214 protein-coding genes, 1 tRNA gene and 2 pseudogenes (1 of these 217 cut by a window edge) are annotated in these 227080 nt (G+C 62.3%); 110 read left to right on the top strand and 107 right to left on the bottom strand.

Annotated features, from left to right (window positions below; all coding sequences use genetic code 11):
* From AC1D10_RS07680 to AC1D10_RS07670, 3 genes are all read left to right on the top strand, one after another.
* A protein-coding gene (locus tag AC1D10_RS07680) for a M24 family metallopeptidase (RefSeq protein WP_477270268.1) crosses the window boundary here: on the top strand, nt 1-271 show its end. 881 nt of this gene lie to the left of the window's left edge; only the last 271 of its 1152 coding nucleotides appear in the window; the start codon falls outside the window, past its left edge; its stop codon occupies nt 269-271.
* 43 nt (nt 272-314) lie between these two features.
* Nucleotides 315-929: a hypothetical protein gene (locus tag AC1D10_RS07675; protein WP_477270266.1), complete on the top strand. Its 615-nt coding sequence runs from the start codon at nt 315-317 to the stop codon at nt 927-929.
* 155 nt (nt 930-1084) lie between these two features.
* A complete protein-coding gene (locus tag AC1D10_RS07670) occupies nt 1085-2020 on the top strand; it encodes a ribose-phosphate pyrophosphokinase (RefSeq protein ID WP_019860650.1) in 936 nt (311 codons plus the stop codon).
* 18 nt (nt 2021-2038) lie between these two features.
* Here AC1D10_RS07670 and AC1D10_RS07665 read toward each other — a convergent pair whose 3' ends face one another.
* Complete coding sequence (locus AC1D10_RS07665) at nt 2039-2935, bottom strand: SDR family oxidoreductase (protein ID WP_477270264.1); 897 nt, start codon at nt 2933-2935, stop codon at nt 2039-2041.
* Nucleotides 2936-3061: 126 nt separating this feature from the next.
* Between AC1D10_RS07665 and AC1D10_RS07660 the strand changes: the two genes are divergently transcribed.
* Entirely contained in the window at nt 3062-4036 is a 975-nt protein-coding gene (locus tag AC1D10_RS07660; RefSeq protein WP_477270262.1) for an AraC family transcriptional regulator, read from the top strand.
* A gap of 22 nt (nt 4037-4058) precedes the next feature.
* Here AC1D10_RS07660 and AC1D10_RS07655 read toward each other — a convergent pair whose 3' ends face one another.
* Complete coding sequence (locus tag AC1D10_RS07655) at nt 4059-4937, bottom strand: AraC family transcriptional regulator (protein ID WP_477270260.1); 879 nt, start codon at nt 4935-4937, stop codon at nt 4059-4061.
* 124 nt (nt 4938-5061) lie between these two features.
* On the opposite strand from AC1D10_RS07655, the gene AC1D10_RS07650 reads away from it, so the two are divergent.
* Both AC1D10_RS07650 and AC1D10_RS07645 read left to right on the top strand, forming a co-directional pair.
* Nucleotides 5062-6336: an MFS transporter gene (locus AC1D10_RS07650; RefSeq protein ID WP_477270258.1), complete on the top strand. Its 1275-nt coding sequence runs from the start codon at nt 5062-5064 to the stop codon at nt 6334-6336.
* A gap of 188 nt (nt 6337-6524) precedes the next feature.
* A complete protein-coding gene (locus tag AC1D10_RS07645; protein ID WP_477270256.1) occupies nt 6525-7274 on the top strand; it encodes an SDR family oxidoreductase in 750 nt (249 codons plus the stop codon).
* Between the two features lie 65 nt (nt 7275-7339).
* Here the strand turns inward: AC1D10_RS07645 and AC1D10_RS07640 are convergent, their stop codons facing one another.
* Complete coding sequence (locus AC1D10_RS07640) at nt 7340-8197, bottom strand: alpha/beta fold hydrolase (protein WP_477270254.1); 858 nt, start codon at nt 8195-8197, stop codon at nt 7340-7342.
* A gap of 153 nt (nt 8198-8350) precedes the next feature.
* On the opposite strand from AC1D10_RS07640, the gene AC1D10_RS07635 reads away from it, so the two are divergent.
* On the top strand, nt 8351-8815 hold the full coding sequence (locus AC1D10_RS07635) for a MarR family winged helix-turn-helix transcriptional regulator (RefSeq protein ID WP_477270252.1): 465 nt from the start codon (nt 8351-8353) through the stop codon (nt 8813-8815).
* Between the two features lie 92 nt (nt 8816-8907).
* Here the strand turns inward: AC1D10_RS07635 and AC1D10_RS07630 are convergent, their stop codons facing one another.
* Entirely contained in the window at nt 8908-10902 is a 1995-nt protein-coding gene (locus AC1D10_RS07630; RefSeq protein ID WP_477270943.1) for a putative bifunctional diguanylate cyclase/phosphodiesterase, read from the bottom strand.
* Between the two features lie 306 nt (nt 10903-11208).
* Here AC1D10_RS07630 and AC1D10_RS07625 point away from each other — a divergent pair, with 306 nt between their 5' ends.
* The 7 genes from AC1D10_RS07625 to AC1D10_RS07595 all read left to right on the top strand — a co-directional run bounded on the left by AC1D10_RS07625 (nt 11209) and on the right by AC1D10_RS07595 (nt 17338).
* Nucleotides 11209-12243, top strand: coding sequence for a class I SAM-dependent methyltransferase (locus tag AC1D10_RS07625; RefSeq protein WP_477270250.1), 1035 nt, complete (start codon nt 11209-11211; stop codon nt 12241-12243).
* Nucleotides 12244-12408: 165 nt separating this feature from the next.
* On the top strand, nt 12409-13050 hold the full coding sequence (locus tag AC1D10_RS07620) for a 50S ribosomal protein L25/general stress protein Ctc (protein WP_477270248.1): 642 nt from the start codon (nt 12409-12411) through the stop codon (nt 13048-13050).
* A gap of 23 nt (nt 13051-13073) precedes the next feature.
* Nucleotides 13074-13814 (top strand): aminoacyl-tRNA hydrolase, encoded by a 741-nt coding sequence (gene pth, locus AC1D10_RS07615; RefSeq protein WP_477270246.1) that lies wholly within the window; start codon nt 13074-13076, stop codon nt 13812-13814.
* Nucleotides 13815-13910: 96 nt separating this feature from the next.
* Nucleotides 13911-15014 (top strand): redox-regulated ATPase YchF, encoded by a 1104-nt coding sequence (gene ychF / locus AC1D10_RS07610; protein ID WP_477270244.1) that lies wholly within the window; start codon nt 13911-13913, stop codon nt 15012-15014.
* 288 nt (nt 15015-15302) lie between these two features.
* Nucleotides 15303-16277: a magnesium/cobalt transporter CorA gene (corA, locus tag AC1D10_RS07605; RefSeq protein WP_477270242.1), complete on the top strand. Its 975-nt coding sequence runs from the start codon at nt 15303-15305 to the stop codon at nt 16275-16277.
* Nucleotides 16278-16400: 123 nt separating this feature from the next.
* A complete protein-coding gene (locus AC1D10_RS07600) occupies nt 16401-16871 on the top strand; it encodes a MaoC family dehydratase (protein WP_477270240.1) in 471 nt (156 codons plus the stop codon).
* Nucleotides 16868-17338 carry a MaoC family dehydratase gene (locus tag AC1D10_RS07595; RefSeq protein ID WP_477270238.1) on the top strand — a complete coding sequence of 157 codons (471 nt, stop codon included), beginning with the start codon at nt 16868-16870 and terminating at the stop codon, nt 17336-17338. Before AC1D10_RS07600 ends, AC1D10_RS07595 begins: the two co-directional genes overlap by 4 nt.
* A 167-nt stretch (nt 17339-17505) precedes the next feature.
* Here the strand turns inward: AC1D10_RS07595 and AC1D10_RS07590 are convergent, their stop codons facing one another.
* The 6 genes from AC1D10_RS07590 to petA all read right to left on the bottom strand — a co-directional run bounded on the left by AC1D10_RS07590 (nt 17506) and on the right by petA (nt 22989).
* Nucleotides 17506-18051, bottom strand: coding sequence for an adenine phosphoribosyltransferase (locus AC1D10_RS07590; protein WP_111542869.1), 546 nt, complete (start codon nt 18049-18051; stop codon nt 17506-17508).
* Nucleotides 18052-18060: 9 nt separating this feature from the next.
* The gene (locus tag AC1D10_RS07585) at nt 18061-19206 is read right to left on the bottom strand and encodes an alpha-hydroxy acid oxidase (protein ID WP_477270236.1); all 1146 of its coding nucleotides are present in this window, start codon (nt 19204-19206) and stop codon (nt 18061-18063) included.
* Nucleotides 19207-19384: 178 nt separating this feature from the next.
* On the bottom strand, nt 19385-20080 hold the full coding sequence (locus AC1D10_RS07580; RefSeq protein WP_477270234.1) for an acid phosphatase: 696 nt from the start codon (nt 20078-20080) through the stop codon (nt 19385-19387).
* A 130-nt stretch (nt 20081-20210) separates the two neighbouring features.
* Entirely contained in the window at nt 20211-21083 is an 873-nt protein-coding gene (locus AC1D10_RS07575) for a cytochrome c1 (RefSeq protein WP_477270232.1), read from the bottom strand.
* A gap of 27 nt (nt 21084-21110) precedes the next feature.
* Nucleotides 21111-22412, bottom strand: coding sequence for a cytochrome b (locus AC1D10_RS07570; protein WP_477270230.1), 1302 nt, complete (start codon nt 22410-22412; stop codon nt 21111-21113).
* Nucleotides 22413-22428: 16 nt separating this feature from the next.
* Nucleotides 22429-22989, bottom strand: coding sequence for a ubiquinol-cytochrome c reductase iron-sulfur subunit (petA, locus tag AC1D10_RS07565; protein WP_379100948.1), 561 nt, complete (start codon nt 22987-22989; stop codon nt 22429-22431).
* A gap of 314 nt (nt 22990-23303) precedes the next feature.
* Between petA and AC1D10_RS07560 the strand changes: the two genes are divergently transcribed.
* On the top strand, nt 23304-23648 hold the full coding sequence (locus AC1D10_RS07560) for a cupin domain-containing protein (protein ID WP_477270227.1): 345 nt from the start codon (nt 23304-23306) through the stop codon (nt 23646-23648).
* Nucleotides 23649-23715: 67 nt separating this feature from the next.
* On the opposite strand, the gene AC1D10_RS07555 is transcribed toward AC1D10_RS07560, so the two are convergent.
* From AC1D10_RS07555 to AC1D10_RS07535, 5 genes are read right to left on the bottom strand one after another with little or no spacing between them, the layout of a single operon-like run.
* On the bottom strand, nt 23716-24027 hold the full coding sequence (locus tag AC1D10_RS07555; RefSeq protein WP_477270225.1) for a DUF6665 family protein: 312 nt from the start codon (nt 24025-24027) through the stop codon (nt 23716-23718).
* A gap of 1 nt (nt 24028) precedes the next feature.
* Nucleotides 24029-24496, bottom strand: coding sequence for a GNAT family N-acetyltransferase (locus AC1D10_RS07550; protein WP_477270223.1), 468 nt, complete (start codon nt 24494-24496; stop codon nt 24029-24031).
* Nucleotides 24497-24500: 4 nt separating this feature from the next.
* Nucleotides 24501-26384: an ABC transporter ATP-binding protein gene (locus AC1D10_RS07545; RefSeq protein WP_477270221.1), complete on the bottom strand. Its 1884-nt coding sequence runs from the start codon at nt 26382-26384 to the stop codon at nt 24501-24503.
* A complete protein-coding gene (locus tag AC1D10_RS07540; protein ID WP_477270219.1) occupies nt 26381-28264 on the bottom strand; it encodes an ABC transporter ATP-binding protein in 1884 nt (627 codons plus the stop codon). The genes AC1D10_RS07545 and AC1D10_RS07540 overlap by 4 nt, the downstream gene beginning before the upstream one ends.
* Nucleotides 28265-28291: 27 nt before the next feature.
* Nucleotides 28292-28849: a hypothetical protein gene (locus AC1D10_RS07535; RefSeq protein WP_477270217.1), complete on the bottom strand. Its 558-nt coding sequence runs from the start codon at nt 28847-28849 to the stop codon at nt 28292-28294.
* A 284-nt stretch (nt 28850-29133) separates the two neighbouring features.
* Between AC1D10_RS07535 and AC1D10_RS07530 the strand changes: the two genes are divergently transcribed.
* Together AC1D10_RS07530 and soxR are read left to right on the top strand one after the other, a co-directional pair.
* A complete protein-coding gene (locus AC1D10_RS07530) occupies nt 29134-29592 on the top strand; it encodes a tRNA (cytidine(34)-2'-O)-methyltransferase (protein WP_477270215.1) in 459 nt (152 codons plus the stop codon).
* A 135-nt stretch (nt 29593-29727) separates the two neighbouring features.
* Nucleotides 29728-30171, top strand: coding sequence for a redox-sensitive transcriptional activator SoxR (soxR, locus tag AC1D10_RS07525; RefSeq protein WP_477270213.1), 444 nt, complete (start codon nt 29728-29730; stop codon nt 30169-30171).
* 29 nt (nt 30172-30200) lie between these two features.
* Here the strand turns inward: soxR and AC1D10_RS07520 are convergent, their stop codons facing one another.
* Complete coding sequence (locus AC1D10_RS07520; protein WP_013529975.1) at nt 30201-30458, bottom strand: hypothetical protein; 258 nt, start codon at nt 30456-30458, stop codon at nt 30201-30203.
* Nucleotides 30459-30575: 117 nt separating this feature from the next.
* Between AC1D10_RS07520 and hemF the strand changes: the two genes are divergently transcribed.
* The 3 genes from hemF to AC1D10_RS07505 all read left to right on the top strand — a co-directional run bounded on the left by hemF (nt 30576) and on the right by AC1D10_RS07505 (nt 32477).
* On the top strand, nt 30576-31490 hold the full coding sequence (gene hemF / locus AC1D10_RS07515) for an oxygen-dependent coproporphyrinogen oxidase (protein ID WP_477270210.1): 915 nt from the start codon (nt 30576-30578) through the stop codon (nt 31488-31490).
* 319 nt (nt 31491-31809) lie between these two features.
* A complete protein-coding gene (locus AC1D10_RS07510) occupies nt 31810-32070 on the top strand; it encodes a DUF1344 domain-containing protein (protein WP_379100973.1) in 261 nt (86 codons plus the stop codon).
* Between the two features lie 221 nt (nt 32071-32291).
* Nucleotides 32292-32477 carry a DUF1059 domain-containing protein gene (locus AC1D10_RS07505; protein WP_172348929.1) on the top strand — a complete coding sequence of 62 codons (186 nt, stop codon included), beginning with the start codon at nt 32292-32294 and terminating at the stop codon, nt 32475-32477.
* 64 nt (nt 32478-32541) lie between these two features.
* On the opposite strand, the gene AC1D10_RS07500 is transcribed toward AC1D10_RS07505, so the two are convergent.
* The 3 genes from AC1D10_RS07500 to AC1D10_RS07490 are packed head-to-tail and all read right to left on the bottom strand — an operon-like array spanning nt 32542 to nt 35065.
* Nucleotides 32542-33807, bottom strand: coding sequence for a CCA tRNA nucleotidyltransferase (locus AC1D10_RS07500; RefSeq protein ID WP_477270207.1), 1266 nt, complete (start codon nt 33805-33807; stop codon nt 32542-32544).
* Complete coding sequence (locus AC1D10_RS07495; RefSeq protein ID WP_477270205.1) at nt 33804-34436, bottom strand: CoA pyrophosphatase; 633 nt, start codon at nt 34434-34436, stop codon at nt 33804-33806. The genes AC1D10_RS07500 and AC1D10_RS07495 overlap by 4 nt, the downstream gene beginning before the upstream one ends.
* Nucleotides 34436-35065, bottom strand: coding sequence for a DUF1285 domain-containing protein (locus AC1D10_RS07490; RefSeq protein WP_477270941.1), 630 nt, complete (start codon nt 35063-35065; stop codon nt 34436-34438). The genes AC1D10_RS07495 and AC1D10_RS07490 overlap by 1 nt, the downstream gene beginning before the upstream one ends.
* A 142-nt stretch (nt 35066-35207) precedes the next feature.
* Between AC1D10_RS07490 and AC1D10_RS07485 the strand changes: the two genes are divergently transcribed.
* The 4 genes from AC1D10_RS07485 (at nt 35208) to AC1D10_RS07470 (ending at nt 42129) form a co-directional block, all read left to right on the top strand.
* On the top strand, nt 35208-36212 hold the full coding sequence (locus tag AC1D10_RS07485) for an AAA family ATPase (RefSeq protein WP_477270203.1): 1005 nt from the start codon (nt 35208-35210) through the stop codon (nt 36210-36212).
* Nucleotides 36212-37171, top strand: a complete 960-nt coding sequence (locus AC1D10_RS07480) for a DUF58 domain-containing protein (RefSeq protein WP_477270201.1) — start codon at nt 36212-36214, stop codon at nt 37169-37171. The genes AC1D10_RS07485 and AC1D10_RS07480 overlap by 1 nt, the downstream gene beginning before the upstream one ends.
* A complete protein-coding gene (locus AC1D10_RS07475) occupies nt 37168-39987 on the top strand; it encodes a DUF4159 domain-containing protein (protein ID WP_477270199.1) in 2820 nt (939 codons plus the stop codon). Before AC1D10_RS07480 ends, AC1D10_RS07475 begins: the two co-directional genes overlap by 4 nt.
* Nucleotides 39988-40050: 63 nt before the next feature.
* Nucleotides 40051-42129, top strand: coding sequence for a hypothetical protein (locus AC1D10_RS07470; protein ID WP_477270197.1), 2079 nt, complete (start codon nt 40051-40053; stop codon nt 42127-42129).
* 2 nt (nt 42130-42131) lie between these two features.
* On the opposite strand, the gene clpS is transcribed toward AC1D10_RS07470, so the two are convergent.
* The 4 genes from clpS to AC1D10_RS07450 form a co-directional block, all read right to left on the bottom strand.
* A complete protein-coding gene (gene clpS, locus AC1D10_RS07465) occupies nt 42132-42437 on the bottom strand; it encodes an ATP-dependent Clp protease adapter ClpS (RefSeq protein ID WP_111542847.1) in 306 nt (101 codons plus the stop codon).
* Nucleotides 42438-42577: 140 nt separating this feature from the next.
* Entirely contained in the window at nt 42578-42943 is a 366-nt protein-coding gene (locus AC1D10_RS07460) for a hypothetical protein (RefSeq protein WP_477270195.1), read from the bottom strand.
* Nucleotides 42944-43157: 214 nt separating this feature from the next.
* Nucleotides 43158-43391, bottom strand: coding sequence for a hypothetical protein (locus tag AC1D10_RS07455; RefSeq protein ID WP_477270193.1), 234 nt, complete (start codon nt 43389-43391; stop codon nt 43158-43160).
* 39 nt (nt 43392-43430) lie between these two features.
* Complete coding sequence (locus AC1D10_RS07450) at nt 43431-43733, bottom strand: hypothetical protein (RefSeq protein ID WP_477270191.1); 303 nt, start codon at nt 43731-43733, stop codon at nt 43431-43433.
* A 233-nt stretch (nt 43734-43966) separates the two neighbouring features.
* On the opposite strand from AC1D10_RS07450, the gene AC1D10_RS07445 reads away from it, so the two are divergent.
* Together AC1D10_RS07445 and AC1D10_RS07440 are read left to right on the top strand one after the other, a co-directional pair.
* Nucleotides 43967-44683 carry a response regulator gene (locus tag AC1D10_RS07445; protein WP_477270189.1) on the top strand — a complete coding sequence of 239 codons (717 nt, stop codon included), beginning with the start codon at nt 43967-43969 and terminating at the stop codon, nt 44681-44683.
* Nucleotides 44680-46086, top strand: coding sequence for an ATP-binding protein (locus AC1D10_RS07440; RefSeq protein ID WP_477270187.1), 1407 nt, complete (start codon nt 44680-44682; stop codon nt 46084-46086). The genes AC1D10_RS07445 and AC1D10_RS07440 overlap by 4 nt, the downstream gene beginning before the upstream one ends.
* A 36-nt stretch (nt 46087-46122) precedes the next feature.
* Here AC1D10_RS07440 and choV read toward each other — a convergent pair whose 3' ends face one another.
* From choV to AC1D10_RS07425, 3 genes are all read right to left on the bottom strand, one after another.
* Nucleotides 46123-47304, bottom strand: coding sequence for a choline ABC transporter ATP-binding protein (gene choV, locus AC1D10_RS07435; protein ID WP_477270185.1), 1182 nt, complete (start codon nt 47302-47304; stop codon nt 46123-46125).
* Nucleotides 47301-48155, bottom strand: a complete 855-nt coding sequence (choW, locus tag AC1D10_RS07430; RefSeq protein ID WP_111543714.1) for a choline ABC transporter permease subunit — start codon at nt 48153-48155, stop codon at nt 47301-47303. The genes choV and choW overlap by 4 nt, the downstream gene beginning before the upstream one ends.
* Before the next feature lie 123 nt (nt 48156-48278).
* Nucleotides 48279-49214, bottom strand: coding sequence for a choline ABC transporter substrate-binding protein (locus tag AC1D10_RS07425; protein WP_477270182.1), 936 nt, complete (start codon nt 49212-49214; stop codon nt 48279-48281).
* A 260-nt stretch (nt 49215-49474) separates the two neighbouring features.
* Between AC1D10_RS07425 and AC1D10_RS07420 the strand changes: the two genes are divergently transcribed.
* The 9 genes from AC1D10_RS07420 to AC1D10_RS07380 all read left to right on the top strand — a co-directional run bounded on the left by AC1D10_RS07420 (nt 49475) and on the right by AC1D10_RS07380 (nt 60251).
* Nucleotides 49475-50086 carry a thymidine kinase gene (locus AC1D10_RS07420; RefSeq protein WP_477270180.1) on the top strand — a complete coding sequence of 204 codons (612 nt, stop codon included), beginning with the start codon at nt 49475-49477 and terminating at the stop codon, nt 50084-50086.
* Nucleotides 50087-50275: 189 nt separating this feature from the next.
* The gene (locus AC1D10_RS07415) at nt 50276-50665 is read left to right on the top strand and encodes a c-type cytochrome (RefSeq protein WP_477270178.1); all 390 of its coding nucleotides are present in this window, start codon (nt 50276-50278) and stop codon (nt 50663-50665) included.
* A 323-nt stretch (nt 50666-50988) separates the two neighbouring features.
* Nucleotides 50989-52077, top strand: coding sequence for a hypothetical protein (locus AC1D10_RS07410; protein WP_477270176.1), 1089 nt, complete (start codon nt 50989-50991; stop codon nt 52075-52077).
* Nucleotides 52078-52108: 31 nt separating this feature from the next.
* Nucleotides 52109-53254, top strand: a complete 1146-nt coding sequence (locus tag AC1D10_RS07405; RefSeq protein WP_477270174.1) for a hypothetical protein — start codon at nt 52109-52111, stop codon at nt 53252-53254.
* A 24-nt stretch (nt 53255-53278) separates the two neighbouring features.
* Nucleotides 53279-55189 carry an AAA family ATPase gene (locus AC1D10_RS07400; protein WP_477270172.1) on the top strand — a complete coding sequence of 637 codons (1911 nt, stop codon included), beginning with the start codon at nt 53279-53281 and terminating at the stop codon, nt 55187-55189.
* A 59-nt stretch (nt 55190-55248) separates the two neighbouring features.
* Complete coding sequence (locus tag AC1D10_RS07395; RefSeq protein WP_477270939.1) at nt 55249-55659, top strand: endonuclease domain-containing protein; 411 nt, start codon at nt 55249-55251, stop codon at nt 55657-55659.
* A 67-nt stretch (nt 55660-55726) separates the two neighbouring features.
* On the top strand, nt 55727-57028 hold the full coding sequence (locus AC1D10_RS07390) for a DUF6638 family protein (protein ID WP_477270170.1): 1302 nt from the start codon (nt 55727-55729) through the stop codon (nt 57026-57028).
* A gap of 105 nt (nt 57029-57133) precedes the next feature.
* On the top strand, nt 57134-58258 hold the full coding sequence (locus AC1D10_RS07385) for a DUF2333 family protein (RefSeq protein ID WP_477270168.1): 1125 nt from the start codon (nt 57134-57136) through the stop codon (nt 58256-58258).
* 313 nt (nt 58259-58571) lie between these two features.
* Nucleotides 58572-60251, top strand: coding sequence for a formate--tetrahydrofolate ligase (locus AC1D10_RS07380; protein WP_111542831.1), 1680 nt, complete (start codon nt 58572-58574; stop codon nt 60249-60251).
* Between the two features lie 124 nt (nt 60252-60375).
* Here AC1D10_RS07380 and AC1D10_RS07375 read toward each other — a convergent pair whose 3' ends face one another.
* Nucleotides 60376-61020, bottom strand: coding sequence for a cysteine hydrolase family protein (locus AC1D10_RS07375; RefSeq protein WP_477270166.1), 645 nt, complete (start codon nt 61018-61020; stop codon nt 60376-60378).
* A gap of 128 nt (nt 61021-61148) precedes the next feature.
* On the opposite strand from AC1D10_RS07375, the gene AC1D10_RS07370 reads away from it, so the two are divergent.
* Nucleotides 61149-62141: a GlxA family transcriptional regulator gene (locus AC1D10_RS07370; RefSeq protein WP_477270164.1), complete on the top strand. Its 993-nt coding sequence runs from the start codon at nt 61149-61151 to the stop codon at nt 62139-62141.
* A 5-nt stretch (nt 62142-62146) separates the two neighbouring features.
* On the opposite strand, the gene AC1D10_RS07365 is transcribed toward AC1D10_RS07370, so the two are convergent.
* On the bottom strand, nt 62147-62704 hold the full coding sequence (locus AC1D10_RS07365; RefSeq protein WP_477270162.1) for a sugar O-acetyltransferase: 558 nt from the start codon (nt 62702-62704) through the stop codon (nt 62147-62149).
* A 182-nt stretch (nt 62705-62886) separates the two neighbouring features.
* On the opposite strand from AC1D10_RS07365, the gene AC1D10_RS07360 reads away from it, so the two are divergent.
* The 4 genes from AC1D10_RS07360 (at nt 62887) to AC1D10_RS07345 (ending at nt 67157) form a co-directional block, all read left to right on the top strand.
* The gene (locus AC1D10_RS07360; RefSeq protein WP_477270160.1) at nt 62887-63348 is read left to right on the top strand and encodes a DUF4126 domain-containing protein; all 462 of its coding nucleotides are present in this window, start codon (nt 62887-62889) and stop codon (nt 63346-63348) included.
* On the top strand, nt 63345-64721 hold the full coding sequence (locus tag AC1D10_RS07355) for an FAD-containing oxidoreductase (RefSeq protein WP_477270158.1): 1377 nt from the start codon (nt 63345-63347) through the stop codon (nt 64719-64721). Before AC1D10_RS07360 ends, AC1D10_RS07355 begins: the two co-directional genes overlap by 4 nt.
* Nucleotides 64722-64836: 115 nt before the next feature.
* Entirely contained in the window at nt 64837-66012 is a 1176-nt protein-coding gene (locus tag AC1D10_RS07350) for an MFS transporter (RefSeq protein WP_477270156.1), read from the top strand.
* An 89-nt stretch (nt 66013-66101) separates the two neighbouring features.
* Nucleotides 66102-67157 (top strand): M14 family metallopeptidase, encoded by a 1056-nt coding sequence (locus AC1D10_RS07345; RefSeq protein ID WP_477270154.1) that lies wholly within the window; start codon nt 66102-66104, stop codon nt 67155-67157.
* A gap of 99 nt (nt 67158-67256) precedes the next feature.
* On the opposite strand, the gene AC1D10_RS07340 is transcribed toward AC1D10_RS07345, so the two are convergent.
* Nucleotides 67257-68027, bottom strand: coding sequence for an isocitrate lyase/PEP mutase family protein (locus AC1D10_RS07340; RefSeq protein ID WP_477270152.1), 771 nt, complete (start codon nt 68025-68027; stop codon nt 67257-67259).
* A gap of 319 nt (nt 68028-68346) precedes the next feature.
* Between AC1D10_RS07340 and AC1D10_RS07335 the strand changes: the two genes are divergently transcribed.
* The gene (locus AC1D10_RS07335) at nt 68347-70536 is read left to right on the top strand and encodes an anthranilate synthase (RefSeq protein WP_477270150.1); all 2190 of its coding nucleotides are present in this window, start codon (nt 68347-68349) and stop codon (nt 70534-70536) included.
* Between the two features lie 5 nt (nt 70537-70541).
* Entirely contained in the window at nt 70542-71489 is a 948-nt protein-coding gene (locus AC1D10_RS07330; protein ID WP_379102091.1) for a cation diffusion facilitator family transporter, read from the top strand.
* Between the two features lie 7 nt (nt 71490-71496).
* Here AC1D10_RS07330 and AC1D10_RS07325 read toward each other — a convergent pair whose 3' ends face one another.
* Nucleotides 71497-72588: a hypothetical protein gene (locus AC1D10_RS07325; protein ID WP_477270147.1), complete on the bottom strand. Its 1092-nt coding sequence runs from the start codon at nt 72586-72588 to the stop codon at nt 71497-71499.
* 101 nt (nt 72589-72689) lie between these two features.
* On the opposite strand from AC1D10_RS07325, the gene AC1D10_RS07320 reads away from it, so the two are divergent.
* From AC1D10_RS07320 to AC1D10_RS07300, 5 genes are all read left to right on the top strand, one after another.
* The gene (locus tag AC1D10_RS07320) at nt 72690-73127 is read left to right on the top strand and encodes a DsrE family protein (RefSeq protein ID WP_477270145.1); all 438 of its coding nucleotides are present in this window, start codon (nt 72690-72692) and stop codon (nt 73125-73127) included.
* 61 nt (nt 73128-73188) lie between these two features.
* Nucleotides 73189-73971, top strand: coding sequence for an SDR family NAD(P)-dependent oxidoreductase (locus AC1D10_RS07315; RefSeq protein ID WP_477270143.1), 783 nt, complete (start codon nt 73189-73191; stop codon nt 73969-73971).
* A gap of 63 nt (nt 73972-74034) precedes the next feature.
* Nucleotides 74035-74343 (top strand): putative quinol monooxygenase, encoded by a 309-nt coding sequence (locus tag AC1D10_RS07310; RefSeq protein ID WP_183462547.1) that lies wholly within the window; start codon nt 74035-74037, stop codon nt 74341-74343.
* 65 nt (nt 74344-74408) lie between these two features.
* A complete protein-coding gene (locus AC1D10_RS07305; protein ID WP_477270140.1) occupies nt 74409-75512 on the top strand; it encodes an AbrB family transcriptional regulator in 1104 nt (367 codons plus the stop codon).
* A 192-nt stretch (nt 75513-75704) separates the two neighbouring features.
* A complete protein-coding gene (locus tag AC1D10_RS07300) occupies nt 75705-77816 on the top strand; it encodes a TonB-dependent siderophore receptor (RefSeq protein ID WP_477270138.1) in 2112 nt (703 codons plus the stop codon).
* Nucleotides 77817-77926: 110 nt separating this feature from the next.
* On the opposite strand, the gene AC1D10_RS07295 is transcribed toward AC1D10_RS07300, so the two are convergent.
* The 5 genes from AC1D10_RS07295 to AC1D10_RS07275 form a co-directional block, all read right to left on the bottom strand.
* Nucleotides 77927-78910, bottom strand: coding sequence for an ABC transporter ATP-binding protein (locus AC1D10_RS07295; RefSeq protein ID WP_477270136.1), 984 nt, complete (start codon nt 78908-78910; stop codon nt 77927-77929).
* A complete protein-coding gene (locus tag AC1D10_RS07290) occupies nt 78907-79941 on the bottom strand; it encodes an ABC transporter ATP-binding protein (protein ID WP_477270134.1) in 1035 nt (344 codons plus the stop codon). Before AC1D10_RS07290 ends, AC1D10_RS07295 begins: the two co-directional genes overlap by 4 nt.
* Complete coding sequence (locus AC1D10_RS07285) at nt 79931-80905, bottom strand: ABC transporter permease (RefSeq protein WP_477270132.1); 975 nt, start codon at nt 80903-80905, stop codon at nt 79931-79933. Before AC1D10_RS07285 ends, AC1D10_RS07290 begins: the two co-directional genes overlap by 11 nt.
* Nucleotides 80905-81933: an ABC transporter permease gene (locus tag AC1D10_RS07280; RefSeq protein WP_477270130.1), complete on the bottom strand. Its 1029-nt coding sequence runs from the start codon at nt 81931-81933 to the stop codon at nt 80905-80907. The genes AC1D10_RS07285 and AC1D10_RS07280 overlap by 1 nt, the downstream gene beginning before the upstream one ends.
* Before the next feature lie 100 nt (nt 81934-82033).
* Nucleotides 82034-83707 carry an ABC transporter substrate-binding protein gene (locus AC1D10_RS07275; protein ID WP_477270128.1) on the bottom strand — a complete coding sequence of 558 codons (1674 nt, stop codon included), beginning with the start codon at nt 83705-83707 and terminating at the stop codon, nt 82034-82036.
* A gap of 240 nt (nt 83708-83947) precedes the next feature.
* Here AC1D10_RS07275 and AC1D10_RS07270 point away from each other — a divergent pair, with 240 nt between their 5' ends.
* Together AC1D10_RS07270 and AC1D10_RS07265 are read left to right on the top strand one after the other, a co-directional pair.
* Complete coding sequence (locus tag AC1D10_RS07270; protein ID WP_477270126.1) at nt 83948-84754, top strand: helix-turn-helix transcriptional regulator; 807 nt, start codon at nt 83948-83950, stop codon at nt 84752-84754.
* Between the two features lie 110 nt (nt 84755-84864).
* Complete coding sequence (locus tag AC1D10_RS07265; protein ID WP_477270124.1) at nt 84865-85764, top strand: proline iminopeptidase-family hydrolase; 900 nt, start codon at nt 84865-84867, stop codon at nt 85762-85764.
* 30 nt (nt 85765-85794) lie between these two features.
* Here AC1D10_RS07265 and AC1D10_RS07260 read toward each other — a convergent pair whose 3' ends face one another.
* The 5 genes from AC1D10_RS07260 to AC1D10_RS07240 all read right to left on the bottom strand — a co-directional run bounded on the left by AC1D10_RS07260 (nt 85795) and on the right by AC1D10_RS07240 (nt 89727).
* Nucleotides 85795-86889: a siderophore-interacting protein gene (locus tag AC1D10_RS07260; protein WP_477270122.1), complete on the bottom strand. Its 1095-nt coding sequence runs from the start codon at nt 86887-86889 to the stop codon at nt 85795-85797.
* 160 nt (nt 86890-87049) lie between these two features.
* Nucleotides 87050-88330 carry an MFS transporter gene (locus AC1D10_RS07255; protein ID WP_477270120.1) on the bottom strand — a complete coding sequence of 427 codons (1281 nt, stop codon included), beginning with the start codon at nt 88328-88330 and terminating at the stop codon, nt 87050-87052.
* A complete protein-coding gene (locus AC1D10_RS07250) occupies nt 88327-88656 on the bottom strand; it encodes a hypothetical protein (RefSeq protein WP_477270118.1) in 330 nt (109 codons plus the stop codon). The genes AC1D10_RS07255 and AC1D10_RS07250 overlap by 4 nt, the downstream gene beginning before the upstream one ends.
* 2 nt (nt 88657-88658) lie before the next feature.
* On the bottom strand, nt 88659-89222 hold the full coding sequence (locus AC1D10_RS07245) for a cysteine hydrolase family protein (RefSeq protein ID WP_477270116.1): 564 nt from the start codon (nt 89220-89222) through the stop codon (nt 88659-88661).
* A 55-nt stretch (nt 89223-89277) separates the two neighbouring features.
* A complete protein-coding gene (locus tag AC1D10_RS07240; RefSeq protein WP_477270114.1) occupies nt 89278-89727 on the bottom strand; it encodes a MarR family winged helix-turn-helix transcriptional regulator in 450 nt (149 codons plus the stop codon).
* Between the two features lie 177 nt (nt 89728-89904).
* Here AC1D10_RS07240 and AC1D10_RS07235 point away from each other — a divergent pair, with 177 nt between their 5' ends.
* Nucleotides 89905-90174, top strand: a complete 270-nt coding sequence (locus AC1D10_RS07235) for a hypothetical protein (RefSeq protein ID WP_477270112.1) — start codon at nt 89905-89907, stop codon at nt 90172-90174.
* Between the two features lie 2 nt (nt 90175-90176).
* On the opposite strand, the gene AC1D10_RS07230 is transcribed toward AC1D10_RS07235, so the two are convergent.
* Genes AC1D10_RS07230 through AC1D10_RS07220 form a run of 3 tightly spaced genes read right to left on the bottom strand, consistent with a single transcriptional unit; the run spans nt 90177 to nt 92438 of the window.
* Nucleotides 90177-90491 (bottom strand): nuclear transport factor 2 family protein, encoded by a 315-nt coding sequence (locus tag AC1D10_RS07230; RefSeq protein WP_477270110.1) that lies wholly within the window; start codon nt 90489-90491, stop codon nt 90177-90179.
* On the bottom strand, nt 90491-91267 hold the full coding sequence (locus AC1D10_RS07225; RefSeq protein WP_477270108.1) for an esterase family protein: 777 nt from the start codon (nt 91265-91267) through the stop codon (nt 90491-90493). The genes AC1D10_RS07230 and AC1D10_RS07225 overlap by 1 nt, the downstream gene beginning before the upstream one ends.
* A gap of 4 nt (nt 91268-91271) precedes the next feature.
* Nucleotides 91272-92438, bottom strand: coding sequence for an ATP-grasp domain-containing protein (locus AC1D10_RS07220; protein WP_477270106.1), 1167 nt, complete (start codon nt 92436-92438; stop codon nt 91272-91274).
* 443 nt (nt 92439-92881) lie between these two features.
* Between AC1D10_RS07220 and leuA the strand changes: the two genes are divergently transcribed.
* The 4 genes from leuA (at nt 92882) to AC1D10_RS07200 (ending at nt 98439) form a co-directional block, all read left to right on the top strand.
* Entirely contained in the window at nt 92882-94606 is a 1725-nt protein-coding gene (gene leuA, locus AC1D10_RS07215) for a 2-isopropylmalate synthase (protein WP_477270104.1), read from the top strand.
* A 349-nt stretch (nt 94607-94955) separates the two neighbouring features.
* Entirely contained in the window at nt 94956-96707 is a 1752-nt protein-coding gene (locus AC1D10_RS07210; protein ID WP_477270102.1) for a tetratricopeptide repeat protein, read from the top strand.
* 196 nt (nt 96708-96903) lie between these two features.
* Nucleotides 96904-97707 carry an alpha/beta fold hydrolase gene (locus AC1D10_RS07205; RefSeq protein ID WP_477270100.1) on the top strand — a complete coding sequence of 268 codons (804 nt, stop codon included), beginning with the start codon at nt 96904-96906 and terminating at the stop codon, nt 97705-97707.
* Between the two features lie 114 nt (nt 97708-97821).
* Entirely contained in the window at nt 97822-98439 is a 618-nt protein-coding gene (locus AC1D10_RS07200) for a hypothetical protein (RefSeq protein ID WP_477270098.1), read from the top strand.
* On the opposite strand, the gene AC1D10_RS07195 is transcribed toward AC1D10_RS07200, so the two are convergent.
* The gene (locus tag AC1D10_RS07195) at nt 98423-99352 is read right to left on the bottom strand and encodes a metallophosphoesterase family protein (protein ID WP_477270938.1); all 930 of its coding nucleotides are present in this window, start codon (nt 99350-99352) and stop codon (nt 98423-98425) included. The two genes, AC1D10_RS07200 and AC1D10_RS07195, sit on opposite strands and share 17 nt — an antisense overlap.
* A gap of 71 nt (nt 99353-99423) precedes the next feature.
* Between AC1D10_RS07195 and AC1D10_RS07190 the strand changes: the two genes are divergently transcribed.
* On the top strand, nt 99424-99921 hold the full coding sequence (locus AC1D10_RS07190; RefSeq protein WP_477270096.1) for an NUDIX domain-containing protein: 498 nt from the start codon (nt 99424-99426) through the stop codon (nt 99919-99921).
* A gap of 1 nt (nt 99922) precedes the next feature.
* Here AC1D10_RS07190 and AC1D10_RS07185 read toward each other — a convergent pair whose 3' ends face one another.
* A complete protein-coding gene (locus tag AC1D10_RS07185; RefSeq protein ID WP_477270094.1) occupies nt 99923-100912 on the bottom strand; it encodes a glutathione S-transferase family protein in 990 nt (329 codons plus the stop codon).
* A 271-nt stretch (nt 100913-101183) separates the two neighbouring features.
* Between AC1D10_RS07185 and AC1D10_RS07180 the strand changes: the two genes are divergently transcribed.
* The 6 genes from AC1D10_RS07180 (at nt 101184) to AC1D10_RS07155 (ending at nt 106008) form a co-directional block, all read left to right on the top strand.
* A complete protein-coding gene (locus tag AC1D10_RS07180) occupies nt 101184-101720 on the top strand; it encodes a GNAT family N-acetyltransferase (protein WP_477270092.1) in 537 nt (178 codons plus the stop codon).
* A 61-nt stretch (nt 101721-101781) separates the two neighbouring features.
* Nucleotides 101782-102543 carry a 3-hydroxyacyl-CoA dehydrogenase gene (locus AC1D10_RS07175; protein WP_477270090.1) on the top strand — a complete coding sequence of 254 codons (762 nt, stop codon included), beginning with the start codon at nt 101782-101784 and terminating at the stop codon, nt 102541-102543.
* 5 nt (nt 102544-102548) lie between these two features.
* On the top strand, nt 102549-103724 hold the full coding sequence (locus AC1D10_RS07170; RefSeq protein WP_477270088.1) for a CaiB/BaiF CoA transferase family protein: 1176 nt from the start codon (nt 102549-102551) through the stop codon (nt 103722-103724).
* A 35-nt stretch (nt 103725-103759) separates the two neighbouring features.
* On the top strand, nt 103760-104551 hold the full coding sequence (locus AC1D10_RS07165; RefSeq protein ID WP_477270086.1) for a HugZ family pyridoxamine 5'-phosphate oxidase: 792 nt from the start codon (nt 103760-103762) through the stop codon (nt 104549-104551).
* Nucleotides 104552-104692: 141 nt separating this feature from the next.
* On the top strand, nt 104693-105037 hold the full coding sequence (locus AC1D10_RS07160) for an ArsR/SmtB family transcription factor (RefSeq protein ID WP_379102148.1): 345 nt from the start codon (nt 104693-104695) through the stop codon (nt 105035-105037).
* A 167-nt stretch (nt 105038-105204) separates the two neighbouring features.
* Nucleotides 105205-106008, top strand: coding sequence for a TrmH family RNA methyltransferase (locus AC1D10_RS07155; protein WP_477270084.1), 804 nt, complete (start codon nt 105205-105207; stop codon nt 106006-106008).
* Between the two features lie 3 nt (nt 106009-106011).
* Here AC1D10_RS07155 and AC1D10_RS07150 read toward each other — a convergent pair whose 3' ends face one another.
* On the bottom strand, nt 106012-107145 hold the full coding sequence (locus AC1D10_RS07150; RefSeq protein WP_477270082.1) for a coiled-coil domain-containing protein: 1134 nt from the start codon (nt 107143-107145) through the stop codon (nt 106012-106014).
* A 108-nt stretch (nt 107146-107253) separates the two neighbouring features.
* Entirely contained in the window at nt 107254-107790 is a 537-nt protein-coding gene (locus tag AC1D10_RS07145) for a DUF1134 domain-containing protein (protein ID WP_379103241.1), read from the bottom strand.
* A 428-nt stretch (nt 107791-108218) separates the two neighbouring features.
* On the opposite strand from AC1D10_RS07145, the gene chpT reads away from it, so the two are divergent.
* A complete protein-coding gene (gene chpT / locus AC1D10_RS07140; RefSeq protein WP_477270080.1) occupies nt 108219-108848 on the top strand; it encodes a histidine phosphotransferase ChpT in 630 nt (209 codons plus the stop codon).
* 245 nt (nt 108849-109093) lie between these two features.
* Nucleotides 109094-109462 carry a response regulator gene (locus AC1D10_RS07135; RefSeq protein ID WP_477270078.1) on the top strand — a complete coding sequence of 123 codons (369 nt, stop codon included), beginning with the start codon at nt 109094-109096 and terminating at the stop codon, nt 109460-109462.
* A 172-nt stretch (nt 109463-109634) separates the two neighbouring features.
* Here AC1D10_RS07135 and ctrA read toward each other — a convergent pair whose 3' ends face one another.
* Nucleotides 109635-110330, bottom strand: coding sequence for a response regulator transcription factor CtrA (gene ctrA, locus AC1D10_RS07130; protein ID WP_006203583.1), 696 nt, complete (start codon nt 110328-110330; stop codon nt 109635-109637).
* Between the two features lie 451 nt (nt 110331-110781).
* Here ctrA and AC1D10_RS07125 point away from each other — a divergent pair, with 451 nt between their 5' ends.
* A complete protein-coding gene (locus tag AC1D10_RS07125) occupies nt 110782-111159 on the top strand; it encodes a flagellar export protein FliJ (RefSeq protein WP_111542795.1) in 378 nt (125 codons plus the stop codon).
* 84 nt (nt 111160-111243) lie between these two features.
* On the opposite strand, the gene AC1D10_RS07120 is transcribed toward AC1D10_RS07125, so the two are convergent.
* Nucleotides 111244-111642, bottom strand: coding sequence for a winged helix-turn-helix transcriptional regulator (locus AC1D10_RS07120; protein ID WP_477270075.1), 399 nt, complete (start codon nt 111640-111642; stop codon nt 111244-111246).
* 88 nt (nt 111643-111730) lie between these two features.
* Here AC1D10_RS07120 and AC1D10_RS07115 point away from each other — a divergent pair, with 88 nt between their 5' ends.
* The gene (locus AC1D10_RS07115; RefSeq protein ID WP_477270073.1) at nt 111731-112657 is read left to right on the top strand and encodes an NADP-dependent oxidoreductase; all 927 of its coding nucleotides are present in this window, start codon (nt 111731-111733) and stop codon (nt 112655-112657) included.
* 71 nt (nt 112658-112728) lie between these two features.
* Here the strand turns inward: AC1D10_RS07115 and sciP are convergent, their stop codons facing one another.
* Nucleotides 112729-113004, bottom strand: a complete 276-nt coding sequence (gene sciP, locus AC1D10_RS07110; protein ID WP_013529904.1) for a CtrA inhibitor SciP — start codon at nt 113002-113004, stop codon at nt 112729-112731.
* Nucleotides 113005-113286: 282 nt separating this feature from the next.
* Between sciP and mnmA the strand changes: the two genes are divergently transcribed.
* Nucleotides 113287-114477 (top strand): tRNA 2-thiouridine(34) synthase MnmA, encoded by a 1191-nt coding sequence (gene mnmA / locus AC1D10_RS07105; protein WP_477270070.1) that lies wholly within the window; start codon nt 113287-113289, stop codon nt 114475-114477.
* A 57-nt stretch (nt 114478-114534) separates the two neighbouring features.
* Here the strand turns inward: mnmA and AC1D10_RS07100 are convergent, their stop codons facing one another.
* Entirely contained in the window at nt 114535-115500 is a 966-nt protein-coding gene (locus AC1D10_RS07100) for a Gfo/Idh/MocA family protein (protein WP_477270068.1), read from the bottom strand.
* A 239-nt stretch (nt 115501-115739) separates the two neighbouring features.
* Between AC1D10_RS07100 and AC1D10_RS07095 the strand changes: the two genes are divergently transcribed.
* Both AC1D10_RS07095 and AC1D10_RS07090 read left to right on the top strand, forming a co-directional pair.
* A tRNA-Met gene (locus AC1D10_RS07095) sits at nt 115740-115816 on the top strand.
* A gap of 102 nt (nt 115817-115918) precedes the next feature.
* Entirely contained in the window at nt 115919-117748 is a 1830-nt protein-coding gene (locus tag AC1D10_RS07090) for a site-specific integrase (protein WP_477270066.1), read from the top strand.
* Nucleotides 117749-118035: 287 nt separating this feature from the next.
* On the opposite strand, the gene AC1D10_RS07085 is transcribed toward AC1D10_RS07090, so the two are convergent.
* The gene (locus AC1D10_RS07085; RefSeq protein ID WP_477270064.1) at nt 118036-119274 is read right to left on the bottom strand and encodes a hypothetical protein; all 1239 of its coding nucleotides are present in this window, start codon (nt 119272-119274) and stop codon (nt 118036-118038) included.
* 885 nt (nt 119275-120159) lie between these two features.
* Between AC1D10_RS07085 and AC1D10_RS07080 the strand changes: the two genes are divergently transcribed.
* Both AC1D10_RS07080 and AC1D10_RS07075 read left to right on the top strand, forming a co-directional pair.
* Nucleotides 120160-120840 carry a recombinase family protein gene (locus AC1D10_RS07080; RefSeq protein ID WP_477270062.1) on the top strand — a complete coding sequence of 227 codons (681 nt, stop codon included), beginning with the start codon at nt 120160-120162 and terminating at the stop codon, nt 120838-120840.
* A 75-nt stretch (nt 120841-120915) separates the two neighbouring features.
* Nucleotides 120916-122244, top strand: a complete 1329-nt coding sequence (locus AC1D10_RS07075; RefSeq protein WP_477270060.1) for a DNA methyltransferase — start codon at nt 120916-120918, stop codon at nt 122242-122244.
* Nucleotides 122245-124696: 2452 nt separating this feature from the next.
* Here the strand turns inward: AC1D10_RS07075 and AC1D10_RS07070 are convergent.
* Nucleotides 124697-124957, bottom strand: coding sequence for a hypothetical protein (locus AC1D10_RS07070; RefSeq protein WP_477270058.1), 261 nt, complete (start codon nt 124955-124957; stop codon nt 124697-124699).
* Between the two features lie 241 nt (nt 124958-125198).
* Nucleotides 125199-125423 carry a helix-turn-helix domain-containing protein gene (locus AC1D10_RS07065; protein WP_477270056.1) on the bottom strand — a complete coding sequence of 75 codons (225 nt, stop codon included), beginning with the start codon at nt 125421-125423 and terminating at the stop codon, nt 125199-125201.
* A 139-nt stretch (nt 125424-125562) separates the two neighbouring features.
* Between AC1D10_RS07065 and AC1D10_RS07060 the strand changes: the two genes are divergently transcribed.
* The 3 genes from AC1D10_RS07060 (at nt 125563) to AC1D10_RS07050 (ending at nt 127598) form a co-directional block, all read left to right on the top strand.
* Nucleotides 125563-126000, top strand: coding sequence for a hypothetical protein (locus tag AC1D10_RS07060; protein ID WP_477270054.1), 438 nt, complete (start codon nt 125563-125565; stop codon nt 125998-126000).
* 146 nt (nt 126001-126146) lie between these two features.
* Nucleotides 126147-126995, top strand: a complete 849-nt coding sequence (locus tag AC1D10_RS07055) for a ParA family protein (RefSeq protein WP_477270052.1) — start codon at nt 126147-126149, stop codon at nt 126993-126995.
* A gap of 48 nt (nt 126996-127043) precedes the next feature.
* Entirely contained in the window at nt 127044-127598 is a 555-nt protein-coding gene (locus AC1D10_RS07050) for a hypothetical protein (RefSeq protein WP_477270050.1), read from the top strand.
* A gap of 586 nt (nt 127599-128184) precedes the next feature.
* On the opposite strand, the gene AC1D10_RS07045 is transcribed toward AC1D10_RS07050, so the two are convergent.
* Together AC1D10_RS07045 and AC1D10_RS07040 are read right to left on the bottom strand one after the other, a co-directional pair.
* Complete coding sequence (locus tag AC1D10_RS07045) at nt 128185-128598, bottom strand: ester cyclase (RefSeq protein ID WP_477270048.1); 414 nt, start codon at nt 128596-128598, stop codon at nt 128185-128187.
* A 158-nt stretch (nt 128599-128756) separates the two neighbouring features.
* Nucleotides 128757-129641 carry a LysR family transcriptional regulator gene (locus tag AC1D10_RS07040; RefSeq protein ID WP_477270046.1) on the bottom strand — a complete coding sequence of 295 codons (885 nt, stop codon included), beginning with the start codon at nt 129639-129641 and terminating at the stop codon, nt 128757-128759.
* Between the two features lie 139 nt (nt 129642-129780).
* Here AC1D10_RS07040 and AC1D10_RS07035 point away from each other — a divergent pair, with 139 nt between their 5' ends.
* Both AC1D10_RS07035 and AC1D10_RS07030 read left to right on the top strand, forming a co-directional pair.
* The gene (locus AC1D10_RS07035) at nt 129781-131430 is read left to right on the top strand and encodes an ABC transporter substrate-binding protein (protein ID WP_477270044.1); all 1650 of its coding nucleotides are present in this window, start codon (nt 129781-129783) and stop codon (nt 131428-131430) included.
* A gap of 29 nt (nt 131431-131459) precedes the next feature.
* Complete coding sequence (locus AC1D10_RS07030; protein ID WP_477270042.1) at nt 131460-132437, top strand: quinone oxidoreductase family protein; 978 nt, start codon at nt 131460-131462, stop codon at nt 132435-132437.
* Nucleotides 132438-132655: 218 nt separating this feature from the next.
* On the opposite strand, the gene AC1D10_RS07025 is transcribed toward AC1D10_RS07030, so the two are convergent.
* Nucleotides 132656-134068, bottom strand: a complete 1413-nt coding sequence (locus tag AC1D10_RS07025; protein ID WP_477270040.1) for an alpha/beta fold hydrolase — start codon at nt 134066-134068, stop codon at nt 132656-132658.
* Nucleotides 134069-134545: 477 nt separating this feature from the next.
* Between AC1D10_RS07025 and AC1D10_RS07020 the strand changes: the two genes are divergently transcribed.
* Nucleotides 134546-136381: a patatin-like phospholipase family protein gene (locus AC1D10_RS07020; protein WP_477270038.1), complete on the top strand. Its 1836-nt coding sequence runs from the start codon at nt 134546-134548 to the stop codon at nt 136379-136381.
* Between the two features lie 129 nt (nt 136382-136510).
* On the opposite strand, the gene AC1D10_RS07015 is transcribed toward AC1D10_RS07020, so the two are convergent.
* The 4 genes from AC1D10_RS07015 to AC1D10_RS07000 all read right to left on the bottom strand — a co-directional run bounded on the left by AC1D10_RS07015 (nt 136511) and on the right by AC1D10_RS07000 (nt 141242).
* A complete protein-coding gene (locus AC1D10_RS07015) occupies nt 136511-137611 on the bottom strand; it encodes a branched-chain amino acid aminotransferase (protein WP_477270036.1) in 1101 nt (366 codons plus the stop codon).
* Between the two features lie 24 nt (nt 137612-137635).
* On the bottom strand, nt 137636-139009 hold the full coding sequence (locus tag AC1D10_RS07010) for an MFS transporter (protein ID WP_477270034.1): 1374 nt from the start codon (nt 139007-139009) through the stop codon (nt 137636-137638).
* Nucleotides 139010-139052: 43 nt separating this feature from the next.
* Nucleotides 139053-140315, bottom strand: a complete 1263-nt coding sequence (locus AC1D10_RS07005; protein ID WP_477270032.1) for a diaminopropionate ammonia-lyase — start codon at nt 140313-140315, stop codon at nt 139053-139055.
* A 63-nt stretch (nt 140316-140378) separates the two neighbouring features.
* Nucleotides 140379-141242 (bottom strand): DMT family transporter, encoded by an 864-nt coding sequence (locus AC1D10_RS07000; protein ID WP_477270030.1) that lies wholly within the window; start codon nt 141240-141242, stop codon nt 140379-140381.
* Between the two features lie 65 nt (nt 141243-141307).
* On the opposite strand from AC1D10_RS07000, the gene AC1D10_RS06995 reads away from it, so the two are divergent.
* Nucleotides 141308-142270, top strand: a complete 963-nt coding sequence (locus AC1D10_RS06995; RefSeq protein ID WP_477270028.1) for a LysR substrate-binding domain-containing protein — start codon at nt 141308-141310, stop codon at nt 142268-142270.
* 1 nt (nt 142271) lies between these two features.
* Nucleotides 142272-142433 carry a hypothetical protein gene (locus AC1D10_RS06990; RefSeq protein ID WP_477270026.1) on the top strand — a complete coding sequence of 54 codons (162 nt, stop codon included), beginning with the start codon at nt 142272-142274 and terminating at the stop codon, nt 142431-142433.
* Between the two features lie 175 nt (nt 142434-142608).
* Here AC1D10_RS06990 and AC1D10_RS06985 read toward each other — a convergent pair whose 3' ends face one another.
* On the bottom strand, nt 142609-143694 hold the full coding sequence (locus tag AC1D10_RS06985; protein ID WP_477270024.1) for an alpha/beta hydrolase: 1086 nt from the start codon (nt 143692-143694) through the stop codon (nt 142609-142611).
* A gap of 89 nt (nt 143695-143783) precedes the next feature.
* The gene (locus tag AC1D10_RS06980; RefSeq protein WP_477270935.1) at nt 143784-144728 is read right to left on the bottom strand and encodes a sugar ABC transporter substrate-binding protein; all 945 of its coding nucleotides are present in this window, start codon (nt 144726-144728) and stop codon (nt 143784-143786) included.
* A gap of 199 nt (nt 144729-144927) precedes the next feature.
* On the opposite strand from AC1D10_RS06980, the gene AC1D10_RS06975 reads away from it, so the two are divergent.
* A complete protein-coding gene (locus tag AC1D10_RS06975; RefSeq protein ID WP_477270022.1) occupies nt 144928-145953 on the top strand; it encodes a LacI family DNA-binding transcriptional regulator in 1026 nt (341 codons plus the stop codon).
* 554 nt (nt 145954-146507) lie between these two features.
* Here the strand turns inward: AC1D10_RS06975 and AC1D10_RS06970 are convergent.
* From AC1D10_RS06970 to AC1D10_RS06960, 3 genes and pseudogenes are all read right to left on the bottom strand, one after another.
* On the bottom strand, nt 146508-147476 hold the full coding sequence (locus AC1D10_RS06970; RefSeq protein WP_477270020.1) for a glycine reductase: 969 nt from the start codon (nt 147474-147476) through the stop codon (nt 146508-146510).
* A gap of 232 nt (nt 147477-147708) precedes the next feature.
* Nucleotides 147709-148050 (bottom strand): hypothetical protein, encoded by a 342-nt coding sequence (locus AC1D10_RS06965; protein WP_477270979.1) that lies wholly within the window; start codon nt 148048-148050, stop codon nt 147709-147711.
* A 155-nt stretch (nt 148051-148205) separates the two neighbouring features.
* Nucleotides 148206-148463 (bottom strand): annotated as a pseudogene (locus AC1D10_RS06960) (methyltransferase domain-containing protein); the annotation flags it as partial.
* A 260-nt stretch (nt 148464-148723) separates the two neighbouring features.
* On the opposite strand from AC1D10_RS06960, the gene AC1D10_RS06955 reads away from it, so the two are divergent.
* The 3 genes from AC1D10_RS06955 (at nt 148724) to AC1D10_RS06945 (ending at nt 150316) form a co-directional block, all read left to right on the top strand.
* Nucleotides 148724-149128 carry a hypothetical protein gene (locus tag AC1D10_RS06955; RefSeq protein WP_477270018.1) on the top strand — a complete coding sequence of 135 codons (405 nt, stop codon included), beginning with the start codon at nt 148724-148726 and terminating at the stop codon, nt 149126-149128.
* Between the two features lie 44 nt (nt 149129-149172).
* Nucleotides 149173-149343 (top strand): RNA-binding protein, encoded by a 171-nt coding sequence (locus AC1D10_RS06950; RefSeq protein WP_477270016.1) that lies wholly within the window; start codon nt 149173-149175, stop codon nt 149341-149343.
* 511 nt (nt 149344-149854) lie between these two features.
* Nucleotides 149855-150316: a phasin gene (locus AC1D10_RS06945; protein ID WP_477270015.1), complete on the top strand. Its 462-nt coding sequence runs from the start codon at nt 149855-149857 to the stop codon at nt 150314-150316.
* Between the two features lie 60 nt (nt 150317-150376).
* On the opposite strand, the gene AC1D10_RS06940 is transcribed toward AC1D10_RS06945, so the two are convergent.
* On the bottom strand, nt 150377-150568 hold the full coding sequence (locus AC1D10_RS06940) for a hypothetical protein (RefSeq protein ID WP_477270014.1): 192 nt from the start codon (nt 150566-150568) through the stop codon (nt 150377-150379).
* Nucleotides 150569-150611: 43 nt separating this feature from the next.
* On the opposite strand from AC1D10_RS06940, the pseudogene AC1D10_RS06935 reads away from it, so the two are divergent.
* Nucleotides 150612-151338: pseudogene (locus AC1D10_RS06935) on the top strand (aminotransferase class III-fold pyridoxal phosphate-dependent enzyme); the annotation flags it as partial.
* Nucleotides 151339-152330: 992 nt separating this feature from the next.
* Here AC1D10_RS06935 and AC1D10_RS06930 read toward each other — a convergent pair.
* Nucleotides 152331-153281 (bottom strand): GNAT family N-acetyltransferase, encoded by a 951-nt coding sequence (locus AC1D10_RS06930; protein ID WP_477270933.1) that lies wholly within the window; start codon nt 153279-153281, stop codon nt 152331-152333.
* 199 nt (nt 153282-153480) lie between these two features.
* Here AC1D10_RS06930 and argE point away from each other — a divergent pair, with 199 nt between their 5' ends.
* The 6 genes from argE to AC1D10_RS06900 all read left to right on the top strand — a co-directional run bounded on the left by argE (nt 153481) and on the right by AC1D10_RS06900 (nt 160194).
* On the top strand, nt 153481-154605 hold the full coding sequence (gene argE / locus AC1D10_RS06925) for an acetylornithine deacetylase (protein ID WP_477270012.1): 1125 nt from the start codon (nt 153481-153483) through the stop codon (nt 154603-154605).
* Between the two features lie 119 nt (nt 154606-154724).
* Nucleotides 154725-155648 carry a 2-hydroxyacid dehydrogenase gene (locus AC1D10_RS06920; protein ID WP_477270010.1) on the top strand — a complete coding sequence of 308 codons (924 nt, stop codon included), beginning with the start codon at nt 154725-154727 and terminating at the stop codon, nt 155646-155648.
* A gap of 23 nt (nt 155649-155671) precedes the next feature.
* A complete protein-coding gene (locus tag AC1D10_RS06915; RefSeq protein WP_477270008.1) occupies nt 155672-156028 on the top strand; it encodes a cupin domain-containing protein in 357 nt (118 codons plus the stop codon).
* Between the two features lie 168 nt (nt 156029-156196).
* Nucleotides 156197-157660, top strand: a complete 1464-nt coding sequence (locus tag AC1D10_RS06910) for an aldehyde dehydrogenase family protein (RefSeq protein ID WP_477270006.1) — start codon at nt 156197-156199, stop codon at nt 157658-157660.
* A 16-nt stretch (nt 157661-157676) separates the two neighbouring features.
* Complete coding sequence (locus tag AC1D10_RS06905; protein WP_477270004.1) at nt 157677-158720, top strand: tartrate dehydrogenase; 1044 nt, start codon at nt 157677-157679, stop codon at nt 158718-158720.
* Between the two features lie 16 nt (nt 158721-158736).
* The gene (locus AC1D10_RS06900) at nt 158737-160194 is read left to right on the top strand and encodes an NAD-dependent succinate-semialdehyde dehydrogenase (protein ID WP_477270002.1); all 1458 of its coding nucleotides are present in this window, start codon (nt 158737-158739) and stop codon (nt 160192-160194) included.
* A gap of 116 nt (nt 160195-160310) precedes the next feature.
* On the opposite strand, the gene AC1D10_RS06895 is transcribed toward AC1D10_RS06900, so the two are convergent.
* Together AC1D10_RS06895 and AC1D10_RS06890 are read right to left on the bottom strand one after the other, a co-directional pair.
* The gene (locus AC1D10_RS06895; protein ID WP_477270000.1) at nt 160311-161588 is read right to left on the bottom strand and encodes an NAD(P)/FAD-dependent oxidoreductase; all 1278 of its coding nucleotides are present in this window, start codon (nt 161586-161588) and stop codon (nt 160311-160313) included.
* Nucleotides 161589-161601: 13 nt separating this feature from the next.
* Nucleotides 161602-162270, bottom strand: coding sequence for a haloacid dehalogenase type II (locus tag AC1D10_RS06890; protein ID WP_477269998.1), 669 nt, complete (start codon nt 162268-162270; stop codon nt 161602-161604).
* Between the two features lie 326 nt (nt 162271-162596).
* Between AC1D10_RS06890 and AC1D10_RS06885 the strand changes: the two genes are divergently transcribed.
* Complete coding sequence (locus AC1D10_RS06885) at nt 162597-163436, top strand: GNAT family N-acetyltransferase (protein ID WP_477269996.1); 840 nt, start codon at nt 162597-162599, stop codon at nt 163434-163436.
* A 14-nt stretch (nt 163437-163450) separates the two neighbouring features.
* A complete protein-coding gene (locus AC1D10_RS06880) occupies nt 163451-164824 on the top strand; it encodes an aminotransferase class III-fold pyridoxal phosphate-dependent enzyme (protein WP_477269994.1) in 1374 nt (457 codons plus the stop codon).
* Between the two features lie 16 nt (nt 164825-164840).
* Here the strand turns inward: AC1D10_RS06880 and AC1D10_RS06875 are convergent, their stop codons facing one another.
* Entirely contained in the window at nt 164841-165317 is a 477-nt protein-coding gene (locus AC1D10_RS06875) for an Lrp/AsnC family transcriptional regulator (RefSeq protein ID WP_111548027.1), read from the bottom strand.
* A gap of 335 nt (nt 165318-165652) precedes the next feature.
* Here AC1D10_RS06875 and AC1D10_RS06870 point away from each other — a divergent pair, with 335 nt between their 5' ends.
* Nucleotides 165653-166978 (top strand): NAD(P)/FAD-dependent oxidoreductase, encoded by a 1326-nt coding sequence (locus AC1D10_RS06870; RefSeq protein ID WP_477269991.1) that lies wholly within the window; start codon nt 165653-165655, stop codon nt 166976-166978.
* A 97-nt stretch (nt 166979-167075) separates the two neighbouring features.
* Here the strand turns inward: AC1D10_RS06870 and AC1D10_RS06865 are convergent, their stop codons facing one another.
* The 6 genes from AC1D10_RS06865 to AC1D10_RS06840 form a co-directional block, all read right to left on the bottom strand.
* Complete coding sequence (locus AC1D10_RS06865; protein ID WP_477269989.1) at nt 167076-168902, bottom strand: ABC transporter ATP-binding protein; 1827 nt, start codon at nt 168900-168902, stop codon at nt 167076-167078.
* Complete coding sequence (locus tag AC1D10_RS06860; RefSeq protein WP_477270931.1) at nt 168899-169723, bottom strand: ABC transporter permease; 825 nt, start codon at nt 169721-169723, stop codon at nt 168899-168901. Before AC1D10_RS06860 ends, AC1D10_RS06865 begins: the two co-directional genes overlap by 4 nt.
* A gap of 38 nt (nt 169724-169761) precedes the next feature.
* The gene (locus tag AC1D10_RS06855) at nt 169762-170709 is read right to left on the bottom strand and encodes an ABC transporter permease (RefSeq protein WP_379102270.1); all 948 of its coding nucleotides are present in this window, start codon (nt 170707-170709) and stop codon (nt 169762-169764) included.
* Nucleotides 170710-170776: 67 nt separating this feature from the next.
* Nucleotides 170777-172390 carry an ABC transporter substrate-binding protein gene (locus AC1D10_RS06850; protein WP_477269987.1) on the bottom strand — a complete coding sequence of 538 codons (1614 nt, stop codon included), beginning with the start codon at nt 172388-172390 and terminating at the stop codon, nt 170777-170779.
* 210 nt (nt 172391-172600) lie between these two features.
* A complete protein-coding gene (locus tag AC1D10_RS06845; protein WP_477269985.1) occupies nt 172601-173323 on the bottom strand; it encodes an HAD-IA family hydrolase in 723 nt (240 codons plus the stop codon).
* 293 nt (nt 173324-173616) lie between these two features.
* Complete coding sequence (locus AC1D10_RS06840; RefSeq protein ID WP_477269983.1) at nt 173617-175674, bottom strand: oxidoreductase; 2058 nt, start codon at nt 175672-175674, stop codon at nt 173617-173619.
* A 383-nt stretch (nt 175675-176057) separates the two neighbouring features.
* Between AC1D10_RS06840 and AC1D10_RS06835 the strand changes: the two genes are divergently transcribed.
* Nucleotides 176058-177011, top strand: coding sequence for a LysR substrate-binding domain-containing protein (locus tag AC1D10_RS06835; RefSeq protein WP_477269981.1), 954 nt, complete (start codon nt 176058-176060; stop codon nt 177009-177011).
* Between the two features lie 51 nt (nt 177012-177062).
* Here the strand turns inward: AC1D10_RS06835 and AC1D10_RS06830 are convergent, their stop codons facing one another.
* The 4 genes from AC1D10_RS06830 to AC1D10_RS06815 are packed head-to-tail and all read right to left on the bottom strand — an operon-like array spanning nt 177063 to nt 180961.
* Entirely contained in the window at nt 177063-178103 is a 1041-nt protein-coding gene (locus AC1D10_RS06830; RefSeq protein ID WP_477269979.1) for a membrane dipeptidase, read from the bottom strand.
* Between the two features lie 22 nt (nt 178104-178125).
* The gene (locus tag AC1D10_RS06825; RefSeq protein ID WP_477269977.1) at nt 178126-179277 is read right to left on the bottom strand and encodes an NAD(P)/FAD-dependent oxidoreductase; all 1152 of its coding nucleotides are present in this window, start codon (nt 179275-179277) and stop codon (nt 178126-178128) included.
* The gene (locus AC1D10_RS06820) at nt 179274-180659 is read right to left on the bottom strand and encodes an FAD/NAD(P)-dependent oxidoreductase (protein WP_477269975.1); all 1386 of its coding nucleotides are present in this window, start codon (nt 180657-180659) and stop codon (nt 179274-179276) included. Before AC1D10_RS06820 ends, AC1D10_RS06825 begins: the two co-directional genes overlap by 4 nt.
* Nucleotides 180641-180961: a (2Fe-2S)-binding protein gene (locus AC1D10_RS06815; protein WP_477269973.1), complete on the bottom strand. Its 321-nt coding sequence runs from the start codon at nt 180959-180961 to the stop codon at nt 180641-180643. The genes AC1D10_RS06820 and AC1D10_RS06815 overlap by 19 nt, the downstream gene beginning before the upstream one ends.
* 112 nt (nt 180962-181073) lie before the next feature.
* Here AC1D10_RS06815 and AC1D10_RS06810 point away from each other — a divergent pair, with 112 nt between their 5' ends.
* Nucleotides 181074-181979 carry a LysR family transcriptional regulator gene (locus tag AC1D10_RS06810; RefSeq protein ID WP_477269971.1) on the top strand — a complete coding sequence of 302 codons (906 nt, stop codon included), beginning with the start codon at nt 181074-181076 and terminating at the stop codon, nt 181977-181979.
* Nucleotides 181980-182447: 468 nt separating this feature from the next.
* Nucleotides 182448-183830 carry an aminomethyl transferase family protein gene (locus tag AC1D10_RS06805; protein WP_477269969.1) on the top strand — a complete coding sequence of 461 codons (1383 nt, stop codon included), beginning with the start codon at nt 182448-182450 and terminating at the stop codon, nt 183828-183830.
* A 229-nt stretch (nt 183831-184059) separates the two neighbouring features.
* On the opposite strand, the gene AC1D10_RS06800 is transcribed toward AC1D10_RS06805, so the two are convergent.
* Nucleotides 184060-184986, bottom strand: coding sequence for an ABC transporter substrate-binding protein (locus AC1D10_RS06800; protein WP_477269967.1), 927 nt, complete (start codon nt 184984-184986; stop codon nt 184060-184062).
* A 222-nt stretch (nt 184987-185208) separates the two neighbouring features.
* Between AC1D10_RS06800 and AC1D10_RS06795 the strand changes: the two genes are divergently transcribed.
* Nucleotides 185209-186075: a hypothetical protein gene (locus AC1D10_RS06795; RefSeq protein ID WP_477269965.1), complete on the top strand. Its 867-nt coding sequence runs from the start codon at nt 185209-185211 to the stop codon at nt 186073-186075.
* Nucleotides 186076-186144: 69 nt separating this feature from the next.
* Nucleotides 186145-186708 carry a YceI family protein gene (locus AC1D10_RS06790; RefSeq protein WP_477269963.1) on the top strand — a complete coding sequence of 188 codons (564 nt, stop codon included), beginning with the start codon at nt 186145-186147 and terminating at the stop codon, nt 186706-186708.
* 153 nt (nt 186709-186861) lie between these two features.
* On the opposite strand, the gene AC1D10_RS06785 is transcribed toward AC1D10_RS06790, so the two are convergent.
* The 12 genes from AC1D10_RS06785 to AC1D10_RS06730 form a co-directional block, all read right to left on the bottom strand.
* Complete coding sequence (locus tag AC1D10_RS06785) at nt 186862-187596, bottom strand: FCD domain-containing protein (RefSeq protein WP_477269961.1); 735 nt, start codon at nt 187594-187596, stop codon at nt 186862-186864.
* A 120-nt stretch (nt 187597-187716) separates the two neighbouring features.
* Nucleotides 187717-188571, bottom strand: a complete 855-nt coding sequence (gene fghA, locus AC1D10_RS06780; RefSeq protein ID WP_477269959.1) for an S-formylglutathione hydrolase — start codon at nt 188569-188571, stop codon at nt 187717-187719.
* 180 nt (nt 188572-188751) lie between these two features.
* The gene (locus tag AC1D10_RS06775; protein ID WP_477269957.1) at nt 188752-189879 is read right to left on the bottom strand and encodes an S-(hydroxymethyl)glutathione dehydrogenase/class III alcohol dehydrogenase; all 1128 of its coding nucleotides are present in this window, start codon (nt 189877-189879) and stop codon (nt 188752-188754) included.
* Nucleotides 189880-189940: 61 nt separating this feature from the next.
* Nucleotides 189941-190939, bottom strand: coding sequence for an SRPBCC family protein (locus AC1D10_RS06770; RefSeq protein ID WP_477269955.1), 999 nt, complete (start codon nt 190937-190939; stop codon nt 189941-189943).
* A 50-nt stretch (nt 190940-190989) separates the two neighbouring features.
* Nucleotides 190990-191718: an ABC transporter ATP-binding protein gene (locus AC1D10_RS06765; protein WP_477269953.1), complete on the bottom strand. Its 729-nt coding sequence runs from the start codon at nt 191716-191718 to the stop codon at nt 190990-190992.
* Nucleotides 191711-192442: an ABC transporter ATP-binding protein gene (locus AC1D10_RS06760; protein ID WP_477269951.1), complete on the bottom strand. Its 732-nt coding sequence runs from the start codon at nt 192440-192442 to the stop codon at nt 191711-191713. Before AC1D10_RS06760 ends, AC1D10_RS06765 begins: the two co-directional genes overlap by 8 nt.
* Entirely contained in the window at nt 192439-193407 is a 969-nt protein-coding gene (locus AC1D10_RS06755; RefSeq protein ID WP_477269949.1) for a branched-chain amino acid ABC transporter permease, read from the bottom strand. The genes AC1D10_RS06760 and AC1D10_RS06755 overlap by 4 nt, the downstream gene beginning before the upstream one ends.
* A complete protein-coding gene (locus AC1D10_RS06750) occupies nt 193407-194273 on the bottom strand; it encodes a branched-chain amino acid ABC transporter permease (protein WP_477269947.1) in 867 nt (288 codons plus the stop codon). Before AC1D10_RS06750 ends, AC1D10_RS06755 begins: the two co-directional genes overlap by 1 nt.
* A gap of 60 nt (nt 194274-194333) precedes the next feature.
* A complete protein-coding gene (locus AC1D10_RS06745) occupies nt 194334-195542 on the bottom strand; it encodes an amino acid ABC transporter substrate-binding protein (protein WP_477269945.1) in 1209 nt (402 codons plus the stop codon).
* A 376-nt stretch (nt 195543-195918) separates the two neighbouring features.
* Nucleotides 195919-197181 (bottom strand): NAD(P)/FAD-dependent oxidoreductase, encoded by a 1263-nt coding sequence (locus tag AC1D10_RS06740; RefSeq protein WP_477269943.1) that lies wholly within the window; start codon nt 197179-197181, stop codon nt 195919-195921.
* 15 nt (nt 197182-197196) lie between these two features.
* Nucleotides 197197-197514: a 2Fe-2S iron-sulfur cluster-binding protein gene (locus AC1D10_RS06735; RefSeq protein ID WP_477269941.1), complete on the bottom strand. Its 318-nt coding sequence runs from the start codon at nt 197512-197514 to the stop codon at nt 197197-197199.
* A gap of 11 nt (nt 197515-197525) precedes the next feature.
* Nucleotides 197526-198707, bottom strand: coding sequence for a cytochrome P450 (locus AC1D10_RS06730; protein ID WP_477269939.1), 1182 nt, complete (start codon nt 198705-198707; stop codon nt 197526-197528).
* 102 nt (nt 198708-198809) lie between these two features.
* Between AC1D10_RS06730 and AC1D10_RS06725 the strand changes: the two genes are divergently transcribed.
* Nucleotides 198810-199745, top strand: coding sequence for a LysR family transcriptional regulator (locus AC1D10_RS06725; RefSeq protein WP_477269937.1), 936 nt, complete (start codon nt 198810-198812; stop codon nt 199743-199745).
* A 111-nt stretch (nt 199746-199856) separates the two neighbouring features.
* Here AC1D10_RS06725 and AC1D10_RS06720 read toward each other — a convergent pair whose 3' ends face one another.
* The 3 genes from AC1D10_RS06720 to AC1D10_RS06710 form a co-directional block, all read right to left on the bottom strand.
* The gene (locus tag AC1D10_RS06720) at nt 199857-200399 is read right to left on the bottom strand and encodes a cupin domain-containing protein (protein ID WP_477269935.1); all 543 of its coding nucleotides are present in this window, start codon (nt 200397-200399) and stop codon (nt 199857-199859) included.
* Nucleotides 200400-200462: 63 nt separating this feature from the next.
* Nucleotides 200463-201584, bottom strand: coding sequence for an alcohol dehydrogenase catalytic domain-containing protein (locus AC1D10_RS06715; protein WP_477269933.1), 1122 nt, complete (start codon nt 201582-201584; stop codon nt 200463-200465).
* 113 nt (nt 201585-201697) lie between these two features.
* Nucleotides 201698-202447 carry an FCD domain-containing protein gene (locus tag AC1D10_RS06710; protein ID WP_477269931.1) on the bottom strand — a complete coding sequence of 250 codons (750 nt, stop codon included), beginning with the start codon at nt 202445-202447 and terminating at the stop codon, nt 201698-201700.
* Nucleotides 202448-202779: 332 nt separating this feature from the next.
* Here AC1D10_RS06710 and AC1D10_RS06705 point away from each other — a divergent pair, with 332 nt between their 5' ends.
* The 5 genes from AC1D10_RS06705 (at nt 202780) to AC1D10_RS06685 (ending at nt 208298) form a co-directional block, all read left to right on the top strand.
* Entirely contained in the window at nt 202780-203625 is an 846-nt protein-coding gene (locus AC1D10_RS06705) for a fumarylacetoacetate hydrolase family protein (protein WP_477269929.1), read from the top strand.
* A gap of 94 nt (nt 203626-203719) precedes the next feature.
* Nucleotides 203720-204619 (top strand): VOC family protein, encoded by a 900-nt coding sequence (locus tag AC1D10_RS06700; protein WP_477269927.1) that lies wholly within the window; start codon nt 203720-203722, stop codon nt 204617-204619.
* A gap of 101 nt (nt 204620-204720) precedes the next feature.
* A complete protein-coding gene (locus tag AC1D10_RS06695) occupies nt 204721-205602 on the top strand; it encodes an alpha/beta hydrolase (protein WP_477269925.1) in 882 nt (293 codons plus the stop codon).
* A 32-nt stretch (nt 205603-205634) separates the two neighbouring features.
* Nucleotides 205635-206672, top strand: a complete 1038-nt coding sequence (locus AC1D10_RS06690; protein WP_477269923.1) for an Ldh family oxidoreductase — start codon at nt 205635-205637, stop codon at nt 206670-206672.
* 57 nt (nt 206673-206729) lie between these two features.
* On the top strand, nt 206730-208298 hold the full coding sequence (locus tag AC1D10_RS06685; RefSeq protein WP_477269921.1) for a bifunctional 3-(3-hydroxy-phenyl)propionate/3-hydroxycinnamic acid hydroxylase: 1569 nt from the start codon (nt 206730-206732) through the stop codon (nt 208296-208298).
* A 79-nt stretch (nt 208299-208377) separates the two neighbouring features.
* On the opposite strand, the gene AC1D10_RS06680 is transcribed toward AC1D10_RS06685, so the two are convergent.
* Both AC1D10_RS06680 and AC1D10_RS06675 read right to left on the bottom strand, forming a co-directional pair.
* Nucleotides 208378-208998, bottom strand: coding sequence for a TetR/AcrR family transcriptional regulator (locus tag AC1D10_RS06680; protein ID WP_477269919.1), 621 nt, complete (start codon nt 208996-208998; stop codon nt 208378-208380).
* Between the two features lie 56 nt (nt 208999-209054).
* Nucleotides 209055-209411 (bottom strand): DoxX family protein, encoded by a 357-nt coding sequence (locus AC1D10_RS06675; RefSeq protein ID WP_477269917.1) that lies wholly within the window; start codon nt 209409-209411, stop codon nt 209055-209057.
* A 284-nt stretch (nt 209412-209695) separates the two neighbouring features.
* Between AC1D10_RS06675 and AC1D10_RS06670 the strand changes: the two genes are divergently transcribed.
* The 3 genes from AC1D10_RS06670 to AC1D10_RS06660 all read left to right on the top strand — a co-directional run bounded on the left by AC1D10_RS06670 (nt 209696) and on the right by AC1D10_RS06660 (nt 212669).
* Nucleotides 209696-210805, top strand: coding sequence for an alcohol dehydrogenase catalytic domain-containing protein (locus AC1D10_RS06670; RefSeq protein ID WP_477269915.1), 1110 nt, complete (start codon nt 209696-209698; stop codon nt 210803-210805).
* Nucleotides 210806-210909: 104 nt separating this feature from the next.
* On the top strand, nt 210910-211932 hold the full coding sequence (locus tag AC1D10_RS06665; RefSeq protein WP_477269913.1) for an amidohydrolase family protein: 1023 nt from the start codon (nt 210910-210912) through the stop codon (nt 211930-211932).
* Between the two features lie 65 nt (nt 211933-211997).
* Nucleotides 211998-212669: a 4-carboxy-4-hydroxy-2-oxoadipate aldolase/oxaloacetate decarboxylase gene (locus AC1D10_RS06660; protein WP_477269911.1), complete on the top strand. Its 672-nt coding sequence runs from the start codon at nt 211998-212000 to the stop codon at nt 212667-212669.
* A 265-nt stretch (nt 212670-212934) separates the two neighbouring features.
* Here the strand turns inward: AC1D10_RS06660 and AC1D10_RS06655 are convergent, their stop codons facing one another.
* Entirely contained in the window at nt 212935-214401 is a 1467-nt protein-coding gene (locus tag AC1D10_RS06655) for an MFS transporter (protein ID WP_477269909.1), read from the bottom strand.
* Nucleotides 214402-214492: 91 nt separating this feature from the next.
* Between AC1D10_RS06655 and AC1D10_RS06650 the strand changes: the two genes are divergently transcribed.
* Complete coding sequence (locus AC1D10_RS06650) at nt 214493-215014, top strand: MarR family winged helix-turn-helix transcriptional regulator (protein ID WP_477269907.1); 522 nt, start codon at nt 214493-214495, stop codon at nt 215012-215014.
* A 21-nt stretch (nt 215015-215035) separates the two neighbouring features.
* On the opposite strand, the gene AC1D10_RS06645 is transcribed toward AC1D10_RS06650, so the two are convergent.
* From AC1D10_RS06645 to AC1D10_RS06625, 5 genes are all read right to left on the bottom strand, one after another.
* Nucleotides 215036-215422 (bottom strand): RidA family protein, encoded by a 387-nt coding sequence (locus AC1D10_RS06645; protein WP_477269905.1) that lies wholly within the window; start codon nt 215420-215422, stop codon nt 215036-215038.
* 102 nt (nt 215423-215524) lie between these two features.
* A complete protein-coding gene (locus AC1D10_RS06640) occupies nt 215525-216841 on the bottom strand; it encodes an MFS transporter (protein ID WP_477269903.1) in 1317 nt (438 codons plus the stop codon).
* 37 nt (nt 216842-216878) lie between these two features.
* Nucleotides 216879-217667, bottom strand: a complete 789-nt coding sequence (locus tag AC1D10_RS06635; protein WP_477269901.1) for an SDR family oxidoreductase — start codon at nt 217665-217667, stop codon at nt 216879-216881.
* A gap of 1 nt (nt 217668) precedes the next feature.
* Entirely contained in the window at nt 217669-218655 is a 987-nt protein-coding gene (locus AC1D10_RS06630) for a D-2-hydroxyacid dehydrogenase family protein (protein ID WP_477269899.1), read from the bottom strand.
* A 16-nt stretch (nt 218656-218671) separates the two neighbouring features.
* On the bottom strand, nt 218672-219478 hold the full coding sequence (locus AC1D10_RS06625) for an RraA family protein (protein ID WP_477269897.1): 807 nt from the start codon (nt 219476-219478) through the stop codon (nt 218672-218674).
* A gap of 99 nt (nt 219479-219577) precedes the next feature.
* Here AC1D10_RS06625 and AC1D10_RS06620 point away from each other — a divergent pair, with 99 nt between their 5' ends.
* The gene (locus AC1D10_RS06620) at nt 219578-220525 is read left to right on the top strand and encodes a LysR family transcriptional regulator (protein ID WP_477269895.1); all 948 of its coding nucleotides are present in this window, start codon (nt 219578-219580) and stop codon (nt 220523-220525) included.
* Between the two features lie 76 nt (nt 220526-220601).
* On the opposite strand, the gene AC1D10_RS06615 is transcribed toward AC1D10_RS06620, so the two are convergent.
* Both AC1D10_RS06615 and eglC read right to left on the bottom strand, forming a co-directional pair.
* Nucleotides 220602-221645, bottom strand: a complete 1044-nt coding sequence (locus AC1D10_RS06615; protein WP_477269893.1) for an MBL fold metallo-hydrolase — start codon at nt 221643-221645, stop codon at nt 220602-220604.
* A gap of 302 nt (nt 221646-221947) precedes the next feature.
* The gene (gene eglC / locus AC1D10_RS06610) at nt 221948-223339 is read right to left on the bottom strand and encodes an endo-1,3-1,4-beta-glycanase EglC (RefSeq protein WP_477269891.1); all 1392 of its coding nucleotides are present in this window, start codon (nt 223337-223339) and stop codon (nt 221948-221950) included.
* 399 nt (nt 223340-223738) lie between these two features.
* On the opposite strand from eglC, the gene AC1D10_RS06605 reads away from it, so the two are divergent.
* Both AC1D10_RS06605 and AC1D10_RS06600 read left to right on the top strand, forming a co-directional pair.
* On the top strand, nt 223739-224377 hold the full coding sequence (locus AC1D10_RS06605; RefSeq protein WP_477269889.1) for a response regulator transcription factor: 639 nt from the start codon (nt 223739-223741) through the stop codon (nt 224375-224377).
* A gap of 426 nt (nt 224378-224803) precedes the next feature.
* Nucleotides 224804-227080 (top strand): DUF5801 repeats-in-toxin domain-containing protein (locus tag AC1D10_RS06600; protein WP_477269887.1); only part of this gene is annotated, 2277 nt, incomplete at its 3' end.

Below are 227080 nucleotides of genomic sequence, written 5' to 3'. Positions count from 1 at the left end.
CCGCACCATGGAGGCGCACGGCCTGACCAAGCACCGGCTGAATGCCTGCGGCTACTCGGTCGGCGCCCGCTTCACGCCATCCTGGATGGACATGCCGATGTTCTATCAGGGCAACCCCGAGCCGATCGCGCCGCACATGACGCTGTTCGCCCATATGATCATCATGGATTCCGACACCGAGACGGCAATGACGCTAGGCCGCACCTACCTGACCACCGAATCCCAGCCGAAGCCGCTCTCCCGCCATGATCTCGACTTGATCGTACAGTGAATCCATAATGGGAGGCGTTCTTCGCCAAGGAGTTAGAAGGCAAATGAGACGATCGCATGTGACGACCGTGTCATTGCTTGTGGCATTGGCTCTTGGCGCCTGCACCAACGCAAAGGACGTTCTCGAACCCTCTGCCATCACCCCGCCGGCGACCTCGACGCCAGCCCCCCAGGGCAGCGCCGCCGCCGTCCCCGCCCCGTCGCCCGCCGACCCTGCCTCGACCACGTCGGGCGCTCCTGCAACCGCCGCCACACCGGTCACGCCAGCCCAAAGCGCTGGCGTCCTGTCGAAGACCCGCCTGCAGATCGCGCCGATCGTCGGCGCTTCGGTGGAAGCCGCGACGCCGCTGACGGCGGAGCTGCAGACACGTGCCAGGCAGCGCGGCATCACGCTGGCCGGCAGCAGCGACCAGACCGCGACCCATGTGCTCAAAGGTTATTTCTCGGCGATTTCGGAAGGCAAGGACACCACCGTCATCTATGTCTGGGACGTCTACGACCCGGCCGGCAACCGCCTGCACCGCATCAACGGCCAGATGAAGGCGCCTTCGGTCAATGGCGCTGACAGCTGGAAGGCGGTCTCGCCGGCCACCATGCAGACGATCGCCGACCAGACCATCGACCAGTTCGCGGCGTTTCTTGGCGGCAAGGCGGGCTGAGGTGTTGCCGGCCCGCGATGGCGCGAAGCTTTCTTAGGATTAGCCGGCGGATTCCCGATCTCGGCGCTTGCAATACCGGCGCGGGCCGCTAAAAGCCCGGTTAAAGGGCGCAGGCGAGTCCGTCAGGTCTCGCCATCCTCCACCAGGAACCGTGCATGAAACTCTTCGCGGGCAATTCCAACAGGGTGCTGGCCGAGGCGGTCGCCCGCTATCTCAACATCCCGTTGGGCAAGGCCAGTGTCAGGCGCTTCGCCGACCAGGAAATCTTCGTCGAAATCCAGGAAAACGTGCGTGGCGAGGATGTCTTCATCCTGCAGTCGACCTCGTTTCCAACCAACGATCACCTGATGGAACTGCTCATCATGATCGATGCCTTCATGCGTTCGTCGGCCAAGCGCATCACGGCGGTGATTCCCTATTTCGGCTACGCCAGGCAGGACCGCCGCGCCTCCGGCCGCACGCCGATCTCGGCCAAGCTGGTCGCCAACATGATCACCCGCGCCGGCGTCGACCGCGTCTTGACGCTCGACCTGCATGCTGGCCAGATCCAGGGCTTTTTCGACATCCCGACCGACAATCTGTTCTCGGTGCCGGTGATGGCCCGCGACGTGAAGGCGAAATACAAGCAGCTCGGCAATGTCGTGGTGGTATCGCCCGATATCGGCGGCGTGGTGCGTGCCCGCGCGCTGGCCAAGCGCTTCGATGCCCAACTGGCCATCGTCGACAAGCGCCGCGAACGTCCCGGTGAATCGGAAGTCATGAACATCATCGGCGCTGTCGCCGGCAAGGATTGCCTGCTGATCGACGACATCGTCGATTCCGGCGGCACGCTGTGCAATGCCGCCGATGCGCTGCTGGCCAACGGCGCCACCAGCGTCACCGCCTATATCACCCATGGTGTGTTGTCGGGCGGCGCCGTCGCCCGCATCAGCGGCTCGAAGCTGCAGGAACTGGTGATCACCGATTCCATCCAGCCGACGCAAGGCGTGCTCGACGCGCCCAACATCCGCGTCATCTCGATCGCCGACCTGATGGGCGAAGCCATCTCGCGCACGGCGACCGAGGAATCGGTTTCGAGCCTGTTCGACTAGACTCGTCCCGAAACAGCCTCAACCTTCGAAATAGCTGGGACGATCGAGGTCGGCAATCAACCTAGGCTGTGTCGGCTGCCATCCCAGCACATTGCGGGTCTGCTCGCTGGACGCAGGCCAATCCATGCCGAAGAAGTGGCCGAGGAAGCCGAAATGGTCGGCTGCTTCCTCGCGGGTTTTGGACACCACCGGCAGGTTCAGGCGCCGGCCGATGATGTCGGCGATCTCCCGTGTCGGCACGCCCTGGTCGGCGACGCCGTGATACCGGGCTCCGCCGGCCCCCTTCTCGAGCGCCAGCCTGAAGAGCGTGGCGGCGTCGAGCCGGTGCACCGCCGGCCAGCGGTTCATTCCGTCGCCGATATAGGCCGAAACACCCTTTTGACGCGCGATGTCGATCAGCATCGCAACGAAGCCGTGATCGCCGTCACCGTGGACCGACGGTGACAAGCGCACCGCCGAGGCGCGCACACCGCGCGCCGCCAGTGCTTCGGCCGTAACTTCCGAAGCACGGGGATAGGAGGCGGACGGAGGAACAGGCGCGTCGTCCTCGCTCGCCATGCGGCCGGCCGGCGTCACCAGCGCCAGCCCGGAGGTGACGAGCAAGGGCCGCTCGGAGCCTTCGAGCTCCGCCCCAAGCGTCTCGATGGCGCGCCGGTCCGCCTCGCAGCTTGCCGCGAATTTCGAGAAGTCATGATTGAAGGCGGTGTGGATGACGCCATCCGAAAGGGCCGCCCCGCTGCGCAGGCTCTCCAGATCCTCGATATCGCCGCGATGCGCCTCGGCGCCAGCGGCAACGATCGACCTGGCGCCTGCATCCGAACGGGCAAGACCGAGCACCTGATGGCCCGCTTCAACGAGCTCCCGCACAACCGCGGAACCGACAAAACCAGTGGCACCGGTTACAAAAACGCGCATCGCGATTTCTCCTTTGTTTTAGTCAAGGGCCGTATGGGCTGCCCGTTGCCGAAGGAGATACGGGATTGAGGAAATACGATCTATGCTGTAAAATCCGTATTATCTTCGCAATCGTCCGGAATACCCATGGATCCGCTCTCAGACGTGCTGTCGCTGTTGAAGCCGCGCAATTATTTGTCCGCCGGCCTGGAGGCCGGTGGCGACTGGTCGATCCAGTTCCCCGACCAGCAGGCGGCCATCAAATGCGGTGCCGTGGTGTCAGGCGAATGCTGGCTGTCCGTGGAGGGCGTCTCGGATGCAGTCCGGCTGGAGGCGGGTGACTGCTTCCTGCTGCCGCGCGGCCGGCCCTTCCGCCTTGCCAGCGACATGGAGCTGCCGGCGGTCGACGCCCGCACGATCTTTTCTCCTGCCCGCACCGGTGGCGTCACCTCGCACAATGGCGGCGGCGATTTCCTTCTGGTCAGCAGCCGCTTCGCCCTGTCCGGCGACCATGCGGGCGTCCTGTTGCGGATGCTGCCGCCCATCGTCCACATCCGCAGCGACTCGGACCACTCGGCGCTGCGCTGGCCGGTGGAGCGGATGATGCAGGAATTGCGCGAACGGCGGCCCGGTGGCTTTCTCATCGTCGAGCATCTCGCCCACATGATCCTGATCGAGGCCTTGCGCCTGCATATGGCGGAGGGCATCCGAGGCGGCGTCGGCTGGCTGTTTGCGCTGGCCGACAGGCAGATCGGCGCGGCGATCGGTGCCATGCACGACGATCCGGCGCATGGCTGGACGTTGCAGGCGCTGGCCGAGCGGTCCGGCATGTCGCGATCGACCTTTGCGCTGAAATTCAAGGCCATGGTCGGCGCCTCGCCGATGGACTACCTGACGCGTTGGCGCATGCTGCTGGCCGGCGACAGGCTGGCGAGTTCCAGCGATCCCGTTTCCGTCATTGCGCTGTCGCTCGGCTATGAATCCGAAAGCGCCTTCAGCACTGCCTTCAAGCGGGTCATGGGTTGTTCGCCACGCCAACATGGCCGTGGCCGGGCACCGGCTTCCGCCTCACATGGCGGGGAGACCGTCCACACCAGCCTGCCCGAGCCGGTCACGGGTTGAACCGCCGGGCATCACACCGAAATCATGGGCTTTCCAGTCGAAGCGAACCGCTTGGCCGACGAATGCCATCGCCGCTGTCGCGTGCGCCGCGCATATAGCCGCGCGGCGCGGCACCCAGCATGCGCTTGAACATGGTGATGAAGGCCGGCACGCTGTCATAGCCGAGATCGAGTGCCACCCTGGTGATCGGCTCGCCGTCGGCCAGCCGCGGCAGCGCCGCGAACAGGCAGGCCTGCTGGCGCCATGTCGACAGCGACAGGCCGGTCTGGCGTTGGAAGGCGCGGGTGAAGGAGCGGCGGCTCATGCCGGCGGCATCGGCCCACTCGTCGATCGTCGCATGCGGCGAAGGTGCCGCCACGAAGCGCCGGCAGAGCGTCGCCAGCCTGGGATCGGACGGGAACGGCAGGCCGAGCGGCCGTTCCGGCAGGGTCGGGATTTCGTGCAGCAGGAGGTTCATGATCAGCCCGCCACGTCCTTCCAGCACGCCGCCTTGCGGCAACTTCTCGGATTCCACGATCAGGCTGTGCATCAGGTCGGTGACGCCGACGACGCGCAAGCCTTCCGGCAGCCCGGGAATAGCATTCGGCATGACATAGACCGAACGCATCGAGACATCGCCCAGCATCTCGACGGAATGTTCGGTACCGGCCGGAATCCACATCGCGTGATCGGGCGGCACCATCCAGCGCCCATGCCGTGTCGTCACCAGCACGACGCCGACCAGCGCATGCAGCAGCTGGCTGCGGCTGTGGCGGTGTTGCGGCACTTGGTAGCCGTCGGGATATTCGGTCGGCAGGGCCACCGCCGGTCCGACCACTTGCTCCAGCCACTGCCAGCGACTTTCGTGCAATTGACCGGGATCGGCATTGCCGGCGTGAAAGATTTCCCTGCCATGAGGCATTGGGTATGGCCCACTTGCGAAACTATTGGACCAAACCACGAAAGAAGTCGTCTCGCAAGCAGCTTATAAGGCAACCGTCCTCCAAGGCGGGCCGCGAGAGCGTCCGCCATGTTGCCCTGCGGGCATGCCCGCCAAAAAGACCACGGAGCCTGCTTTGACCGATACGACAGCCGCCAGTGTCGCGCCACCCGCAACAGCCAGTCACGCTTCAGCCCAGGCGACGGCCTTCACCGTCATCCTGGCGGTGAGCTTCTGCCATTGCATCAACGACATCATGCAGTCGCTGCTATCGGCCATCTATCCCTTGCTGAAAGAGAATTACGGCCTCGACTTCTGGCAGATCGGCCTCCTGACCTTCACCTTCCAGGTGACCGCGTCGCTGCTGCAGCCGGTGATCGGCATGATCACCGACAAGCGGCCGATGCCCTATTCGCTGCCCTACGGCATGGCGTCGTCGCTGATCGGCCTGGTCGTGCTGGCCTATGCCGGGCATTACACGCTGCTTCTGATCGGCGCCTCGCTGATCGGCATCGGCTCGGCGATCTTCCACCCGGAATCCTCGCGCATCGCCCGCTTCGCCTCCGGCGGCCGGTTTGGCCTGGCGCAGTCGCTGTTCCAGGTCGGCGGCAATTTCGGCCAGTCCATGGGGCCGCTGCTGGCCGCCTTCATCGTCGTGCCCTTCGGCCAGGAAAGCATCGCCTGGTTTGCCGTCGGCTCGCTGATCGGCATCGTCGTGCTGTGGCAGGTCGGCGGCTGGTACAGCCGTCTGCGCGCCGCGCAAGGCAACCGCAAGACAGCAAGCTTCGTCTCGCCCTTCCCGCGCAGCAAGGTGATGTCGGCATTGGCGGTGCTGACGCTGCTGGTGCTGAGCAAGAACGCTTACATCGCCAGCCTTGCCAGCTACTACACCTTCTACTCCATCCATAAGTTCGGCGTTTCGGTGCAGATGTCGCAGGTCATGCTGTTCCTGTTCCTCGGCGCCTCGGCACTGGGCATCCTGCTCGGTGGTCCGTTTGGCGACCGCTATGGGCAGAAGGCGATGATCTGGTTCTCGATCGTCGGCGTGCTGCCCTTCACGCTGGCCCTGCCCTACGCCAACCTCGAATGGACGATGGTGCTGACGGTGCTGATCGGCCTGATCCTGTCGTCGGCCTTCTCCAACATCGTCGTCTTTGCGCAGGAGTTGGTACCGGGACGTGTCGGCATGATCGCCGGCATCTTCTTCGGCTTCGCCTTCGGCATGGGCGGCATCGCCGCCGCCGTGCTCGGCGTCGTCGCCGACATGAAGGGCATCGAGTTCGTCTTCCAGATCTGCTCGTATTTGCCGTTTCTTGGACTGCTGACCGTGTTCCTGCCGAACATGAAGGAAGCCAGGAAGCTGGAGGCGGCGATCAGATAATATCAGCTGGTGTTCGGGACATTGACGTGAGGGCGTGGCAGCTGCCGGGTGAAAAGCCTGCTATTGTTCGAAAACGCACAAATGGCGCTGCTAGGCTGGTCAGCGAACGCCTTCAAGTTGAACATAAGGCACCGGGCTCAGCGCGACTGATCGATGCGCAACGCTCCGAGTGAGGAAAGGCATCTGTTATGTCCCGACTCAAAGGCAAGGCCGCGCTGATTACCGGCGGCACCAGCGGCATCGGCCTGGTGACGGCGCGGCGTTTCATCGAGGAAGGCGCGCGCGTCGCCATCACCGGCACCAATGCGGGCCGTCTCGAGGAGGCGCGCAACTTCTTGGGCGGCGATGTGCTTGTCATCGCCGCCGATGCCGGAGATGCCGCCGCCCAAAGCGACATTGCAGGGCGGATCGGGGAAACCTTCGGCAAGCTCGACGCTCTCTTCCTCAACGCCGGCATCGCCGATCTGCGCCCGCTTGGCGACTGGACCGAGGCAGCGTTCGACAGGAGCATCGATGTCGACCTCAAGGGGCCGTACTTCCTGGTCAAGGCGCTCCTTCCCCTGTTTTCGAACCCGTCGTCGATCATCCTCAGTGGCTCGGTCAACGCGCATATGGGAATGGCAGGAACGCACGTCTATTCGCTGGCCAAAGCAGGCATGATTTCGCTGGCGCGAACGCTGTCTGGCGAACTGATAGGGCGCGGCATCCGCGCCAACGTAATCAGCCCGGGCCCGATCGACACACCGCTCAACGACAAACTTGGGCTGGATCCGGCAGCGGCGAAGGCACGCGCGAAAGCGGTGGTCGGCCTGGTGCCCGCGGGCCGTTTCGGAACCGCCGAGGAAATTGCCAATGCGGTGGTGTTTCTGGCTTCGGACGAATGCCCGTTCATGGTCGGTGCGGAAATGCTGATCGACGGCGGCCTGAGCATTGCCTGAATCGGCAGGGCCTTACACGGATGCACCCGCCACATGGCGGGTGCATCTTTCTGTCTAGCGAAATCCTAGGCCTTGAAGAAGGCCAGCAGGTCGGCGTTGATGATATCGGCATGGGTCGTGGCCATGCCATGCGGGAAACCCTTGTAGACCTTGAGTTCGCCCTTCTTGAGCAGCTTGATCGCCAGCAGCGCCGAGTCGGCGATGGGGACGATCTGGTCGTCGTCACCGTGCATGACCAGCACCGGCACGTCGATTGCCTTCAGGTCCTCGGTAAAGTCGGTCTCGGAGAAGGCTTTGATGCAATCATAGTGTGCCTTGGTGCCACCCATCATGCCCTGGCGCCACCAATTGTCGATGATCCCCTGCGAGACTTCCGCGCCCGGGCGGTTGAAACCATAGAACGGGCCGGCCGGAACATCGCGAAAGAACTGCGCGCGGTTGGCTGCCTGTGCGGCACGGAACCCGTCGAAGACCTCGATCGGCAGGCCGCCGGGATTGGCCGGGGTCTTGAGCATGATCGGCGGCACCGCGCCGATCAGCACCGCCTTAGCGACACGACCACCCGCGCCATACTGGGCGACATAGCGCGCCACCTCACCACCGCCGGTTGAATGGCCGACATGGATGGCGTCCTTGAGGTCCAGATGCGCCGCCAGTGCCGCGACATCGGCGGCATAGGTGTCCATCTCGTTGCCGATATCCGTCTGGGTTGAGCGGCCGTGGCCGCGGCGATCGTGGGCAATGACCCGGTAGCCCTTGGACAGGAAGAACAGCATCTGGGCATCCCAGTCATCGCTGCTCAATGGCCAGCCGTGATGGAAGACAATCGGCTGACCGGTTCCCCAGTCCTTGTAATAGATCTGCGTTCCGTCCTTGGTTGTGATCGTGCCGCTGCCGGAGCCGGGCTTGGATTGCGAGGTCATCTCAATCTCCCTTTGATTGCTGTCGCGATAAACAGTATCGCGATATCTATACGCCTAGCGCAGCTCGCTCCCCTTGTCCATGGGGAATATGTATCGCGATATCATTTTTCGTGGTACCGAGTTGAAGGCCATATCGGCAAGAAGGAATGCGTCGTGCCTCTCCCGTTGGACAATCAGCTCTGTTTCACCCTCTACGCCACCAGCATGGCGATCAATCGCACCTACAAGCCGATGCTGGACGAGATGGGGATCACCTATCCGCAATATCTCGTGCTGAACGCGTTGGGCGAGACCGACGGCATGTCGGTCGGCTCGATCGCCCACCGGCTCGCTTTGGAATCGAGCACGGTCACGCCGCTGGTGAAGCGGATGGAACAAGCCGGGCTGGTGACCCGCCAACGCAGCCAGGTCGACGAGCGCCAGGTGCAGGTCGACCTGACCGCAACCGGACGCGCGCTGCTGGTCCAGTGCAACTGCCTGAATGAGACCCTCATCGAGCGCTCGGGCATGACGCTGGCACAACTCGATGCCCTGAACCGGCAGATCCAGGCGTTGCGCGACGCGTTGACCGGCGACCAAAAAACCCGGATGCCGGAAGGCTGGAAGCAGGCGCGGTGATCAGGTGACGTTTGTTGGACTTCGTCTTTTGACCAATAATGGCCAAACAGCCGTCTGAACCAAAGGCCGCAATGCCGCCGCCCGCGCCGCTATCATGCGGACTTGAGGACCGTAAATGGGCGTTTGCGAATGGTCCGCTTGGCCTGGAAACTGACGGCGGGAGCGGGACGGCCGACATGAAAGCCCTGGACCTTGTCTATGCCGAATTCGCTCATAAGGGCCATCTGCTCGTCGGTTTCCACGCCTTCCACCAGGATTTTGTGGCCGCGATTTCGGACCAGGGTAATGATGTCCTGGAGCATTGCCCTGCCGTTCGGGGTGCTGCAGTCGTGAAGGAACGAGCGGTCGATCTTCACCGTATCGAAATCGATCAGACGAAGCCACGAAAGGCCTGCAAAGCCCGTTCCAAAGTCATCAAGCCATATCTTGATCCCGAGCAGCTTCAGGTCGCTGATGCAGCGAAGAATGTCCGAGTGCATCTCCATCTCCAGCCCTTCGGTGATTTCGAAGGCCAGCCTGCTGCCGGCGACGCCGGTCTCGCCCAAAATGGTCGCGACAGACGTTGCAAAGCCAGGTGTCTTGAGCTGAATTGGAGAGACGTTGACACTCACGACACGGACATGGTCGTCCGCCAAAAGCTCGGCACACACTGTCCTGATTGCCCAGCGCCCGAGTGCCAGGATCGCGCCGGTTCGTTCCGCGACGGGAATGAACAGGCTCGGCGGAACCGATGTTCCGTCCAGCATCTTGAGGCGCATCAGAGCCTCTACGGCCTCAACCCGGCCTGATTTGACATCCTGGATCGGTTGATAAACGAGCGAAACCAGATTCTGGCCAACCGCGATCTTCAGCAGAGCTGCGATATTCTCACTCTCGTCGCTGCTCTGGGGATCGGTCGGGTCAAACAGCCGGGCACAATTCCGACCACCGGCTTTTGCCAGATAGAGCGCGCGATCGGCTTCGTGGATGATCTTCTCCAGCTTGGCGCCCGTCTGCGTCCTGGTGAAGGCAGCGCCAACGCTCACTGTCACAATCGAGACCCCGTCCCGCCGCAGCTCGTGGGTAAGCGCCAGGTTCTCCACCGTGCTGCAAATGGCTTCCGCGAGATCCATGATCTGCTCTTTTTTCTCCACGCGAGCCAGGACAATGAATTCTTCACCGCCGTAGCGGCCGATAGAGCCATTGTACTGCTTGATCATCTCGCTAAGGGCATTGGCGACATGGATCAGGCAACGGTCGCCTTCCTGATGGCCGTAGCAGTCATTGAACTTTTTGAAGAAGTCCACGTCGATGAGGATCGCTCCAAAACTGGTGCCAACCCGCTGCCAGTCGCTCCAGTAATCCCGCAGCTTTTCGTCGATCGCCCGCCGGTTCTCCAGACCCGTGAGTGGATCGGTCCGCGACAGTCTCAGCAGGGCCTTGCCGCGTTCGGTCGCCTCGTTGTGCTGAATTTTGGCTTCCAGGGCATTCAGGAAGACGTTGAAGCGCTCCTCATTCAGTTTCCAGTTCACGTATGAGGTAAACGTGAAGCAAGAGACGTAGAATGTCCCAAACACCATTTTGTAAGTTAGCGTAGAAGGCACAAAGTAGTTTACGATGTACAATATACATAATATTATAGTTGAGGTTATAATAGAAACCTTAAATCTAAATGTGAAGAATAGATTGGCACTCATCATGAAGATGGTGCCGAAGACCATATAGTAGGAGACACTTTCCTTTTCCGCCCCCATGACCGCTGGGGACAACCAGCCGACATAGCCAAAGATAATGGCCCCGGCGCAAGTTATGTCGAGCCATTCCGTCCCGACGCCCCGGCGAAGCTGCTCTTCCAGGATCAAAAGCGCGGTCAGTCCGACCGCGAAGCGCGCCGTGATCGTGTAGGCGGCCACATCGGGAATGAGCAGCAGGTCCGTTGCCGAAAACAGCACATAGATGGCAACGGCCATCCAAAGCCCGGGCCTGGCTTCCCCTCTTCGCGTCGTTTGGGCTTCCGTGCGGTAAAGGGCGCGTAGCTCGTCGGACGCCAGTTCGTAGCGCGGTTCGTACGGTTCCGCATCAACAGCTTCGGCCAATACGGATGCCACGCGTTCGTCCATCACACCAAACCCCGGTTGAAGAGGATCTTGTATTCCGAACTCATCTCTAGCTTCTGCCCCCACGCAGGCCGGCTCCTCGGGACGTGACAGCGATTGCGACGCCGGACAAACAAATGCAATCGCGCAAGACAAGTTTCCGTTAACTCGAACGCGGAATCCGACCCGGAATCTGACTAACGATCGAACATGGTTTGCGGGAAATTAATCATACCGATAAAATGCGTTCGACCCGGCATTGGCAAATGGAGCATTCTACGCAATAAGTTAACTGACTGTTAACTATGGAGTGATGCGTTGCAAACCGTGTTTGATGGCAAAAGCCTGATTACTGCCAAGATGATCGCCAACAGTCTCCGTCGAGGAACGCTTGAGCATCACGGCGAAGCATTCGAAAACGCTCGCGTCGAACTCGCCCTCATTCTCCACGCGACACACCAGCAAATCGAACAGCGAAAGGACCCCGCCGAGATCATTCGCCGTCTGATGTCGTACCTCAACGCGACGCGTTCCAAGGTTCATCCCGACGTTTGGCAAGCATTGATACCGGTGGTGCAGAACCACCCGATCCTGGAGTACTTTCTCGAGGATCCACTGACGCGCTGGTCCTTCAGCAAGCCCAGAGGGTATTCTGGCGACGCGGAGTTGCTCGACTACATCTATTGCGATCCGCACGTGGCCGAGAGCGTGGCAAACGCCTCGGAGATCGGCAAGGCGCTTTATACCCATACCCAGGACGTGCCGTCATGCGTCGCGGCCCGGGAACGACGCGATCTCTTGACCCGGTATGTCGATGAGAGTGCGGCCAAGAACGGACCGCAAACCGAGGTTCTGGCGATCGCGGCCGGCCATCTGCGGGAGGCCAATCGTTCGACCGCCTTGGCGGAGGGCCGCCTCAAGCGTTGGGTTGCGCTCGATCAGGATCCTCAGAGCGTTGGATTGATCGCGCGCGACTTCCAGGGCACCGTGGTCGAGGCCATCGACGGCTCGGTGCGAACCGTGCTCACGAGGGGCCACAAGCTGGGCAAGTTCGACTTGATCTACGCGTCCGGCCTTTACGACTACCTCGCGCACAACGTCGCCGTGAAACTCACGAAAACCTGCCTGCAGATGTTGAAGCCGAACGGGACATTCCTGTTCGCGAACTACGCGGAGGGCAATCCTGACGCCGGATACCGCGAAACGTTCATGGACTGGGTGTTGCTGCTGCGATCGGAGGTCGACATGTGGAACATCGTCAATGCCAGCGTCGACCGCAACGCCGTCAACGCTCAGGTGTTCTTTGGCGAGAACCGCAACGTGCTGTACGCCGTGATCGAAAAGCGCGGCTAGCCTTTGGCTTGCACCTCCGGCCGCCTTCCGCTATAGAGCCGCCACCCGCGTAGACACCCTTGGAGGCAACGCGGCGGAAAGCCGCCTCACCCGGCGGCTTTCGACGTTTACGGCCAAGCACGTTGCCGGCCGCGAACGCTCCAGAACAAACCGAAAGGAAATGCCATGAGCCACGACACTTACGAGCTCAAGGCCGAAGCACGCGAACAGGTCGGTAAGGGGTCCGCCCGTGCAGTTCGCCGCAACGGTAAAGTGCCTGCAGTAATTTATGGTGACAAGCAGCCTCCCCTGGCCATCGCGCTCACCTACAAGGACATCTACTACAAGATCCATGGCGGCGGGTTTCTGACCACGATCGCCACGATCGATGTCGACGGCAAGAAGATCCAGGTCCTGCCGAAGGACTTCCAGCTCGACCCGGTCAAGGATTTCCCTGTCCATGTCGACTTCCTGCGCATCGGCAAGGACACCCAGGTCAATGTCGACGTGCCTGTCCACTTCATCAACGAGGACAAGTCGCCCGGCATCAAGCGCGGCGGCGTGCTCAACATCGTGCGTCACGAAGTCGAGTTCCACTGCCCGGCCAATGCGATCCCGGAATTCATCACCGTCGATCTCACCGGCACCGACATCGGCGATTCGATCCACATCTCGGCGGTCAAGCTGCCGGCCGGTGTGAAGCCTGTCATCTCCGACCGCGACTTCACCATCGCGACGATTGCCGGTTCTTCGGCGATGAAGCCGGAGACGGAAGTCACGGCTGAAGTAGCGACCCCTGAAGCGGCGCCTGCCGCCGAAGAGAAGTAACTCTTTCACGCTCGGAGCAGACGATGCTGCTGTTTGCAGGTCTCGGCAATCCGGGCGCGAAATACGCCGATAACAGGCACAATGTCGGTTTCATGGCGGCGGACGCAATCGCCCGCCGCCATTCCTTTTCGCCCTGGTCGAAGAAGTTCCAGGGCCTGATCGCCGAAGGCACGCTTGCCGGCGAGAAGATTATCCTGATCAAGCCGCAGACCTTTATGAACCTGTCCGGCCAATCCGTTGGCGAAGCGCTGCGCTTCTACAAGCTCGGCCCTTCGGCGCTGACTGTCTTCTATGACGAGATCGACCTTGCCGCCGGCAAGCTGCGGGTCAAGGTCGGCGGTGGTTCCGGCGGCCACAACGGCATCCGCTCGCTCGACCAGCATGTCGGCAAGGACTATCGCCGCGTGCGCATCGGCGTCGGCCATCCCGGCGTCAAGGAAATGGTGCATGGCCATGTGCTTGGCGATTTTGCCAAGGCGGACCACGAATGGCTGGACGTGCTGCTCGACTCGATCGCCGACGACGCCGGATTGCTGTCCAAGGGCGACGACAATTCCTTCATGAACCGCGTGACTCTGGCTTTGCGCGACAAGCTCGTGCCGACCGGCGACGATGACCGCCCGCCGCCCAAGGTGCCGAAGGCCCAGAGCCCAAAAGGCCAAAGCCACTTCCGCCAGGCGCGCCCGCAGCAGCCGGCGGTCAAGCTGCCGGAAAGCGGCCCGATGGCCGCGATGCTGAAGAAACTCTTCGGCAACAAGGACTGAGTGCAGGAGCATGCGGCGTTACAGGGCTTGACGATCATCCGCCCTATCGCCCATAGCCCTGATCAAATTTCGATTTCCCGATAGGACCGGACAAAAATGGGTTTCAAATGCGGCATCGTTGGCTTGCCCAATGTCGGCAAGTCGACGCTTTTCAACGCGCTGACCAGGACGGCGGCGGCGCAGGCCGCCAACTATCCGTTCTGTACCATCGAACCGAACACCGGCGAAGTGGCGGTGCCCGATCCGCGCCTGCAGAAGATTGCGGCCATCGCCAAGTCGAAGGAGATCATCCCGACCCGCATCTCCTTCGTCGACATCGCCGGCCTGGTGCGCGGCGCCTCGAAGGGCGAAGGGCTGGGCAACCAGTTCCTCGCCAACATCCGCGAAGTCGACGCCATCGTGCATGTGCTGCGCTGCTTCGAGGATGACGACATCACCCATGTCGAGGGCCGCATCGATCCCGTTGCCGACGCCGAGACGGTCGAGACCGAACTGATGCTCGCCGACCTCGACAGCCTCGAGCGCCGCATCGTGCAGATCCGCAAGCGCGCCGGCAGCAAGGACAAGGAAGCGACCACCGTGCTGCCGCTGATGGAAGCAGCCCTTGAGTTGCTGCAAGCCGGCAAGCCGACCCGCATCCTGCTCAAGGGCATTGCCGCCGAGGACCTGCGCATCCTGCAGGGACTGAACCTCCTGACCTCGCATCCCGTGCTCTATGTCTGCAACGTGGCCGAGGCCGACGCCGCCACCGGCAACGAGCACACCCGAGCCGTGGAGACGATGGCCGCGGCGCAAGGCGCCAGCACCGTGGTGATCTCGGCCGCGATCGAGGCGGAAGTCGCCCAGCTCTCGGACGAGGAGGAGATGGAATTCCTCTCCTCGCTCGGCCTCGACGAACCCGGCCTGAACAAGGTCATCCGCGCCGGCTACGAGCTGTTGCAACTGATCACCTATTTCACCGCAGGACCGAAGGAAACGCGCGCCTGGACCGTGCACAAGGGTGCCAAGGCGCCGCAGGCGGCCGGTGTCATCCACACCGATTTCGAGCGCGGCTTCATCCGCGCCCAGACCATCGCCTACAACGACTTCATCACGCTCGGCGGCGAAGTGGCGGCCAAGGAAGCCGGTAAGGCGCGCGACGAAGGCAAGGAATATGTCGTCCAGGACGGCGACGTGCTGCTGTTCAAGTTCAACACCTGAACCAGCCAACAGCCTTGGTATCGGCCTCGTGGTCGATCGCGGTCGCGCGCGCCGGGCATGTGGCAACGCTGGCATGCTGACGAAGGTTGCCGTCCCAACCTCTTTCGCACAAGAGGAAGGAGCCTTGGCCTTCGCTGCTTTGGCCTGCCTTGACCTTGTCACATCGCAGGTCTAATCGGCTGGGGCACACGATCGGCGCTTTCGGCGAAAGTGCCCGTCTCTCGTGCAATCCGACATGACGCGTCCGTTCAGAACGCACCCTTTGGCCCCAGCAAGGGAGACCCGGCGATGATCAAGGCCTTCGTCGTGGACAATGACCGCCTGCGCGCCGTCGATGATCTCCTGGCAAACAGCGACACTGTCGTCTGGGCCGACCTGCTCAACCCGACAAAGGAAGAGGAAGCAACCATCGAGAGCTGGCTCGGCGTCGCCATTCCGACGCGCGAGGAGATGGAGGAGATTGAGATTTCGAGCCGCCTCTATGTCGAGGACGGCGCCTACTTCATGACCGCCACCCTGCCTGCCCAGACCGAGATCGACGATCCGCTGATGTCGCCGGTCACCTTCGTGCTGGCCGGCGCCAGACTGATCACCGTGCGCTACCACGAACCGAAGGCGTTCAAGACCTTTCCGCAGCGCGCCGAAAAGGTGGCGACGGGTTGTACCAGCGGCGACACCATCCTGATCGGCTTGCTGGAGGCGATCGTCGATCGCCTGGCCGATATTCTGGAGCGCGCCGGCCGCGACATCGAGGCAATCTCGCGCGATATCTTCGAGGCGAGATCGACCAAGGTTTCCAAGCGCAATCGCGACTTTCAGGAGCTCCTGAAAGCCATCGGCCGCAAGGAGGACATCGCCTCCTCGATCCGCGACAGCCTGATCTCGCTGCAACGCCTCGCCGGCTTTTTCGCTCATGCCTCGACCCGGACCAAGATGAGCAAGGACACCAAGGCGCGCATCAAGACGCTGTCGCGCGACGTGCTGTCGCTCGCCGACCACGCCACCTTCCTGTCGCAGAAGATCAGCTTCCTGCTCGATGCCACGCTCGGCATGATCTCGATCGAGCAGAACGCCATCATCAAGATTTTCTCTGTCGCCGCCGTCATCTTCCTGCCGCCGACGCTGGTCGCTTCGATCTACGGCATGAATTTCGACGTCATCCCCGAGCTGAAATGGGAACTGGGCTACCCCTTCGCCATTGCCATGATGGTGCTGTCGGCGATCCTGCCCTTCTGGTATTTCCGCCGCCGCGGCTGGCTCTGACTGGTCCGCCAAAGGCCGTGCAGCCACGACGTGGCGCCATAGAAATCTCTTGACCAAACGGCGCCCTGCCTGCATCCGGAAACCCCGATCCGAAATCGTGGGTCTATGAACCGGATACCAGACATGACCGCAAAAACCTGGGCCTATGAGGATTTCGTCGAGGGCACATCGCTCGATCTCGGCAGCAAGCTGGTCAGCGCCGCCGAGATCATCGAATTCGCCGGGGAGTTCGACCCGCAACCAATGCATCTTGATGAAGAGGCCGGGAAGGCCAGTATCCTTGGCGGGCTGGCGGCGTCGGGCTGGCACACCTGCGCCATGTTCATGCGCATGCTGTGCGATGCCTTCCTGCTGGACTCCACTTGCCAGGGCGCGCCCGGCGTCGATCAGGTCAAATGGAAGAAGCCGGTCCTGGCCGGCGACATGCTCACCGGCAGCCTGGTGGTCGTTGCCAAGCGCCTGTCGAAATCGAAGCCGCAACTCGGCTTCGTGACGATGCGCAGTGAACTCCTCAACCAGCGTGGCGAAAGCGTCTTCGAGCTCGAGAACTCCGTCATGTTCCTGCTGCGTGATGCCGCCGGGAGCCGTTCATGACCCTCGACGAATTCTTCCGCATCGGCACCACCGTTACCCTGGGCTCGCATACATTCGAGCCCGAAGCGATCAAGGCGTTCGCCCGCAAATACGACCCGCAGATCTTCCATATAGACGAGGAGGCCGCGAAGAAAAGCGTGCTCGGCGGGCTCTGCGCGTCCGGCTGGCACACCGCCGCGACCTGGATGAAACTCAATCTGGAAAACCGCATGGACGCCGAGGTCGCGGCGTGGAGCGGCCCCGGCCCGGTGCCGGAATTCGGCCCCTCGCCCGGCTTCAAGAACCTGAAGTGGCTGAAGCCGGTCTATGCCGGGCAAACCATCACCTTCACGCGCACGGCGCTTTCCCACCGCCCGATCGCATCGCGCCCCGGCTGGCGGCTGCTGGCGCTGCGTTCCGAGGCCTTCGATTCGGCCGGCGACAAAGTGCTGGAGTTCGAAAGCGCCGTATTGGTGAAGGTGGAGTAGCCGGTTCGCGTAAGCGAATTCATCGTGCCAGTGGCACGATGAAGGGCCGACGAACGCCGGGACGCTGCGAAGCAGCGGGGAACCCGGCCGGGCGGTTGAAATCGGTCATCTGCCCTTCGCATAGCTCAGGGCGTTCTAAGCCCAGGGGAGAAGGTAAGAAGCGCCACTCAGTGGCCTTCAAACCCGATCAGCGTCCTCACCGGCACACCGAGCGCTTCGAGCTTGGCGCGGCCGCCAAGGTCCGGCAGGTCGATGACGAAGCAGGCGGCAAGGATGTCGGCGCCGATCTGGCGCAGCAGCTTGACCGCCGCTTCCGCGGTGCCGCCGGTGGCGATCAGATCGTCGACCAGGATCACCTTCTCGCCGGGTGAGACGCCGTCCTTGTGCATCTCCATCTCGTCCAGCCCGTATTCCAGGCTGTAGGCGACGCGCACCGTCTCGAAAGGCAGCTTGCCCTTCTTGCGGATCGGCACGAAGCCGGCCGAGAGCTGATGGGCGACGGCGCCGCCTAGGATGAAGCCACGCGCTTCGATGCCGGCGATCTTGTCGATCTTCTGGCCGGCATAGGGATGCACCAGCTCGTCGATGGCGCGGCGGAAGGCGCGAGCATTGCCGAGCAGCGTGGTGATGTCGCGAAACAGGATGCCGGGCTTGGGATAGTCCGGGATGGTGCGGATCGCGGCAAGCAGTGTGTCTTCGAGGGAGGATTTCATGGTTCGAGATTACCTGAAACGGAGGTTCTTGCGCGACAATTGTTCGATCGAACTGCAGCCCATCAGCTTCATTCCGCGTTCGATCTCGACCCGCATCTGTTCGAGCGCCCGTTCGACGCCTGGCTGGCCGGCCGCCGCCAGCGGAAACAAATAGTAGCGGCCGACGCCGACCGCCTTGGCGCCGAGCGACAGCGCCTTCAGCACATGCGTGCCGCGCTGCACACCGCCATCCATGATGACGTCGATCCGGTCGCCGACCGCATCGACGATCTCGGCAAGCTGGTCGAAAGCCGCTCGCGAGCCATCCAGTTGGCGGCCGCCGTGGTTCGACAGCACGATGCCGCTGCAGCCGATCTCGACGGCGCGCCTGGCATCCTCCACCGACATGATGCCCTTGAGGCAGAACGGGCCCGACCATAGCCTGACCATCTCGGCGACATCATCCCACGTTATCGACGGATCGAGCATCTCGGTGAAATAGCGGCTGATCGACATGGTGCCGCCCCCCATATCGACATGCTCGTCGAGCTGCGGCAGCTTGAAGCCCTCATGCGTGAAATAGTTTAGCGCCCAGCCCGGCTTGAGCGCGAACTGCGTCATCCCGGCCAGGTTGAGCTTGAAGGGAATGGCAAAGCCGGTGCGTTTGTCGCGCTCACGGTTGCCGCCGGTGATGCTGTCGACGGTCAGCATCATCACTTCGACGCCAACCTCCTTTGCCCGCTGCATCATCGCCCGGTTGAGGCCGCGATCCCGGTGGAAGTAGAACTGATAGACCTGCGGGCCGCTGCTGATCCTGCGCACCTCCTCGAGGCTGATGGTGCCAAGAGAGGACACGCCAAACATCGTCCCGTATTTGGCGGCGGCCTTGGCGACCGCCCGCTCACCCTGATGATGGAACAGCCGTTGCAAGGCGGTCGGCGAGCAGTAGACCGGCATCGCCAGCTTCTGGCCCATCACCGTCACCGACATGTCGATCTCGCTGACCCCGCGCAGGACGTTGGGAACCAGGTCGCAGGTCTCGAAGCTTTCGGTGTTGCGGCGATAGGTGACCTCGTCGTCCGCCGCGCCGTCGATGTAGTTGAAGATCGGCCCCGGCAGCCGTTGCTGCGCCATGCGGCGGAAGTCGGAAAAATTGTGACAGTCGCTGAGCCGCATCATCGATTCCAAATGCCATGGTGAGGCGAGCCGTCGCCATCGTTTCCTGCGTCGAATATCAACCGGAAGTCATCGTGCCAACGGCCTAATTGCCAAGCTGCCGCCCGAGCCCTGGCCGCGAGCACAAAAAGGGGCGCCCGAAGCGCCCCTTTCATCGAAAATCGACTGCCGGCGAAGATCACATGCCGAGATCGGAACGAAGCTCGGCCTTGGCCACCTCGTATTCGGCTTTGAAGTCATCCCGGTTGAGCAGGACCGCGGCAATGACGTTGCCCGAAATCTTGCCCATCTCGATATCGGAGGCGTAATGGATGCCGCCGACCTCACGATTGTGGGCGTATTCAGCCGCACGCGCCATGATCGCGGCGCGCTTTTCCGGAACCATGTCGGACAGGATGATGCCCATCATCGTGCCGACGGTCGCGTGGCCCGAAGGCCACGAACCGGAGCTCGACAGCTTGACCGCGGGCTTGACGAGGTCGCTGAGCTGGTGCGGACGCGGACGCTTCCAGACATCCTTGGCCGGATCAACGACAGCGCCTTCTGTGGCCACCACGCGATCGAAGAAAGCGCTGAATTTCGGCAGTGTCTCCTTGTTGAATCTCGGCCCCATGACGTTGGCGAAGCGCCAGACATTCTCCTCGGCATCGGCAACGGCGCTGGCCACCATCTCGGGCGTGCGCGTCACCTGCAGCGTCAGCACCTCGCCGAGTTCGGCCTTGGTCTGCGCCGAATCGTTTGCCGGCGGCGGCGGCAGGATCATCGTCAGGTCGATATCCTTGCTGGTGACGAAGGGCTGGGCGTCTTCCGCTTGCGCGGCCGAGCCGACGATGAGCAGCAGCAGGCCTGCCGCGAGCGATGCGTATCTTTTCATGGGTGCGATCCTTTGATGAGAGCGGCACAGGATCGCCAGACGCAAGTGACGGCCATGTGACACCACCGCTCTCCACAAATGCAAAAGGGCGCCTTTCGGCGCCCCTTGCGATCACATGGCTGTGTGCGGCTTAGTGCGCCACGCCTTCCCACACCTTGCGCTTGGTGAGATAGACCAGCGCGCCGAACAGGAGCAGAAACACCAGCACGCGGAACCCGGTCTTCTTGCGGTCTTCCATGTGCGGCTCGGCCGCCCACATCAGGAAGGCCGACACGTCACGGGAATACTGGTCAACGGTCTGCGGCGCGCCGTCGTCATAGGTCACCTGGCCGTCGGAGAGCGGCTTGGGCATTTTCAGCGACACGCCGGACATGAAGTACGGGTTGTAGTGGGTGCCTTCCGGTATCACCATGCCGGCAGGCGGCGTCTCGTCGTAGCCGGTCAGCAGCGAGTGGATGTAGTCGGGCCCGCCCGCGGCATACTGGGTGAAGATGTCAAAGACGAATTGCGGAAAGCCGCGCTCGACGCCGCGTGCCTTGGCCAGCAGCGACATGTCGGGCGGAGCGGCGCCGCCATTGGAGGCAGCGGCGGCTTCCTCGTTGGCGAAGGGCGCCGGGAAATGGTCGGACGGCTTGCCGGGGCGGTCGAACATGTCGCCGGCATCGTTGGGGCCGTCATGGATCGTGTACTCGGCCGCCAGCGTCTTGATCTGGGCGTCCGAATAGCCGAGGTCCGAAAGCGTGCGGAATGCCACCAGATTCATCGAATGGCAGGCCGAGCAGACTTCCTTGTAGACCTTCAGGCCGCGCTGCAGTTGCGCCTTGTCATAGGTGCCGAACGGGCCGGTAAAGCTCCAGTTCATCTCCTTCGGCTCGTCGATCGGGAAATGCGTCGGCGCGGCCGCGTTGTGTGCCTCTTCGGCGGCGATCGCCCAAGTGGCTGCGGCCCCAGTGCCGGCGGCCACAAGGCCGATCAGCGCCAGCGAGGTGAGAATCTTCTTCATGCCAAATCCCCTTAGATTCTCTACCGCTCAGCCCTTGGTCTCTGGTGCGGCCGCTGCACCCGCCGGATGCCCGCTGCCGCCCTTGTTCTTCTCGAGCACAGCCTCGGTGATCGAGTTCGGCAGCCTTCGCGGCGTCTCGATCAGGCCGAGCACCGGCAGCGCAACCAGGAAGAAGGCGAAGTAGAACAACGTCGCCATCTGCGCCATAAACACATAGCTGCCTTCGGCAGGCTGCGAGCCCAGCCAGCCAAGCAGGATGGCATCAGCCACGAACAACCAGAAGAACAGCTTGTACCAGGGCCTGTAGACCGCCGAACGCACCTTGGAAGTGTCGAGCCATGGCACCAGGAAAAGCATGACGATGGCGCCGAACATGCACAGCACGCCGCCGAGCTTGGAGTTGATCGGCCCGACATTGAAGGTGATGGCGCGCAGGATCGCGTAGAACGGCAGGAAGTACCATTCCGGCACGATATGGGCCGGCGTCTTCAGCGGGTTGGCGACCGTGTAGTTGTCGGGATGGCCGAGATAGTTCGGCAGGTAGAAAACGAAATAGGCGAAGAAGAACAGGAACACGATCATGCCGAACGCGTCCTTGATGGTCGCGTAAGGGGTGAAGGCGACGGTGTCGGTCTTCGACTTGACCTCGATGCCGGTCGGGTTCGACTGGCCGACGACATGCAGTGCCCAGACGTGCAGGACGACGACACCGGCGATCATGAACGGCAGCAGGTAGTGCAGCGCAAAGAAGCGGTTCAGCGTCGGATTGTCGACGGCAAAGCCACCGAGCAGCAGCTGCTGGATCCATTCGCCGACCAGCGGGATGGCGCTGAAGAAGCCGGTGATGACGGTGGCGCCCCAAAACGACATCTGGCCCCAAGGCAGCACGTAGCCCATGAAGCCGGTCGCCATCATCAGCAGGTAGATGATGCAGCCGAGGATCCACAGCAGCTCGCGCGGCGCCTTGTAGGAGCCGTAATAGAGGCCACGGAAGATGTGGATGTAGACGGCGATGAAGAAGAACGACGCGCCGTTCGAATGCATGTAGCGCAGCAGCCAGCCCGAATTCACGTCGCGCATGATCTTTTCGACCGAGCCGAAGGCGAGATTGGTGTCAGCCGTGTAGTGCATGGCAAGCACGATGCCGGTCAGGATCTGCGCCACCAGCATGATCGCCAGGATGCCGCCGAAGGTCCACGCATAGTTCAGGTTGCGTGGCACCGGATAGGCGATGAAGCTGTCATAGACCATCCGCGGCAGCGGCATACGGGCGTCGAACCAGCGTTCGATACCGGTCTTGGGCGTATAGGTCGAGTGTCCCTCGCTCATCGAAATATCCCCTGCCTCAACCGATAAGGATCTTGGTATCGGAAATGAATTTGAATACCGGCACCGCCATGTTCTCGGGCGCCGGGCCTTTGCGGATGCGGCCGGCCGTATCGTAAACCGAGCCGTGGCACGGGCAGAACCAGCCGCCGAAATCGCCTTCCTGGCCGAGCGGAATGCAGCCCAGATGGGTGCAGACCTGAACCATGACCATCCAGGCTTCCTTGCCGGGCGTGGTGCGGTTGGCGTCGGTCGCCGGCGCATCGGCTGGAAGGTTCGCGTTGCGCGCGATCGGATCCTTGAGGTCTGCCAGCTTGACCGCCTCGCCGTCCTTCATCTCCTGCTCTGTGCGGTTGCGCACCACGACAGGCTTACCACGCCATTTGACGATCAGCGACATGCCCGGCGTCAGCGAGGCGACGTCGACCTCGACGGAGGCCAACGCCAGCGTCGAGGCGTCGGGGCGCATCTGGTCGATGAACGGCCAAGCGAAGGCACCCGCGCCGACCACTGCGGCCATGCCGGTGGCGACGTAGAGAAAATCACGACGGTTGGGATCCTGGATGTCGGTTGCGCTCACGGGTGCCTGATCCTTTCGCCTCTTCCGCGCCGGTGGCTGAGCCTTGTTCCCCGCTCAATTGCGCCAACCCGACTGCGCATGGCGAACAGGCTTGCGAATTCCTCCGGCATTTGGACTTCGGTTTATGCGTGAAGCCCGTTTTTGTCCAGACGGGTGAAGGCACAAGGGCAGATTGTCGCGGGGACAAAATCCGCCGCCTGGCACCGCGATGCCGAATGGCCGCCGAAGATCGCTAAACAACAGGGAAACAACCGCAATTCCGGGCTTCGCCGCCACCTCGACACCCGACACGGGCCTGGTCTATCCTCGCCGCCATGGCACACGTCATAGACCGCGACACTTGGGCTGTTCGCTCCGACCGCTGGAAGGGCGAGCTGCAATGCGGCGCCTACGGTTCGAACTCCTGCCTGATCTTCAACTATCTGCCTGATGTCGGCGGCGGTCCGCGGCTGCACGCGCATCCCTACGCAGAGATCTTCATCATCCGCCAGGGCACCGGCCTGTTCACGGTCGGCGACAAGGAGATCGAGGCATCCGCAGGCCAGATCGTGATCGTTCCGCCCAACATGCCGCACAAATTCACCAATCTCGGCCCAGGTCCGCTGGAAACGACCGACATTCACGAGAACGGCAGTTTCATCACCGAATGGCTTGAGTGACCATGATCCCGAAAAGTGGAAACCGGTTTTCGCTGGAGATCATGGTCGAACAAACAGACAGATAGAGCTATTTCGCGCCAAGCCTGACCAGTACCGCCTTCGGGATGTTGTATTCGCGGATGACGGCGTCGTGCTTGCGCAAGCCGCACAGTTCGCGCTGGATGAAATAGCCGTGCACCGCTTCGGCGGCATCCTTGAGAAGCCTGGGGCGCAGCTGCTCGTCGCCATTGTCGCGCAGCCTGGCCAGCGTTTCCTCGACCCGCTGGCCGGCGCGGCCGAGTGCGGCCGCCTTCTCGGCGAGGATCTCATGGCCGAGCGCATCAAAGGCGGCTTCGGCGGCAGAGGCGCCGGCGAGATGAGATGGCGGACGCAGCGACATTTCAGCCCCCTTTCCCAAAAATCATGCGGTGTGTGACGAATTCTTCGCCCGCCACCGGCAGAAAGCCAAGCCGCTCATAGAAAACGAAGGCTTCTTGCGGTGCGCGGGTGTTCAGCACGGCGAAATAGGAACGGGCCCTGTCGATGACGGTCTCGACCAGCATACGGCCAAGGCCGGTTCGGCGGTGACGCGCACTGACGAACAGGTGCCGGACCCGGCCCTGGTCCCCGCCCTCGAAATAAGGATCGATGTTCAGCCCGCACACGCCGGCGAGTTCCCGGCCATGCCATGCCCCGTACAGCGCCTCGCCCCGCTTCAGGAACTTGTTGCGGCCGGCTGCCCAGCCATCTGCCAGGCGCACCAGCATCCAGTAGCCTTCCAGCCGGCTTTCTTCCTTCAGCGCGTCGAACGCCGGCGTGGTTGGCCGGAGCCGCTTGAGCACGTAGCTGCCCTCCGCCGATCCAGCCATATCCTCACTCCGCCGGCCGCGTCTCTTCGAGCACGCTGTCCTCATGGTAGAGGAAGCCGCCGGACTGCCGCTTCCACAGCCGCGCATAGAGCCCGTCGAGCGCCACCAGTTCGTCATGCGTGCCTTGCTCGACGATACGTCCGCCGTCGAGCACCACGAGCCGGTCGAGTGCCGCGATGGTCGACAGCCGGTGGGCGATGGCGATGACCGTCTTGTTCTCCATCAGCCGCGTCAAATTCTCCTGGATCGCCGCCTCGATGTCGGAATCCAGCGCCGACGTTGCCTCGTCGAGGATCAGGATCGGCGCGTCCTTAAGGAAGACGCGGGCGATCGCCACGCGCTGGCGCTGGCCGCCCGACAGTTTGACGCCGCGCTCGCCGACAAAGGCCTCGTAGCCGGTACGGTCCCTGTTGTCGCGCAAGGTCTGGATGAACTCGTGCGCTTCGGCCTTCCTGGCCGCCGCGATGACTTCGGCGTCGGTCGCGTCAGGCATGCCGAGCTTGATGTTGTCGCGCAGCGAACGGTGGAACAGTGCCGTGTCCTGACTGACGACGCCGATATTGGCGCGCAGCGAATTCTGCGTCACATCGGAAACGTCCTGACCATCGATGGTGATCGACCCGCTTTCCAGATCGTAGAGCCGCAGGATCAAATTGGCGAGCGTGGTCTTGCCGGCGCCGGATGGTCCGACCAGCCCGACCTTCTCGCCCGGCCGCACGACGAGGTCGATGCCGTTGAGCACGCCGAACCCCTTGCCGTAATGGAATTCGACATTTTTCACCTCGATGCGGCCACCGGTAACCACGAGCTCTTTGGCGTCGGGCGCATCGGTGAGGCCGAGCGGCTGCGAGATCAGCGCCTTGGAGTTTTCCAGCACGCCGAGATTCCGCAGTATGCCGTTGAGCTGCATCATCAGCCGGCCGAGCAGCATGTTGAGCCGAAGCACGAGCGACAGCGTGAAGGCGACCGCGCCCACGGTGATCGAGCCTTCGAGCCAGAGATAGACGGCAAAGCAGCCGATCGTCGTGATCATGATGCCCGACAGCGTCGTCAGCGCCATGCGCACGCCGGTCAGCCGGCGGGTGAACGGGCGCAGCGCGTCGAGATAGATGTCGAAACCGTTCTTGATGTAGCGGTCGTCGCCGTCGGCCGAGAACAGTTTCAGCGTCTGCACGTTGGAATAGGAATCGACGATGCGGCCGTTGATCATCGAGCCGGCCTCGGCGGTTTCCTCGGCATGCTTTCGGATTGCCGGCACATAGAGCTTGGCCAGCCAGCCGAAGGCGGAGATCCAGATGACCACCAGCCCCGCCAGCCTGAGATCCAGGCCGGCGACCAGCGCCAGCGTCGTCACCGTATAGACGATCATGAACCAGACGACCTCGATGAAGCTTTCCATCAGGTCGCCGGTGGCTTGCCCCGCCTGCCAGACTTTGGTGGCGATGCGGCCGGCGAAATCATTCTGGAAGAAGGCGTAGGACTGGCGCGACACGTGGCGGTGCGCCTGCCAGCGCACCAGATTGTAGAAGCCGGGCGTGATCGTCTGCTCGTCGACCAGTGCCGACAGGCCGACGACGATGGTGCGGATGACCAGCACCACCGCGATCATGAACACCAGTTCAGGACCGGCGGCGGTCCACAGCGCGTGCCAGCTGCGCTCACTGGGAAGCTGGTCGAGAATATCGACCAGCCGCCCGACGAAGTAGAACAGGCCGGCCTCGACCAGCGGCGCGATGCCGCCGATGACCAGCATGGCGAAAAAGGCGAACTTCGCCTGGCCGACATAGTGCCAGAGAAAACCGCCGACGCTGGTCGGTGGCCGAAGATTCGCGGGCTCCCTGAACGGATAGACCCAGTTCTCGAACCAGCGATAGACGGCAGTCATCATTCGGCAGCTTGGCCCTTTGCAAGTGCGTCATTGGCGACGTCGGCCGGGCCATCCTCGAGCAGGAAGCCGCCCGACTGGCGCTGCCAGAGCTGCGCATAGAGCCCGCCGCTGGCGACGAGCTCGTCATGAGAGCCTTCCTCGATGACCCTGCCCTTGTCCATCACCACCAGCCTGTCCATCGCCGCGATGGTCGACAGCCGGTGCGCGATGGCGATGACGGTCTTGCCTTGCATGAGCTTGTAGAGATTCTCCTGGATCGCCGCCTCAGCCTCGGAATCGAGCGCCGACGTCGCCTCGTCAAGGATAAGTATCGGTGCGTCCTTCAACATAACGCGAGCAATGGCGATGCGTTGCCGCTGGCCGCCGGACAATTTGACGCCGCGGTCGCCGACATGGGCGTCGAACCCTTTGCGGTCATTGGCATCCGAAAGCCCGGCGATGAAGTCCAGCGCCTCGGCGCGCCGTGCTGCCTCGACAAGCAGTTCGTCGCTGGCATCTGGCCGGCCATAAAGGATGTTCTCGCGCACGGAGCGATGCAGCAGTGAGGTGTCCTGCGTCACCATGCCGATCTGGGCGCGCAGCGAATCCTGTGTCACCGCGGCGATCTCCTGACCGTCGATCAGGATCTTGCCGCTCTCCAAGTCGTAGAAACGCAGCAGAAGGTTGACCAGCGTCGACTTGCCGGCGCCCGAGCGGCCGACGATACCGACCTTCTCGCCGGGCTTCACCGTCAGCGACAGGCTCTCGATGACACCCTTCTGCTTGCCATAGTGGAAGCGGATGTCGTCGAAGCGGATCTCACCCCTGGAGACGGCAATGTCCTTTGCACCCGGCCGGTCCTCGACCAGGCGTGGCAGCGAGATCGAGGCGATGCCGTCCTGCACCGTGCCGATGTTCTCGAACAGGCCCGACATCTCCCACATGATCCACTGCGACATGCCCCACAGCCTGAGCACCAGCCCGATGACCACGGCGACCGCGCCGATCGTCACCGACTGGCCGAGCCACAGCCACAACGACAGCGCGGTGACCGAAAACAGCAGCAGCGAATTCATGATGTAGAGCAGGCCGTAGAGCACCGTCACCAGCCGCATCGACCGGTAGACAGTGTCGAGGAAGCCGGCCATGCCCTCCTTGGCGAAGGACGCCTCGCGGCGAGCATGGCTGAACAGCTTGACCGTCTGGATGTTGCTGTAGCTGTCGACGACGCGGCCGGTCATGGTCGAGCGCGCATTGGCCTGTGCCTCGCCGACCTTGCCCAGCCGCGGGATGAAATAGCGCAGCAACAGGATGTAGCTGATGAGCCAGACAACAAGCGGCGTCGCCAGCCGCCAGTCGGCCGAGCCGACGATGAACAGCATGCCAAGAAAATAGACGATGACGTAATTCAGTACATCGATCAGCTTGATGACGCATTCGCGCACGGCGAGCGCCGTCTGCATCAGCTTGGTGGCGATGCGGCCTGCGAACTCGTCCTGGTAGAAGCTCATCGATTGTTTGAGCAGGTAGCGGTGCACCTGCCAGCGGATGCGCATGGGATAGTTGCCCATCAGCGTCTGCTGGTTGAGCAGCGAATGGAGCCACACCGTGCCCGGCAGCGCGAACAACACGATGAAAGCCATGCCGGCGAGTTTCCAGGCTTCGGTCTGAAGGAAAGTCTCGCGATTCTGGCCCGACAGCCAGTCGACGATGCGGCCGAGGAAGCCGAACATCCACACTTCCGCGATGGCGATCGCCGTCACCAGCACCGCGTCGATAAGGATATAGGGCCAGGCGCCGCGTGTGTAATGCACGCAGAAGGCCACCAGCGTCTTGGGCGGCTCGACCGGTTCCGCTGCCGGGAACGGATCGAGCCTTTTTTCAAACCAGCCAAACAACATAGATCATGCTCACAAATCTGTTTCCGCTTACGCGGCACGCGAACGTACGATGTCCCCGGAACGCATGGCGTCGCTGGCCGACGGACCGGAATCATCCGGGCCGTCGGCCTTGCTTTGCGCAATATAGGGGCTCGCGGGCATTTCGCCGACAGGCTCTTTTGCTGATCCTGACGGCGTACTGTCCACGATCCGGAGCTTCGGCCCGGGCCGCATCAGTCGGATCAGCCGACGCACCAGCGACGGCCGGCTGTGGTCGGGAACCGCGCGCGAGAAATCGACATCCGGCAGCATGCCGCGATGCGGCCGGCGGCGGACTTCGGCATGAACCGCCGACGAATAGGTTTCTCCGATCAGCAGTGCCCAGGTCGCCATTTTCCGGTCGTGCAGGCTCCTGGAGCCAGGTATTCTGTAGGGATCGAACATCGGCCCGTCCTCCGTGTGAAAATAGAGATAAAAGGGCGAATCCATATCGTCCGCCGGCATTCGGCCGGAGGCATGGATTGCGTCGGTCGAGACATGACGGCGAGCGTCGGTCCGGACTCGTTCAGGTTGGGCGGTCAGCCCCTTTGACAGTTTGAAAAACATCGCAGGATTCCTTCGAGAGCCGAAAAAGCGTTTCGGCGGGAATCGGTGCGATCAAGTCTTAGAGCGTCAGGAGAATCGTCGTACCGAAACCGCCGTGGGGCGTACAAGCCCACAAGAGGGGCGCTGGATGTGCATGGTCATCATGAATTTCCCCTCCATCGGTTCGGGTTGACAATGGTCGGCATATACAAGACTTCGCAGAAAATGGCCACCCGCAGGTCCAGCAATTTCCAAAACCGCGAGCCCGCTGTGGCCGATCTGCCACTTATTAGAAGGACGCGGAAATGAACGATCGTCTTCGCATCGCGCTCTATCAGCCTGACATCGCCGGCAACACCGGAACAATCCTGCGCTTCGCCGCGTGCCTCGGACTTGACGTCGACATCATCGAACCGGCCGGCTTCCCGCTCTCCGACCGGGCGCTCAAGCGAGCCGGCATGGATTACCTCGAAATGGCTGATCTGACCCGGCATGTCGACTGGCACGCCTTCGAGGATTGGCGCAAGGCCGGCGCGCGCCGGCTGGTGCTTCTGTCGACCAAGGCCGCGATTCCCTATACGAGCTTCCGTTTCGCCAGTGGCGACATCCTTTTGTTCGGCCGCGAATCCGCAGGCGTGCCGGATCCCGTCCATCAGGCGGCGGATGCGCGGCTGACCATCCCCATGCAGGGGGCGGCGCGCAGCATCAACGTCGCGCTTTCCGTCGCTATGGTGGCGGGCGAAGCCCTCCGGCAGCTTGGCTAGGAGTTCGCTGTCAACTCCCGTCATCTTGACCCAGGCGCACATCGCCGTCTCCTTCGTTTGCACATCCAGGCCTTCTTCGCTACAAGCTCAACTTAACTTGAGGTCAAGCGGAAATATTGGAGCGGAAAAGTAGCGATGGCGCCGGTAACGGAATTGACGGTCGGCCAGGTGGCTATGCGCAGCGGGGTGGCAGTGTCGGCGCTGCATTTCTATGAAGCCCGCGGCCTGATCCGCAGCCACCGCACATCGGGCAACCAGCGCCGCTACGCCCGCGACGTGCTGCGCCGGGTGGCGATCATCAAGGTCGCGCAGGAGGTCGGCATCTCACTGGCCGAGATCGGCGCGGCCTTGGCATCCCTGCCCGAAGGCCGCACGCCGACGCGCGACGACTGGAACCTTTTGTCGACCGCCTGGCGCGACGGGCTCGATCACAAGATCGCCCAGCTCAAGAAACTGCGCGACGGGCTGACCGACTGCATCGGCTGTGGCTGCATGTCGATCGACAAATGCCCGCTGCGGAACAAAGGCGACCGGCTGGCAAGGCAAGGCACCGGCGCGAGGCGGCTTATGGCTGGCTGAGCCCCCTTTGTCGGGGAGCATGCCGCACTTCAGTCCGCCGCCGGCAACCGCCTGATGGTGAACTCGATCAGGTCGCCCGGCCGCTCGAACCAGCTTTCGATCTCGGTCCAGTAGGCCTGCTTGGGAAACCGTTCGAACCATTCCTTGGCCTTGAGACGCGCATCTGAACGCGGCAGGACGAAGGTCTCGCGCAGAAAACCGTCCCGCGGCATGCGCACGCGCTCAGCCCGGCTTTGATCGAGCCTCTTCTTCAGGCCATCCAGCGGCGGTCTTGCCGGGGTGCGCACGAAACAACTCCCTTGCACCTTAATGACACTTGACCCTTGCCCCTAAGAGATTAGGGATCGCGCCGGCAAAAGACGAGTCATTTGTAGGGACTAGCTGCCCACAACCGGAGACGGCACTTGGAACGACCTGAAATACCGGCAGGACTGCCCGCCGACATCGAACAGCAGAAGATGAAGGCGCGCCTGTGGTTCGAGGCGCTGCGCGAACGCATCTGCGGCGCCTTTGAGCAGATCGAGGAGGATCTTGGCGGTCCGCTGGCCTCGTGGTCGCCGGGCCGTTTCGAAAAGACGCCGTGGGAACGCGATCAAGGCAAGGGCGGCGGCGGCACCATGTCGATGATGCATGGCCGCGTCTTCGAGAAGGTCGGCGTCCACACTTCGACGGTCTTTGGTGAGTTCTCACCCGAATTCAGGAAGCAGATGCCCGGCGCCGAGGAAGACCCGCGCTTCTGGGCATCCGGCATTTCGCTGATCGCACACCCCTGGAATCCCAATGTTCCGGCTGTGCACATGAACACGCGCATGGTCGTCACGTCTAGCCAATGGTTCGGCGGCGGCGCCGATTTGACGCCGGTGCTCGACCGCCGCCGCACCCAGGACGATCCCGATACCATCGCCTTCCACCGGGCCATGCAGTTCGCTTGCGAGAAGAGCCCCGAGGTCGCCGACTATCCGAAATTCAAAGCATGGTGCGACGAGTATTTCTATCTGCCGCACCGCAACGAGCCACGCGGCACCGGCGGCATCTTCTTCGACTGGCTGCATTCGGGCGAGGACAAGGGCGGCTGGAATGCCGATTTCAACTTCGTCCAGGATGTCGGCCGCTCCTTTCTCGTCGTCTACGGCCACCTCGTGCGCGCCAACTTCAACGAGAACTGGACCGACGGCGACCGTGACGAACAACTCATCCGCCGTGGCCGCTACGTTGAATTCAACCTGCTTCACGATCGCGGCACCATCTTCGGCCTGAAGACCGGCGGCAATGTCGCGTCGATCCTCTCCAGCCTGCCGCCCGAGGTCCGCTGGCCGTAACAAAATGGTGAGCGCAATGTGAGCCGCATTGATGTCTCATTTGCTCGAAATGGGCAGGGAATGTGGCACGCAGCATCCCAAAAAATTTCTTTTTCGTCTAATAGGCGATTGAAAAGACTGGCCTATTTGTTGCGCCGGGTCGGGAAGCGCCGGCGGTTCGCCCGAGCGCAATTCCAGGAAACGAAACCGGTTTCCGTCCTGAATTGCGTCAAGACGAAAGCGAACCGCGACCCGACGCGACCGGACGGCCCAAGACGATGCGGGACATCTTCGTCAAATTCGTCAAAAGGATGCCCGCCTTCCCCAGGAGTACTTCGCAATGCGCAAGATCATTGTTTCGGCTGCCGCCGCTGCCCTTCTCGCCTCCGGTTCGGTGGCATTCGCCGCCGTCAAGCACACCACCGGAACGATCAAGACCTTTGACGCGACGGCCATGAGCCTGGTCCTCGATGACGGATCGTCTTTTACGCTTTCCAAGACCTTCAAGGATCCTGGCCTGCAGGTCGGTGAAAAGGTCCGCGTCTCATGGGAGATGAGCGGCAAGAACAAGGTTGCCGAGGCCGTCAAGGTTGCAAAGTGACGGCCTGACTGCCACGGCAGGACGAGACGATGTCTGGTCCTGTCTCGGGGTAGCGCAAAAAGGCGGAGCAGCTGCTCCGCCTTTTTGCCGTTGACCGCAACCAATACCACCCCATCTGTGTTATGGTTTTCACCCTGCTCCCGTTTCGAAGATTCAACCCTGGACCATGAGCCAAAAAAGTATCGGAGCCTCAGGCTCCACGGAGGAAAAGGAGAAATCCCATGAAGCAATTTCACTGCGGGTCGCTGGTTCCCGGCTGTGACTGGCACACGCGTGCCGACGAGGAGGCCGAGGTCATGCGCCGCGCCGTCGAGCACATGCGCGAGACGCATGGCGAGACGGTCATCCGCGAGACGATGATCGAGGCGATCCGCTCCCGCATCGAGAAGGCCCGCGACGCGGCGTGATTCCAGCAATTCCCGGAAAAGTGTCCCGCGGTCTTTCTGTCCGGAATTGCGTTTGACAGATACTCTAACCGGCTTTTAAGGCTTCTGCGGCGCGTTCAAGCAACGCACCGCGATCGGGCGCAAATCCCGCTTCGACCCATTCCGCCTCAAGGTTCTTGAGGATTTCGCCAAGCTTCGGCCCTGGAACTGCCCCGAGCGCGGTCAGATCGGCGCCCTTTAGCGGAAACAACGGTTTTTCCCATTTCAGGGTGAAGGCAAGCAGGCGCGAAAAACCACCGGCTTCAAGCAGCGCGTCATTGTCCTCGACAGCGCGCACCCGCGCCGCCGCAAGCGACAGCCGCAGGCGGTCGGCAAACCCTTGCCGGTCGCCACGATAGAGCCGCTTCGCCAGTTCGCCCTCGGTCGTCTTCGGCTCGACGGCAGTGGCCAGCGCCCAGTGGCGCAGGCGATCCGCTTCGGCAGTCGAAAACTTGAGTCGCTCGGCGAGCGTCTTCATCCGCGCCGCATCCGGCGGCACAATCGCTTCCAGCCTGAGCAGAGGGTCGGGTGCCCAGCCCAGATCCTTCTCGGCCTTGGTCAGCCCGTGGATCGCATCGATGCCCCATTTCTCGCTTTCCGGCAGCGCGGCGGTCAAGACGCTGGCCTGCCGCATCCACAGCAGCGCCCTCGAGGGATCAGGCGCCGACAACAGCTTCTTCAGCTCCGACCAGATGCGCTCGGCCGAAAGCTGGGCCAGCCCTTGCTTCAGCCGGGCACAGGCTTTCAGCCCCTCGGCATCCGGCCGACCATCGCCATACCAGGCGAAGAAACGGAAGAAGCGCAGGATGCGCAGATAGTCCTCGCGGATGCGCGCTTCCGCATCGCCGATGAAGCGCAGCCGGCGCGCCTCGATATCGGCGATGCCGCCGACCAGGTCGATGACAGCGCCGTCGGCCCCGGCATAGAGCGCGTTGATGGTGAAGTCGCGCCGCTCGGCGTCAAGCTTCCAGTCGCGCCCGAACGACACCTTGGCGCGACGGCCATCGGTCTCGACATCGGCGCGCAAGGTGGTGATTTCATAGGGCTTGCCGCCGGCGACAACGGTGATCGTCCCATGCTCGATGCCGGTCGGCACCGCCTTGAAGCCTTCCGCCTCGGCGCGGCGGATGGTCTCCTGCGGCAGACACGTGGTGGCGATGTCGATGTCGGCGACCGGCTGGCCCATCAGCGTGTTGCGCACGGCACCGCCGGCGATACGTGCCTCTTCACCACCTTCCGCCAGCGCGGCCAGCAGGCGCTGCAGATGCTTGTCGCCGAGCCAGTCGGCCCTGCCCGCGATCGAGACACTCACGCATAAAGCCTTTCGTAAAGCGCACGGATGATGCCGGCGGTGACGCCCCAGATGCGCCGGTCGCCATAAGGCATGTCGTAGAAGAACCATTCGAGATCGTTCCACATGCGGCTGTCGCGCTTGTGGTTGGCAGGGTCCATCAGGAAATGCAGCGGCACTTCGAAGGCGGCATCGACCTCGTCGGCATTCAGGGCGAGCTGGAAACCGGGCCGCACGATGCCCAGCACCGGCGCGATGCGGTAGCCGCTACCGGCGACATAATCGGGCATGCGGCCGATGATCTCGATGCGATCCGGGGCAAGGCCGATCTCCTCGAAGGTTTCGCGCAGCGCCGCCGCTTCCGGACTGGCATCGGTCGGATCGATGGTGCCGCCGGGAAAAGCCACCTGCCCCGAATGGTCGCGCAGCCTTTCGGCCCGTTTGGTCAAGAGAACCGTCGCTTCGCCCTCATGATCGACCACCGGGATCAGCACCGCGGCATTGCGCAGCGGCTTGCCCTGGTTGAGGCGCGGATGGCCGGGATTGAAACGATGATCGCCATAGTCGTCGCCGGCATGCGCATCCGGCTGCGCGGCAAAGCGCGCGCGAAAATCCGCTGACGAAAATGGCGCTGGCGGCACCTGGTCCATCACGTGCTCAGCCGCTTCAACTGGTCCGCCGGCATGATCGGAAAGACCGCGCCTTTCGAGCGCACGGCAAACATGGACTTGCCGCCGATTTCGATCTCCTCGCCATGCCCGACCAGCTCGTACATCACCGGCCGCGCCACCAGCGCCTCCAGCCGCCCGCGAACCAGCACATAGGGCTTCAGGCCGCCGGTCTCGTTCTCGTCGACGAAGCGCAGCGGCCGCTCCGGTCCGGCTTCGACCACGTCGCCGACATTGGTGCGGAAGGTGATGATCTGTGCCTCGCCGCTGCCCGAAACATCCATCTCGACGGCGATGAACGGGGCATCGGCGACGCGGATGCCGACCCGTTCCACCGGTGTTACCAGATAGGTCCTGCCGTCAGGGTCCTTTCGCAGCACCGAGGAGAAAAGCTGCACCAGCGGCATGCGCCCGATCGGCGTGCCCAGATAGAACCACGTGCCGTCGGCCTTGATTTCCATGTCGAGATCGCCGCAGAAGTCGGGATTCCAGCGCTCGACCGGCGCCGCGCCCTTGCCGGCGCGGGCCGCGCGCGAGATCAGTGCCTCGAGACCGCTCGCCTCGGTAGCGGTCGTAAGGCTTTGTTCGCGATGTTCGGAGTGTTCCGTCATGGTCACGAAATAGTCACTGTTGTTCCGCTTGTCAGCCTAAGTCTGTGATTTAAGTTCGAACATAGGCGCCACGCGAGGCCGAATCGCGGCAACCTGTGCTATGGTGCGGGCCGGTATTTCCAACCACAAGGATCGATGCTGCATGAGCGTGATGGTCAAGGAAAGCCCGATCAGCGAAAAGGACATGATCGCCGAGGCCGAGAAGGCGCTGGCCGACATCTCCAGGATCCGCGACGGGGTCGGCCGGGTCATCTTCGGCCAGGAAAGTGTCGTCGAGCGCACGCTGGTGGCGCTTCTGGCTGGCGGCCATGCGCTACTGGTCGGCGTACCGGGCCTCGCCAAGACCAAGCTGGTCGAGACGCTGGGCGTCGTGCTCGGCCTCGATTCGCGCCGCATCCAGTTCACGCCCGACCTGATGCCGTCCGATATCCTCGGCTCCGAGGTCATGGAGCAGGACGAATTCGGCAAGCGCTCCTTCCGTTTCATCTCCGGGCCGATCTTCGCCCAGCTTCTGATGGCTGACGAGATCAACCGCGCCTCGCCGCGCACCCAGTCGGCACTGCTGCAGGCGATGCAGGAGTACCACGTCACCATTGCCGGCGCCCGCCACGACCTGCCGGCGCCCTTCCATGTGCTGGCGACGCAGAATCCGTTGGAGCAGGAAGGCACCTATCCTCTACCCGAGGCCCAGCTCGACCGCTTCTTGATGCAGGTCGACATCCTCTATCCCGAAATCGAGGCGGAGCGCCGCATCCTTCTGGAAACCACCGGCATCGAGGACGCGAAGGCGCAGAATGTGCTGCAACCGGTTCGGTTGAAGGAAATCCAGACGTTGATCCGCCGCATGCCGGTGCCGGAAAGCGTCGTCGAGGCGATCCTGACGCTGGTGCGCTCGGCACGTCCCGGCCAGGGCAATGCCGAGACCGACAAGCATGTCGCCTGGGGCCCCGGCCCGCGCGCTAGCCAGGCGCTAATGCTATGCACAAGGGCGCGCGCGCTCTACGATGGACGGCTGGCGCCCTCCATCGACGATGTCCGTGCGCTGGCCGAGCCGGTGCTGCAGCACCGCATGGCGCTGACCTTCGCCGCCCGCGCCGAAGGCACCAGCGTTCGCGACGTGGTGGCGAAGCTTGTGAAAGGGATTTGATGGCGCGCATCGGCGAGGTCCAGGCCCCGGCAGCCACGCGCGACGCGCTCGCCCGTGGCCGGTTGCGGGCCTCGCTTGTGCCCGACCTGCTGGTCGAGGCTCGCCGCATCGTCAACACGGTGATCGCCGGCTGGCATGGCCGCCGCAAGCGCGGCATCGGCGAGAATTTCTGGCAGTTCCGGCCCTATGTCGAAGGCGATTCCTCGCGCATCGACTGGCGCCGCTCGGCCCGCGACGACCATACCTATGTGCGCGACCGCGAATGGGAGGCTGCCCATACGGTCTGGCTGTGGGCCGACCCCTCGCCGTCAATGCTCTACAAGTCGACCGGCGCCAGCGTCTCCAAGCAATCGCGCGCGCTGGTGCTGACATTGGCGATGGCCGAGTTGTTGTCGCGCAGCGGCGAGCGCATCGCCTGGCCGGGCCTCACCGATCCGTTCACCGCCCGCAACGGCGCCGAGCGCATCGCCGCCCAGCTCATGCACGCCGGCGAACTGCCGGCAAAACCCGATTTGTCCGACATCCGCCGCTTCTGCGACATCGTCATCGCCAGCGACTTCCTCGACCCGGTCGAGGAAACGATGGCCTGGCTCGACGTGCTGGCCCGCCACGGTGTGCGGGCCCACCTGATCGAGGTCGCCGACCCGGCCGAGGAAACCTTCCCCTATGCCGGCCGCACCGAGTTCACCGATCCCGAGACCGGCGACAAGCTGACCGCCGGCCGCGCCGAGATGCTCGGCGATGAATACCGCCTGCTCTACACCGCCCGCCGCCACGAACTGGCTGCCTGGTGCAAGCGGCTCGGCTGGAGCTTTACCGTCAACCACACCGATCGGCTGGCTTCCGACGCACTGGTGCGCCTGCACCTGGCGATGACCGCCGACGGCGGCCATGCCGGGCTGACCTCTGGTCATGCCGGGCTGAGCGGTGGCGGTCAGCCCGGAAAGGCCGTCGCATGAGCTGGCTGCCGCTCTCCTTTGGCGCCCCCATGGTGCTGTGGGGCCTGCTGGCGCTGCCGGTGATCTGGTGGCTGCTGCGGCTGACGCCGCCCAAGCCGCAGATGGAAATCTTCCCGCCGCTGAAGATCCTGGCGCGCGTGCTGAAGCGCGAGGAGACGCCGCAGCAAAGCCCGTGGTGGCTGACGCTGCTCAGGCTCCTGATGGCCGCCCTCATCGTCGCAGCACTTGCCGAACCGGTGTTCAACCCGCGCGAGAAACTGCCGGCCGAGGGTGCGGCCCTGGCGCTGGTCATCGACAATGACTGGGCAAGTGCCGCCGACTGGAACAAGCGCGTCGCCACCGCCGAACGGCTGATCAACGACGGCGGTTCGAACGGCGTGCCTGTCATCATCGCCTTCACCGCCGAAAAGCCCAATTCGGAAATCGGACCGTTCGATGCCGCCGCCGCCCTCGACCGGCTGCGCGCCGCCAAGCCGCGACCGATCCCGACCGACCGGCCCGGCGTCTATGCCCGCGTCGCCGGCGTGCTGGACGGCTTGCCCGGCGCCAGCGTCGCCGTGCTTGCCGACGGCCTGGCGGCAAAAGGCGACCAGGCCGCCTTCAACACGCTGTTGTCGAAAAATGCCGCCCGCGTCGTCTGGGCCAGTTCCGACCGGCTGTCGCTGACTGGCCTGACCACCGCCGACAATCAGGTCGATGGCTTTGCCTTGACCGCCATCCGCGCGCCGGGCGACCCGGCCCCGGCGCAAGTCACCGCCGGCGCCTTCGACGACAAGGGCCGCCGCATCGCCGACGCGACGCTGACCTTTTCGCCTGGCGAAACCACCGCCACCGGCACCATGACGGTGCCGTTCGAGCTGCGCAACGATTTTGCTTCAATCGCGCTCGACGGTGAACGCCAGGCCGGCGCCGTGCGCGTCCTAGACGAAAGCTCCAAGCGCCGCCGCGTCGGGCTGCTATCGCAGGCCGAGGCCGACCAGGCGCAGCCGCTTTTGTCACCGCTCTACTACATCAGGCGCGCGCTGCAGCCCTTCGCCGACCTCGTCGAACCTTCCAGCGCCGACCTCGCCGACGCGATCCCGCAGATTCTCGACCAGAAGCCGGCGATGATCATTATGGCCGACATCGGCACCATTCCCGCACAGGTCCGGCAAAGGCTGGTCGACTGGGTCGACAATGGCGGCACGCTGGTGCGTTTTGCCGGGTCACGGCTGGCCGCCGCCGGCAATGACGACGACCTGCTGCCGGTCCGCCTGCGCACCGGAGAGCGTTCGCTCGGCGGCGCGCTGTCCTGGACGTCGCCGCAGCCGGTCACCGAATTCCCCAAGGCCGGCCCGTTCGCCGACCTCGCCCCGCCCACCGAGGTAACCGTCAGCAGGCAGGTGCTGGCCGAACCGACACCCGACATCGTCGAGCGCACCTGGGCGGCGCTCGCCGATGGCACGCCGCTGGTCACCGGACTGAAGAAGGGCAAGGGCACGCTGGTGCTGTTCCATGTCACGCCCGAGGCGACCTGGTCGAACCTGCCGATCTCGGGCAGCTTCGTCGAAATGCTGCGCCGCATCGTGCAGCTGTCGCGCAACCAGGGTGCGGCGATCGCCAATGCCGAAGCCGCCGCCACCTCGCTGGCGCCCTACCGCATGATCTCAGCCGACGGCTCGCTGGTGCCGCCGACACCGGACGCACGGCCGCTGGTGCCGGGTCCCGCGCTGGCGGTGACCTTCGAGAACCCGCCCGGCCTCTATGGCTCCGAGACCGGCGTCTTCGCCCACAATTTGCTCGATGCCGCAAGCACGTTCGCGCCGCTGGCGCGCCCGCAAATCACTGTCCCCGTCACATCGATCCAGTATGCCTTTGACGAATCACGCAACCTGAAGGGTGCGCTGGTCACGGCCGCCCTGTTGCTGATGCTGCTCGACACGCTGGCGGTTTTCTGGATCGGCGGCCTGTTTACACGCCGGCCGCGCCGTGCCGGTGCCGTGGCCACCACCGCCGCGATCCTTATTGGCCTCGGCGCACTGTTTAGCCATGCCGACCTTGCCCGCGCCGACGACGCCAAGCCGGGCGACGAGGTTGCCATCGAGGCCATATCGAAGACCCGCATCGCCTATGTGCTGACCGGCGTGCCGGGCGACGATTCGATCAGCCGCGCCGGGCTCGAAGGCCTGACCCGCTTCCTGGTCGAGAAGACAGCACTTGAACCGGGTGCGCCGGCCGGCATCGACATTGCGAAGGACGAGCTGTCTTTCTACCCGCTGATCTACTGGCCGATTGATCCGGCCGCACCCATGCCGAGCCAGGCCGCGATCGCCCGCATCGACGCCTATATGCAGCAGGGCGGCACTGTGCTGTTTGACACCCGTGACCAGTTCGCCAACGGCATCGGCGCCGATTCGACCAGCCCGGCGACGGAGCGGCTGCGCGACATTCTCGGCAATCTCAACGTGCCGCCGCTGGAACCGGTGCCGTCAGACCACGTGCTGACCAAATCCTTCTTCATCCTGCCCGAATTTCCCGGCCGCTTCAGTGGCAGCCCGCTCTGGGTCGAGGCCTCGCTCGACGCCAGCAATGCCGAGAACCGGCCGGTGCGCACCGGCGACGGCGTCTCGCCGATCATGATCACCGCCAATGATTTCGCCGGCGCCTGGGCGGTCGACGAGAATGGCGATCCGTTGCTGCCGACCGTGCCGGCGGACCCGATGCAGCGCATCTACGCGCTGCGCGCCGGCGTCAACATCATGATGTACATGCTGACCGGCAACTACAAATCCGACCAGGTGCACGTGCCCATACTGCTCGAACGGCTGGGGCAGTAGGATGACGTTCCTCGTAGCGCTCCCTATGCGGATCGACCCTCCCCACACGGGCGAGGGTAACGCATGAACTGGTCGATCTCGCTCGAACCGCTGATCTCCTGGCCGTTGCTGGCCTTGGTGCTGGTGCCGCTGGCGCTGCTGGCGCTCGTCGGGCTGTGGTTTCGCCAGCGTGGCGCCATCTTCCGTTTCGTCGCCCTGCTCGCGCTCGCCGCCGCCCTGTTCAACCCGGTGTTCCTAAACGAGGAGCGCGAGCCGCTGAAAAGCGTTGTCGCGCTCATCGTCGATCGCAGTCAGAGCCAGGATATCGGCGACCGCACCGAACAGACCGACGAGGCGCTCGCCGGGCTGCAGCAGCGTCTTGGCCGCTTCAAGCAGTTCGACGTGCGTGTTGTCGAGGCCGGCAAATCGCAGGCCGCCGAGGAGCGCACCGAGACACGGCTGTTCGGCGCGCTCGAAGGCGCCTTCCGCGACGTGCCGCCGTCACGCATTGGCGGCGCCATCATGATCACCGATGGCGAGGTGCATGACGCGCCCGCGGGCGCACCCGATTTCAACGCCCCGCTGCATGCCCTGATCACCGGCAACGACCACGAAAAGGATCGCCGCATCCGCTTCGAGAACGCGCCGCGCTTCGGCCTTGTCGGCAAGCCGCTCGACATGACCTACCGCGTCATCTCGACGGAAAACGAGACCGGCCCGGTTGATGTCCGTGTCTCGGTCAATGGCGAGCAGGTCGCGGTCGAGCATGCCACCGTCGGCCAGGCCATGCCGCTGCAGGTGACCATTCCTGGCGCCGGCCGCAACATCGTCGAGCTCGCCATCGACCGCCAACCGGGCGAACTGACCGACACCAACAACCGCGCCATCGCGCTGATCGACGGCATTCGCGAAAACCTGCGCGTGCTGCTCGTCTCCGGCGAGCCACATGCGGGCGAGCGCACCTGGCGCAACCTGTTGAAATCCGACGCCTCGGTCGATCTCGTCCATTTCACCATTCTGCGGCCGCCGGAAAAGCAGGACGGCACGCCGATCAACGAATTGTCGCTGATCGCCTTCCCGACCCGCGAGCTGTTCGTCGAGAAGATAAAGGATTTCGACCTCATCATCTTCGACCGCTACCAGCACCGCGACGTGCTGCCGATCCTCTATTACGACTACATCTCCGAATATGTTGAAAAGGGCGGCGCCTTGCTGATCGCGGCCGGCCCCGAATATGCCGGCGAAAGCTCGATCGCGCGCACGCCGCTGATGTCGGCCCTGCCGGCAATGCCGACCGGCGAGGTGGTCGACAAGGCCTTTTATCCGCGCCTCACCGATCTCGGCCAGCGCCATCCGGTAACGCGCGGGCTCGACGGTTCGGCCACCGAGCCGCCGCACTGGAGCCGCTGGTTCCGCACCATCGGCGTGCAGAATCCCGAAGGCGAGATCGTGATGAAGGGCGCCGACAACCGGCCTCTGCTGCTGCTCGACCGCAAGGGAGAAGGCCGCGTCGGCATGCTTCTGTCCGACCAGGGCTGGCTGTGGGCGCGCGGCTTCGAGGGTGGCGGCCCGCACGTCCAGCTCTACCGCCGCATCGCCCACTGGCTGATGAAGGAGCCTGAGCTGGAGGAAGAGCGGTTGACCGCCGACGGCCGCGGTATGGTGCTGGAAATCCGCCGCCAGACGATGGCCGATGATCCAGGCCCGGCGCAGATCATCACTCCCTCCGGCAAGACACTGACGGTCAAGCTCGAGAAATCGGAGCCCGGCGTCTTCCTCGGCAGCGTCGAAACCAGCGAGATCGGCCTTTACCAGGTGGCCAATGGCGACCTTACCGCGCTGGCCCATGTCGGACCGGTCAACGCGCCGGAATTCGCCGACGTCATTTCCACCGAAAACCGGCTGAAGGCGCCGGCGGAAGCCACCGGCGGCAGCGTGCGGCGGCTGGCGTCATCCTCGGCCCTTGGCAGCGACGTGACGCTGCCTTCGATCGTGCCGGTGCGCTCGGCCGGTGATGCATCCGGCAGCGACTGGATCGGCCTGCGCACGACGGACGACAGCGTGCTCAAGGCCGTCTCGCGCGTGCCGATGTTCGGCGGCTTCCTCGGCCTCGGCCTGCTGCTTCTGGCGATGGGCTCGATGTGGTACCGCGAGGGGCGGTAAGACTACTCTTCGGGCTCGGTCGTGAACAGCAGCGGATAGCCCTTGGCCTTGCCGGCATCGGTGGCCCGCGTCGCCTTGGTCTCGGCCACATCCTTGGTAAAGACGGCAACGACGCAGACGCCACGCCGATGCGCCGTGATCATCACCCGGTGCGCCTGGTCCTCGCTCAGCTTGAACTCGCCCTTCAGCACCGTCACCACGAATTCGCGCGGCGTGAAATCGTCATTGATGAGGATGACCTTGTAGAGCTTTGGCCGCTCGGTCTGCGGCTTGACCTGGGTACGCGGTTTTGTGGTGATTTCAGGCATTCGAACCGACAATTTGCGTAAGCGACCTGGCTCGCATTCTGGCATCGGCGAGAGCGGCCGTCTATTTTGATTGGCGCGCAAAAACCGGTGTCCGACGGGTGCGGCCACTCACAACTATGTGGGAAAGTGTCGGTTGCCGTTCAACGGTCCTGACGGCCGAACATCCGACGCCCCGGAATCTGCCGCGCGGCCGTGACGGACGGCATATCGGACCGAAGGCGGTTTCCGCCCGCATCCGCCCGGCGTTCCAGCCATGCCGCGATCGGCCAAGCGGCGACGCAGATCAGCGTTGTGCCGGTGAGCACGATCAGCAGCCAGGTCTGTGCCGGCGTGATGTAGTCCCAGTTGGTGGAAATCGCCGGCGCGAACAGCGAAGGCTCGGTGCGTCCGCTGGCCGGGTCCGGCACCGGGCTGGCAGTGAACAGGATCACCACCCTGGCGGCGCCAGTGGCAACCAGGCCGCCGAACACAATCGAGCGCAAAATGGACGAAAGCCGCTTTTTCATGCGGACTGCCCTACACGGCCGGCATTGCAAACGGGTTAAAGTCGGTCAAGGCGGAAGCTGCCGGCGCCGGGCTTCAGCCAAACATCCGGACCCATCCGTCCGCTTCATCGCCGATACGGGGGCTTTCAGCGGTTCGGACAGGAAGAAGGCCGCTCCAGCCGAAACCAGCTGGAGCGGCCTTGTCACTAGGCAGGCATGTTATGCCGGACCTGGATCAAGCCTTCGGGGCGTCCTTCTTGACGGCCTTCTTGGCAGCCTTCTTGTGCTTCTTGACCGTCTTCTTGACGACCTTCTTCGGAGCAGTCGTGGCCGGAGCGGCGGTAGCCGGAGCGGTGGTCGTGGTGGCAGCCGGAGCAGCGGTCGTGGTGGCAGCGGCGTTGCCGAGAGCCGGCATCGAGAAGGCGAGAGCGACGGCAAGACCGGTGGCGGAGAGGAGGGACTTTTTCATGGCTTCATTTCCTTTTTATGCGGGTCGAATTTTCGAGCGTCACTGAACCGGGTCGTTCGGTGTCACTCCAAGCAGCTTCAAAGCGTTGGCGAGCATCCGGATGCCCTGTGCCTGTTTCTTGGCGGCGCAGTACCGGTTACCCTTTCTCTGAAGTGCCTTTGCCGCGGTGACCTGCGTTGCCGTGGCGTGGGTTTCGAGGGCTTCATCAAATTGGTGGCTGAGATTGGCGCACCGTTCGCTCCGGGTGGTGGGCGTCACCTTTGCGTCCGATTGTCCGACAGCGGCAGTAACCAGGCAAATGCCCAGCAACGCACCCAACAAACTGATCGACAACCTTGGCATCGGTTTTTCCGTAAACCCGGAGACTAGCGTCGCAGCCGATGACCTGACCGCCACGAGATCAGTTATGCCGTTGAATTTTTTCAGGAGTTTTTCTGAACTGTAGAATTTTGTTTCTGGATTGTGTCTGAGAAAGCCGGTGTGAACCCATCATCACCACTGGCCAACATATGGCCTGAATTCTATCGTGTGGGTTGCGACAGAAGGGCTTGGCAATCAACAATGACAGGGCTGCTGTGAAATCCGACGCACACATACTGATCGTCGACGACGACAAGGGCATCCGCGACCTGCTGCAGGAATTCTTCCAGAAGCGGGGCCTGCACACCTCGGTTGCCGCCGACGGCACCGAGATGGAGACCATCCTGCGCCGGGCGCAGGTGGACCTCATCGTCCTCGACGTGATGCTGCCCGGCAAGAGCGGGCTGGAGCTGTGCCGCGACCTTCGCGCCCAGTATTCGACACCGATCATCATGCTGACCGCCGTCACCGAGACCACTGACCGCGTCGTCGGGCTGGAGATGGGCGCCGACGACTATGTGCCCAAACCGTTCGACCCGCGCGAGCTGCTGGCGCGTATCCGCGCTGTGCTGCGGCGCAACGGCGCCGCCGAACCCAAGCGCGCCACCAGCAAGCAGATCTACCGTTTCGCCGGCTGGACGATGGACTGTTCGCGGCGCCGGCTGATCGCGCCTGACGATGTCAGGGTCGAGCTGACCATGGCGGAATTCAACCTGCTGCAGACCTTCGTCAAGAGCGCGCAGCGTGTGCTGACCCGCGACCAGCTCATCGAACTGTCCGGCGGCGACAGCGACTACTCCTTCGACCGCAGCATCGATATCCTGGTCAGCCGGTTGCGGCGCAAGATGGAAGACGACCCGAAAACGCCCAAGCTGATCCTGACCGTGCGCAGCGGCGGCTACCAGTTCCTGCCCGAGACGACCTCCGAATGAGACGTTTCCTGCCGCAGACCCTGCCTGTCTGGGTGCTGCTGATCGTCATTGCCGGCCTGCTGATCAGCCAGGTCGCGACCCTCTACATCGTGTCGCGCGACCGCGCCGCCGCCAACGACGTCGTCGACCTCTATCGCCTCAACGACCGTGCCTTCTCGCTGGTGCAGCTCATGCACGACGCCAGTCCGGAGCAACGCAAGGCGACGGCGACCGGTCTGTTCAATGCCACCTACGCGCTCACCGTCACGGACACGCCGGCGGTGACCTCGTCGATTGCCGGCGACGACGAACTGGCGGAACTCGAAGACATCCTCGTCGGCCGGCTGTCGAAGTTCGGCATCACCGATGCGCGCGTGCGGCGCGATCCGGCGACGCGCGAGGCCGACGATGCCACCGGCATGGCGCCGGGACCCGATATCGGCCAGGTCGAACGCGACCTCCTGGTGCTGGCCGCCGACTTCGCCCAGAGCGACAAGCTGACGGCGTCGCTGCGCTTCGCCGACGGCCAATGGCTGAACTTCACCGAGCCGATCACACCCGTCGGCCCGATCCTGAGCTTCGACAGCCTGCCGCTCTATTCGCTGATCGCAGGCCTGGTGGTGATCATGTCGATCTGGTCGCTGCGCCGGCTGACGGCGCCCTACCGGATGATGGAAACCGCCGTGAACCGGATCGGCAAGGATTTGAAGAGCCCGCCGATCGCCGAGAGCGGCAGCCGCGAGGTCCGTGCCGCCGCCAAGGCGATCAACGCCATGCAGACCCGGTTGCGCGAATATGTCGAGGACCGCGAGCATCTTGCGGCGGCGCTGGCGCATGATCTGCGCACGCCGATGACACGGATGCGCCTGCGCCTGGAGCTCTTGCGCAAATCGGCGGTTCGCGAGGCGCTGGCGCACGATCTCGCCGATGTCGAGAGCATCGCCAGCTCGGTGATCGACTTCGCCACCTTCGAGGTAACCGAGGAAAAGAACGAACGCATCGACTTCTGGTCGCTCGTGGAGTCGATCGCCGACAGCTATGATGAGGTCTCGTTCGACGACGACACCCGCTCGCGTGGCCTGATCTGCATGGCGCGGCCGGTCGCGCTCAGGCGCTGCGTCACCAATCTGATGCAGAACGCGATCACCTACGGCAAGAAGGCGCATCTCTCGCTGCGTCGGTCGGAAAACATGATCCTGCTTACCATCCGCGACGAGGGGCCAGGCATACCGCAGGCGCAGATCGATGCCGTGTTCGGCTCTTTCGTGCGCCTCGAACAGTCCCGCAACCGCCAGACCGGCGGTCTCGGCCTCGGCCTGACCATCGCCCGCAACATCGCCCGCGCCGCCGGCGGCGAGGTCCGCCTGTCCAACAACCCGGGCGGTGGCCTGCTGACCGAACTGCGCCTGCCGCTGGCGGCCTGACGCCGCTCGCCCCCAAAGACCCTCGCAAGCGGATCTTTACCGCCGCAGCACCGCGCTCAGCACGTCGCGGATGCCGATGGCGCCGACAAAGCGCGACTGGTCGTCGAACAGCGCCACCGGTGCGGTCTGCGAACGATGCATGGCCAGCATGACGGTTTTCAGCGAGGTGCCTGGATTGGCCCAGAACACTTGCGCCGCTTCCTCCGACTGGGCCTCGACATCGGCGCACGACACCCAGACCGCCGGCTTGCCGTCGCGTTCGGCGGCCGCCACCAGCCCGTGCTCGTCGATCTTGAAGCGCGTCGTCTTGCGCCGGTCGAGCCATACCCAGCCATTGTCGCCGTGCTCCAGGTCACGACGGTCGCGCATGACGTTCCAGGCGGTCAGCACCGACAGCGGATTCACATTGGCGATGAAGTCGCGGACGTAGTCGTTGGCGGGCCGCAGCACGATGTCCTCCGGCGCGCCGGTCTGCACGATGCGTCCGCCTTCCATGATGGTAATGTGGGTGCCGATCTTCAGCGCCTCCTCGAGGTCGTGGCTGACGAAGATGATGGTCTTCTTCAGCTCGGCCTGCAGCTGCAGCAATTCATCCTGCAGCTTGGTGCGGATCAGCGGATCGAGCGCCGAGAACGGCTCGTCCATCAACAGGATCGGCGCCTCGGTGGCAAAGGCGCGCGCCAGGCCGACGCGCTGCTGCATGCCGCCCGAAAGCTCATGCGCGTATTTCTTCGACCATTGGTCGAGATTGACCAGCTTGAGCTGGCGTTGCACGCGCTCCTTGCGCTCAGCCTCCGGCACGCCGGCAAGCTCAAGGCCGAGGCCGACATTCTCCTCCACCGTGCGCCACGGCAGCAGGCCGAATTGCTGAAACACCATGGCGACCTGCTTCTGCCGCAGCCTTCTCAGCGTCGCCTCATCGCAGGTGACGACGTCGACCGTGCCGTCGCCGTCCTTGACCAGCACCTGGCCGCGCGAAACGACGTTCAACCGGTTGACGGCCCTGAGCAGCGTCGATTTGCCGGAGCCGGACAGGCCCATCAGCACGGAAATCTCGCCCTCATGCACGGTCAGGCTGGCGCCGGCACAGCCGAGCACATTGCCGGTCTTTTCGAGGATCTCGGCGCGGGTGGCGCCGGCGTCGACCATCGCCAGAGCGCCGGCCTGATCCTGGCCGAACATGATGTCGACATTCCTGAAGTCAACGGCGACGGTCATTTCTTGCCTCCCACGCCGATGCGCGTCATCCGGTCTAGCACGATGGCGAGCACGACGATGGCGAGGCCGGCTTCAAGCCCGAGGTCGATCTTGCGCGAACCCAGCGCCCGGTTGATTTCGGTGCCGAGGCCGCCGGCGCCGATCAGTGCGGCAAACACCACCATCGACAGCGACAGCATGATCGACTGTGTCAAGCCCGCCATGATGGTCGGCAGCGCCGAGGGCAGCTCCACCTTCCAGAGCAGCTGGCTCTTGGTGGCGCCGAACGCCTCGCCCGCCTCGACGATCGACTTCGGCACCGAGACGACGCCGAGATGCGTGAGACGAACCGAGGTCGGAATGACGAAGATGATGGTGACGATGAGGCCGGGAGCATTGCCGAGGCCGAACAGCGTCAGCACCGGGATCAGGTAAACGAAGGTCGGCAGCGTCTGCATCAAGTCGAGCACCGGCAGCATGATGCGGTAGACCTTCGGCTTGTGCGCGGCCCAGATACCGAGTGGCACACCGATGGCCATCGAGGCGGCGGCAGCTGCAACGACCAGCACCAGCGTCTCCACCGTCTGCTTCCAGAGGTTCTGGTTGAGGATGAACAGCAATCCGAGAAAGACGGCCACCGCCAGGCCTCGCGATCGCTGCAGATAATAGGCAAGCAGCGCAATCAGAGCGATGAGAAGGACGGGCGGTACCAGCAGCAGCGTGTCGACCACTCCGTCGAGCAGGAAATTCAGGCCGCCGGAGAGGCCGCGGAAGAAAGTGTTGAAATTGTCGGTGAGGAAGGTGAAGAACGCTTTGCCCCACTCGCCTATGGGGATCTTATAACTGACAAAGAATTTTGAAATCGGATCCATCTTGCCCCTCTTTGGCAGTCGCCGTCCTTGCCGGACGGTCATCTTGTCACAGGATATGAAAAAGGGCAGCCCTTTCTACAGTGACTGCCCTTCTTGATCGGTCACGCCGAACGCAAGGCCGGCTCAGCTTCCGAGCGCAGTCTTCACGGCTGCAGCCGAGTCGCCGCCATCGAAAGTGGTCACGCCGGCAATCCACGGAGCAACCGCGTCCGGATGCTTCTTCAGCCAGTCGGTCGCGGCCGTGTTGGCGTCGGCGCCCTTGAGGATCGCGTCCATCATCTCGCCTTCCATGTCGAGATTGAACTTCAGGTTGGCGATGAACTTGCCGGCATTCGGGCACTCGGTGGTGTAGCCCTTGCGCACATTGGTATGCACGGTGGCGGCGCCGAAGCCGCTGTCGCCCATGCCATCGAGATAGGTGATCTTCATGGCACCCATCACCGGATGCGGCGTCCAGCCGAGGAAGGCGATCCACTCGTTGTTCTTGATCGACTGCTCGGCCTGGGTGAGCATGCCGGCCTCCGAGGATTCGACCAGCTCGAAGCCTTCGAGATTGTCCTTCGGGTTCTTGATCATGTCGAGGATGATGCGGTTGCCGTCATTGCCGGCCTCGATGCCATAGATCTTGCCGTCGAACTTGTCCTTGAACTTACCGAGGTCGGTCAGCGTCTTGACTCCGGCGTCCGCCACATAGGTCGGCACGACGATGCCGTAGCCGGCGCCACTGAGGTTTTCGCTGATTGTCTCGACCGAACCGTCGGCGGTGTAGTCCTTGATGTCGTTGGTCATCGACGGCATCCAGTTGCCGAGGAAGACATCGAGATCCTTGTTCTTCAGCGACGCCATGGTCACCGGCACCGACAGCTGGATCGTCTGCGGCTCGTAGCCGAGCGCGGTCAGCAGCACCGAAGCAACGCCGGTCGTCGCCTGGATATCGGTCCAGCCGACATCCGAAAGACGCACCGCCTTGCAGCTTGCCGGATCACCGGCGAAGGCAGCGCTCGTGGACAGCAAAGCCGCCAGGCCGAGGCCGGCGACAAAGGAATTCATACGCGACATAGATATTCTCCCATTGCGATTCTTTGGCGAAGCGAAGTTACGGTTTCTCTGCCCGCCTTGTTTCGTCAACCAAACACCATTCTGGTGTGGTTTCAAGCATCAAGGCAATCACGATCAACGGCGCGGGCTGGCCAATCAGCGACACGCTTCCTGCTTTTGCACTTCGCGGCCGTCGTTTTTTGGGGGCGGGGGTCGTTTCTTGGGGGAATGCGGCCCGCGCCCCCTCCCCGCGCGGCAGCAAGTCGGCTTAAAAGGGCGGCATGGCCAAGCTGTATTTCCACTATGCGACGATGAACGCCGGCAAGACGACAATGCTGTTGCAGGCGTCGTACAATTATCGCGAGCGCGGCATGCGTACCATGCTGTTCGTCGCCGGCCACTACCGAAAGGGCGACAGCGGCCTGATCTCGTCGCGCATCGGCCTGGAGACGGAGGCCGAGATGTTCCGCGACGGCGATGATTTGTTCGCCCGCGCCGCCGATCACCATGAGCATACGACCGTGCATTGCGTTTTCGTCGACGAGGCGCAGTTCCTCGAGGAGGAGCAGGTCTGGCAGCTCGCCCGCATCGCCGACCGGCTGAACATCCCGGTCATGTGCTATGGCCTGCGCACCGACTTCCAGGGCAAGCTGTTTTCCGGCTCGCGCGCGCTGCTGGCCATCGCCGATGACCTGCGCGAGGTGCGCACCATCTGCCGTTGCGGCCGCAAGGCGACGATGGTGGTGCGCCTGGGCCCCGACGGCAAGGTGGCACGTCAGGGCGAGCAGGTGGCGATCGGCAAGGATGTCTATGTCTCGCTCTGCCGCCGCCACTGGGAGGAAGAGATGGGCCGCGCCGCGCCCGACGATTTCATCGGTTTCACCCAGGGCTGACGGGCCAGCGGCCAAATGCATGTCGCCCAAAAGTGCCCAGCGGTTTTGGGATAACGATAGGCATAGGCAGAAAACAAAGGCCCTGCCCGGTGCGGCCGATCTGGCATCCCTCCCCATCCCGCCGCGATGCAGCGTTTGTTAAGGCCTCGGTCCTATAAGACCGCCAGCCAGAGCTCTCCGGGGTCAGCCATGTTTCGAGCCGCTTCGTGCGCCAGCACTCTTCTCCTTGCCACCTCGCTTGCCGCTCATGCCGGCGGTGATCCGGCACTGGGCAAGCATGTTTTCAACCGGTGCATCGCCTGCCATGAAGCGACCACCGACCGCGACAAGGTCGGCCCGCATCTGCTGGGCGTCGTCGGCCGCACCGCTGGCAGCGCGGAGAGCTTCCTTGGCCACTATTCGGAAGGCATGAAAAGCGCCGGTGCCGCCGGACTGGTCTGGGACGAAGCCAACCTCGCCGAATATCTCAAGGCGCCCCGCCTCAAGGTGCCCGGCAACAAGATGATGTTTGCCGGCCTGACCAACGACGACGACATCGTCAATGTCATCGCCTATCTGAAGGCCGATCCCAAGCCGTGAGCAATCGCCAGTGCGTTGCATGACGACGCCGGCTTCGCCGGATATGTTGCACCGGCAACTGGATCAGTTCCATGTCGAATTTCAGGGCATCCGCGCCGGCGGAAATTGACTGCTTTGCCGGCACAGAAGTTCAATGGCAGTTGAACTACGCTTGACCTGCAAGCTAATCACGCCATGATCCCGCCTTCACTATCTTTCAAGACCGTGGCGGATTCTTTTGTTTTCGGGCCGGGTCTTGTCTTGCGTCTTTCAATCCCCGGATGCCCCACATATATTCGCCGCTGTTCGCGACCAGCGACGTGATGCCGAAGCGGGAGGCCCCAATGGCGACATTGCAGAATTTCGATGCCGAAATTGCCAAGACCAAGCAGGTCGTGCAGGACATGCGCACCAAGATCGAGCAGTCCGGCACCGTGCTTGATACGCTCGCCACCGCCGACAAGAAGATCGGCGACGCCAATTTCGACATCGAGAACGCCCGCATCGAGGACGTGCTGAAGCAGCAGAAGGTGATGGAAGGCAACATCGCCGACCTGATCATCGGGCTGGAGGACGCCACCAACGTCTTCGGCGCCGAGTTCGAGAGCATGAAGAACTACACCGGCTGGGAAAATTTCATCGGCGTCTTCTCCAGCCAGAGCAAGCAGCGCATGCGCACCGATCGCGTCCGCAACATGTCGCTGGCCGGCAATCTGCAGGAATTGCTGGCCAAGTCCGACACCATTGTCGGCATCCTGAAGGCGCAAAAAGAGGTCCTCGACCAGCGCTACAAGACCTCCGAGGCCAGCCTGTCTCAGGTCATCGAACGTCGCAAGACCACCATGTCCAACCTCGAAGCCGTGCAGAAGCGCATCGAGGAACTCAACCCGATGCTGCTCGACATCGAAAACAAGATCGCCGCGTCCACCAGCCAGAAGGACCGCACGCAGCTCGAAGGCGAGCGCTCCAAGCTGGCCACGGAATACAACGAAAAGCAGGCCAAGGAGCAGGAGCTGCTGGCCGAGAGCCAGACGCTGGAGCGCTACACCTCGATGTTCCAGACCTTCGTCGATTCGCTCAACAACCAGATCGCCGCGCAGTCGACGCTGATCAACAAGCTGACCATCGATACCGAACAGCGCATCGTGCTTTACAAGGCGCTGGAAGATTCGCTGAAGACCGCCGCCCAGCAGGACGTCGCCCACAAGATCAACACGCTGGGCAGCCAGGTCGACAACACCGCCGAGGAAACCATGGCCGGCATCGGCGCCGCGTCGCAGAAGCACATCGGCGATCTGCTCGAAATGCACGAGAAGAACATGGTCGCCAGCGCCGATATCCAGCGCCGCAAGAAGTTGGCCGACGATGCCTTTGCCCGCCGCTTCGACGAGGTGCTGAAGAAGCACAACTCGGCAAACTACGTGCAGTCTTAGGGGTGACAGGACTGCCCGCGAGCGCACAGGCATGACCCCCGAAAACGAAGCGGCCGCACGGTATTTCTCCGCCATCACGGCCGCATTGAGCGGCCTTGAAGTGTTCATGCGCGACGACCGCTCGCCGCTCTACCGGCATGGCATCGTCGCCAAGATCGTCGCCGAATACATCGCCCGGCTCGACAAGTCCTTTTCCTGCTGGCGCAACCGGCTGGGGTTCATGGACACGTTCCGCATTTCGCGCGCCGAAAGCGGCTTTCCGGTCTTCCAGAACCTGCTCGAACTGGAAAACGACCGTCGCCAGGCCGACGCGCGGCTTGCCAACATTCCGCTGGCCGGCGAGTTGCGCGAGGAAATGGCCGACTTCATCCTGCGCCACAAGGAATTCCCCGAGGCGCTGCAGAAGTCGATGGCCGAACGGCTCTATCTCGAGGACGTGAAAAGCGAGAACACGTTCGGTCCGTTCACGCTGGCGCAGACGGCCAAGGTCTCGGTCAATCCGAAGACGGCGCGGCCCTATTATCTCGTCCACTGGGCGACGTTCGACGGCAGCGCCAACCTGCCGCTTGTCTACATGGTGACGGTGGAGGATTCTTCCGAAGCCATGGTGCGCCAGCTCGTCGACAGCAACGGCAAGCTCAATGACAAGGTCGACATTCCGCTGCCGGTCGACGGCTTGCTCAATCCCGAGCTTGCCCACCGTTTCGACGATTTCACCGAGAAGAACTCGGCCTACACGCTGTCGCCGGCGACCATCGCCGTCAACCTCGACAAGGATTTCGAGCCGCTGCATCCCAAGCAGCTGCGCCGCGTCGTGCTCGGCCCCTTCTATTCGGCGGGGATCACCGACAACAATTCGACGGTGACCGAGGTGCTGGCCAAGGTGCGCAAGCCGGAAAATGCCTGGCTGCTGACCTGGACCATCCAGGAGGTCTATTCCAAGGGTGAGAAACCCGGCCGCAAAGGGCTGTTTTCGAGCGAGAAGACGACCCAGGAATTCTTCATCAACACCGACGACCTGGAAGCTGCGCGCCAGGGCGTGTCGAGCTACGAGAACCATGCGCTGATCCCGCACGAGGCCTACCAGGCACTCTACGCCGCCGGCGAAGCGCAGAAGATCTTCGCCGGCTACAAGGTTCACATCCTGTCCAACGGACAGGTCATCTCAGACGTCTGACCGTCACACCACGGAGCACACTTCATGGATACCGGCCTGACCACCATCCCGGAAGCGTCGATCGAGAAGCACCGCGCCACCGCGCAGAGCTTCATCACCCGCATCGTCGTGCTGGAGGATCCGTCGCGCGAATCCGGCACGGCACTGGCCGGCACCAACCGCCGCTTCGTCTCAACCGTTTCGGTGGGCTCGGTGCGCCGCACACGTGAGGTCGAGCTGTCGAAGACCGTCGGCGCCGTCCATCCCGACGACCAGTTGTTGACCATCCCGCAGCACACGCTGTTGTTCCGCGCCCGGCGCGGCACGGCGATCGCACTGGCCATCTCGGACGTGTTTGCCGAAGGCTCCGACCTCGAAAGCCTGCAGGCAAGGAACACCCGTGCCCCGCTCGAAGGCGACGAGGCGTCGACCTTCAAGAAGCTCTTGTCGGCCTCGGCCTACATCTCGGCTTTCAGCCTCGCCTCGTACCTGTTCCAGCTGATCGACAGCGACGGCGAGGCGCCCAACGACATCCCCGAACCGGACTTCCTGTTCGACACGCGGCAGGATGCGGTGAAGTCGATCCTGGCCGGCCTCGACAAGGCGATATCGGGTTCGTCCGACGACACCGACCTGATGACCAGGGCTCGTGCCTTCGCCCGCGTTGCCGTCGATGGACTTCTGGCGCGCAAGGGCCGCTTCGACGGCATCGGGCCGTTCGAGAACGCCCATATCCACATCGATGCCGACGATTTCACCCTCGACGGTTTCGACGTCGCGCCCGGCAAGCGGTCGAAGCCGCTGGTGATGACCTTCAAGAAACCGGAAGAGGTGGTCGGCAACCACATCGCCAAGTACCAGTCGGTCAAGCTCGCCAGGATGCTGATGGCCTACGACTTCGAGCGGGAGCTGAACCCGTTCGTCGAGCTCGGCGGCTTCCTGTTCACCTTCATCGGCGATGGCGCGCCCGGCACCGGCAAGACGACGCTGATCCAGATGATCGCCGGCCTCGTCAACGGCTACTGCCAAGTCGCCGGCTATCCCTTCGCCTATGAGAATTTCGGCGTCGACCAGATCTCCTCCTACCAGGGCAAATCAGGCCAGAACTGCCGGCAGTTCATCAACAATGTGCTGAACCCGCGGGTCATCGGCTTCGGCACCATCGACGACATCGACCAAGTGGCGGCGCGCCGCTCCGACGACCGCGCGTCCGCCGGCCAGCAGGAGATCACCGGCGTGTTGATGGATGCCTTCGCCGGTGCCGGCACCGTGGTGCGCGGCAACTGCTCGTTCGGCATGTTTTCCAACTATCCCGAAAATGTCGACGATGCGCTGCGCCAGCGCGCCGGCGCCCGCTGGCTGGTCGACGGACCGCAGACGCGCGACGACTATATCGACATCTTCGTGCTGCTCGCCGGCAAGAACCACGAGATCCCGCTCGGCGACCACGATCTCTACGCTGCGCAGGAGATCCAGCGCGCCGTGACAGAAGCCTATGAGGAGCATGAGAAGCCGCAGGAAGACGGCCTGATGAAGGTCTACGAGCGCCACATGAAAGAGAACGGCGCGCCGAAATCGATGGCCGACATCGGCACCTATCTGCACCTGATCAAGGATGCCGAACCGCGCTTCACCGGCCGCGCCATCAAGAACGTCACCGACGCCATCAAGATGCGCGCCATGGACATCGAGCTTCCCGACGACTGGTTCGAGAAGCCGGAAGCCTTCATGCACAAGGGCTATGACGAGAAGAAAGCGATGATCGAGGAACTCCGCGGCCCGTTCTCGATGGACATGGTCATGCAGGAAATCAACCGCTACGCCGATTCCGAGTTCCGCTATTCCGACAAGTCCGACGACTCCGCCGTGGAAAAACTGCTGCGCGACGCCCGCCTGCGCGAACGCGCTGCGCGCGAGATGGAGGAAATGAAGAAGAAGGGGCTGTGGAATGCGTGATCTTCCTTCTCCCCGTTCACGGGGAGAAGGTGCCCGAAGGGCGGATGAGGGGCAGCGCGATGCGAGGCGGTAATGAGCCAAAGGTGGCGAGAGCTCGTCAGCTACGGAAATTCGAAAACGAGGCCGAGGAAAAACTGTGGAGCGAATTGCGCGGACGGCGATTGAATGGCCACAAATTTCTTCGTCAACTGCCAATCGGTCCATATTTCGCAGACTTTGCCTGCCGTGAAGCCAACCTGGTTGTGGAAGTCGATGGAAGCCAGCACGCAAATCAATCTCATGATCGATACAGGGACGAGACCATGAACAGGAATGGCTGGTCGGTATTGAGGGTGTGGCACGCTGATGTCCTAGCGGATCGCAAAAGCGTGCTGGAGACGATTGTTGCGGCCTTGGACGGTCGGCTCGATAACAAAATGATTGCCGTCGACGCTAAATTTTTGCCCTCTTCAACGTCAGAGGAAAGATGATGAGCGTTTGCGTCGCCCCTCATCCGCCCGTCGGGCACCTTCTCCCCGTGAACGGGGAGAAGGAAGGATGACCACCAAGAAACCCGATCTTCTGCGCGACAATGAGCTGATCTATGGCCGGCTGCTGACGGTCGACGAGCCGCATCTGGTCCAGCGTTACAACAAGGCGCTGGCCGCGTTCGGCTTGAAGCCGACGAAACTCAAGAGTTTTCAGATCGACCGCACCGGCTTCTCGCCCGAAGTGGCCGAGGAATGCGGCGACTATGATTATCTCGACCCCAACGAGGTCAATCGCCGTTTCATCATCCTGACGCCGTCACAGATCGACCTGCCGGTGGTGCACACCGCCTTCTCCAACACTTCGCAGCTGATGTTCGAGTTCATGTCCAAGAACCAGCGCGCCATCGACGCGCTGACCATCAAGGACGTCATCTACGGCGAGATCGAGGATTCCGTTCCCAAGGTCAACGACATCGAGGACCTGTTGTCGATCAGCCAGGTCGAGTTCAAGGTGCTGTCGGCCGAGGACGTGCTGGGCAAGGCCGCCGAACTCGGCAAGCTCGTCGACCGGCTGAAGCAGGAGCCCGACGCCTGGCGCGACAACGCCATGCTGACCCGCATGGTGGAGCTCGCCAAGGTCTGCGGCGACATCCGCGAGAACGCGCTGGTGCCCGACCAGGTGATTTTCCGCCACAATGCCTACTGGACCAGCCATTTCGGCGGTCTCTACGTGTTCGTCGATCCAGACATGACGACGGTGATCGGCGATCCGGCCGCACCCGGTTTCCGCCGCTCGCGGCCATGGCAGGTCAGCTATCTCTCGATCAAGGACGCCGACAAGGTGTTCAAGTTCCTCGCCACCACCGGCCGCATCGAGCTGCCGCGCGCCTCCTGGATCGAGGCCTCGGGCTATCTCGAGCACCGCGCTGAAATGGTGGTGCGCGCGCTGATCCGCGACGCCGAGCCCGACCGCAACCTGACCGACGTCGACAAGGTCTGGCTGCAGACCTGGATCCAGAGCCATGCCGACCTGATCACCCGGGACGGCAACTTTCCCTTCCTCAACGCCGCCAAGCGCGAGATCGCCCAGCTCGGCCACCTCAAGATAGAGGATGTGTTCCCGCAGCAGCGCTTCCTGGTGATCCGCGCCAAATCAGACCATCCCGACGCCTGGCTGACCAACCGGCTGATCTCGGATTTCGTGCCGTCGGACTTCGTCTCGCGCTACATCTTCAACAAACAGGGCTTCTACAAGGACTATGACGGCTTCAGCGACGCCTGGCGATCGCATGTTGTGGACGTTCTCAAAACCACATATTTGAAGGACAAGGTGGCGTTTCGCACACGCCTCTACGGCCTGACTGACTAGAACGAAATGAACCGTCATTTCGTTCTAACTTGTTGTTTTGGCGCATGATGTTATCCAAAAAGTCTGCAACTTTTTGGCATCATGCTTTGAGGGGGTGACATCGCCATGCTCGATCCGATCGTGAACTTCTTCACCCGGATTTTCCAGTGGATCGGCCGTGGCATCGGCCTCTTGGTCGGCGTCATCCTGTGGCCGTTCCTATGGGCCGGACGCTGGTACACGCAGCGCGGCTGGATCCTGAAGGCGGTGGTCGGCGTCGCCCTGCTGGTGCTGATCGGCCTCTATGCCAACTTCTTCTACGCCACCCAGTGGTGGAACAATTTCAACCCGAACTATCCCGACACCTACACTTTCGAGAAGCGCAACGTGTCCGCCGGCGAACAGGTTGCCGCTGGCGCCGGCACGGATACAGCCAAGACCTGCGGCAACTCCGGCATTGCCCAGATCGCCGCCGACCTGACCGACTTCAACGTCAACCAGAATGCCTGGATCTCGTCGATGATCCTCTACAAGCTCGGCCTGTTCGGCATTGACTGGGACCACACGCCGTGGATGGACAACAAGGCCTCGTTCCAGCGCGGCATCAACCAGGCGGTGCGGCGCACCGCGACCGAACTCGCCGACAATCTCGGCCGCGTTCGCACCACCTCGCAGATCGACAGCGATCTGCAGAATGCCCGCGGCAATCTGCAGTTCGACGAGGAGACCTGGTATTTCGGCCTGAACCCGTTCGGCCCCAAGACGCCGACGCCAAGCTATTACCGCGACGCCGTGCGCATGCTGCGTTCCTTCAACGCTCGCCTCGCCACCTGCCAGGCGACCTTCGACGCCCGCGCCGACAATCTGAAGCAGTATATCGACCGCATCTCATCCGACATCGGCTCGACCTCGGCGATCCTCAAGGAGCGCGCCGAGAACCACAACAATGGCTGGTTCGACTTCCGCGCCGACGACCGTTTCTGGTTCGCCTATGGCCAGCTCTACGGCTATTACGGCCTGATGAAGGGTGCCCAGGCCGACTTCGAGGACGTCATCAAGGAAAAGCATCTGCAGAACCTGTGGGACACGATGGACTCGCAATTCGTCTCGGCGCTGCGCATCCAGCCCTTCATCATCGCCAATGGCCGCGAGGACGGCTGGATCATGCCGACGCATCTGACGACAATGGGCTTCTATGTGCTCCGGGTGCGCTCCAACATGGTCGAAATCAGCAACGTGCTGACACAGTAACGCTGCTCCGCCACGGCCATCGCGATGGCGAATTTGCGCCGTCGCTTCTGTCGCATTCCGTGCATTGTGCGGCTGTTTTGAGACGGCGGAGCGCCGCGTCCTCTGGCTTCTATACGGCGCGGTAACGGAGCCAGGAAGAACCGATGACAGGTCGGCCGATCCGCAGAGGAATTTTCTTCATAGGAAACATAGTTGCATGCAAGTTGACGCCGCGGCAGCGACAGGGTTAGAACATGCCCGCGCCCGGTTCCAACCTGTTTGCGAGTGAGATCAAACCCGTCCCCTCCACCGTTCAATCCAGAGGAAAGCCGTCATGGCCGAAGTGAAGTCCGACATCGAAATCGCGCGCGGCGCCAAAAAGAAGCAGATCCAGGAGATCGGCCAGAAAATCGGCATTCCGACTGAACACCTTTTGCCCTACGGCCACGACAAGGCCAAGATTTCGGCCGAGTTCATCAAGTCGGTGAAGGGCAACAAGGACGGCAGGCTGATCCTCGTCACCGCCATCAACCCAACGCCCGCGGGCGAAGGCAAGACGACGACCACGGTCGGTCTCGGCGATGGCCTGAACCGCATCGGCAAGAAAGCGATCGTCTGCATCCGCGAGGCTTCGCTCGGCCCGAATTTCGGCGTCAAGGGCGGTGCCGCCGGCGGCGGCTACGCACAGGTCGTGCCGATGGAGGACATGAACCTCCACTTCACCGGCGACTTCCACGCCATCACCACGGCGCACAACCTTCTGTCGGCACTGATCGACAACCACATCTACTGGGGCAACGAGCTCGGCATCGACACCCGACGCGTCGTCTGGCGCCGCGTCATGGACATGAACGACCGGGCGCTGCGCGAGATGATCTGTTCGCTCGGCGGCGTCGCCAACGGCTTTCCGCGCGAGGGCGGCTTCGACATCACCGTCGCCTCGGAAGTGATGGCCATCCTGTGCCTGTCCACCGACCTGAAGGACCTTGAAAAGCGCCTCGGCGACATCATTGTCGCCTATCGCCGCGACAAGTCGGCCGTCTATGCCCGCGACCTCAAGGCCGACGGCGCCATGGCCGTGCTGCTCAAGGACGCCATGCAGCCCAACCTGGTGCAGACGCTGGAGAACAACCCGGCCTTCGTGCATGGCGGCCCGTTCGCCAACATCGCGCATGGCTGCAACTCGGTGGTCGCCACCACGACGGCACTGAAACTGGCAGATTATGTCGTCACCGAAGCCGGCTTCGGCGCAGACCTTGGCGCAGAAAAGTTCTTCGACATCAAGTGCCGCAAGGCCGGCCTGAAGCCGGCAGCAGCGGTCATCGTCGCCACCGTGCGCGCCATGAAAATGAATGGCGGCGTCAAGAAGGAAGATCTCGGCAAGGAAAACGTCGAGGCGGTGAAGAAGGGCTGCGCCAACCTCGGCCGCCATATCGAGAACATCAGGCAGTTCGGCGTGCCGGCGGTGGTGGCCATCAACCATTTCTATTCCGACACCGACGCCGAGATCCAGGCGATGAAGGACTATGTCGCCTCGATGGGCGAAGAGGCGATCCTGTGCAAGCACTGGGCCAAGGGCTCGGCCGGCATCGAGGAACTCGCCAACAAGGTGGTGGCGCTGGCCGAATCCGGTGCCTCGCAGTTCGCGCCGCTCTATCCCGACGCCATGCCGCTGTTCGAGAAGATCAACACCATCGTCCAGCGCATCTATCGCGGCTCGGAAGCGATCGCCGACAAGTCGGTGCGCGACCAGCTGCACGCCTGGGAGCAAGCCGGCTACGGCCACCTGCCGGTCTGCATGGCCAAGACGCAGTACTCGTTCTCGACCGACCCGAACCTGCGCGGCGCGCCGACCGGCCACACCGTGCCGGTGCGCGAGGTCAGGCTGTCGGCCGGTGCGGGCTTCGTCGTCATCATCTGCGGCGAGGTCATGACCATGCCAGGCCTGCCCAAGGCGCCGTCCTCGGAGAAGATCTTCCTCAACGAGATGGGCCAGATCGAGGGCCTGTTCTAGAGCAATTCCAGAAAAAGTGTGAAACGGTCTTCCGTCCGGAATTGCGTCAAACACAGGATCCTTCAATTCCAAACCGCAAAGGGCGCCGCATCGCTGCGGCGCCCTTTTTTGTTTCCGGATATTGCTATGCGGCGTTGCGCGACAGCGCCCGCTGGTTGGAACCGAAGATCGTGTCGCGCTCCGGCAGTGTCCCGGTCTTCAGGCACTCGACCCATTCGCCGGTCTTGAGCACCGCCGCGAAGCGCGACTGCAGGATGATCGTGACCACGCGGTGGATCTCCTCGGCCGAAGCGTAGCCGGCGCTGTTGGCATAGGGCACCGAGCCGGTCGCGTCGGACAGGAACTCGACGGCAAAGCCCATATGGACGGCGTGGATGATGGTCGACAGGTCGCAATTGTGCGTCATGTAGCCGACCACCGTGATCGTATCGATGGCCTGGGCGCGCAGCCAGTCCTCCAGATCGGTGCCGGTGAAGGCGGAAGGCAGGTTCTTTTCGACATGGTGGTCGCGGCTGCGCCTGGCGATCTCGGGGTGCAGTTCGCCGCCATGGCTGCCCTTGGCGAAGATCGGCGATGTCGCGGGCGCCATCTGCTTGACGACCACCACCTTGATGCCGGCTGACGCCGCCGCATCCATGGCGCGTGCCACATTGACGACACTGTCGCGGAACGGCGGATGCTGGATGGCGAGATTACCGCCATCGTAGTCGTTCTGGACGTCGACGACGATCAGCGCGCGGCGCGGCGTGGTGTTGGCTGGGTCAGTCATGGTGTTTTCCTTTCCGGCTTGAATGCGAATGGGGCCGAAAATAGGTGGGTCGCCAAGCAGTCGAAAGTGTCCCAATTGACATCATTCGAAAGAATTGGGACAATCCCATCTTAGCCGCTGGAAGCATCATGACCGACCCGATCATCGCCGTCCTTGCCTTCGACGGCATCAGCCCTTTCCATCTCTCGGTGCCATGCCTGGTGTTCGGCGAGGACAGGACGGCGCTTGGGCTGCCGCGCTTCGAGTTCCGTATCTGCGCGGTCAGGGCAGGTCCGATCCACACCGAAGCCGGACTGACCGTTGCCGCACCGCATGGGCTCGAGGGCCTCGACGGCGCAGACATCGTCATCATCCCGAGCTGGCATCATCTCGGCGAGGCTCCAGCGCCAGTGTTGATGGAGGCGCTACGCAGAGCGCACGAGCATGGCGCATTGATTGTCGGCCTCTGCCTGGGAACTTTCGCCATTGCCGCGGCCGGGCTGCTGTCAGGCCGCCGTGCCGCGACGCACTGGGCCTATTCCGAGCGGCTGCAGAAACTCCATCCCGACATCGCGGTCGATGCCTCGGTGCTGTATGTCGACAATGGCGATGTCGTGACATCGGCCGGCGTCGCCGCCGGCCTCGACTGCTGTCTCCACATCGTGCGCGCCCGCTATGGCGCCGAAGCGGCACTGCGGCTCGCCCGCCAGATCGTCCTTTCCCCGCATCGCCAAGGCGGGCAGGCGCAGTTCATCGAGCACCCGGTGGCGAGGGGTGCGAATGCCGACCGTTTCACCCAGGCGCTCGACGCGGTTCGCGCCACACTTGGCGAGACGCACAGCCTGGACCGCGTCGCCGAAGCCGCCGGCCTGACCCGGCGCACCTTCACCCGCCGCTTTCAGAAATCGATCGGCACCAGTTTCGGCGAATGGCTGACCAGCCAGCGGATCGAACTGGCGCAACGGTTGCTGGAGGCCACGGAGAAATCGATGGACATGGTGGCCTTCGAGGCCGGCTTCGGCAGCGCCACCTCACTGCGGCAGCATTTTTCGGCACGGCTCAAGACGTCCCCGGCGCAATACCGGCGCGAATTTTCCAGGCGGTCCGATCAGAAGGACGAACGCACGGCGCTTTTGTCCTGATCTGTTCAATCCCGCTTGACCGCCCGTGCCGGATTGCCGACCGCCGTGGTGTTCGCAGCCACGTCGCCGGTCACCACCGCGCCGGCACCGATGATGGCGCCATCGCCGATGCTGACGCCGCCAAGGATGATCGCGCTGCCGCCGATCCAGGCATTGCTGCCGATCTCGACCGGCCTGGCGATCTCCAGCCCCGCTTGCCGCCCGGCGGCCTCCTTGTGGTGCTCGGCGCAATAGATCTGCACGTTGGGGCCGAGCAGCGTTCCCTTGCCGATGCGCACGCATGCCGTGTCGAGGATGGTGCAGCCGGCATTGAGAAAGACGCCGTCCCCAAGAAAGATGTTGAAGGCGTAGGCGCAGTGAAACGGCGCCTCGATGCGGGCGCCCTCGCCCGCTTTGCCGAGCAGTGCCTTCAAGCCCGGCCCGAGGTTTCCACGCTGCCGTGGCGGCAGCGAATTGTGCTCGAAAACCGCGTCGCGCGCGCTGACGCGCAGTGCCTCGAGTTCGTCATCGAGGCAAGTGTACCATTCGCCGGCCACCATCTTTGCGCGCTCGCTTTCAGCCATGACGATGTCTCCCTGTGACGCCCTTGCCAAAGCACAATTGCAGTGAACGGGAAAGTGCCAGCGTCCCGCAACACCGGGCGCAAATCCATTCGAATTTTTCGAAGTCATGTGCTGGTCAAATGCCCGGCCTATGCTAGCCTGTTCTTGCAAGGCTGTCCTGGCCGGCGATGAGGGGATCGACCATGTTGTATATTCTTGCACTTCTGATCGGCGTCATTGCCGGCCTTCGTGCCATGACCGCGCCGGCTGCCGTCGCCTGGGGCGCCTATCTCGGCTGGCTGCCGGTCGCCGGCACCTGGGCCAGCTTCATGAGCCACTGGGCCGCTGTCGGCATCTTCACCATCCTTGCCATCGTCGAGTTGGTCACCGATCAGCTGCCGTCGACGCCGAGCCGGAAGGTGCCGCAGCAGTTCGGCGCCCGCATCATCATGGGCGCCTTCACCGGCGCCGTCATCGGCGCCACCGGTGGTTCCACCATCGGCGGCCTGATCGCCGGCGCCATCGGCGCTGTCATCGGCACGCTGGGCGGGGCCGAAGCACGCGGCCGGCTGGCGGCCGCCTTCGGCAAGGATCCGCCCGCCGCCTTCATCGAGGACGCCGTGGCGATCATCGGCGGCCTGCTGATCGTAGCGGCGGTGGCATGACGGCCAAGACTTTCGACGCCATCATCATCGGTGCCGGACAGGCCGGCCCGTCCCTGGCCGGCCGGCTGAACGCTGCCGGCATGAGCGTTGCGCTGATCGAGCGCAAGCTGGTCGGCGGCACCTGCGTCAACACCGGCTGCATGCCGACCAAGACCATGGTCGCCAGCGCCTATGCCGCGCACCTTGCCCGCCGCGCCGCCGATTATGGCGTGACGCTCGGTGGCCCCGTCGGCGTCGACTACAAGGCGATCAAGGCGCGCAAGGACAAGGTATCCAACGACGCCCGAACCGGGCTCGAAACCTGGATCGCCGGCATGGACAAATGCACGCTCTATCGCGGCCATGCGCGGTTCGAATCCGCCAACACGGTGCGCGTCGGCGACGACCTTTTGACCGCCGAAAAAATCTTCCTCAACACCGGCGGCCGCGCCTCGGTGCCGGACCTGCCCGGCATCAACGACATCGACTACCTGACCAACTCCTCGATGATGGATCTCGACGTGCTGCCGCGCCATCTCATCGTCGTCGGCGGCAGCTATATCTCGCTCGAGTTCGCGCAGATGTTCCGCCGCTTCGGCGCCGAAGTCACCGTCATCGAAAAGAGCCCGCGCCTGACCGGCCGCGAGGACGAGGACGTCTCTGCCGCCATCCTGTCGATCCTCGAAAACGAAGGCATTGCGGTTCATGTCGGTGCCGACGACATCGGCTTTGCCAGGCAAGGCAAGGACATTGCCGTCACCTTCTCCGCGGGCAAGCCGCCTGCGGTCGGCTCGCATGTGCTGCTGGCTCTAGGGCGCACACCCAACACCGACGATCTCGGCCTCGACAAGGCCGGCGTCGAGGTCGACAAGCGCGGCTTCGTTGCCGTCGACGACCAGCTGCGCACCAGCGTGCCCGGCATCTGGGCGATGGGCGACTGCAACGGCAAGGGCGCCTTCACCCACACCTCCTACAACGACTACGAGATCGTCGCCGCCAACCTGCTCGACAACGATCCACGCAAGGTCAGCGACCGCATCGAGGCCTACGCGCTCTACATCGACCCGCCGCTCGGCCGCTGCGGCATGACCGAGGCCGTGGTGAAGAAATCCGGCCGCCGGGCGCTGATTGGCCAACGGCCGATGACCCGCGTCGGCCGTGCCATCGAAAAGGGCGAGACGCAAGGCTTCATGAAGATCCTGGTCGACGCCGACACCAGGGAAATCCTCGGCTGTTCGGTGCTGGGACCCGGTGGCGACGAAGCGGTGCACTGCGTGCTCGACCTGATGTACGCCAAGGCGCCCGTCGACACGCTGGCGCGTGCCGTGCACATCCATCCGAATGTCTCGGAGCTGCTGCCCACCATCGCCCAGGCGCTGAAGCCGCTGGCCTGACGTACCGGCCATCAAGCTCTCGACTTTATGCATTGCTGCATTGCAGCAATGCATGTTGCGCGTGGAAAGAGTCTACGCGCATTCTCGGATTGAACCGATTCAGTCTGGACGCTCCATGCCCTTGCCGATCCTTGCGCTTGCCATTGCGTCCTTCTGCATCGGCACCACCGAATTCGTCATCATGGGCCTGTTGCCGGAGGTCGCCGCCGACCTCGGCGTGTCCATCCCTTCGGCGGGCCTGCTGGTCACCGGCTATGCGCTCGGCGTCGTCTTCGGCGCACCGATCGTTGCGATGGCCACCGCGCATCTGCCGCGCAAGCCGGTGCTGGTTGGCCTCGCCACGCTGTTCGTCGTCGGCAATCTGTTCTGCGCCATCGCACCAAACTACTGGATGCTGATGGCCGCACGCGTGTTCACCGCCTTTGGCCATGGCGCCTTCTTCGGCATCGGCTCGGTCGTTGCCGCCAGCCTGGTGCCGCGCAACAAGCGCGCCAGCGCCATCGCGCTGATGTTCGCCGGGCTGACGCTGGCCAACATCCTTGGCGTGCCCGCCGGCACCGCCCTTGGCGAAGCCTTCGGCTGGCGCGCCACCTTTTTGGCCGTGGTCGGCATCGGCCTGATCTCGGTCGCTTGCATCGCCTGGCTGGTGCCATCCGACGTCACTGAACCGAGCGGTGGCGGCCTGCGCGGCGAGCTGCGCGTGCTGGGCAAGCTGCAGGTGTGGCTGGCGATGCTGATCGCGGCGCTGACCTCCGCCAGCCTGTTCACGGTCTTCACCTACATCAAGCCCTATCTGACCGACGTCTCTGGCTTGTCCACCTCGGCGGTCACCTGGGTGCTGTTGCTGTTCGGTGCCGGCATGACCATCGGCAACATCATCGGTGGCAGGCTGGCCGATTGGAAGCTGATGCCGACAGTCATCGGCACGCTGCTGCTGATGACGCTGCTGCTGCTCGGCTTCACGCAGTTCGGCGCCATAGCCAGCGTCGCCATCGGCATCGTCTTCCTGTGGGGCCTGCTCATCTTCGTCGTCGTGCCGCCGCTGCAGATCCGCGTCGTCGAGGCGGCTTCCGAAGGACCCAACCTCGCCGCCACGCTGAATCAGGGCGCCTTCAATGTCGGCAATGCCAGCGGCGCCTGGATCGGCGGCGTGGCACTTTCGGCGGGCGTTTCCTATGCCAATCTGCCGCTGGTCGGCGCCGCATTGGCACTGCTTGCGGTCACCGTCGCGGTGCTGTCGCAGGCGCTGGATCGGCGCACACCTGTCCCTCTGCAGGCACCGGCTGAATAACCGCTTGCGCCCATAGCGCGGCCGGCTGGACCAATCGACATCGGCACCTTCAACTGGGCATGTCTTGTCGCTCTTGATGGAGGAAAATCATGCAGAAATCGATCGAACGCATCGCCGGCGAAAGCGAGGGTGTTTCCTACGAATTTCCGCTGTTCCGCTTTGCCGGAACCGACAAGGCCGCTCCGTCGGCCTATCTGCAGGCGGCGCTCCACGCCGGCGAGTTGCCGGGCGTCGTCGCCATCGACGCGCTGATGCCTATGCTGGCCAAGGCCGAGACCGAAGGCCGCATCAAGGGCGACATCGCTATCGTGCCCTGGGCCAACCCGATCGGCCGGGCGCAATATCATTTCGGCGAACATCAGGGACGCTTCCATCTCGGCACCCGCACCAACTTCAATCGCGGCTTTCCGTTGCTTGCCGCGCCCGATGCGGCACTCCTGCCTGACACCACCCTTGGCTCAGTCGACCAGCGGCTGAAGACCCGGCTGGTGCAGCTGTCGCTCGGCCACGACATCGTGCTCGACCTGCATTGCGACGATGAGGGCCTCGCCTATCTCTATGTCCATACCAGCCTGTGGCCGGCAATGGCCGATTGCGCCGCCGCCATGGACGTCGACGCGGTGATGCTGTGGAGCGAAGACACCGACGGCACGTTCGAGGGCGCCTCGATCATGCCCTACCAGAACGTTCCCGGTGACGTGGCGAATCTCGATCGCCGCGTCGCCACGACGGTCGAATACCGCGGCATCCTCGATGTCGACGGCGCCTTGGCCGCCTCCGACGCCGAAGGCCTCTACCGGCTGCTGGTGGCGCGCGGCGTGATCACCGATACCGCCCTGCCGGTACCTGGTTCTTTCACCGGTGTCGTGGCCCCGTTGGAAAACATCGACATGATGCCGGCGCCTCGGGCGGGTGCCGTGCTTTACGACGTGAAGCCCGGTGACCGCGTCGCCAAGGGCGCTCGCCTCGCCACCATCGTCCATGCACCGGGTGAAACCGATGGCCGCACCGAAGTCTTCGCGCCGCAGGACGGCATCATCCTGACCCGCCGCTCGCGCCGCATCATCCGCGCCGGCGAGGATCTTTTGAAACTCGTCGGCGACAGCAGGAGCGCCGACGCCAGATCAGGCACGCTTGAGGACTGAACTAACCCGAAATGGCCAGCCGCGCTTTTGGGTACGGGAGCACCGGAAGCACAGGAAACCGCCATTTGCAGGCTGGCATCACCTGAATATCAGCATGCCCTAGCCTGAAATAGCCAGCCGCGCCTTGCCCTCCAGCCATTCGGCCATCTGCCGGTATGGCACCGGGCCGTGGCTGATGCGGGCAACGCCGAGTTCCGCCAGCCGCTGGCGCGGCGGCACATGCGCCAGCGCAATGATGTTGACCGGCAGCGCAATTGCCTTGCACAGCGCCTCGATCAAGCCCTCATCGCCAAGGCCCGGCGCAAAGAAACCGTTCGCTCCAGCCTTTTCAAAGGCATGCGCCCGCTCGATCGCCTGGTCGAGCAGCGCCTTGTCGTGGGTATCCGGCTTCGCCTTGAGGAAGATGTCGGTTCGGGCGTTGACGAAGGCCGGGACACCCGAGGCCTTGACCGCTGCTGCGGCGGCTTCGATCCGCTTCACCTGGACGGCGATGTCGTGCAGGCCCGTGCCGCCGACAATCTGATCCTCGAAATTGAAGCCGATGGCGCCGGCCTGTATGGCATGCGTCACGGTGCGGGCGACGGTTTCCGGATCGACGCCATAGCCACCCTCGAGATCCATGGTCACCGGCAGGTCGACGGCGGCAACGATGCGCCTGATGTTGTCGAGCGCCAACTCCAGCGGGATTTTCTCGCCGTCGGCGTATCCAAAGGCCGCAGCCACCGGCCAGCTCCCCGTGGCGATCGCCTTGGCCCCTGCTTTCTCGACGATCTTGGCCGAGCCCGGATCCCAGGCATTGTAGAGAACGATCGGGTTTCCCTTGACGTGGAGGGAATGGAACGTCCGTGCGCGGTCGATCTGCTCGGTCATTGGTGTTTTTCCCATGTTTCTGCTGTTGGACATCCAGCCTAAGCAGGACCGCCGGCTGTGGCGATGTGCCATGAGCTGCAGAAGGGGCAGCCACCGGACAGATTTTCAAACCTGTTGCGCATCCTGGTTTTCGCAGCTATGGATTTCGCCATGAACATGCGTTCGACCAAGACCATTTGGTGGTGGGCCTGCTGACAGCGGCCTGTTCGAACGCGTGCGCGTGAAAATAGAGGGTGGCCGCAGCGGAATGTCCGGGCGGCCATTTGTTTTTTCAAGCCATTCCCGGGTCCGTTGCCCCAAGAAGCTGATGGAGACGGCAATGACGATGAAGGTTCTGGAAAACGGGGCAGAGAGTTTCGTGACGGCGGGTGGCATCACCATCACCCGCGAACGCCACGACCGGCCCTATGCGGGCGCCATCGACGCTTATGTCGACGGGCTGAATGCGCGCCGGGGCGCCGTGTTTTCCTCGAATTACGAATATCCCGGCCGCTACACGCGCTGGGACACCGCCATCATCGATCCGCCACTGGTGATCTCGGCGCATGGCCGCGCCATGCGCATCGAGGCGCTGAATGGCCGTGGCGAGGCGCTGTTGCCGGTCATCGGCAAGGCGCTCGGCAGCCTGGCCGATGTCACCATCGCCGAGAACTCGAAGAAACTGATCCGCCTCGACGTCGCCAAGCCGGGCCGGGTCTTCACCGAGGAGGAGCGCAGCCGCGTTCCCTCTGTCTTCACAGTGCTGCGCGCCATCACCGCTCTGTTCAAGACCGAGGAAGACGCCAATCTCGGCCTCTACGGCGCCTTCGGCTACGACCTCGCCTTCCAGTTCGACCCGGTCGACTACACGCTCGAGCGCAAGCCAAGCCAGCGTGATCTTGTGTTGTTCCTGCCCGACGAGATCCTCGTCGTCGACCACTATTCGGCCAAGGCCTGGACCGATCGCTACGACTATGCCGGCGACGGGTTTTCGACCGAAGGCCTGCCGCGCGATGAAATCGCCGAGCCGTTCAAAAGCCCCGACCGCATCCCGCCGCGCGGCGACCACGAGCCCGGCGAATACGCCAATCTGGTTCGCAAGGCGATGGATTCGTTCAAGCGCGGCGATCTGTTCGAGGTCGTGCCCGGCCAGATGTTCTATGAGCGCTGCGAGACGCAGCCGTCCGAGATTTCGCGCAAGCTGAAGGCCATCAACCCCTCGCCCTATTCCTTCTTCATCAATCTCGGCGAAGGCGAATATCTGATCGGTGCCTCGCCGGAAATGTTCGTGCGCGTCAACGGCCGCCGCGTCGAGACCTGCCCGATCTCCGGCACCATCAAGCGCGGCGACGACGCCATTTCGGACTCCGAGCAGATCCTGAAGCTGCTCAATTCGAAGAAGGACGAATCCGAGCTCACCATGTGCTCGGACGTCGACCGCAATGACAAGTCGCGGGTCTGCGAACCGGGCTCGGTGCGCGTCATTGGCCGTCGCCAGATCGAGATGTATTCGCGCCTGATCCACACCGTCGATCACATCGAGGGGCGGCTGCGCGAAGGCATGGATGCATTCGACGCCTTCCTGTCGCATGCCTGGGCGGTCACCGTCACCGGCGCGCCGAAACTATGGGCCATGCGCTTCATCGAGCAGAACGAGAAGAGCCCGCGCGCCTGGTATGGCGGCGCGATCGGCATGGTCAATTTCAACGGCGACATGAACACCGGCCTCACCCTGCGCACCATCCGCATCAAGGACGGCATTGCCGAAGTGCGCGCCGGCGCCACATTGCTCTTCGACAGCATTCCCGAGGAAGAAGAAGCCGAAACCGAACTGAAGGCATCCGCCATGCTCTCCGCCATCCGCGACGCCAAGACGGGCAACTCCGCCAGCACAGAGCGCACCACCGCCCGCGTCGGCGACGGCGTCAACATCCTGCTCGTCGACCACGAGGACAGCTTCGTCCACACGCTGGCCAACTATTTCCGTCAGACCGGCGCCAACGTCTCGACCGTGCGCACGCCGGTGCCTGAGGAGGTCTTCGACAGGCTGAAGCCCGACCTTGTCGTGCTGTCGCCCGGCCCCGGCACGCCGAAGGATTTTGATTGCGCCGCCACCATCAGACGAGCCCGCGCCCGTGACCTGCCGATCTTCGGCGTCTGCCTTGGATTGCAGGCGCTGGCCGAAGCCTATGGCGGCGAACTGCGGCAACTGCATGTGCCGATGCACGGCAAGCCGTCGCGCATCCGCGTCTCGAAGCCGGGCATCATCTTCTCCGGCCTGCCCAAGGAAGTCACCGTCGGCCGCTATCACTCGATCTTTGCCGATCCGGTGCGACTGCCCGATGATTTCATCGTCACCGCCGAGACCGAGGACGGCGTCATCATGGCGTTCGAGCACCGCAAGGAGCCGATCGCCGCGGTGCAGTTCCACCCGGAATCGATCATGACGCTCGGCCACAATGCCGGCATGCGCATCATCGAGAACATCGTCGCCCACCTGCCGCGCAAGGCCAAGGAAAAGGCCGCCTGACGAACATGGCCGAAACCGGGAACACGATGGCGATCGCGGCCAAGGCCGCGGCGAAGCGCAAGGTCGCCAACCTTGCCTTCTGGTCGATCATCATTGCCGCCATCGTGCTCGGCCTGAAGCTCGTCGCCTGGTACATCACCGGCTCGGTGGCGCTCTATTCGGATGCCCTGGAATCGATCGTCAACGTCATTGCCTCGATCGCGGCCTTCTGGGCGATCCAGGTCAGCTACAAGCCGGCCGACCAGGACCATCCATTCGGCCACCACAAGGCGGAGTATTTCTCGGCCGTGCTCGAAGGCGTGCTGATCGTGCTCGCGGCACTGCTGATCCTCAACGAGGTCTGGCGCTCCTGGCAAACCCCGGCGCCGCTTGAACAGCCTTGGGAAGGTCTTGCCGTCAACGGCGTCGCCACGGTCATCAATGCCTTCTGGGCGTGGACGCTGATCCGCGCCGGCAGGGCCGAGAAATCGCCGGCGCTGGTTGCCGACGGCAAACACATCATGACCGACGTGGTGACTTCGATCGGTGTGTTCGGCGGCCTGGTCGGGGCGATCCTGACCGGCTGGCAGATCCTCGACCCGGCGCTTGCCGTCCTCGTGGCACTCAACATCCTGTGGCAGGGCTGGCATGTCATCGGCTCGTCGATGAACGGCCTGATGGACCGCGCTGTCGACACGGCAGAGCACATGCACATCCGCGACGTCATCTCGGCCAATTGCAAGGGCGCGCTCGAGGTGCATGACCTCAAGACGCGCATCGCCGGCCGCGCCACCTTCATCGAGTTCCATCTGGTCGTCGATGCCGACATGTCGGTGGGCGCCAGCCATGTCATCTGCGACCGCATCGAGGACGCGCTGAAGGCCGAAATCCCCTCGGTGCGCGTCACCATCCATGTCGAGCCCGACGACGAAGCCAAACTGCCGAAAGGCACGACCGCCGTGCCGTTCGCCTGAGGTCAGCTCACGGCGCGCAGGCCGATTGCGGCATCGGCTGCAGCCGGTAGATCTTGTCGTCGGACTTCGTCTTGCCATCGGCGGCCTTCGAGCACAGGTCGACGATCGCCAGGCTGCTGTTGGGATTGGCCAGCATCATCATGCCGTTGGCGCCGCGCTTGAGAAAAATCTCCTTCTGCGCGATGTCGCAGGAAAAATCGCTCATCTTCGAGCTCGCCGCGCAACGCCACTGGTCGGCCTCGCCCTGGCAGGAATAGGTCTGCGTGACCTTGGCCGATTTCTGCCGCGTCGTGACGGTGACGGCAATGTCGGCGCCATCGGGCCAGTTGGCTGCGTCGCCTCCTGAAGCAAAAGACGCCAGTTCCACCGAGCCGCGGAAAACCCGGATCGACTGCGTCAACTGGTCGGGGTGGGAAGCCATATGCGCTGCATCGTAGTCGCGTCCATAGCAGAAGGCCTGGTCCGGCTTCAGCCGTTCGCGCAGCGGCGGCCCGAGCGCCGGGTCGATCGGATCGATGCGCGCGAACTCCGCCTTGCAGGTCGCTGCCGGCATCGGGTCGAGGCGGAAATTGTCATCCTCCTTGCCCAGCGCCTGCCTGTCATATTCCGCCGCGCCGAGTTCCTCTTCCGATCCGGCATCGAGATAGAGATCTGGCTGTACGTCGGTGAGGATCAGGCGTCCTTTGTCATCGACTTTCAGTGACGCCAGGGTGCGGTCGCAATCCATGCCGCAATGGATCGGGCCTGTCTTGCCGTCCTCCGACTCGTGGTTGCACCAGCCGCCGGCCCATTCCGGTGCCTTGGCGCCGCGCACGGTGGTGGCGACGAAGGCATTGTAGGACGAGTCGGAATTCGCGGCCGGCTCCTCATTCGGCCGGCTGACAGGATCATGGCCGTAGTAGAAGAAGATCCGCGCCACCTTCTGCTTCGGATGTGCCTTGAGGTGCGCGGCGTCATAGACGCGGCCGAAACAGGCGTCGGCGCCGTTAGGGCTGAGTTCGGTGAGCTTGAGCGCATCATCGGCTCCGGCCTTGCCAGCCAGCAGACCGAGCAGTGCAACACCCCAGGCGACGCGCGCCAATACCTTGCCTAACGCCATGTGACCCTCCTCCGCATCGACAGGACGCGACGTCAATTTATGCTAGTATTGCGGCCGGAGCCACGCATTTTGCGGTGAGCCGCCAAGCGGAGGAGGATGCGATGCGCCGGCGCGATATGTTCCGCACGGTTCTTGCCGGAACCGGAACGCTTTTTGGCCTGCGGATGGTGCAGGCAGCCGCGACGGAGCCCGCCAGGCTGAAGGTCGCCTACCACCTCAGCGATCTCGACAAGGTCAATTTCGTGCTCGGCAACATCAAGAACCACTATGATGGCACCGGCGGCAATATCGACATCGTGCTGGTCGTGCATGGTCCAGCCCTCGCCGCCTTCAAGTCGAAAGGCATTTCGGCCGCGATTTCCGGCCGCTTCGCCAGCCTCGTGCAGCAGGGGCTCAACCCGCATGCCTGCGCCAACACCATGCAAGGCATGGATGTTTCGCTGACCGACCTGCTCGACGGTTTCCATGCCGCCGACAAGGGTGGCGTCGTCAAACTCGCCGAACTGCAAGGCCAGGGCTACGCCTATCTGCGCCCGTAAGGCTTGAACATCCGGGTGGCAACGGCTTACGAAGGACGGGCGGACATCCGGAGGAACAGCAGTGCCAGCCACCACCTCACTCAACATTCCCGATCTCGCCGGCAAGGCGGTGCTGGTCACCGGTGCATCGACCGGCATCGGGGCGGCCCTGGCATCGGCCTACGCCGCGCAGAAATGCAAAGTGGCGCTGCACTACAATTCGAGCCGCGACGCCGCCGAGAAGCTGGCCAAGACCATTGCCGACGCAGGCGGCGAGGTATTCCTTGTCCAGGGGGATTTCTCCGTTCCCGCCGATGTCGAACGCGTCGTCGAGGACAGCGCGCAGCATTTCGGCCGTCTCGATGGGCTGGTCAACAATGCCGGCGGCATGCTTGGCCGCGTGCCCTATGCCGAGCAGACCGAGGCGCATTACGACGCGGTGATGGACCTCAATGCGCGTTCGGTGCTGACCGGCTCGCGCAAGGCGATCCCGTGGCTCAAGAAACAGGGCGGCTTCATCGTCAACACCTCGTCGATCGCCGCGCGCAACGGCGCCGGCGGCGGCGCTGGCCTGTACGGTTCGGCCAAGGCCTTCGTCTCCAACGTGACCCGCGGCATGGCCAAGGAGCTGATCGGCTTCGGCATCCGCGTCAACGCGGTGGCGCCGGGCACAATCCTGACGCCGTTCCACGAGCGCTATTCGACCGACGAGCAGATGAAGGGCATGGTCGCCACCATTCCACAGGGACGTGCCGGCACCGCGCAGGATTGCGTTGGCGCCTATCTGTTCCTCTCTTCCGATCTCCTGAGCGGCTACATCACCGGCCAGGTGATCGAGGTGAATGGCGGCCAGTTGATGCCTTGAGCGGCTATCTGCATACTGGCGATCTGCATACTCTTGTCGAAGACTTCAAAGGGAGACAAAGGAATGTACGGACTGATCGGCAAGATGCGGGCGTCGCGCGGCCAGCGCGACGCGGTCATGGACGTCCTGCGCGCCAGCACCGGCGCCCTGCCGGGTTGCCTGAGCTATATCATCGCGCGCGATCCCGCGGATGCCGATGCGATCTGGGTCACCGAGGTGTGGACCGACGCCGAAAGCCACAAGGCCTCGCTGCAGCTTCCCGAAGTCCAGGCGGCGATCGCCAAGGCGCGGCCGTTCATCGCCGGCTTTGAATTCCAGGTCGAGACCCACCCTGTCGGCGGCTTCGGCCTGGCCGATGGCAAGACCGGCTGAGGGCAGGCATCCTTTTTCGGCGCAGCGGGGTTCGCATCGCCCCGCTTCGGGTCTAAGAGCGAACCATGGATTCCTCGGCCGAGCCGCCACCCCCGGATCTGCCCACCATTGAGCGCATGGCGCGGATGCGCAAGCTCTGGCAATGGCTGGCGATCCTTACCGTCTCCGCCCTGTTTGCCGGCGCGCTGGAACTCGCCGCCCTGCCCGCGGCGCTGCTGATCGGCCCGATGCTCGCGGCCATCGTCGCCGGCACCAATGGCGCCACGGTGCGGGTGCCACGTCTTCTGTTCGGCGCCGCCCAGGCGATTGTCGGCTGCCTCGTCGCCAGCTCGATCTCGGCCGATATCTTTCCGGTCTTCTACCAGGAGTGGCCGCTGTTTCTCGGCGTCGTTGTGGCCACAGTGACGGCCTCCAGCCTGCTCGGCTGGCTGATCAGCCGCTGGCGCATCCTGCCCGGCACCACCGCCGTCTGGGGCTCGTCGCCGGGTGCCGCCACCGCCATGGTGCTGATGGCCGGTGCCTTCGGCGCCGACCAGCGCCTCGTCGCCTTCATGCAATACCTGCGCGTCATCTTCGTTTCGATGACGGCGGCCCTGGTGGCAAAGATGTGGGTCGACACGTCGGGCGTCGAAATCCCGCCCATCATCTGGTTTCCGCCGATCGATCCACAAGCCCTCGCCGCCACCATCGGGGTAGCGCTTGTCGGCGGCCTCCTGGGAAAGCTGCTCAGGCTGCCCTCGCCGTTCTTCCTTGGCACCTTCATCTTCGGCACCGTCATCCATCTCGGCCTTGGCGTGGAAATGCAATTGCCGCCATGGCTGCTGGCGGTGAGCTACGCGATGGTCGGCTGGTCGATCGGCCTGAATTTCACCCGGCCGATCCTGCGCCATGCGACGCGCGCCTTGCCGCAGATCATTGCGTCGATCGTGGCGCTGATCGCCTTTTGCGGCGGCCTTGCCTTCATGATCAGCCATCTGCTCGGCATCGACCCGCTGACCGCCTATCTGGCGACAAGCCCCGGTGGCATGGACAGCATCGCCATCATCGCCGCTGCCGCCCAGAACGTCGACATCTCCTTCGTCATGGCGTTGCAATCGGCGCGCTTCCTGATCGTGCTGCTGATCGGGCCAAGCGTCGCGCGGCTGGTGGCCAGAAGCGTCAGGCAATAGGCAAAGCCGCCTCCCCTGAGCCCACAACCCGACTGTCATTCGACGACCCGGTTGGTCGAATCCCCGTCAGCGGTGCCGCTGTGCAAGAACCCAGCGACAGCTTGGGTAGCAGCGGCAAAAAATACTTGACTAACACACTCATATTTGAGAGCGCGGGAGCGCAATCCTGCATGAGACAGTGGAGACGAGTTGATGCGAACGCGGCCGACGACATGGCGCCTGGGTATATCATTGCTGGGTGGCGCGGCGATGCTCGCCCAACCCGGCGCAGCACTCGCCCAGGACAGCGAGACCGCCCCCGTCCTTGGCAAGATCGAGGTGACCGCGCAGAGCAACGAGATCCTGGTCCAGGATGGTTACGTCGCCAAGAAGGATCGCATCGGCACCAAGATCGATACGCCGATTGCCAGGATTCCGCAGGCCATTTCGGTGGTGACGCAGAAGCAGATCGAGGATCAGAAGCCGCGCACGTTGAACGAAACGCTCGGCTACACGGCCAGCGCCAATCCCAACAGCTTCGGCTTCGACACCCGCTACGACGCGTTCTTCCTGCGCGGCTTCCAAGCCTTCTACAACGGCATGTTCCGCGACGGGCTGCGCCAGTACAACGGCCCCTCGGCCTGGTTCAAGACCGAGCCCTACGGCATCGAGGGCGTCACCGTCCTGAAGGGGCCGGCATCGTCGCTGTACGGCGTCAGCGGCCCGGGTGGCATCGTCAATGTCGTCACCAAGCGTCCCAAGGATGAGCCCTTCCGCGAAATCGAACTGCTCGCCGGCGAGCACAACCGGTTTCAAGCCGCGCTTGACGCTTCCGGACCGGTGACCGAGGACGGCAGCATCCTCTATCGCTTCACCAGCCTCGGCCGCAAAAGCGAGACCGAATTGCCTGCCTATCCCGACGACAAGATCTATCTGGCGCCGGCTGTCACCTTCAAGCCGGACGAGGATACGAAGCTGACAATCCTCGGCGAATATTCGAAATCGGTAACCGGCGGCACGGCGGCCTTCTACAATTCGAGCTATGGCGTGCTGTCCAACGTCTATGAGGGCGATCCCGCCTGGAACGATTTCACCCAGAGTCAGGGCCGTATCGGCTACGAGTTCGAGCACCGTTTCAACGACCTGCTGACGGTGCGGCAGAACCTGCGCTACAACGCCGTCGACAGCGACATCGAGTACAGCGGCCATTACTCGATCGGCGCCGACCAGCCACTGCAGCGCTACTGGGGCCACTACACCGAGGCGATGAGGAACTTCGTCGTCGACAACATGGCGCAGTTCGAGTTCGACACCGGCCCGATCAAGCACACCGCTGTCGGCGGCATCGACTATGCCTGGTCGGACTATGATGCCGGCAGCGGTCTGTCCTATGTCTCGGTCGACGACATCAAGGCGGCAGCTGTTCCCCATTCCGGCGGACAGCAGATGAACCAGCTCGGCGTCTACCTGCACGACCAGATGGAGTGGAACGACTTCACCCTGTTCACCAGCGGTCGCTACGACTGGGTCGACACGACCTCCACCGCCGCCGACTTCAGCACATCCAGGCAGAAGGACAGCGCCTTTTCCGGCCGGGTCGGCCTGTCCTATCAGACCGAATGGGGCATCACGCCCTATGTCAACTATTCGACCTCGTTCTCGCCGAACATCGGCTTCGTCTATGACGACGTCGCCAGCACCGTCGGCCGCGTCGCTCGACCGACCATCGCCACGCAGAAGGAGATCGGCGTCAAATACGAGATGTCAGAACATAATGCCACCGTCAGCGCCGCGCTGTTCGACATCGACCAGAAGGACGGCGTCGTCTTCGACGCCTCGACCGGCATCAACAAGCAGCGCCAGCTCGACCTGAATTCGCGCGGCGTCGAACTGGAAGCCAATGCCTCGCTCGACAACGGCTTCAGCTTCATCGCCTCCTACACTTATCTGCGCGTCAGGATCGAGCGGGGCGCCGAGGAAACCGCAGGAAAGGAGCTGTCGGCGACCCCAAATCATATCCTGTCGCTGTGGGGCCACCACCAGTTCGAGAACGGCACGCTGGAAGGCCTGGGGCTCGGCGCGGGCGTCCGCGTCGCCGGCTCGAGCTATGGCAACGACACCAACACCTTCAAGAACGACGCACGCGCCTTCGTCGACGCTTCGCTCTCCTACGATTTCGGCACCCGCAATCCGAAGCTCGAAGGCGTCAAGCTGCAGCTCAACGCCAAGAACCTGTTCGACAACCGGCAGACCATCTGCTCTGCCGGCTATTGCTACCGCGACGAGGGCCGCTCGCTGTTCGCCAGCCTGCGCTATCGCTTCTGAAGGAAGGCTGGAGCCGGTTTCCATCCCGATGGACTCGGGATGGGGCTCTATCTTATTGTTTGAGCCTGATCTTTTCCGAAAACTGGACTCCCCTTTTCGGGATCGTGCTTTTAGCTCGCCCTCGGATGGTGACAGGCGACGAAGTGGTTCTTGTCGACGAGCGAAAGCACGGGGCGTTCGTGGCGGCACACCGAAGTCGCCGCCACGCAGCGTGTATGGAAACGGCAGCCTGACGGCGGATCGAGCGGGCTCGGCAAATCGCCCTTGAGCATGATCCGCTGGGCCGGCCGGTTGTCGACGTCGGGAACCGGCACCGCCGAGCGAAGCGCCATGGTGTAGTGATGTCGCGGCGCCGAAAAGACGGCGTCGACCGGTCCGGTTTCGACGATCGAGCCCATATACATCACCGCCACTCGCGACGAGAACTGCCTGACCACCGAGAGGTCGTGGGCAATGAACACATAGGTCAGGTTGAACTCGTCGCGCAGATCGGAAAGCAGGTTGATGATCTGCGCCTGGATCGATACGTCCAGCGCCGATACCGGTTCGTCGGCAACGATCAACCGCGGCCGCAGCGCCAGGGCGCGCGCGATGCCGATGCGCTGGCGCTGTCCACCCGAGAATTCATGCGGAAAACGCTGGGCATGATCGGGAAGCAGTTCGACGCGGACCAGCAGATCCTCGACGCGATCCGCCATTTCCGATCGCGACAGCTTTTCGTGCACGCGGAACGGGTCCGCCAGGAGATCGCCGACGCGGCGGCGTGGGTTGAGCGAGGCGGCGGGATCCTGGAACACCATCTGCATCTGGCGGCGTATCGGCCGGAGCTGCCGTTGCGAGGCCCTGGTGATGTCCCGGCCCTCGAATTCCAGCGACCCGGAGGTGATTTCGGTGAGCCGGACCAGGCAGCGTCCCAGCGTCGATTTTCCGCACCCCGACTCGCCGACGATGCCGAGCGTCTCGCCCGGGAAGATGTCGAGCGAGATCTGCTCCACGGCATGGACGATCCGCCGTTGGAAGGGTGAGCGCCCCACCGGATAGTGTTTCGATAGATCGTTGGTCCGCACCAGCGGTTGGGGCCTGGTCTCGGTCATGCCGGCACGGCCCTGGCGGCAAGCGTCCGGCGCAGATCCTGACGGCTATCCTGCGGAAGAAAACAAGCCGAGCGGTGTCCTGCCACGCCGCCAAGCGAAGGCTGCTCGGCACAGGCCTCGTGCCGGAACGTGCAGCGCGGTCCGAAGGCGCAGCCCTGCGGCATCTGGCTAAGTTTCGGCGGACTGCCGGGGATGGCTGTCAGCCGCGCGGGACGCGGACCGTGCATCGGCGGAATCGAGCCGAACAGGCCCCATGCATAGGGGTGAAGCGGTTCGCGGAAAAGCTGGCCCTTGCCGCCCTCCTCGACAACGCGCCCGGCATACATCACCAGCACGCGATCGGCGACTTCGGCGACCACGCCGAGGTCATGGGTGACCAGGATCACGGCGGATCCGAAATCATCGCGCAATCGAGCGATCAGCTCCAGGATCTGCGCCTGCACCGTCACGTCGAGCGCCGTCGTCGGCTCATCGGCGATCAGCAGCGCCGGATTGCAGGACAGCGCCATGGCGATCACGGCGCGCTGGCGCATGCCGCCGGACAGCTGGTGCGGGTAGCGGTCGACGGCACTGTCGGGGTTCGGCAATCCAACCGCGTCGAGCAAGTCCACCGCCCGCTTGCGCCCGGCGGTGCGCGAAACCCGCTCGTGCGCGCAGATCTGCTCGATGATCTGGTCGCCGATCGTATGAACCGGCGTCAGAGCCGTCATCGGATCCTGGAAGATCATCGCGATCTGCCGGCCGCGAATGGCGTCGAGCGCACGGCGCTTGAGCCCCAGCAACTCCTGGCCGAGAAAACGCACCGACCCGGTGACGACGGCATTAGGACTGCTGATCAGCCCCAGGATGGCAAGAAGGGTCTGGCTCTTGCCCGAGCCGCTTTCACCGACGACACCGATGATCTCGCGCGGCGCGAGCGAAAACGAGACGCCGCTGACGGCAGGCACCACGCCACCCTCCGTGCGGAATGAGACGCAAAGGTTCTCGACGACCAGCAGCGGCCTGTCAGTGGGCGTCTTGTCAGTGGGCATCTCTAACCCTTGGATCGATGAAGACAAAGGCGACGTCGACGATGAAATTGGCCATGACCACGAAGAACGAGGCATAGATGACTGTCGCCAGGATCATCGGCAGATCGAGCGTCTGCAAGGCCCCGTAGGTGAGCTTGCCGACCCCTTGCAGGCCGAAGACCACCTCCGTCAGCAAGGCACCGCCGCCGACCAGGGCGCCGAAATCAAGCCCGAACATAGTGACGAAGGCGACGAGCGAGGTTCTGAGCCCGTGATGCAGCAGCACCCGCCGCTCGCCGATGCCCTTGGCGCGCGCGGTTCGGATGAAATCCTCCTGCATGGTCTCGATGATCGAGGCCCGCAGCACGCGGCCGTAAAGTCCGATGTAGAGCGTGGCGAGCGTGAACCAGGGAATGACCAGCGCCTTGAACCAGCCCCAGGGATCTTCGGTAAAGGGGATATAGCCGAGCGGCGGCACCCACGAGAACAGCCAGCTGTCGTGCCAGCGGCTCTGTGTGACCAGATTGGCGACTTCGCCCAGCCAGAAGACCGGGATCGATACGCCGATCAGGCTGAGGATCATCAGCGTCCGGTCGAGCCAAGTGCCGCGCGTCGCCCCGGCGACCACGCCGACGATCAACCCGCCGAGAACCCAGAACACAGCAGCGCCGAACACCAGCGACAAGGTGACCGGGATCGCCTCGAGCACCGTGGGAACGACCTTCTGGCCGCGATTGACGAAGGAGGTCAGGTCACGGCTGATGAACAGCCGCTTCATCATCAGCGCATATTGGACCGGCAGCGGCCGGTCGAGCCCGAAATCGTGCCGCACCTGGACCAGCGTCTCCTGCGAGGCGTTGCGCCCGGCAATACGCGCCGACGGGTCGGCGCCAGGGGTGGCGAAAAAGATCAGGAAGGCAACGACGCTGATGCCGAACATCACCAGCACCATCTGGCCGAGTCTGGAAACGAGCGCCGTCAGCATCAGGCGACCCTGATCGAGGATTTCGGGTCGAGTGCGTCGCGCACCCCGTCGCCCAATATGTTCAGCGCCAGTACTGAGATGACGATTGCCAGCCCCGGCGCCAGCGCGACGATCGGGCGCGAATAGAGAAGCCCCTGGCCGTCCTGGATGATGGTGCCCCAGCTGGCGTCGGGCGGCTGCACGCCTATGGACAGGAAGGACAGTGAGGATTCCGTCATCATGTTCAGCGCCAGGATGAGCGGCACGAAGACGATCACCCGGGTGATCACATTGGGTAGGATGTCATACAACAGGATGCGCCAGGGCGACGCGCCGATGCCGATCGCCGCCGTGACGAACTCGGCCTGCATCAGCGACAGGACATGGCCACGGATGGGCCTGGCGACATAGGGGACGTAGACGATGCCGATGATGAAGATCGGCAGCCAGAGACTGCCGGAGCGGATTTCGATCGGCCCGATGGTGATGCTCTGCGTGATCAGCACGATCGATAGAGAAATCGCCAGCAGGAAGATGGGAAACGCCCATAGCACGTCGAGAATGCGCGACAGCAAGGTATCGACCAGCCCGCCGAAGAAGCCGGAGACGACACCGAGCATTGTCGCCAGGCCAAGACATATCAGCGCCGCGGCGCCGGCGATCAGCAGCGAATTGCGTCCGCCGTAGAGCAGGCGCGCGGCGACATCGCGGCCCTGATTGTCTGCGCCCAGCATATAGGGCCCGAAATCCCAGGTCGGTCCGAGCGGTGTGAACCCCAGGCCAAGGCCTTCGGTCGAAGGCTCCAGCACCTGCCTGGTTTCGCCGTTTATGACGATCTCGCCATTGAGATTGGTGGCGAAAGGATCGGTCCGCGCCACATGGCGGGCGTAAAGGGGGGCTGCCAGGCAAGCAGCGGTGATCAGCACCAGCACACCGAACGCCATGATGGCTGCTCGATCGGCCTTGAGCTTGCGCCAGGCGGTACGCCATGGCCCCTCGGCGCCCCGGCGGTTCCGAACCAGCGCTTGCCCGACACTCGTATTGTCCATGATGGATATGAATTTCAGATCGGCGGGAAAAGCAACCGCGGCGGAAGATTGCGCATCGTTCCGCCGCGGATCGGACTGGGCCTGATCACTCAACCCCCGATCACTCGACCCATGACTGGCTCATGATCCAGTAGAATTGCGGGCTGAAGACGAAATTCTTCAGCCGCGGTGAGATCAGGTCGACGCGCTTGGGTGTGAAGAGCACGGCCACCGGCGCTGCGTCGGTCACCGCCTTGTCGACGGCAGTCCACAGCTGCGCACCCTTGGCCGGGTCGGCGATCGTGGCGGTCTGCGCCTCGCTCATCTTCTGGTCGATCGACTTGTCGCAGAAGCCGGAGATGTTGACCGAGGCGTCCGAGCCGGGGGTAAACGAGGCGCAGCTGAACAGCACCTGCAGGAAATCCGAAGGCGCGGGATAGTCCTGGAACCACTGCGAGATGGAGATCTGCACCTTGTTGTTGGTGTTCTGGATGTAGGTGAACTGGATGTTCTGGGAGATCGGCTTGACCGAGGTCTTGTAGCCCAGGCCGTTCAGCACATCCTGCAGATACACGCCGATCGATTTCGACACTTCGGTGTCCTCGGTGATGATCGTCACCTCCTGGCCGGCCGTGCCGGAGGCGGCGACCAGCGCCTTGGCTTTCTCCAGGTCAGGTGCGGACCATTTCTCGCCGGGATTGGCAGAGAATGGGCAATAGGGCGCGTAGGACGGGAAATCCGGCGGCAGGATCTGGCAGGACGGCTGCGCCAGATTGCTGCCACCGAACAGCTTGACGATCGCCGCGCGGTCGATGGCGTAGTTGACGGCCTGCCGCACGCGGATGTCGTTGAAGGGCGCCAGATTGGTGTTCATCGGCGCGTACCACATCGCGGTCAGCGGATGCAGGGATACCTGTTTGGCGTATTTGGTGCCCAGTTCCGCCAACCGGTCCGCTGGTGGCGGATCGAACATCCAGTCGGCCTGGCCGTTCTCCACGGCAGTGACCGCCGCCTCGTCCGTGAGACCGAAGCCATAGTCTATCTCGTCGGGATACCCGGCCGGCTGCGCCTCCTTGCTCCATTCCTTGAAGTGCGGATTGCGCACCATCTTGAGCAGGCTGTTGGGATCGTAGCTGGCGATCATGTAGGGCCCGGTGCCGGGAATGGGCACGGTCCCCGAATCCTTGAGAGGCGCCTCGGTGGGCAGGATCGCCGCATGCGGGATCGAGATCTTCTGCAGGAAGTCGGGATCTGGCGCCACCAGGTTGAAGGTGACGGTGCTTGCCGCCTCATCGGCAACGACGCCGCCCTCGAGCGTGCAGGTCGCCGGCGTCTTGAGGCATAGGTCGGCGCCGACGATGCCGTTGTAGAGCGTGCCCGTCGTCGGACCGCTGATCTTGAACATGCGCTGGAACGAGGCCACGACATCGGCCGTCGTCAGGTCCGACCCGTCAGAGAACTTGATGCCCTTGCGCAGCTTGAAGACGTATTTCTTGCCGCCGTCTTCCGGCTTGGGCAGGCTTTCGGCAAGGTCTGCCACCACCTCGAAACCGGTCTTGTCGCCGGTCTTGCGGAAGGTCACCAGCCCGTCATAGAGGATGTAGTTGATCTGGAAATATTGCAGCGTGTAGTTGATGTGCGGATCGATCGTGCCGGCTGCGGCATTGGCGAGAAGCTTGAGCGTTCCGCCGACCTTGCCTTCCTGTGCTACTGCACCGGTGATGGGCGCCATCAGCATGAGGCCAGCCAGGCCGGCACCGGCCATCATTGCGCTAAAAACCTTCCGGGATCGCATCGTCTTGCTCCTCTAGGGAAAGTGGGTGATCCGCAACGTGCGCCAGGCACACGCCGGACCGTGATCCATCGCACACAGCCTATGGCGCTCGAAACCCGCCGGGATAGCTGTGAATTAAGATAGTTTTGACCCTCCGGACGCGTCGCGGTCGACAAGCTGTGATCGCATATTGCTCATTTGTTGGGCATTTGGCGAACATGCCCGTTTGACAAACATTGGCCGGCGAGTAAGCTTTTGCTCATGCAGGGTGTGTCCGGCGATTTCGAAAGTGAATTTCACATAGGGATGGATGTCGACGCCGCGATGGCGGCAGCGATGCGCGTGCTTGCGCCCGCAGGCTTCACCTCGCTGATCTACGACTATACGCCGGTCCCGGTAAGCCATGACGGCGAATTGATCACGCCTTCGCTGATGGCGCTCGCCAACGTGCCGACCGGCATGCAGGATCTCTGGTGCAAGGGTGGCTACTATCAGATCGATCCGGTGCAGGAGGCGGCACTCGCGGTGTCACGGCCGTTCCTGTGGTCGCACAAGGGGTCGCAGAGCCCGGTCATGCGGCGCATCCTCCAGCGCAAGCATGATCCGGTGGTAGGCTACCTCCTGGACACCAAGATGACTTGCGGCGTGACGGTGCCGATCCGCTTCGACGGCGGCGATCTCGCCACCTTCACCGCAATCCGCCTCGATCCGGAACCGCATTTCGAAGCCGAGGCACAGATGATGTTGCCCGGCATTGGCGACCTTGGCCACCTGTTCCATGATTGCGTCTATGCCGGTTTCGATCAGCGCACCAGGACAAGCCAGTATTTCCACCTGACATCGCGGGAACGCCAGTGCCTGAGCCTCGCGGCTTGCGGGTTGACGGCCAAGCAGATCGCCCATGAGATCTGCCGCAGCGTGCCGACAGCGACACTGCATCTCAACGCCGCCAGCCGCAAGCTCGGCGCCCGCAACCGCTTCCACGCCATCGCCCTGGCGGCCCATTACCGGTTGCTCGGACCGATCAGCCAGGGCCAGAACCTCTCCCGCCGGATCAGTCAAAACTAACGTTATTGCTAGCTGGTCGGCTGCCGGTCCGCCTCTGTACCCTTTGCCGCGAACAACTCGGAGACCGCTGATCGGCGGTCGCCGCCGAGCCAGCAGGGCGGAGGAACACGATGGATAATCTTGCAGTATCGGAAGGTTTCAGCGTCTACGGACCATACAAGACTTGGTACCGTGTGACAGGCGACCTGGGTTCCGCCAGGCTGCCGCTGGTCGTTGCCCATGGCGGGCCCGGCTGCACCCACGACTATGTCGACAGCTTCAAGGATATTGCCGGCTTCGGCCGTGCCGTGATCCATTACGACCAGATCGGCAACGGCCGATCCACCCATCTGCCGGACAAGGGCGGCGACTTCTGGACTGTTGAATTCTTCCTTGGCGAACTGGATGCGCTGCTCACCCATCTGGGCATCCAGCAGCGCTATGCCCTGCTTGGCCAATCCTGGGGCGGCATGCTCGCCGCCGAGCATGCGGTGCGCCGACCATCGGGCCTCAAGGCGCTGGTGCTCGCCAACTCGCTTGCCTCGATGAAGCTGTGGGTCGAAGGCGCGAGGCAATTGCGCGCCGAGCTGCCGGCCGAGGTGCGGCAGGCGCTCGATCGCCACGAGGCGGACGAGACGACTGACCATGCCGACTACCTCGCGGCGACCCGGGCGTTCTACGACCGGCACGTCTGCCGCGTGGTGCCCTGGCCGGCCGAGGTGGCGCGCACCTTCGCCGCCATCGACGCCGATCCCACCGTCTATCACACGATGAATGGTCCCAACGAATTCCACGTCATCGGCACTATGCGCGACTGGACGATCATCGACCGGTTGCCACTGATCGAGGCGCCGACATTGGCCTTTCGCGGCTTTTTCGATGAAGCCACGCCAGCCTGTGTCCAGCCCTTCCTCGACCATATTCCCACGGTCGAAGGCCATGTCTTCCCGCTCTCCAGCCACATGCCGCATGTCGAGGAAAGGCAGGATTGCATGGCCGTCACCGAGGCCTTCCTGGCCCGCCATGACTGACTGCCGTTTCGCGCGGTGACTGGAGATCGATTACTCTTCGCCGCCGTCACCCTCGCCGCCACCGTTCGCGTCTTGCACGCCGCGGCGCCAATAGGCGGTGACCAGATGCCTGTCGCGCGCCAAGCCCCACTCCTTGCGCACGATCTTGCGAATCTCGCGGAAATCACCGAATTCGCAACCGGCCCAGACAAAGAGGCCGTAGGCAAGCGCCATGTGGCTGCGCTCGCGCAAGGCGGCCGGCAACAGGCCGGCGGTGCCGGCCTCGCGGTCGTGCCGGTAAAGCCAGGTGACGTCGATATTGTCTCCTTGCGCCAGCGCGATCCGGTCTTCCGGACCGTCGACCTCGATGAGTGCCTCGGCGCGGCTTGACGGCGGCATATGCTCGAGGATCCTGGCAATGGCGGGCAGTGCGGTATCGTCGCCGACCAGCAGCAGGGTCCCCACCACGGGGGCTTCGCCGCCACCGGGTCCGATCATGCCGAGGACGTCTCCAGGCTCTGCGTTCTGCGCGAAGGTGGCGGCCGGCGTGTCCTGGCCGGGGTGCAGCACGAAATCGACATCGAGCCAGCCGCTTGCCGCATCCACCGCGCGGATCGTGTAGACCCGCACGGTGAGCGCGTCCTCGTCCGAGGGCCAGACAAGCAGGCCGTCGGCGCCGATCGACGGCCAGACCGGCTGCCGGCCACGCGGCGGCAACAGCAGCCGCATGTGCAGGCCGCCATGGGTAAACCGGCCGAGATCCGTGCCGGCAAAGCGCAGCCGCTGCAGGTGCGGCGAAATCCGCGTCGACGATATCACCGTGATCTCGCGGAAAAACACCGGCGTGCCGGCATCGCTGCCGTCGCCTTGCCAGCGCAATCCGCTGGCCGTGCCGAGATGCTCGGCAACGTGGCCGGCCACCGTCATCTTCATGTAGGACAGGCAGGTTTCATCGATCGCCGCGACACGGACCAGCATGCCGCCATCCTCGAGCGTGGCGATCAGCGACCCATAGTGCAGGCGAAGCTCCCAACGATCGGCAGCGCCGGTATCGACCTCGAACTCGACGTGCTCGGCGCGCAGCCGCTCCATCGCCGACCGGGTTGCCTTATCGCTGATGCGGGTTTGCGCGCTCAGTTGGTCCATCGCCCAGCCTTTCGATAGCGGTTGAAACGAAGCTGCCAAGAGATTTCAGCGTCGCCATCATCGGGCATGCCACAGCGTCATCGGCGTTTCCACAAGAAACTTGATGAACATAATCATATTTTATTTGTTGATTGGGAGGCACCAGGGAATGAGGCCGGGACTATGCCGGCGCAGGCTCGCTATCGTCGAGGTCGAAGCGCAGACGCCCGGCATCGATACGCAGGCGCAGGTGGCGATACTTCACGAAGTAGCGAATCCCGACGAGCGCCGCCGCGAACCCGGTAACAGCGCCCACACCAAGCGCCCAGCGTGGACCGAAATCATCGGCTACCCAGCCGACCATCGGCGCGCCAATAGGAGTGCCGCCCAGCGCAATAGCCAGCAGGATCGCCATCACCCGCCCACGCATGGCAGGCTCGGTGGAGAGCTGCACCAGGCCGATCGTGGAGGTTGTCACTGTCTGCGCGGAGACGCCGATGATGACGAGCGCGAGGCCGAACAGCCAGTAGTTGGGCATCGCCGCAGCCAGCGCGAAACCGAAGCCAAAGATCGCAGCACCCGCCAGAAGAAATGCTAGGCGGGGTTGCTCGCGCCGCGCGGCCAGCAGCGCGCCGATAACCGATCCGATCGCCATAATCGACGTCAACAGCCCGTACTGGCTGGCGCCCGCGTGAAAGACCGAGACCGACATGGTTGAGATGAAGATCGGGAAGTTGAGCCCGAATGTGCCGATAAGGAAAAGCATGAGCAGGATAGCTTTGAGATCGGGACGCTTCCAGACATAGCGGAAACCTTCCACAAGGCTCCCCCGGCTTCGCTGTGCCTTGTCCTTCAGGTGAAGTTCGCCGACGCGCAGCAGGCAAAGCGAGGCAAGGACGGCGGCAAACGAACCCGCGTTGATCAGGAAGACCCAGCCAGAGCCGACCGAAGCGATGAGAACCCCGGCGACAGCCGGGCCAATCATCCGCGCGGCGTTGAACGAGGTGGAATTCAGCGCCACCGCGTTCGACAGATCGGCCTCACCGACCAGATCGGAGACGAATGTCTGGCGCGCCGGCGCGTCGAAAGCCGTTGCGCAGCCAAGCAGGAACGCGAACACGTAGACGTGCCACAACTGGACGAGCCCGGCGACGGTAAGCAGACTGAGGCCCAGAGCAAGCAGGCCCATGGTGCCTTGCGTGGCGAGCAACAGCTTGCGCCGGTCGAGATGATCGGCGGCAAAACCCGTCCATGGCAGCAGCAGGACCTGCGGCGCGAACTGCAGCGCCATCACCACGCCCATGGCGATCGCGTTGTTGTGGGTCAGCTGGGTCAGCACCAGCCAGTCCTGCGCGGTACGCTGCATCCACGTTCCCACATTGGACACGATCGCGCCGCCAGCCCAGACCCGATAGTTGAAATTGGCCAGCGAACGAAAAGTGCCTTTTGCCGGACCGCTCATCCGTCCACCGTGGAATTGCCACCGTTGAAGCGGCCGAAGTGGCGCGCCGAAAACAATCCTATCAGGAGGGCGCCCAGTCCCAGTGCGACGGCATCAGCCGTGGATCGCAGGTCGAAATCTCCGACGCGGATCACCAGGAGATAGCTGATCGCCAGGTTCAGAAACCCCCAGAGCATGTTGACGGTCGAAGAGGAATGCCCCTCGCCGCGCGGCTTGGCGAACGGGCTTTGAAAAGATCGCCCCATCACGCCGCTGACATAATGCGGCACGGCATTCGCCAGAAAGGCGCCACCAAACAGATAGGACACAAAGTCGATCCATTGCATTTTCAGGCACTCCTCTTCGCCAAGAGATCAAGGATGTCCCGTGTCGTGCCGGTTTCGCCCAGCCTTGGGAAAACATTCGCGATGCTGCTGGCGTGGGCATCGAGGCTCATGTCGGTCATGGCGTCGAGCGCCAGCGTGACGTTGAACCCGAGATCGCGGGCATGACGCGCTGTCGCCTCGACACCCATGCTGGTGGCGACGCCGGCGATCACCACCTGGGTAACGCCTTTGCCCTTCAGCCAGGCTTCGAGATCGGTGTTGACGAAGGCGCCCGCCGTGCGTTTGGTCACGATGTGGTCCCCCGGCTGCTGCTGCAATTCGGCGACAAGATCGGCCCAGCCAGAGGGAAATTCCGGCAGGCGAGGCGCTTGCTCGTTACGGCCCGGAGGCGCGCCGGTAACGTTGACGAGCACGACCGGCAAGCCGTAACCGCGGAACGCTTCGGCGAGCGTGCAGGCCTGCTTCACGACTTCAGCCATCGGATGGACAGCGGGCAAGGAGACGATGCCTTTCTGCAGGTCGATGATGATGAGTGCCGTTTTCTGGTCAAGCGTGGTGACGGCCATCCGTGTTTTCCTTCCGATGATTGGAACAGCGGCGCGTTGGACGCCTGACGATTGGTCAGAAGTCGGCGAGGCGTCTGAGCAGTTTGACGGCGCCTGCGAGTTGCTCCTGCTCCTCGCGGTCAAGCTTCGACTGAATGGCGCGGAACAGCCAATCCTGCCTAGCCGCCCGTCCGGTCGCGATCATGTCCCGGCAGGCCGGTGTGAGCGACAGGAGGGTCTGCCGGCCATCGGCCGGATCCGGCGCACCTTCCACCAGACCGGCCAATTGCAGCGCTGAAACAATAGCGCCCATCGATTGCGGGCGCATGTCCTGGGAGCGCGCCAGCGTCGTGACCGTCGCCGGACCCTCTCGGTCCAAATGCAGCACCACTGACTTCTGCGACGAGGTCAGATCGCCGGCGCCCGCCTGTTCACGCAGGCGACGGATCAGCCTGCCGGCGACGACCCGAAGTTCGGCCGCCAAAGCCATCGCATACATAGTTTCGGGGTCGTTCTGCGGAGGCACTTGATCCTTCATGCTGCTTTGTAGCAGATATGAAGGTAAGCTTCAAAGTTTGACTTCACATTCGGCAATCACAAGGCCGTGACCTCAGGCCGGCCAAAGGCCGTGCCCCTGCCGGCTATCGAGGCGCCGCAAGGCGTTCGGGAAGGAATCGACGAAAACGCGCACCTTCGGCGACAGATGGCGATTGGAGGGCCACAGCATCCGGAACTGGCCACGGTCGTCGACACGCAGTTGCTGGTGACCGGCAAAGTCGGTGAAACGGTGCAACATTTGCCGACGGCCAGCACAGCCGTTCTGGTCGGGGCCTACGAGACGGCGTTCGACAGGCTGCTGATCGTGCTGGCGGCAATCACCATCGTTACCGCCCTTGTCGTCTTCCTTGGCCTGCGTCGCGGATCGGCGGCGGAACACGAGACCGTCCCGCTGCCGGCGTGCCAGGAAGGGTAATGTCAGTTAATGACAAGGCTCGCTATGCGGTCGCCATCCAGCGTGAAGGTCATGTCGCCCTCGCCGTTGAAGCCCTTGCCCCTGACGGCAATGCGGACGCGATAAGTGCCTTCCGCCGGCGTGATGCTGACGATGCTGAGATGGGACTTCACGCCGATATTGTCCGACTGGTTCCAGCGCGCGATCTGCTCGCGGCCCTGGAAAGACCGGCCCCAATCGCTCAGGAATGCGTCGTCGGCAAAGGTGCCAAGAAAGGCCACCGTGTCGCCTTCATTCGTGACCTCGACGAAGCGGCGGATGGGGTCGGGCGTGGTCATCAATCCAGCCTATGCATAAGATCATCATCCAGCCAGCGGCCGAAGAAATAGACCAGTTGCTTGTGCCACCATGGCCAGTCATGGCTGACGTCGCCGCCCCAATAGTCGACCCAGGCCGGAATGGACTTGTCGCGCAGGATCTGTTCCAGCTTGCGCGTCTCGACCAGCATGCGTTCTTCCCAGGCGCCCTGCCCGCAGCAGAAGATCAGCCTGAGCGCCTTCAGGCGGGCTAGCAGTTTGGGGTCGACGATGCCCGGCAGATAGTCGAGCGGCGAGTTGTAGAAGATGTCGCCTTCAAGCGCCTTGCCGAAGAAGTCGCGAGCCGAGTAGACGCCCGACAGCGCGATGACGCCGCTGGCGAGTTCGGGAAAGCGGAAGACGAAATTCGACGAGTGGTAGCCGCCCATCGAACAGCCCGAGAACAGCGGCTTAAGCTTGCGCCCGCCATTGGCTGCTGCTGCCGTGGACAGGAATTCCGGCAGCGCCTCTTCGCGCATATAGCGGAAATAGGCCTCGTGGCGAGCGATCCGGTGGGCCGCATCGGCATGCTTGTCGAAGAACGATTCCGAATCGATGCCATCGACCGTGAACAGCTGGATACGGCCGGTGTCGATGAACTCGGCCAGTGCCCCCACCCCGCCGGAATCCTCGAACTGGTAGAACCGCCCTTGCGAAGTCGGAAACACCACCACCGGCCGGCCGGCATGGCCGTAGCGCTTGTATTCCATGTCGCGGTCGAGATTGCGGGCGAAATTCTTGTGGTAGGAGATGTCCATCGCCTCACGCCTTTTCCGCGTGGATGTAGGCGACCGCTTCGCGCAGCGCCGCCGCGTCCTTCGAGCGCATCTGGTAGGCGTAATTTCCCATGGCGCGGCTGAAAACCTCTTCGATGGCCTGATGGTGGACGATCTTGTCGCGATGGGCGGCTAGCACGTCCTCATGGCTGTGCAAATAGCTGAGCCGCCGCTTGCGGCTGGCATAGGCGGTGAAATACTTGCCTTCGTAGGGGCCGCCGGCGGCATCTTTCACCACCATGTCGGCCCATGCCGCGTAGACGTCGATGTCGAACGTGTAGTTGATCGCATCGGTCATCCAGGCGCCCGGCGGACGCATGTTGACTTCCAGTGCGATGACGCGGTCGTCCCTGGTCTCGAAAAGCTCGATGTGGAAGAAGCGTTCGCGCACGTCGAACGCCTTCAGGATCTTGCGGCCGGCCTCCTCGACCGCCGGGCTGATCTGGGGAAAGCAGGTGTAGCTCATGTGGCGATCCTTGTTGACCACCTCCATGACGCTCTGGTCGTAGCGGTGGCTGGCGGCCAGCACCACCTCGCCATCGCGGTTGACCAGCCCGTCGAAAGTCACCACCAGCCCCTCGATGAACTGCTCCATGACGAAGGTCACATCTTCGGGCTTGTCCCGGAAGAACTGGTCGAGCTCCCTGGGGTTGGAAATCTTGAAGGTGTTCGAGGCGCCCGAGCCGCTGTCGGGCTTGACCACCACCGGATAGCCGACGCGGCGGATGAAGGTCATGGCGCCGGCGCGGTCGGAGCATTTGCGCTGCGCGATAGTGTCGACGCCGCTCTTGCGGAAGAAGGCGCGCATGCGGCTCTTGCGCTTCAAATTCTTCACGAAGTCGAGCTTGGTGCCATAGATGTTGAAGTCGGTGCGGATGTTGGCTTCCAGCTCCAGCCAGTGCTCGTTGAGCGATTCAAAGCGATCGATGCGGCCCCATTTGTGGATGAAATGCCCTATCGCCCGGAACACCGGATCGTAATCCTCCATGTCGGCGACACGGTAATATTCGCTGAGCGCCGCCTTCAGCTTGCCGTCGAGCACGTCATAAGGTGCGTCGCCGATGCCGAGCACCCTGGCCCCGGCCTTCTTCAAGCGGTCGCAGAAATCCGCGCCATTGGCGGGAAAATGCGGCGAGAAGAACACGAAATTCATGGATGATCCCCCTCCCGGAAACAGGACATCGCCGCCCCGTCGACGCCCAAGTCTGGCGCATTTGCGGCGTGTGGGGAAGAGCACTCGCGTTAGGGATATTATCCAACGGTTTCCGGCCCGCTATGCCGGCCCACTTGCCTCCCACAAGCCGCTCCTGTATGAGAACCGCCATGAACACGCGCGCCACCAAAGCTTCCCGTCCGACCGGTTTTTCCGGCGAGACCGTGCGCGCGCTGGCTTCGACCCTGCTTCTTCTCGGCCTTATCGGCGATCGCCGGGTTCGCTGAAGGAGCGCCCGGCGGTCGAACCGCCGCGCAAGCGCATGCTCCTTGGCCAGTCACAAAATTGGCAAGTCACATCAAGCGAACGAAAATCTGGTAAAGGCGCCGCTCGCCATCAATCCACCCCGAGGGTGGACCTGTGAGCCGCCGGGAGAAACGACGATGAACGCACGAGAAGAGATCCGCTCCGATGTCGCGGCAACGCGGGGCATGCCGGATGCAGCCCGCAAGTACCAACCCTACCCCACAGTAGGCCTCACCGACCGCACCTGGCCCTCGAAGGTCATCGACAAGGCGCCGATCTGGTGCTCGGTCGACCTCCGCGACGGCAACCAGGCGCTGATCGATCCGATGGGTCACGAGCGCAAGGCGCGCATGTTCGCGCTGCTGCTCGACATGGGCTTCAAGGAGATCGAGATTGGCTTCCCGTCGGCCTCGCAGACCGATTTCGACTTTGCCCGCTGGTGCATCGAGGAAGGCAACGTATCCGCCGACGTCTCGCTGCAGGTGCTGGTGCAGTGCCGGCCCGAATTGATCACCCGCACCTTCGAGGCGCTCAAGGGCGCCACCAACCCGATCGTCCATTTCTACAACTCGACCAGTGAGTTGCAGCGCCGCGTCGTCTTCGAGAAGGACGTCGGCGGCATCAAGCGCATCGCCACCGACGCCGCCAAGATGATCACCGACATGGCGGCCAAGGCCGGCGGCGGCTTTCGCTTCGAATATTCGCCGGAGAGCTTTACCGGCACCGAGCTCGAAGTCGCGCTGGAAATCTGCAACGCCGTCACCGAGATCGTCAGGCCGACGCCCGACAACAAGCTGATCATCAACCTGCCGTCGACGGTCGAGATGTCGACGCCCAACATCTATGCCGACCGCATCGAATGGATGTGCCGCAACCTCGACAACCGCGAGAACCTGCTGGTCTCGCTGCATCCGCACAATGATCGTGGCACCGGCATAGCCACCACCGAACTCGGCCTGATGGCAGGCGCCGACCGCGTCGAAGGCACGCTGTTCGGCAATGGCGAGCGCACCGGCAATGTCGACATCGTCACGCTGGCGCTCAACATGTACACGCAAGGTGTCGATCCGGGGATCGACTGCTCCGACATCAACCGGATGAAGGATGTCTACGAATATTCGAACCAGTTGAAGATCCCCGAACGCCACCCCTATGTCGGCGAGCTTGTCTACACCGCCTTTTCCGGCTCGCACCAGGATGCCATCAACAAGGGCATGAAGGCGCTGAAGAAGGCCAACACGAGCCTGTGGGAAGTGCCCTATCTGCCGATCGATCCGGCCGATGTTGGCCGCAGCTACGAAGCCATCATCCGCATCAACTCGCAGTCGGGCAAGGGCGGCATCGCCTATGTGCTGCAGGCCGACTACGGCCTCAACCTGCCGCGCAATCTGCAGATCGAGTTCAGCCAGGAGATCCAGGCGATCACCGACGCCGAGGGCAAGGAGGTGCCGGCCAGACGCATCCACGATCGCTTCCTCGAGACTTATGTCGACCAGCCGGGCTTGCGGGTGAAATTCCTCGATCACCACACTTATCCCAGCACCGAGACCAAGGGCCGGCGCGTCGTCGAGGCGGTCATCCTCGACAACGGCAAGGAGGTGACGATATCCGGCACCGGCACCGGCCCGATCGACGGCTTCGTCGATGCGCTGTCGCGCCATCTCGGCGTCGAGATGTCGGTGCTCGACTATTCCGAGCACTCAATGCAGCGCGGCTCGAACGCCTCGGCCATCTCCTATGTCGAGATGGAATATCCCGATGGCAAGCTGTTCGGCGCCGGCATCAACACCAACATCGTCGCCGCCTCGCTGGAAGCTGTGGTGTCCGCCGCCAACCGGATCGTTGGCCGCAAGGCAGGCTGAGGTGCGTGGCCCAAAAGTGCTTAACGGTTTGGGCGACATGCAGAAAACAAGGACCTAAAGCGCGTCGTTCAACGCGACGCGCTTTAGGCCCATCGGCACGAAGACCGGAACCCGGTTTTCTGGCCGATTCTTCGGGTGCCCGTTCAAGTCACCGGGTGTGACGCGCGTCTCGTCGGACGCCCGGCGTTGCGGACCAGGCCGCCGTTTTTGCGACTGTTCTCAGGACCATTAACCACCGATGAATAATCCGGTGGGGTACGTGATCGCATAATGGGGTGTATACTTGTATGGCGGTGCGGGAACTATATGATCGCACCTCAACCTGTGCCGACTTCGAGAGGATCGACACTTGCAGCATGCCACGCCTGCCGCCCCCGCAGTGCGCGAGACACTGGAGCGACTGCTTGCCAGCCAAACGTTCGGACGGTCCGAACGCGCGCGCAAGCTATTGCGGTATCTTGTCGAACGCGAACAAGCCGGCGAAGCCGACAGGCTAAAGGGCTTCTCCATCGCCATGGATGTTTTCGGCAAGGACGGCGATTTCGATCCGTCCACCGACGCAGTGGTGCGGGTTCAGGCGGGCAGGCTGCGCGAACTTCTGCAGCATTATTTTGCCAATGAGGGCGTTGCCGAACCTGTCCGCATCGCCATTCCGCGCGGCGGCTATGTCCCTGCCTACGAATTGAACGCGATCCGGCTGCCGGCTATCCCCGAACTCGCGCTGAATGGCGCCGCCACCGATCAGGCCACCGACGCCGGCACGGGCATGCCGGATGCGTCGCCGGCTTCCGCGACGCCTGCCCCCTCGGTGGTGCGCCATCTCCGCTTCTTCTGGATGGCGATCACTCTGGTCATCGCGATGCTGGGTGTGCTGATCCTTCGTCAGGGCAGCAGTGCCTTGCTGGCTGGCGGCGACATGTCGGCGCCGCTCGAGGCCGCCGGCGCAACCGGCAGCATCGTGCCATCGGCAATGGCTGACGCCCTGCCGCTGGTCCATATCGACCTCAAGGCCGAAGGCGCCGATGCCGGCCGTGTCGCCGCGTCGCTGCGCGCCGGCCTGAGCGGCTTCGATACGATCGACTTCATCGGTCGCGACACCGCCACCGATCCGGCCGACGATGCCACCAGCTTCATATTCGACATCCTGCCTGGACCGAACGCAGGTGATATCACGATCGAACTGCAAAGCATGGCGTCCGGACGGGTGCTTCTTTCACGCAACCTGACCCCTGCCGACAGCGCACCCGCCGCGGTCGAAGACCGTATCGCCGACATGCTAAGCTCGGCCCTTCCCGCCTCGGGCACGATTTACAACTATATCGAGCAGACCGGCGCGCCAAACGGTCTGACGCAATGCCTGCTGCTCAACGACAAATATTATCTCGACCAGAACGCCAGGACCCATGAGGCTGCCTATCGCTGCCTCGAGACCTTGGTCAATGGCGGAACGAAATCCTCGCTCGTCTATTCGGAACTTGCCTCCCTGCATCTCGAAGCGGTCTCCGATCATTATGCCTATCCGCCCAATGCGACGATTGAAAAGGCCGTGGAGTTCGCCCATCGCGGCGTGCAGATGGGGCCGACCAGTCCATACGCGCATCGCTCCTACGGCTACGTCAGTTCTCGCCTTGGCAATACGGACGAAGCGATCCGCTGGATGCGCAAGGCCTACGAACTCAATCCCTACGATCTCGGCATGGCTGCCGCTTACGGCTACGGGCTGATCTTCGCCGGCCGATACGCCGAGGGAACGCCGATCCTTGCCCATGCGGCGGAGACCTTCAGCGGCCACTCGACATGGTGGGACTACGGGCTGTTCGTCGGTGAGTTCATGCTCGGCGACATGAACAAGGCCATCGCGGCCAGCATGGCACTGAGAACCACGGCAACGAAATCACACTATCTGGCGGCGCGGTTGATCGGCGCCAAGGCTGCCGGACAGGACCATCTGGTGAGCACGCTGCTGGGCGAACTGAACGCCGAGTTCCCTAAATTTGCCGCCGATCCGCGCGCCACCTTCGTCGAGCGGAAATATCCAGCCGACCTGACCGACCGGCTGGTCCAGGCCCTGCGCGCCGCCGGGCTCGGCAACGCAAGCTGACCGCAGTCGACGTTCACGGATCGGGCGCGCCGCGTCCCAATGTATTTCCTGCGCTCCGGTCGCCGAATGCCGGTTGGTCGCCGAGTTCCGTCCATAACCGTACAAATCGCGAAGATTTTACTGGTCATCACGCCAGACTAGGAGCAATTCAGCCAAAGTTGGTGTCGCGCATCCCGCAATAACAAAAATCAGCTTCATGACCGCATCGCTTTTTGCCGCCGAACAGGGTGTTGGCTCGAAGGCCATCGTCCTGTTGCATGGTTTCGGCGGCTGTCACGATGTCTGGCGCGAGGTGATTTCCTCCCTGGCGCCTTCCACGCGCACGCTGGCCTACGATCTGCCGGGGCATGGGCTGTCGCTCGATTTTCCCGCGGCCGGTCCGGCCAAGGTGGCGGCAAGAGCCGTGCTCGCCGATCTCTCGCAACGTGCGCTGAAGCGCGTTCATCTCGTGGGTCACTCGATGGGCGGTGCGGTGGCGATGCTGATGGCGTTGGCCGAGCCGGGGAAAGTAGCCTCGCTGACGCTTCTGGCGCCGGGCGGCCTTGGCCCCGAGATCAATGGACCGTTGTTGCGCCGCTATGGCGGTGCCGCGGACCGGTCCGCGATCCGCGCCTGCCTTGCCGCCATGTCCGGGCCCCACAGCCCGCCCCAGAAGCGTATCATTGACGTGCTTTGCCGAATGCGCGGACGTCCAGGCCAAGTGCCGAAGCTGGTCGAGATCGCAGCCGCCATGACCATGGACGATCGGCAAGGCGTCATCCCGCGCGATCGTCTCGACGCGCTGAACATGCCGGTGATGGTGGCGTGGGGAACCGACGACGCGGTGCTGCCTTTCACCCAGGCGGATGATCTGCCGGCGCATTTTCATGTGCACCATGTGCTGGAGGCTGGCCATATGCTGGCCGAGGAAGCGCCCGACCTCGTCGCCGAGATCATTCGCCGCAACACCAACCGGCGCGCCAGGCCGCGTCGCCAGAAATTCGCCGCAGCGGCCGGCTGACCTTTTCGCGCACAACACTGTGCCGAACACGCCTCGATCCCATCGATCTCGCCAGTGCATTTTGCCGGAGCCTGTGTTAACCCCGTGTTAACCAAACCCGCGAGGCAAACGCCGATGAAGGAAGCAGGCGAGAAGACCATCGATCAGTCGAACAAACTGTCCGAAGCCGTCCGTGACGTGAAGAATGCTTTCGCCGACCGCGACGACGTCGTCGTCGATATGCGCGAGGCCCACCGCATGCGCCTCGATCTGCTTGCCGCCGAACTGGCGCCGGTTTTTGCCGACGTTCCCACCGACATGGACAATTTCGACTTTGTCGTCTCGTCCGGCTTGCAACCGCGCCTGTGGATCGACGCCGTCAGCCATGTCGCCATGGGACGCGATCGCCGCACCTATCGCTTCCTCAAGGATACCCGCATCGGCCGCGTGGTGCTTGCCGAGTCGACCGACATGAAGCCCGTTGCCGACCAGGTGACGCGCTATGTCGCCGAGCGGATCGTCGAGCGTCAGAGGATGATGGAAGGCGGGGTCGAACTGGCTGTCGCCGGCATGAAACGCGCCGATGTGTTGGAAGCCGAACCGCCACTGCGGTCGACGACGCGCAGCAAGCGCTGGTCGGCCTTTCTGTCCGGGCTTGGCATGACCGCCGCCGGCGCGCTGGTCGGACTGGCGGTGTCGGTCGTCCTGTTCTGGGACCGCGTCGTCGCCATGGTTCTCAGCTTGCGGCCATAGCCGCGCCAGCTTCCGCGCCAAGCTCCAGCGTCTGCAGATCGGATGGCGGTATGGCAGGCCCAGTCAGGCCGCGCCGCGTCAGCCGAATCCGCCAATTGCCCTTTTCGCCATCGATGTCGAACAGATTGTACTGCGCCGCCGGGTGTTTGCTGCCTGGCGCCTGGCCGGCGGCAGCGACGCCGACCACCGGAACCCTGGCGCTTCGGGTGCCGATGAAGAAGAGCGACGGCAGATGCGAATGGCCGTGCAGGACAAGTTCGGCGCCATGGCCGCGGATGATCTTGTGGAAGCGGGCAATGCCGAACAGCCGCTTGTACTGCGGGACGGCGCCGCGCACCGGCGGATGATGGATCATGATCGCGCGAAACAGCCCTTGTCGGGCCGTCGTGTCGAGCAGCTTGCCAAGCCGCTTCGCCTGACCCTCCATGAAGAAGCCATTGGCCATGAACGGCGCCGTGGCACGCGCCGTCGAGACGCCGATCAGCGCGAGATCGCCGCGCACGCGTAGATAAGGAAAGGCGTTGCGGTCGACCGCCGTGTTGACGCCGTCGCCGCTCATCCACGCCGCCCAGGACCGGCAGACCTTGTCGAAGGCGCCGGGCACATAGGCGTCGTGGTTCCCGGGAACGACCGAAACATCATGCGGCGATCCCAGCGTCTCCAGCCAGTGCCTGGCCATCTCGATTTCGCCGTCGAGCGCCAGGTTGACCAGATCGCCGGTGATGGCGAGGTGGTCAGGCGTGTTCGCCTTGATGTCGGCGACGATCGTGTCGATGACGGCATCATGCATGTGGCGGCGGCGGTTGCGCTGCCAGTTGACGTAGCCGAGCACGCGCTTGGAGGCGAGATCGCGATAGGATACATCGGGGAGCGGCCCCAGATGGACATCGGAAATATGCGCGAGCCTGAACATCCATCCTTCATAGGCGACGGGCGCCCCGCTTTCCACTCAAGGTTTCCTTTCCACCCACGGTTTCGCACCTGATGGCGACGAACCCGGAAGATGCCTTCCGCCAGACCGGCTGGGCGGGCCTCAGGGCCCGGCTGTTCCATCTCTATTTCGTGCTGCGTCGGCCGATGACGCTTGGCGTGCGTGCTCTCGTCCACGACACCGCGTCCAATTCCATCTTCCTCATTCGCCACACTTACGTGCCGGGCTGGCAGCTTCCCGGCGGCGGCGTCGAGGTCGGCGAGACGCTTGCCGAGGCGCTGGCACGCGAACTGGCCGAAGAAGGCAACATCGCACTGACGTCGCCGCCAGCGCTGAAGTCGATGCATTTCAACCGTCGCGCCAGCCGGCGCGATCATGTCGGTTTCTATCTGATCGAGCATTTCAGCCAGAGCGCCCCGAAGCTGCCGGACCACGAAATCGCCGAGTCGGGCTTCTTTCCCCTGGATCGTTTGCCAGGCGGCACCACGCCGGCAACGCTGCGCCGGATCGCCGAGGTTTTTGGCGGCGAGCCATCGTCGCCCTACTGGTAGGTCACGCCGCCTTCTTGAACCGCATCCGGTCATGCGGCGCGCCATAGTCGAGTTCCGGGCCAGCCGGCACGATCCGCGTCGGATTGATGGTCTCGTGGCTGCCGTAATAATGCGCCTTGATGTGGTTGAGGTTCACGGTCCCGGCGACGCCAGGCACCTGGTAGAGGTCGCGCAGATAGTTGGGCAGGTTCGGGTAGTCGGCGATGCGACGCAGATTGCACTTGAAATGGCCGACATAGACCGGGTCGAACCGCACCAGCGTCGTGAACAGCCGCCAGTCGGCCTCGGTGATGCGATCGCCCACCAGATAACGTTGCCTTGAGAGGCGGTCGTCCAACGTGTCGAGTGCCGAGAACAGCTCGCCGAACGCTTCCTCATAGGCGCCTTGCGTGGTGGCGAAGCCGGCGCGATAGACGCCGTTGTTGACCGCGGGATAAACCAGCGCGTTGATTGCATCGATCTCGCCGCGCAGCGGCCGCGGATAGAAATCGAGGCTGGCATCGCCCCATTCGTCGAAGGCCGAATTCAGCATGCGGATGATCTCGGAGGATTCGTTGGAGACGATGGTCTGCTCCTTTTTGTCCCACAGCACCGGCACCGTCACCCGGCCGGAATAGGCAGGGTCGGCCCTGGTGTAGATCTGGTGCAGAAAGTCGAGGCCGTAGAGCGTGTCGCCGGTTGCGCCGTCCTGCACCAGGAACGTCCAGCCATTGGCACCCATGAAATGATGCACCACCGACACCGAAATGATGCCTTCCAGCTTCTTGAGCGCGCGAAAGATCAGCGTCCGGTGCGCCCACGGGCAAGCGAGCGAGACATAGAGGTGATAGCGGCCGGGCTCCGCCTTGAAGCCGCGGCTGCGGCCCTCGGCCGGCGTACCGTCGCGGGTGATCCAGTCGCGCCACCGCGATTGCGTCCGCACGAACTTGCCGCCGCTGTCCTTGGTGTCGTACCAGCGGTCCTGCCATTTGCCGTCGACCAGCAATCCCATCGCATGTCCTTTCCTGCTTGCGTTCCATGTAGGGCGCGAAGCCACGCCGTGAAAATCATCTGGCGATGAACAGACCGTCAAGCGGTCGGGTGGACCATCAAGCCGCCGATTGCAGCGGCAAGAAATTGATGCTAGCGGACAATCCGCATGTTCGACTTTGCTTTGATCCGGTTTGACCGACGACGAAAGGGCGCCCGCGCTTGATGAAGCGCTGACTGGCGAATGCTGCCGTTTGCAGCAAACCTTTCCTCCCTATCGGAACGCAAAGACCATGAGCCTTGCCGACGTGAAATACCTGCCGGAAGCCCCGGCGCATGACCTCCAGATCGAAGCCATCAACGACGAAGCCTTCGGGCCTGGCCGCTTCGTGCTGGCCGCCTACAAGATCCGCGAGGCCGGCGGGCACGAGCGCTCGCTGTCCTTTGTCGCCGTCGACGGCGACCTCGTCGTCGCCTCGGTGCGCATGACCCGCGTCGCCGCCGGTGCCGGCCGCGCATTGATGCTCGGGCCGCTTGCGGTGCGGCCTGCCTTCAAGAACCTCGGCATCGGCCGCCGGCTGGTGGCGATCGCGCTGGAAGCGGCCGCCAAGGCCGGCGCGCCGGCCGTGATGCTGGTCGGTGACGAGCCCTATTACGGGCCGCTCGGCTTCAAGCGGATCCCGCGCGGCCAGATTTCGATGCCGCGTCCTGTCGATCTCGACCGATTGCTGTCGCATGAGATCGCGCCGGGCGCGGTCGCCAGGCTGTCGGGCGAGGTCGGCCACGCCGATCAGGCCAGGATAGCCGAGCCCCTCGCAGCGATGGCTTGACCTTCGCCGCCGATCTGGCGCCTGATCGGTCCCACTGTCCCAGAGATCAAAGGATGCCAGCATGAACCCGAATGGCCAGATCGCGATCGTTACAGGCGGCGGCTCCGGTCTTGGCGAGGCAACGGCGCGCGCGCTGGCCGCCAAGGGCGCCCGCGTCGCCATCTTCGATGTCGGTATTGACCGCGCGGTCAAGGTCGCGGCCGAGATCGGCGGTATTGCCGTTCAATGCGACGTCAGCAGCGCCGACAGTGGAACCGCCGCTCTCACCGAGGTCACGGCCAAGCTTGGCGAGCCGCGTATCCTGGTCAATTGCGCCGGCATCGCCATCGGCGTGAAGACTATTGGCAAGGACGGCCCGCATCCGCTCGATCAGTACCGCAAGGTGATCGAGGTCAATCTGATCGGCACGTTCAACATGATCCGCCTCGTCGCCGAGCACGCGTCAAAGCTCGAGCCACTCCAGGGCGGCGAGCGTGGCGTCATCGTCAACACCGCGTCGGTCGCCGCCTATGACGGCCAGATCGGTCAAGCCGCCTATGCAGCCTCCAAGGGCGGCGTCGTCGGCATGACTTTGCCGGTGGCGCGCGATCTCGCCCGCTCCGGCATCCGCGTCTGCACCATCGCGCCCGGCATCTTCAAGACGCCGATGATGGCCGGCATGCCGCAGGAGGTGCAGGATTCGCTGGGCGCCGCCGTGCCCTTCCCGTCTCGCCTAGGCGAGCCATCCGAATATGCAGCACTTGCGCTGCACATCATCGAAAACCAGATGTTGAACGGCGAGACCATCCGCCTCGACGGCGCCATTCGCATGGCGCCGAAATAGCCGGCATGAGCGCCGGCCTGTCCGCTGCCGGGAAGACCGGTCCGCTTGCCGGACTGAAGGTGATCGAGATGGCCGGGCTTGGCCCCGTGCCCCTGGCCGGCCTGATGCTGTCGGAGATGGGCGCCGAAGTCCTGCTCGTCGAGCGAGCAGGATCGAACCGGGCTCTCCCGTCGCTGCCGAATGACTACAACATCGACCGACACGGCCGATCCATCCTGCGCCTCGACCTGAAGCGCCGGGAAGGCGTCGAGCTGGTGCTGCGCCTTGCCGAAAAGGCGGACATGTTGCTCGAAGGGTTTCGCCCCGGTGCCATGGAGCGGCTGTCGCTCGGCCCGGAAGCGGTGCTGGCCCGCAATCCGGCGCTGATCTACGGCCGCATGACCGGTTTCGGCCAGGATGGACCGCTCGCGGGCCGCGCCGGCCACGACATCACCTATCTCGCCTATTCCGGCCTGCTGCATTCGATTGGTCATGCCGACGGCCGCCCCGTCCCGCCGCTCAACCTCGTCGCCGACTATGGTGGCGGCGCCATGATGCTGGTTGCCGGCGTGCTGGCCGCCCTGTTCCAACGCTCGCGCACGGGCAAGGGCGAGGTAATCGACGCGGCGATGGTCGAAGGCGCCTCGATGCTGGCGGCGCCTGTGCACGCCCTCATGGCCGCCGGATTGTGGAGCGACAGGCGCGGCGCGAACCTGCTCGATTCCGGCGCCCCCTTCTACGACACCTATGAGACATCAGACGGACGCCATGTCGCCATCGGTTGCCTCGAGCCGCAATTCTTCGCCGAATTCGCCAGTCTGCTGCCGCTCGACGAGCGCTTTGCACGCGGCCAGTACGACAAGGCCCTGTGGCCGTCGATGCGTGCAGCCATTGCCGATCGGGTCCGGCAGAAATCTCGCGACGACTGGGACCGGCTGTTTGCCGAAACCGATGCCTGCGTTGCCCCCGTTCTGTCGCTGCACGAGGCAAAGCACCACCCACACAATCGGGCGCGCGACGCCTTTGTGATGGCCGGCGGACTTGAGCGCCCTGCGCCGGCGCCGCGTTTCTCCGGCTCGCGGCCGACACTGGCGGCCAGGCCCGCCGATAACGATCTCGTCCCGTCGACAGTGCTGGCGCGTTTCGGGTTCTCGAAAAACGAGATTGACGGCCTTGTCAAATCCGGTTTGTTTGACAGATAAGCGGAGAAGGTAAATCAACTTATTGCGGTGGTATCTTGGACGAACCGAAGAAGGACGTGATCCGCGAGACCGACGCCGAGGCGATCCGACTGGCCAAGACGCTTCTGCGCAACGCCCGCTTTGGCGCGCTGGCGGTGATCGAGCCGCAAACAGGTTCGCCGCTGGCCAGCAGGGTCGGTGTGGCCACCGACATCGATGGCGCGCCGCTGATCCTGGTGTCGATGCTCTCGGCGCACACCGGCGCCTTGCTCGCCGATGCACACTGTTCCCTTTTGCTTGGCGAACCCGGCAAGGGCGACCCGCTGGCGTACCCGCGCGTGACACTGGTCTGCCAGGCAGCACGGCTTGAGCGCGGATCGAGCGAACACACCCGCGCCGAGCGCCGTTATCTCAACCACAATCCCAAGGCGAAACTCTACGCCGGTCTCGGCGACTTTTCGATCTTCCGCCTCGAGCCCAATCGCGCCAGCCTCAACGGCGGCTTCGGCAGGGCCTATCAGCTCGATCGATCCGATCTGCTTACCAGCGGACCGATCGTCGAGGACCTGGCGGCGAGTGAACAATCCGCCATCGACCATATGAATGCCGACCACCTCGATGCGATTGCCGTTTATGCACAGCATTTCGCGAAAGTGTCCGGAAACGGCTGGACCATTGCCGGATTCGACGCCGATGGCATGGATCTGGTGTCGGGTGACGATGTTTGCCGGGTCTTCTTCCCGCAATCCTTGGCAGCAGAGCCCAAATTACGTCCCATTCTGGTCGAAATGGCTAGGGCCGGCCGGGCCGCGGCCGACGCCAAAATTGAACTAAATCATGCTGAATAAAAAGCAACACTTGAGATTTGAAGGAAATGTTCTACCTTTTAGCGGTGACGCTGAATCGCAGCGCCCATTCACGACTGAGGTTATGGAATCAGATGCCATTGCCCCCATGGCGTCAGGATGAACAAGAAGCATGGGGGATCGATGGTCTCGACTAAGCTAATCGCCAATGCCGGATCGGCAGCCGAATTTCTCATGCTGATGGGCAATGAGAAACGGCTGTTGATCATGAGCTATCTGATCGACGGTGAAATGTCGGTCGGCGCCATCGCCGAGAAGGTGATGCTCAGCCAATCCGCCCTGTCGCAGCATCTGGCCAAGTTGCGGGCGCTCGACCTCGTCGACACCCGCCGCGACCGGCAGATGATCTACTATTCGTGCAAATCCGATGCCGTACACGAACTGCTCGGCATGCTGGACGGCATTTTCGGCAGCGGCAAGGAAGACCTCTCCCAGATGGCGCATCGTTTGCGCCGCGCCGGAACCTGACCCGCCCTATAACCACCTGCCTCGCGACGCTTTCAGGGCGATGTGCGTCCAACCGGGCGCACAGAGGTGGCTGATCATCATGAATTGTCGCATCGTGCTTTCCGAACCAAAGTGAGCCTCGGCAATCGGCCCGGATTTTCCGCCGATGCGGTGGCCGCGAGGAACGCATGGATCCCATTCGCATCGACGACCCGCAAGACCCGCGCGTTGCCGCCTATCTCGATATCCGCGAGCGTGACCTCGCCGGCCGGCAAGGCCGCTTTATCGCCGAAGGCAAGGTGGTGCTCGACCTGCTGCTCTCGACGGGGCGCTTTGGCGCCGAATCGGTGCTGATCCTGGAAAACCGTCTGGCCGGCCTCGACGGCATCCTGCGCAAGGCGCCGGCGGACCTCCCGGTCTATGTCGCCACCGGCGCGGTGATGGATGCAATCGCGGGGTTTCATATGCATCGCGGCATCCTGGCCATAGGCCGCAAGGGGACACCGCAGCCGGCCGAAACGCTGATCGATGCCTTGCCGGCCCGGGCGCTGGTCGTGGTGCTCGTCGGCATCGCCAACCATGACAACATGGGTTCGATCTTTCGCAACGCCGCCGCCTTTGGCGCCGATGCGGTGCTCATGGATGCGACCTGCTGCGATCCGCTCTATCGCAAGGCGATCCGCGTTTCAGTCGGCGCCGCGCTCAAGATCCCCTTTTCGTCGTTCACCGACGCCGACGGCTTCACGGCAATGCTCGCACAACGGGGCTTCGAACAATTCGCGCTGTCGCCACGCGGGCAGACCGACATACGCGATGCGCAGCCGAGCGAGCGCCTGGCGCTCTATCTCGGCACCGAGGGCGACGGCTTGCCGGACAGCCTGCTTGCACGCCTGCACACCGTGCGGATCTCTATGTCGGAAGGCTTCGACAGCCTGAACGTCGCCGCGGCGTCAGCCATCGCGCTGCATCATTTCTCGGCAAACAGGAACTGAAGTTCAGCTTGTTGCAGCCTTCTGCAGCGCCCGCACTCGATCTGCAAGACTGCGGTCACCGTTGCCGGAGCGTGCATCCGACGGTGCCGCCAATGCCTTGGCGATCGGCGAATCAGGCCCCTCGAGCTTGGCCGTGAGGTGAACGACCTCCGCTGCCAGTTCGTTCATCTGCTCGCGCAAGGCGGAGCTGCCATCCGCCGGATTGGACGCGGCCAGCGCGGTGAGATCCGCCTTCAACCGCTTGTTCTCGAGCGCCAGCGCCGTCAGCCTCGCCTCGAGCCGTTCACGATCGCTGTCGAGCTTGGCGATTGCCTTGTCGACGTCATCGCTCGTGGCGACGTCACCGCCCTTGCCGACCAGCCGCAAGGCCGGCGTGCCATCCTCGGCTTTCGACTTTTCGCGCAGCCGCGCCAGTTCCTTTTCGCGACGGTCGAGCTTGTCCTCGCGATCGGCCAGCGTCGCCATCAGCCGTTCGAACTTCTTGTCGAGTTCGGCGGTCCTCTTTTTCTCAGCTTTCAGGGCGTCGCGCGCGGCCTTGCTTTCGGCTGCGATTTCCTGGCCGCGCCGGTCCGCTTCCTTGCGCTGGCCACGCAGCAGCGCAATGTCACTGGCGAGCTTCTGCATCTCGGATTCGCGCGCCACGAGTTCGATCTGCCGGCTGCTGGAGGAGAAGCTGGCGTCGTCATACATGCGCCCCAGCTTTTCGAGCTCGAGCGCGCGCTTCTCCAGCTTGCGTTCGGTTTCCTTGAGCCGGTCCGACAGGCGGTGCAGCTCTTCCTCGCGCTGCCGCAGCATTTCGCTCTTGGCACCCAGTTCGCTCAGCGCCTGGTTCTTGTTCATGCGTTCGATCGCCAGGCCCTTCATCGCCTCGTGGCCGCGACTGATCTCGACGAGCTGTTCTGCCGCCTTCTCGCGCAACGCCTTAACGTTGATTTCGAGGCGGCGCGTCGACATGGCGTATTCGGCGCGGACGCGATCCTTGTCCGCCAGGATCTCGGTTTGCGTCAGAGGTATCGAGGCTTCGATGCGTTTGCGCGTCAGGGCGACGGCACGGCGCCATATCGCCGGAGCAACCATAAGCGCCAGAAAGCCGGCGCAGAGAAAGCCGAGGACGAAGAACAGGACCGACTGAACCAAGTGACTACCCGTTTGTGGACGGCAACCGCCAATGCTGGATTGTGCCACGTTGGCATGACGGAAATCCAGCGTTGCGGCAAGCGTTTGCCGCAACGGAACGGGTTTAGCTCAGAACGGATTCCACGTCGCGCGTTCGGTAAGCTTCAGATAGCCGAGATTGACGCCGAGCCGGGCACCAACGCCGGTGCGTATCGGCACCAAAATCACATTGTTGTTCTTCAGCACGTTGAAGCCGACGCCTGCCACCACATAGGCCGAACCGGCGACGCCGCCGTAGCGGTTGTAGAGGTTGCCCACATCGTCGAGATTGTAGACCAGCATCATCACCCGCGACCCCTCGCCGCCGAAATCCCAGCCGAGTGAGGGGCCTTGCCAGAACACTTTGTGATCGCCGGCATTCTTGGTGTAGAGCGTGCCTTCGCCATAGGTCAGGCCGCCGATCAGCGCGCCCGAGCCCTCTTCGCCCAGCAGATAGCCATTGGGCAGGCCGTAGGAAGCAAAAATCTTCTCGACGACCGTGGCGAGCCCGCCCGATGTCGCGCCGAAGAACTTGTGACCGGAATCGACAATCTCTTGAGCGGTGTATTCCTGGGCCCGCAAGGCCGAAGTCGAGAACACGAGAACGCCCATGAGCGCGATCGCCATTGACACGACACGGACAAGAGTCCGGTCTGGGATGACGCGGAAAAAAGTCCGGTCGTAGAATCGGGAAAACATGCTTCCAATCTCCGTCAGGGAGCACTTTCGCCGACGCCTCACACCCTGTACGGCTCTTTTAGCCGGCCGTTAAGGGTAACTGTTACGGGCAAACTATGCCGTAATCCTTTTTCAACCATTAAGCTCCCACATGAACATGGCGGTTCAAAGGCTGTCGGGATCGCTCAAACGGGCAAATGGGTGGCCGCCGGCCTCGTGAACACGCCATTTGTCACAACCACAATTTTGGATTTGTTGCTGCACGCACGGGCGCTGTGTATTCAGAAAGCCCAAGGGAGAGAGTGCGTGATTCGTGTGGGCAGGCGACGATCGATCGCGCGGCCATGAGCTAAGAAATTTTGCAGGGATTTTCGCCGATGGCCGATCTGTTCACCCTTTCCGCACCCGATTTGGCAGCGCTGTTGTGCAGCCGGGTCTGCCACGACATCATCTCGCCGGTCGGCGCGATCAACAATGGACTCGAACTGCTCGACGAAGGCGGCGCCGACGAGGACGCCATGAAGCTGATCCGCCAGAGCGCCCGCAACGCTTCGGCCCGCCTGCAGTTCGCCCGCATCGCATTCGGCGCTGCCGGATCGGCCGGCATGTTGATCGATACCGGCGACGCCGAAGCGGTCGCCATCGCCTTCCTCAAGAACGAAAAGCCGGAACTGAGCTGGAACGGGACCCGTGCGCTGCTGCCCAAGAACAAGGTCAAGCTGCTGCTCAACCTGATTCTCGTCGCCAACGCCGCCATTCCGCGCGGCGGCAAGCTTTCCGTGACGCTGGAAAACCTCGAAACCGAGCCGCGTTTCTCGCTTGCGGCGAGCGGCCCGATGCTGCGCGTGCCGCCGAAATTCCTCGAACTGCATTCCGGCCACAAGCCGGAGGAACCGATCGACGCTCATTCCGTGCAGCCCTATTACACGCTGCTTCTGGCGCGCGAAGCCAACATGACGATCTCGATCCACGCGACGCCGGAAGAAATCGTGCTTTCAGCGGCCTGAAATTCGCGCCAATTCCTCAGGGAAGCGAAGTATTTCAATCCGCAATACCTGCGGCAGCGTCTCGATCGAGGCGAGATGAGCTTCACCGGGCTGGTTGGGTCGAAGCATTGCGAAGAACAGTCCGCGCACGGCATCTTTGCAAAAATTTTACCTAAACGCTTTTCGGCTTCTTTACCAGATCGGTCTATGGTGCACTTCGGATGCCCCGACGCTACCGGATTGCCACAAGGCAAAAGGACCCGGAAATGAAACGCTGTATGTTCGTCGACGATTCAAGCGTCATCAGGAAGGTTGCAAAACGCATCCTGGGTGGTTCCGACATGGTTGTCATCGAGGCAGCCAGCGGACTTGACGCGCTCGAGATGTGCGCTGCCGATATGCCCGACATCATCGTCATCGACGGCGCCTTGCCGGATGTGGCGGCGGTCGATCTCATCCGCCGCGTGCGCGCCATGGAGAGCCCGGTAAGGCCGCAGATCCTGATTTCGCTGGTCGAGCTCGATATCGCTTCGATCATGCGGGCCAAGCGCGCCGGCGCTCAGGGCTATCTCCTGAAGCCATTCAACCGGCCGCAACTGCTCGAGCGTTTTCGCGCCTTGAAGATCGCCGCCTGATGCGGCTGGCCTGGAGCAATTCCAGGAAAGCATGTAACGGTTTTCTCGGGAAAAGCGCGTAGCGCTTTCCTCAGGGAATTGCGTAAAAACAAATAGTTATCAGCCCATCGCGCAAAAAACCCGGCCGGAGCCGGGTTTTTTGTCGAAGAAAAGTTCGGACGGTGTTCGCCGCTCAGGCGCTGACGCGGATGTCTTCCGGTTCGCGCAGCACATAGCCGCGACCCCAGACCGTCTCGATGTAATTCTGGCCGCCTGATGCCGCGTCGAGCTTCTTGCGTAGCTTGCAGATGAAGACGTCGATGATCTTCAACTCGGGCTCGTCCATGCCGCCATAGAGGTGGTTGAGGAACATTTCCTTGGTCAGCGTGGTGCCCTTGCGTAGCGAGAGCAGCTCCAGCATCTGATATTCCTTGCCGGTGAGGTGCACGCGCTGGCCGCCGACTTCAACGGTCTTGGCATCGAGGTTGACCACCAGGTCGCCGGTGGTGATGACCGACTGGGCATGGCCCTTGGAGCGCCGTACGATGGCATGGATGCGGGCGACCAGCTCATCCTTGTGGAACGGCTTGGTCATGTAGTCGTCGGCGCCGAAGCCGAGGCCGCGTACCTTGTCCTCGATACCGGCCATGCCGGAGAGGATGAGGATCGGCGTCTTCACCTTGGACAGGCGAAGCGTTCTCAGGACTTCATAGCCCGACATGTCCGGCAGGTTGAGGTCGAGAAGGATGATGTCGTAATCGTAGAGCTTGCCTAGATCGACACCCTCTTCGCCGAGATCGGTCGTGTAGACATTGAAACTTTCCGATTTCAGCATCAGTTCGATGCTTTGTGCGGTTGCACTGTCATCTTCTATCAGCAGAACACGCATTTCATTCCCCTTTTCTGCTGCCGGACCATTTCACGACCCGTCCAGGCCCGGAGCAGTGGTTGCCTTGTGCAGAGGCTGCCATCAAATGGTTAACAAAACCTAATTTCCCGTCCATCACGGTACCAGATTTTTTAACCTCTTTCTACACCCTCTTGAATCTAATAACGAATCCAGACCCAAATTCCTAATGCAACACATTAACAACCTGGACTAAGTGACTCCAGGGACTCATTGACGCGGCTCCCACATCGGCGGCCGGAATTTTTACCCGGCCTTAAGTCCTGACCCGTATGATTAACAATGCCCGTAAACGAATGGTTACCGCCGGCAAAAAACTTTAGGGTTTTGTTTCCCATAGTTCGGGGAAAGCCGGTGGACACGGGTGACGCTTGGGCCTTTCCAAGAGGTTTGGACGATATGTGCGGGTGTGCGTTTCTGGGAGTACCGAATCATGAAGTCACGTGAAAACCTCGTTCGGCTGAAACAGTTTCAGGTGAATGAGAAGCGGCGGCAGCTGCTGCAGCTCGACATGATGATCGCCGAGTTCGAGCGCATGGCCGTCGAACTGGAGCTTCAGATCACCGCCGAAGAAAAGAAAGCCGGCATCACCGACATCAACCATTTTGCCTACCCGACCTTTGCCAAGGCAGCGCGCTTGCGTCGCGACAACCTCAGAAATTCGCAAAGTGACCTCGCCCAGCAGCGAAGCACTGCCGAATCATTACTCGGCGAAGCTGAAGCGGAGCTTTCCAAGGCTGAGATGCTCGAATCACGCGACACCAAGATTCGCGAATCCGAGGTCGGCGGCCGCAGCGCCATGATCGGCTGAAGCCCGGCCTGTCTGTAAAGTTGGCGCTTGTCCCTCGGGCGGGCGCAGCATCCAGGTTTTCAGTTAAGCCGACTGAAAGCTGCCCTAGGCGGCCAAACCGCCTTCGTTTTCGCCAGTCGCCCGCGCCCTCGCCTCCTTGATGTCCGGCGCATGCTGTTCCGACCACGACCTGATCTGGTTGAGCAGTCCCGCCAGGTTCTGGCCAAGCTCGGTCAATTCATATTCGACACGCGGCGGAATGACCGGGAAGATCTCGCGCCGAACAAGGCCGTCGCGCTCAAGCACCCGCAGCGTCTGCGTCAGCATCTTCGGCGTGATGCCTTCAAGCTTGCGGGCGAGCTCGCCATTGCGCAGCCGGCCTTTGCGCAGCGCGCAAACCACCAGATACACCCATTTGCTGGCCAGCATCTCGAGCACCGTGTGCGAAGCACATGTCCGCCGGTACGCATCATAGCCGAAAGGGGAATCGTCTTCACTATCCATGAAGTACCTATGTATCAGAAAGGTACATACTAGACAAGAGGATATTACTATCCAAATGATAGTGGCACCAACCAGCAGGAGACATCCCATGCGTGCCGTTATCCAGAATTCCGTCGGCGGACCCGACGTCCTTGTCATCGCCAATCGGCCCGACCCCACACCACAGGCCGGCGAGGTGCTGGTCCGCGTCAAGGCAGCCGGCATCAATCCGGTCGATGGCTCCGTCCGCGCCGGCAATTATTCCCTGCTCGGCGAGCCGCCCTTCATCCTGGGCTGGGATATCTCGGGAACCGTCGAGGCGCTGGGCGCCGGCGTCTCTGGCTTCAAGGTCGGCGACGAGGTGTTCGGCATGCCGCGCTTCCCCAAGCAAGCCGCCGCTTATGCCGAACTTGCGGCTGTGCCTACCGATGAAATCGCACTGAAGCCGAACGGCGCCGACCACATCCAGGCAGGCGCATTGCCGCTGGCGGGCCTCACCGCCTGGCAAGGCCTCGTCCGCCATGGCGGGCTGAAATCAGGCCAGCGCGTGCTGATCCACGCCGCAGCCGGCGGCGTTGGCCACCTGGCGGTGCAGATCGCCAAGGCGCGCGGCGCTTACGTCATCGCCACCGCCAGCCCGCAGAAGCTCGATTTCGCCCGGTCGCTCGGCGCCGATGAGGTTCTCGACTACACCAAGAGCGATTTCGCCGACAAGGTTCGCGACATCGATCTCGTACTGGAGCCTATCGGCGGCGACCATGCCGAACATTCGCTGAAGGTGCTTAAGCGCGGCGGCGTGCTGGTGTCATTGCTCAATGTCAGCGACGCGACGAAGGTGCAGGCCAGCGCGCAGGGCATCCGGGTCGAGCGCATGTCAGTCGTGCCAGACCGTGAAGGCCTGCTGGAACTCGCCCGGTTGATCGATGCGAAAAAGCTCGTCGTCCACGTGGCGAAAAGCTTCCCGCTTGAGCAGGCAGGTGCTGCTCACGCCTTTCTCGCCACCAGGCCGATCGGCAAAGTGGCGCTGACGGCCTGAGCGCCAAAAGAATCGCTTCGAAAACAAAAGGGCGCGGAGTGCCGCGCCCTTTGATCGTGTTTAGACCGACTCTAATGCCGGTATTGCTGGATGCGCGTCGTGCGCAGCCCGGCAAGGCCATACTCGTCGATCGACGCCTGCCAGGACAGGAATTCCTCGGTGGTGAGCTTATAGCGCTGGCATGCTTCGTCAAGGCTCAAGAGCCCGCCGCGCACCGCAGCAACCACTTCCGCCTTACGCCGGATAACCCAGCGACGTGTATTCGTCGGCGGCAGATCGGCAATCGTAAGAGGGCTGCCGTCAGGCCCGATAACATACTTGACTCTCGGTCTAACCAGATCGGTCATCGTACTCTCTACAAAAAACTCAAAGACCCAATCCCCGCCACGTTACCGCCACAGCTTTAAAAATTGCCTAAGCAGACCCTAATGACTAGGTAAGGATCATGAACGCCGCGTTAGTCTTTTCGTCGGCATTTGAAACATCCGCCCGGAAGCGCCGGCGCCGCGCGGAAAAATCTTTCCATTCGCCGGACCGGTCGCTAGTCGATCGGCCAAGCTGGCGTAGCCGGAGAGCTTGACCTATATTCCCGTCATTGGCATTCAGGCGCCGCGCAGAACGAAAGAACCATGAACAGCCTCGATCTTCCCGGACGTCCCGAAAACACCCGCATCGTCGTCGCCATGTCGGGCGGCGTCGACTCGTCCGTCGTCGCCGGCCTGTTGAAGCGCGAGGGCTATGATGTCGTCGGCGTCACATTGCAGCTCTACGACCATGGCGCGGCGACGCACCGCGCCGGCTCATGTTGCGCCGGGCAGGACATCGACGATGCCCGCCGCGTCTCCGAGACGCTCGGCATTCCCCATTATGTGCTCGACTACGAGGAACGCTTCCGCAAGGCGGTCATCGATCCCTTCGCCGAAAGCTACGTCGCCGGCGAGACGCCGATCCCCTGTGTTTCCTGCAACCAGACGGTCAAGTTCGCCGATCTTCTGGCCACAGCCAAGGAGCTTGGTGCGGACGCTTTGGCCACCGGTCACTACATCCGCTCCGGTGCCAATGGCGCCCACCGCGCGCTCTACCGGCCGGTCGACGCCGACCGCGACCAGAGCTATTTCCTGTTCGCCACCACGCAGGCGCAGATCGATTATCTGCGCTTCCCCCTCGGCGGCCTGTCGAAGCCGCAGGTTCGCGCCATCGCCGAGGAGATGGGGCTGACGGTTGCCGCCAAGCAGGACAGCCAGGACATCTGCTTTGTGCCGCAGGGCAAATATTCCGACATCATCGCCAAGCTGAAGCCGGCTGCTGCCAATCCGGGTGACATCGTCCACATCGACGGCCGCTTGCTCGGCCGCCACGAGGGCATCCTGCGCTACACGATCGGCCAGCGCCGCGGCATCGGCATCGCTTCCGGCGAGCCACTTTACGTCGTCCATCTCGACGCCGACCGCGCCCGCGTCGTGGTCGGCCCGCGCGAGGCGCTGGAGACGCACAAGATCTATCTGCGCAACATGAACTGGCTGGGCGACGGGCCGCTTGCCGATGTTCCCACCGGTGGCCTGGAGCTGTTCGCCAAAGTCCGCTCGACGCGCCCGCCGCGCCCGGCCGTGCTGCATCACCGCGCTGGCGCCACTTGGGTGGAACTGGTCGACGGCGAGTCCGGCATCGCACCCGGACAGGCCTGCGTGCTCTATTCCGATGACGGCAACCAGGCGCGCGTGTTCGGCGGCGGCTTCATCGAGCGTTCGGAGCGTGGCGCGGAGGCAGAGGCAATGCTGACCCGGCTTGCCGCCAGGCCGGCGCAGATCCCCGCCGAGTAATCCACTACCCGCTCAGCAACTGTTTCGAAATTCGCTCGATAGAGTCCAAACGGTCTCTCAGGAATTGGGCGTGGTATGCGTGACCGTCCCCGCGGTCAGGATGCGCAGCACCCTGATCGCTTCCTCGCCGCTGGTGCGCGGCTCGGCTCGCGTCTCGATGCAATGGATGAAATGCTCCAGCTCACGCGTCAGCGGCATGCCTTGTGCAACCGCGACATAGGATGGCTCATTGGTGGTGAAGGCCCATTGGCCGCTGTCCTGCCACACAGCGTGGCGGTAGACGGCAAGCTTGCGTTCCCATGGTTCGACGTCGTCGAACACCGCCATCGCCTTGGTGCCGACCACGGTCAGCCGTCGCTCGCGATAGGGGTTTAGCCGCGAGGTGAAGAGATGGCTGCGCAGGCCGTTTGGAAAACGCATGTGCAGATGCGCGAAGTCGCTGAGATTGTCGAGCAGGGCGGCGCCCTCGCCGCGCACCTCGATCGGCTCGGTGCCGGTGATTGCCAGGATCATAGACAAATCGTGCGGCGCCAGGTCCCACAGCGCGTCGTTCTCGGTGTGGAACTTGCCGAGCCCGAGCCGGTGCGAATGGATGTAGCGGACTTCGCCGAGCTCGCCCTTGTCGATCAGCCCTTTCAGCGTCTCGAAGGCGGGATGGAACCGCAAGACATGGCCGACCATGAAGACGCGGCCATTGTCCTTGGCCGCCTGCACCGCGCGCTCGGCGTCCTCGACGGTCAGCGCGATCGGCTTTTCCACCAGCACGTCCTTGCCGCCTTCGACGGCGCGCACGGCAAGGTCGGCATGGAATTGCGGCGGCAACGCCATGACGATGGCGTCGATATCGTCCCGGACGAACAACTGGTCGGGCTCGATCGCCAGGCAGTCCTGCTCGCTGGCGAAGCCTTCGGCGCGAGCCGGGTTGACGTCGGAGACCGCGTGCAGCGCGCCGAGCGCCTTGAGGGTGCGGATGTGGTTGCTGCCCCAGTATCCGCAACCGAGGACTGCAATGCGCGGTTTCATCTGTTTCAAACTCTAAGAACTCGTGGCCGAGACATAGCGACGTGCCCCCACGAACTCAACCCGGCGGCGGCAACCAAATGTCTGCGCGGCAAAGCTTTTCGACAATGACAATAAGCCGGCAAGCCGGTTGCTTCGAAGCTTGACAGGCTCACCCTCCCAACCTTATATCCGCGCGACCTTGGCGAACGCCCCCGACATGCCTTTCGATTTGAGGCGGATTTCGGGCCTTTCGCCGCCCTGGCGGGGTAGCTCAGTTGGTTAGAGCACGGGAATCATAATCCTGGGGTCGGGGGTTCAAGTCCCTCTCCCGCTACCAATCCCACCCTAAGGGATTGATCTGATTATAAGCATTTGATTTCAAAAAGAATCCGTTCTCGCACCCGGTACCTTTTGCCGGTACATTACGAGGATGGAAGACATGGCGAAAGCCCGATACATCGTCGGCACCGGCTCCGAACAGAAGCTGAAACGCAACGTTCCGAGGCACCTCAAAGGACTTGCCGGAAAGCACGCTTGGGTGGAGCGCATCGCCCATCTGGCTGCCAAAGAAGCCAAGCAGCGTGCGAACCTTTTTGCCGTCAGAACTGATGCCGAACTAAAAAGACTGCAAGCACGGCTTGAGAAGGGCGAGGAGGCTCCGAGCGATTGCCTCTCCGCTCTCGATCTTGACCTGACAAGGGCAAGACAGATCGCGCTCTCCTATTTCCATAAACGCGACCAAGCGAACCTTGACACCGGGGCGTACTTCCTGAGCCAAGACGATCCGGACTATGATGAATTGCTTGAAGTGGCGAATGCCGACTTTCGAGAAGCCCTCGACGAGGCATCAGGACACAAGCGTACGACCGATCCCCGAGCGCTCGAATTGTTGGTGGAACATGGAGTGCTGTCCCGGTCGAAAGCAGATCAACTAAATGCGTCCGGTTGGCCGGACGAGCTTGCGAGCCATCGAGCGTTTCAAGGGTTCTGTCGGCTGTTGGAGCGAGCCGATCTGGAACTTGCGAAGCGCCGTTACAGATCGTGGGAAACGGGCTCGCTCGCTATAATCGATTCTAGCATTTTCGGCAGGGTTACCGGCGGCGAAATCTCGCATTCTAGCGCCACATCCGCAGGCCAAGGGAAAACCATTGCGGACCTGAAATCGGCGTTTCTCAAACAGCACGTATCGAAGGTCACCAAGTCCAGAGCGGCGCAGTACCGAATTCCGTTTCGCGTGCTGGAGGAACGGTTGGGGCCTAACATGGCATTGGGCAGCATAACCCGCGACGATGCCAGAAACCTTGCCGAATTTCTTCCCCGCATTCCCCCCTACGCAACTTGGCATCACAAAGGCCATAGCTTGGCCGACGCGGCGGACCGGCACGAGGCGGCCACCGGTGCACCGGCCAACAGGTCGAAAGAAGCCAAAACCCTTCTGCAGGTCATCACGCAGGCATTCGATTTTGCGGTCAACGAGCAATGGCTGACGAGCAACCCGTTCCGAGGGATCGGCGTCAACGTTTCTCGGGACCAACGCAAAAAATATCTGTCTAAGAAGGACACCTACGAGCCATTCCCAATCGCGGACCTCAACAAGCTCTTCGCGCTGCCGCTTTTCACCGGTAGCGTCGATGACGAAAACGGATGCCACAAGCCAGGTCCAAACATAGTCAAGCGCCATCGCTATTGGGCCCCGATCATCGCGCTATGGACCGGCATGCGTGAGAACGAAATTCTACAGCTGGAAAAAGCCGATTTCGGAAAGACGGACAGCGGAGTCACCTTCGTTCGAGTGACCGACGAGGAACACGGTAACTACAACGGAACGAACTTTGCAAAGCGCGTCAAAACCGAGAACGCCATTCGGGACATCCCGCTTCATCCCATTTTCGAGCAAATCGGATTTCTCGAATGGGTCAAGAATAGGCCGGACGGAAGACTGTTTCCTGAAGCTGCGACTGGAGCAGCGGAAAAGCCGTCAGACCTCTATTCGAAGCGCTTTCGCACTAATCTCAAAGCCGCGAAGGTTTGGAAATCGCGCAGATTGGTATTTCACAGCTTACGGAACAATTTTAATGATGCGTTGCGCGACGCCGGTGTCCCGGAGGAACTTCGCAAGGCAATCAACGGATGGCAGGAACAGCGATCAATGGACCAGCGATATGGTCGCGGGCAAAAGGTCGAAACGCTATTCGAGCACGTCTCGAAAGTTGAGTATCCCGGCCTTTCGCTTGAATTCCTCAATCGAGCCGAACAGCCCCACAAGTAAGGTCGAACGGAAAATTAGCTGCCAAGGCCGTTTCCGTCCGCGCCAGCAGCCGATGAGCTGTCAAGGGGCCCATTTGCCCACCAAACCCCAAAGCACGTTCCTACAGTCGCGGAGGTGGCTATATTTGAAGGTTTTCGCTGGCTCGCCTGCGCAGGCTCGTTACCAACTGGCCCATCGGCCATGGGTATTGCTCACTTTCATCCCGCTCAAACTGAGCAATCTGAATTGCTAGCGCTCCAGTTCCACACATCCCATCGCTATCAGGAACAAATTTCTCATCGTCTCGGCTACGGCGAGCCGAGGATTTTCGACACAGCTCCGTCAGTTGAGACCTTTGCCGCCAGACGCTCGGAAATTTCCTTGTTGATGCCGTCGATCATGGCTTGAAGCCCGGGCCACATAGATTTAGCGGCCTGTCTTTCGGCAGGCATATCGATAAACGCTCTCTTGGCGGTCAGTCGCTTTTCAACGTGGTCGAAGATCACTCCTGGGGTAAGAAACTCGTACATTGCAGTTGAAGACCAGTGCGAAAGGTCGACGTTTTCGACGTCGATAAGGCAGCGATAGGGCTCGTCATCAAGGAGTATTTGTCGGGCCCCTTCAGGGCGTTCGATCATGCAAGAAAAATCAGATAGAGCCTCGTGCTCGGCACCTTTGTATTCGCCGCGAACGTATCGATTCCAGCCGAAATCCAACATTCCAGGCTGACCTTGTTTGTTGTACCCGTAGGTGTTGCGAGCTGTGATCGCTCGAAATAGCGCCGCGTCGTAGTCCTTTTCCTTCGAGTCAAACCCATCGCATTCCCGGTATGTGTATGTGAATGGCTTTTCCGGAGTGCTGAGAACTTGGCTCGTTTTTTCATCTCGCGAAGCGCAGCGATCGAATGCGAGTTGTATCCGAAAGATCCTGTCTTCGAATGCATAGGCGGTAACAGTCGCCTCTCGACCGATAATGCAGGTTAGGACGCTTATCGTATCGGCGACGTAACGTCGCTCGTTGTCCCGGTCGACGGAAAGATCCGCTTCTCCGCCGACCGACCACCAATATTGCTTCGGATTGGTATTCTCGATTGGGTCGAATAGGCCCGCTCGAACCGTCGTATTTTGATCGACAAATTTAACAGGGACAGAATGGATTGCCGACCTGCACTGCGCGCTCTCCCCGAGAGCGGCCGGTAGAGCGGTAGGCGATTTTCCGAGTTGTGCCGACCAGTCAAATGCCTGCGCGGATGCCAAAGAGGGCAAGAGCAAAAGCACTGCCGCAGCAGTTGATCTAACTGCATTCATAAATTTCACCCCGCCCCCATTGAAGAGGGTGTATCGACCGCTTTCGTGGAGTGCAACAAGCGAAACGATGAGCCGCGCGGGTATCCGCTTGCCAGTTACATCGCGGCTCGGGAGCCTAAAACTATGTTGTCCGAAACTTTCACGTAAAAAAAACAAAGAGCCCCCGCACCTTCCTAATGTCGGAAAAATTTTGAGATGAAAATTGCCAAAAGACAATCTCACCCCTTCCCACTGGTTCAAATTTATCCCGCTACAAATTTCTCACTCTCTCGCTTCGCTCGCTCATTCGAAATTTGTCAGTGCGAATATCCCTATTCTGTACATGGTCATACAAATGAGTATCACAAATTGCTCATGTAATTTCCAAACCGAATATAGAGTCGCGCGCGCGTAAGAGACATCTATATAAAATTGAATATCACACATTCGAGAGGTTGCGCTGCCCCTTAATTCTTAACTTCCTGATGGGCCTTCGCGGGGGGTCGATAAATGGCCTAATCCGAAATTTGTTTGGCTTGCCTTGGACGCCTACCTTCTCTAGCAGCTTCCGTTTCAGGAGCGACCCAATCCACCTATTGATTGTCACGTGACTCGTGCGGCCTGCTCGACGAGCAATATCCCCAATCTTCAACGTGACAAAACCATCGGCATCTTTGTGCTCGTGATGGATCAGTAAAAGGATACGAGTCTCAATCAAGGATAGCGGACTATCGGTTTGGTCGGCATCGAGGTGCCGCCAGAGAGACCTCAGCATTAAATCTCCATCAGACTTTTCCGCCATTTCCACCAAATCTGTTAGGTTGGCACGTAGCTATACGCCCTATCGTACACCTTCGGCCCTATAAGAAAAAACTGCATAACACATTTAGATCTAACTCATTGTAACAATTACACAATTAGCGATCTAACCCTTTATCTCAGTTCAAGCGCAGCGATAGCGTCGAATTGAACGAAATAACAATCTAGAATCAATGGCTTGGGGCGAATTAGCCCTACGTCCTCTCACACACTCGAAATAGACCCATCATGCCTATACATACTCAAAATAATGACTATCTGTACACAAGCAAACGTTCGTTTGCCTGATACGAGTTTTCTTATAATCGATTCTAAGGGAGCAACGTCGTGCAAACCATCGCTACGGAGCAGCATAACAGATTCGTTGCCTACTTCCGTGTCTCGACCGCCAAGCAAGGCGAGAGCGGCTTAGGATTGGACGCGCAGCGTTTCGCCGTCCACGACTTTTCCGCGCGGGATGGAGCCAAGATTGCGCGCGAGTTTGTCGAGATTGAAAGTGGACGGAAGGCTAACCGGCCGGAACTGCAGAACGCCCTTGCATATTGCCGTAAGCACAAAGCGACCTTGCTAATTGCAAAACTGGATCGCCTCGCTCGCAATGTTCATTTCATTTCCGGCCTAATTGAATCGGGTGCGAATTTCATAGCATTGGATATGCCCCAGGCCGACAGGTTCATGCTCCACGTCTATGCCGCTATGGCAGAGGAGGAAGCGCGGCGTATCAGCCAGAGAACTAGAGTTGCACTTCAAGCTGCAAAAGCTCGCGGCGCGAGGTTAGGCGCAAATGCAAAATTGCTTGCAAAAGAACGGCGGGCCAGCGCGGACAAATTCGCTCAACAGATTGGGCCGCGACTTGTCGAACTCCTAGGGTCGGGAGCGTCCATTCGATCAATTACCTATACTTTGAACCAGCAACAAATCCCCGCGTTTGCTGGCGGCAAATGGCACCCCACGGCGGTTGCGCGGGTATCGGCTCGATACCAACGTCTAGCTGCTTCGGTGACCTAGAATCGCAGGTCGGTTGCCGACCTATTTTCGGTAGGGTGAACCACTCGTTAACCATACCGGGCGATATGATTAACCATGGATGAGGCGAAATACTCCCTTAAAATATCTGCTGAAGGCGAGGCGCGATTGATTGCCGGCGCGCGCGACACAGGCGTTGTGCGCGGACTTACGCATGGATTCTACAAATATCCAGCCCGCTTTTCTCCGGCATTCGCGCGCGCTGTAATAGATGAACTTACATCTCCTGGCGATCTGGTCCTCGATCCGCACGTTGGCGGGGGCACCAGTCTTGTCGAAGCTCTAGCTAGTGGTCGCAACGCGGTCGGAGTCGACATTAGTACTCTTGCAGAATTTGTATCGTCGGCGAAGACGATAATTTTCACGGAAGCTGAGCTGGAACGACTAGGCGAGTGGTCGTCGAAAGTCGCAGCGGCTATCAACGTTCACAAGCCGAGTGTGCATTCTGAAGAATACAGTTCCTTAGGGTATCACAAGCACCTCAACCATCCCAACAGGTGGCGACTGCGAAAAGCCATCGAGCAGGCACTTGAGTCCGCCGTTAAGCTCAATTGCAACCGACTGGAAGCGTTTGGCCGGTGCGCAGTGCTTCGCGTTGCCCAATGGGCGCTCGATGGTCGAAAGAAGTTGCCATGCGTTGATGAATTCCGCGACTATCTTCAAACCACCGCCACCGCAATGACAGCAGGAGCACGAGCGCTTAGCGCTACCGTCTCGGCAAATGGCACTACGGTTCAGGTGCTACAGCGCTCTGCGGCTGGCCTCGAAACTGACCCTCGTATGAAGGCTATGCCTGCTCCCAAATTAGTACTCACGTCACCACCGTACCCGGGTGTGCACGTTCTATACCATCGCTGGCAGGTGGATGGGCGCAAAGAGAGCGCGGCACCGTTCTGGATCGCGGGCAAACTCGACGGAGCCGGCGGCAGCTACTACACGATGGGCGATAGGAAAAGTCTTCACCTATCGACATATTTTGCCAACATCAAAGCGACTATGTCATCCATAAGCGCTATCGCGAATGAACACACCGTCGTAGCTCAAATGGTGGCGTTCTCAGATCCTAGCTGGCAACTAGAAAAGTACTTAGAGACGATGGAGGCTGCCGGTCTTCAGGAAACGTTCCTCCCCAGCCTGGCCGACAAACACGACGGCCGACTGTGGCGAAGCGTCCCCAGACGGCGTTGGTACAGCGACCAGCGAGGCGAAACCCCCGGCTCTCAAGAGGTCGTACTATTCCATCAGAAAAAAAATCAACCGACTGCTGATTCGAGGCCCTCAACTTCATCCACCTCAGATAAATCGTTCATACCTAAAGACGTCAACGTAAGGATGAACGGCGCAAGTGCTCTACAGGTGCCTTCAATTCGATCTTCGATCGACTGAGGTTTATACTCCGATCCATGATCGTTCTGATTAGTGGCTGCTTGCTTATGCTGTAGCAGCATAGACAGGCCAACGAGCACATTTCCATAGAGAAACTGGTTCCTCGCGGTAGAATCCTCAAGCCGGCGTTGCTTGATTTCATTTAAAAGCGGCGTGTTGTCCATGTTGATACGAAAAACATAGACCTCCTTCTCTTCCTCACCTTCATAGCCAGCGACTTCAATCGCCATTGCGGTGAACTCATCAAACGGTGGGGTTTGGCTCGCCCATTCCTCACGGTAAATTCGGTCAATACGCGGCATCGCGAGCTGTTGCGGCGCTTCTCGTTCGGAGCCGGGCTTGGGTTGCGGAGGCTTACGTTCACCGCCGCCGCCTCCCTGGCTTGTAACGGCGGGTTTGACGGTCGCCTGGATCATATTGTCAAACGAACTACGACTATCATCCACATGAGCTGCGAACGACAGAATGTCACCGACCTGCACTTCCTCAGGAAGGCTGGCCATTACGGTGGCGATGCCCCGTTTCAAATTCGGGCCTACGAATGATGCGTCCCAAACGATTCCCATAGCGTCGACATATGTCAGCGAGAAATTGCCTCGTTCAATACGCCTGCGAAAATAGTCGTCCCGAGCATCAGTCTCGAAGGTGAGCTTCATACGTTGATTAATTGGAGCCCCTCTCGTGTGAATCTTGCCGTATTCCGTCCCCTTCATCTTGAAGAAGGTCGGATAAACTTCACCCCTGAACTCTTTTTCCGTTCCTCCGCCAGTTGGAAAAGTGTTGAATGGAGCAGATATTCTCTGCCCGAGTTGCAGTAGCTGTGTTAAATTTGGGGAGCTTTTGATAAGGGCTTGAAGGACATCCGTCAGAGGTCGATCATCCTTCATTCTTTCAGACATCCGATCATGCTGGCGCTGATTTCTAAGCTGACGAAGGGTCTCGTCCGATTTGATGGCTTGCTCAAGGCCGTCAATCAATTCAGCCTTGAAGGCATTATCGGTTAGCCGGTCACGCGATGGCATAAAAAGGTCTTCGCGAACGTCATCGGTCATACGATCGCAGTCCACAAAAATCAGCATGTCATCAGAGAGAGGTCGCATCTTGAGCGATTCTCTCCTAAAGAAATCGCGTGGCAGATGGCCTTGTGTCTGCCCGTTCCTTACAAACACGACGCCTTCGCGCTTGCGGTACGACTTGATGCCGCCAAGCTTCTTCTTGTCTTTACCATCACTCTCCTCGTCTTCGTCTCGATCAGAACCTTCAGGTTTGAAAACAAAAACCTCAGCAAGAAGCTTCTCTCCTCTGGGTGAAAAATTGATTGTTATCGGAAACCCGTCTTCAACATTCTCGTTGTCGATCAGACGCCGCCGCAACCCCACAAGAGTGGTTTCTCGACTACCTTGCGGCAGAATGTTGCCAGCCGCGTTCTTTCTAAATTCATATAGGCGGGCAGGCAGACCGATTTCAGGAAGCAAAAGTTCAAGGCGACGTAGGAGGACGCTTTTCCCACGAATGATATTCGATTTTTCACCCACGTACTGATAGTCGAAAAGCTTAATAGTCGTTCCGAATTCAGCTTCGCGGCCATACGGGCTTTCTTTGTCCGGAAACAATGGCATCGATGGAGCTGCGAAGGACAGAACTTCACCATGACGGGGATCAAGATCAACACCTACGCCCGCAGGTGCAAGAAACGTGTAGATTGAGTTTCGGCGCCCGTCCATCGCTTCACCTGGGCGCTCACGGCGAACGATGGTAAAACCCCAAAAAGTTTCGTCCTTTTCCGGGTCTGCCCCAAGTAGCACGGGATTGCGTCGACTAATAACGAGCTGGAGATTGTGACGACCGCAGAACCGGAGAGCACCGGTCCCGCCCTGATTAAACTGGCCTTGCACAAAAGGGATATACATTTTGTTGCTGCGGCTGAGAGACAAGATCGTCAGCGGTATGCGCTTGGGAGTTTGTCCTTCGCCACAGTCGCTAATCACTAGATTTAGCGTGGGGCGAGTACCTGTCGCGCACAGGGTAATCCCTTGGGCGACCTGTCGAATCTTCTCATCGCCCCAATCTTCTATATATCCGCCAGTGGCATCTTTTGTTCCTGAGCTTCCCTCGAAGAAACGCGCAACAGCCTGACGGATAGAGCGAGGAGCGTCAGCGCTCTTCGGATTGATCCCATGTACAAAGCATTCGTTTATAAGCCGCGCATCGACCGAGTTGACTATCTTTTCGGCAAGTGCGGCCTCGGCGAGACTCTGCTGATTCCCCCCTTGCCCCCAATTGTTTTCTACGTCGCCGTAGGAGCGCCAAACATCCGGATTACTCCAATAGCCGCCATCCTGCAAAGCGGCGATTACTTCGTCTTCCGTCTCTGCGCGTAGCAATCTGAGACAAAAATCCTTTGTTTGGCTGTTATTCACCCTTCGCTTCCCCCTTAAAATGACCTCGGCTCTTAGAGCTTGAACTCTACATCTTCTTTACCACCAGTAGTCAACATGCGCGCCTTTAGCGCTTCAATTTCCTTAGAAAGCGCGTTGGCGATTTTTTTGACATCCGCCTCGCTAAATTCGTAAGCGGATTTATTTCCCAATTTAGCGATTACCCGGATTGCCCTGATCGCATTGGAGGTCCGACTTTCAGCCAATTTAACGAACTTTTCGCGCTTGGTGGACGAGCCAGATTTCTGCGATTTCCGTTCATTTTTTTCTAGCACCTTAACCCTCCAAATCCTCATGTATTAAAACGGCAAAATTAGCTGCTAAAAAATTAGATAATTTCTCGGCTTTGAAGAGTCAAGGGATTCAGAATTTTTTCCAGAATTGGTTGAAATGGAGCGCCGCCCGCAGGCTCGCATTTCGGCGGCGTCCACAGGTCGACCGGGAACCCAGGGCTTTCACCACTTGAAGTTCAGAATGGGAAATCTCAGAAAAGAGCTGGGTTGCCGAAGCGAGTTTCTATTCGAAGCCGCCCCGGCTCTTTGGCGCGTATGCACCCTTCGTAATCAGCGCCGCGCTGGTCGTATTCAAGGCGGCAGCAAACCGTGCGAGAACGGCAATAGTCGGATTCCTAGTGCCACGCTCGATCCCGGAAACATAGGTGCGATCAATCGCTGCCAATGCCGCCAAATCCTCTTGTGAGATTCCCTCGCGCCGGCGGGCCAGCCTGAGATTGGTAGCCAATATCTCTCGTACGTTCTCCATCGAGTGCGACGATGGTCGCAGCATGGACGATACGCCCACGGACTATGAGTCACATTCATCCTTGGCGAATGGTTGCCTGTAGGCGATAATCTAACGGTCTCTTGTTGGGGTCAGGGCGATGAAAATGGGGTGGGTGTATGCACTGGTGGCCGCCGGGCTGCTAATATTGGGAGTTGGATTCGTTGCATTTCGAGAGAGTTTCTTTGGTATTGACACGGGCGGGATACCGGTACCGCCAACGCCCTTTCCGAAAGAGGTCGTACTCGCGATGGCAAAGGAATTCCGTGAAACACTGCGCGATCCGCAATCAGCCAAGTTTTCCGAAACGCGAGTGGGTTACCAGTCAGGCGAATATGGGGTTTGCGGCCTTGTAAACGCGAACAACGCCTATGGTGCGTTAAGCGGTGACAGCTTCTTCAAAATGAAAATCAGCAAGTTGGAATCCGGAAACTTCTGGGCTTTCTTAGTCGTTGGTCAACCGGACAAACTTAGTAGGATGCGCGATTTCTCGGAGTCGTTTGAGGAGCCGTGCTGGGGAATAGACAAAATGCCTTAGCATCGGAAAATCGGCATGCGAGAGCAGGCGAGTTTTCTAGCTATTTTGGCTAACCGTACATGTGGCCCTATCGTTTCTATCATTGCGAAGCGCACCCTTGAATGTCATCTTGGCGATTGGGGTTCGGTGCTGGATAGGGGGTGAGCTTGGAGAAAAAGAGCGGACCGCAAACAGTCTGTGTTATCAATATGAAAGGTGGAGTTGGGAAATCCACGATAGCGGCCCTGCTCTGTCGGCATGGGGCGGCTTCCCGCAAACTTGATGTCTTGGCCATAGACCTTGACCCGCAAGCGAACCTTAGCCAAGCTTTGATGCACCGAGATTACGGTGAATTCTTGATGGAGAAGCGTCCATCGATAGTAGAGGTCTTTAACGGGTACGTTCCACCAAGCTCCTCTGATTCGAGCCCAAGAGCGCTATCGAAAGACGACGTTGTCGAAACGATTACCGAATGGGACGACAGAGCCTTGGACCTCATTCCATCTAGGTTCGATTTTTCCGACAATCTGACGAACGCAATCCGCCCAGATCCGAAAGCTCTGGCTCGGTTTATTTCGACGCGATTTAGGAAGAAGGACCTTATCGTCATAGATTGCGCCCCCACTGAGTCGATTTTGACCCAGGCCGCTTATCATGCAAGTGGTCTCGTATTAGTGCCGGTTAAGCCTGAGTATTTCGCTACAATCGGATTTCCGCTTCTGGAACAATCCCTGGATAACTTCCGTAAAAGAAACAGAACTCACAATATCGATGTTGTTGGTGTTGTAATAAACAACGCATTTTATCACGGCGGAAACAACGGAGGCCCAGAGAAACAACGGGCCATCAGAGAAATACGAGCGGATGCATCTAAAAATAATTGGCCAATTTTCAAGATAGAGATTCCGTTTTCCCGAGGATTTCCGAAGAAGATGCGCGGGGACTACAGCTACGGAGGAAATTCAGATATGTTTTCCTATTTCGCCGACGAATTTTTCAAGGCGATAGGTCTATAGTGTGCCATGTCACGACAAGGGAACGAAACACTTCGGAAATTGCTAAGTGTGCTTGTGGACGGATGGGGCTTCCAATCCGTTGAATCCACATTGCAGCAGATAAAGAGCACGCCGGCCAAGCCAGACGAAGGCGAAAACGCGGGCGTTGGTGATCGCCGGAACTCGGAGCAGGCAAAGCCCTCGGCCGTCGACATTGTCACGAAAATCAAAGCGCCGCCTTACACGAAGCAGCTTTTGCTGGAAGTTGCGAGCCGATACGAGGCAAAACTATTTCTGCCGACCGTGGCAGACGTGCGCAACTTTTTGGAAACACGAGGTTACCCTGCACGGCAGGTAAAGCAGCGCTTGGAGGCCTTTCGGCGAGTGCTCGACGTCCTCCTTGAAACACCGCCTGACAGGTTGGAGCGAATCGTTCGCCAAGCGAGCCGATCAGGACCATCACAACTTGGCCCAATTTCCGACGCGATTCGCGCCACCAACGCGTCAATTAGATCACTACCGAGCCCTGATTTTTCGGAGAGCGAGGACATCGAGAACCGAGGGCCTGACGACGGCAGTAAACCACCACCGAGCAACACACGTGATGAGGGCCAAGGCGACTGAAAGTAGCTTTTCTGCCTAGATCGATCCTCACCTGAGGGGTTGCGAACTCCGGTACCCCTTGGTACCTTTCCCGCGAGAACGGAATAAGAAAAATCAAAGGCTTAGGACAGACGGGCGCGTTTCCCTCTCCCGCTACCACTCTCAAAGTCCAAACAATTCTCCGGTGCGGGATGTGCGGCCGAAAACTAGCGAGAGCGGAAACAACGTTCCCGCCCAAACTGTTCTCCGAATGCCCGTCATTCTCCGAAGCTGGGGAGTGGCCCCAAAAATCCCCAGGTTTTGAAAGCAGCAATATCAATGCCTTAGCGCCGGCCTTGCTGAGGGCAGTTTTGCGGTTCGCTCGCCTGTCAAAAAACCACAACTAGGCCATCGTTCGCTAGGTCCGGCTTGCACCACTACGGACTTCGCCAAGCCACTACTCGGACGTCGCGTTTTGGGCCGACATCGGACGTGCGGTTACGAGGCTCGGAATGTCCGAAGCGGACCTTCGGTGCCCTGCGTATATCGAGGTGAACTGACCCGTTGCGAACGTCAGGGGCAAAAAGGGCGTGAAACGTGGCCGGCCGTGTGTCGCCTTCTCCTGAGGCTAGGAGGGAAAGGCACCAAGCTGTATCAACAGGCCGAGCAGGTCTGGCTGGCCGTATTCCTTGACGATCTGGCCATTCTCCAAGTGATAGATGTTCAGAGCCTGGACGCTGATTGTCTTTTGAGTTGGCGGCACGCCCATGAACGTTCCGGTGTGGGTGCCGTTCATTGTGAGGCGGGCGGCGACCTTATCTTCCTCGGCAATCGTTTCTTCCAACGTCCATTGGATGTCGGAAAAGCCTCCTCGCATCATTGCGACGATCGCCATATAGCCCGCAGGCCCGATCATCGGCTCTGGCCTTCCGGGGACATGGAAAATGGCATTCGGCGAGACGAGTTCGTTCGCCAGCTTTTCATCCGCCGCGTTGATGAACTCGACGAATTTGGCCATGAAGGAGGTGGCGGTGCTGCTCATAACAAATGTCCCATTTGGCTGAAGCCGCGTTAGCAGCGATCGAGGGGCGTCTACGCTCTGCATAGAGCGGGATCAATCGCTGCAACCGCTGTTGACCTACAACAAATTTGCTCGAATGCACTCCGCGCGGGACTGGAGATGATCCGGCAATCGCGCCGCTACCGTCCGAATTTGGCAACGGCGAAATCCAAGAAGCTCCTGAGTTTAGCCGTTACGCGGCGGTCGTGAGCGTAGATCACATTGAGTGGCCGCGTCGGCGGATGATAGGCCGGCAAGATCCCAACCAATTCGCCGCTTGCCAGTGCCTTAGTCACCACTTCGCTCGGCTGCAGCAAGACGCCCACCCCAGCTACCGCCGCACTAAGCAGGGGCTCGCCATGATCGGCCATCACGCGGCCCGATATCGGAACCACAATCCGTCCATCCGGGCCGTCGAACGTCCAGTGCGTTCGCAACTCAGTGTGGGAAAAGCCAAGACATTCGTGCTGTTGAAGATCAAGCGGGTGCGTGATGGCTGAATGTGCCTGCAGGTATGCAGGGGCGGCGCATAGGACCAGCCTATAGGGAGCCAAGGCTCTGGCGATGAGGCCGCTGTCGGCAAGTTCGCCGGTTCGAAAGACCGCATCATATCCCTCGTCAACAACGTCGACCGCTCGATTGGAAAGCGTCAATTCGATTGAAATCTGCGGATGGGCCTTCAGATATTCCGGCAGACAAGGACTTAGGCTGTGCATGCCGAAGCTGACCGGAGCGTTGATTCTCAGCCTGCCGGTCGGAACCGACTTTGTCTCTTCAGCTAGCCCCTCTGCCGTTTCAACTTGGGCGAGGATGTGCTTGGCCCGCTCATAATAGCCACGTCCGAAGTCAGTCATACTCTGCCGACGTGTGGTGCGGTTTAGAAGGCGCACCCCAAGATGGTCCTCCAGCGCGCGAACGTGCTTCCCGACCAGCTGCGGCGAGGTCGACAGGGCTTCCGCCGCCGCTGAAAAGGACCCGAGTTCCACAGCCTTCACGAATAGGGTCATGCTGGCGAAACGGTCCATTTTAGCCAATTCGTTTCAAGTGTTGTTCGCTGATGCCGATTTATCTCGATTGCGTTTCATATGGAAGTGCCATCGCCGGCCCGATAGGAAATCCCCTATGGCCGTTCGCGCGGGACAAATGCTGCTTTAAGGAAGCGAAATGCCAATGTTTAAGAGCAATTTCGACAAGGTTCCCGAGCACATCTACGCCTCGGCAGCATCTTGTTTGAACGGTCGGCTGGATCGTCGCGAATTCCTGGCATTGGCAAGTGCGTTCGGCGCATCGGCGCCTCTGGCCTACGGGCTGATCGGTGCATCGTTGACGCCGGCACTGGCGGCGGAGCCCAAGCGCGGTGGGACCCTAAAGGTAGCGATGTTCGTCAAAGACCCGAAGGACCCGCGGACAGCGGACTGGTCGGAGATTGCCAATGCTGAACGCCAGACGCTCGAGCCGCTCGTCAAGTATACCACCGACTACACTTTCGAAGGCCGCCTGCTCGAATCCTGGGAGGTCAACGACAATGCGACGCAGTTTGTCCTCCATTGCAGGCACGGCGCCACCTGGAACAATGGCGACCCGTTTACGGTCGATGATGTTGTCTTCAATCTGCGACGTTGGTGTGAGCGGGATGCTGCCGGCAACTCCATGGCCGGGCGGATGGGCACGCTCATCGATCAATCAACCGGCAAGTTGCGCGAGACGGCCATCGAACGCCTCGATGACATGACCCTGCGGATCACACTTCCACAGCCGGACATTACGTTCATTCCTACTCTGGCCGACTATCCGGCCCTGCTGGTTCACAAAAGCTTCGACGAAAAAGGCGCGACCTTTAGCGCATGCCCAATCGGAACCGGACCGTTCGAGTTGGTTTCCTACGATGTTGGCGTCCGCGTCGTTTTGAAACGTCGCACAAATGGAAAATGGTGGGGCGGCGAACCGCACCTCGATGGCATCGAGTTCATTGATTACGGGTCCGACCCGAACGCAACCTTGGGAGCGTTCGAAGCCAACGAGATCCACACGAATTACGAATCGCCGGTAGACCAGGTGGCAGCCTTAAATGGACTTGGGCTGGTAAAAGGTGAGGCGGCGACCGCGGGCACGTTGTTGGCCCGGATGAATGTCACCAACAAACCCTTTGACGATCAGCGGGTGCGCAACGCGCTGCAGTTGGCCGTGGATAACAAGGTTGTGCTTGATCTTGGCTATAGCGGCGCCGGCGATGTGGCGCACAACCACCATGTCTCTCCAATTCATCCCGAGTACGTCGAGCTGCCCGTGGTCGGGCGTGACATCGACAAGGCCGGCCGGTTGCTTCAGGAGGCCGGCCGCGCGGACTTCGAGTTCGAGCTCATCACGGCCGACGAGGACTTTCACCGGAATTCGGGCGACGCTATCGCCGCTCAGTTGCGTGAAGCGAAGATCAAGATCAAGCGCACCGTCCTGCCGGGATCAACCTTTTGGAATGATTGGACGAAGTACCCGTTTTCGATGACGACCTGGAACATGCGGCCACTCGGCGTCCAGGTCCTTGCCGTCGCATATCGGACGGGCGAGGCCTGGAACGAATCGGCGTGGTCAAATCCCGAATTCGACGCCAAGCTCAATGCCGCACTTGCCATTCCCGATGCCGAGAAGCGCAAGGCTCTGATGAAGGACATCGAGGCTATGCTGCAGGATGCCGGGATTCTCATCCAGCCCTACTGGCGAAAGCTGTACAAGCACTGGGTCCCAGCCCTCAAGGGTGTCCGGGTCCATCCGACGCAGGAACACGAATACTTCGATGCCTGGCTGGATGAAGGCTGAACCCGGAACCAGCTGTCATGCAAAGCGGAATGCGATCGATCGTCATCAGCCGCTACGGCGGTCCGGAGGTCCTTGAGTGGAAGACCGTTCCGGTCGTTTCGCTACGCGCCTCGGAGATCAGGATCAGGACCATCGCCGCCGCAGTCAATCACACCGACCTCGAGATAAGGGCGGGCAACTGGCCTATCCGCAAGCCAGCGCCTTTTCCATACGTGCCCGGCGTGGAAGTCGTAGGCGAGGTGGTTGAGGCGGGGTCTTCCGCGGGTCGTGCACTTGTTGGCCAGCAGGTCATCACGATGATGCAGGGCCTCGGCGGGGTCCGGGCCGATCGGCCAGGGGGTTATGCCGAGTTCGTGACGGTCGATGCCAGTGCGGCAGCTCAACTACCCGCCGGCACGGATCCGCTGGCTATTGCGGCGATTGGGCTAGCCGGCGTCACCGCCCACGAGGGCTTGCAACGCCTCGGACCGCTCGATGGACGGCACGTCATGGTCACCGGCGCGGCAGGCGGCGTGGGCTCGGCGGCGGTTTCGCTTGCCAGTGCGCTCGGCGCACATGTGCTGGGCCTCGTCTCGCGGCCGGAGCAGGCCGATTACGTTCGCGCGCTGGGAGCCGAACGGGTCTTGGCTTCGAAGGCCGGTGAACTGTCTCTGGTCGAGCCGCAAAGCCTCGACGGCGTTTTCGATACGGTGGGCGCAGCCGTGTTTGAAACATCGGTCTCCGCCCTGAAACCTGGCGGGACGATGTCCCTTGTTGGCGCGGTAGGGGGTAGTGATGTCCGGTTCGATCTCTGGAACCTGATCCGGCCGGTATCGCTGACTGGCTATTCAACAGAGAACCTTGACGGGACGGCACTTGAAGCCGCCATCGCAACGCTGGCGCACCTTCTCGCCCAACGAGCTATGCGGACACCAGAATGGACAACGATGCGGATCTCTGAGGCTTCCCTTGCACATGCCGCGCTCGAACAGGGGGGAGGCAAGGGGCGTATCCTGCTGGTGCCTTAGACCCTGCCGATACCGACGCGGCGATTGGCAGCTTTTGGCGCATCCATGACCTCCCGGCACTGTCGCCGGCGTGTCGGCTTTAAGGTAAGTGGCAGAGCCAGCTTCAATGGCCAATTTGAGGCGCATTGCTGCCATTCCATGGTCGCAAATGAAGGTCTCCAACGGCTCAAAACTTTGCCGTAGCACTGGCAGTTCCAAAGTGGATCACCGGTCGTAAGCTACGCGACCGGATTGTGCATCGCCAGGAAGACAGCCGTTTCCTCGAAAAACTGGTCGTAGGCTGACGTGCCTTCAATGAGCACGTGGTTATTTCCCGGCAGTTCGACGAACATCGCCCCCGGAATGAGTTTTGCCATCAGGCGGCCCTCCTCGATCGGCACGACGCGATCGCCCACGCAATGCAGCACGAGCGTTGGCACACGGACCCTCTTTGCCAGCTCTGTCACCTCAACTTTGCTGTTCATTTGCCAAAGTCGCATCGCCGCCTTGGGGCTCGTGGCAATGCGCTGTAGTTCGTCAAAGCTCGCCATAATCTCATGTGGGGCGTCGGGGATGAACGTCGAAGTGAAGAAATGCCTGAAAACAGGATTCGGCGAGCCCCAGCCGTCGCGGATCATCATCGCCCCGGCTTCATATAGCTTCCTTTGGTCGAGACCCGGTCGCTTTAGCCGACCTCGGACAAAACCACCCAGCAGGACGAGACATGTCACTTGCTTCGGATGCTCTACAGCATAGCGCACGGAAAAGGCGCAGGCTTGCGAGATGCCGAGAAGCGCGAACCGATCCACCTGTGCAGCGGTCGCGACTGTGGACATGTCATCGGCCATTGCATTTTCCGATATAGTCTCAACCTCCCAGTCGGAGAGGCCGTTTCCGCGTTGATCGAACCGCACGAGATGGCAAAACTTGGCGAGCTTCGCGAGCATCGGACGCCAAATTGGACTGTGCCATTCATACTCAAGATGGTTCAGCCAGTTCGGACCCTTCAGCACCGGCGCTCCCTGGCCAATGCTGGCCCAAGCCAGTTGCACACCGTCCGACGCCGTCGCGAACTGCACCCTCTGATGCAGCGCCGCCTCGACAGGTCGAGTCGTCTGCAGCGCCGCGTCGGGCGTCCACTGCCAGACACGGATGGGTCGGGAGATGTTCTTTACCCGCTGGTTGCCCATGTCACGGAAGGGGACTTGGATCCGGTCCTCGACTGCCTGATGCACAATGTCCGAGACGCACACGCCGCCCGGCTTGGCGAGCCCCTCTAGCCGCGAGGCCACGTTTACGCCGTCGCCGAAGACATCTCCGTCCTCGAAGAGGACGTCACCGAGATTGATCCCGACGCGGTAAAGGATTTGGGTGTTCTCGGGCTCACCGCTGTTCCGCTCCGCCATCGATCGTTGGATTTCGACAGCGCTCTCAACCGCCTCGACGACGCTCGCAAACTCGACGAGCAGGCCGTCCCCCGTGGTCTTGACGATATTGCCCCGATGCGCCGCGATGCTGGGCCTGACGACCTCACCAATATGTGCCTTCATGCGCGCAAGCGTGCCGGCTTCGTCCACCTCCATCATCCGGCTATAGCCGGAAACATCCGCGGCAAGGATCGCCGCAAGCTTCCGCTCGAAAGGGTCGGCCACGTCAACCATCCCGCAGCGTACGGGTCGAGCAGCCCTTTTGTCGAGCTGCATTCCTAGCCACGGGCCTCGATGTGCTGCAGCGTTCAGATGCAAAGACCGTACGAGATCGATCGAGCTTCAAACTCATGGCGAGATGTCCGTTCATGGGCACGACCAAGACATTGTCACCCGCTATGTCGCTTTCGGCGCCAGCGATCTATCGATATGACCGAGATGCGGCGCATTGCTGCCATCCGCAACGCGGACGATGAAGGTCACCGCAGGTCAGACCTCACAACCAGCAGGCATTGCGCCGTTGGCGCTCCCACTCAACGGGAAAGCCGCGCACCAGCGGCTGCAATTGCATCTTCGGAGGCTGTAGCCCGTCGAGGACTGCCTCAACGTTGCGGTTCGGCTCGGATCGCGCGTTGCGACGCTGCAAACACGAGCGGTACGGGATACAATTACCGGAGCGAATGCGTCCCCGGGATGGCTCAAATGTCCTCTGTCGATTCTCTCGCCGCGAGATTATTGTCGGCGACATTGATGTTCGATCGGGCGTCGTTACTGGCGCTCGAGGCTTTGGCTGCCGAATCCGACCGTCGGGTCCTGAGGCGCGGTGAGGTCCTGGTTCGCGAAGGCGATCCATCGGACAGGTTCTTCGTCGTGCTGTCCGGTCGCTTTACGGTACACAAAGGAGATCCGATTGGCACGGTCGCCGAGATCGCACAGGGCGAACTAGTCGGCGAAATTGGTTTCTTTGCAGGGCTGCCCCGTACGGCTACTGTCCTTGCAGCGCGCGATTCGATCGTCCTTGAAATCAGTCGTAATCATTTCGAGAAGGCGGCCGAGGCTTTGCCGAACCTGAGAGAGGCGGTCACAATATCTCTGGCGCGCCGGTTCGCCACGCAATCTCCGATTTTGTCACGTCTCCAGAACCCTGCCAAGATCCGAACGCTTGCCGTCATTGCAGCCGGCGGAAGTCGCATCTCACCGGTTTTCATCGGGCGCCTACAGCAAGAGTTCGGCGCGGTCACGCGCGCTCAGTTCGTTTCCCGGCTAGACGTCCACGCGAAGTTCGCAGGTCGTCCGATCGACGGCCAGCCGGTCCTTAACTGGTTGAACGAATTGGAGGCGCAAGCTGAATTCGTTGTCTACGTCGCCGATGAAGAACCTAATGAATGGACACGAGTCTGCATTCGCCAGGCCGATACCGTCCTGTTGCTGGCGAACGCGTCCTCCTCGCCTCGCTTGAACGCGTCCGAGGAATTGGCGCTATCGGTCCATCCACCATCGACCGGTCGGCTTGTCCTAATTCACGACAATCGCTCGGCTGCGGTCTCCGGCACCTCTGCGTGGCTCGATGAGCGTCCCTATGTCGGCCAGCATCATCATGTTGCGCTGGAGGACGAGGCTGATATCCAGCGCCTGGTTCGATTTATTTCCTGCAAGGCACGTGGCTTCGTGGCGGCGGGGGGTGGGTCCCTGGGCAGCGCCCATCTGGGCGTCTACAAGGCCTTCGTCGAGGCGGGCGGGCGCTTCGACTATCTCGGCGGGACGAGTTCCGGAGCGGCGATGATGGCCGGCTTCGCAAGAGGGTTGGACGCGGAGCAGATCGACCGCGGCACGCACAACGTATTTGTCAAGAGTCGGGCGTTTCGGCGCCCCACCTTGCCGCGTTTCGCGCTTCTAGATCACAAAACCTTCGATCGAGCCCTTCGGGAGGAATACGGCGACGTTCTGATCGAAGATCTTTGGCTTCCGTTCTTTGCGCTTTCGACCAATCTGAGCAGCCGTCAGCCCCATGTCCACCGTCGTGGAAAACTCTGGCAAGCCGTTCGGGCATCCGGCTCGATCCCGGGTGTCCTGCCGCCGTTCTTTACGGCTGACGGCGATATGCTAGTGGACGGCGCCATCATGAACAATTTGCCGCTGGAACAGATGAGGAAACTCAAGACCGGCCCCAACGTCATCGTGAGCTTTGGGTCCAGTGGACCGCAAAAATATCACATCGACTATGACCACATCCCCGGAAGATCGGAACTGGCGGTCGCGCTGCTGAACCCTTTCGGCCGTGCCCGCTTGCCGCAGGTTCCGAGCATGCTTCAGGTTATTGCCGCGAGTATGCTGGCACACGGGCCGCAGGACCTTGCCGTCGGCGACGAGGATGTCTTGGTCTGTCCGCAGGTTTCGAGCACGATCGGGTTCATGGATTGGAGGCGGCATTCCGAGTTGTTTTCGGACGCCTACGACCGCACGGCGCAATGGATCGAGGAACGGCTGCTCCAGAACGACTCAGGGCTCCGGGCGGTGCTGGGTAACGCACATACTTAGGACTGGCGCCAGCCACGCTGATTCCGCCGCGTTCGTCGACTGGATCAGGTCGGAGGTCGAAGCTTAACCGGATCCGTCATGGGGTTGGTGGAACTCCAGCACGTGCGATGCCTGCGCGCGCGTGAGGTCTCAAGTCCCCCTTATCTCATGAACCCAGCCATGCGGATCGGGAGCTTGACCGCGCTGGATGCCGACCAGCCGTTCGCGAAGCCTTCTGGTGGTGTGGCCTGTCTGGCCTCCGGTGATCTGAAGCTCCCCGCCGCCAAACTTGACCGTGCCGATGCCAGCAATGACGGCAGCGGTGCCGCAGGCGAATGCCTCCTTCAACCTGCCGCTCGCGGTATCGGCTTTCAACTCTTCGAACGAGTAGGGCCGCTCATGCACGGTCATGCCGGATTCAGCGGCAAGCTGGATCACGGCATCTCGGGTAATGCCGGGGAGAATCGTGCCCAGCGCAGGCGTGACGAGTGAACCGTCCTCCATCACGAAGAACACATTCATGCCACCAAGCTCTTCAATCCAGTGGCGCTCGGATGCGTCGAGGTAGATAACCTGAGCGCATCCATTGCTTGTCGCTTCAGCTTGCGCGGCAAGGCCGCTCGCGTAGTTTCCGCCACATTTCACATCTCCGGTTCCACCGGGCGCGGCGCGCGTATACTGCTCTGAAACCCATATGCTCACCGCCCTCTCGCCGCCCTTGAAATAGGGGCCGACGGGCGAGGTGATGACGCAGAAAATATATTCCTTCGCGGGCCGCACACCCAGGAACACTTCGGTCGCGAACATGAAGGGGCGGATATAGAGGCTGCCGTCGCCATCGGGAATCCATTTCGCGTCGGTGGCAACCAGGGTCTCCACGGCCGCGATGAAGTCGCTCACCGGCAGTTCCGGCATAGCCAGCCGACGCGCAGAGTTGTTGAACCGCTTTGCGTTTTCCTCGGGTCGGAAGAGCACAGGCCGTCCATCGGTGTTTCGATAGGCCTTCATGCCCTCGAAGATCTCCTGCCCATAATGCAGGACGGCGCTGGCGGGATCGAGGGCAAAGGGCTGCCGCGCCTTTATCGTCGAGGCGTGCCAGCCGGCATCGGGGTTCCAGCGGGCAACAGCCATGTGGTCACTGAACAGCGTACCGAATCCGGGCGCTTCAAGGGCCTTGAGACGGTCAGCCTCGGGATATGGACTCGCACTCGGCGTAACCTCGAAAACCAGCGGAGAAATTTGGTCGGACATCGTTCTTTTCCCTTTTAACGGATTTTACTTTGAGCCGTGCGATTGTCGACCTGGCTGCAGGACTTTCCCGGCCTTTCGGTGGAGATGACGAACGGACGGCAAAAGGCGAAGCAGGCTGATGCCGCCACCCAGCACAGCCAGCGCGGCGCCAAGCCAGATGGCGACCTCGACGCCGTTTTCCGGCCACGTCGAAAGACAGAACGCCACCGCCGCTGCTCCGATGGACTGTCCCAGCAATCGCGACGTAGCCAGTATCCCACCCGCGCCGCCGCTGCGGTCGCGTGGGGCGCTGCTCATCAGCGCGACCATGTTGGGTGACTGGAAGAACCCGAAGCCCACGCCGCACAGGAACAAGCGCCAGCCGACGTCGAACACGCCGGCAGAGCCCGGCATGGTCACCAGAAGCCCGAGACCGACAGCGAGGATGACCAATCCCGCAAATCCCAGGATGCCGGGGGCGATGCGATCGGCAAGCGGTGCGGCAACCAGCGTCATGAACGCCAACGCCGCCGGCCAGGGCGCGATCAGAAAACCGGCTTCGACCTGCGTGAAACCCATCTCGAACGTAAACAGGAAGGGCAGCACCACGAAGACCAGGCCCTGAACGGCAAAAGCGCAGATCGAGGTCGCTGCCGAAAGGGTAAAGAGTGGGATCCTGAACAGATCGACGGCGAGGATCGGCGCGGTCCGTCCTGTTTCGCGCCGGCGAAGCCAATATCCGCAGATGAGACCACCAGCGAAGGCGAGCACGACCGGCTGCCAGCCGAGATGCGCCATGCCGGCGATGGCGAACAGAAAGCACGCGAACATCGCCGCGCAGAGGAGTGCCGAAGCCGGATCGAACGGACGGATGTTGCGATCGGTGGCAGGCAGGCTGATGATGCCAAAACCAAAGGCCATCAGGGCGATCGGAACGCTCAGAAGGAACAGCCAGGGCCATTCCGCTACCGAGAGAACGGTCGAGGTCGCGGTAGGCCCGACCGTGAAGGCGATGCCCACGATCATCGCATAGAGGCCGAGCCCACGCCCGAGCCTTTCCGGCGGATAGAGCGTTCGGATCAGCGCCGGGGTCGTGGCCGAAATAGCGGCCGAGCCCAGCCCCAGCAAGGCGCGGCCCGTCATCAGGGCCAACAAGGAATCCGCGAGACCCGCGGCGAGAGAGCCGAGCGCGAATACCAGAAGGCCAACAAGAAAGATCCGCCGATGACCGTGGATCTCGCCAAGCGCCGCAAGGGGCAACAGGGCGGCGATCACCGCGAGGTAGTAGACGTTGATGATCCAGATCGTCGTGGCGGCGGGTACGCCGAGCCCAAGCGCGATCGCCGGAACGGCCGTGCTGGTGAGCGAGATGTCCAGCGTGATGATGGCGACCCCGAGCATCACGGCGACGAGGGCCATCACATTCATCCGGGGCCGGACAAGCGGAACGTCAATCGCCATACTAGCCGACCCGATCACCGGAGCAGGTGTCAGGCCTTGCAGGGCCTTGGCGCAAGAAGACCGAGTCCGGGCTCTCGCCGACAATCTTCTCGTAGATTTCCGGATCGGTCGCGCCCTCGCAACCAAACAGAACGACCCTGCTGTTCCCGTCCAGCGAAAGTGCCTTGCGCAGGCGCTCGTCACCCGCGGCCTGGATAAGCACGCCCATACCACCCGCGGCAGATTCTCCGCAGACGATCGGAATGTCGCCGTTGCCTGCCGCCAGCGCCCGCATCGCATCCTCGACCCAGCCGTCGGGAATCCGCAGATAGTCGCTGCCAAGCCATTCCATGATCGCCCACGCCGCCGGCGAGACCTCGCGGCAGGCAAGCCCGGCCATGATCGTTCTCAGCGACCCGGACGATGGGGTCGGACGATTGTTCACCGCACTCTGGAACAGGCAATCCGCCTCATTCGGCTCGACCATGACGAACCGCGGAGTAGCGCCCTTCAGGCGCGTCTGGAATCCGAGAAACACCGCGGCGGCGATGCTGCCGACGCCGCCTTGCATGACGACATGCGTGACCTTTTCGAGTTCGGGGATCTGTTCAAGTGCTTCCTCGACCATCACCATATAGGCCGCCATCACATTGCGCGGGATGGGCGACTGGAAATTGTCCCAGGATGTGCTGCTGACGAAATGCCAGCCATTCATCCGGGCGTCTTCCTTGGCGCGGGCGACCGAAGCTTCATATTCGCCGTCGATACGGATGACGATCGCTCCATAGCGCTCCATCGCTTGCTTGCGGCCCGGGCTGACATGCCCGTGAATGTAATCGACGCAGCGGCATCCGAAGGTCTTCGCGCCATAGGCCAGTCCGCGCCCCTGGTTGCCATCTGTCGCCACGCAGACCGTGACCCGCTCGGTGATCGCCCGGAACTCGCCGGACCGGAGCTGCTCGTGCGTCGGACGTGTCCCGGTCGCGCGCTCGACCTCGTCAGCCAGAATGCAGGCGACCGTATAGGGAGCCCCAAGCGCCTTGAAGCTGCCCAGATCGCGGCCAAAGCGCTGGCTTTCATCCTTGTAGAATATCTTCGCCACGCCAAGGCGCGATGCCGCCGCGTCCAGCATATGCAAGGGCTGCGGCTCGTATTCGGGCCAGCTGTGGATCTCGTCGACCGCCTTGCCCCAGCCCTGGAGGTTGCGGACCGGCTCCCCGGCCCGCGCCTCTGTCTGCGGCGCAAAATGAAGCGCGTTGAAGTGATGTGCGAAACTCTCGTTCATTTGGGCGCTCCGACAGACAATGGGCAGGGTCATGGATTTTCCAGTGAAACTCGGGGGCGCCCTTCAGGGGACAGCGATCGACCGGGGAGACAGCCGCCATCCCAGCTTCACGCCAAGGGTGCCGATCACGATCAAAACCATCCCGATGGCCTGCGGCAGACCGAGAAGACGATCGAAGAACAGCCAGTCCGTCGTGATTGCCGTCAGCGGGTTTACGAAACTGAGGACGGCGATGACAGGTGTCGAGACGCGAGGATAGGCCGAATAGATAAGGACCCAGGCGATGCCCGTATGCACCACGCCGATCACAGCTAGCCAGCCCCAGGACGGCAACGCGATGTCCTGATGGAAATTGACAAAGGGGGCGAAGATGATGACGCCGACAGTTGTTTGACAGAGCGCGGTGATCTCGCCGCGTTGCCCCGCCAGCCCCTTTCCGGCAATCGCCGTTATCGCATAGAGGAAAGCCCCACCCAGCGTTATCAATATGCCCAGCAGCCAGTTCGGGTTGACCTGTGCGGAGGACAGCGAAAGGCCGCTGGCGAGGGCTACGCCAAAGAAGGCGACGACCAGCCAGATCATCTGATCGCGCGTCACCCTCTCCTTCCAGATCACTGCACCGATCAGCAGGATCAGGAACGGCTGAATATGAAAGAGGATGGTGGCGGTGCTGATCGAGGTCAGCATGAGCCCGCCGAAGAAAGCCGCCCAGCTCAGGACGAGACTGGTCCCGGCAACCGCCCCGAGAGCCAGATTCCTGGCGGTTAGCGTGCGGTCCGGCAGAATCCCGGTCGCGAAACACCAGACCAGCAGGAACAGCGCCCCGATCGCGCTGCGCCAGAACACGATCGTCATCACGTCGAGGCCCGTCGCCAATACGGCCGCGCCCACGGTGCCGATCAGCACCAGGCCAAGGGTCAGCCTCATGATATCACGGTTCGAATTTACCGAGTCACCCACACTTCAGTCCTGTTCGCTTGCGATAGGTGGAAGTGCGCTATGGACGTCTATCGGTCAAACGAATAGAATATATAGACCCTATTCGTTTATCTGATAGTGATATGGCAAAACCTCTCGATCTTGACCTTTTGCGAACGCTGGTCGCCGTCGCCGAAACCGGCAGTTTCTCGAATGCCGCAATCCGCGTTGGGCGCAGTCAATCGGCCGTCAGTATGCAAATCCAGAAGCTGGAGGGCATTCTCGGAAAAGACCTTTTGGTGCGCGGCGGACGAACGATTGTTCCCAATCGCGCGGGAAACGACCTGCTGGCCTATGCACGGCGGCTGTTGAAGCTCTCGGATGAGGCATGGGCCAGCCTGACGCGGCCCGGCGTCTCAGGCACGGTACGACTTGGCGTGCCAGAGGATTATGCGTCCCTGTTGTCCGGCACACTTGAGAAGTTCGGACGAGACTTCCCCGGCGTGACCATAGAGCTGGTCTGCGAGCCGTCATACGTGCTGACCGAAGCGGTCGAGAACAAGGCGATCGACATTGCGGTTGTCACACGCTTTGCCGAGCAGCCCGCAGAAGTCTTGCGACGAGAGCCGATGGTATGGGTCGCATCGTCTACCCACGCCGTCTGGGAAAACAACCCGCTTCCCGTGGCGCTCTTCCAGACATGCGCGGCCCGCGCCAACATCCTGAAAGCCTTGACGGACGCAGAGAGAAGCTACCATTGCACCTATTCAAGCGCGAGTCTGTCCGGCCTGGTAACGATTGTTCAGGCGGGCCTTGCCGTCGCCGGTCTTGCCCAATGCAGCGTGCCGCCATCATTGACCATCATCGGCGAGAGCGAAGGACTGCCTCCCTTGCAGGAGCTGGAGATCGGCATCCTGCGGAGTGCGACTGACGAGAGCGCGGCGGTGCAGCGCTTTCACGACGCTCTTCGCCGAGATTTGGCCCATGCAGGACATGCCGCGACCCTGCAGTTTCATCCGGCGCATGCCAGAGCCTGACATGGCTGTCGTTCTCATCCCCGGCTTCATGCTCAACCGCGACCTTTGGTCGGACATTGCGCCGGCGCTTGTTCCCTTCGGACCGTTGATCCATTCCGATCCCGGAGCCGGAAATTCCATCGAAGACGTGGCGAGACTTACGCTGCAAGCAGCGTTCTCTTAGATTTCATGCGCGGACACGAGAGTTCGGACACACGCGTCGACAGACACTAAGTCCGCCGCAAGGCAGCCTTGTAGGAGCCAGCTCCACTCTCACGCCCTGTTCACAGCGCCCGTTCCAAAATCCGGCGATAGCCTTCTTGTGAAAGCATTTGCGGGCCGGTGGCCAATTCAACTGGTCAACGTTCGACCAAGGCCTCCATTTCATCGGGGACAAAAAAGGAGCGCGTCGCGCGGTGCGGCACGATGCCGAAAGCTCGCGCCAGAGCACGGATGACTGCCATACGGTAGTCAATCGTGACGGCTGCTCCCGGCGCGGCACCGTCAAACCCATGGTAGACACCGGGAACAACATGAAGCTCGACCGGGACCCCCGCATTGACCAGTCGCCGTGCATATTCCAGGTTCTCTTCGACGAAAAGATCGATCGAGCCAACCCAAATAAAGGCCGCGGGAAGCCCGGCAAGATCGCCGACGCGGCCTGGCACCGCCCCCGCCGGAGTTGAGGGACCTCCAGCCGGCATTCCGAGAAATGCAGACCAGCCCATGCGGTTGTACTTGGCTGTCCAGCAGAATGTGCCGATATGCCCCGGAACGTTTCGGCTGCTGCCGGTGCGGTCATCCAACATAGGGTAGGTCAGGCACTGGAAGAGGATCGGCACCTCGGCGCGATCGCGGGCCGCGATGGCAAGCATGGCGGCAAGGCCGCCGCCGGCGCTTTCGCCCTGGACCGCGATGCGGGTGGGATCGATGCCGAGTTGGTCGCAATGGGCATGGAGCCATTTCAGCGCCGCGTAACCATCCTCCAGCGCGCCGGGATAGGGCGTCTCCGGGGCAAGTCGGTAATCGACTGAAGCGATGACGCAATCGAGCGCCATGGCTTGGGCCTGCAGGACCGGCACATATTCCTCCGCGGTGCCCACGATGAATCCTCCGCCATGCATGTGGAGAATCGCCGGGCGGCGTCCATCCGAGTGGGAGTGGATCAAGAGAATTCGGACATCCGGTGCGCCTTCGTGACCCGGAACCATGTACTCGCTGACTTCGGGCTTCCGAGCGCGGGCGGGCACGTGTGACGTGTCCGCGGCCCAGGCCGACCGCAGGTCAGGAAGAACCTTTGCCAACACTTCGGGACTGATGCTCTCTTCGGCACCCGTCAGAAAATCCGGGTCCCGCGCCGTGAGCGCGCCAAGGGCCTCGCGGAGTTCCGGACGGACGAGAGTGAACGGATCCGGGCATGACGGCGCATGAATTCGGGAAGGCATTCCTGACACGTCCTGTCTGGCATGCTGTAAGAGGTATCGGGGCGGCAACGGTCTGCCGCCGCCCCGACCCGGCGCGGGAGTGGCAGTCGTCAATTTTTGCCAGCATAGTCAGCCATATTGGCCGGCGTCACGAGCTCGAACGGAATATAGGTCAGGCGCGGTACCTTTTCGCCTTTCGCCAGTTTCAGCGCGGTATCGAGTGCAGTCGTCCCGATGGCGCCACCGTTCTGAAATACGGTGACATCCAGATCGCCAGCTTCCATCGCGGACAATGCGTCCCTCGTCGCATCCACACCGACAACGACAACGTCCTTCATGTCGATGCCCACGGCCTTCATTGCCTGGATCGCGCCAATGGCCATCTCGTCATTGTTGCCGAAGACGAAATCGGGCTTCTCGCCGGTCGACAGCCAGTTCGTCATCAGATCCTGACCCTTGTCACGCGACCAGCTTCCCGTCTGCTCGTCGATGATGGTCATGAATTTGCACATGTCCATGGCGATGACGTCCTTGACATCCTTGGTGCGCTGCACGGCGGCGGCATGGGACAGATCGCCCATTAGAATGTAGCCCTTGGCGCCTTTGCTTTTGCCCTGCGCGCGCAAGATCTTGCAGGCCTCGAATGCGCCAAGGGTGCCGGACTCGATCTCGTTGGCCCCGACATAGGCTTCGCTATCAGGTAGCGCTTCAAGGTTGATCGGCTGGAGGTTCATGAATACCAGCGGAACATGCGCCGCAGCCGCGGCGTCCGTCAGAGATTGCGCAGCCGACGTGTCCACCAGCGTGACCATGATCCCGTCGACGCCGGAGGCGATGAAGTTGTTGATCTGGTCAAGCTGCTTGGCCACGTCGTTTTGTGCGTCCTCGAACTGCACATCCACACCACCAAGCGTCTCGGCATATGCCTGGATCTTGTTGCGCATGACCGTCTGGTAGTTGTCGTCGAATTTCGCGAGGCTCACACCAATCGTCTTTGCCCAAGCGGCCGTGGACATGAATGCGAGTACACTTGCGGCAATTGCGAGCCTTCTCATGGAAATTCCTCCCATTGGGGTGTCAGTCGACCTTTTGCTCCTGACCTGAGCGAAGCCGTGGTCCCGATACGAATCGTTGGCTGGTGCGACTGCTTTACGTTTGAATGACAACACGGCTTCCGCGTCGACAGCTGATGTATTTTCCATCAGGATGCCAGGCCTTTGCGTTGTGGGGCACCGTTGGGAGTGGTGAGGCGAGATGAATGAGGAATTGGTCTCGGCCAAGAAAATCAGGCGCGGACCCTCAGTGAGCGAGATCGCCAAGATTGCCGGGGTTGGAACCGCTACCGTCGATCGGGTGCTCAATGCGCGAGGACAGGTCGCACTCGGGACCCGCACCAGGATCCTGGAAGCGCTGGCTACTCTTCAGCAGCCGCACAGCGACAAGCGCAAGAGAATTGCGTTCATCTGCGAGTCCGGCGACAGCTTCAACCGGTCCCTAAGCGAGGCGATCGCGGCGGTGGCTTGGCGACGCCAGGACCTCGAATTGACGGTGTGCACCTTTTCGTCTTTTGACGTGCAGCTCATCCCATTCGCGCAGCGTATCGAGCGAGAGGCCGACTTGTCCGACGGGATCGTGATCGTGGCGCGCGAGGATCCGATCGTGACGCGTGCTGCCCGGGCGGTCATGCGGCGCAAAAAGCCCGTGGTGTGTCTGGCCACCGACCTTGCGCGCTCGTCCAGGCACGGTTTCGTCGGCAGCGACGAACGCAGCGCCGGCGCCGCGGCGGCTGGACTGATCGGACGACTGATAGTGAAGAGCGACGGGCGGGTCCTGTTCATCGCTTGCGGCACCTATCATGCCGCCAAGGACCGCGAGGAAGGATTCCGTTCCACGTTGGAGCAGGAGTTCCCAGATCTCAGGATCGTCCATAGGATCGACGTTAGAAACGAACCCGAACTGACCTATCAGGCGATCAGGAGGTTTGTTGCGGAACACGGGGTGCCGGATGGGATCTACAGTGTCGCAGGAGGAAACTCAGGTGTCGGCAAAGCCCTCGTCGAACTTGGGATCGGAAGCCTGGTCGTCTTCATCGGTCACGAGCTCAATGCAAATTCGCGTGCCCTCCTGCGGTCCGGCGTCATGGATTTTCTGATCGGGCGCGATCAGGAGCGCGAGGTGATGCTCAGCCTGGCGATGATCGAGGCGATCCTCGATGAGAGGCCGCATCACAATCGCGACGAGAACCAGGTGCGCATCATCTGCAAACACACCTGCGACTGAAATCGCACCCGCTCCTGCGGCTGTCCCGTTCACCGCCACGACGGGGGGCGAATTTCCTTCATTCCCGAACGCGAAGCTTGTCCAACGTTGCGGACGCGCGCGGACGCCAGCTTCGTAAGAAACAGCTCAAGCAGCGGGAGGACTCAGCCGCAAAGGCTGATAAAGATCATTGCAGCCTTGGGGACTGCCGTCAGCTATGTTTGCTTTCGGGAAGATCATAGTTCGCTTCGGACGGCGTGATTGAGGCGCGAAGCTGTCGTCCGCGTCGTGGAAAACGTTCGTCGGCTTCGGGTCAGACTTTGCCGTTCACCACCGGTCTTTGCAGCACCAAGACAGGTCCATCACGCCCAACACCGTAGAAAATACCGCAAGTCTTCTGAATGGAGGGAAAGGCGGTAGCGCCCTCCCGCTACCACTCTCAAAGTCCAACAATTCTCCGGTCCCTCATGACTTCCCGCAAGCCCGGCAGGGCCGGATGCCCTGGGGCAGCGACACGACTGGCAAGCGGTTCGGCAAGCGTTTCCATCCGCTCTCCCGTGAGTGCCAAAGGCCGCTCAGGAAATCGTTGCCTCGGAGTCAGACTTGGCGATGTCGACATCTTCGCGCAGGCCCATGGCTATACTCTTCTGCTTGTCAAGATCGATGCGGCGACGTGCGATCTCTTCAGCCGACAGGCGCGCGATGTTGCAATAGTCGAGCTTCCAGTCGGGATTGGAACTCCACGCGAGCGGCGACTGCACGGTGGTGCGCGAGGTCGGCGCTGTCTCCAGCACCTTGAGAGCAAGCTCCAAAGTGAAAGCCTGCGAGTTGGAATCCCTTGGCCGACCAGCCCCATTCCCGAGCGGGAAATCGGAGAACAATAGGCGCGGCACGCCGACGTATTCGACGATGTCCTTAGCGCAGCCCATCACCAGCGTAGCAATCCCGTTCTGCTCCAACATGCGGGCGGCGAGGCTGACACTCTGATGACACACCGGGCAGTTGGCCACCAATATGGCGACGTCCACACGATCTGCCTTGCAGCGAGTTAGAATGTCCGGGCAGTCGACTTCAAGTGTCACACGATGACTACGGTTTGTCGGCAGCCCGTGGAAGTGTGGGGCTATTGAGCCGATGCGGCCACGCAATGCCGCGTGTCGCAGTTCCGGCAGCGGAAAATACGTACCAGGGTCCTCGGCCGTCGTGTGCTTGCGGTCAATGGCGACGTGGGAGATGCGTAGGTCGTAGTCTTGTGAACTGTCGCCAGAGTATGCGCTGTAGAACTTCGCGGCAGCGTTGTATGGTGCGCCAGGGCCTTGATCCCCCTTGGCGGGTTGAAAGGGCGCCGCAGTCGTGATGATGGTAACCCGACATTGCGCGAGCGGCTTGACAAGCGGCTGGAATGGCACCTGCGCGTAGTGCGCCCACTCGTAGGGCGCACCGTACCCTAGCGCCACGTAGTATTCACGGGTCCTTTGCATGTAGGGGATCGGCGCATCATGAGCGGGTGCGAAGTCGAACCTATCGGCACGCTCGCGGGTCATCGCTGCTGACTCCTTTGGTGCTGGTCCGGCACACAACTGTATAGACACGGGCCGCAACAGCAACACCTTCAAGAGTTAGTGGCCGGCCCGGAAGTCCGCCATGTCCCGTGGCCCTATTCACAATGTCCGGAATTGGGCGCAAGGCTGCCTGTGGCCTTGGCAATTGCGATGTCTGCTTTTGGGATGCGGCTAAGTTGGTCCCTACGACCGAGATGCCGCGCGAAGCAGTCGTTCAAGATGGGTGGCCAGGAAAGGATTGGTACGGACTACCTGTCGCTCCAGTCTTGTCATGGCTAGCCGAGGCGTGCGACCAGGCGCCCACTTCCGAGCGGCTCACGATCACACTACCCGCCTTGATTTCGCGCTGCATGCGCTGTCCCAAAGTTTCAATATCGACCTCAGCGGCCGTCGCAACTCCCCGGCTCTGGATTTCCGGCAGCATCGTGACAATGAGTTCGGCGGTCTGGTGTGACCATTCGAATCCGCCCTTGGTTCCCCCAACAACCGCCTCCATGTGCATTGAGGGCGCGGGCAATCCAGCCGCACGGAATGCCGCATCGAGCTTGATACCCATATTCGTCTCGATACCGCTGCGCCGAAAGGTGTCGACGATCCAACGACAGAGAGGTCGTAGGTCGGCGCCGGCGGGCTGGATCGACAGCCATCCCAATCCGGCTCGTGGAAGACGATGGTCCCTCCAGGCCGGACATGACGAGCGACGCCACGCAGCATGGTGACAGGATCGGCTTGAAACATCAGAACGTAGCGGCCGATCACGGCGTCGAACGGTCGGTCGAACGAGAGTGCCGCGGGATCGCCTTCACGAAAGCTGACATTCTGGATCGGATGCTCCGCCGCGCGCCGCTCTGCCGCCGCAAGGGCCGCTGGGGCCCGATCTGCGCCGACGACCTGACCTTCGCTGCCAACCATCTCGGAAACCAGGAATGTAACGTCGCCCGCGCCACAGCCGACGTCGAGCACGCGCATCCCGGGACTCATGCCCGCAGAGAGCAAGATTCTTCGCGTGATCGGGTTAATGATGCCGGCCTGATGGCTGAGACGCCTAATCTCGCGATCGGAATGGACGAGAATATACGGGACGCGAACGTCGGCACGACCACCTGCGACTTCCATCGCCTGCCTCCCCTCATAAGATCGTTCCCCAAATAGGGACATCGCGTTCGTCAACGACTATGCGCCGATGCGGCAGCCAGTCAACGAGACTGGCTGCCGGGTAGTGTCTCAGTTTGAAATTTGACGCCGACCCGGTTGCGGTGGTCGGCCAAAGCCATCACATTGGCTCCAGAATGACGACCGTTGAAAACCTTGCGAATCTGGAACGCGAGTTCACGTCTGTGGATGGCTTTTTCATGAAGCTCCACCAGCGCGAATTTGATCCTCAAGCGGCAACGCGTTTTGTATCTCTGATGAAAACCCTAAGCCTCTCCAGTAACCACGAGGCCAACTATGGACTTCTCTGGTTTTTATGGGGAGCGCAGATTGATCTTGAAAACGCCGTCGCACACGGTATCGGCGGCGCGAAACTCACAGAACTGCGGGAGGGCCTGTTTCCAGAGTTCGCCCGCATATTTGACGCAGAGCTTCACGGTCTAGTGGAGCGGTTAAGGATGATAAATGCCAACCGGTCCTAAAGGCCAGGCGCCCCGCCGACGTAATCGGCAATGCTGTCCGCGTCATGCGCATTGCTACCGGCGATGAAGCCGACGACGTGCAGGACGACGGCAAGAACGCCGCCGCCAAAGAGCTTGGCTCTAAGGGTGGAAAGAAGCGCGCCGAGAACATGACGCCAGAGCGGCGCGCCGAGATCGCCAAGAAGGCGGCGGAAAAGCGGTGGGCGAAAGACTAGTTCAGTGTGTCTGCTGAGCCTGTTTGGAGGCCACAAGCCGCTTGCGCTGCCGCTTCACGAAATCTTCCAAGGCCTCAAGCAGAACATCGTCAACCTCCCCGCTGGCGACAAGCTTGAGATACGAGACACTACCGGCTGCCGACCTCATTGCGAATGTCGCTTCAGGGTCAAATCGCGTCTTGCGACGCTCGCAACTGAACGGCGGCAAAAGGGTTGAACTCGGTCGTGTAGAGATTTGGGTTGGAGGCGAGAGCGCCTGGCCATGAGGTCCCGAACTGTGAACCAGGTGTCGGGTCGGGCGCGCCTCATAGGGGCCCATAGCCCGCCACCGACAATCCCGGGGGGCGGAGTGACCGCCACGATCAGAGGGACGACAACGACGCCGCTGGGCGGTCAAAGAATCATGGTGCAGCGCAACAAAGATGTTGCGTTGCACACAAACTTCCGTTAGGTAATGCTAATACAAATGCGAAGGCTTCTAAAAAGTCGCCCCCAAACGAAGGATGGAACGATGTCCAAGACCACTGAAAAGACCGCTGAACTTATCGAAAACGCGTACCCCGCTTTTGATGCCTCCAAGGCCATCGAGCAGGTTAGCGCTTTCACGGAAAAGGGCGTCGAGCAGTCGAAAGAAGTTCTCGCCAAATTCAAGGCGGATTCGGAGATGACCCAGAAGGCTCTCGAGACGAGCTTCGCATCCGCCAAAGCCGCTTCCAGCAACTTGTCGCTGAAGACAATTGCCGTTCTGCGCGCCAACACCGAAGCCGCCTTCTCGCATTTCGAAGCCCTAATTGCCGTAAAGTCGCCTTCCGAATTCGTTGAACTGCAGACCGCGTTCGTCCGTAAGCAGGTTGAAAGTGCCGTCGAGCAGACCAGGGAACTTCAGGCCGTCACGACCAAAGCCGTCGAGGACGTATCCAAGCCGATCAAGTCCGCCTTCGAGAAGGCGGTCAAGGACCTCAAGGTCGCCTAGCTTTTTCTGGGGCGGATAGAGCGGGGCGGGTGTCACGGCTCTCCACTGGGAGAGCCGTGACTACTTATGCACTTGCCAGTCCTCTTCCTTCAATTCGGCTTCGTCCTTCAACTTCGGCCAGTCCGCGCCGTGCTTGCGGAGAAGGCGGCGCGCCTGATTGGGCGACAAGGCCGCAACTTCAATGAGGTGCTGAACCTCTAGTTGCTGGCCCTTTGCTGCCGGGCTCGCGCCGCTTGATTTCTTGACGGCCATTTCTGCGTCCTTCCCCGGTGTATCAACCAGATGAACGAGCACCGGTCCCAAAACGGTGATGGCCTTCGTTGCCGAAACTGTCGTCGGCGCGACGGCGGGCGCGGTGCCGCCGGTGGCCGACTACTTCCGCCGGATCCGCGACATCTGCGACCGCTACGGTGTTCTTCTGATCCTCGATGAGGTGATGTGCGGCATGGGCCGCACCGGAACGCTTCATGCCTGCGAGCCGGAGGGCATTGCTCCCGACCTGATGACGATCGCCAAAGGGCTCGGCGGCGGCTACCCAGCCAATCGGCGCGGTTCTGCTCAACCAGAAAATATTCGATGCGTTTTCAGGCGGCTCGGGTCTTTTCCAGCATGGTCACACCTATATCTGCCACCTGATGGCCTGCGCGGCGGCGCTTGCTGTTCAGGAGGTCATCGCCCGCGACAGGCTTCTCGACAATGTCAGAGCCATGGGCGTGCATCTGTCGCGTCGGCTTGGTGAGCGTTTCGACAACCATCCCAATGTCGGCGACATTCGCGGGCTCGGCCTGTTCATGGGCGTGGAACCGGTGGAGGATCGCTCGACCAAGGTGCCCTTCGACCCCAAACGGAAGCTGCATGCGCGGATCAAGAAGGAAGCCATGGCGCGCGGCCTCCTGATCTATCCAATGGGCGGCACGATCGATGGGATCAATGGTGACCACGTGCTTCTGGCTCCGCCGTTCATTTGCGACGTACCGGCTATTGACGCGATCGTGGAACGGCTCGGCGATGCCATCGAGGCGTATTGCGAACATCACCAAACTAGACCGGAACTGCGTGAAGGCAGCGAGTCAGATCATCACCGTCAGGCGAAGTTCGCGCACCCCGTGGCCAAGGTCCACTTGGGGCCAGTTCACAACTATGCAGGCGGGGTGCCTTAACGTCCGCTTCCGACTATTTGGGCCTTAAAAGGTGCCGGTCCGACGACCTCGCGTCGATGATCAGCTGGTGGCTTAGCTCGTCACCGAGATGACAGCCTTCGTCGACTCGATAGGAAGCTGGCGATGGCGCCATTTGGCAGCGTGAGGCATCGTCTCGCGGTGCTGAAGTCAAAAGCCAATTGTGAACCACGGATTGGCGTCGTCGTATCCGAGACGCGGCTTTGCCGTGCCATTGTCCGGCGACGTGGCAGTTCCGGTCGAACTGCAGTCCAGCTCTGGAACAGGCTTCTTGGCCGAATGTTTGGAAGAGCATAAGGAAGCAGCGTCACTGACCGCCACCTTCTTCTCCTTGGCAACAGCGACACTGGTCGCGGCAAACACGATAGCCGCGCAAAATATAGCCACTCTCATAGGATTCCCCTTCGTCACGCGTTGCAGACGCGAGCACATGACGCTACGTCATTTTAATATTAGCAACAACAAATATAGGACGGTCCCATCTCATTCAAAAGTGGTAGCTTGCAACTCGCTGGCGGCCCCGCAATCAGTTTGGGCAAGACGCGCAGCGGCGCACGTCGACCGGGAATTTAGACCTGGTGACGGTCAGGTCCATGGCCGGGTATGGTCGACAAGGGCACGGCAGAACTGGTGAGCAAACACCGTGCGCCGCGAGGCGCCAAACCACTTGTGTGAGGGCCCGAGGCAATTGCGCTCGTCATCGGAGTTAGGCTTCGGCGGTAGCGGACGGGATTTCACATTGATTTGATTGGCTTTTTCGTGGGCCAAAATCATCAATATTCCCGCGATGTTCCGCACGGTCTCACGGCCTATGCCGACCATGGTGCCGGATTCTTTCACCCAAAGGCCTGGCTGGCCAATGCGTAGGTGACGACTGGCAACTTTCCGGGATCTTGCCCTCCCGCGACCGCCCATGGCTGGCCAAGCCACATGCTGGTCACCGTGTCATAGACCGGCAAGCCTGACCGCGCTACGAACTCCGGGAACGGGCCCGTCTCCTGCCGCGTGTCGAGGCGCAGAAACCGCCCGGCATGCTCCGCGATATGCGGCGCCGTGACGGCAATCGCATCGTCGTCCGTCTCAGCCACCACCGGCCCGACAACATGCCCGCGTCCGAAAGGACGACAAAGAGCGAAAGCCTGGATGCGGCCTTCGCGCAGGAGCGCCACGCCCTTCGAAACATCCAACAGCCGCGCCAGCAGCGCGGAACGATCAGCGCCGTAGGCGCTGCGATCGAGTTCGACGAGCCGGGCCAGATCGGAATGCTCGACGTTGCGCAGGATCGCTCCGTCGGGCAGCGATGCGATCGCGGGCATCAGCGCTTCGCCCTGGCACTGGTAGACGAGCCGCGCGGGAGCAAAACCAAGAGACAGATAGAGCCGGCGCGCGGCTCTCGTGGCGTTGAGCCCAAGGCTGCGAGAGCCGATCCGCGCCAATACGTTGTTCATGATCCAACCGCCGGCACCATGAGCCTGCAGGCGGGGCGAGGTGATCATCATGCCGACAGTGGCGAAACCAGCGCCGAAGGGAAACCACATGGCCGTGCCGACGACGCGCCCGATTTCGTCCTGGGCAGCGATCCCCTCGCCCGCTTCCAGCAACATCTGCCAGTCCTCGGCCCGATGCGGCCAGCCGACGCTGATCGATAGCGCATGCAGCTTTTCGAGCTCAACGCCGGCGATGTCGCCGACCTTCAACTCGAAGGAACTGAGCCGAATGGATTCCGCTGCCTTCAATGACGCCTCTCGGGGCAAATTTGATGGACCTGACTTCCTCTCGTCAAGCATAGCCATCTAAATCACAGAATCCGCTTCAGATGAGGCTGTATTCGAAACTTTTCACTGTAGATCAACGGCTTTCCGCATCCAGGGCCTCGAGCGCGTCCCTATGGTGAGCGGAAGGCTCCCGGAAAGCGCCGACACCCCGCCAGTTTGCAGCACGAGGATCCGCAATGTCTCCCTTCGTCCGACACCGCGAGATAGCGACATGACGGCCGAGGAAATCCTTGCCCGGCTTGTTGCCTTTGCCTCGGTCGTCGGCCAGCCCAACCAAGCGATCGTCGAGTGGATCGCCAACTATGCCGAAGGCTGCGGCGCGAAGGTCACGATCCTCCCCGGGCCGGAGGGCGACCGGGCGAACCTGTTCGCCACGATCGGCCCGGCAGAGGTGCCGGGGTTCATCTTGTCCGGTCACATGGATGTGGTCCCGGCCGGCGAGCCGGGCTGGACAACCAATCCGTTCACGCTGCGCACCGAGGGCGAGCGGCTCTACGGACGCGGTACAAGCGACATGAAAGGCTTCCTGGCCTGCGTGCTGGCCGCCCTGCCGGCGCTGGCCGCCCGTCCTCTTGTCCGACCCATCCACCTCGCTTTCTCCTATGACGAGGAAGCTGGCTGTCGCGGCGTGCGCCATCTGATCGACGCCCTGCCTCAGCTCTGCACGAAGCCGCAAGGCTGCATCGTCGGCGAGCCGAGTGGCATGCGCGCAATCCGTGCCCACAAGGGCAAGGCTGCGGCTCGGATCGAAATTCGCGGCCGTTCGGGCCACTCCTCGAGGCCCGATCAGGGGCTGAACGCGATCCACGCCATGGCTGCGGTCCTGACCGAAGCCGTGCAGAGCGCCGAGGCGCTCAAGGCCGGACCTTTGGACGCGAGCTTCGCGCCTCCCTATTCCTCGCTCCAGATCGGCGTAATTGGCGGCGGACAGGCGCTGAACATCATTCCGGACTTCTGCGTCGCCGAAATCGAGGCGCGGGCCATTGCCGGTGTCTCGCCCGCCGCATTGCTGGCTCCCATTCAAGCAGCCGCGGCAGCGCTCACCGCCCAAGGGTTTGATGTCAGCTGGGACCTTCTGAGCGAATATCCGGCGCTCTCGCTCGCCACCGGAGCGCCGCTTGCCAGCCTGCTGCGGGACCTGACCGGGCACGAGCCGCTTGCCGCGGTCAGCTATGGCACCGAGGCGGGGCTGTATCAGGCTGCGGGAGTCGAGGCGATCATCTGCGGGCCGGGCGACATCGCACGCGCGCACCGCCCGGACGAATATATCGAGATCGGCGAGATGGCTGCCTGCCTGCGGATGATCGAAGATCTGGGCGAGCAGCTTCGCTCCTGAAACCTGCTGCCCGGCCGCGGTGAATTTCGGCGTGATCTGCCGTCAGGCCAAGCGGCTTCAACGCATCCTGCGGCGCGCGGCGGGCCAAGCTCAATCATTGCCTTGCCTTGGAGACCTGAATGGCCTTCCTGATCAATTCCGATCCCGAGCGGGTCCGGATCTTCGCCGACGAATTCGCCCGGGAATTGCCGGCGCTGCGTTTTGCCGCCGACCCTGCGGCGATCGACAAGACCGAGGTGCGCTATCTCCTGACCTGGTCGGCGCCAGAGAATCTCGGCAGTTTTCCCAATCTGGAAGTGCTGTTCTCGATGGGTGCCGGCGTGGATCAGTTCCGCGCCGACCTCCTGCCCGCGAAAGTTAGGCTGGTGCGGATGGTCGAGGAAGGCATCATCCGCATGATGCAGGAATACGCCGCCCTCGCCGTGCTGGCGCTCCATCGCGACTTGCCGGTCTATCTTGCCCAGCAGGCACGCAGCGACTGGCAGCCTCGCCCGGCCGTGCAGGCAACGGAGCGGCGTGTGGGTGTCCTCGGCCTTGGCATGCTGGCATCGGCCGTGCTCGATCGGCTGCGGCCCTTCGGCTTTGCCCTGTCGGGCTGGAGCCGGTCGGCGCGCGACATCCCCGGCGTGCGCTGCCATAGCGGCCAATCGGGGCTGAAAACGTTCCTCTCGCAGACCGACATTCTGATCTGCCTGCTGCCGCTGACCTCGGAGACACGCGGCTTCCTCGATGCCGGCCTGTTCGCCAGCCTGCCCGCCGGGGCGAGTCTCGTGCATGTCGGGCGCGGGCCGCAGCTCGACCACGCAGCGCTGCTGGCCGCGCTGGACAGCGATCATCTTGCCGGCGCAGTGATCGACGTGACCGATCCCGAGCCGCTGCCGGCGGACCATCCGTTCTGGCGCCATCCCAAGATCCTGCTCACCCCGCATGTGGCCAGTGTCACGCAACCTCAGACGGCGGCGAAAGCGGTGGTCGCCAACATTCGCCGGCATGAAGCCGGACTTGACCCCGTCGGTCTCGTCGACCGCAACCGGGGCTACTGACCCTCGCGCCAGAAAGGCAATCCATGTCCCTGCTCAAGACCATCGATCCGAAGCCGCAAGGCGCGCCCCGGGAATCGAAAGCCCTGCCCGATCGCCTGATCTCCGGCGATCCCTCTTTCAAGACCTGGGCACAGGACACCGCACGCGACGGCACGATCCACACCGGCATCTGGGAGGCGACCCCGGGCGAGACGCGTTCCATCAAGGGAACGAGCTTCGAATTTTGCCACATCCTCGAAGGCGTGATCGAGCTGACCGATGACGGCGGCGAGACCGTCACCTACCGTGCTGGCGACAGCTTCGTCATGAAACCGGGTTTTACCGGGATATGGCGGACGATCGAGACCGTGCGCAAGATCTACGTCACCGTGACGGACTGATCTCTCGGATCGCCCCGCGAACCTGCCTCGAGAGTGGTCCGAACCTCCGAAGATTGCGCTGAAAATCGGCATCAAACAGGATATTCCATTGCAGGCCTCGTCGCAGTCGATGCAAACTGTGGGTCGATGCCGGCTAGAGTTGCCCTGTCCTCACGACAAGGCGCCACCATGTCCCTCAGCTTCGATCCCGACGTACTTGCGCTGCCGCAGGGCCACTTCATCGGCGGACGGTTCATCCCCGCCGCCGGCGTCCTGCCGATGCATCGCCCGTCGGACGGCGCGGCCTATGCGGACTGTCCGGTGGCCGATGTTGAATTGGTCGACCAGGCCGTCAACGCAGCCAAGCACGCACTCAAGGACAGCGGCTGGGCAGGCCTGCGCCCGCGCGAACGCACCCGCGCCCTGCAGCGCTGGGCCGACCTGATCGAGGCAGAGGCGGAGACGCTGGCCCGGCTGGAGGCCGTCGCCTCCACCCGGCCCGTCGGCCAGTTGATCGACGGCGATATCGCGATCACGGCCGAGCAGATCCGCTTTTTCGCCGAGTTCGCCGACAAGGAAGGCGGCGACCTGGTGCCGACCGCCGACGCCAGCCTGGGAATGATCCTTACCGAGCCCTACGGCGTCGTCGGCGCGATCACGCCGTGGAACTTCCCGCTTTCGATGGCCGGCTGGAAGCTGGCGCCGGCACTGGCCGCGGGCAATGCCGTGGTGCTGAAGCCCTCGGAGATGACCCCATTCTCGGCGCTCTACATAGCCGAACTCTCGGTCCGGGCCGGCCTGCCGGTTGGGCTCATCAACATCGTTCTGGGAGACGGCCCGACCACCGGCAACGCGATCACCGGCCATCCGGAGATCGGCAAGATCAGCTTTACCGGATCGACCGCCGCCGGCGCCGCGATCATGCAGAACATAGCCCGTACTGGCATCAAGCCGATGACCCTGGAATTAGGCGGCAAGAGCCCGCAGCTGGTCTTTGCCGATGCCGACCTTGATCTCGCGGCGGCGGCCGTCGCGCAAGGCATTCTGTCGAACGCCGGCCAGGCCTGTGTCGCAGGTTCGCGGTTGATCGTGGCCGAGGCAATAGCGGAGCCGCTGGCAAAGGCCATCGCCGCGCACATGGCGGCGATCCGCCCCGGCCCGACCTGGGACGAGGCGACGCGCTATTCGCCCATCATCTCGGAGCGCCAGCTCGGCCGGATCGACGCCATCGTCCAGGCCGCCATCAATGCCGGCGCCGAATGTCTGGTTGGCGGCAAGCGGCTCGACCGCGAGGGCTATTTCTACGCGCCGACGCTGATTAGCGGTGTCAGCCAGTCCTCACCGGCGGTGATCGAAGAGATATTCGGGCCGGTGTTGACCATGCAAACCTTCGTCGAGGAAGAGGAGGCGCTGGCGCTGGCCGACCACGAGACCTATGGGCTCGCAGCCGGTGTCTTCACCCGCGATCTATCCCGCGCCATCCGGGTGACTAAGCGTCTCCAGGCCGGCACCATCTGGGTCAACCGCTACAACCGATCCCGCGACCACATCCTGCCGACCGGCGGCTACAAACGGTCCGGCATCGGCAAGGACCTTGGCCGCGAGGCCTATCTGGCGAACCGCAAAAGCAAAAGCGTGCTGATCGACCTTTGAGATCGAGGGACGGGATATGAAGAGCTATTCCATTGCGCTGATCCCCGGTGACGGCATCGGCAAGAGCGTCACCGAAGCGGCGTGGCAGGTGCTGGAGGCCGCGGCCGGCAGCTCCGGCTTCGCGCTACAGGGCCAGCACTTCCCCTGGTCCTGCGCCTACTACAAGGAAACCGGCCGGATGATGCCGGAAGACGCGATCGAGACCTTGCGCGGCTTCGACGCAATCCTGCTCGGCGCGGTCGGCTGGCCGGCGGAAGTACCGGACGCGGTGTCGCTGCACGGACTGCTTCTGCCGATCCGCAAGGCGTTCGTGCAATACGCCAACATCCGGCCGCACCGGTTGCTGCCCGGGGTCGAGGGGCCGCTGAAGGCCGCCAGCTTCGACATACTCTGCGTCCGTGAAAACACCGAGGGCGAATATTCCGGCGCCGGCGGCCGCGTGCACCAGGGAACCGGCGACGAAGTCGCGGTCGAGACCTCGATCTTCACACGCAAGGGCGTCGAGCGGATCCTGCGCTTTGGCTTCGAGCAGGCGCGGTTGAGGAAAGGAAAACTCGCTTCGGTCACCAAGTCGAACGCACAGAAATACTCGATGGTGTTCTGGGACGAGGTGACGGCGCGCCTTGCCCCTGAATATCCCGACGTCCACGTCACCAGCTACCATATCGATGCCATGGCCGCGCGGATGGTGATGGCGCCCGACAGCCTCGATGTCGTTGTCGCTTCCAACCTGTTCGGCGACATCCTCACCGATCTGGGCGCGGCGATCCAGGGTGGCCTCGGCTTCGCCGCCTCCGCAAACATCAACCCGGATCGCAGCGCGCCTTCGATGTTCGAACCGGTTCACGGCTCGGCCCCCGATATCGCCCATCTCGGCATCGCCAACCCGATCGCGGCAATCTGGTCTGGGGCGATGATGCTCGGCCATCTGGGCGAACACGGCGCGGCGGCAAAGGTCATGGCTGCGATCGAAGCCGCGACTGCGCGCGGCATCGGCACGCGGCCGGGCCAGGACCGGACGGAGACGATCACCACGGCCGTGCTGGCCGCGCTTGCCTGAGCCGGGAGGGAACGACATGAAGGAATTGAAGGACAAGGGGCTGTTCCGGCAGCAATGCCTGATCGCCGGGGCGTGGCAAGACGCGGCCTCGGGCGCCAGCGTCGACGTGAGCGATCCCGCCACCCAGGCAGTGATCGGCTCGGTCCCTGATGTCAGTGGGGCTGAAACCCGTGCGGCGATCGAAGCAGCGCAGGCGGCCTTCGGTCCCTGGCGTGCGAAGACCCATGCCGAACGCGCCGCGCTGTTGGAAGCATGGCACGGTCTTATGATCGAGCATGTGCAGGATCTCGCCCGCATCCTGACGCTGGAGCAAGGCAAGCCGCTGGCCGAGGCAGCAGGCGAAATCCGTTACGGCGCTTCCTTCGTCAAATGGTTCGCTGAGGAGGCGCGGCGGATCGGCGGCACCACCATTCCCTCGCCGACGCCGGATCGGCGCATCGTGGTGCTGAAGGAGCCGGTCGGCGTCTGCGCCATCATCACGCCATGGAACTTCCCCAATGCCATGATCACCCGCAAGGTTGCCCCTGCCCTGGCAGCGGGCTGCACCGTGGTGGTCAAGCCATCGGAATTCACTCCGTTCTCGGCGCTGGCGCTCGGCGTCCTGGCGGAGCGCGCCGGCATTCCCGCCGGCGTCATCAACATCGTCACCGGCATGCCGGCGGACATCGGCACCGAACTGATGGCCAACGAAACGGTGCGCAAGATCTCCTTCACCGGCTCGACCCGCGTCGGATCGTTGCTGATGCGCGGCGCAGCCGACAGCATCAAGCGCCTCAGCCTCGAACTCGGCGGCAACGCGCCGTTCATCGTCTTCGACGACGCCGATCTCGACCTCGCCATCGAGGGTGCCATCGTGTCGAAGTTCCGTAATGGCGGGCAGACCTGCGTCTGCTCCAACCGCATCCTCGTGCAGGCTGGCGTCTACGACGCCTTCTCCGACAAGCTCGCCGCGCGGGTATCGGCGATGAGGGTGGGGCCAGGCACCGAACCCGGCGTCGAGATCGGACCGATGATCAACGCCGCGGCAATCGACAAGATCGACCGGCATGTCAGCGACGCGCTGGCCAAAGGCGCCCGCGTGCTGTCGACGACCCCCGCGATGCCTGAGGGCAGGCAATATGCGACGCCGATGGTGCTGGGCGATGCGACGCCAGACATGCTTCTGGCCGGCGAGGAAACGTTTGGCCCGGTCGCGCCGCTGTTCCGCTTCCAAACCGAGGCCGAGGCCATCACGCTTGCCAACGGCACTCCCTACGGTCTCGCCGCCTATTTCTACACTGAGAGCCTGAAGCGGTCATGGCGGGTGGCGGAGGCGCTGGAATTTGGAATGGTGGGGCTGAACACCGGCGCGATTTCCACCGAGGTCGCACCCTTTGGCGGCGTCAAGCAGTCGGGGCTCGGGCGCGAAGGCGCACAATGCGGCATCGAGGAATATCTGGAAATGAAGACCTTCCACATCGGCGGGCTGGGCTAGAGCAATTCCAGGAAAAGTGTGAAACGGTTTTCCGTGCGGAATTGCGTCAAGACGAAGAGATAGAGCGGTTCGCTGTTTCCGTGAAACGGCGAACGCTCTAGGTCGGCTGCCGACCGCTACTGTAAGCGGTCGAGGGCCTTGTAGTAGAGCCCGACGATCGGCAGGAACCAGGGCTTGCCGAAGTGACCGGGGACCGCAGGCCAGGCAAGACCCGCCACCGGGTTGCGATCGGCCTTTCCCAGGATGGCGTCGGCCATGATGATCCCCATATGGGTAGACATCTGCGCGCCATGGCCGGAATAGCCCATGGCAAACCAGAGACCATCGGCGAAGCCGGCGCGCGGGAACCGGTCCTTTGTCAGGTCGACCAGCCCACCCCAGCAATAATCGATCTCAATCTTGGCCAGATGCGGGAAGATCTGCGCCAGGCTGGCGCGCAGGATCGCGCCGCTCTTCTCGTCCGACCTATGGTCGGAAGTGGCTGAAAATCGCGCCCGCCCACCGAAGATCAGGCGGTTGTCCGGCGACAGGCGAAAGTAGTTGCCGATATTCATCGAGGTGACGAAAGTCCGGTTGCCCGGCACCGTTGCCGCGATCTCAGCCGGAGAAAGCGGCCTTGTGGCGATAATGAAACTGCCGACCGGCACGATGCGGCGACGGAAATAGCCAAAGGCACTGGTGGTATAGGCGCCGGTCGCCAACAGCACATTGTCGGCGCTGATGATGCCGGCGGGCGTCGTCAGTTCATGCCCGCCCGCGCCCGATCGGTGACCGGTGACCGGCGTGTTCTCGAAGATCGTTGCGCCATGCCGCACCGCGGCTCCAGCGATGCCCGAGACGAACCGCCCCATATGCATCATCGCACTCTTCTTCGACAGCATCGCGCCATGGAAGGCCGTAGAGCCGATCTCGCTTTTCAGGTCCGCCGCCGTCAGCAGTTCGGTGTCAGGATCGACCTCGCGGTTGACGGCCTCGAAATTGCGGGCGATCGCCTCGAAATGCGCCGGCTTGGAGGCGAGCTTCAGCTTGCCCGCGCGGCGGAAGTCGCAATCGATCCCCTCCTCCGCGACGATGCGCTCGATCGTATCGACGGAATCGTCGAAGGCGCAGTAGAGCGCCACGGCGCGCTCGGTTCCGAGTTCGGACTTCGCGGCGAGGAAACTATGGGCGAGGCCGTTGTTGAGATGACCGCCGTTGCGGCCCGAGGCACCGCAGCCGACACGGCCCGCCTCCAGCACGACCACCTTGGCGCCTGCCTTGGCCAGATGCCGCGCTGCCGCCAGGCCGGTGAAGCCGCCGCCGATGACGGCCACGTCATAGCGGCCCTCGGCCGATTCTTCGGCCGCTCCACCGAAGACCGGGGCGGTGTCGTGCCAGTAGGACTCGAACTTCATCCTGGAAACCCCGTCAGAGCCCGACAACGCCGGGCAGGCCCGAAATGTCCGTGATCTCGGTATATTCATAGTAGGGGTTGGCGGGCTCGTGGCCGCGATTGACCCAGACCTTGTGCTTGATGCCCAGATCATAAGCCGACATCAGGTCGTAGCGGAACGAAGAGGAGCAGTGCAGCACGTCCTGCGGACCGCAGCCCAGCATGTCGAACATGTATTCGAAGGCCTGGAAGCGTGGCTTGTAGGCATTGGCCTGCTGGGCGGTGTAGACGGCGTGGAAGGGCGCACCGAGCTTTTCCACATTCGACATGATCTGCTCGTTCATCGCGTTTGACAGGATGACCAGCGGGATTTCCTTGGCGACCTTTGCCAGACCGGCCGGCACGTCCGGATGCGGGCCCCAGCTGGGCACCGTGTCGTAGATGGCGCGCGCGTCCTCGGCGCGGAAGGTGACGCCATTCCGGCGGCAGGTGCGCTCGACGGCGTTGTGAAGGACTTCGTTGTAGGGCTTCCAGTCGCCCAAGATTTCGTCGAGCCGGAAGGCGGCGAAATTCTTGATGAACTGCGCCATTCCCGGCGCGTCGAGCTGAGCTCCGTAGATCTTCTGAGCGGCCTCGGCCATCTGGAAATGGGTGAGCGTGCCATAGCAGTCGAAGGTGATGTATTTGGGCCGGAACTGTGACATGTCGCGATAAGTCCTTCCGTATTGCCGTGCGGGCCAGATTGCCGTGCGGGCCTGTGCGTCATCATAGGCAGAGACATCCCCGTTCGATCACCGCAATTGCAGCCATTGAAAGCAGAAAGTTCCGTATCGTTGCCGCCATGGCGGAAAGTTGTGCCGTCTTCACCACCCCTGGGGATCGGACAAGCGTTGCGGTCGTCGACCTGCGGCAGAAGATGCGGCGAACACCGTAACGGACGGCGGAAGATACCGCGCCCTCCACGTCGTCGGGACGATCTTCTTTGCCGTCGGGTCTATCACAGGGGCAACGAACCATCGGGAATGAGGCCATGCAGACAGACGAAATCACACTGGTGGCTTTTGCCCCTGAGCATCTCGACAGCGCGGTGGCCCTGTCGTCCCAGGCGGGCTGGCCGCACAGGCGGGAGGATTGGGCGATGATGCTGGCGCTCAGCACCGGCATCGTCGCGCTGGAAGGTGAGCGGGTCGTGGGAACCACGCTGGTCACGCGCTATGGCGATGCGGCCGCCACCATCAACATGGTGATTGTCGACGCGGCGATGCGCGGCCGGGGGATCGGGCGCAAGCTGATGGATTTCGCCCTGCAGCAGAGTGAAGGCCGCGAATGCCGGCTGATGGCGACACGGGAAGGCCTGCCGCTTTACGAAAAGCTCGGCTTCCGGGCGACGGGCCAGATCGTGCAGCATCAGGGCATGCCCGGCGAAGCCCTCGCCGGCAAAGATGTCGAGTGGGCGACGGCGGACGATGTCGCCGCGCTCGTGGAGCTGGACCACTCTGCCTGCGGTATGGATCGCGGCGGTCTGATCAGGTTGCTGTTCGAACAGGCGCGCCTCGCCGTTCTGCGCCAGGGTGGAAAGCCAGTCGGGTTTGCGGCGCTGCGCGTCTTCGGCCGGGGCAAGGTCGCGGGGCCGGTGGTAGCCGAGACGACCGACGACGCCCGAAGCCTGCTCTCGTTCCTCTTTGAGGCCAGCCCCGGCGCCCTGGTGCGCGTCGATACATCAGAGAGTTCGGGCCTGTCGCCGTGGCTTGCCGCCCAGGGCCTGGCCAGTGTCGGCGGCGGCGTCGCCATGCGCAGGGGCGGCAGCACCGCCGCCCGCCCGGCGCCGCGCGTCCAGACCTTTGCCCTGGCCAGTCAGGCCCTTGGCTGAACCCGGAGGAAGACATGCTGAGCAATTCCCTGATCGAACTCGACCGCGCCCATCTGGTGCATCCGGTCGCCTCCTATCGCTGCCATGAAAGGGCCGGCGTGCGTGTGCTGAAATCCGCCACCGGCGCCACCGTCACCGATGCGACCGGTCATCAGATGATCGACGGTTTTGCCGGCCTGTGGTGCGTCAACGCCGGCTATGGCCAGGAAAGCATCGTCGAAGCGGCGACCCGGCAGCTGCGCGAACTGCCTTACGCTACCGGCTATTTCGGCCTCGGCTCCGAACCCGCCATCCGGCTGGCGGCGGAACTTGCCGAGCGAGCGCCGGGCGACCTCAATCACGTCTACTTCACGCTAGGCGGCTCCGATGCCGTCGATAGCACGATCCGTTTCATCCATTACTACCAGAATGCCCGGGGCATGCCGGGGAAGAACCAGTTCATATCGATCGAACAGGGCTACCATGGCTCGTCGACGGTGGGTGCCGGTCTCACCGCCCTGCCCGCCTTCCATGCCGGCTTCGGCGTGCCGCTGGACTGGCAGCACAAAATTCCGTCGCACTATGCCTATCGCAATCCGGCGGGAAACGATCCGCAGGCGATCATCGCCGCCTCGGTCGCCGCACTGCGCAACAAGGTGGAAGAGCTCGGCCAGGATCGCGTGGCCGCCTTCTATGCCGAGCCGATCCAGGGATCGGGCGGCGTGCTGGTGCCGCCGCCGGGCTGGATGAAGGCGATGCGCGACCTGTGCAGCAAACTGGACATCCTGTTCGTCGCCGACGAGGTCATCACCGGCTTCGGCCGCACCGGTCCGTTGTTTGCCTGTTCCGAGGACGACATCGTCCCGGACCTGATGACCACCGCCAAGGGCCTGACCTCGGGCTATGCGCCGATGGGCGCGGTTTTCATGTCCGACCATGTCTATGACACGATCGCGGACGGCGCGGGCGAAACCGCCGTCGGCCACGGCTATACCTATTCCGCGCACCCGGTCAGTGCAGCTGTCGGCCTCGAGGTTCTGCGGCTCTATGAAGGCGGCCTGCTGGACAACGGCCGCAAGGCGGGAGCCCAGCTGATTTCTGGCCTCGAAAGCCTCGCCGATCATCCACTAGTCGGCGACGTACGCGGCCGCGGCATGCTGGCGGCGATCGAGCTGGTCGTCGACAAGCAACGCAAGACCCCGCTGCCGCCGGCGGCCAGTCCGTCGCGCCGGATATTCGACCGCGCCTGGGACAACGGGCTTATCATCCGGGCTTTCGGCAATGGCGTGCTGGGCTTTGCCCCTCCGCTCTGCTGCACGGAGGCCGAGATCGATGCCATCGTCGAGCGCACGCGGATGACTCTCGACCAGACGTTGGAAGACCCGGACGTCCGCGCCGCCATGGCGTAAACCCGAGAGGTACGCGCTATAGCGGGAACAGGCTCTTGAGCGGCATGTAATTCTTGACGATCGGCGACTTCAGCACGACGAAGCTGAAGTATTTGTCGATGCCGATATCCATGTCGGTAAGCCGTTCCATGATCGCCTGATATTCGGCGATTCCCGCAGTGACGAATTTCAAGAGATAGTCATAGCCGCCGGAAACGAGGTGGCATTCGACCACCGAATCCACCTTTTCAACGGCGGCGAGGAACCGCGCGAAGTCGATCTGGCGATGGTTCCTCAGCGTGACTTCGGTGAAGACGGTGAGTGTCTGTCCCAGTTTGGCGATGTCTATCTGGGCGGAATAGCGGACGATATAGCCTTCGGCCTGCAGCTTCTTCACCCGCATCAGGCAGGGGCTGGGCGAGAGATTGACCAGCTCCGCCAGTTCCACATTGGTGATGCGGCCGTTCTTCTGCAGTTCGTAGAGGATCTTGATGTCGATCCGGTCGAGTTTCATGCAGGGTCCAAGGCAAAGGCTCGGCACAGCGCCGGCGGATCTGATCGAAGCATATTATGCCGAAGCCAAGCAGGAGCAAGGACAAACGGCTGCCGCCGCTTCCGGCAATTCCAGGAAACCTGCACCCAAACGCACGTTTGAACAGTTCGTACGGTGTCCTGAGGTCTTCATTCTATGCATTTTGTCGGGCTGCCGCGTGCTATTGCTCGATATGCGCTAGCAGAATCCCCCGTCGGCAGAGCCCCTGGCCAAAGGAAATGCTGCTGCCTGCCGATCTGTGGCAATCGTACTCCGGCGCGGAGCGGTAGAGTGGTCGCCGCTGCCGGAGATTTCACATGCCTGCCCCGCTTCTGCATATCGAAACGACGCCTGCCTTGCCGGCAACGGCCGATGTGGTGGTGATCGGCGGCGGCATCGTCGGCGCCTTCGCGGCATATTACCTGGCCCGGCGCGGCATGCGGGTGGCCTTGCTGGAAAAGGGCCGGATCGGCGCCGAACAGTCCAGCCGCAACTGGGGTTGGTGCCGGCAGCAGAACCGCGACGCCCGGGAACTGCCGATGGCCACGGCAAGCCTGGCGCTCTGGGATCGGCTCGCCGCCGAAACCGGCGAGGAGGCGGGTTTTCGCCGCTGCGGACTGCTCTATCTCAGCAACAACGAGGCCGAGATCGAAGGCTGGGCCCGCTGGCGCGACTTCGCACGTGGCGCCGGCGTGACCACTTGTATGCTCAGCCCCAACGAGGCGAACGAGCACGGAAAAGCCACCGGCCAACGCTGGAAGGGCGGTGTCTTTTCGCCCTCCGACGGAACAGCCGACCCGTCCCGCGCAGCACCCGTGGTGGCGCGCGGCATCCTGAAGGCCGGCGGCAGCGTCCACCAGATGTGCGCCGCGCGCGGCATCGAGACCGAAGCGGGCCGCGTCAGCGCCGTGGTCACCGAAGCGGGCACGATCCGTACCGGAACCGTGGTGCTGTCGGCGGGCGCGTGGGCCTCTTCGTTCTGCCGCCAGCTCGGCATACGCTTTCCACAGGCGTCCGTCCGTTCCTCTATCCTCTCACTTGCGCCTGGACCGTCGGGGCTGCCGGATGCGCTGCACACCGCCGATATCTCCGTAACCCGGCGCGGGGACGGCGGCCATACCTTGGCCATCAGCGGCCGCGGCAGCCTCGATCCGACGCCGCAGCAGCTGCGTTTCGCCCGTGAATTCATGCCCATGTTCGCCCGCCGCTGGCGCAGCCTCGCACCCGGTACCTTGCAGGCATGGCGGGCCGCACATGAGACGCTGGCGCGCTGGCGGCTCGACGCGCCGACGCCGATGGAGCGCAACCGCATTCTCGACCCGAGCCCGAACCAGCGGCTGATCCAGGAGACCTACCGGCGCGCCTGCCAGTTGCTGCCGGCGCTGCAAAATGTGCCAGTCGCGGCCAGTTGGGCCGGCTATATCGACAGCACGCCGGACGGCGTTCCTGCCATCGGTGAGGTCGAGGGGCTTCCTGGCTTCATCCTGGCAGCAGGCTTCAGCGGCCACGGCTTCGGCATAGGCCCTGGCGCGGGCCACCTGATCGCCGATCTCGTAACCGGCGCGCCCCCTCTGGTGGATCCCATACCCTATCGTCCGGAACGGTTCGAAGCATCCGCCTGGGGCAAGGTGGCTGAGTTCTAGGGCGGTTCATCGTTTCAGGGAAACGCAGAACCGCTCTATCTCCTCGTTTTGACGCAATTCCGGACGGACGGACCGTTTCGCATTTCTTGAAATTGCCCTAGGCGCCAACGCCCATGGCGAGCAATTCCCGCTCCTCCAGATGGCAAAGGATCTCGCTTCCCTTCGACAGATGGCGGATGGGCGGCGCCAGCACGTCGCAAACACCGAGCTTCCTCACCGGACAGCGTGGCACGAAGGGACAGCAGTTGGATTGCGCCAACAAGGCCGCCACGCCCCCATCCGCCTCGGCAGCCTTTTTGCCGAGCCCGTCCAGCCAGCCTGTCCGCAGTTCTGGGATCGAGGACACCAGCAGGTCCGAGTAGGGATGAAGCGGCATCGCGCGCATTGCCGATCGGCTGCCGGCTTCCACCTTGCGCCCGGCATAGAGCACCATCACATCGTCGCAGATCGCGCGCACCGTCGACAGGTCATGGCTGATGAACAGATAGGATAGTTTCAATTCCTTGCGCAGCTCGGCCAGCAGATCGAGGATGGCGGCGGCCACGACCGTGTCGAGGGCCGATGTCACCTCGTCGCAGAGGATCAGCGCCGGCTCCGCCGCCAGGGCGCGGGCGAGGTTGACGCGCTGCTTCTGGCCGCCGGAAAGTTCGCCGGGGTATCGGTCGGCGATGTTGGCCGGCAATTGCACCAGATCGAGGAGCCGGCGCACCCTCCGGGTCCGTTCCGCGCCTTTCACCTCATGATAGAAGGTCAGCGGCCGTCCGAGGATCTGTGCGACCGAGCGGGTTGGGTTGAGGGCCGTGTCGGCCATCTGGAAGACGATCTGGATATTGCGCAACTGATCCTTGGAGCGCTGCGCCACGGATCCGGCCAAGGTTTCGCCGCGGAACTTCACCGTTCCGCCGGCGGCGGGAAGCAGTCCGGCGATGACGCGAGCCAGCGTGCTCTTGCCGCAGCCGGACTCGCCGATGACACCGAGATTCGTGCCCGGCTGTAGGCTGAGCGCGACATCGTTGAGCACCGTCACATTGGGCAGGCCGTTCGGACCGGATCTGCCATAACCCGCGACCAGCCCTTCGACCTCGAGCAGGGGCAGTTCCTGTTGCTTCTCGGCGGGCGGAGCGGCCTGGGCGTGCACGGCGGGATTGGCCGCCGCGAGCAGGCTGCGGGTGTAGGGGCTTTGAGCGTCCGTCAGAATCTGCCCGGTCGGGGCGCTTTCTTGAATGGAGCCATCGCGCAGGACGATGATGTGGTCGGCGATCTGCGCCACCACCGCCAGGTCGTGGGACACATAGACGCCGGTGGTGTTACGCTCGCGGATCACCGACTTGAACGAGCGCAGCACTTCGATCTGGGTGGTGACATCGAGTGCCGTCGTCGGTTCGTCGAAGATCACCAGCTCCGGTTCCGATATCAGAGCCATCGCCGCCGCCAGGCGCTGGAGCTGGCCGCCGGAAACCTGATGCGGGTAACGCAATCCGACCCCTTCGGGATCCGGCAGCGCCAGCGCGCGAAACAGCTCCACCGCCTTCGCTTCCGCTTCGGCCCGCGGCGCCAGCCTGTGGATCATCGCGCTTTCCACGACCTGCGACATGATCGTCCTGGCCGGGTTGAAGGCGGCAGCCGCACTTTGCGCGATGTAGCTGACATTGCGGCCGCGGATCTTTGCCTTTTCTGCTTCCGACAGGGACAGGATCTCGCGGTCGCCGATCCGGATCGTGCCGCCTGTGATGCGGCAGCCGCTGCGGGCATAACCCATCAGGGAAAGCGCAATCGTCGTTTTGCCGGAACCGGACTCACCGATCAGCGCGACGACCTTTCCGCGCGGAACCGTGAAGCTGATATCATGCACGATCGACGTCTCTCGGCCGCTGTCGCTACGGGCGATGACGCGCAGGTTCTTGACTTCGACGAGCTCGCTCATGGCAGACGATCCCGCAGCCGGCGCGGAAGATTGTCGATCGCCAGATTGACGCTGATCGTCAGCGAGGCAATGGCGAGCGACGGCATGATGACGGCAGGCGCGCCATAGGCCAGCCCGGAGACGTTCTCGCGCACCAGCGCGCCCCAGTCGGCGTTGGGCGGCTGCACCCCAAGACCGAGGAAGCTGAGGCCGCTGAGCAACAGCACGATGAAGACGAAGCGCAGGCCGAAATCGGCCAAAACCGGTCCGATCATGTTGGGCAGGATCTCTTCGCGCACGGTGTAGAAGAAGCCTTCTCCGCGCGCCTTGGCAACCTGCACGAAGTCGAGTTCATTGATGTTGACGGCGAGCGCGCGCGCTATGCGGAAAGAGCCGGGAAAATAGAGAAAGGCGAGCGTCCCAACCAGCACCGGGAGCGAACTGCCGATCGCCGCGATGATGACGAGACCGAACATCAAATGCGGGATCGCAATCAGCGCATCTATGCCGCGGCTGACGATGGTATCGAACCAGCCACCCAGCACCGCGCTAATCATGCCGAGCGCGACGCCGATGGTGCAGGCGATGAGGGCGGCCGCGATCGAGACGCCGACCGTGTATCGCGCGCCGAGAATGATGCGGCTCATCATGTCGCGACCAAGGTAGTCGGTGCCGAGGAGGTAGTCGCGGCTCGACGAGGTGAACACGTCCATGCTGACGATCTTGCCGATCGGGTACGGCGCAAGCCAGGGACCGACGAGTGCAATCACGACCCAAAACAGGATGATGCAGAAGCAGACCGCGCCGACCACGGAGATGGTCAGGCCGCCTGCGCCAAGCATCGTTCGCCGGGCCTCGGGAATGGTATCGGTGTGCTTGGTCATTTGTATCGCAGACGCGGGTTGGCGAGGATCGCGCATATGTCGGCTACGGTGACGAGGGCGAGATAGCCGAAGCAGAAGATCATCGCGCAGGTTTGAATGAGAGGCATGTCGCGGGTGGCAACCCCGTCCACCATCAGCTTGGCGATGCCCGGGTAGTTGAAGATGGTCTCGACGATGATGACGCCGCCAAGCAGGTACGACAGGCTGAGCGCGACGGCATTGGCGATCGGGCCGATCGCATTGGGCAGCGCGTGCGTCAGCACCGCACGAACCCGGCCGGCGCCCTTGAGTGTCGCCATCTCGACGAATGGCTGGCCGAGCGTGTCGATCAAGGCGGCGCGGGTCATGCGGATCATCTGCGCAGAGACAACGAAGCTCAGGCTGATGACCGGCATTGCGAAGACACGCAGCAATTCGCCGAGCGAGTGGACGTCGTTGGCGAAGGAAAGTGCCGGAAACCAGTGCAAGCGCACGGCAAAGATCAGCACGGCAATGGTTGCGACCATGAATTCCGGCACCGAGACGACCGCAATCGTGGCAAAGCTGACGAGCCGGTCGTAGAGCGTGTTTCGCCACATCGCCGCGGTGATCCCCAGGGCAAGGGCGATCGGAACGGAGAAGGCTGCGGTGACGCCGGCAAGCAGCAGCGTATTGTGAAGGCGGCCGCCGATCAGCGTGACGATCGGAATGTCGTTGACCAGCGACGTGCCGGGGTTCCCCGTCATCATCCCGCCCAGCCAGATAATGTAGCGAAGCACGGCAGGCTGATCGAGATGCATGGCTTTGCGCAGGCCAGCGACCGCTTCAGGCGTAGCAGCCTGACCCAGGACGATCTGCGCCACGTCGCCTGGCAGCATGTTGGTCGCCACGAAGACGACCACCGAAACGATCAGCAGCGTCAGCAGGGCCACGCCGAGGCGGGTCAGGATCATGCGCGTTATCATGCCGTGCAACTCCAGCGGAATGCGGGCGAAGCGCGGGTGGCGAGCCACCCGCGCCAGGTCGGCGGCGTCAGCCTTCGAGCCAGACGTTTTCCGAAAACGCAAAGCCCATCATACCACCGGTGGCCATCGGCTTCAGCCCCTTGAGCTTGGAGCTGTGAGCGTCGATGTTGCTGATAAAGACCGGGATCGCGACGCCGCTCTCCTCGTGCGCCATCTTCTGCAGTTCGCCGTACATCTCCTTGCGCTTGGCGTCGTCGCGTTCCTTGCGGGCCTCGACGAGGATCTTGTCGAAACGCTCGCTCTTCCAATGCGATTCGTTCCAGGGCGCGTTCGATGTGTAGAGCAGCGAGAACAGGATATCGGCGGTCGGTCGGGGATTGATGTTGCCGAAACAGATGGGCGCCTTCAGCCAGTAGTTCGACCAGTAGCCATCCGCAGGGACCTTCTGGATATCGAGATCAAGGCCGATCTGGGCCGCGGACTGCTGCAGCAGCACCGCCATGTCGATGGACTGGTCGGCGGCCGTCGAAGCAACGACCGGGATCCTGGTGCCTGCCAGCGACGACTTGGCAAGCAGCGACTTGGCCTTATCGGGGTCGTAGGCACGCTGCGGCAGATCGGCATTGTAGAAGCGGTTCGTCGGCGGCACCGGCTGGTCGTTGGCGACCTCGGCGTAGCCGCGGTAGATCGCCGTCTTGATCTGCTCGCGGTCGAGCAGCAGCTTGATCGCCTCGACGAAATTCGGATCGCTGCCCGGCGCGGTGTCGAGCCGCATGTTGAGATCGGTATAGTTGCCCGCCGTCGTCGTCAGGAGGTCGAAACTGCCGGCCTGCTTGATCAACTGCGTCGAGCGCGGATTGATCGACCCGATCAGCGCGACGTCGCCCGACAGCAAGGCGTTGACGCGGGCGTTCTCGTCGGGAATGGCGAAGAACTCGACCTGGTCGAGATAGGGTCCGGTGCCCTTCCAATAGTTCTCGTTGCGCACGGCGACGGAATGCACGCCGGGCTGGAACTCCTTGCACTTGAAGGCGCCGGTACCGTTGGCGGTGGTGAAGTCGGTCGTGCCCGCCTTGACGATCAGGAAGTGGAACGTGCCGAGAATGACGGGAAGATCGGCGTTCGGCCCGGTCAGGACGATGCTGACCTCGTTGTCTCCGCTCTTCTTGACCTCGCCGATCTGGTCGGCAAGCGACTTGGCCTTCGACCCTACTGCCGGGTCCTTGTGCCGGCTGAGCGAATAGACGACGTCGTCCGGACCGAAGGTCGAACCGTCGTGGAAAGTCACGCCTTTGCGCAGCTTGACGGTCCAGGTGACGGAATCCTTGGTGTCGAAGCTCTCTGCCAGGTCCATTTGCGGCGACAGCTTGTCATCGAGGCTGGTAAGCCCGTTGTAGAAGCTGGTGCAGCGCACATAGTCGGTGGACAGGGATTGTTTGGCCGGATCGAGCGTGTCGGTCGTGCCGCTCGAGTAGCCTGCAGCACGGATGCTGCCGCCTTTCTTCGGCGTGTCGGCATAGGCCTTGGTGGCAGAGCCCAGCACCGTGCCGGCAAGTGCGGCTCCCATGCCGCCAGCCAGAAGCATGCCGAGGAGCTCGCGCCGCGTGGCGCCGTGGCGGATGGCGCTTTCGATCCGGGCGGTGTCGGCCGGGCGCAAAATCTTGTCAAAATCGGGTTTCATCGTGTCAGCCTTTCGTTGAGCCGGCCGGCCAGGCTTGGCACGCACCGGAGACCATTCTGGTTCATTTCAAGCGCCCGAAGGCACCTCAGGCGATGACATTCAGTGTGGCTGTCTTCCCATCATTCCCATTCCTTTTCCCCTTTTGGTTTCTTTGGTCTTGTTATGATCTTGGCGCCGCCGTTTGAGCGGACGCGGGTATCGCAGGCGTGTTCAGGCGACGCGATCCAGGCGGTCCTCATCGACCGCGTCGGCCAGTTCGGCAAGTGTCGAGAAATGGTGGTCGGGCACCGTCAGCCTGGCGGGTTCGAGCGTGCCGCCAAACCCCTTCAGTCCCTTGCGCCGCTCGATCCAGCAGACGGTGTAGCCAAGCTCGCGGGCCACGCCGATATCGTGATACTGGCTCTGCGCCACATGCAGGATGTCCTTCAGGCCGAAGCCCCAGGCGCTGATCCGGCCGCGGGCAAAGGCGAAGAATTGCGGGTTGGGCTTTTCCAGGCCGACATCATCTACTGTGACCGTGAGATCGAACGGATTGCCAAGTGTTTGCGAAAAATGCGCCAATGCCCAGTTCTGAGCGTTGGTCATGGCGACCAGCTTGAACCGCTTGTGCAAGCGGGCAAGCGCCTCGACCGAATCTGCGAAGGCCGGCCAGTCCTTCACGGATTGGCGCAGGCCTTGCGCCGCCTCATCCGTGGCCGGCAGGCCGAGCGCCCGAGCGATTTCGAGGTAGCAGCGGGCGAGATCGTCCGGAAACAGGCCGGCACCAGGCATGGCACGCGCCTTGCGATAAGCGGTCAGAACCGTTTCGCCATCGACGGACAGTCCCGCCTTTTCGGCGACGCCGCGCACATAGCGGGCGATACCCGTTTCGAAATCGATCAAGGTTCCGACGACATCGAAGGTCAGCACTTTGAAGTCTTTTTTCACGTGCATGCGCCTTTTTCCGAGGGGCTGCTATTTTTCCGAGCTTATGGCATCCGGACGGTTTGAATGGCTGAACAGACGGGCTTTCACGGCAGAGAATTCTGAACTGGCCGCGAAGTCGCAATATTGCGCGGCGCTGGCTTGCTCCGTTGCCGTCCAGCGATCACCGCCGAAACGGCAAGGATGTTCTCAGCCAATTTGTCGTCGTCGATCGAGCCAGGACCGTTGTGGAAACCCGATGGTCTTGACATTTTGTCTCCAATTTTTTTGTAAGATTGAGCAATCGTCAGTACGATTTAAGCTTAAATTTCCGCGCACAATCGATAAGCGTCATAAATAGAGGAATATATATCCCGACTGGAGACCGCATCACCAATACGATATAGATTGAACTTTCCACGCAGCTGACGTTCTTCTACAAAATCATCCTGATTGCCATTGACAAGGAACGCAGTCGATACCCCATCGTTTGCAGACCTGGACCTCAGATCCTGGTAAATTTCTTCCGCCGGAATGGTCCCGTTTTCGATGACCACCTGTGAGGCGGCAAAGGTCGTTTCCGTGTCCGTCAACTCGTTGCGGAAGATTGCCGTCAAGCCGTTGCCCTGGCGGGCAACCTTGATCAGCCTGACGTCCACCAGTGTCCTAATGCCGAGTTCCGAGATGCGTTTACGGAAGCTGGCCTTTTCGGGATAAGGCATCTCCACCGCCACGGCGTCATCGGGGGTCGCGAGACTGACCGACTTGCCCTGTCTGGCAAGCTGGAGGGCACAGGACGGTGCCGCCTGGCGCCCGGTCCCGTCATAGATGAGGATATCGTCCTTGCTGGATACCGTTCCGGTCAGCAGGTCCCAGGCACTGTCGCAGAGTTCGGCCCCTTCCAGCCATTCCAGGTCGGGAACACCACCGGTTGCCACCACAATGACGTCCGGGCCTTCAGCAACCACGGTATCGGCGTCGGCATATGTATTCAGGCGAACATCGACACCGAGGCGTTCAAGCTCATTTGACCGCCAGTCGACGATACCGAGCAGATCCCTTCGCTCGGTCGCCGACGCCGCGACCAGGATTTGCCCGCCAAGTTTCGCGCCCGCCTCGAACAGGACGACAAGATGTCCCCGCTCGGCGGATACTCTGGCTGCCTCCAGGCCGGCTGGCCCACCACCCACGACAACGACCCTTTTGAGGCTGGCGGCGCGATCGATCGTGGAACTCAGCGTGGTCTCTCGACCGCTCACCGGATTGTGGATGCAGTTCACCTTTTTGTAGAGGCAGTAGGTGGCGCCAACGCATGGACGGATCCGCTCTTCTTCACCCCGCAGGATCTTGTTGACGATATCCGGGTCGGCGATGTGCGCCCGCGTCATGCCGATCAGGTCGACGATATTCTCCCGGATCGCATGGCGCGCGGTCGCCACGTCCCTGATGCCCGCCGCATGAAGCAGGGGAAGTCTCGTCTCTCTCCGGAAGTTTGCGACTTGCGACAGGAACGGGGCACTGCGCTGGAACATGCCCGGCATGTTGTGCTCGGCCAACACCAGATCCGTATCCATGCGCCCGTAGATGCAGTTGAAGAAATCAACGTGCCCTTCCGTCTCGAACAGGCGGGCAAGCTGGAGACAGTCCTCGAAGTCCGAGCCTTCGTCGGTGCCTTCATCGATCGCGAAACGAATGCCGACAATCATATCGTCGCCGACAGCCTTGCGGATCGCCTCGTGAACCATCAGGCCAAATCGCGCCCTGTTCCGGACAGAACCGCCATAGGCGTCGGTGCGCTTGTTCGTCCTCGGCGAGAGGAACTGACCGATCAGATGGCCACCCGTTACGGTCTCGACCCCATCGAGGCCGCCTTCACGGCACCGGACAGCGGCAGAGGCGTAATCCCTGATGATGCGCCGGATATCCGCCTCGTCCATTTCCTTTGGAAAGTTCCGGTTGCGCGTCTCGCGGATCCGCGACGGGGCAACCGCGGGCAGCCAGTTCCCCGCATAGGCCGTTGCCCGCCTGCCCAGATGCGAGACCTGCGACATCACGGCCGCACCATGCTGGTGGATGCGTCGCGCCAGCGACTGCAGATGCGGAATGATCTCGTCGCTGGACAGATTGAGCTGCCCGCCGCCCCAGCTCGAGTCCGCAGAGGTCATGGCCGAGCCGCCGATCATCGTCATGGCGAGACCGCCGCGCGCCTTCTCTTCGTGGTAGCGTTGATATCGCTCCAGCGGCATCCCGCCTTCATCCAGCATCGAGGCGTGGCTGGTGCTGATCACGCGGTTGCGGAACTCCAGCTGCTTGATCCGGAACGGGTTGAGAAGCGGGTCGGCGCTTGTCCCCGGGGTCTGGCCTTCCGTGAGGTGGTTCATTCGCGTTGTCCTGAAACCACGGCTTGGCCCGCCCGGGCCGGCACGTCACGTACCGGGCCGTTCGAGCGCGGGCTGCGAGCCGCTCGAACACCGCCGCTTCAGTCATCTTGTACATTTCCGAGCGGTTCAGAAGCTTGAAAAAGCACATGGCCACATACGCTGTGGTTATGACCATGGTTCTGCGGTCACCTCTTGCGCGTCGTGGCGGTTCGCAAACAGTACCAGGTTTCTCGCAACGGATCGCCGGACGGCGCTGTTCTGTTTCAATTTTCGGTTATATGATTTGCGTCAGGGCATATGAAAAACGTATGCCCCTCACCTCCAAAGACGCTCGCGCGGTGTGATAGCCTGAAGACGTTTTCAATGCGGGACAACAGGGATCCATGGTGGCATTGTCCAAGCTCATCCCCTCGGCGAGAGGCCTGTTTGTTTTCGAGGCCGCGGCACGAACCGGCAGCTTCACCATCACTGCCCGTGAGTTCAATGTTACCCAGCCTTCCATCAGCCGAACCATCGCCCAGTTCGAAGCCGAATTGGGGATGCGGCTGTTCGATCGCGGCCCGACAGGGCTTGCTCTCACCGATGACGGCCGGGTCCTCCACGCGGCCGTCCGTGAGGGGCTCAGCCAGGTTCGCGACACCATTTTGATGATCCAAGACCAGAAGAAAGCCAGCAAACCACTGGTGACCCTGTCACTCTCAAGCTCATTCGTCACGCATTGGCTGGTGTCGAGGTTAGGAGCTTTCAACGCCACGTTTCCGAACGTTGATCTGCGCTTTGATTTGATTGCGGGCGTCATGCGCGGCATGCCGGACAATGTCGACCTGGGAACGCGGATCGTTGGCGATGACGATACTCAGTATCACCGGTGGGACTTTTCACCGGAAATCATCCTTCCGGTATGCAGTCCTTCCTACCTTCGCGCGCATGGCAAGCTTGATCACGATGGCGACGGTGACGGCCACGTCTTCTTGCATCTTACCGATCACCATTCGCAGCAATGGGCCGACATCTGGGGAAACGTGGCGAACCGCAAGACCACCAGGGGGACGTGGCTGGAGTTCTCCGACTACGCGGTCATCCTCCAGGCCGCTCTCAACGGCGAAGGCGTTGCGTTTGGCTGGCTTAGTGTCACCTCGACCGCACTGCTGAAGGGGATGTTGGTTCCTGCATCGGATCGCCTCATCAACACGGGGCGCCATCACCGCCTGATCGCTCCCCGTTCAAGGCCCCTTCGGCCTGTTGTGGCGGAAATCGCCGACTGGTTGAGATCGCAAATGATGGCAGACGTCCACGCGCTCCAACCTCTGCTTCAATCGGCAGCCACGCACGACTGACACCGCCCGCCGCCATGTCGCGTCGTCCCGCGCTGGCAGGCTTGTCCCGGATCATCCACAGAAGTGGCGAAAGGTCTTCAGCCAGTTGCCGCCCATGATCGCCGCTGTCTGTTCGCGACCGTAGCCGCGGTCGAGAAGGCCCTGCGTCAGGTTCGGCAGTTTGGTGACCGTCTCGATGCCGACCGGATAGGACTGCCGGCCAAAGCTCGAAAGCGGGCCGAAAATGTCCGGGCGGCGGGTGCGCCAGGTGACGACGCTCGGAGGCGCGACGACCGACGCCTGCTCCTGGTATTTCTCGACATAATCGACGCCGATGCCGACATGTTCGGGGCCGACCAGCCGGACCAGGTGATCGACATGGTCGAGGAAGTCTTCCAGCGTCGGGGTGCCGTCAGCCAGCGATTGCGGCAGACCGCAGACGCCGATCATGCCGCCCTTCTCGGCCATCGCCTTGACCGTGGCGTCTTCGGTGTTGCGCCCGTTCGACCGCAGCCCGTCGGCATTGGAATGCGTGCAGACCGGCGCCCGGGCCAATGCGGTGGTTTCGGCGCGCGTACGATGGCCACAATGCGACAGGTCGATCATCAACGGCAAGGAGTTGGCCAGCGCCACCAGTTCCTCGCCAAGATAGCTGAGGCCGGCATCGCGCCGTTCACCGCATCCGTCGCCAAAGATGTTGGCTGTCGTGTAGGCAAGGCCGAGCACGCGCAGCCCCATTCTGGTCAGCAATTCCAGCCGCCAAAGCTGGTCGTCCAGCATGGTCGCGCCCTGGGTGCCGAAAACGACGCCAAGCTTGCCGGCCTGTTTTGCCGCCAGCATGTCGTCGGCCGTCAGGCACAGTTTCAGGTAGGCGCTCTTCTCGATCATCGACAGATAGCGCTCCGCATTGCGCATCACGACATCCCAATTCTCCTCCAGGGCGAAGGTGACATTGGTTGCATTGACGCCGCCGGCCAGCGTTCGTTCGGCATATTTGTCCTCGAGCACATAGGCGATGGACAGCGCGTCGAAGACGAATATCTCGTCGTGGAAGCGCCGCGTCTCGTCGCTGGCTTGCCCGGTGGCCGGGCGGACGGCCGATACAACTGACATCTCTATTTTCTCCTTGATCAATTCAGGCTGAAACCGAGCGGGCGGCCTCGACCGCAAACCGCTTGATGTGGAATGGCTCGATCGGCGTCGTGGTGGAGCCTCGGTCGATCAGCTCGGCCATCACGTCGCCGACCCCTGGGCCGAGCTGGAAACCATGGCCGCAAAACCCGAAGGCGTAATAGAGCCCGGACACCCGAGCGCTAGGCCCCATGATGGGAATATCGTCGGGCAGGTAGCTCTCGATGCCGCTCCAGGTGCGGATCACCCGCATGTTGGTGAGCGCCGGCACCAGGCGACGGATCTGCCGAAGCTGGTTGCCAAGATGACCCGGCACCGCATAGGCGCGTCTTATGTCGGCAAAGGCCGGACCGCGCGTGCCGCCACCGAAGACGACATTGCCGCGCTCGACCTGGCGCAGATAGACGACCTCTTGCGGAATCGCAGTCGATACGCCGATCACCGGTTTGAGGCGATATGGCAGCGGCTCCGTCACCGCCATTTGCGGTCCGTGCACGGCAAGGGGAACCGGCTCTTCGAACTGCCGGGACAGAGCCCCACCCCAGGCTCCGGCGGCAACCAGCGCGATTGGTGCGCTGAACATCCTGCCGTCCGACGCGATCGCTTGGAAATCATCCCCTGGCTTGGCGATCGAGATGATCTCGGTGTTCTCGAACACGGCTACGCCGGCTCGAGCGGCAGCGCGCCCGAAGGCGGGTGCCGCAAGCCGTGGATTGGCATGGCCGTCATTCGGCGAATAGGAGCCTGCGATCGCCTCCGGTCCGAAAAAGCCGAAGCGCGCCTTGAGGGAATTGGCGTTCAACAGCTCCAGCTCGAGGCCGTAGTCGCGGGCCTTTTGCGCATAGGCTTCGATCACGCCGATCTGCCCGGGATCGTAACAGACGCGGATATGGCCGGTCGCCAGAAACTCGGCATCTTCGCCAAGCAGTTCCTTCAGCTTGCCCCAGATTTCGCGTGAACGATTGGCGAGCGGAAGTTGGGGCAGGAAGCGTCCCTGCCGCCGCACATTGCCGAAATTGACGCCGCTTGCCTGCTGGCCGACCAGCCCCTGTTCGAGCAGGATGACCGAACGTGCGCGCCGGCGCAGGAAGAACGCTGCGGCCGTTCCCATCAGGCCGCCGCCAATGACAATCACATCGGCCTGCAACGGCTTCATGCTGCCTGCTCCGTGTCGCTTTCGGCACCGATGACAAGGGGCTTGACTGGCGCCTGGGCGCGGATGCGGCCCACCGCTTCAACCGGAATACCGGCGCAAGCGGCGATCACTTCGGCAGCGGCATGCCCGCAATAACGTCCCTGGCATCGGCCCATGCCGACACGGCTGAAGGCCTTCGCGCGATTGACCTCGACGGCGTCATTGCCGGAAACGACGGCACGCAGTTCACCCGCTGTGATGTTTTCGCAGCGGCACACCACCGTATCGTCGCTGAGCGTTGCGGCGGCGCTTGCCGGCCATGGAAAGGCCGCTGCGATGCCACGCCGAAACCGCTCAAACAGGCGCAGACGGCGGCGAAGTCGCGCAACGTGGCCCGGCGCCACCTGACGTCCGAGATCGGACAGCACGGCCAGTGCAACGAGCCGCCCTGCAGCCTCGGCAGCGTCGGCGCCGAGCGTTACGGCGCCATCGCCGGCCAGATAGACACCCGCCACGCTGCTGCGGCCGTCGGCGTCCTTTACCGGGAAGAACTGGCGCGTCTGCGCATCGAAACGGAACTCGCAGCGGGCAAGGTCCGCCAGTTGCGCGTCCGGGCGCAAATGATAGCCGAGCGCGACGGCATCGCAGACGATCGTCCGGACTTGCCCCTTGCTGGTGCGGAAGCGGATCGTCTCGACGCCGATCTCAGGCCGGCCTTCGATCTCGACCGGTGTGATGCCGGTTTGGATCTCGATGCCGGCGTGGCGAAGCTTCAAGGTGAGGGCCAGCCCCTTCAGCAGGACATCCGGGCGGGCGATCAGCGTGGACAGTGCCTTGACCCGCAGGTGGAAAGGCGAGGTATCGAGCACCGCGGCCACCTCGGCGCCCGCTTTCGAATATTGCGCCGCAACGAGATAGAGCAGCGGTCCGCTTCCCATGAACACGACGCGCTTGCCGATCGCGGTGGCCTGCGATTTCAACGCAATCTGCGCAGCACCCAGGCTGTAGACACCGGCCCGGTTCCAGCCCCGCACCGGCATCAGGCGGTCCGTTGCTCCCGAGGCGACGATCAGCGCATCGAAATCGACCTCGCTGGTTCGGGACCCCTGAAGGAGATGCAGCTGCTTTTCCCATATTCCCCAGGCGAGGGTCTCAGGCCGATAATCGATGCGAGCACGCAAGGCATCGAAACTGCGATGCAGATCCTCGGCACGGCCGGCTTCCGACCCATAGAGTGCGGCGTAGGAGCGGTGAAACCCTTCCGGCTGGCGGCGGTAGATCTGGCCGCCGTCACGGCGGCCCTCGTCGATCACGATCGGCCGAAGCCCGGCCGCAACCAGCGTCTCGGCCGCACGCACACCCGCCGGACCGGCGCCGACAATCACTATGCGAGGCTCGGCCATGCCTGCTCCGGAGCTTTGGTGGCAATGCGCATGCCTGCGGCAAGCGGCGTGGTGCAGGCGCGCAAGCGCTCGCCTGTGTCGGTCCATACCCAGCAATCCTGGCAGGCACCCATCAGACAGAAGCCGGCACGATCGCCGTCGCCGAATTCGGAACTCCTGAGGTGGCGGATCTGCATGAGCATCGCCACCAGCAGCGTATCGCCCTTGCAGCCTTCTGCCGGCCGGCCGTCGATCGAGAAGACGAGCCTCGGCCTGCCTTCCTCGCCAAGGCGTCGGAAACGGCCGCTTTCGTTTGAGATCACGGGCGATCCTCCTTTGGATCTGGCTGTTGCCACCCCACGATCTTTTCAGTCCGCCACGCCCGGCGCCAATACTATGTGTTTTGTCATCCAGAACTTTTGGTTATGATGAGTCATGAACGCCAGGCATCTCGAAGTTTTCCGCGCCATCATGCGCCACAGCTCGCTCACCGCGGCGGCGGCGGCCTTGAATGTCTCCCAACCCGCCGTAAGCAAGGTGCTGCGCCATTTCGAAACTCTGATCGGCTACAAGCTGTTCGAACGCATAGGCGGCCGCCTCGTGGCCACGCCGGAGGCGCATCTGCTGTTTCGCGACGCCGACCGGATTTTCCGCGAGATCGAAACGCTGAAGATCTATTCGGATCGAATTCGCGACAAGCAGTTGAGCCTGCTTCGCGTCGCTGCCAGCGCGCCTCCCACCTTCGCGCTGCTGCCGGCCGCCACCCGCCGCTTCCGCCGGCGCAATCCCGGGGCTCGCCTAGTCCTTCAGACGCTTCCCGCGGAAGAGATTGCCGAGCGCATCCTGATCGGCGACATCGATCTTGGCCTGACCATGACCACCCTGCGCGAGCCGCAGATACGCAGCGAGGTTGTTGGCGCGGCCGATATCGTCGCCCTGGTGCTGCCGGAATCGCCGCTAGCGACGCTCAATGCCGTTACACCGGCCGATCTGTCGGACCAGACCTTGATCAGCTACGGCATGAACACACCTGCCGGCCAGATGCTTGCACGCGTGTTTCAGGAGCAGGGTTGCGTCTGCGACCCGCAGATTGAAATTAGCCTGTCGATCGCGGCTGCACCTCTGGTGTCGGCTGGACTGGGGGTCGCGCTGGTGGACGGGCTGGTTCCCTGGGCAAAACTCGGCAACCTGAAGGTGCTGCCGTTCCAGCCTCGCTCGGCGCTCGATATCGTGCTGGTGACGAGCACCACTCTGCCGCAATCGCGCTTTGGGCGCGAATTTGCCCGCGACATCCAAGCCGCGATCCACGATCTGGGCCGCGGCAAGCCGCCTCACGCCTAGTCGGCGAACCGCGCCGCTGCGGCCGTCCTGACTTGAACAACCTGCCACGCGCGATAGCAATGCGTGTCCAGTCCAGTGATCGGCAGCAATGAAGCTTGGGAGGGGGTCATTGTCCTCACCAGCACATTACCCTCGAGAGCGGGGAAATCGCGGGTTGACATTCCTTATAGTTTTTGGATACTTTTTGGCATCTGAGTTAGTTTCCTAGCCCTGCATTCTGCCCCCTGAAAGCCGCACAGGCCTGGACTGGATCCAGCCAGCTTGGATGACGCTCATCGGGAGGATTTTTGGCTTTCTCGCACGGACTCTTACCACGCAAAGCGAGCGTCGTCCTGGCGCCGTGACGGATGGTTGCGTCGGACGCCGCTGCAGGAGGGCGGACGAGGCATTGTTCTCTCGTGGACTTGCCGAAGCCCACGGCGGTTTGCCGGAAGCAAGTGACAAAGAAAGACAAATGGAGGAACCGATATGGCAACGACGAATGACGCACCGAAGAGCCTTGAGAGCATCCTGACAGCGGCGGGAGGACCGGTAAATCTGCTCCGCGGCTCCAACCTCGGGCCCTACCGCTTCCCCGTCATTCCGCCCGAGTTCACCAACTGGCGCGACGAAGTGCGTGCGTGGAAGGATAGCTGCGCACTGCTTGAGCAGTCCTACCACATGACTGAACTGCATCTGCGCGGGTCGCAGGTCATTCCTTTCCTTTCGGAGATCGCGGTCAACAAGTTCGACCCGTTCCCTGTCCTGCGCGCCAAACAGCTCGTGCTGGCAGGCCACGACGGATTCTACATTGCCGACGCCATCATCTTCCGGGAGGCCGAGGACTTCTTCCGCATCGTCGGCGCTCCCTTTGCCAGCGATTGGGTGCTCTACAACGCGGAGAAAAGCAATTACGACGTAGAGGCGAAAAAGGATGACAATTTCTCGATCCGCTCCGGAACGCGCGAGGTGTTCCGCGTCCAGATCCAGGGACCGCACGCCCTTGCGCTGATGCGCGAGGTGAGCGGCGGCGGCCTGCCAGAGATCAAGTTCTTCAACATCGGCGAGTTCAAGATCGCCGGAAAATCTGTCCGCGCCCTGCGCCACGGCATGGCCGGCGAACCCGGATTCGAAATCTACGGCGCCTGGGACGACCAGCAGGCGGTGCGCGAAGCGCTGGAGAAGACCGGCGAGAAATATGGGCTGCGCAAGATCGGCGCCCTTGCCTACTCGACCACCGCGCAGGAATCCGGCTGGGTGCCGATGCCGCTGCCGGCCATCTACCACAGCGAGGACATGAAGCCGTACCGCGAGTGGCTGAACAGCCACTTCCTGGAATCGGTCGCTTCGCTCGGCGGCAGTTTCGTGTCCGACGACATCACGGACTACTACGTCGATCCGATCGAACTCGGCTACAGGAACGTGATCGACTTCGGCCGCGATTTCATCGGCCGCGATGCCTTGCTCGAGAGGGCCAACCATCAGCGCCGCACGAAGGTGACGCTTGAGTGGGACGACAAGGATGCGGCCGCTGTGATGCAGGACTCCATCTTCCCGGCCAACGGCACCCCCGCCAAATTTCTCAACATGCCGATGCCCATGTACGCGACATTCCAGGTCGATGCCGTCATGATGAAGGACAAGGTTGCGGGCATCTCGACCTGGCCGTCTTTCACGGCGAACGCCAACCGCTTCATCTCGCTGGGACTTGTCGACCTCGAGCATGCACAACCGGGAACCGAGGTGACGCTTGTATGGGGCGAGCCGGAGTCGCGCCGCAATACGGTGGAGAAGCACCAGCTCCGCGAGATCCGGGCGAAGGTCGCGCCGGCACCCTACTTCGAAAAGGTCATCAAGACCGGCATGCACTGACCGGCACGGCATGGGTGAGCCGCCGACTACCGGCCTGCCAGCCATATCCAGATTCCCTTGATCCGCGGCCTCGATATCGAGGCTGCGGAAGCGATGTCGTGTCCCGAGCTCCCGCGAGCCCCCCGGGCATAGTCGCCCCCAGCCCCTGAACACGCCCGATTGCTGTCGTAGCTCGCGACGTCGAATGACGAGGCAAAGCCAACGGTCGATCACATATGACCGCCAGTGGTCAGGCAGCGCCTTCCAGATAGCGCCTGTCGAAGACGCCTTCAGCCGCGTCGCGCTTCGACTTGTCGAGCAGGTTCGCCCTGACCATCAGGTCGATCGTCGTCTTCAGCGCCTTGTCTGGCACGGCCAGCCCTTGCGGCCACATGCCCATGCCGCGCATGTATTCCAACCCCCGTCGCGCCAGGGATTCACTGTCGGGCGTGGTGATGCGCTGGAAGATCGGCAGGGTGATGCCATGGTTGGCCGCATCATTGGTGACCGCATGCGCCTCGATCAGCGCCTTGAGGAAGCTGGTCACCACATCGCGGTTCGCGCCGAGCCAGGAAGCCTTTCCGATGATGGCGGTGAAAACGATCTCGGGGATAGCGGCGCAGACCTCGCCCAGCAAGTTGTAGCCCATGTCCTGCGCGAGGAAGTTCCACGGCGCAGGCTGCGGAGCGCAGTCGATTTCGCCTGCCTGCAGCGCCTCCCACCTCTTGGTGTGAATGCCGGCCAAGGCAAACTCGTAGTCGCCGGGATAGTGCAGCCCTTCCGCGGCCAGCATGATCTGCGTGTAGATAGCAGTGCCCTCCGTCAGCGAGGACGTGCCGATCGTCTTGCCCCTAAGCCCTGCGAGCGAACCAATGCCTGGGTGCGCCACAATGGACATCGGCAGGCGCACGGCGTTGGCTGCCACGATACGCAGCTCTCCTCCCCTGACGAAGTCGGCGACGGCGCCTTCCGGCGGTGTGATCGCCAGGTCCGCTTCGCCCTCGAGAACGGCTGCGGTGGCCTTTTCGACGCTGCCCATCCGCTTGTAGACGATGCGGACGCCGTGCTTGTCGAAAAGGCCCTGTTCGTCTGCAACGAAGACAGGAAGCCAGTTGAACCCCTGCGCGCCGCCCGCGAGCCGAAGGTCGATGAGGCCGGCAGGCTCCAAATCGGTCATGACGATATCCTCCCTTGAAACGTCCGGTGCAGGCACCATCCACATTGACAGGCATATAAGATTCAGATACGCATTGGTATCTAAAGAACAATCGGTATGTCAACACATCGATCGGTGAATCGGCTGGTGCAACATCAAGCCGGGAGGGAGGACGTATGCCTATTGCTCGGAGTATCGCCGGCATCCGCGGCCGGCAGTTCGAAGCACTGACGGACTGCTGATATGAGTGGCCTGGCGCGATCGCCACAAGAAGCGCTGATCCTGGGCATAGTTGCGGCGGGTTTGCTGGCGCTTGTCGCTGCTGGGCTGCTGCGCTGGCTCCGCGCCGGCCGGGTCTGGACGGATCTCCTGGTGCCGGCCGCTTTCCTGGTAGCCTATTGGCTCGCCTACAACAAGGTGCCGTCGTCCTTTCCGCCAGCAGGCGCGGTCAACAAGATCTTCTACGTGGCCCTGATCGGAACGGCGCTCGGTGTCCTGGCCGAGGCCGCCGGCCGTCGCCGGCTCGGTCGCGCACTCGTCCTTGCCCAGCCGATCGTGTCCGCAGCGTATATCGGAACAGCTCGCCTGCCCGATGCGCTCCTGGACGTGGCGGCGGCCGCGCTATGGGGCCTGCTGGTGATGTATGGCCTTTCCCGTGGGGCGGGCAACGCCGAGGACGAATCCGGCACAAGACGCTCCGCCTTGCTCGGCGCGGCATGCGTCGGGTTTGCGCCGATCGCGCTGCTGGGAGCATCGTCCACCAGCTTCCAGCTCAGCCTGTTTTTTGCAGCCGCCATCGCGGCCATTGTCGCCGCCAATATCTCAAATCCGAATTTCGGATTTCGCTCCGCATCCCTCCTGGGAGGAGCAGGAGGCATGATCGCGGTCGCACAAACCGTCACGCTCATCACACGCAAGACCGACTTGCTGGCGCTGACCGTGCTCACTTTGGTCTTTGTCACGCCTTTCGTCGTCGATCCGGTTCTGCGCCGGGTCCGCGCCACGAACAAAGTCGTCCGAATCGCCGCATTTGCCGGGATGTGCCTGCTGCCTGTCGGCGCATCCCTGGCGACTGTGATCGCGCGGTACGGCTCAAGCTTCCCGGTATGACCCGGGAGGACTGTCGGAACCATCAACAGGGAGGAAATCACAACCATGTCGAAGTTATTGCGCACCACCTTGCTTGCCGCCGCCATCGCCTGGCTGCCGCTGACCGCCGAAAGGGCAGCGGCCGGGACGTTCGATATCGATCCCGTGCATTCAGGGATCGCTTTCTTCATCGACCATCTCGGCTTCTCGCAGGTGATCGGAATCGCGAAGGAATTCTCGGGCTCGTTCCAGTTCGACGCGACGAAGCCGACGGAAAGCAGCCTGGAGGTTGCGGTGAAAGTTGCCGGCATCTCGACCAACAATACGCAGCGAGACAGCGACATCCAGGGCGCGGACTGGTTCAATGCGACGGAGTTCCCGCAGATCACTTTTGTCGGGCATGAATTCAAGGCGGCCGACGCGAAGACCGGAACGATCTCGGGCGATCTGACGATCGCCGGTGTCACGAAACCCGTCACGCTGGACGTCACCTTCAACAAGGAAGGCCAAAACCCGTGGGACAAGAGCCACGTTGTCGGCTTCAGCGCGCGCACTTCGATTAAACGCAGCGACTTCGGCATGAAAGCCGCGCTCGGAATGATCGGCGACGATGTGAGTCTCGTTGTTCAGGTTGAAGGGCGTGCCCGTTCCTGAACCAGCGGTGAGCTTCCGGCAGGCAACAGGGCTGCCGGGTACCTCGGTTCCGCGCAACGGCCGGGAGCGGAGCGCGCATCGGCGCGGTCCGCCTCCTTCCGGCCAATTGAGAAACTCTCGTCGGCGGATTGCGCCGGTGAGACTTGCCGTGACCTATTCCGCCGCCACGGGATCCTTGCGCCTGAAAGAATCGCCCATACCGCCTTGCGCAAAAAGGTGGCTTGCATGAGCGATGACATTCTCGGTCGTCTCGCGGATATGCCGCTCGATCAGATCCTGGGCCGCGGCCGTGTCACGGGCGATGACCCGATCCATGATCATCTTGTGCTCGACGTCCTTGGCGCGCCATTGAGGGCGAAACTGCGAGGACATCCTGCGGTAGCGGTGGGCGCGCTCGAAGAGCTTCTGCCGGATTTCGAGCAGGTTGGGCGAGCCGCATGCAACGACCAGGGAAAGGTGGAAGGCACTGTGCAACGCGGCCCAGTCGTCGGAGAGATAGTAGCTCGCGCCGAGCCGGCTTTGCAGGCGATCCATCCGATGGAAGTTGGCCATGATGTCCGCCTCCCAGCGATCGTCACCACGATCGATCGCCAACCCGATGCACTGCCTTTCGATGAGCACTCGGACATCCGTCAGATCGTTGAGATCAAACAGCGAGACCGGTGCGACCAGGAAACCGCGCTGCCCCTCCGCGACAACCAGGCCCTCGGCCACCAACCGCGAGAGGGCCTCGCGCAAGGTGGAGAAGCTTACTTCATACAGCTCCTTAAGCGTTTCGAAGCGCAGCTTGGTTCCCGGCTTCAAGGCGCAGCTGATGATGTCGCTCCGCATGCGCGCCAACACATCCCCGGCGCGCGTCTCTCCGGCAGGCCTGACGGTGTTAGCCATGCATACGACTCCGCATTGAATTAGCGCGGAGATTACTGTGGATTTTCGAAATAATCAAACCTGTCGCCCTGAGCGTGCGGGTACCCGCCGTCCGACGAGTGAAAAACAGGGCGTATGGTCTTAGCCGTCGGGCAGCAGCCTCTCGGCATGCCAGCGCAGATGGTCGTCCATGAAGGTCGAAATGAAGAAGTAGGAATGATCGTAGCCCTCCTGCATGCGCAGGACGAGCCTGATGCCTGCCCGGTCGCACGCCTCCTGGAACAGCCACGGCCGCAGACCGTCCTGCAGAAATCCATCGGCCGTGCCCTGGTCGACCAGGAATTCCGGGAAGCGCGCACCGTCCTCTACGAGCGCGCAGGCGTCATACCCGCGCCATGCCACTTCGTCGCCGCCGAGATACTTTTTGAACGCCGGCCGCGACCAGCCGGCAGTGGTCGGCTGCACGATCGGCGCGAACGCCGAGCAGCTTCGGAAGCGGGCGGGATTTCTGAGCGCAATCGTCAGCGCGCCATGCCCGCCCATCGAATGGCCGAAGATCGCCTGGCGCGTCATGTCGGCGGGAAATTCCCGTGCGATCAACGCCGGCAATTCCTCGGTGACATAGGAATACATGCGATAGTTTCCGGCGTAGGGCTTTTGCGTCGCATCGACATAGAAACCTGCGCCGCAGCCGAACTGCCAGTTGTCTTTTTCATCCGGAACATCGGCCCCGCGCGGGCTGGTATCAGGGCAAACGACGATCAGGCCGAGTTCGACGGCCATACGCCTGTACTCGCCCTTGTCCATCACGTTGGCATGCGTGCAGGTCAATCCTGACAGGTACCAGACGACCGGCAGCGGACCTTGCGCCGCCTGAGGCGGCACGAAAACGGCAAACGTCATTTCGCAGCCGCAGGCATCCGAAGCGTGGGAATAGACACTTTGGACACCGCCGTGTGATTTGGCTGCGGAAATCAGTTTCATCTGTTCTGGCATGTGTTCCTTCTCCGCCAAACGCCAACCATGCCGGTGTATCTACCGCAGCGGTTGTGATCGCAGCAAGCTTGGTGGACCGACCAACGGGTGTTCCGAATGCCGCGCGGCTTCCGCCGATCCTGGAGAAGCACCGCATTTTTTCAGCACAGGGCTTTCAGCGCGGCGTCTGGCTCATACCGATCAGTAAACGACGACGCTTCGGATCGATTTGCCCTCATGCATGAGGTCGAAGCCCTTGTTGATGTCCTCGAGCTTCAGCGTGTGGGTGATCATCGGGTCGATCTGGATCTTGCCGTCCATGTACCAGTCGACGATCTTCGGCACGTCGGTGCGGCCGCGTGCGCCGCCGAAGGCGGTGCCCATCCAGGTGCGGCCGGTGACCAGTTGGAACGGCCGTGTCGAGATCTCCTGGCCGGCGCCGGCGACGCCGATGACGACCGACTTGCCCCAGCCGCGATGCGACGCTTCCAGCGCCTGGCGCATCACCTTGGTGCTGCCRGTGCAGTCGAAGGTGTAGTCGGCGCCGCCGATCTGGTCGGCGCCGCGCTTGGTCATGTTGACGAGGTGAGGCACGACATCGCCGTCGATCTCCTTSGGATTGACGAAATGCGTCATGCCGAAYTTYTCGCCCCARGSCTTCTTGTCGTTGTTCAARTCGACGCCGATGATCATGTCGGCGCCGGCAAGCTTCAGGCCCTGGATGACATTGAGGCCGATGCCGCCGAGGCCGAAGACGACGGCGGTCGCGCCTTGCTCGACCTTGGCCGTGTTGATGACCGCACCGATGCCGGTGGTGACGCCGCAGCCGATGTAGCAGATCTTGTCGAAGGGCGCGTCGGGATTGACCTTGGCCAGCGCGATCTCGGGCAGCACGGTGAAGTTGGAGAAGGTCGAACAGCCCATATAGTGAAAGATCTTGTCCTTGCCGATCGCGAAGCGCGACGAACCGTCGGGCATCAGGCCCTGGCCCTGCGTGGCGCGGATCGCCGTGCACAGGTTGGTCTTCCGCGACAGGCAGGACGGGCACTGCCGGCATTCCGGCGTATAGAGCGGGATGACATGGTCGCCCTTCTTGACGCTCGTGACGCCCTTGCCGACATCGACGACGATGCCGGCGCCCTCATGGCCGAGGATGGCCGGAAACAGGCCTTCTGGATCGGCGCCCGACAGCGTGAACTCGTCGGTGTGGCAGATGCCGGTCGCCTTGATCTCGACCAGCACCTCGCCGTCGCGGGGGCCGTCGAGGTCGACCTCCATGATCTCCAGCGGCTTTCCGGCGGCGACAGCGACTGCGGCGCGGGTTTTCATGCGTGTTCTCCAATTTCGATCGACACCGGCCTGCGACGTCAGGCCGGTTCTACGGTGGCCGCTAGACGGTCGGCTTTGCGAGCTTCACCTTGTGCCAGGCGATGATGTCCATCAGCTCCGGCGAGAATGCGTCATAGGCGGGAATCCCCGCTTGGGCCAGCGTGCCGCGCACGCTGGCCATGCTGGTCGCCGGCATCCCGGTCTCTACGAGCGAAGACACAAAGGCCACGAACTCGATCTTCGGCTGGTGCCCATCCGTCGCCAGTTCGGGATGCACGAATTCGAGGCCGTAGAAATGGTGATCCGGATCGGACACCTTGCCGACCATATGTGTCCCGCAGGATCTGCAACGGTGGCGTTCGATCTTCTGCGTGGCGTCCACGGCCTCGAGTTTATCACCCTGCGCCATGACGGAGATGCTGCCGGCCGGGACAACGGCAATCTGCGCAAAGACGGCACCGGCAGGCTTCCAGCATTTCGAACAGCCGCACAAATGGTTGTGCGCCACGGCCTGATCCGCCGCGATCTCCACCGGTGCGCTGGCACATTTGCAGCGCGCGCTGAACGCGCCGACCGGCGAAGCCGACATGTCCCGCCCGACGGCCGGGTGCAGCACGGCCGTCTGGTCGCGCAGCGCCTCCGCCCGCGCCTTCAGCGCGCGGTTCAAGTCGAGATAGGCCGATCGCAAATTGGTATCGATGCTGGGCCAACGCTCATCGGCCATCGGGCCATCGAAGACCTCGTTGTGGCGCACCCGAGTGCCGCCATTCCTGGTCGGCTCCAGGATGAAAATGTGTTCCGCGCTGAACACGCCGCCGGGCGCCTGGCTCAGCCAGCGAAGTTCCCGCGCGCCCACGATGCGGGTGATGGTCGGTGTGACCTCGCGCTCGGGAACATTAGGCTGACGCAGCGTACCGACGACGCGCTGACCAACGATCGTGCGTCCGCGTAACGCCGGCAAGGCCGGATTCCATTCGGGGTAACGCTCGAGGTCGTCCAGCACGGCCCACACGGTCTGCGGCGGCGCGTCGATGACGATCTCGGTTTCAAGCAAGCGCATGGAGCATCCTCTTTCCTGGGTCGGATTCGTGCTTGGCGAGCGGCGGCGAGCTAGTGCGCGGCCATCGTGGTGGAGGCGCCGAGATAGGCGCTCATGACCTTTGCGTCGTTGAGCAGGTTCGACGCAGTGTCCTCCCCGACGATCCTGCCGGTCTCGATCAGGTAGCCGCGATCGGCGGTCTTGAGGCTCAGCCGCGCGTTCTGCTCGACAAGCAGGATGCCGAAGCCTTCGCCGGCAATGGTGGCCAGTGACTTGAACAGCTCCTTGGACAGCAGCGGCGACAGCCCGAGGGAGGGCTCATCCAGCATCAGGATGTCCGGCTTGGACATCAGCGCCCTGCCGATCGCGACCATCTGCTGTTCGCCGCCGGACATGGTCTGCGCCAGTTGGCGAGGACGTTCGGCAAGCCGGGGAAACAACCCGTAGACGAAGTCGAGCGTCCTGCGCGCATCGGCCTTCGCGCGCCTGGCATGACTTCCAAGCCGCAGGTTCTCCGCCACGGTGAGTTCGCCAAAGATGCCTCGGCCCTCCGGAACGAGCGCGATCCCCTCTTCCACCATCAGATGGGCATCGAGTTTCGTGACATCCTTGCCGTTCATGACAATCCTGGTGCCGGGCTCCGTCCCGACAAGCCCTGCGACGGCGCCGAGGAAGCTGGACTTTCCAGCGCCGTTGGCGCCGAGGATAACGCAGATCTCGCCCTTGGAAACGCGTGCGGAAACACCTTCCAGTGCGACGTGCCGTCCGTAACGGACGCCGAGATTGGAAACCTCAAGCATCGTCGTCTCCCAGATAGGCACGGACGACCTCCGGGTCGGCCAGGACATCGGCCGAGCTGCCATCGGCGATCTTGATGCCGGAATTCATGACCACGCAGCGTGAACAAAGCGAACGGATGGCATCCATCACGTGCTCGACCATGATGATCGTCCGGCCCTGCGCGCTGATCTCGCGGATAAGCTCGATGCCGACCCCCAACTCGCTCGGGTTGAGGCCGGCGAGCCATTCGTCGAGCAGCAGGACATGAGGGTTTCCCGCAAGGGCACGAGCGAGCTCGATCCGCTTCTGGTCGATGTAGGTCATCGCCGCGACGGGAACCTCCTCGCGACCTTTCAACCCCACCCGCTCCAGCAACTCGCGGGCGAGCGCCAGCGCCTCGTCGCCCCAGAGCCTGTTGTGCCCGAAGACGGCGCCGGCGACGACATTCTCCAGCGCGCTCATCGATGGCAGGACGCGCACCAGCTGGAAGGTTCGGGCGACCCCGATGCGGGCGATCTTGTGAGCCGCCAGCCCGGCGATGGGCTTGCCGGACAGCAGGATGGCGCCCGATGTCAGCGACAGCGCCCCCGATATCAGGTTGAGCATCGTGGTCTTGCCCGAGCCGTTCGGGCCGATCAGCCCGAGCAACTCGCCCTTGGCGACCTCGAAGCTCACGTCGTTGACGGCGACAAGGCCACCGAAGGCCTTGCGCGCCCGATCTACGGTCAACAGCGGAACGCTCATCTGCCCTCCTCGGCGGTCGTTGCCAGCGGACTTTTGTCGATGGAGCGGCGGCGGCGGAACAGGGTTTCCAGTTGTCCGGTTACCCCGTCGGGAAGCACATAGACGATCGCCAGAAATGCGAGTCCCATGATCACCGCCGTCTGGTTCGGGAAATGGCCCGAGATAAAGTCCATCACCACGGTGAAGGGGACGACGCCGACCAGGGGTCCCCAAAGGCGGCGAGTCCCGCCGAGCAGCGCCATGATGACCACGAGGAAGGACGTCATCGGATTGAACGCTGCGTCCGGCGTTATGTAGGCGTAGCGAGGCGCCATGATCGCTCCGGCTACGGCAATGAAGGCCCCGGAGACCGCGAACAGGATGACCCTAGTGCGAGCGGTATCCACGCCGACATGTCGCGCCACGGCTTCGTCATTGCCGATGATGCGCAAGGCCAAGCCCAGTCTCGACCTGTTGACGAGCCATCCGGTCACGAACACGACCACCGTCAGCGCGAGCAGCATCCAGTAGAGATGCGTCTCAGTGAAATCGGTAAAGACGTAGAGGCCGATCGTGCCGCCGAAATTGGTCTGCACCCAGGTCACGATCTGGCCGAGGAGTTCGGCAAGGCCGAGAGTGAAGATCACGAAATAGACCCCCGAGAGCCTGAGGGTCGCCAATCCGACCAGTGTGGCCAGCAAGGCGCCGGCGACGATCGCGATGAGGATAAGCGCGGGGAAAGGCAGGACGTCGATGAAGATCGCGACCGAATAGGTTCCGACTCCGAAGAAGGCAGCGCTCGCCAGCGAGACAAGGTGCGTCGGCCCGGAAAAGAGCGCCCAGGCCGTGCATATGGCGGCATAGAGCATGATGTTCACGCTGAGCGACAGCCAGAACCCTTCGGTGACCAAAGGGAGGAAGGCCAGCACAGCCGCGCCGGCAAGGCCGGCACCAAGAGCCAGGAGTTCATTGCGCGGGATGTTCATCACGCCGGCCGCTTTCCGAAGATGCCCTGCGGCCGGAACAGCAGAACGATGATGAAGAGGGCGTAGTTGGCAGCCAGCGTCAATCCGGGATCCAGCAGGCTGGCGACGAGCGTCTCGGTCACGCCCAGGACGAGAGCGGCAAGAACCGCGCCGCGAACGTCGCCGACGCCGCCCATGATCACGATGATCAACGCCTTCATGGTGAAGATCACGCCCATCGACGTATTGAACGTGTAGAAAGTCGACAGCAGCGTGCCGGCGCAGGCCGTGATCGCTCCTCCGAGCGCAAAGCCGAACGCCGCGGTCTTGCGCACGTCGATCGCCACGAGACTTGCCGCGCGCGGATCGACGGCGACGGCGCGAACCGCCGTGCCGCGGTCGGTGTGGTAGAGGAAGACGTAGAGAGCCACGGCAATCACGGCGGCGGCGACGAAGGCCACGACGCGGTTCAGGCCGAACGAGTTGCCCATGATCGTGAATGGCTGGGCGAGGAACTCGTAATTGAAATAGGACCCGCCGAAGGCCAGCAGCATCAGCCCCTGGAACAGAAACAGCAGTCCGAAGGTCGCCAGTATGGAGTCGACCTCGAGCATGCCGCGATTCTTGGCCCGCTTCACCAGAGGCTGCATCAGCCAGGCATAGATCAGCCAGTTGACGACGAAGGCGCCGGGGCCGATCACCAGCAGGCCCAGGAGCGGATTGATCCCGAAGCCTGTATACAGCCAGAATGTGACGAAGCATGCGGCAACGAGCGTCTCGCCATTGGCGAGGTTCATGATCCGCGCCACGCCGTACTGGAGCGTGAGCCCGAGCGCGATGAGCGTATAGGTGCCCCCAAGGAGCAGGCCTGTCAGCAGGATGAGCATTGTACTCTCGCAGTCACGGGCCTGGCGTCACGAGGACGCCAGGCCGCCGGGAGGATCGGATCAGTTGCTGGGCCAGACGGGCTTGAGCACCGGCTGCTGCGCGCCCTGGAGGTTCCCGGTCGCCCTGACGCCATGCACGACGCCATCGCTCCACTGGCCCACCGTCCAGTTGTTGTTGTTGATGTTGTTCTCGAAGTGGATATCGCCAATGACGGTCTTGAAGGTGCCCGACTGGATTTCCTTGTTGAGCGCTTGCTTGTCCAGGCTTCCGACCCGCTCGACGGCCTGCTGCAGAATCTCCAGGCTGGCATAGGCCACAGGGCTCGCCCACCAGTCCGCCTCCTGGCCGGTCACCGCGAGGTGCTCCTTGCGGTAGGCCTGGAAGACGGGGTCGCTCGCATTGACGCCGCCCATGATCAGGATGCCGTTGGCAGCGGCGCCAAAGCGCTTTCCGTATCCGTCGAGATTACCGCCGACACTGACGAAGAACGCCTTGACGTCGAACTTCTGCAATTGCGCTTGCTCGGTGAGAGCAAAGCTGTCCGGCGGATAGGAATAGGCGATGAAGGCGTCGGGATTGGCCGCCTTGGCGCTGGCGATCACCGGAGCGACGTCCTGATTGCCGAGTGGATAGGAGGTCTCGTAGACGACATCGAAGCCGGCCTGCTTGAGCGCGGGCTTGCCGGTCTTGATCATTTCGAGGCCGAAAGCATCGGAAACGTTGACCACCGCGACCCGGTTGCCGATCTTGCCAGCGTCGCGCAGATCCTTGAGCGTGCCGACGATGCCGTCGGCGATGCCCTGGGCCGGGCCGAGCAGCCAGAAGGTGTTCGGCCAGCGCTTGACGAATTGATCGAGATCGTTGGCATTGCCGGTGGAGACGATTTGCGGGTAGCCATATTTCGCGATCAGCGGGGCGGTCGCGAGATTGAGGCCTGTCGAATATGGCGGGATGATCAGGTCGACCTGGTCCTGGGTGGCAAGACGCTGGATGTTCTTGACCGCCTCTTCGGGCGACGACTTGTCGTCATATTCGACGATCTCGATCGGCCGCATCTGATCGCCGACCTTGAGGCCACCGGCCTTGTTCACCTTCTCGGCCCACAGCTTGATGTTCGGCCAAAGCACACCTGACGCGCCGCCCGCAAGCGGCCCGGTCTTGGATGCGCTGACGCCGATTCTGACCGGGTCCTGCGCGAACGCGGCGCCGAACGTGCCAGCCGCCAAGGCCGCCGAAAGCATGAGTAAATTGAAACTGCGTCGCAACATCGAAATTCCTCCCAGTTCTGGTTGCGGTGGGCGCTGCACTCGCCTCGCAGCTGCGAAGAACGAGTTGATCGACCTCCCCCTAGCGGAAATTGCTTAGGCCATTTTCCTCTGATGATCCAGCAAATTTCGTAAACTTACATATTTTCGTTATTTTCTCTGAGTGACGATATTCCCTGTCAGCCCCTTGTGCTTCATGGCCCCGAAGGTTGCTGATTTGGCCGCACTGCGGAAAACCGGTTCCGCACCGCATCATTTAAGATACTTTCTAGTATGCAGATACGCTTTAGAATGTCAATGCCGACAACTCTGCGGTGAGCCCTACTTCCTGCTTGTCCGCCCGAGGCGACATGGAACGCCGCCTTACTCGGGCGCAGCCTCATTTCGAGGCACTCGCCAAGGCCTCAAGTGCCAGCACCGGATCCGCCACCTGAGCGGGATCGGGGCTGGCCGACGCGGCAAGGAGGCGCTTGCCGATCAGATAGTCGCGTGGCGCATTCAGCCCATCGACGGCGACAAGCTGCCCTTCTCGGTAGTACCAGTGCGACCGTCCCGGCCCCGCTCCCTGCCTGACAACCACCGTATCGCCCGGCCTGGAAAGGCCCGCGATCTGCAGCTTGAGATCGAACTGATCCGACCAGAACCACGGCTTCGGTCTGTAGGGTTGGCGCGCGCCCATGATGTTGCGGGCGACCACGTCGGCGCTGTCGATCGCGTTGCCGACGCTCTCCATCCGCAGCCCGCCTTCGGGCAAGGAGAAATTAGCGCAATCGCCGGCGGCCCAGATGAACGGGTCGTCGGTGAGCCCGTATGCGTCGGCGGTGATGCCGTTGTCGATGGCGAGGCCCGCCTCTGCCGCCAGCGCCGTTTCCGGCATGCCACCGATCCCTGCCACGATAACGTCGGCCGTGACGATCGTGCCGTCGCCCAGCCTGGCGCCGGCAACCCGGTCCGCCCCAAGCAACTCACTCACCGCCTTGCCGAGATGAAACGTCACGCCTCGGGAGCGGTGGAGCGCCTCGACCGCTGTCGCGGTTTGCGCCGAGGCTACCCTCGCGAGCGGGCGATCGGCGGCTTCCACAACATCCACGGCCATGCCAAGCCCACGTGCGACGGCGGCGATCTCAAGCCCGATATATCCGCCGCCGATGACAAGGAGCCTGCCTTGCTTTTCAAGTGCCGGCCGCAACCCATCGATGTCGGCGAGCGTGCGGATCGTGAAGATGCCGCCAAGGCCTCGCGAGATCGCCTGCGGCAACTTTCGGGCGGTCGCCCCGGTTGCGAGCACCAGACGATCGTAATTAAGCATGGCGCCATCGGCCAGACACATGCGCCGCCGCGCACGGTCGATGGATGCGACGCGCACTCCCAGTCGCAACGCGATCCGGTTCTTTGCGTACCAGTCCTCCGCTTTCAGCTTCAGCCGGTCCCGCTCGAGTTCGCCGAGAAGATAGGCCTTAGACAGCGGGGGACGCTGGTAAGGAGCATCCGGCTCCTCCCCGATCAGCGTGAGTGATCCCGCAAAGCCGTTTGCCCGCAGCTTTTCGGCGGTGGACAGGCCCGCCTGTCCCGCTCCGACGATCACGATGCTGCTTTCGTTGCCAGGCTGGGGCGCGGCGCGATGATCGGCGTCAAGGGACATGGTGGGCCTCAACCGCTAGGCGGCCGGAACGCGGACGGAAATATTGTCCAGCGCGTCGCTGACCTTGATCTGGCAGCTCAGCCGGCTTCCGGATTCGCGCGGCGCTTCGGCGAAGTCCAGCATGTCGTTTTCATGCTCGCTGATCGGTCCGAGCGCCAACAGGATTTCTGCGGGAAGCACAACATGGCATGTGGCGCAGGCCGCCGAGCCGTTGCATTCGGCGATGATGCCCGGAACGCTGTTTTCAAGCGCGGTTTCCATCAAGCTGCGGCCGTTCTGGGCCTCAACGGCGAGTTCCGCGCCGTCCGCGAGCAGGAATCTGATCGTTGGCATGTCTCTCTCCCTCAAGCGTCCCAGATGACGGGCATGTGCGTGGGGCCACGAAACACCCAGCCCCGGACGCGAACGAGTTCCGTATCCTTGAGCCGAAGATTGCGCAGCCGTTCGAACACCATCGGCACGGCGATCTGGCTCACCAGCGCGCGCGACACCCACGTACCGGCGCAGAAATGCGACCCGGCGCCGAACGCCAGATGGGACTTCTTCTCCCGAAAGACGTCGAACTTTTCCGGATCGCTGAAACGACGGTCGTCATGGTTGGCGGCGCCGACGCACAGACCCACCTGCTCGCCCTTGCGGACCAGCGTGCCCGAAATCTCGACGTCGCGGGTCAGGCGGCGAGGATACATTCCGATCGGCGAAATCCAGCGCACCGCTTCTTCGAAAGCCTGCCCCCACAGCGAAGGCTCGGCGCGAACGCGCGCGAGTTGGTCCGGGTTCTGCAGCAGACCCAGGATCAGCGTCAGGATCGAGTCGCGGGTCTCGTTCAGCCCGCCGCCGATCGCCACCTTGATGTTGGCGTAGATCTGCTCGACCGTCTGGGGAGGATCGGCTTGAAGCATCGATGACAGCATCGAAGGATTTGGATTGTCCCGGTGATGGGGTAGCATCCTGTCGACGGCGCTCTCGACGCCACCGGCTGCGTCCTTCGCCTTCCGCGCGATCTCAGGGTCGTGCGAATAGTTGCCGGAACCGTCGATGAGCGACTGCGACCACAGTGCCATCGTTCGCCAGTCGACGCCGTCGAAACCCAGGATGTCGGCCAGCGCGCGCGCCGCGATCGGCGCGGCGAGTTCTTCGAAAAGCTCGGCCTCACCCTTGTGCTCGATCTGCGAAATGACGTCATCGCAGATGGTACGCATCGGGTCGGCCCAGCACCGCTTGACGACCCCGGGACGCAGACTCGGATCTATCGCCGCCCTTTCGCGGGCATGGTCTTCGCCGTCCTTGCGCATCAGGTTCGGCCCGATCACGGTGTTCAGCAGCGACTGCGGATTGATGGAGGAAAACGTCTCGGGATCGCGTTCGATGGCCATGACGTCATCGAAGCGCGTGACCATCATGATGTTCGCCGCCTCGACCTTGACGACCGGCCCGAGGTCGCGGACGCGTTTGAAGATTGGATACGGATTGGCAAGCAGGTCTGCGAACGGGACGTCGTCAATCACTTTCACGGCTTCGGACATGGTTTCCTCCCTGTCGGGAAACGAGGTACGAGATCCGCGTGCATGCAGCAATGCGATGGGTTAGATAGAGGTCATCGAAAATTTACATGGAGGAGAAATGTCGTGCTGTCCGACGACCTTGCCAGTGTAGACCTCGCGGCCCTGCAGACGCTTGTCGCCGTCAAGGACCGCGCCTCGTTTTCCGACGCTTCCCAGCTTCTCGGCGTCAACCAGTCAACCATAAGCTACGCCATCAAGCGGTTGCGAAAGGCCTTCAACGATCCGCTGTTCGTCCGCCAGGGCAATTCGATCGTCGCAACCGACAAAGGTGAACAGCTCGCCCAGCAGGCGCGCGGAATCCTTGAGCAGATGGCCGCGCTGTCTTCACCGTCGGGTTTTCACCCGGCCACGGCCGAGGGCAGCGTGACGGTGTCCTGCAACCACCACGAGCGCATGTTCGTCATTCCCGACTTCGTGCGCAGGGCGCAGAAGGAGGCGCCGAAAGCGACGATCCACATCTTCGAATCCGCTGTCGACGGCAAGCAGCAGTTGAAGCAGAACACGTGCGACATCGTGCTTGGACCGGTTGCGATCCTCGGTGACATCTACTACCGCAGGAAACTGTTCACCGATCACTACGCTTGCGTCATGGACCCGGCGCACCCGCTGGCGCGGGGAACGCTGACACTCGACCGCTACTGCGCCTCGCGGCATGTCGCGGTCACGCATAACGGACGCTGGGAAGCCCTCTATTTCGCCGCGCTGCGCGCAACTGGCGTAGAGATGCAGCCGGAGGTCACCGTGTCGAGCCACGACATCTTGGAACGGCTTATACCCGGCTCGGAGTTGGTCGCGACCATTCCGTATCGGCTGGCGCGTCGCCTGTCGGACAGGCTTGCCCTGCGCCGTTTCCCGATGGACGTCTTCATCCAGGTCGACATCTACTGGACCGAGCGTACGCACCACTCCGGCCTGCACCGCTGGGCCCGCCAGATACTGGCCGAGGTCGCCGAGAAGAATCTCGGCAGCGATGACTCGGACAAAGGTGTGACCGCCTGACGGGCGGACGGCAAGCACCGGGCGGGAGTGACCGGTGGCGCGCAAAGGGGAGCACGGCAACGCCTTGCCCGCCACAGACCGCGCCGCATGGCTGGCCTGCTCGAGAACCGCCTATGCCGTCTTCGCACCAAGCATGACGACCGAGACCGTCACCGGCTCGTTGAAGGGATTGCGCCAGGCGTGACGCGCGCCCTGCTGCACGATTGTATCGCCCTGCTTCAGCTCAACGGTCTCGCCGTCGTCGAGTTCGAGGACAAGCCGGCCCTTGACGACGGTCACGTAGTCGACCGTCGGCGTCTGGTGCATGCCGGGATTGTCCATCTCGAAGCGTTCGGCGATGCCGGGCGCGGCCTTCAGATGCTCCGGACCCGCCAATTCGGGCTTCCAGTCGGGCGACATCATCACGCTGTCCGGCGGAAAGGTGATCATCCAGAACACCGAGCCCCCGACCGAAGCGAGCATCGTGCCCTCGCTCGCCATCGGATCGGCACCGTCCCGTTTGGCCAGATCCGGCGTCCCGTCGATCCTCCACTGCGGGGAAGAAATGAAACCGGGCGTGTGCTGGAACGCCATCTCGCGTGGCGAGGCGCCATCGCTGATGAATAGAGATTTTCCTGCGGCGTTCTTTCCGGTGACGACGCGGCGAGTGCTCATGTCTTATCCTCCCGAGGAATAATTCAGATACCAGCTGGTATCAGCATACCATTACGTATACAACTATGGATGGATTACAAAATTCGAGAAGCCGCCATGACGCACGGCGATGCCCGAAATGGCCTCGTTGACCTTCTCCATTGGCGTCGCATGGGTTTCCAGGAGACCCAGGTCGACCTTCCCGATCCCGACGAGGTCAGCCATTTCCTGGCCCTCCGAGGTCGTCAGCCATGCCGAACCGATGAGCCGCTGATTGCGGTCCATCATCATGTGCACGTCGATGGAAACAGCGCCCATGACGGCGCCGATGTCGACGGCGACACCGCCGCGGCGCAGCGCCTTGAGCCCTGCCAGGAAGGGCTCGTGCGACGTGCCGGGGCCGTTGCAATCGATGAAGGCGTCGACCCCCTCGCCCTGCGCCGTCTTGGAGCGGGCCCATTCGTCGGGCATTCCGTCCTCCAGCGAATGCGTCTCGATGATGCCGGGGGCAAGCGCTTCGATCTCCTTCAGCAGCTTCCTGTCGCGACCGGTGCCGAGAATCTTCTTGACCCCGAAGGACGGCCCGAAGACCGCGATCGCGATGCCGAGCGTGCCGGAAATGCCGTTGACAAGAACCGTGTCGCCGGGGCCGACCTGCGCCTTCTTCAGAGCGGAATAGCCGGTGCCCATGTAGCCGAGCCGTGCCGCTTGGTCGAAGGTCATGTTGTCGGGAAGCGTCACGATCGCCGATGCCGGCGCGGCCATGTATTCGGAAATGCCGCCGACCGGGTAGTCTTCGAATGTCTGCAGGGCGTCGTGACTGAAGCCGAAATAGCCCTGGAAGGCGTAGTGGCGGCAGGAGATCGTGTCGCCGCGCCGGCAATGGCGGCAGCTGCCGCAGGAGCGCCCCGGATTGACATAGACGCGATCGCCGGGCTTCAGATTGTGGACCTGGCTGCCCACCGCCGCGATCTCACCGGCCGGATCGAGGCCGAAGATCGCTGGCAGCGGCGGCTGCGGCATGTGGGGAAACCAGGTCGGCCACATCGCCAGGATGTTGGCCAGGTTAGGAACGATGCCGCACGAGCGGACCCGCACCAGCACGTCCATCGAGCCAAGTCTGGGGAGCGGCACCTCTTCGATCTTGAGCTGGCCGCCCACCTCATGCATGCGCGCAGCCTTCATCGTCGCCGGAATTGTGGTCACGTGGATACCTCCCTTTCGTTCAACCCGGTGCGCACGCCGAGCTTTTCAGCGCGCGAATGAGCCTCCTCCCGAGTTCAGATCGGTGGTCGCACAGTTTTTTCGAAATATCAAGCTTATTTCGTAACTTTATCCGAAACGCGATCGTTGCCGTCGCGCGAAAGCTGCCAACCGGCGCTGGACGGCGCAAACAAATGGCCGGCATGTTCGATCACGTTTTCGGTCGTTTCCCGGATATGCCGGTCGATGAGAACGAGTGCCTCACCTTCGTCGCGCGCGACCACAGTCTCCATGATCGCCTTGTGCTCGACGTCCTTCTCGCGCCATCTCGTCCGGAACTGGGAGGACATACGCCGGTAGCGATGGGCACGCGCGAACAGTTTTTCGCGGATCTGCAGAAGATTGGGCGACTGGCATGCGCTCACAAGCGACAAGTGGAAGGCACCGTGGATCGTCGACCATTCCTCGTCGAGATAATACTGGTTGCCGACGCGCAGCTGAAATCGTTCCATGCGATGAAAGGTCCCGATGATGGCCGCCTCCCAGGCATCGTCACCGCGTAGCATGGCGCGCCTGAGCGCCTCCCGTTCGACGAGAACCCGGACATTGGTGAGGTCATTGAGATCATCGATGGATATGGGAGCGACGATGAAGCCACGCTGGCCCTGCGCCAGCACCAGATCTTCCGCCACGAGGCAGGACAAGGCTTCGCGCAAGGTCGAGAAGCTCACCGTGTAGCGCTCCCGCAACGCCTCGAACCGCAGCCTCTCTCCCGGCCCGAGCACGCACCCAACTATGTCCTGCCGCATGCGGTGAAGGACATCGCCAGCGCGGGTTTCGCCTCTCCGTCTGCTCGTCTCTGTCACGTGGTTGTTCCGCGTCTCATTGCATCCGCCTCGGCAGCCCGGGCGGCGACGCGATCGAGCCGCACCGTAACAACTATTTCGAAATTATCAATTCTTTCGATGAAAATCCCGTGCGCCGCATCGCTGAGGCCAGAAAGCCATCTTATGGTGATGATCCTACGCAAAAGCCCGGAATAACGGAAGAATTGCTACTGCGATTCCGATATTGGCCACATCGCCACGATTCCCCGACCGCTTCCATACTCCTGTCGACTTGCATATTTTCGAAAATATTGTTTACTTCGGGCCCCCAACCGCCCACTTTCCGGGCATTCCAGGGATCGGGTGAGCCATTGAAATTCGCTTCGTTCGTTGATCACTCCGGTGCCGGCTATGGACTCGTCGAAGGTGAAACGATCCTGCGCCTGGATTCCGTTCCTGGCGCGCCGCCGGATCTCAAAGCCTATCTCGGCTGCCGGTTTCCCGACCTCGCGCCCAGTCAGCGCGATCTCGAAGCCCTGCAGCTCGCCGAAGTCAGCCTGCTCCCTCCGATACCCAACCCGGGCAAGATCTTCTGCGTCGCCACCAACTTCCACGAGGATGGCAAGCCGGCACCGCAGTTCCCGCTGCTGTTCATGCGCCATGCGGAAGCACAGATCGGCCACGGAGGCGCGATCTTGAAGCCGGCGGCTTCCGAAAAGCTGGATTTCGAGGGCGAGCTGGCGGTGATCATCGGCCGCCGCGCGCACAAGATCGCACCCGCAGAAGCGATGGCGTACGTCGCCGGCTATGCGTGCTTCAACGAAGGGAGCGTGCGCGACTGGCAAAAACACTCGAGCCAGTTCACGCCCGGGAAGAACTTCTACCACAGCGGTGCGTTCGGCCCCTGGATGGTCTGCACGAGCGAAATCCCGGACCCGGCGCGGCTTCTTCTGGAGAGCAGGGTCAACGGCGTGACCAAGCAGTCGATCGCGATCGACCGCATGATCTTCGACATCCCCTGGCTGATCTCCTACATCTCGACTTTCGCTCCGCTCGACCCTGGCGACGTCATCGTTTCGGGCACGCCATCCGGCTTCGGCGCAAGCCGCAATCCACCGGAGTTCCTTTTCCCTGGCGATGAGGTCGAGATCGAGATCGAGGGCATTGGAACGCTGCGAAACACGGTGGTCTCCGACAATTGCCCAAGGATTTCGTAATAATTTCTCTTTTTCGAAAATTCCTTGCCGTCGGGCCGCGTTTGATCTAAGGAGGTCGCCAGGGCCATGCTGCGACCGCGAGAGGAGAATAGTGATGCATCTGGTGTTTGGGGTCGGTCACATAAAGCTGAATGTCCGCGACGTCGGGGCTGTGCTCCATGACTCGACGGAGATTCTCGGGCTGCGCGTCACCAGGCAGGCGGCGGGCGAGACATGGCTGAGTTCGAACGGCCGCAAGGCCGAACTCGTGCTTCTCCAATCCGAAGAGAATTCCTGCCACACAATCGGGCTCGAAGCCCTGACCGCCGAGGCTGTCGCGGAAGCCGCCTCGCGCGTGGACGGTGCCGGCTGCCGAATCCTCTCGCGCGAACCCAGTCTGGCTTGCTGCGATGCCGGCGTGACCTTCGCAACGCCGGATGGACTGCGGTTCGAGGTTCACACCCCGGCACGCGACGACATGTACAATCCACGTTATCCGACCAACGGAATCAAGCCGCGTCGGCTCGACCACATCAATCTCATCACGCCCGACCCGGTCGTCACCAGGCGGCAGCTCTCTGAAATCTGCGGCATGCAGCTCACCGAGCGCATGGTCAACGAAGCACTGAGCTGGATGCATGGCGGCAACCGCCAGCATCACATTCTCGGTCTGGCGAAGGGCCCGGCCGGGCTTCACCACTACTCCTTCGAATTCAGCCACTTCAGCGACTACTGCAGGCTCGGCGACATTCTCGACGGGCTCGACCGCCAGCTGCTGTGGGGGCCGGGCCGCCATCGTCCGGGCGACAACACCTACGCCTACTACCTGGATGCCAGCGGAGCGATGGTCGAGTGCTCCGGCGCCATGCACACGGTGGCCGACGACGCCCACTTCGTGCCGAACGTCATCACCAATCTGGAGCGGCCAGGAAACGTCCGCCAGATGAATGTCTGGGGTTCTCCCGCCCCGCAGGAATGGCGCGAGCATCATTTTCCATTCGCCAGGGTCGACTGATCCTGAAGGGGCAGCGGTCGGCCGCGCCCCGGCACACCGTACAAGGAATCAGGCAAAGCGGCTCGACTTGGGTGCGGCGCTGCTTTCGATAGGAGATTGCCATGCAGGAAAAACTGACGTTCGAATCCGACGGCCTGAAACTGTCGGCGATTCTGCACATTCCAGACAGCCACCGTCCGGGACAGAAGCTGCCGGCGTTCATCGTCTGCCACGGCTTTGTCGGTTCCAAGGACGAGTCGCACGCCCAGATCCAGGCGGAGATGATGGAAGCGTTCGGCTATGCCGCGCTGCGCTTCGACTTCCGCTGCTGCGGCGAGAGCGAGGGCGAGCGCGCGCAGGTGCGCTGCTTCGATCAAGTCGCTGACGCGAAGAACGCATTGACCTTCCTTGCCATGCGACCCGAGATCGACCCGAAGCGAATTGGCATCACCGGCCACAGCTTCGGTGCCGCGGTGTCAGTCTATACGGCCGGGGTCGACGAGCGGTTCGCCTGCGTCATCTCCTCATGCGGCTGGGGCCACGGCGAGCGGAAGTTCCGCGGCCAGCATCCCACGCCGGAGGCCTGGGAGCGTTTCATGGGTCTCCTCGAGAAAGGACGCGAGCACAAGCGCGCGACCGGCGAGAGCATGTGGATCTCGCGCTTCGACGCCGTGCCGATCCCGGAGAAATTGCGCAAGAACCTGTCGCCCAAGGCGATCATGGAAATCCCGACCGAGACGGCATGGAGCATGATGAACTTCAGGGCGGATGACGTGGTGGCCAACATCGCGCCGCGACCAGCCCTGTTCTTCCACACCGCCGACGACATCATCACGCCGACCGAGCAATCCATCCGCCTGTTCGAGAAGGCCGGGCAGCCGGCCGAGCTGATGCTGATCACCGGCACCGCCCATTTCCCGCTCGCCCCAGAGGACGCACCGCGCACCAAGGTGATGATGAAGGGCTGGCTCGACAAATTCTTCCCGGCAACGCCGGTCGTTTGAGGTCAGCACAGCCAGACCAGGAGACATCAGGCATGCCCGTCGCCCAGGAAACCGAACTGACCGTTTTTGCCACTGCGCTCCTGCATGCTGCCGGCTATACGCCGGACGAGGCGGCACAGACCGCGCGGCTGTTGGTGTGGGCCAATCTGCGCGGCGCGGATTCGCACGGCGTTCTCAGGATCCCGCGCTACATCGAGATGATCAGGACCGCGGTCGTCCGCGCCGGTCAACAGCCGACGCTGATCCGGGAATTCGGAGCGACATGCGTCTTCGACTACGCAAAGGCACCGGGCGCGGTCGCCATGATGCACGCGGCCGGCAAGGCCGGCGACCTGGCGGAAAAGTTCGGCATCGGCTGGTGCGGCGCCCGCGCCATTTCGCATGCCGGCGCAATCGGTTACTTCACGAACCAACTGGCCGGCCGCGGCCTCATCGGCATCGCCATGACGGCGTCGAGGCCGCTCATGAGCTACTTCGGCGCAAAGGGCGAGGCCCTGTCGACAAACCCCCTGTCGATCGCCGTTCCGCGACCTGGTGGCGCCGATCCGATCGTGCTCGACATGTCCACGGCCGCCGTCGCGCTCGGCAAGATCATGGCGGCGAAGGATTCGGGCAACCCGATCCCCAAGGGCTGGGCCATCGACGCCGACGGCGTCGAAACCCAGGACCCGCACGCGGTGGCCGCCATACTTCCCATGGCCGGCCCAAAGGGATCCGGACTGTCGTTGATGATCGAAGTTCTGTCGAGCGTGCTGGTGGGCAACGCCATCATCGCGCCGTTCCTGTGCGGCGAGAAGAAGGGCGGTTTCAATGGCCTCATGCTTGCCATCAATCCAGCGGCCTTCGGCGACACATCCTCTTTTCTCGCCTCGATGGAAAGCCTCGCCGGCGCGATCCATGCGCTCGATCCGGCAGCCGGCTCCGATGGCGTGAAGCTACCCGGCGAACGCGGCTTTCAGACCGGGCGGGAGCGCATGGCCAACGGCATCCCGCTGGCGAAGGGTACCGCCAGCAACCTCGCCGATGCAGCCGTTGGGCTGGGGCTCGCGGTGCCGGCTTTCCTGCAGTGATGCAGCGCGACAGCGCCCACGCCTGAGCGAACCGAAATCAAAGGGGAGTTCCACGAGATGACGCAAGATGAGGCGGACGTCGTGGTGGTCGGGCTCGGCCCGGTCGGCATCGCGTTGTGCAATCTTCTTGCCGCAGCCGGAGTCCGGGTGGAAGGCATCGATGCCGCTGACGACGTTTACGCACTGCCTCGCGCGATCGGCATGGATCACGAGGTGATGCGGATCTTCCAGAACATCGGCGCGGCCGACCAAGTCGCCGCGGCGACAGGCCAGTATCGTGCGTCCGAATACAGGTCCGCCGACGGGGTCTTGTTGCGTCGCTTCGAGTCCCCTGCCGAGCCCTACCCACTTGCATGGCCGCCCTATCTGACCTTCCTCCAGCCGGAGCTTGAAAGGGCTCTGCGCGCCAATGGCAAGAGATTCCCCAACCTGACATTGCGCACGGCAACGGAGCTTGTCAGCCTTGAGAACCCGGATAGCCCGGTCCTGACTTTGCGCGACAAGGTGAGCGGCAAACGCACCAAGCGGACCCCGCGCTATGTCGTCGGGTGCGACGGCGCAGCCAGCTTCATCCGGCGGAGGCTCGACGTCGCGCTGGAGGACCTCGACTTCGACGAACCCTGGCTCGTAGTGGACATGATACTGGAGGACGGGCACGTGCCGTTGCCTGAGACCAACGTCCAGTTCTGCGATCCCGCGCGCCCGCACACATATGTTTTCGGGCCCGATCGGCTGCGACGTTGGGAGTTCATGATCCTGCCCGGGGAAGATCCGGTTGAGATCAACCGCCCGGAACGGATCTGGCAGTTGCTTGCACCTTGGCTTCGGCCGGACCAGGCCAGGCTTTGGCGCTCGGCGACCTACAACTTCCACGCTCTTGTTGCGGAGCCGTGGCGCGTGGGCAGCGTGTTTCTTGCTGGCGACGCCTGCCACATGACACCACCGTTTCTCGCGCAGGGAATGGTGCAGGGCATCAAGGATGCAGCCAATCTTGCATGGAAACTGGCCTATGTGATGGGCGGCGGATCAGAGCACCTCCTCAACACCTACGAGACGGAGCGCCGGCCGTTCATACGCGAAGTCATCGGGATCACGAAGCGGCTGGGAAAAGTCATCTGCGAGTTGGATCCCGGCAAGGCCCGCGCCCGTGATGCCGAGATGGTAGCCGCCATGCAAGCGGGCCAGGGTGTCCAGGTCCGGCAGAATCTCTTTCCGCCCATCCGTCATGGACTTGTCTCCGGTGGCGTTGACGGGTCGTCGACACCCGGAGCCGGCGAGCCCTGTCCACAGCCGTGGGTCGTCGGCCCTTTCGGCCGGGTGCGGCTCGACGAAGCTTTGCCGCCCGGGTTCCAGCTTCTCATCACCGGCGACATGGACGTCTCACTCAACCTTTTGGAGAGGTCGCGTGAGGCTGGCGTTGCCGTGCATCGCGTGGCGCAGGATAGGTCCTATCCTGCGCTGTTGGTGGAAGAAGACCACGTTCTGGCGGACTGGTTGACGTCGAAGGGTGCACGCGCCGTCCTGGTACGGCCCGACCATGTGGTTTTCGGTACGGCCACGGACGCAGGGGAGGCTGAGCAGCTCGTCCGTCAATTGCAGACGATGCTGGCAGCAACCGACCAATGACGGTTCATGCTTCGTGTGCGGCGGGACGACCTCGGGCGCAAGTCAGGACCGGCCAGTGCGCCGCGGAAGCTGCGTGCGCTTACACGCGGGCGGCCGGCTGCTTCATGTGCCTGTAGAGATGGGCCTCATGCATCGAGGTGAGCGTTGCCCTCACCATTTCGCCCGGCGAATCGTCCTTCATGAAGCTGGAGAGGCCGCCGTAAATGAGTTCGAGAACGACGCCGCCCACATAGAGCGGTTCGATATCGGAACCGCCGTAGGGAAAGAGTTTGCCGGACAGCAATTTGCCCAGCCCCACCCACTGGTCCTTGAACAGGCGCAGATGCCGTTCTTCCAGTGTGTTGTCGCGGCGGGCGATCCGCAGCAGGTCGATGGCAAGCGTTCCCCACCGCTTGTCCTTCGCCCGCTGGTTGGCCCAGTCGCACATCGCGTCGATGATCTCTTTTGGGTCATCGTAACCGTCGAGCAGGCCGGTGAGCTCGACCACGTCGCCGCCGGCATGACGCTCGAGCAGTTGAAGGAATATCTCTTCCTTGGTGGCGAAGTTCGAATAGAAAGCGCCCTTCGAATATCCCGCCTCTTCAGCGATGCGTTCGATGGTCGCGCCGGAGTAGCCGTCGCGCGCCACGACCTCGCTCGCCGACAGCAAAAGCTTCTCGCGGGTCAGAGCCTGGCTCTGTTCGCGTGTCAGTCGTGCCATCTTCTGTCCTTCCAACCCACTATCTGGATACCTTTGGTATCCGAATCGGCCGAAGGTTAGAAGGCCGAAACAACACAGGCAAGCGCCCAGAAAATCGGATATTCGGGACCCATTAGCTGCCAGCGCCAGCGCGGGCCATTGATACGCACCACCGCATAGGCCGCCCCCAGCAAGACAACCACGGCGCATGCTGCGGCCCAGCGTGGGTGGATGTTGAACACCATTCCGACGGCGGCAAGAAACTCCAGTGCTATCGTCAACACGATGACGGGCTTTCCAGGCTTCAGTCCAGCGGCCTCGAACGTTTTGGTCGCCTTTTCGAAGTTCCTGATCTTTCCGACGAGATGCGGAAGAAACCAGACCCCGCACAGAATTCGCAGCAGGTCGATTTGCGTTAGCATGAACTCCGGCACTGATCCCTCCGTGGGACGCTGAAAGGCTTTCGGTGCCCTTCATCCGTCCTAGTTCCCTCGATGGCGCGACGTTCTCTCTTTCAGCGAGCGACGGTTCCGCGCGGCGAAAGCGTCCGTCGTCGGGCCGCAAACCGGCACGGCGAATGGACCAGATCTCCCGCAGTTGCGTCGTCAGTGGAAATCGGCTCTTGCGTCACCCAATCCAGATACTGTACGGTATCTGCAGTCCAATGGGAATGTCAATCAGACATCTCCACAAACCGACATATTGGGAGGAACAGACGATGACGATCATGATGCGGGCGGCACGGCTGCATGCCGTGAACGAGCCGATGCGTGTCGAGGACGTGGCGAAGCCTGTGGCGTCCGGCACGGATGTGGTCGTCGAGGTCAAGGCCTGCGGGATGGTCCCCAACCTCGCGAACGTATTGAACAACTGGGAAACTTGGTACCCACACCAGCCGCTGCCGACGAAGCCGGCAATCTTCGGCCTCGATCCCGCGGGTATCGTGCATCAGGTCGGCGACCAGGTTGTGGCGATCAAGCCAGGCGACCGCGTGTACGTTAATCCGCTACGCTCCTGTGGTGCCTGCCATGCCTGCGTCAGCGGGCATCAGGCGAAGTGCGAGTACTTCACCTTCAATGGCTATTTCGGCTTCAACAGGAACAGCCTCGAGATCTACAAGCGCTATCCGGAAGGCGGCTTCGCCCAGTTCATGCGCGCGCCCCAGAATGCGATCGTCAAGATCCCCGACAACATGACCTTTCCACAGGCGGCCCGCATGGGTTACCTCGGTACCTCCTATTCCGCGATCAGGAAGTTTGGCACACCGACCGGCAAGTCGCTGATCATCAATGGCGCGACGGGCACGCTGGGCGTCGGCGCGACGCTCTTCGCGCTCGCCATGGGTGTCTCGACGATCTACGCGGTGGCCCGCGGCAAGCCATTGCTCGAGCGGCTGAAGCAGCTTGCCCCAAGTCGGATCCAGACCTTCTCCAACCAGGACGGCAAGGTCGCCGACTGGGTCCGCTCACAGAGCGGCGGTCTTGGCGCCGACTTCATGCTCGACTGCCTCGGCGCCGTCGCCGACGTCAATGCGATGAAGGACGCCATGATGGGCGTCAGGCGCGGCGGCCGCATCGTCAACATTGGCGGCACCGGCAGCGACATGCTGTTCAACACCAAGTGGTGGATGGACAATTCGATGGAGCTGATCGGCTCCGCCTGGCTGACCACGGCCGAGGGCATGGAGATCGCCGACATGGTCCGCTCCGGCACGATCGACCTCTCGGTGCTGGAGGCCAGGACGTATCCGCTCGAGCGGATCAACGAAGCCATCAACGGTGTCGCTTCCGGCGACGGCGGTTTCACCAACTACGTGCTCGAACCGTAGGCGGAACCATCGGCGTTGGCGGGCTTCACCGTCCGCCGCTTGCCGGATCGCGGAACGACGTGCCGGATCGGCAATGCGCAACCTTTTGTGCGAAGAGAAACGAAATGATCATCGACTGCCACGGCCACTACACGAGCGAACCGGCGGCGCATCATGCCTATCGCAAGACGCAGGTCGAGTTCATCGAGGGCAGTCGCGACGCCAGACCCGCCTATCCCGGTATCGCCGACGACATACTCAGGGCGACGATCGAGCAGAACCAACTGCGCCTGCAGCGCGAGCGAGGCTCGGACCTGACCATCCTGTCCCCGCGGGCTTCGGGCATGGGCCATCATATCGGCAGCGCCGACACCAATGCCGAATGGGCGCGCATCTCCAACGACTTGATCGCACGCATCGTCGACATGTTCCCAGCCAACTTCGCCGGCGCATGCCAGCTGCCGCAATCGATGAGCGGCGATCTGAAGCCGGTCCTTGCCGAGTTAGAGCGCTGCGTCGCCGAACTCGGCTTCGTCGGCTGCAACCTCAATCCCGATCCGTCTGGTGGCTTCTGGTCGGCGCCGCCGATCCACGACCGCTACTGGTACCCGCTCTTCGAAAAGCTGGTCGAGCTGCAGGTACCGGCCATGATCCATGTCTCCGGCTCCTGCAGCGCATGCCTGCATACGACCGGCGCGCATTACATCAACGCGGACACCGCCGTGTTCATGCAGCTGATCCAGGGCGACCTGTTCAGCGCGTTTCCCGACCTCAAGCTGATCATTCCGCACGGCGGTGGCGCCGCGCCCTATCACTGGGGACGCTATCGCGGCCTGGCGATGATGCTGGACAGGCCTGCACTGAGCGAGCACCTGATGCGCAACGTCTTCTTCGACAGCTGCGTCTACCACAAGGCAGGCATCGACACGCTGTTCCGCGTCGTTGGTCCGGCCAACATCCTGTTCGGGTCCGAATTGCTCGGAGCGGTCAAGGCCATCGACCCCGAGACCGGCTTCGACTTCGACGACACGCGGCGCTACATCGACGCACTTTCGCTTGGCGATGCCGAGCGGCGGGCCGTGTTCGAAGGCAATGCTCGAAAAGTGTATCCGAGGCTTGATGCGAGGCTGAAGGCGCAAGGGCGCTAGGCCACCCAATGAGCACCCTTCAGGCGCGGGCCAGACGCCACGCCTCGTTTTCCCGGAGAACAACTATGGCCAGAGTCGTCACGAAGACTGAGCGCACGCCGATCGAGACCTGCGAGGCTCTTGGCCAGCTTGGCGTGGCAACGGTTCACGAAGCGCAGGGACGGACGGGCCTGCTCGCCACGCGCCTGCGGCCCATCTTTGATGGCGCCAGGGTTGGCGGCAACGCGCTGACTTGCGAAGTCGCACCGGGCGACAACTGGATGATCCATGTCGCGCTGGAACAGGCGCGGCCAGGAGACGTCCTTGTCGTCACCCCGACCTCGCCCTGTGAGGACGGCTATTTCGGCGACCTGCTGGCCGAGTCGGCCAAGGCGCAAGGCATCAGGGGCCTGATCATCGACGCGGGCGTGCGCGATGTCTCGACGCTGCGCTCCATGGCCTTTCCGGTCTGGTCGAAGGCAATCAGTGCGCAGGGGACCGTCAAGGAGACGCTCGGCAACGTCCAGGTGCCGATCGTCTGCGGCGGGGCCCACATCCGGCCAGGCGACGTGATCGTGGCCGACGACGACGGCGTGTGCGTGGTGCCGCGCGAAGCCGCTGCAAAGGTCCTCGAAATCGCCCGCAAGCGCGAGGCGATGGAAGAAGAAAAGCGAGGTCTTTACGCCGCGGGCAAACTAAGCCTCGATGTCAACGACATGCGCGATCGCCTGCGGCGCAAAGGCCTCGTCTACGAATAGGCAACCGCATTGCCGGTTCCGCGGCCCGCGGGGAGAACTTGATCCCGGCGGGCACGCTCGACCCCGGCTGTTTCAGGACGCCTGAGGCCTCGCGCATTGCTGTGCAAGGCCACGGCTAGCGGCCGCGGGAATGGCATCGCAAACCATGCAAACTGCCCACATGCGCGCGGCGAATTGCCACCTCAGCTTGGGCGGGCGGCATGTGGCGCCAAGGAATTGTGCTGCTTGCTGGCGATGAATCCGCTGAGTTTGGCGCATCGGGAGGTCACATTTCCACCGGATGGGCGCTGGGCTGGTGCTTGGTGAAGCGCGGCAGCAGCCCGGTGCACAGCACCAGCACCAGGATGATTGCGAGTTGGATACCAATGACGGTGCCGAAGGCCCGCGCAATGCCTCTCGGCTCCACCGCCAGATAGAGCGTGCCGAGCGTTGCGACCCCCAGTGCCAGACCGGACTGCTGCAGCGTGATGAGAACGCCGCTGCCAACGCCCGCGAGGTGAGCCGGAACATCGGCGAGCACGGCGCGGAACAATCCTGAAAACAGCATCGACTGTCCGGCGCCGATCAAGACCAGCGGCGGGGCCAATTCGATCAGGCTCACATCCGGCCAGCTGGACACGGTTATGGCGACCAGCAAGGCCAGCCCCAGCGCCTGCGTGATGCCGCCCGCGGCAAGTGCGCCGCGGCCAAAGCGGTTGATCATGTGCGGACTGACCACTGAGCCGATGAAGAACATGACCGCCATCGGCAGGATGGCGAGGCCGCTTTCGAGCGGGTTGGCGCCGAGGCCGTTCTGGACGGTAAGCGCGAAGACGAACATGAAGGCGCCGAAGCCGACGCTGAACAGCGTGATCATGGCCAGCCCCCTCGACATCGAGGGTAGCTTGAGCAGCGATGGCGGCAGCAAAGGCACCTCGCCGCGCGCCTCGGCAGCCCGTTCGACGATCACGGTGGCGATGGCCAGCACCAAAGCGGCGGCCAGCATCGCCCGGGTCCATGCCGGCCAGCCGAGCGAATGGCCTTCGGTCAGCGGCAACAGGAGGGTGGTCAGCGTCGCGGCAAACAGCACGGTGCCGGGCAGGTCGATGCCCGTGGGGTGCGGCGAGCGGTTGGCCGGCACGACAGCCCGCGAGGCGAAAAAGACGATGATGCCAAGCGGGATGTTGACGAGAAAGATCGGCCGCCACGACGTGCCGAACAGATTGGCGCTGACCAACAATCCGCCGGCGAGCTGACCGACAACTGCGGCGATGCCCGAAGTCGCGCCGTAAAGCGCGATGGCCCGGGTCTTGCGCTCGCCTTCCAGGGTCGCCTGGAAGGTCGCCAGCACCTGCGGCACCAGCATCGCCGCCGTTGCGCCCTGGACCAGCCGGGCAGCGATCAATGCGTCGATGGTCGGCGCCAGGCCGCAGGCAAGCGACGCCAGGATGAAGCCTGCCAGCCCGACCAGAAACAGCGTGTGACGGCCGAACCGATCGCCAAGCCTGCCGCCCAGGACGAGCATGGCGGCATAGGCCACACCATAGACGGAAACCACCAGTTCAAGTGCGGCCGGTGTGGCATTGAGCGAGGTGGCAATCGTCGGCAGTGCCACGTTGACGATGAAGAAGTCGGCGACCGGCAGGAAGGCGCCGGCGAGCAATACATAGACGCCGACCCCGTGCAGCCCGCCGGCGAGCGCCATGGAGCGGGGAGAGTGCCAGGCCACGTTTGGTGAATTGGTGGGCGTCATCCGAGCCTCGATATGGTTATTGGAAGATAGTTATGCAAACATAATCATTATGAGCATATACACATCTGATTGGAAGCTGTAAACTCCGTTCATGGAAATCGATCGCGAAACGTCCACACGCAAAACTCCACCCCCGGCGGTCCGGTGGGCAGATCTAGCCGACCTGATCCTCATCATTGCCCGAGAGATCCAGTTCCAGGGATACCGGGATGAGCGGGCAATATCCCTCACGCAGTCGGAAGGCATGGTCATGCGTCACCTGGTTGCACATGTCTCGGCGACACCCAGCCAGATCGCGGCGGCGACCGGGCTGCAGCGCACCAACGTTTCGACTGTGCTGCGCGACCTCGAAGGCAAGGGTCTTATCGAGCGGCATGTCGATCCGGAAGACCGCCGCGGCGTCAGCGTCCACCGCACGCGGCGAGGAGCCGACAACTACGCGCTGGTGCGCAAGGAATGGGGCTCTGCCGTCTCCGACGCCGCCGGCGGCGACACCAGCAAGCTCGATGATGCGCTCGCGCTTCTCAGGGCCATTGAAGCCGGCCTCACCGCGACGCGGCCGAAAGGCGGCGATGGTCCGGTGCGAGGTTCCGCCCGCCAGCAAAACATCTAGCCCCGTGGCTTTGCGCCGAGATCAAAGAACGTCCTCGATGACTGCAATGAATTCGCATTGCACCAGAGATGGGCTATCTGGCGGCAATGGCCGAACGTGCCGGGCCGGGCGCGACTCCGGATCGGGAAACATCCGCAGCCATTCTTCATTCACGGCATTCCTGTTGCTGCTGTCGCGGAGATAGATCTCCACCTTGACGATGTCCCCCACACTGCCGCCCGCGGCCTCGATGATGGCAAGCATATTGGCAAACACATTGGCTGACTGATCCGCCATCTCGGCCGGCAACTCGTGATTGGTCGGGTTCACGCCGTGAACCGCTCCCGAGAACACCATGTTGCCAATCCGACAGGCATTGGGAACTGGATGCCTGTGGCTCAGTCCCTTGACCGAAATGCTCCTGCGCATGGTTCTGCTGATCCTCCGTGAGATCTGATCCGTGGGATAATTCGCAAACTGCCGGTGCCGGGGCGCTTGGAGTGAGGCTGCACCCGAATGCACCTGGGCCGGCTATTGTCTTGCGCGCAAAACCGAGGCCTCGGCGGGAGGCGAGGAAACGACCGCATCAGGACGCGGCGCAGGCGGCTCATAGCCGGAAGTCAGTTGAATTCCGCGCGTCTCGGGCAGCAAAAGGGTCGCGGCGAAAGCGATGCCGTAGCCCAACAGCGCAACCAGGCCGATCGCCTCCGCCAGGCCGATATATTGCGCCAGTATCCCGATAATGGATACGGCTGCCGCGCCCGCCGCCTTGCCGGAGTTGTAGGCGAAACTCTGGCCGCTGGCGCGAATGGCAGAGGGGAAAAGCTCGGTGAAGAACGGTCCCAACGCCGCATAGTTTCCGATGGTGAAGAAGCCGAACGGCGCACCCAGGACAACGAGCAGCCAGCCGGATAGCGGCAAGAACATGTAAGCGACGGTCACCAGCCAGGAACACACCAGAAAGAGCTGGAATGTCCGCCGCCGCCCGAGATAGTCGGCCAGGTATGCGCTTGCCAGAAATCCGAAAAACGAGCCGCCAGTCACCACGAAAACGTAGTAACCCGTAGTGCCCGGCGACAGTTCGCGCACAGTCTTCAGAAATGTCGGCAGCCAGTTGACGATGGCGCCGCCAACGCCAATCACACCGAATGCAAGCAACGAGGACAGCACGGTTATTCGCAGCGTTTCCGGCTGAAATATCGCCCCCAATCCCGGACGGGTGCCGCTCCTCTCGACAAGCTCGCGCGTTTTGACAAAAACCTCGGGCTCCTCGATCTTGCGGCGCAAATAGAGAACCAGAAGGCCGGGAAGAACGCCGATCATCAACAGCACGCGCCAGCCATACTCCTGGGGCAAGTGCGCCAGAACCACGCCTGCCAGAATGGCGGCCGCGCTCCATCCGATGCCGAATCCGCTCTGGACGGTGCCCACGGCCTTGCCGCGATGTTCGGCGCGAATGATCTCGCCCATGAGGACCGCGCCGGCGGCCCATTCGCCGCCAAAGCCCAGCCCTTGCAGGATGCGCAAGAACATCAGTTGCTGGAAGTCCTGCGCAAAACCGGCAAGGAAGGTGAAGACGCAGAACCACAGGATTGTAAACTGCATGATGCGGGCACGGCCGAAACGGTCAGCGAGATACCCGCAGGCCCATCCTCCGATCGCCGCGGAGAGCAGCGTCGCCGTGGCCAGGTAGCCGGCCTGCGCCGTCGTCATTCCCCAGGCCACAATGAGAATTGGCAATACGAAGCTGAAGAGTTGCGCGTCCATCGCATCCACTGCCCAGCCAGCGAAGCAACCCCAGAAGGTGTTCCGCTCCCGCTCCGTCAACTGCTTGTACCAACTGAACATTTTTTCCTCCCATCGCTTCTTTTGGTTGTCGGGCCGGCTAGACAACCAGTGGAGTGAGACCTCCGTCCATGGTCAGCGAAGCCCCGGTCACATAGGAGGATCTTGCGCTGGCGAGGAAAAGTGCGGCGTCGGCTACTTCTTCCGGCTTGGCGTAGCGCCGTAGCGGAATGCGCTGCTCATTGAGTCGCAGCAATTCCTCCGGCGCCTTGCCGGTCATTTTGGATTCAACTTCAAGCGACATCTGCAGACGCTCGGTCATGGTGGCGGCGGGATTGATGACGTTGACCCTTATGCCGGCGGGTCCCCAGGCGGCCGCCAGTCCCGCCGAGGCGAGCATCAGCGCCGCGTTGGCGGCCCCTCCCGGCAAATGCATGGGCGATGCGATTTTGCCGCCGGTCCCGACTATGTTGACGATCGTGCCGGCGCGCCGTGCCACCATCAGCGGCAGGACGTAGTCCATGACGTTCATGTAGGTGAAGAATTTCGCGTCCATCGCAACACGCCATTTGTCTGGCGTCAGTTCGTCGGGTGGAACTCTCCTTGCGCCGCCGGCCGAATTGACCAGGGACGCAATCGGACCCACCTGATCCTCCAGCGCGGCGACCATTTCCTTTGCCGCAAGCCCGTCAGAGAGGTCGGCGGCGAAGGTCGCTGCCGACAGGCCCTCGGCAGCCAGAGCTGCCTTCGCGTTGTCAAGGTTCTCCTGACTGCGTGATACAATCGCCAGGCGGGCCCCTTCCCTGCCGAAGGCGCGCGCGCAGGCCAGCCCTATTCCCTTGCTGCCCCCGGTAATCAGGACAACTTTGCCGTCGAGTTCGAGATCCATCTCAGTGATCCTGTTTTGGGCCATGGGCATTGTGGACGTTGATCGGGATTCCCGCCGCGAACGCCACGATCTGATCGAATGCGTTGCCGTAGGCGAACTCGTAATTGTCACGTTCGACGTAGCCGAGATGCGGTGTGCACAGTGCGTTGGGAAGCCTGAGCAAGGCGTCGTCGGGATCGGTAAGCGGCTCGTGTTCGAACACGTCGATGGCCGCTTTCCCGGGGCGGCCATTGGTCAGCGCCGCCACCAGGGCCCCTGCTTCAATCAACTCGGCACGGCTGGTGTTCACAAGCAGAGCGGTTGGCTTCATCGAGGCGAGGTCGCCAACCGTGATCAAACCGGTGGTCTCGGCATTCAGCCGCAGGTGCAAACTGAGGACATCCGACAGCCGGAACAGCGTGTCCTTGTCCGGCGCGGTGTTGAATCCCTCGGCTCTGGCACGAGCCAGCGAGCCCTCGCGGCCCCACACCAGCACCTCCATGCCGAAGGCCATGCCGATCCGTGCGACCATCGAGCCCAACCGGCCGAAACCATAGATGCCCAGAACACGACCCCTCAAGCCCAAGCCGATGGTCGTCTGCCAATGGCCTTGCCGCAGCGATGCGCTCTCGAACGGAATGTTGCGCATCGCCGCAAGGATCAACCCCCATGTAAATTCCACCGTCGAATAGGACGGACGCGATGTGAGAGCAGACGAAACGACGACGCCATGCCGATCGCAAGCCGCCAAGTCGATGTGCGGGATGTGACCGTTCTGGCTGATGAGCTTCAAGTTGGGCAGGCGGCTGAGCAGGCTTTCATCGATCTTGGTGCGCTCACGCATCAATACAAGGACATCTGCCTCCGTCAGACGATTTGCCAAGACGTCGATGTCCTCAACGATATCGGTCCAGATGGTGACGTCATGGCCTTCCAGCTTGGAAAAGCAGTCCAGCGTGCGGACGACGTCCTGGTAGTCGTTGATGATGGCGACGCGGAGCTTCTTCACGGGATGACCTATCGCTCTATGCATTGCCCGGCAGATCCGCAACGGAGGTACCGGCTTCGATCGCTTCGCACTTCGCCTCTTCGAAAGCCGACTTCTTCAGCGCCTTTGCGAGAATTTCGGCGGCCCGGGCGATCGGGATGAAGCAGACACCGGTTTCGTCCGCGACAACAATATCGCCGGGGGCAACCCGCACCCCGGCGATCTGGATATCGCCATTGATCTCCACGGTCTCGATCCGCCATTTGCCGGTGACAGGCGTGATCTCGGTGGCCCACAGGGGATATCCGACCCGCCGCGAATGTCCGAGGTCGCGAATGCCGCCGGAGACGATCGCACCGGCCTCCCCCTGCCTTTTTCCGGTTTGGGCCGAAATCCCGCCCATGTTCGAAACGCCGGCGACACCGTCGATGACCACCACGTCGCCCGGCAATGCCAGGTTATGAGCTTCGAACTCTGCCATCCGGTTGACGTGCTCGCGCGCCGTCTCGTAGACATGCTCGCGCTGGAGGATGTTGCGCACCGTAAGCGCGGGACCGACAATCGACGTCGAAGGCAGGGTCGGCTTCAGGATTGATGCGCCAATCGCGCCGGTGATACCGAGCTCATCCATAATATCCGAAATAACGCTGGTTGCGTCGCCGATCCGCTTGAACCCGTCGATCAGCCCCTGCGGCGGACGCGGCGCTCGCATCAATCGAATGCGGTCGGGGCTGATCTTGCCGGTAAGTTTCGGCAGCACGTCCGCGAAAGCGAGATCGTTCATGGCGTATCCTCTATTTTTTGTACGGAGCTTTATCACCGGTTGCGAGGTGCGCGTATTCACTCGCATGTGTTCGGCTGCTCGTTCGAAACAGGATTGCTTGCCGGGTTCAGTGCGTCCAATTTAGAATCAGACACAAGCGTCATTTCCTGGGTGAATAACGTGCGCCTCGATCTGAACCTGATCGCAGTCCTTGAGGCCATCATGCTGGAAAGGAACGTAACGCGAGCGGCCATAAGCCTGTCGATGAGTCAGCCGGCGGTCAGCAATGCCTTGCGCCGCGCCCGCAAACTGACGAAAGATCAGCTCTTTCTCAAGACAGCGACGGGCGTCCAGCCAACGTCACGCATGGTCGCGATGTGGCCCGACCTTCATCACTCGCTTACCGTAATCCGAGCGTCTTTCGCCCCCGACGACTTTGATCCGCGATCAGATGCGACCAGTTTCCGAATTGCGGTCACAGACAGTCTTGCGATGGAAGGTGTCAGCGCAATCACGCTGAAGTTGCAGGCAACATCCCCGCGTGCCCGTGTTTCTTTTGCCATTCATACCCATGAGGGCTCGCTGGAAGGGATCGACCGCGGCACGCTTGACTGCGCCGTTGGCATGTTTGCCTCGCTGCCAAGAGACGTACATGTGCAAAGTCTACGCACCGATCGCTATGTCTGCGTCATGCGCAGCGGGCACGAACTGGCGCAATCGCTGACCCTCGATCAGTTCACCGCTGCGGCGCACGTGCTGGCAACCCCATCCGGTTTGGAACTTGGGCTCGTGGACGGCTGGCTTGGCCTGAAGGGGCGGACAAGGACGATCGTTGCCGTCGTCAATCATTTTGCCGATGCACTGAGGATTGTCTCGCGGAGCGACCTTCTCACCTGTGTCCCGCTTGGCTTCTTCAACGGACCATGGCGCACCATTGCTGCCGAGCATCCGCTGGTGGTGCGCGACCTGCCGTTCGAGACGGAGAAATTGCTGTACAAGCTGATCTGGCACGAACGACTGCAGACGCACCCTGCCCACCAATGGTTTCGATCGCTGGTGGGCGACGTTTGCGGATCGCCATTCGACGGCTCATCGATTGAAGACGCCGCCCCAGCCACGCAACCATAGTCTGTCTTATGGCGCCAGAGCGACGTTCAGCCTGTCCTCTTGCGCGGACAGATGCGCTCCGCGCCGGGGCAAGGGCCTATCCCTGTCCGTAATCCAGCGGCACATAGGTGTAGGCGTTCCCGGCGTCGCGGCGCACGTGGCCCAAGCCGGGAAACGATATGTGCGCACCGCCCACGATATAGCCATTCTCTGCAGCATCTGCGAATGCGAGCTCGTGCACTCGTTCGGCGTCCGATGCGTTCTCATCGTACTGGATTGTGACCGAAGGGGCTTTGAACTGCACAGCGGCGACATGCACGACATCGCCCCACAGCACGATCTTCTGGCCCCTGCTCTCGACCACGTACATGGTGTGTCCCGGGGTGTGCCCATAGGCTGTCTGCGCGCGCATGCCAGGCACGAGGTCGGTGTTGCCTTCGAAAACGGCGAACTTGCCGGCTCGCATGTATGGCGTGATCGATGCCATAGCGGCCTGAAAGAACCGCTTCGCTTCAGCGGGAGCAGCGCGCATGTTTGCCTCGCTTAGCCAATAGTCGGTGTCCCGCTTGTCGGCACGTACAATCGCGTTGGGAAAAGCCCTCTGGCCCTCGGTCATGAGACCGCCAACGTGATCCGCATGCAGATGTGTGAGGTAAAGCTCATCGATCTGCTCCGGCCGATACCCCGACGCGCGCAGATTGCTCAGCAGATGGCCTGTGCTAGGCCCCAACAGTGAGCCTGCCCCAGCGTCGATCAAGACCAGCTTGGCTCCGGTATTCACGAGAAAGGAATTGTGCGAGGTCTCGACGACGTCGCCGAGGTAATTGCGTTTCAGCGCTTCTTTGATCCGAGCCGGGTCGCCCTGCAGTAACTTCGTAGCAGGCAGCATATTGCTGCCGTCGGACAGTGCCGTTACCTCAAAATCGCCGACCGCCAGGCGATAAAACCCGGGTGCCTGGCTTTTCACCATGGGCGCATCTGCGAACACAGGCATCGCAAAACTGCCGGCCAGGCAAAAACAGCCAGCGGCCAGAAAAGCGCGACGGGTAGGATTGACGGCGTCGCTGCTGGTCGGCGGGGGCTGGACAGAGCCTTCTGTGTCGTCGAACAAACGATCAAGCGTTTTTCGGGGGGTAACCATTTTCGGACCTCTGTTTGCGTTCTGTCGGGGCACTACGGATGGACGTAAGTCCTCCTGCCTCGCTCCTCGTGCGCGTACCGTTCCCGAGATGGCCAACTCCGTCCAATTCAGAGTCTGGGGCAGCATCATAACTCCGTTGAATAACGGCTGTCTTGCTGTGCGGGGAAAGGCGGTAGCGCGCTCCCGCCAGGTGTTGCGCCTAAAGCGCGTCACGTTGAAACGGACTCAGGCGACGCGCTTTAGGCTCGTGTTTTATGCATGTCGTTGCCCCAAAAACCGCGGCCACTTTTGGGCGACATGCATTAGATAACCCAATCTTTCAGGGCGTAGGCGTGAATGTAGTCGATCTGCATTTCCGCGGGCGTCGCAAGCCCGTCGGCGGGCGCTCCTGCGATGCCGCCCACTGCCAGATCGACCAGCATATACATCGGCTCGTGCATGTCGGCAGGTGTCGCGGCATGGGCAACTTCGACGTTGTCGAAATACCAGACGAGTTCATCTTCCGTCCACAACACCCCGTACGTATGGAACCCTCCGGTATCCGAGACAAAGGGCGTCGAGGACACCGTTGTATGAGTTCCCGTCTCATTCGTGTGGCTTGTCAGAAGGAGCTTGTTTGGATCCTGGCCGGTCATCTCTATGGCGTCCAGTTCCGGTGGCCAGGAGCCGTCCTCCGGCAGTAGCCAGAAGGCCGGCCATGCGCCTTGTTTTTCGGGCATGTCGGCCCGAATTTCGAAATAGCCGTAGGTCTGTGCGAAGGATTCGTGAGTGGTCAGCAGACCTGACGTGTATTGGTAGTTGTTGATGTAGGGCTTGATAGCCTCAGGGGTTCGGGCGGCGGTAATTGTGAGAACACCGTCCTCGACGCTGAACGGGTTGACGGACTTCGTCGGGGCGTAGCTGGTGTCGATATACCATTGAAGCTCGCCGTTGCCCGTGAGCGAGCTGCCGTTCGCGCCTCCCCACCAGAAGTTCGAGTCCCAGGTGCCGCTCGAGCCATTCCACAGGTTCAGTGTGTTGAACTCGTCCGAGAAGGTGAGTGCCAGATGCGACCTGTCCAAGGCCAGATCGAATTGGCTTGCGGTGAACTGGTCGATTGTCTTGTTGGCGAAGACGAGGAACTCGGTGCCTGATAGATTAAGTCGGACGTTCGCTCCCGACTGGACCATGTGGGTGTGCACCTGCTCGAAGGAGGTGAAGCCATAGCTTCCAACGCGCACTGTATCCTCGGCGCTAAAGTCCAGGATCAGGTCACTGCCGTTGCCGGGGGCCACGACGAAAATGTCTGCCCCCGATCCGCCCTTGAGGACGTCGTCGCCCTTCAGCCCGTCGAGCGTCTGTTGGCCAGAGCCGCCGGTAATGATGTTGTTTAGCTCGTTGCCGAAAGCATACTGTTTGTCGTTCGTGACTGTCAGGTTCTCGAAATGCGCCGGGAGCCTGTAGCTCATCCAGGTCGAGATGGTGTCGACGCCCTCGTTGGCCAGTTCGACCGCCTTGTTCTTCGCGGAATACAGATAGTAAATGTCATCGCCCTTGCCGCCATACATCGTGACGCTGACGCTGCCGTCGCCGTAGAGCGAGTCGTTGTAGATGCTGCCGTAAAGTGCCGGGCCGGAATTCGTCGCCGAGTACCACTTGGTCGAAGACCCGCTGTAGGGGAGTGGAACGCCCTTGGCGTTCAGGACGGTGGCCATGCTGGTCTCTGCTCCTCGGACTCGCCTCGAGCCCTAGCATCTATGGAGGGCACGAGAAGCCAATGCCTTTTTTGGTCTTCGGTTCGTGTTCGGCTTGTGAGAGTTACCAGGAACTTAACACGCAGGCGGTCCGGGCCGCCCCCATTGCCTCGAATGCACCAAGGTTGGGCTGGCAGCACTTTTTTTGGTCACAAGCCGCCGCATCTGTGGGGCGACATGACTTCGCCGTCACCGAACCTGCTGCCCTGCGGGTGCCCGCGCCGGCCGGTCCAAAAGCCTAGCATTGCTATTATAGCCGAATGTATATTAGCACTTTCTTGACAAACTGCCTAAGTTCTGGTTTCCTGATTTAACGGGTGTTTAGACAAGTTCGTTGCGTTTTTTACGGACGGTGTTCGCATGTCGACGCTGGTTGTCGCGGACCCGCGGGGGGTGTATCTCGCCGGTCTGGAGTGGGTTCTGCGGAAGGCTGGCCACGATGTTGTCGCCCAGTGCCGCCGCCCTGTCGACGTTGTCCCTCATGTGGAGCGCCATCGGCCTGATATTGTCATCGTCGGTCTGGACATCGCGGACCCGCAGGCGGCCGGTCTTTCCTCACGGCTGAGGGCCTGCAACAGTGCTCTCGGCATCATCTTCATCGTGCAGCCCAACGGCAGGCTCAACTTCAAGGAAATACAGGGGCTCGACGGCGACGGTCTGCTTTTGGACGGCATCAGCCACCGCTACCTCGTCGAATGCGTGAATGCGGTGGCGGCAGGCAAGAAGTGGATCGACAACAAGATCGTCCAGCAGCTGCTGACGCCAGAACCGCAGCACCAGTCGACATCCAGGCTGACCGGGCGGGAGACCGAGATCGCCGACCTCGTCTCGCGCGGGCTGCGCAACAAGACCATCGCGCAACGGCTGCATGTATCCGAGGGCACCGTGAAGATGCACCTGCATCACGTCTACGAGAAGCTGCACCTCGGCAGCCGGGCAGAACTGGCCTGGGTAGCGCATGGCAAAGGCGCCGAGCGTCCAGGGGCCGGCCTGCTCTGACCAACCGCTTTCCACTGACATCGACGTCGTGCGGCAACAGCACCGAAAGCCGCTGATGGCATCGGCCTATGCCGGCGCGACCGCCCAGCCCCGCGACGCCTGCCTGATCTATCGAAGGATATATATCGTTCGATCAGGTATGGGCATTCACCCCAATACTATCGAACCGGGAATGGACGCGTCTTCTGCGTCGGCGGCACATTGAAGGGATAAAAGGCCGCAATTCAGCGCGCCAGCGGATGCACTCGGGTAGGGGCGTCCGGCGTCTGGGGGTGATCCCTTTTCTTGACGCGTTTTGGACAGGGGAGAATCTCCGTGGCACTCGACATCACAGCTCAAGACATCGTCGTCGACGGTTCGGGCGTGCTGACCTCACCAGACGGTGGGGTATTTCAGCGGCGCATCACGCGATAGGGGAGCACAGCAATGACCATCAGCTTTAGTCTCAACGGCCAAGCCGTCAACGACCAGACGACCGGGCTGCAAACCGGCGACAACATCGACGATGTCTTTACGGACACCGATGTTTTGTACTCCAGCTTGCCGGCCACGTTCCGGACCTATCTCGAGTCGACTCTCGGGCTGAATTCCGCGTTCCCGACCAGCATCGGCGTCGCGACCAAGACGAACTCGGTCACTGTCAACGCCACCGCCGGCTCCCAGCTCGTTGGCACTACGTTCACCGACGGCAGCGGCGGCACCCTCGACGGCGATGATAGCGGGCTCAACACCCTCGGCGGCAAGGATATCCTGCTCTTCGCCGGCGCAAGCGACACCGTGATCGGGCGCTATGACAGCGATGGCAACGGCACTGCCGACGCGATCGCTTTCGTCGTCTTCAAGCAGGACACGATCAACGCTGGCGCGACCAGCGACCAGGTGACCTTCAACATCGTCACCTATGTTCCGATCTTCCATGGCGGCAGCACCAACCCGGATGACGCGGTCGATCTCGGCAACACCCTCAAGCTCGCGGCGAGCGAGACGCTCAACTTCGGCTTTGCCGGAGCACCCTCCGGCAGCAACCTGTTCATGATGTTCGGCAGTCCGGCCTCCACCCAGATCGTGGTGATCGGGAAGGACCCCTTGAATCAGTCCGAGGGCGGGAACTTCAATACAAAGGACGTGCTCAATATCAGTCAGGCCGGCGGCACCACCTCGTTCGGCGTCAACGGCAACGCGATCAACCCCACTGAGGGCGCGTTCATCACCTACGTCTCGGGGGCGAATACGAACTTCCTCGTGCCGAATCTGGACCAGAACGAGGCCGATGTCGAAGCCAACATCGACTTCCAGAACGTCGTCGATGCGACCGCGGCGTCCTTTACCGTCAATCAGACCAATCCCGGCAAAGGACCCGTCACCGTCAAGATCACGGCCTTCAGCACCGCCGCGGAACCGGGGGTGAACTTCGTCGACGGACTTACCAACGATACCCAGGTCAACATCACGTCGGGCTCGGTCGTCAACTTCGTCGTCAGTGGCGAATCAACTCCGGTCGCCACCGTCAACGCCGACGGCACCTTGACGATCACCGGGCTTACCAGCGGCGACAAGGTGCAGTGGACGACGAGTGGAACCCACGACCGCGTCCTAATCGAAAACATCAGCAACGCGGACGGCATTGCCGGCAACGACAACAACACTCTCGACATCGGCGGCTTCGGCATAGTGACATCCAGCGCCGCATCGGCGGTCGTCGGCCAGCAGATCGTGATCGAAGACGACGGACCGACAGCAGGCATTGTGCAAGGTGCTCCGACGGTGGCGCATGACGAGACCGCGGGCATTCAGGCAGATGCCGATGACACCACGGCACCAGCGGTTGTCGCGTTGTTCGCGGGCGTCAGCAATGTCAGCACCGACCTCAGCCCGGCCGGCTTCGCGCAGGATGCAAGCGCGGTGGTGAGCTCGACGGGAAGCGCTACGGGTACAGATGGCGGCACGACGGCATTCTCGCTGGCAGTGTCCGCCGCAGGCGTGGATTCCGGCCTCGACACGACCGCCGGCACCAGCATCTTCCTGTTCAAGGAAGGCGACCTGGTGGTCGGCCGCATCGGCGGGGCCGCTGGGGCGGCGGCGTTCGCCGTCGCGATCAACAGCACGAGCGGCGTCGTCAGCGTGGCGCAGTACGCTTCGTTGAAGCACCCGGGCACCGCCAACCCAGATGATTCGGTGTCGATCACCGACGGCGCCTTGCTGGCGGTGGTGACGGTCACCGACGGCGACGGCGACACCGCGACCAACTCGACCGGTATCGGCGATGCCGTGCAGTTCCAGGACGACGGCCCGACGGCGGGCATCGTCCAGGGCGCTCCGACGGTGGCGCATGACGAGACCACGGGCATCCAGGGCGATGCCGATGACACCACTGCGGCAGGGGTTGTCGCCCTGTTCGCGGGCGTCGGCAATGTCAGCTCCGATCTGAGCCCGACCGGCTACGCGCAGGATGCAAGCGCGGTGGTGAGTTCCACCGGAAGCTCGTTCGGCGCCGACCAGGAAGGCGGCACGACGGCGTTCTCGCTGGCGGTGTCCGCCGCAGGCGTGGATTCCGGCCTCGACACGACCGCCGGCACCAGCATCTTCCTGTTCAAGGAAGGCGACCTGGTGGTCGGCCGCATCGGCGGGGCCGCTGGGGCGGCAGCATTCGCCGTCGCGATCAACAGCACGAGCGGCGTCGTCAGCGTGGCGCAGTACGCTTCG

Source organism: Mesorhizobium sp. P2_A8, from assembly GCF_056404935.1.
The sequence above is the reverse complement of the archived record's forward strand: the minus strand, read 5'-3'. Positions and strand labels throughout refer to the sequence as shown.

Coding starts and splice junctions, on each gene's coding strand:
- AC1D10_RS06720 (WP_477269935.1), bottom strand. CDS start 200,399: ATGAGCACTCGCCGCGTCGTCACCGGAAAGAACGCCGCAGGAAAATCT.
- AC1D10_RS07155 (WP_477270084.1), top strand. CDS start 105,205: ATGGATCCCATTCGCATCGACGACCCGCAAGACCCGCGCGTTGCCGCC.
- AC1D10_RS07280 (WP_477270130.1), bottom strand. CDS start 81,933: ATGGACAATACGAGTGTCGGGCAAGCGCTGGTTCGGAACCGCCGGGGC.
- AC1D10_RS06835 (WP_477269981.1), top strand. CDS start 176,058: ATGGTGGCATTGTCCAAGCTCATCCCCTCGGCGAGAGGCCTGTTTGTT.
- AC1D10_RS06980 (WP_477270935.1), bottom strand. CDS start 144,728: ATGAGAAGGCTCGCAATTGCCGCAAGTGTACTCGCATTCATGTCCACG.
- chpT (WP_477270080.1), top strand. CDS start 108,219: ATGGCCGATCTGTTCACCCTTTCCGCACCCGATTTGGCAGCGCTGTTG.
- AC1D10_RS07190 (WP_477270096.1), top strand. CDS start 99,424: ATGGCGACGAACCCGGAAGATGCCTTCCGCCAGACCGGCTGGGCGGGC.
- AC1D10_RS06750 (WP_477269947.1), bottom strand. CDS start 194,273: ATGCTCATCCTGCTGACAGGCCTGCTCCTTGGGGGCACCTATACGCTC.
- mnmA (WP_477270070.1), top strand. CDS start 113,287: ATGAACAGCCTCGATCTTCCCGGACGTCCCGAAAACACCCGCATCGTC.
- AC1D10_RS07675 (WP_477270266.1), top strand. CDS start 315: ATGAGACGATCGCATGTGACGACCGTGTCATTGCTTGTGGCATTGGCT.
- AC1D10_RS06825 (WP_477269977.1), bottom strand. CDS start 179,277: ATGAAGCCGTTGCAGGCCGATGTGATTGTCATTGGCGGCGGCCTGATG.
- AC1D10_RS06655 (WP_477269909.1), bottom strand. CDS start 214,401: ATGACGCCCACCAATTCACCAAACGTGGCCTGGCACTCTCCCCGCTCC.
- ychF (WP_477270244.1), top strand. CDS start 13,911: ATGGGTTTCAAATGCGGCATCGTTGGCTTGCCCAATGTCGGCAAGTCG.
- AC1D10_RS06975 (WP_477270022.1), top strand. CDS start 144,928: ATGAATGAGGAATTGGTCTCGGCCAAGAAAATCAGGCGCGGACCCTCA.
- AC1D10_RS07205 (WP_477270100.1), top strand. CDS start 96,904: ATGACCGCATCGCTTTTTGCCGCCGAACAGGGTGTTGGCTCGAAGGCC.
- AC1D10_RS06875 (WP_111548027.1), bottom strand. CDS start 165,317: ATGAAACTCGACCGGATCGACATCAAGATCCTCTACGAACTGCAGAAG.
- sciP (WP_013529904.1), bottom strand. CDS start 113,004: ATGACCGATCTGGTTAGACCGAGAGTCAAGTATGTTATCGGGCCTGAC.
- AC1D10_RS07310 (WP_183462547.1), top strand. CDS start 74,035: ATGTACGGACTGATCGGCAAGATGCGGGCGTCGCGCGGCCAGCGCGAC.
- AC1D10_RS07360 (WP_477270160.1), top strand. CDS start 62,887: ATGTTGTATATTCTTGCACTTCTGATCGGCGTCATTGCCGGCCTTCGT.
- AC1D10_RS07220 (WP_477270106.1), bottom strand. CDS start 92,438: ATGAATTTCGTGTTCTTCTCGCCGCATTTTCCCGCCAATGGCGCGGAT.
- AC1D10_RS06905 (WP_477270004.1), top strand. CDS start 157,677: ATGAAGAGCTATTCCATTGCGCTGATCCCCGGTGACGGCATCGGCAAG.
- AC1D10_RS07320 (WP_477270145.1), top strand. CDS start 72,690: ATGCGCCGGCGCGATATGTTCCGCACGGTTCTTGCCGGAACCGGAACG.
- AC1D10_RS07510 (WP_379100973.1), top strand. CDS start 31,810: ATGCGCAAGATCATTGTTTCGGCTGCCGCCGCTGCCCTTCTCGCCTCC.
- AC1D10_RS07595 (WP_477270238.1), top strand. CDS start 16,868: ATGACCCTCGACGAATTCTTCCGCATCGGCACCACCGTTACCCTGGGC.
- AC1D10_RS06830 (WP_477269979.1), bottom strand. CDS start 178,103: ATGTCAGTTGTATCGGCCGTCCGCCCGGCCACCGGGCAAGCCAGCGAC.
- AC1D10_RS07650 (WP_477270258.1), top strand. CDS start 5,062: ATGCCCGCCAAAAAGACCACGGAGCCTGCTTTGACCGATACGACAGCC.
- AC1D10_RS07590 (WP_111542869.1), bottom strand. CDS start 18,051: ATGAAATCCTCCCTCGAAGACACACTGCTTGCCGCGATCCGCACCATC.
- AC1D10_RS06800 (WP_477269967.1), bottom strand. CDS start 184,986: ATGACCGATTTGGAGCCTGCCGGCCTCATCGACCTTCGGCTCGCGGGC.
- AC1D10_RS07325 (WP_477270147.1), bottom strand. CDS start 72,588: ATGGCGTTAGGCAAGGTATTGGCGCGCGTCGCCTGGGGTGTTGCACTG.
- AC1D10_RS07235 (WP_477270112.1), top strand. CDS start 89,905: ATGGCGATTGGAGGGCCACAGCATCCGGAACTGGCCACGGTCGTCGAC.
- AC1D10_RS07175 (WP_477270090.1), top strand. CDS start 101,782: ATGAACCCGAATGGCCAGATCGCGATCGTTACAGGCGGCGGCTCCGGT.
- AC1D10_RS06940 (WP_477270014.1), bottom strand. CDS start 150,568: ATGGCCGTCAAGAAATCAAGCGGCGCGAGCCCGGCAGCAAAGGGCCAG.
- AC1D10_RS06945 (WP_477270015.1), top strand. CDS start 149,855: ATGTCCAAGACCACTGAAAAGACCGCTGAACTTATCGAAAACGCGTAC.
- pth (WP_477270246.1), top strand. CDS start 13,074: ATGCTGCTGTTTGCAGGTCTCGGCAATCCGGGCGCGAAATACGCCGAT.
- AC1D10_RS07200 (WP_477270098.1), top strand. CDS start 97,822: ATGAAGGAAGCAGGCGAGAAGACCATCGATCAGTCGAACAAACTGTCC.
- AC1D10_RS07490 (WP_477270941.1), bottom strand. CDS start 35,065: ATGACGGAACACTCCGAACATCGCGAACAAAGCCTTACGACCGCTACC.
- leuA (WP_477270104.1), top strand. CDS start 92,882: ATGAACGCACGAGAAGAGATCCGCTCCGATGTCGCGGCAACGCGGGGC.
- AC1D10_RS07640 (WP_477270254.1), bottom strand. CDS start 8,197: ATGACCTCGCAATCCAAGCCCGGCTCCGGCAGCGGCACGATCACAACC.
- argE (WP_477270012.1), top strand. CDS start 153,481: ATGACGGCCGAGGAAATCCTTGCCCGGCTTGTTGCCTTTGCCTCGGTC.
- AC1D10_RS06795 (WP_477269965.1), top strand. CDS start 185,209: ATGAGTGGCCTGGCGCGATCGCCACAAGAAGCGCTGATCCTGGGCATA.
- AC1D10_RS07020 (WP_477270038.1), top strand. CDS start 134,546: ATGTCCTCTGTCGATTCTCTCGCCGCGAGATTATTGTCGGCGACATTG.
- AC1D10_RS07405 (WP_477270174.1), top strand. CDS start 52,109: ATGACCCCCGAAAACGAAGCGGCCGCACGGTATTTCTCCGCCATCACG.
- AC1D10_RS07330 (WP_379102091.1), top strand. CDS start 70,542: ATGGCCGAAACCGGGAACACGATGGCGATCGCGGCCAAGGCCGCGGCG.
- AC1D10_RS06845 (WP_477269985.1), bottom strand. CDS start 173,323: ATGCACGTGAAAAAAGACTTCAAAGTGCTGACCTTCGATGTCGTCGGA.
- clpS (WP_111542847.1), bottom strand. CDS start 42,437: ATGCCTGAAATCACCACAAAACCGCGTACCCAGGTCAAGCCGCAGACC.
- AC1D10_RS07450 (WP_477270191.1), bottom strand. CDS start 43,733: ATGCCAAGGTTGTCGATCAGTTTGTTGGGTGCGTTGCTGGGCATTTGC.
- AC1D10_RS07170 (WP_477270088.1), top strand. CDS start 102,549: ATGAGCGCCGGCCTGTCCGCTGCCGGGAAGACCGGTCCGCTTGCCGGA.
- AC1D10_RS07270 (WP_477270126.1), top strand. CDS start 83,948: ATGCAGGGTGTGTCCGGCGATTTCGAAAGTGAATTTCACATAGGGATG.
- AC1D10_RS07480 (WP_477270201.1), top strand. CDS start 36,212: ATGGCGCGCATCGGCGAGGTCCAGGCCCCGGCAGCCACGCGCGACGCG.
- AC1D10_RS06760 (WP_477269951.1), bottom strand. CDS start 192,442: ATGAGCGTTCCGCTGTTGACCGTAGATCGGGCGCGCAAGGCCTTCGGT.
- AC1D10_RS06640 (WP_477269903.1), bottom strand. CDS start 216,841: ATGTTCAGTTGGTACAAGCAGTTGACGGAGCGGGAGCGGAACACCTTC.
- AC1D10_RS07195 (WP_477270938.1), bottom strand. CDS start 99,352: ATGTTCAGGCTCGCGCATATTTCCGATGTCCATCTGGGGCCGCTCCCC.
- AC1D10_RS06990 (WP_477270026.1), top strand. CDS start 142,272: ATGGCTGTCGTTCTCATCCCCGGCTTCATGCTCAACCGCGACCTTTGG.
- AC1D10_RS06985 (WP_477270024.1), bottom strand. CDS start 143,694: ATGCCTTCCCGAATTCATGCGCCGTCATGCCCGGATCCGTTCACTCTC.
- AC1D10_RS07275 (WP_477270128.1), bottom strand. CDS start 83,707: ATGCGATCCCGGAAGGTTTTTAGCGCAATGATGGCCGGTGCCGGCCTG.
- AC1D10_RS06635 (WP_477269901.1), bottom strand. CDS start 217,667: ATGGATCTCGAACTCGACGGCAAAGTTGTCCTGATTACCGGGGGCAGC.
- AC1D10_RS07335 (WP_477270150.1), top strand. CDS start 68,347: ATGACGATGAAGGTTCTGGAAAACGGGGCAGAGAGTTTCGTGACGGCG.
- AC1D10_RS07475 (WP_477270199.1), top strand. CDS start 37,168: ATGAGCTGGCTGCCGCTCTCCTTTGGCGCCCCCATGGTGCTGTGGGGC.
- AC1D10_RS07555 (WP_477270225.1), bottom strand. CDS start 24,027: ATGTCGCTGCGTCCGCCATCTCATCTCGCCGGCGCCTCTGCCGCCGAA.
- AC1D10_RS06840 (WP_477269983.1), bottom strand. CDS start 175,674: ATGAACCACCTCACGGAAGGCCAGACCCCGGGGACAAGCGCCGACCCG.
- AC1D10_RS06895 (WP_477270000.1), bottom strand. CDS start 161,588: ATGAAGTTCGAGTCCTACTGGCACGACACCGCCCCGGTCTTCGGTGGA.
- AC1D10_RS07125 (WP_111542795.1), top strand. CDS start 110,782: ATGAAGTCACGTGAAAACCTCGTTCGGCTGAAACAGTTTCAGGTGAAT.
- AC1D10_RS07015 (WP_477270036.1), bottom strand. CDS start 137,611: ATGTCCGACCAAATTTCTCCGCTGGTTTTCGAGGTTACGCCGAGTGCG.
- AC1D10_RS07535 (WP_477270217.1), bottom strand. CDS start 28,849: ATGTTTTTCAAACTGTCAAAGGGGCTGACCGCCCAACCTGAACGAGTC.
- AC1D10_RS06850 (WP_477269987.1), bottom strand. CDS start 172,390: ATGAAACCCGATTTTGACAAGATTTTGCGCCCGGCCGACACCGCCCGG.
- AC1D10_RS07575 (WP_477270232.1), bottom strand. CDS start 21,083: ATGAAGAAGATTCTCACCTCGCTGGCGCTGATCGGCCTTGTGGCCGCC.
- AC1D10_RS07665 (WP_477270264.1), bottom strand. CDS start 2,935: ATGCGCGTTTTTGTAACCGGTGCCACTGGTTTTGTCGGTTCCGCGGTT.
- AC1D10_RS06785 (WP_477269961.1), bottom strand. CDS start 187,596: ATGGCTAACACCGTCAGGCCTGCCGGAGAGACGCGCGCCGGGGATGTG.
- AC1D10_RS07145 (WP_379103241.1), bottom strand. CDS start 107,790: ATGGCGATCGCGCTCATGGGCGTTCTCGTGTTCTCGACTTCGGCCTTG.
- AC1D10_RS07285 (WP_477270132.1), bottom strand. CDS start 80,905: ATGCTGACGGCGCTCGTTTCCAGACTCGGCCAGATGGTGCTGGTGATG.
- AC1D10_RS07415 (WP_477270178.1), top strand. CDS start 50,276: ATGTTTCGAGCCGCTTCGTGCGCCAGCACTCTTCTCCTTGCCACCTCG.
- AC1D10_RS07380 (WP_111542831.1), top strand. CDS start 58,572: ATGGCCGAAGTGAAGTCCGACATCGAAATCGCGCGCGGCGCCAAAAAG.
- AC1D10_RS07370 (WP_477270164.1), top strand. CDS start 61,149: ATGACCGACCCGATCATCGCCGTCCTTGCCTTCGACGGCATCAGCCCT.
- fghA (WP_477269959.1), bottom strand. CDS start 188,571: ATGCCAGAACAGATGAAACTGATTTCCGCAGCCAAATCACACGGCGGT.
- AC1D10_RS07160 (WP_379102148.1), top strand. CDS start 104,693: ATGGTCTCGACTAAGCTAATCGCCAATGCCGGATCGGCAGCCGAATTT.
- AC1D10_RS06665 (WP_477269913.1), top strand. CDS start 210,910: ATGATCATCGACTGCCACGGCCACTACACGAGCGAACCGGCGGCGCAT.
- AC1D10_RS06880 (WP_477269994.1), top strand. CDS start 163,451: ATGCTGAGCAATTCCCTGATCGAACTCGACCGCGCCCATCTGGTGCAT.
- AC1D10_RS07030 (WP_477270042.1), top strand. CDS start 131,460: ATGCGATCGATCGTCATCAGCCGCTACGGCGGTCCGGAGGTCCTTGAG.
- choW (WP_111543714.1), bottom strand. CDS start 48,155: ATGGATCCGATTTCAAAATTCTTTGTCAGTTATAAGATCCCCATAGGC.
- AC1D10_RS07060 (WP_477270054.1), top strand. CDS start 125,563: ATGAAAATGGGGTGGGTGTATGCACTGGTGGCCGCCGGGCTGCTAATA.
- AC1D10_RS07585 (WP_477270236.1), bottom strand. CDS start 19,206: ATGCGGCTCAGCGACTGTCACAATTTTTCCGACTTCCGCCGCATGGCG.
- AC1D10_RS07560 (WP_477270227.1), top strand. CDS start 23,304: ATGGCACACGTCATAGACCGCGACACTTGGGCTGTTCGCTCCGACCGC.
- AC1D10_RS06770 (WP_477269955.1), bottom strand. CDS start 190,939: ATGCGCTTGCTTGAAACCGAGATCGTCATCGACGCGCCGCCGCAGACC.
- AC1D10_RS07455 (WP_477270193.1), bottom strand. CDS start 43,391: ATGAAAAAGTCCCTCCTCTCCGCCACCGGTCTTGCCGTCGCTCTCGCC.
- AC1D10_RS07425 (WP_477270182.1), bottom strand. CDS start 49,214: ATGTCGCGTATGAATTCCTTTGTCGCCGGCCTCGGCCTGGCGGCTTTG.
- AC1D10_RS06970 (WP_477270020.1), bottom strand. CDS start 147,476: ATGACCCGCGAGCGTGCCGATAGGTTCGACTTCGCACCCGCTCATGAT.
- AC1D10_RS07470 (WP_477270197.1), top strand. CDS start 40,051: ATGAACTGGTCGATCTCGCTCGAACCGCTGATCTCCTGGCCGTTGCTG.
- AC1D10_RS06965 (WP_477270979.1), bottom strand. CDS start 148,050: ATGGGTATCAAGCTCGATGCGGCATTCCGTGCGGCTGGATTGCCCGCG.
- AC1D10_RS07265 (WP_477270124.1), top strand. CDS start 84,865: ATGGATAATCTTGCAGTATCGGAAGGTTTCAGCGTCTACGGACCATAC.
- AC1D10_RS07180 (WP_477270092.1), top strand. CDS start 101,184: ATGAGCCTTGCCGACGTGAAATACCTGCCGGAAGCCCCGGCGCATGAC.
- AC1D10_RS07230 (WP_477270110.1), bottom strand. CDS start 90,491: ATGACCACGCCCGACCCCATCCGCCGCTTCGTCGAGGTCACGAATGAA.
- AC1D10_RS06745 (WP_477269945.1), bottom strand. CDS start 195,542: ATGTTGCGACGCAGTTTCAATTTACTCATGCTTTCGGCGGCCTTGGCG.
- AC1D10_RS06855 (WP_379102270.1), bottom strand. CDS start 170,709: ATGATAACGCGCATGATCCTGACCCGCCTCGGCGTGGCCCTGCTGACG.
- choV (WP_477270185.1), bottom strand. CDS start 47,304: ATGACCGTCGCCGTTGACTTCAGGAATGTCGACATCATGTTCGGCCAG.
- AC1D10_RS06910 (WP_477270006.1), top strand. CDS start 156,197: ATGTCCCTCAGCTTCGATCCCGACGTACTTGCGCTGCCGCAGGGCCAC.
- AC1D10_RS07120 (WP_477270075.1), bottom strand. CDS start 111,642: ATGGATAGTGAAGACGATTCCCCTTTCGGCTATGATGCGTACCGGCGG.
- AC1D10_RS06735 (WP_477269941.1), bottom strand. CDS start 197,514: ATGCCAACGATCAGATTCCTGCTCGCGGACGGCGCGGAACTCGCCGTT.
- AC1D10_RS06605 (WP_477269889.1), top strand. CDS start 223,739: ATGTCGACGCTGGTTGTCGCGGACCCGCGGGGGGTGTATCTCGCCGGT.
- AC1D10_RS07365 (WP_477270162.1), bottom strand. CDS start 62,704: ATGGCTGAAAGCGAGCGCGCAAAGATGGTGGCCGGCGAATGGTACACT.
- AC1D10_RS07505 (WP_172348929.1), top strand. CDS start 32,292: ATGAAGCAATTTCACTGCGGGTCGCTGGTTCCCGGCTGTGACTGGCAC.
- AC1D10_RS07375 (WP_477270166.1), bottom strand. CDS start 61,020: ATGACTGACCCAGCCAACACCACGCCGCGCCGCGCGCTGATCGTCGTC.
- AC1D10_RS07295 (WP_477270136.1), bottom strand. CDS start 78,910: ATGACCGAGACCAGGCCCCAACCGCTGGTGCGGACCAACGATCTATCG.
- AC1D10_RS07115 (WP_477270073.1), top strand. CDS start 111,731: ATGCGTGCCGTTATCCAGAATTCCGTCGGCGGACCCGACGTCCTTGTC.
- AC1D10_RS07545 (WP_477270221.1), bottom strand. CDS start 26,384: ATGATGACTGCCGTCTATCGCTGGTTCGAGAACTGGGTCTATCCGTTC.
- AC1D10_RS06930 (WP_477270933.1), bottom strand. CDS start 153,281: ATGCTTGACGAGAGGAAGTCAGGTCCATCAAATTTGCCCCGAGAGGCG.
- AC1D10_RS06915 (WP_477270008.1), top strand. CDS start 155,672: ATGTCCCTGCTCAAGACCATCGATCCGAAGCCGCAAGGCGCGCCCCGG.
- AC1D10_RS07645 (WP_477270256.1), top strand. CDS start 6,525: ATGTCCCGACTCAAAGGCAAGGCCGCGCTGATTACCGGCGGCACCAGC.
- AC1D10_RS07660 (WP_477270262.1), top strand. CDS start 3,062: ATGGATCCGCTCTCAGACGTGCTGTCGCTGTTGAAGCCGCGCAATTAT.
- AC1D10_RS06690 (WP_477269923.1), top strand. CDS start 205,635: ATGCCCGTCGCCCAGGAAACCGAACTGACCGTTTTTGCCACTGCGCTC.
- AC1D10_RS06805 (WP_477269969.1), top strand. CDS start 182,448: ATGGCAACGACGAATGACGCACCGAAGAGCCTTGAGAGCATCCTGACA.
- AC1D10_RS07400 (WP_477270172.1), top strand. CDS start 53,279: ATGGATACCGGCCTGACCACCATCCCGGAAGCGTCGATCGAGAAGCAC.
- AC1D10_RS06685 (WP_477269921.1), top strand. CDS start 206,730: ATGACGCAAGATGAGGCGGACGTCGTGGTGGTCGGGCTCGGCCCGGTC.
- AC1D10_RS06755 (WP_477269949.1), bottom strand. CDS start 193,407: ATGAACATCCCGCGCAATGAACTCCTGGCTCTTGGTGCCGGCCTTGCC.
- AC1D10_RS06695 (WP_477269925.1), top strand. CDS start 204,721: ATGCAGGAAAAACTGACGTTCGAATCCGACGGCCTGAAACTGTCGGCG.
- AC1D10_RS06680 (WP_477269919.1), bottom strand. CDS start 208,998: ATGGCACGACTGACACGCGAACAGAGCCAGGCTCTGACCCGCGAGAAG.
- AC1D10_RS07460 (WP_477270195.1), bottom strand. CDS start 42,943: ATGAAAAAGCGGCTTTCGTCCATTTTGCGCTCGATTGTGTTCGGCGGC.
- soxR (WP_477270213.1), top strand. CDS start 29,728: ATGGCGCCGGTAACGGAATTGACGGTCGGCCAGGTGGCTATGCGCAGC.
- AC1D10_RS07260 (WP_477270122.1), bottom strand. CDS start 86,889: ATGGACCAACTGAGCGCGCAAACCCGCATCAGCGATAAGGCAACCCGG.
- AC1D10_RS07570 (WP_477270230.1), bottom strand. CDS start 22,412: ATGAGCGAGGGACACTCGACCTATACGCCCAAGACCGGTATCGAACGC.
- AC1D10_RS07495 (WP_477270205.1), bottom strand. CDS start 34,436: ATGGACCAGGTGCCGCCAGCGCCATTTTCGTCAGCGGATTTTCGCGCG.
- corA (WP_477270242.1), top strand. CDS start 15,303: ATGATCAAGGCCTTCGTCGTGGACAATGACCGCCTGCGCGCCGTCGAT.
- AC1D10_RS07655 (WP_477270260.1), bottom strand. CDS start 4,937: ATGCCTCATGGCAGGGAAATCTTTCACGCCGGCAATGCCGATCCCGGT.
- AC1D10_RS06890 (WP_477269998.1), bottom strand. CDS start 162,270: ATGTCACAGTTCCGGCCCAAATACATCACCTTCGACTGCTATGGCACG.
- AC1D10_RS06730 (WP_477269939.1), bottom strand. CDS start 198,707: ATGTCCGAAGCCGTGAAAGTGATTGACGACGTCCCGTTCGCAGACCTG.
- AC1D10_RS06900 (WP_477270002.1), top strand. CDS start 158,737: ATGAAGGAATTGAAGGACAAGGGGCTGTTCCGGCAGCAATGCCTGATC.
- AC1D10_RS06650 (WP_477269907.1), top strand. CDS start 214,493: ATGGAAATCGATCGCGAAACGTCCACACGCAAAACTCCACCCCCGGCG.
- AC1D10_RS07340 (WP_477270152.1), bottom strand. CDS start 68,027: ATGACCGAGCAGATCGACCGCGCACGGACGTTCCATTCCCTCCACGTC.
- AC1D10_RS07300 (WP_477270138.1), top strand. CDS start 75,705: ATGCGAACGCGGCCGACGACATGGCGCCTGGGTATATCATTGCTGGGT.
- AC1D10_RS07390 (WP_477270170.1), top strand. CDS start 55,727: ATGACCACCAAGAAACCCGATCTTCTGCGCGACAATGAGCTGATCTAT.
- AC1D10_RS06870 (WP_477269991.1), top strand. CDS start 165,653: ATGCCTGCCCCGCTTCTGCATATCGAAACGACGCCTGCCTTGCCGGCA.
- AC1D10_RS06700 (WP_477269927.1), top strand. CDS start 203,720: ATGCATCTGGTGTTTGGGGTCGGTCACATAAAGCTGAATGTCCGCGAC.
- AC1D10_RS06670 (WP_477269915.1), top strand. CDS start 209,696: ATGACGATCATGATGCGGGCGGCACGGCTGCATGCCGTGAACGAGCCG.
- AC1D10_RS06660 (WP_477269911.1), top strand. CDS start 211,998: ATGGCCAGAGTCGTCACGAAGACTGAGCGCACGCCGATCGAGACCTGC.
- AC1D10_RS07670 (WP_019860650.1), top strand. CDS start 1,085: ATGAAACTCTTCGCGGGCAATTCCAACAGGGTGCTGGCCGAGGCGGTC.
- AC1D10_RS07385 (WP_477270168.1), top strand. CDS start 57,134: ATGCTCGATCCGATCGTGAACTTCTTCACCCGGATTTTCCAGTGGATC.
- AC1D10_RS07420 (WP_477270180.1), top strand. CDS start 49,475: ATGGCCAAGCTGTATTTCCACTATGCGACGATGAACGCCGGCAAGACG.
- AC1D10_RS07045 (WP_477270048.1), bottom strand. CDS start 128,598: ATGAGCAGCACCGCCACCTCCTTCATGGCCAAATTCGTCGAGTTCATC.
- AC1D10_RS06810 (WP_477269971.1), top strand. CDS start 181,074: ATGAACGCCAGGCATCTCGAAGTTTTCCGCGCCATCATGCGCCACAGC.
- AC1D10_RS07540 (WP_477270219.1), bottom strand. CDS start 28,264: ATGTTGTTTGGCTGGTTTGAAAAAAGGCTCGATCCGTTCCCGGCAGCG.
- AC1D10_RS06865 (WP_477269989.1), bottom strand. CDS start 168,902: ATGAGCGAGCTCGTCGAAGTCAAGAACCTGCGCGTCATCGCCCGTAGC.
- AC1D10_RS07410 (WP_477270176.1), top strand. CDS start 50,989: ATGGCGACATTGCAGAATTTCGATGCCGAAATTGCCAAGACCAAGCAG.
- AC1D10_RS06765 (WP_477269953.1), bottom strand. CDS start 191,718: ATGCTTGAGGTTTCCAATCTCGGCGTCCGTTACGGACGGCACGTCGCA.
- AC1D10_RS07345 (WP_477270154.1), top strand. CDS start 66,102: ATGCAGAAATCGATCGAACGCATCGCCGGCGAAAGCGAGGGTGTTTCC.
- AC1D10_RS07255 (WP_477270120.1), bottom strand. CDS start 88,330: ATGAGCGGTCCGGCAAAAGGCACTTTTCGTTCGCTGGCCAATTTCAAC.
- eglC (WP_477269891.1), bottom strand. CDS start 223,339: ATGGCCACCGTCCTGAACGCCAAGGGCGTTCCACTCCCCTACAGCGGG.
- AC1D10_RS06860 (WP_477270931.1), bottom strand. CDS start 169,723: ATGCTTGGCGCAGGCGGCCTGACCATCTCCGTGGTCGGCGCGGTCTGC.
- AC1D10_RS07005 (WP_477270032.1), bottom strand. CDS start 140,315: ATGAACGAGAGTTTCGCACATCACTTCAACGCGCTTCATTTTGCGCCG.
- AC1D10_RS07485 (WP_477270203.1), top strand. CDS start 35,208: ATGAGCGTGATGGTCAAGGAAAGCCCGATCAGCGAAAAGGACATGATC.
- AC1D10_RS07245 (WP_477270116.1), bottom strand. CDS start 89,222: ATGGCCGTCACCACGCTTGACCAGAAAACGGCACTCATCATCATCGAC.
- AC1D10_RS06885 (WP_477269996.1), top strand. CDS start 162,597: ATGCAGACAGACGAAATCACACTGGTGGCTTTTGCCCCTGAGCATCTC.
- AC1D10_RS07620 (WP_477270248.1), top strand. CDS start 12,409: ATGAGCCACGACACTTACGAGCTCAAGGCCGAAGCACGCGAACAGGTC.
- AC1D10_RS07355 (WP_477270158.1), top strand. CDS start 63,345: ATGACGGCCAAGACTTTCGACGCCATCATCATCGGTGCCGGACAGGCC.
- AC1D10_RS07580 (WP_477270234.1), bottom strand. CDS start 20,080: ATGAAAAGATACGCATCGCTCGCGGCAGGCCTGCTGCTGCTCATCGTC.
- AC1D10_RS07250 (WP_477270118.1), bottom strand. CDS start 88,656: ATGCAATGGATCGACTTTGTGTCCTATCTGTTTGGTGGCGCCTTTCTG.
- AC1D10_RS07395 (WP_477270939.1), top strand. CDS start 55,249: ATGCGAGGCGGTAATGAGCCAAAGGTGGCGAGAGCTCGTCAGCTACGG.
- AC1D10_RS07550 (WP_477270223.1), bottom strand. CDS start 24,496: ATGGCTGGATCGGCGGAGGGCAGCTACGTGCTCAAGCGGCTCCGGCCA.
- AC1D10_RS07075 (WP_477270060.1), top strand. CDS start 120,916: ATGGATGAGGCGAAATACTCCCTTAAAATATCTGCTGAAGGCGAGGCG.
- AC1D10_RS06615 (WP_477269893.1), bottom strand. CDS start 221,645: ATGGTTACCCCCCGAAAAACGCTTGATCGTTTGTTCGACGACACAGAA.
- AC1D10_RS07440 (WP_477270187.1), top strand. CDS start 44,680: ATGAGACGTTTCCTGCCGCAGACCCTGCCTGTCTGGGTGCTGCTGATC.
- AC1D10_RS07000 (WP_477270030.1), bottom strand. CDS start 141,242: ATGAGGCTGACCCTTGGCCTGGTGCTGATCGGCACCGTGGGCGCGGCC.
- AC1D10_RS06645 (WP_477269905.1), bottom strand. CDS start 215,422: ATGCGCAGGAGCATTTCGGTCAAGGGACTGAGCCACAGGCATCCAGTT.
- AC1D10_RS07350 (WP_477270156.1), top strand. CDS start 64,837: ATGCCCTTGCCGATCCTTGCGCTTGCCATTGCGTCCTTCTGCATCGGC.
- AC1D10_RS07530 (WP_477270215.1), top strand. CDS start 29,134: ATGAACGATCGTCTTCGCATCGCGCTCTATCAGCCTGACATCGCCGGC.
- AC1D10_RS06740 (WP_477269943.1), bottom strand. CDS start 197,181: ATGTCCCTTGACGCCGATCATCGCGCCGCGCCCCAGCCTGGCAACGAA.
- AC1D10_RS07600 (WP_477270240.1), top strand. CDS start 16,401: ATGACCGCAAAAACCTGGGCCTATGAGGATTTCGTCGAGGGCACATCG.
- AC1D10_RS07035 (WP_477270044.1), top strand. CDS start 129,781: ATGCCAATGTTTAAGAGCAATTTCGACAAGGTTCCCGAGCACATCTAC.
- AC1D10_RS07040 (WP_477270046.1), bottom strand. CDS start 129,641: ATGGACCGTTTCGCCAGCATGACCCTATTCGTGAAGGCTGTGGAACTC.
- AC1D10_RS06950 (WP_477270016.1), top strand. CDS start 149,173: ATGCGCATTGCTACCGGCGATGAAGCCGACGACGTGCAGGACGACGGC.
- AC1D10_RS07305 (WP_477270140.1), top strand. CDS start 74,409: ATGGATTCCTCGGCCGAGCCGCCACCCCCGGATCTGCCCACCATTGAG.
- ctrA (WP_006203583.1), bottom strand. CDS start 110,330: ATGCGTGTTCTGCTGATAGAAGATGACAGTGCAACCGCACAAAGCATC.
- AC1D10_RS07090 (WP_477270066.1), top strand. CDS start 115,919: ATGGCGAAAGCCCGATACATCGTCGGCACCGGCTCCGAACAGAAGCTG.
- AC1D10_RS07225 (WP_477270108.1), bottom strand. CDS start 91,267: ATGGACATCTCCTACCACAAGAATTTCGCCCGCAATCTCGACCGCGAC.
- AC1D10_RS07135 (WP_477270078.1), top strand. CDS start 109,094: ATGAAACGCTGTATGTTCGTCGACGATTCAAGCGTCATCAGGAAGGTT.
- AC1D10_RS06920 (WP_477270010.1), top strand. CDS start 154,725: ATGGCCTTCCTGATCAATTCCGATCCCGAGCGGGTCCGGATCTTCGCC.
- AC1D10_RS07290 (WP_477270134.1), bottom strand. CDS start 79,941: ATGCCCACTGACAAGACGCCCACTGACAGGCCGCTGCTGGTCGTCGAG.
- AC1D10_RS07100 (WP_477270068.1), bottom strand. CDS start 115,500: ATGAAACCGCGCATTGCAGTCCTCGGTTGCGGATACTGGGGCAGCAAC.
- AC1D10_RS07010 (WP_477270034.1), bottom strand. CDS start 139,009: ATGGCCCTCGTCGCCGTGATGCTCGGGGTCGCCATCATCACGCTGGAC.
- AC1D10_RS07185 (WP_477270094.1), bottom strand. CDS start 100,912: ATGGGATTGCTGGTCGACGGCAAATGGCAGGACCGCTGGTACGACACC.
- AC1D10_RS06820 (WP_477269975.1), bottom strand. CDS start 180,659: ATGGCCGAGCCTCGCATAGTGATTGTCGGCGCCGGTCCGGCGGGTGTG.